This window comes from Ruegeria sp. G5 (assembly GCF_056533365.1).
The window spans coordinates 222,868-429,919 of sequence record NZ_JBQFOK010000004.1; the positions used below are offsets into that span (position 1 = coordinate 222,868).

Genomic DNA, 207,052 nt, shown 5'->3' on the forward strand with positions numbered 1-207,052 from the left:
ATATCACGTAACCGTGAAGTCTCCAAATTGACCGGGTCATCGTGAAAGCCGGTGTCGTGGATTTGTGTGTGATATACGCCGATTCCGGTTGACTCGGCTGCGCGACCGGGTAAAAGCGCACGCTCATAGGAATTCAACCGAAAGGCCCCTGCCTTTCCGGACGCAGGAGATAACCATGGCGAAGCCGACGACAATCAAGATCCGTCTGAACTCGACCGCGGGCACGGGCCACTTCTACGTGACCAAGAAAAACGCGCGGACCATGACCGAGAAAATGACCGTTCGTAAATACGACCCGGTCGCTCGGAAGCATGTCGAGTACAAGGAAGGCAAGATTAAGTAATCTGCCATCCGACTGGAAATTTGGAAAGGGTCTCGTGTTTTCGGGGCCCTTTTTGCATGGAATTTTAGTACCTTTGGCGATGATTTCGGTCAGCAAAACGGCCCGTCTGCAAATCGGGCCGTTGCAACGACGCATCAGCCTTCAGCCTATTCGTTTCGGCAGCGGGTTGCTTTTTAAACCACCTTGCATCTACGCTTCAGCTAACCGTTCCAAAATGTTGGCCGTCATGAAAAAAATCTTGTTATCCACAGCTACCGTTCTGGCCCTTGCGGCTTGTGAAGATCCACTGAATCGCCAAGGTGTCGGGTTTACAGGCATCGATGGTGAGCCTCGGACTATTTCAGATGTTCCGGGTGCCGTCGCCTTCCTTCCGGACGCGACAAATGTACCGGCTGAGCTGGCCGTACTACCAGCCATCCCAGTGACAAGCGCCGAGACTGATCCCGAGAAGCTTGCGCGGGCTGCAATAGACAATGGCGGGCGCAACGATTTGAACTCGGTGGTTCTGACCGGGTCGGATATGAACATGTACCTGAGCACTGTCAGTGTGAATGGCACGCTGTACGGCGTTCTGCGCACCGAAAACAACAGCACGAAGGTAGACAACAGCATCGGTTCCGCCTTTGGAGCCAATACTGAGCAGTTCACAGGATGCCTGCCTGCAGGGGATGTGTTCCGCAAGGGATCATCCCAGCGTAGCTCGGGTTTTGCGGTTCCACTGAACTGTAGCTAAGCGCAGCTTTACTGAAGTTAGAAAAATCCCCGCCGGAAAGGCGGGGATTTTTTTGTGCCCAGTTCTTGTTGGCCACGCTGAGTGCCCAAAAAGAAAAGGCGGGTCACAGGGACCCGCCTTTCCAGCTGTATGAAGCTTGTCTTATTCCCGGTTGCCGAACAGTTGCAGCAGGAACATGAACATGTTGATAAAGTCCAGATACAGGCTCAGAGCACCCATGATCGCCGCTTTACCCAGCCATTCCTGATCGCCCGAGTGAGCCATCTGCAGGTAAGTGGTTTTGATGTTCTGCGTGTCATACGCGGTCAGACCAGCAAAGATCAGTACGCCGATCACGGAGATTGCAAATGCCACGGCCGAAGACGCAATGAAGATGTTGACGATCGAAGCCACGATCAGGCCAATAACACCCATGATAAGGAAAGTGCCCATCGCGGACAGGTCCTTTTTGGTGGTGTAGCCGTAAAGCGACAGACCGGCGAATGCGATGGCTGTGATCAGGAACACCTGGATGATCGATTGGCCAGTGAAGACCAGGAAAATCCAGCTAATCGACACGCCCATAACTGCAGCAAACAGGTAGAAGACCGTTTGTGCGCCGGCGGCGGACAGACGGTTGATCGCAGCGCCAAAGCCAAAAACAAAGGCGAGGGGTGCGAACATGATGACCCATTTCAGGGGAGACGCAAACAACGTGTACCCAAAGGACGTCAGATATTTATCCGCGCTCAGCTGTGCGGCTGCGGCGGATGGGTCCGTCGTTGTCGCAAGGCCCGAGATCGCCCAGGCCGCTGCAAATGTAATCAGCATGCCGACGGACATCGTGCCGTAAACTTTGTTCATGTGGGCGCGCAGGCCCTCGTCAATCTGGGCAGCGCGCGCGCCGGCCGCCGTCCGGATCGTGTCAAATTGTGCCATTAAAGGGTCTCCCTTCGCATGTTTTTCTCGCGCCCTGAAATCAGTGCACGTTCCCCGCAAATATCGGCAAGTGCGGGCTGCGTTTCAAGGGTTTAACGTCGGAAACTGGCTAAAACACGCAACAAAAATGGCGACCTTGGGGTATGGGCCGCCATTCATTGAAAAAAGATGCAGATTAGATTCATTTTTGCCAGAATTCCGGCGCATCCCAGGCGGATCGTGCGGCTTCAGCCTCGGCCTCAGCGCGCGTTACACCGATATCCTGCAAAGCGCGATCATCCAAGCGGACCAAACTGCGGCGTTGACGCCGCAACGACAACACCTGCCAGACGGTGCTTATTGAAAATCTGCGGCGCAGCTTGCGGGAAGATGTTATTGCTATTTGGGTCATAATTTATGTCCTTTCGTGAAAAAGAGATGATTTAGCTCCATCTCATCAACTTCCTTGATTTATATGGACTGCTGTGACACATTTTGAAAATGAATGTTTTTGAAGTGATGCATAAGGAATCGTGAAGATGCGAAATCTCGACATTACGACTTTGCGCTCTTTCGTGGCGGTGGCAGATCATGGCGGCGTGACACGCGCAGCCGGGTTTTTGCATCTAACGCAATCGGCCGTTTCAATGCAGTTGAAGCGATTGGAGGAGCTGCTGGGGCTGGAACTGCTAGATCGTAGCGGCAGGACAATTGCCTTGACCGCCTCGGGCGAGCAGCTTTTGGCATATGCCCGGCGCATGATTGCGTTGAACGACGAGATTATCTCAAAACTCACGGATCAAGCCTTTGAAGGCGAGGTTGTTCTGGGTGTCCCTCATGACATCGTCTACCCGGCCATTCCACGTGTATTGCAGCGTTTCAATGTCGAATTCCCGCGGGTGCGTGTGCAACTTGTGTCTTCTTACTCGTTGCAATTGAAGGAAATGTTCAAGCGTGGCGAATGCGATCTGATACTCACGACCGAAGCGACCGTCGGCGAAGGGGCCGAAACGATTGCTGAATTGCCGCTGCGCTGGATCGGTGCCCCTGGTGGGACAGCTTGGCGCAAACGTCCGATTCCTTTGGCTTTGGGACGAAGATGTCTATTCCGGCCTCAGGTTATTGCGGCGTTGGACGAAGCTGAAATCCCGTGGGAGTTGTCGGTCGAAACTGAGAATGATCGCACGATCGAGGCGACCGTCAGCGCTGATCTCGCGGTGCACGCGGTGCTGGATGGCACCGAAGCGGCCCATCTGGAGCAGATTGACGATGGGGGTACGCTGCCTGAACTGCCCGCGCATATGATTAATTTGTACGGCGGTGAGTCGGGGCGTGACGATGTTGTCGACGCTCTGGCAGCGCTCGTGCGGCAGAACTTCCGTATGTTGGGTGGCACTCAGTTAAAAGCGGTTGTCGGGTAAATCTGCTCAGATTGAAATGACGACCTTCCCGGTCGCTGTTCGATCTCTGAGCATTTGCAGACCTTTCTCCGCTTCGGCCAATGGCAGCACGTTGCTGATATGAGGTTTGATGCGGCCTTCGCCGTGCCACTTGAACAGGGTTTCAAAGCTCTTTCTTACGATCTGAGGCCGGAAGGTCAGATACCCGCCAATGTACAAACCGATTACGGTCAGGTTTTTGACCAGCAGATGGTTGGCAGGGATTTGTGGGACGTCGCCACCTGCAAACCCAATGGGCAATAGGCGGCCTTCGGGGTTGGTCGCGCGAAAGGCGGCTTTGAAAATATCTCCGCCGATTGCGTCATAGACCACATCTGCGCCGCCGAGTTCCTTAACGCGGCTTCGCAGGTCTTCGCTGGCATCGATCAGGTGATCCGCACCTGCCTGCTGCGCCACTTTCAGTTTTTCCGCCCCGCGCGCCTGCGCGATGACTGTGGCCCCCATCAATTTACCAATTTCGACGGCGGTCAGACCCACGCCACCTGCAGCACCGGTTACCAAGAGGGTTTCACCCGATTGCAGACGCGCGCGGTGATCAAGGGCAATGTGGCTGGTGCCGTATGCGATCTGTATTGCCGCGGCGTCTTCGAAACTCATCGAATCGGGTATGGCGATGGTGCGATCTGCATCAAAGACACCGTACTCGGCCAACCCACCTTGGCCGGAATAAACAGCGACGCGATCACCTGCTTTCAGGTCCGCTACATCGGTGCCGACCTTATCCACGATCCCGGCAATCTCCATGCCCTGCGTGAAGGGTGTCGGGGGGGTATCCTGATAGGTGCCTTTCTGCATAAGCAGGTCGGCAAAATTCAAACCGCAAGCCTTGATCGCGACCCGCACCTGACCGGAACCCGGTTCAGGAACCGCTATCTGGCACAGTCTGGGAGGTGTTCCTGTCGCTTCTAGTCGAAAGGCCTGCATTCTCTTGCTCCTTGGTTGGAAGCATAGGTTCGCGTAGACCGCAGATTGTCAATTGTTTACCCGGCAGCACAAGAAGCAGTGGGCCCGCATGCCTTAAAATATAATAATATGCTTAAGTAGTGTTGTGATCGGAAACACAACTTAAAGCCAATGTTTTGATAGGATGATTCAACCCGCTTGAAAAATTAACAAAAAAGAGCAATATTGCGCTATGGTGCTGATTTGGGGGCATGTTCCGAATTCGGGAGTGTTTAAAGGCTGTTCGCTCGTGATGCGGTCGTGATTCGCGCCGTGCGCCCTTGTCGTTGTGTGTAGTAGAGGAGAATACCGATGACCCATCACGTCGATGTCCACGTGGGCAAACGCGTACGGCATCGCCGCTGGCTGATTGGGATGACCCAGCAGCAGTTGGCGCAGCAGGTTGGTATTAAGTTTCAACAAATCCAAAAATATGAAACCGGTGCCAACCGTATCAGCGCGTCTCGACTGTGGGATATCGCCGAAGCTCTGGATGTACCCGTCAGCTTTTTCTTTGAGGGTCTGGAAGAGGCCGAAAAAGAAAGCGCTGGCAAAAAGTCTGTTCCCGCCGACCTTATGGGGGACAAAGAAGCCTTGGATCTTGTTCGGTCCTACTATGCGATTCCCGAAAACCAACGCCGCCGTCTGTTTGAACTGGCGCGTGTTCTGAGCGACGTTGCCTGATTTAGCGGGTTGACTCTGAAGCCTGCGAACCCCACGGGTAGCGCATGCAAAAGACTACGCTCAGTGACCGGAATGTAGCCGAAGAAATGGCCGACGCGGCGCGTCAGGCCATTTTGCCATTTTTCAGACAATCCAATTTGGAAACGACGAACAAACTGTCAGAGGGGTTTGACCCTGTAACCGTCGCTGATCGCGCGGCCGAAAAGGCAATGCGTGCTGTGTTGGCCGAGCACCGGCCAGACGACGGTATTCTGGGAGAAGAGTTCGGCTCGGTCGAAGGGCGCAGCGGGCGTACCTGGGTTCTTGATCCGATTGACGGCACCCGAGGCTTTATCAGTGGAACGCCCACTTGGGGCGTGTTGATCGCGCTCAGCACATCCGACGGACCGGTGATGGGGGTCATTGACCAGCCTTACATCGGTGAGCGTTTCATAGGCTCCGCCGACATATCTGAGGTTACGGGCCCGACAGGAAAGACGACGCTTAGGACGCGCGCGACCACATCCCTGAGCGAATCGATCCTGTTCACCACTTTCCCCGAAGTCGGAACACCCGACGACCGCGCCGGGTTTGAGGCAGTGTCCCGCCAAACGCGCCTGACGCGATACGGAATGGACTGTTATGCCTATGCATTGTTGGCCGCCGGGCAGGTCGATCTTGTGATCGAATCCGGTTTGAACGCCTACGATATTCAAGCGCCCATTGCGGTGATCGAAGCGGCAGGTGGCGTGGTCACGGATTGGCAAGGCGGGCCTGCACATAATGGTGGGCGCGCACTTGCCGCGGCCAACGCCGACCTGCACGCAGCCGCATTGGATATCCTGCGAAACTACTGAATCCTGTTGTCGGGTGTTTGCCGGTCGGCTAGGTTTACCCCAGCTGGTTCTTGAGCCCGTTTTCCGCCAGCTACCGCGCTCCATGCATGAAACGGGTCTGTGCAAGGAGGGCGAGATGCAAGATATCCTGATAAAAAATGCCGATACTGTCCTGACGATGGACGATGATCGTCGGGAATTGGCGGGTGCTGATATCCTGATTCGAGGGGGCCAGATCAAGCAGATCGGCCATGACCTGTCAGTGGGCGCCGAAATTCACGATGCAGCGGGCTGTGTCGTCACCCCCGGTCTCGTGAACACGCACCACCACTTGTACCAAACTCTGACACGCGCGGTTCCGGGCGGACAGGATGCATTGCTGTTCGGTTGGCTCAAAACGCTTTACCCAATCTGGTCCCGTTTTGGCCCCGAAGAAATGTATGTCTCGGCCCAAATTGGGCTTGCCGAGCTGGCGCTGTCGGGCTGTACGCTGAGTTCAGATCATCTGTACCTGTACCCAAATGGCTCTCGTCTGGACGACACGATTGCCGCTGCGGCTGATATCGGGCTGCGATTTCATCCAACGCGCGGTGCCATGAGCATCGGGGAAAGCGACGGAGGGCTGCCGCCTGACACGCTTGTAGAAGCCGAAGCTGCGATCTTGGAAGATATGATACGCGTTGTTGATGCGTTCCATGATCCGTCTGACGGTGCGATGTGTCGGGTGGGATTGGCACCTTGTTCGCCGTTTTCGGTAAGCCGCGACCTGATGCGGGAAACTGCTGTTCTGGCGCGCGACAAACGGGTAATGCTGCACACCCATCTCGCTGAAAACGAAGAGGATATTGCCTATTCCCAAGCCCAGTTCGGATGTCGCCCAGGCCAATACGCGGAAGAGCTGGGTTGGACCGGCTCAGATGTCTGGCATGCCCATTGTGTTAAGCTGGACAGTTCCGAAATCGACATGTTCGCCCGAACGAAAACCGGGGTGGCGCATTGCCCATGCTCGAATTGTCGTCTGGGGTCGGGAATTGCTCCGGTAAGGGCGATGCGGGATCAGGGTGTGCGGGTTGGGATCGGTGCAGACGGTTCGGCCAGCAACGACAACGGCAGCCTGATCCTCGAGGCGCGTCAGTCCATGTTGTTGCAACGCGTAGCCAACGGAGCGGACGCCATGTCATCGCGTGAAGCGCTTGAGATAGCAACGCGGGGTGGGGCGGACGTACTGAACCGCCCTGATTGTGGCCGTCTGGCACCCGGCAAGCGTGCGGATATCGCGATCTGGGACACGCGCTGCATCGAAAGTGCAGGCAGTTGGGATCCGGCGGCCTTGTTGCTCGCTGGTCCGATGACAGTGAAGCACTTGTTTGTCGAAGGTCGCCAGATCGTGCGGGATGGGCAGATCACAACTCTGGATCTGCCCCGCGTGATCGAACAGCAGAACCGACTGGCGCAAGCCTTGCGGTCTTAGACGTTTGCCCGCTGACCGGCGATCCAAACCTCTGCGACCGCCCGGTCGTCGCCCATCATGATGGTGGGGAAGATGGCTTCCCACAGATCATTTGCACAGGCCTCACGTTGGGCAATGGCGGGGGTCGATGCGAGGTCGAGCACAACAAGATCCGCCTCCATCCCCGGTGCCACATTGCCGATTTGATCATCCAGTCGCAGCGACCGTGCAGAGCCAACCGTTCCGAGCCACAGAAGTTGCGCCGCGTGTAAGGGCGCCCCGCGGAGTTGACCGATCTCATAAGCCGATGCCATCGTGTGCAGCATAGAAAAGCTAGAGCCGCCGCCCGTGTCAGTAGCCAGTCCAACCCGGTGCCCATCGCGCATCAGTCCGGTCATGTCGAACAGGCCTGAACCGATGAACGTATTCGATGTCGGGCAGTGGATCAGCGCAGCATCCATTTCGCGCAAACGGTCACGCTCGCGGGCTTCCAGGTGTATGACGTGACCGTAAACGCCGTGAGACCCCAGCAGGCCGAATTTTTCGTAAGTGTCCAGGTAATCGCGTGCGTCAGGAAATAGCTCGCGGACCCAGGCGATTTCGTCGGTCTGCTCGCTCAGATGCGTTTGCATCAGGCAATGCGGATGCTCTGCCCAAAGCGCGCCCATCGCTTCCAGTTGCGCAGGCGTCGAAGTCGGCGAAAATCGCGGTGTGATGGCGTATGTCAACCGATCCACACCATGCCATTTTTCCAACAAGGCTTCAGACTGGTCATAGGCAGTTTTGGGCGTATCGCGAAGGCCTTCGGGGGCGTTGCGATCCATACAGGTTTTACCCGCGACCACGCGTTGGTTCCGTTTCTGAGCCGCGGTAAAAAACGCGTCTACGCTTTCAGGGTGGATTGTGCAGAAACTGCACATTGTTGTTGTCCCATGCGCAGCAGTCAGATCCAGATAGCGGTTGGCGATCTCAGCCGCATATGCCGGATCGCCAAACTTCATCTCTTCGGGAAAAGTATAGGTGTTCAGCCAGTCAATCAGGCGTTTGCCCCAACTGGCGATCATGGCGGTCTGTGGGTAATGCACATGGGCATCCACGAACCCGGCCATAATAATGTGGTCACGATGGTCGATCACTTGGGCGTCTGGGTTAGCCACCTGCAGAGTGTTCGCATCAGCAACCGCTGAAATGCGCCCGTTTTCTATCAAGACCGCTTCGCTGATTTTGACGGCGTCGGTGGGCTCACCTTCGAATGGTGAGCCGGTAAAACTCAGGACGCGCCCTTTCAGCAGCGTTTTTTGCGCCATTTTCATTCATCTCCGCCTGTATGGGACTGCTAAACAGCATAAGGGTGGGAAAGTTGTCGGTAAATCGGCGCATTGTCATTGTTTTCCTGTAGCTGCTTCTTCTAATTAGGGGTCAATGACCGATACGTACGGGGGCAGAAATGACGACAGGTTTTGATGAACCCGTAAACGAGGCAACCAGCGACGACGACGTTTATGCGTTGGACCGCAAGACCGTAGCGGCCATTCTCTATGCCGTTGATGTAGATGATCGCGAAAAGCTGGTTGAGTTGATGGAGCCGCTTCATGCGGCTGACATCGCGGACCTTCTTGAGCAGATAAACCCTTATGATCGCGCGCGCCTGATCCGGCTGTACGATAAGGAATTTGACGGCGATATCCTGTCCGAACTGGACGAAGCCGTCCGGGAAGAGGTTATCAACGTTCTTCGCCCTGACGTTCTGGCAGAAGCCGTTCGCGACATGGAAAGCGATGACGTCGTCGATCTGCTGGAAGACCTGGAAGAGCCTCAGCAAGAGGCCATTCTGGACGTACTGGAAGACTCTGAGCGGATCGCGGCAGAGCAGGCGCTGTCATACCCCGAAAACTCGGCCGGGCGTCTTATGCAGCGCGAAGTGGTCATGGCTCCGGAACACTGGACGGTGGGGCAGGCCATCGACTTTATGCGGGCCAATGACGACCTGCCAGAGCAGTTTTATCATGTCGTGCTGGTGGACCCGCGTCTGAAACCAAGGGCGCAGGTCACTTTGGGCAAGCTTATGGCGACGCGGCGTGAAATCGCCCTGCATGACATTGCCGAGGATGAATTTCACACCATCCCGGTTGATCAGGATGAAGAGGACGTGGCTTACGCCTTTAACCAATACCACCTGATCTCGGCCCCGGTTGTTGACGAAGATGGGCGTTTGGTCGGCGTCATTACGATCGACGATGCGATGGTGGTTCTGGATGAAGAGCATGAGGAAGATATCCTGCGTCTTGCCGGTGTTAGCGACGAAAGCTCAATCTCAGACTCGGTGGCTGCAACCAGCAGACGGCGATTGCCTTGGCTTGCAGTCAACTTGTGCACGGCGATTTGTGCGTCACTGGTGATTTCCCAGTTCGAAGCGGCGATTGATCAACTGGTAGCGCTGGCCATTCTGATGCCAATCGTGGCCTCGATGGGCGGGAATGCAGGCACGCAGTCGCTGACGGTGGCGGTGCGTGCCCTGGCGACGCGCGACCTGACCGGGTCGAACGTGATGCGTGTTATCAGGCGAGAGCTGCTGGTCGGGGTATTGAATGGCCTGTGTTTTGCCATCGTGCTGGGAACGGTGGGGATGATGTGGTTCGACTCGCCCCTATTGGGTGTCGTGATCGGCTCGGCCTTGGTCGTGAATATGGTGATCGCCGGCTTTGCAGGTACGGTAGTACCGGTCGTACTGGACCGCTTGGGGGTAGACCCTGCGCTGGCTTCGGGGACTTTCGTGACGACAACAACGGATGTCATGGGGTTCTTCATCTTTCTTGGGCTCGCCAGCGTGGTGTTACTGTGATCGACCTGACCGAAATCAAAGCCGCCGCCCGAAAAGAGGCGTTTGCGCGACGCAAGGATGCGTTCAACGCGCGTCCGCCGGGGGCTGCAGGGCGTCTGTCCGAAGTGCTTGCCGGTCATCGCGGGGTGCCGTTGTCGGGCTATATGCCCATCCGCACAGAAATTGACCCGCTACCGGCCATGGCCGAGGCTTCGGCTTATGGCGCGGTGGGCGTGCCGGTCATACAAGCCGCCGGGCAACCGTTGAGATTTTCGCGCTGGACGCCCGAAGGGGCGCTGAAAGACGGGCCATTCGGGGCAAAAGTGCCCGAGGTCGACGACTATTTTGACCCCGAAATCTTGATTGTACCGCTGGTTGCGTTTGATGCGCATGGGGGGCGGTTGGGCTATGGTGGCGGCTTTTATGACCGTACGCTTGAGGGCTTGCGCGCAAAACGCCCGACCTTGGCAATCGGGTTCGCGTTTAACGCGCAAGAGGCAGAAGAACTGCCGCTTGAGCCAACCGATCAACCATTGGACATTGTCATCACGGAAAGTCGGGTGCTGACCTTCTGAACCTGCTTAGCCGGTGTGATTTTCCCGGAAGTACTCCCACGCATCCACTTCGCGCCCATCGGGCAGGGTGCATGCGCCTGTTTGTCCGTCAGCCCCATCCTTTATTTCGTATGTACCCCCGCTTTCGATGCAGAACGTAGCGGCAGGGTTAGCCAGTTCGGCGGATTGATCCGGGGCTGGATCGCAGGCCGCCAGAGGGGTCAAAAGAAGGGCGGGAATAAAGAAACGGGTCATAAACTTCTCCTGTCCAATGCGGTTTTGCACTTTATGGTGTCAGTTTAACCACTTGTGCTTGTCTATTGCCACACTTAGGACGGTTTGTATGAGGATACTGTTTCTGGGTGACGTCATGGGCCGCAGCGGACGCGCGGCCGTTCAACAGCATCTGCCGCGCCTTCGGGATGAGTGGCGGTTGGATTTCGTCGTGATCAATGGTGAGAACGCCTCGAACGGGATGGGCCTGTCGGGAGATCATGCAAAGCTGTTGCTGGATGCAGGGGCGGATTGTTTGACCCTTGGCGATCATGCGTTTGATCAGAAGGATATGCTGCAATTCATCGAAACTGAGCCGCGCATCGTGCGGCCCGTGAATTTTGCCAAGGGTGCGCCGGGGCGGGGGCACCGTCTTTATACCGCGCCCGGAGGTCGCAAAGTGCTGGTGGTGCAGGTGTTGGGGCAGGTCTTTATGAAACGACCCTTTGACGACCCGTTCTCTGCTATCGAACCTATTCTGAAATCGCATCCACGTGGTGGTCAGGCACAGGCTATCATCGTCGACATGCATTGCGAGGCGACGTCGGAAAAGATGGCTATGGGCCATTATTGCGACAAACGCGCAAGTCTGGTTGTGGGGACGCATACCCATGTGCCAACGGCTGACGCGCAAATCCTGCCGGGTGGAACGGCTTACCTGACGGACGCCGGAATGTGCGGCGATTATGACTCGGTCATTGGTATGGATAAGGTCGAGCCGATGCGCCGGTTTATCACTGGAATGCCAAAGTCTCGATTCACCCCCGCAAATGGCGAAGCCACGCTAAGTGGGGTATTCGTCGAAACCGACGACCAGAACGGGCAGGCAAAATCTGTGCAAATGGTACGCATTGGTGGGCGTCTGCAGCAGTCAGGACCGCAGTAAGGCTTGCTCTGGCCTGCGCAATGCGTGAAACTGCCTGACGGGCGCGTTTGCCAAGCCAGGGTTCGGACAGAATACCAAGAATGCAATTCCTTCAACTGACAGAAACGGGCAGCGCGATACTGGCGCTGATGGTCGTCGCAGGCATGTTCATCATGTTCCTGCGCGAGGTCTACCCGACCGAGGTTGTCGCCATTGGTGGCGTGGCCGTCATGTTGGTGACCGGCATTTTGCCCTATCAAAGCGCGCTGGCAGTTTTATCAAACCCCGCGCCTTGGACGATCGCGGCAATGTTCATCATTATGGGCGCGCTGGTGCGAACGGGTGCGCTGGACTCGTTTACGGCAACTGCGCAAAAGCAGGCTCAGGTGAACCCACGCGTTGCGATCGGATTGCTGATGGGGTTCGTGTTGTTGGCCTCTGCAGTGGTGTCCAACACCCCTGTGGTAGTGGTTATGATCCCGGTCTTTGTTCAGATTGCCCGTACCCTGAACGTACCAGCCTCAAAACTGCTGATCCCGCTTAGCTATGCGGCTATTCTGGGGGGCACGCTTACGTTGATCGGAACGTCGACGAACCTGCTGGTCGATGGTGTGGCCCGGGCGCAGGGGATGAAACCGTTCACGATTTTCGAAGTGACACCGCTGGGCATCGCACTGGTCATCTACGGGATGTTCTACCTGCGCTTTATCGCGCCGCGCCTTCTGCCCGAGCGTGACAGCATGGCCTCCCTGCTGTCTGATCGATCCAAGATGAAGTTCTTTACCGAGGCCGTTATTCCCCCGGAAAGCAACCTGATAGGGCGTGAGGTCACGGGTGTGCAGTTATTCAAACGCCCAGGCGTGCGGTTGATCGACGTGATCCGGGGCGATGAATCACTGCGGCGCAACCTCAAAGGTGTTGAACTGCGACTGGGGGATCGGGTCGTTTTGCGGACCGAGATGACCGAGTTGCTTAGCTTGCAAAGCAATAAGGAACTGAAACGCGTCGATCAGGTATCAGCCGTCGAAACGAAGACGGTTGAGGTTTTGATTACGCCAGGATGCCGCATGGTTGGCCGAACACTGGGCGCAATGCGCCTGCGCCGCCGGTACGGTGTGTACGTTTTGGCGGTACACCGCAGAAACCAGAATATCGGGCGGCAATTGGATGAACTGGTCGTGCGCGTAGGCGATACGCTGCTGCTAGAGGGCGCGCCGGGGGATATTCAGCGCTTGGCCGCTGATATGGAGATGGTGGATGTCACGCAGCCGTCAGCCCGTGCGTTTCGCCGCAGCCATGCTCCGATCGCCATTGGGTCATTGGTGGGTATCGTCGCTTTGGCCGCGCTGGGCGTCGCACCTATCCTGCTGCTGTCCATCATTGCGGTTGCGGTGGTTCTGATCACCCGATGCATTGACGCTGACGAGGCGTTTTCGTTTGTCGAAGGCCGATTGCTTGCGCTGATCTTCGCGATGCTGGCCATTGGGGCCGCTCTGGATAAGTCCGGTGCCGTTTCATTGATCGTTGAGGCCGTCGCACCGGCGCTTGGAATGCTGCCGCCTTTCCTAATCGTGTGGGCGGTCTATCTGCTGACATCCGTCTTGACTGAGCTGGTTTCCAACAATGCTGTGGCCGTTGTCGTGACACCCATTGCCATCGGTCTTGCGCAAGCGGTGGGTATTGATCCGCGTGCATTGGTCGTGGCGGTGATGGTTGCCGCATCGGCGTCATTCGCAACACCGATCGGGTACCAAACCAACATGATGGTGTATGGTCCGGGCGGGTATCGTTTTACCGATTTTCTCAAGGTCGGGGTGCCGTTAAACCTGACTGTTGGCTTGCTGGCGTCGCTGTTGATCCCGCTGATCTGGCCGCTGTAAGAGCGGCGCGTAATCGCTCATCCCTGACCTGCGGTCTTGTAAACGATGATCCAATAACAATCTTTTGACCAAAGACATATGCGAAAGGACGGGAACATGCCTTTTCCCAAACTTGGACAAGCGATCGTATTGGGTGCCGTTCTGATGGCATTGATTGGCACGGAAAGTCATGCGGGTTCCGTCTCGGGCACGGCTACCTACCGCGAACGCATTGCGGTGCCACCGGATGCAACGCTTTTGGTTGAGCTGCAGGATATTTCCCTGGCAGATGCGCCAGCAATCACATTGTCGGCCAAACGCTACGCGTTGAATAGTGTACCGGCCGAATTTGAGTTGACCTATGATGATGCCCTGATCCGGGACGGGCTGACTTATGCCGTTCGAGGTGCGATCTATCGCGGTAATCAGTTGCTCTTTACCACTGACACCGTCCACCCGGTTCTGACCAACGGGGCTGGCAATTCGACAGACTTGGTTTTGGTACAGGTGGGCGGCAGCCAAGATACCCCGTCGCTGGAAAACACGACATGGACGGCTATCGGTATCAATTCAGAGGTGCTGAACTCGAAACGCCCACCCCAGATATCCTTTGAACAAGGCGGAGCATTCGGTGGGTCCGGCGGTTGCAATCGTTTTTCCGGTCAGGCCAAGGTGGACAATGGAAAACTTGAGTTTCCCGACAACATGGCCGCCACACTCATGGCGTGCCCGCCCGAGCTGGAAGAGGTTGAGGATCAGTTCTTTGCCGCCTTGCAAAAGGTCGCCAGCTATGCGGTTGCCGGCGACAGCCTTGTGATGCTTGATGCCGCAGGCGAGCCGGTTCTAAAGTTTATTCGCGCGCAGTAATCAGGCAACGGCCCGAGATCGACCGGCATTGCGCCCGGAAAAGATGCAGCCGCCTAGAAATGTGCCTTCCAGCGCATTGTATCCATGATATCCACCGCCGCCGAAGCCCGCGACCTCACCGGCGGCGAACAGGCCCGGAACAACTGTGCCCTCGGCTCCAATCATCTGGCTGTCCAGATTGGTTTGCAGACCGCCAAGTGTTTTTCGGGTCAGCACATGCAGCTTGACCGCGATCAGAGGACCATTGGCGCGATCGAGGAACTTGTGCGGCTTTGCCGTACGGATCAGCCTGTCCCCTCGGTAGTTTCGAGCGGCCAGAATGGCAGCCATCTGGGCATCTTTTGTAAAGGGATTGTCGACCTGAGAATCCCGTGCCTCGATCTGGGCGCGCAGATGTGCTTCGTCGATTAGCCCACCGCCAAGCTGGTTCATGCCACTGACCAGCTCGGTTAAGGTATTGGCGACAATGAAATCTTCGCCATGCTCTTTGAAGGCTTCAACCGGTGCTGTGGCCTTAGAGCCGGTCAAAATCCGTTGCAGCAAGACTTCGCGCCAGCCGCCTTCGGTCATGTCGGGATTTTGTTCGGAACCCGACAGAGCGAATTCCTTTTTGATCACCTTTTGGGTCAGCACGAACCAACTGTATTCATGTCCGGTCTTCAGGATTTCCCGCAAGGTTCCCAGTGTATCAAAGCCGGGCAGGCAGGGCGGCTTTAGGCGATTGCCGCGCGCATCAAACCACATCGAGCTTGGCCCGGGTAAAACGCGGATGCCATGCGATGGCCAGATCGGGTTCCAGTTTCTGACACCTTCGGTGTAGTGCCACATCCGGTCGCCGTTGATCACATGCCCGCCCGCCTTTTCGCTGATCGCAATCATGCGGCCATCCACATGAAAGGGTACACCTGCGACCATGTCCTTGGGCGGTTCACCCAGACGATCACGCGGCCAGTTCTTTCGCACCATTTCGAAATTACCGCCAATCCCCCCCGAGGTCACAATGACCGACGGGGCGTAGACTTCAAACTCGCCCACCTCATCGCGGTTGGTCTTGGCACCGTGCGCTGCAGTGTCGTCAGCCAGAACCTCGCCGGAAACACCTTTGGCGCAGCCATTCTGCATGATGATGTGGCTGACCTGATGGCGGAACTTTATCTCAATCAAGCCGGACGATATGTGTTCACGGACGCGGCGAATGAAATGTTCCAGAACACCGGGGCCGGTGCCCCATGTGATATGAAACCGTGGGACTGAGTTGCCGTGGCCATCGGCGTAAGATCCGCCACGCTCGGCCCAACCGACGATTGGGAACCAGCGCAGGCCCATTTCGTGCAGCCACGGGCGCATTTCTCCTGCAGCGAACTCGACATAGGCTTCGGCCCATTTGCGCGGCCATGCGTCCTCGTCCCGGTCAAATTGCGCGCTGCCCATCCAATCACGCAGCGCCAGTTCGTGGCTGTCGCGAATACCCATTCGCCGTTGTTCAGGTGTGTCGACCATGAACAAGCCGCCAAGGCTCCAGAACGCCTGACCACCCAGAAAGTGCGGCGGTTCCTGATCCAGCACGATCACTTTCTTACCGCGATCGCCCAGTTCGGCGGCGGCGGCCAGTCCCGCCAGCCCGGCCCCGACAACGATTGCATCTGCTGTGTTCTTGGTCATCAAGGGTCCTTTCAGCGGCTGCGGAACCAAAGGATAAACGGCGTGGCAACCACATACATCGTGATCCCGTACACCGCTGCGGGCACCGCCAATGGGCTGAACCCGGTGGTCGTGCCCGTAATCAACGCGGCCAGCGTAATACCAAGTGCCGAGTTCTGGATACCTGTTTCAATCGAAACGGTCTTAGCTTCGTTCCATGACAGGTTGGCAAAGCGTGAAAGGACCAGACCTATCAGCAAAAGCGCGATGTTCAGCAGCACCAAGGCCGTGCCGATGGAGCTGAGGTTCTGAATGAAGAACTGCCAGTTTCCAGCCAACGCGGCCAGCACGATAAGCACAAATAGGATCGCCGCCAGTTTGGATAAAGGCGCATCTATCCTAAGGGCAAAGTCACGTGCGAAATGGCGCAGGCTGACCCCTATGGCAACAGGTAGGGTGGTGATGAGAAACAGAGCCGTGGCCAGTGAGCCGATCGACACTTTGGGTGCGGTTTCTCCCATAAAGTGAGCAATGGACCATGCAGCAAGGATGGGCACAGTAACGATAGACAGCAAGCTGATCACGGCGGTCAGGCTGACAGACAGAGCGACGTCGCCCTTAGCGAATTTGGCAAGGATATTGCTTGTGACACCTCCGGGACAAAAGCTCAGCAGCATGACGCCGACGGCGATCTCGGGTGGCAGGCCAAACAGTTTAACCGTCGTGAACGCGGCCAGGGGGATCAGTAAAACCTGACTGATCGCACCAATGGCAAACGGGTACTTGCGGCTGAGGACACGGCGAAAGTCGGCAGCCTCAAGCCCGACACCCAAAGACAGCATGATGATGGCTAGCGACAGTGGCAGGCCGACATTTATGAGAAAATCCAAGAACAACTCCTCCCAAAGTCGTTGAAGCCAACCTAAGCGAGGGGCAGCCGATCAGGCAACAGCGCCGTTGGGTCACGCGTAACGTTCTGCAAATCGGCGAAGGATTATGGCGGGTTGCGTGACATCCGCGGCATGACAGATGTCGATCAGCCTTTGGGCGTCCTCGGGCGGGAAATAGCCGTGGTGTTTATAGATATTGATACGCTCTTCAAAGTCGCGCGCATCGGCTTCGGGATGAAACTGCGTGGCGTAAACATTCTGACCCCACCGGACCATCTGAAACGGGCAGGGGTCTGATGACAACAGGTGGGTACAGCCCTCGGGCAGCGCCTGAACGGCCTCTTTGTGGCCGACCAAGGCGTCGAACGCTGGTTCCAAGCCTGCGGTCAGGGGGTCTTGCCGCCCCGCGTCGGTCAGGTGGCAGGTCGACGGTCCAACTGGTTCACCATACCGTTCCTTGCTGACGTCGCCGCCCAGATGTGCCGCCAGAATACCCAATCCGTAGCAGCAGCCCATGAATGGGTGATCATGGGCTGTGATCTGGGGCATCAGGCCCATGATTGCTGCCTCGACCCGGGTATCTATGGCCGATTTGGTAGCAGGGTCATCGCTGACACAGCCCGGACCGCCACCAACGATCACTCCGGCGTAGTCCCTGACATCCAGGCCATCCGGCAGCTCTTCGCAGTCCAGCCGGATACGGAGCGTTCGGTCGGGTGTCAGGACGGTTTTGTGCAGGATTGATGCGTATTCGGCATCCGAGGCGTCGGTCTCGGGGCGTAGTTGCAAAATCAGAAATCGTTTCATGAGATGGGTTTTCACATCACAGCGGCCAGAACACAAGAATGGCAGGGACCGAGACCGCGACGATCAGGATTTCAAGCGGCAATCCCATGCGCCAGTAATCGCCGAACCGATAGCCGCCGGGTCCAAGAACCAGTGTATTATTCTTGTGCCCTATCGGGGTCAGAAAAGCGGCCGAGGCGGCAACGGCAACGGTCATGAGGAAAGGATCTGGCGAAACGTCCAGACTGCGCGCCATCTGTATCCCAACGGGTGCCGCCACAATCGCGGTCGCCGTGTTGTTCAGCACATCCGACAACGTCATGGTCACCACCATCAAGACCGTGAGAATGGCCCAGGCGGGCATTCCGTTCGTGAGGTGGATCAGGCCGTTCGCAATCAGCTCGGTCCCACCAGAGTTTTCCAGCGCGCTCCCCAATGGGATCATCGATCCGAGCAGAACCACCACAGGCCACTCAATATGGTTGTAGATATCGGTGATCGGCATGATCTTGGTCAGCACATAGGCGACCACGACCAATCCCAGCGCGATGGGCAGGTATATCAGCCCGATACTGGCGGCGAGTACGGCAGCGGCGAACAGACCAATGGCCAATCCGGCCTTGTCATTCGCCGTAACGTTAAGCCCCCGCTGCGCGAGGGGAAGGCATCCCAACCATTCGGTCACATCGACGCTTCGGTCGCGCGGGCACAGCAGTAGAAGAATATCACCGGCTTCAACCTCGGTCTTACGAACCTGCTCGGTGATGCTGCGGCCCTGACGAGAGATGCCCATCAGAACCGTGCTTTGCCGCCACGCAAGGCCCAAACCCTGAGCTGTGCGCCCGGTAATGCGCGCGTTTTCCGTGGCGACCACCTCGATCACTTCAAGCCCGTCGCCCTCGGCAGTCAGCAGTTCCTGACGCCGGGTGTCCGAAAAATCCAGGTTCAGTGCGGCGCGGAATTCATCCAGCGCTTCGGGGCGGGCTTCAAGAACCAGGGCGTCTCCTTGTTTCAGCGTGGCATGGGCAGATCTGCCATAACGCCGCTTCCCGTCCCGGATCAGGCCGATGATGGCGACGTCGGATTTTTCGGCGTCTTCGTACAGCTCGCCCACCCGTTTTCCGATCTGCGCGGATTCGGGTGGTATCGTGAGTTCCGCTATGTATTCCGCCAACGCCTCAGACGTTTCGGTCTGGGGTCCACGGTTGGGTATCAAACGCCACCCGACCAGTGCGACAAAAGCCAGACCGGCAAGCGCGGCAACCCCGCCAACCGGGGCAAAATCGAACATGCGAAACGGTTCACCCAGTGTTTCTGCCCGGATCGAGGCGATGATGATATTGGGCGGCGTCCCGATCAAAGTCACCATCCCACCGAGAATGGTAGCAAAGCTTAGCGGCATCAGGCTCAGCCCCACCGACCGACCCGCTTTGCGCGCGGTCTGTATGTCCACAGGCATGAGCAGAGCCAGAGCTGCAACGTTATTCATGAAAGCAGACAGAACCGCACCGATCCCACCCATCAGCGCGATATGGGCGCCAAGTCCACGGGACGCATCCACAAGCGAGCGCGTGATCAGAAACACCGCGCCTGACCGGACCAGACCTGCGGATACGACAAGTACCAAGGCGACGATGATCGTTGCTGGATGACCGAAACCCGCAAAGGCATCGTCAACTGGCACCACCCCCAGGACGACACCGATCAGCAGGGCGGAAAACGCGACAAGGTCGTACCTGAAACGGCCCCAAAGAAGCATTCCAAAGACTGTAGCGAAAAGGACAAAAAGAATGATTTGATCGGTCGTCATGCCGCCACCATACCTGCGAACGGCTTTCGGGCAAGCGGCTCTCTTGATCATGCCCCCTGCAAACGTCTATATGAGCGCCGAACACGCAATCACGATGACGAGGACGCACCATGGCAGGCCACTCCAAATGGGCCAATATCCAGCACCGCAAGGGACGTCAGGACGCCGCGCGGTCCAAATTGTTTTCCAAACTGTCGAAAGAGATCACAGTTGCCGCCAAGATGGGCGACCCCGATCCCGATAAGAACCCGCGACTGCGTCTGGCCGTAAAAGAAGCCAAATCGAACTCGGTTCCCAAAGATGTGATTGATCGCGCGATTAAGAAGTCGGTTGCAGGCGAAGGCGACGAATACGAAGAAATCCGGTACGAAGGCTACGGCCCCAACGGTGTGGCCGTGATCGTTGAGACGATGACCGACAACCGCAACCGGACGGCCTCCACCGTGCGGTCGACCTTTTCCAAGAATGGCGGCAATTTGGGTGAAACCGGCTCGGTCGGGTTCATGTTCGATCGCAAGGGCGAGGTGGTTTATCCCGCCTCGGCAGGCGATGCTGACACCATCTTTGAAGCGGCTATCGAGGCCGGCGCAGAAGATGTCGAAAGCTCGGAAGATGGCCATATCATCTGGTGTGCGGATACTGACCTGAACGACGTTTCAAACGCACTGGAAGCAGCACTGGGTGAAACTGAGTCGACCAAACTGGTCTGGAAACCCACGACCACGACCGAATTGGGTCTGGAAGACATGCAAAAGCTGATGAAGCTGGTGGACGCACTGGAAGACGATGATGACGTTCAGCGCGTCACAACTAATTTCGAAGCATCCGATGAGGTTATGGCGCAGCTTTAAACTGAGCCAATAGCTCAATAGCAAAACCCGGTCCTTTGGCCGGGTTTTTTTGTTCGCCGTGCAGACAGTCCAGGCCGTGACGGCAACAGGTTCAGAGCGTTCGAGATCACTGACACTTGGCCGCTCAATCCTTACTCGTTAAGGTCTTGGCTATACCCAGATCATTCCGGAGGTTTAACGATCTGTGACGGAACTTGATCAGAAACAGGACTTGAAGAACGCTGCAGAAGCATCTGAAAAACGGAATTTTCCTGTTTTGGCCGGGCAGGGTATCCTGTCTCAGGTTGCGTGGACACTTGGAAGCCCGTCGATCGTTCTGCCATTTCTTGCCGTTTCCCTAGAGTTGCCGATGTTTGTTGCTGGGGCGCTGGTGTCGGTGCGTATGGCCGGCAGTATGATTTCGGATGTTTTCTTGGCGCGCCCGCTTTCAGCGCAAAAACGAAAGAAACGCGGTATTGCACTGACCGAGATTGCCATCGGGATGTGTCTGTTGCTGGCATTGGCCATGGGAACAACAGGTATTGTTCCTTTGATTGCAGTGGCTTTTGTGGCGATGTTCTTTGCGATTGGTTTGATCGAAGAAGTGCAAGAACTGCTTTATACTGACCTCTTGGGGGATCATGTCCAATCCAAGTCACGGATGATCATGCGTTACCTGCAACTGGGTGTCGGTGGATTAGGGGCAATCGGCTTGGCTCTTTTGGTGCATGAGATCACCAAAGAGAACCCACCATTCTCTCGTCATTCGGCGGTGATTGGCGTTTCAGTTACGTTTTTCATTCTGTCTGGCCTGTCAATTCTGGCGATGTCTGAAATTACGCGTGACGAAGCCTCAGATGCGATAGGAACGTCTGCTAAGAAACGAAAGTTCAAGGAAAATTTCACCGACATAACATCCATGTTCAAACAGGCTTGGTTCCGTAACTACATGGTGATGCGGTTTCCTTTGGTTGTCGTGTCGCTGTCGGTTCCGTTCTTTGCCCTGATCGCGGCCGAGGCGCATCATTCTTCCGCCAAGGGTCTGACGGCGATGATCGTGTCCTCTGCGTCGGGGTACCTCGTTTCCGCCCCGTTATGGCAGGTGGTCAACATGAAGTCCCATCGCGCTGTGATGGTGACGGGGACCTTGATGGCCGCAGTGACGGGTACAACGCTTTTGACATTTCATTTTCTGCACTTGGATCATGACGTTCACTTGCACGCTATTGCCCTGTTTGTGGTAACCGTGGCGGTGACCGGCATTAACAGCGCGCGCAGATTGTATTTCCTTGACGTCGCGCCCAAGGATCAGCGCGTAAAGGGTGCAGCGGCAGTCAAAAGTATCTGCCGTGTCACCGGTGTTGTTCTTTCAGTGATGCTTGCCGGTATCGCGCATACGCAAGAGGTCGCCTGGGCGATCGTCTTCATCGTTCTTGTCAGCTTTTACGCCGCGATTACCTGCTATCGCGTTGTCGTGCCCCAATCTGCCAAGACGGTTCAAACCTAACCGTCGCAGGCCCGCAAGGACTGTCTCGCGCTGTCTCTTACAGCTTTTGTCAGTGAACCTAGGGCGGGCGCCAAAATGCGACTGACCTGCCATGTTAACGGCACATCGTATGGGGCATCGGGCAGCAGCACGGACAGCCTTCCTTCGGCCAAGGCCGCAGCCACCAATTGTTCGGGATTCATCCCCCATCCCAAGCCGACCTCTGCAGCATCGACAAAGCCATGTGACGAAGCAAGGAAGTGCGAAGGTGGCGAAAGCTTGCGCCCCGTTTGTTGTGTAATCCAAGCCTTTTGCAGGCCGTCCTTACGGTTGAAGGTTAAGCAAGGGGCATTGCTAAGACTGTTTTCGTTGACGCCGTCCTTGAACCATTTTTGCATGAACCCCGGGCTTGCGGTCGCCAGATACCTGAACGCGCCCAACGCAATCGCGTCACATCCCGAGACTGTTTGGCCCCCCACGGTCACGGCGGCACTTACTTCTCCTCGGCGCAGCCAATCGGCGGAGTAGTCCTGATCGTCGATAACAAGATCAAACAGCATATCATCTACTTGCGCCATGGCATCAATGAACCAAGTCGCGAGGCTGTCCGCAGGAACCGCGATCCGAATGCGCGCTGGGCCAGATTTGCGGTCAAGCGTCAACTCGCGCGCCAGTTTGGCCTCGAGCAGGCCGATATCCTCCGCGTGCTGAGCAATACGAAGGCCCATCGGTGTGGCGGTGCATGGTACGCCGCGATTGATCAAGGTCGCTCCAACACGGTCCTCTAAGGCTTTGATCCGTTGGGAAATTGCAGAAGGCGTCACCGATAGATCAATCGCGGCAGTCTCAAAGCTGCCGTGTCGTAGAATTGCAGTGAGCGCAGATAGATGGTTGGGATCCAGCAGCATTAGAGAAACTAATTCAGAGTGAAGATCTTTAATTTGATAGCGGTGCCCGATGGTCGTAGTCAACGCGTCCAACTGTAGGAGGTTTCATGTCTGCGTCGCTTTTCGCTGGTTTTGCGTTGGGTTTTAGCCTGATCCTTGCGATTGGGGCCCAGAACGCCTTTGTCCTGAGGCAGGGTTTGCGGCGTGAGCACGTATTTCCCCTGTGCCTGACATGTGCGGTATCTGACGCGATCCTGATTGCCGCGGGCGTGGCGGGATTTGGAACTTTGGCGAAAGCTTTGCCTTGGTTCGAAATCGTTATGCGGTATGGCGGGGCTCTTTTCCTGACGTGGTATGGCATCCGAAGCCTTCAATCCGCCTGGCGCGGTGGGTCGGCCTTGGAGGTCGGTGAAAGCAAGGGCGCCAGTCTGAAGTCCGTATTGCTGACCGCGTTGGCTTTTACATGGCTGAACCCGCACGTTTATTTGGACACGGTGGTTCTGATCGGGTCTATATCTGCCCAATACGAAGATCGGTTGTTTTTTGCTTTAGGGGCGATGACGGCCAGCTTTGTTTTCTTTTTTTCGCTGGGATACGGCGCAGGGGTGCTGTCACCGGTATTTGCAAGGCCGCGTGCGTGGCAGGTACTGGATGTACTGATTGGATTTGTGATGCTGGCTATCGCAGCAAAGCTTGTGATGATGTGAGGGGTTGTCCCCGACTGACATTCGGTGTTGAACCGTTAACATGACAAGTTTAGCCGCTTCTTCTCGCCCCATCGCGGGGATGTTTTGGATGTTCTCCGCTGGGATTTCCTTTGTGGTGATGACGGCGCTGGTCAAGTCATTGGGGTCAAGCATGAACCCCATTCAAGCTGCGTTTTTGCGGTTCGTCTTCGGTTTGGTTTTTCTACTGCCCGCATTGAAACTGATCCTTGCAACTCATCTGACCCGTCATCACCTGGCGCTGTTCGGGGTGCGGGGCATTGTTCACGCCGTCGCGGTGATGATGTGGTTTTTCTCGATGACCCAAATCCCGTTGGCCGAGGTGACGGCCATGAACTACATGACCCCCGTGTATGTGACGCTCGGGGCCGCACTGTTTCTGGGTGAAAAGCTGGCGTTCCGGCGTATTGCGGCCATTGGCGTGGCGTTGATCGGAGTCGCGATCATTCTGCGCCCCGGGTTTCGCGAAGTCTCGATGGGTCACCTGAGCATGTTGGTGACATCCCTGATGCTGGGGGCCTCGTATCTGCTGGCCAAGATGCTGGTCCGAGATCTGCCGCCATCAGTTGTGGTGGCGCACATGTCGATTTGGGTAACCATCGCCCTTGTTCCGTTCGCAGTCGCTGTCTGGACAACTCCAAGCTTATATGAACTGGGCGTTTTGTTTCTGGTGGCAAGCTTTGCGACACTGGGCCACTATTTCATGACGCTTGCCCTGCAGGCTGCTCCGGTGGCGGTGACGCAGCCCGTGACCTTCTTGCAGCTAATCTGGGCCACGTTGATGGGTGCCTTGGTCTTTCATGAAAGCGTCGACATCTGGGTTGTCGCAGGCGGTACCCTGATTCTGTCTGCGGTCAGCTTTATCGCCTGGCGCGAGGCTGTACTGAACCGGAGCAGTCTGACCACCCCCAGTATCGCACCCAAACTTTGAACCTTTGTCTGGTGTGAAATTCGTTGTTGATTGACGGATCAATAAAAACCTCCTAGCGTTTTTTCGTAAACCGCGGGTGAGGGTGCAAGAATGCCAAAACTGGGAATGGAGCCGATCCGCCGGGATGCGATCGTCAAGGCGACGATTGCCGAACTCGGGTCGAAAAAATCCTTGGACGTGACTGTAAGTCAGATAGCCAAACGTGCCGGCATGTCCAGCGCGCTGGCGCATCACTACTTTGGCGGTAAGGACCAGATTTTTCTGGCGGCGATGCGACGTATCCTTTCCGATTTCAGCGACGAAGTTCGGCTTGCGCTCCGGTCCGCTGCGCCGGACGAGCGGGCACAGGCCATCATACGGTCCTGTTTTGCGCCGTCCTGTTTTACGCCGGACGTCATTTCCTCGTGGATGACGTTCTACGTATTGGCGCAAACGAATGAAGAGGCGCTGCGTCTGTGGCAGGTCTATCAGGCGCGTATCAGGTCGAACCTCATCCATGCATTGCGCCCGTTGCTGTCGGACCCCGTAGAAGCGGCCGAGGATATGGTCGCCCTGATTGACGGTTTGTATATCCGCGCCGCCCTCGGCGCCCCGGAAGAGCCGCAGCTGGCTGTTAACCACGCGATGCGGGTGCTTGGTACGTTCCTCGAGGCAGAAAAATGACACAACCCAATATTTTGATCCTGATGGTGGATCAACTCAACGGGACCCTCTTTCCGGACGGTCCCGCGGATTGGCTTCATGCGCCGAACCTCAAGAAGTTAGCCGCGCGTTCGACGCGTTTCGCCCATGCCTATACGGCATCACCCCTTTGTGCACCGGGGCGTGCCAGCTTTATGTCTGGTCAACTGCCGTCGCGCACAGGCGTCTACGACAACGCCGCTGAGTTTCGCAGTGATATCCCGACATACGCGCATCATCTGCGGCGCGCGGGCTATTACACATGCCTGTCTGGCAAAATGCACTTTGTGGGCCCGGATCAGTTACATGGGTTCGAGGACCGCCTGACCACCGATATCTATCCAGCCGATTTCGGCTGGACACCGGACTATCGTAAGCCCGGTGAGCGGATTGACTGGTGGTATCACAATATGGGCTCTGTCACAGGTGCGGGGATCGCCGAAATCTCTAACCAGATGGAGTATGACGACGAAGTTGCCTATAACGCCAAAGCCAAACTTTATGATCTGGCCCGCGGCAAGGACGAGCGCCCCTGGTGCGTGACGGTCAGTTTCACCCACCCGCACGACCCATATGTGGCGCGCCGGAAATACTGGGACCTCTACGAAGACTGTGAGCATCTGCTGCCTGCCGTTTCAGACATCGGGTACGACAATCAGGACCCCCACTCACAACGTATTTTCGACGCAAACGACTGGCGTAGCTTTGATATCTCGGAAGATGACATTAGACGGTCGCGCCGCGCCTATTTTGCGAATATCTCGTATCTGGATGACAAGATCGGCGAAATTCTCGAAGTGCTTGAGACAACCCGCCAAGAGGCAACCATTCTGTTCGTCTCAGATCACGGCGACATGCTGGGCGAGCGTGGTCTGTGGTTCAAGATGACCTTTTTCGAAGGCTCGTCGCGGGTGCCGCTGATGATTTCGTCACCTGATCTTCCGGCGGGGCGCATAGATACCCCGGTTTCGACTGTCGATGTGACGCCAACGCTAGGGGCTTTGGCGGGCGTCGACATGGCCGAGATTGCGCCATGGACCGATGGCCAAGACCTTGTGCCTTTGGCAAATGGTACAGAACGGACTGCGCCTGTCGCGATGGAATATGCGGCCGAGGCGTCCTATGCGCCGTTGGTTTCTTTGCGTTATGGCAAGTGGAAATACAACCGCTGTGCGCTGGACCCGGATCAGCTCTTCGATCTGGAGGCCGATCCACATGAATTGACCAATCTCGCCGGGCGGCCGGAACACGCGGGGACCTTGCAAACCCTGCGTGCCAAGTCTGAGGCGCGTTGGGATCTGGATGCCTTCGACGCGGATGTGCGGGCCAGTCAGGCCCGTCGTTGGGTCGTCTACGAAGCTTTGCGGCAGGGCGGGTATTACCCGTGGGATTATCAGCCGCTGCAAAAAGCGTCTGAACGGTACATGCGCAACCACATGGACCTGAACATCGTCGAGGAAAGCCAGCGCTTTCCACGCGGAGAGTAACTCAAGAATTAGCAATACCCCTTCGGTCTCATTTGTGTCTTTCAGCGGAAAGCCGGGGCCATGGGCAATGGAGTGCCTTAAATGGAAGCAGATTTCGTCATCGTCGGCGCAGGTTCCGCAGGCTGCGCGATGGCATACAGACTTAGCGAGGCAGGGGCCTCGGTTCTGGTGATTGAACATGGTGGCACGGATGCTGGCCCCTTTATCCAGATGCCCGCCGCGCTGAGTTATCCGATGAACATGGCGCGATACGACTGGGGTTACCAATCTGAACCCGAGCCGCATATGAACAACCGCCGTCTGGCTTGCCCGCGTGGCAAAGTGATCGGCGGTTCGTCTTCGATCAATGGGATGGTCTATGTGCGGGGTCACGCGCGTGACTTTGACACCTGGGCCGAGATGGGGGCCGACGGTTGGTCGTATGCCGATGTTCTGCCCTACTACAAACGGATGGAGACATGGCACGACGGCGGCCACGGCGGAGATGCCACATGGCGCGGAACAGATGGGCCGCTGCATGTCTCGCGCGGGCCGCGTACGAACCCTCTGTTTCAGGCCTTTGTGGATGCGGGCCGGCAGGCGGGATACGAAGTCACGGGCGACTACAACGGCGAAAAGCAAGAAGGCTTTGGGCCGATGGAGCAGACCGTCTGGCAAGGGCGGCGCTGGTCGGCGGCAAACGCGTATCTGAGGCCCGCGCTCAAGCGTGAAAACTGCGATTTGGTGCGCGGCCTCGCGACACGCGTTGTGATGGAAGACGGTCACGCAAAGGGCGTTGAGCTTATCCGGGGCGGAACCACGGAAATCATCCGTGCCCGCCGCGAGGTTATTCTGGCGGCTTCGTCTATCAACTCTCCCAAGTTGTTGATGCTGTCCGGAATTGGACCCGCCGCTCATCTGGCCGAGCACGGAATAGATGTGGTCGTGGACCGGCCGGGAGTGGGGGCAAACCTGCAGGATCACCTTGAGCTTTACATCCAACAGGCGTCCTTGCAGCCGATCACACTGTACAAACACTGGAACCTGATCAGCAAAGGCTTAATCGGCGCGCAGTGGCTGTTCACCAAGACTGGGCTTGGGACGTCGAACCAGTTCGAAAGCGCGGCTTTCATTCGATCGAAGCCCGGTGTGGAATATCCGGACATTCAGTACCACTTCCTTCCAATCGCGGTGCGCTATGATGGGCAGGTTGCGCCCGAAGGGCACGGGTTTCAGGCGCATGTGGGGCCGATGCGGTCCCCGTCGCGTGGGGCGGTGACCTTGCGGTCGGCCCGACCCGAAGACGCGCCCGTGATCCGGTTCAACTACATGAGTCACGAGGAAGACTGGGAAGACTTCCGCACCTGCATTCGCCTGACGCGTGAAATCTTTGGGCAGGACGCGTTCAAACCCTTTGCAGGGAAAGAAATCCAGCCCGGCGCTGATGTGCAGACAGATGAAGAACTGGATGCCTTTGTCGCCGAACATGCCGAGAGCGCTTATCACCCTTGCGGAACCTGCCGAATGGGCCGGGCGAATGACCAAAATGCTGTGGTTGATCCCGAAGGTCGGGTGATCGGAGTGACAGGCCTGCGCGTTGCAGACAGTTCGGTTTTCCCGCAGATAACCAATGGCAACCTCAACGCGCCGTCGATCATGGTGGGCGAGAAGGTGTCCGATAGCGTGTTGGGCAAAGACCCTTTGCCAAAAGCAAACGATCAGCCCTGGGTGCATCCGCAATGGGCGACGGCACAGCGTTAATTTGATCCGCGTCAAAGCGGGGTGTGCGAAACATCTTTAGACCTGAATCGTAACGACCAATTTAAGGAGCGAACAGGAATGTCCCACACCCCGCATGAACTGGCCGAAGAATTCCCGGACAAGGTTGAACTGATGAGCCAGCTCAAGCAATCGGACGCGCATTTTGCGCGTCTGGCGGATGAGTATCACGAGATCAACCGCGTCGTGCACCGCGCCGAAACCAATGTCGAGCCGATGGAGGAGTTGGCCGAGGTTGATCTGCGTAAGAAGCGTGCGGCGCTCAAGGATCAGATCTGGTCGATTTTGTCCAAAGCGTAAGTTACAGGCGGGGGCTCTGCCCCCGTCGCGGCAAGCCGCGACTCCCCCGGGATATTTTTTAGCCAGGCGAAGATCAGGTCACTTCGTAGGGCAGGGTCCCGCGGATATGGGCGTCGATGGCCAGGCGTCTTTCTAAAGGTGGGACAGAGCGTTGGTGGCAATTTTGCCGTTCGCAAATTCGGCACGAAATTCCGATGGGTTCGTAGGCGCTGGCGTTGTTGATGTCGAGGTTGTCGGCGTAGACAAGCGCCTCGGCGTGGCGGACTTCGCATCCCAAGGCTATCGCATAGCGGCGCACGGGCGCGCCGAAGGACCCGCCTGATTTCGAAACATCCCTTGCAAGAGAGATGTATTGCACTCCGTCAGGCGTTTCTGCCAACTGCCTTAGAAAATGGCCCGGCGTTTCGAAGGCGCGGTGCACGTTCCACAAGGGGCAAGCGCCACCGAAACGGGCAAACTGAAGTCGCGTTGCCGAGTGGCGTTTTGTGATGGTGCCTGCCTGATCCACTCTTACAAAAAAGAACGGGATACCCTTCGCGCCGGGGCGTTGAAGGGTGGATAAGCGGTGCGCGACCTGCTCGATCGAGGCACCGAAACGATTGCTGAGCAGCTCAAGATCATGGCGGCAGTCCTGCGCAGCAGCAAGAAACGCTCCATACGGCATCAGGGATGCGCCGGCGAAGTAATTGGCCAATCCGATCTTGGCGATTGCCCGGGCCTCTTCGGTTTGGAATTTAGCGAAATCCAGTGTGGCCTCAAGCAGCTTGTCCTGATTGAGAAGGGCGACTTGCAGCAGCAGTTGGAACACTTGTGTTGGCGGTGCGCTACGCGAGGATAGCAGCAGCGTTTTGCTTTCATCGTCATACTTCCGGGTTTCGGCAATGTCGGCCAGTTGAACCCGGATGTCCTGTTCTCCCAAGTTGTCGATTGCCGCGGCCCGGATGCCGCCTTTTTCCTGCGCGCGGTTTGCAAAACGTTCTGCGGCGCGATCGACGGCGTCGATGTAGTTGTCGCAGTAGTGGAAGAAATCCCGCACCTCTTCCCATGGGCTGGCTTGTATCTGGGCGTCTTCACGACCCAGCGCTTCGTCCAAGGAGGCAAGCCGTTCGTGAGTTTGGCGATACGTTCTGTGCAAAGCGATGAATGCCCGCGCCAGTGCGGGCGCGTTCGAGGCTGTCAGGCGCAGATCGGCCAGCGGGGGAATTGCGTCGTCGAAAATGGGATCGGCAAATGCTTCGCGCATATCGGACACAAGGCGTTCGCTGTCACCGGTACTAAGCTCGGTCACGTCCATGCCGAATTCTTGCGCCAGGGCCAAGACAACGGTTGTTGAAATCGGACGGTTGTTGTTCTCCATCTGGTTCAGGTAAGGCAGGGAAACCCCCAGCTTTGCAGCGAATTCTTTCTGGGTCAGCGTTAGCCGTGTCCGCATTTCACGCAGTTTCGCGCCAGCATAGAGCTTTTGGGTCGCCATGTCGGACCTTTGCAATTATTCGGGTGGGGTAAGCTAGCTTTGCAAACCGCCTGACGCAAGAGTCTTACAGCCCCAATTGTCTTTCGCGGCGGATCACTGAGGTGATGGCGAGGATCGCAAGCAGGGCGGTCGTCAGCATGAGCCATAATAGCGGCATTGCCCCGGTATCGTGGGTCAGCAGGTTGCCAGCCAACGCGCTGAGGCCCGCGCCGCCGCCCAACATTATCGCTCCGCTCAAACCGGAGGCAGTTGCGGCCAGGTGCGGACGGACAGACAAGGCCCCAGAGGTCGCGTTTGGGATGGTCATGCCGTTGCCAATGCCGACGAAGGTCATGAACCCAAAAAAGCTTAAGGCAGTTCCGAAGCCTGTCAGGAAGAACAGTGAGGACAGCAGGACACCTGTTGCGTTCATAACGCAGCCCCAAAACACCATGCGGTTGACGCCGAAGCGGACGGAATACCGACCACTGATGAAGTTACCAAGGAAATAGCCGACGGCGGGGGCGCCGAAGTAAATTCCAACCTCTGCAGCGCTCAGGCCGAAAAGCTCTGTGCCGATGAAGGGTGCGCCACCCAAATACGCAAAGAAGGCACCAGAGGAAAGCGCCGAAGACAGCGAGTATCCCCAAAAGCGCGGAGAGCTGAGCAGCTCAGGATACTCACGGAACTGTTGAAGCAGAGTCTTGCCGCTTTTGGATGATGTCTCACCAAAGTCCGAATAGGTTAGGGCCAAAGTCAGCACCCCCAATGCAAAGGGCAGCCAGAAATTCGCTTTCCAGCCGAAGCTTTCCTCGAGAATGCCGCCAATGGCAGGGCCGATCATGGGGACGACTGCCATGCCCATCGTGACATAGCCGATCATCGAGGCCGCCTGGTCCTGATCGAACAGGTCGCGCACGGCGGCCCGGCTAAGGACCATCCCTGTCACGACGCAAGCCTGACACATCCTGAAAACAAGAAACGCTTCGGCGTTGGGCGCATAGATGCAGCCGATCGTTGCTATCAGGAACAGCGTAAGCCCCCACAGCAGCACTGGCCTGCGGCCCATGTTGTCGGCGAGTGGTCCGATTAAAATCTGTAGAACGGCGCTAACCAGCAGGTACAAAGCAACAGAAAGCTGCATAACCTTGTATTCGACCTCGAAGTACAAAGTCATGTTGGGCAGGCTGGGTAGGAACAGGTTCAGGCTGAGCGCAGAGAGCCCCGACAGCAAAACAAGGGTGCCAATTTTGGGGGGCGTACGATGCGCCGAAGAGGAACTGAACTGCATGGTTCACATGTATAAGCGTCGTTTCGGCAATTGCCATCCATGTGGATGTCAAAAACCGACACTTAGCAAATTTACAGTTTTCCAAACAAATGTTGCCAAAGATTTGCAAATTTGCCGAAAGTTGCTTTGGCGTTGAGCCATATGCGTATAGGGTCCCGCAAAATTCAATAGGGGATCATCGCCATGAAAGACATCCTGACCGAGCTTGAAGGACGCCGCAATAACGCCCGTTTGGGTGGTGGGCAAAAGCGGATCGACGCACAGCATGGGCGCGGTAAGCTGACAGCCCGCGAGCGGATTGAGCTGTTGTTGGACGAAGACAGCTTTGAAGAGTTCGACATGTTTGTCAGCCATCGCTGCACTGATTTTGGTATGGAAAATCAGAAACCTGCTGGCGACGGTGTTGTCACCGGTTGGGGTACGATCAATGGTCGGATGGTCTATGTGTTCAGTCAGGACTTTACGGTCTTTGGCGGATCGCTGTCCGAAACGCATGCGCAGAAAATCTGTAAGATCATGGATATGGCAATTCAGAACGGCGCGCCTGTGATTGGAATCAACGACTCGGGCGGCGCGCGCATTCAGGAAGGCGTCGCATCTCTGGCCGGGTATGCCGAAGTTTTCCAGCGCAATATCATGGCTTCGGGTGTGGTGCCACAGATCAGTGTGATTATGGGGCCGTGCGCTGGTGGGGCTGTGTATAGCCCGGCAATGACAGACTTTATCTTCATGGTCAAAGACACCTCGTACATGTTCGTAACCGGACCCGACGTGGTGAAGACTGTCACCAACGAGGTTGTAACTGCCGAAGAGCTGGGGGGTGCATCGACCCATACCAGGAAATCGTCGGTTGCAGATGGCGCCTTTGAAAATGACGTTGAGGCGCTGGCCGAGGTCCGCCGCCTCGTCGATTTCCTGCCGCTGAACAACCGTGAAAAGCCGCCCGTGCGTCCGTTCTTTGATGAACCCGACCGTGTCGAAACCTCGCTGGACACGCTGATCCCTGACAATCCCAATACACCCTACGACATGAAAGAGCTGATCACGAAGATCGCGGACGAGGGCGATTTTTACGAGATCCAGGAAGACTACGCCAAAAACATCATCACCGGGTTCGTCCGGCTTGAGGGGCAGACGGTGGGTATCGTCGCCAACCAGCCGATGGTTCTGGCTGGGTGTCTGGACATTGACAGCTCACGCAAAGCTGCGCGGTTCGTGCGCTTTTGCGACTGTTTTGAAATCCCGATCCTGACGCTGGTCGATGTGCCGGGCTTTTTGCCGGGGACGTCGCAAGAATATGGTGGCGTTATCAAACACGGCGCCAAACTGCTGTTTGCCTATGGTGAAGCGACAGTTCCAAAAGTCACCGTTATTACCCGTAAAGCGTATGGTGGTGCCTATGACGTTATGGCGTCAAAGCACTTGCGGGGCGACTTCAACTATGCGTGGCCAACGGCCGAGATCGCCGTGATGGGCGCGAAGGGCGCGACCGAGATTATCCACCGCGCTGACCTTGGTGACGCAGACAAGATCGCCCAGCATGCGCAGGACTACGAAGACCGTTTTGCCAACCCCTTTGTCGCCGCCGAGCGTGGGTTTATCGACGAGGTGATCATGCCGCAGTCGACGCGTCGGCGCGTGTCTCGGGCATTCGCCAGCTTGCGGAACAAGCAGCTGAAGAACCCGTGGAAAAAGCACGACAACATTCCGCTGTAACGCGCGGGCAGGGCTAGGTTTTCAAAGCTCGCCCTGCGACGGCGAATAGGTTGGGTTTTTTCCCAGGGGCAAATTTGACTTTGAGGGTAAAGCTGGTAAATGACTGCTCTTATCAGAGATAGAAAAGCGCGGGCCAAAAGCCAAGCGCGCGCAATCCCGGAGAGAGGAGCTCACCCTAGGTGGGTCCGGGATTGCGCCTTTATTCTGTCGCTGCTTGCGCTGCCCACTGCTGCTTTTCCACAGGCTGAAAACCTATTGCCTGTCCCCTCTGGTCAGCCCGTTCATCTGACGGATGTTTTGCTGGACAATAATCCGGGTGAGCTGTGGGTGCGTTTTCGTTTCATCGCGCCAAAGATCGGATCTGACGTCGGGCGCATCGGATACGATGTCGCCTCGATAGACATGGAGCACCTGTGTCAAACCTTGGCCGTTGCGTATGTCGCGGAATACGAGCTGAACCCTGCCAGGGTTGTCATATCGCTGTCTGATCGTCCGATAGAATTCGGGCGATCCGCACCCGACGCAACACAGTTCTTCGAAGCCTACCGGTTGGAACAATCGCAGTGTATCTGGGAGGGGCTCTGACAATGAAACCCGGTTTTCAGACAGGCAGAGCGTTTCAGTTCAGAAATGCGGCTTTGGAGGTACGCGATATGACCTCATCCTTCATCGGATGTGATTTGTTTTACTCGGGATGCGTCAACGCGGGCGAGGGATTGCCATGTTAAAGCATCGTGGTTTTCCGGGCCGTCTGGCCGGTACAGACTTTCAGTTTACCATCCGCCGGGCAAATCCCAAGGGGGTTACACCGCTCACCACCCGGGAGCGTTTTCGCGATCGCAAGCCTGCCGATCGTCGTGCAGACACCGCCTTTATGGAGGCGCTGTGGAACCATTTTGGGGATCAGCCCTTTGAGCGCGGAAATCTCGACGCGGGTCGTCTGAGCTGGCTGTTCGGACGCGAGGTCGTTGCTGCCGAGGATCCGTTTGATCCGGCAAGTTACGATGCGTTGCTGGTGATTGATTTGGATGTCGCGAAGGCGTCATTCCCTGACATCTTCGATGGTGTACGCTGAACGTGGATAGGGCGATTGCATATCGCAGTTTTGGGTTCAGCCCAAGTAAAGCCCTGCCCCGTGGGGGACAGGGTCGTGATATGCGATCAGAAGTTCAACTGAGCCGCAAGCTGAACACGGCTTGCGTCGAAGTCTTGCCCCGAGATCACGTCGTTCCGCTCGCCGTAGATGTATTCGGCGCTGAGCGTCAGCGTTTCGGTTGCCTGGTAGAACGCGTTGACGTGGATCGTCTCAAGCTCGGTGAAGGCCAGCGTGCCGGTCGAGGTCGGCAGGTCGTAGTCTTCGTAACCGTAGGCGATACCGACGTTCCACTTGGGTCCGATATCCTGACGCAATTCAACGGTGAAACCGTCAACGTCGTTGGCTTCGCCGCCAACAATCGCGTCGCCGACACCAATCAGCCAGGGGCCAAGGGCCTCACCGGTAACGTAGTTAACCTGGAACAGGCCACCTTCCCACAGACGCGCCGAGCCGGACAGGGTCAGACCGGTCTGGTCAACCTCAACACCACCGTCTTCCGCTTTACCGTAGAGAACAGCGCCGCGGGCAACGTACTTGCCGTCGTTGTATTCAGCAGACGCGGTCAGAACCGGATCGTCCGAGTTCGAAGCGCTGACGTTTTGTTCGATCGATACAGCGAATTCAGCATTCGGCGAGAACGCGTTGGTGTAACGGACCTGCGGAACACGGGCGAAGGCGATACCAACCGGACCGTTAAATTCGACCGAGGTCGGGTAAGTGTCCAGCGGCTGGAAGTTCGTCCAGAACTGACCGATCAGCCACTGATCGCCGATCCGGATGTTCGCGTGACGCAGACGCAGTTCGGCAGTGCCGTTGCTGGCGAACAGGTCGACTTCCAATTGAGCGCCAAGATCGCCGATGGCGCTGGGCGTATTGGTCAGCAAGCCGATCCGCGACTGACGAACGGTCGTACCGAAAGTACCGCTGGTGGCATTATCAGGCTCACCAACAACGTTCACGAAGGCGGTGTCGCCTTGCTCGAAGTCAAAGTCATAGAAAAAGTCAGCTTTGATATAGCCGTAGACGTCCAGGGTCGTGTTGCCGATCCTGAACTCGCCGGGGGTGGAACCTGGTCCCTGAGACTCCAGAGCTTCGATCCGGAGACGCAGGTTCTCCAGCTCGGACTGTGTGTCTGCATCCTGGGCATAAGCAAGCGTGCCTGTCACACTAAGCGCAGTGGCAGCGAGCAGAGATGCCGTTTTTCTCATTGTAATCATTTGGATGTTTCCTTGTGTGCGAGTGTGCACGCGCAAACTTCCACGCACGAGGTTTTGTGGGAAATCACGAAATTGGGACTTTGGGGCGTCGATTGCTCAAGAAAAATTGCGAAAAAATCGCCGCGAAATCACATGAAGGTGAACCGATCGGTTAACCTTATGAACTCAGTGTTTTTTCCATTCGATATCGCGTGTGCAAAACGTGATGCCGCACCTGCAACATCCGTGAATGGTCGCGAGGTTTGTAACGACAACGTGACAGATTCTGAGGGGTTGGTACGTGAATATGCACGGATCCGCATCGGCGCATATTTGCGCGACCTTGCGCTGAATGGGCAGAATCCAGCCGGAATAATTCGTAGGCCAGAATCCCGTTTTGAAGTTGCAACCACTCCGTGCATGTTGAATGGGCCGTGCGGCTCTACTTTGCCTGCGTCGCACATGCACCTACTATTCCGTACCCCTTCCTTACGCGGGCAGGTTTGTGTTTCTCACAAAACCCTGCCCGCGCTTTTCTTTGCCCTAAAGGCGGGGGTAAAGCGGCATAAAACTGCGCAAAACAACAATATTAGCCGCTTGTTATTGAATAGCAGCCGCGAAAATCGGCATTTGCCCCCGAATGCATCAAAAAACCTGAAGGGGCAGATAACATGCGATTCTCGAAACTCGTTCTTGCAATGGCGACCTGTGCGGGCCTTGCCGCGTGCGGTGATACGACAGGCGAACAGGCGCTGCTTGGCGGTGGGGCCGGTGCCGTCGGCGCTGCGGTCGTCAGTGCCGACCCGTTGTTTGGCGCCGTCGTCGGTGCAGCGGGCAACGTCCTGTATTGCAAGACGCAGAACAACTGTAGGTAACCAGATACCCGGAGCGTTTGTCGCTCCGACCGTCATCGCGCAAACGCCGTCGTGGGGTCATCGCCCCGCGGCGGCGTTTTGCGTTTCCAGAACACCAAGACAAAGGACGTTCCATGTTTAGCAAGATCCTGATCGCCAACCGGGGTGAGATCGCCTGCCGCGTTATCAAAACGGCCCGTAAAATGGGTATCGGCACTGTTGCCATTTACTCGGACGCCGATAAGAACGCATTGCATGTGTCGATGGCGGATGAAGCGGTGCATATCGGCCCGCCGCCTGCCAACCAATCCTATATCGTGATCGACCAGGTAATGGACGCCATTCGCCAAAGCGGCGCGCAGGCCGTGCACCCTGGCTATGGCTTCCTATCTGAAAACTCGAAATTTGCCGAAGCGCTGGATGCCGAAGGCGTCGCCTTTGTTGGCCCGCCGGTTGGTGCGATTGAAAGCATGGGCGACAAGATCACCTCGAAGAAGATCGCGCAGGATGCAGGGGTTTCGACCGTACCTGGATACATGGGTCTGATCGAGGATGCGGACGAGGCCGTGAAGATCTCGAACGATATCGGGTATCCCGTCATGATCAAAGCCAGCGCCGGTGGCGGCGGCAAGGGTATGCGGATCGCATGGAATGATGACGAAGCGCGCGAAGGCTTTCAGTCTTCCAAGAACGAGGCTGCGAACTCATTCGGGGATGACCGGATCTTCATCGAGAAATTCGTGACCCAACCGCGTCACATCGAAATTCAGGTTCTGTGCGACAGCCACGGGAATGGCATCTATCTGGGCGAGCGTGAATGCTCGATCCAGCGCCGGAACCAGAAGGTCGTGGAAGAAGCTCCGTCGCCTTTCCTTGACCCTGAGACACGCAAAGCAATGGGCGAACAGGCCGTCGCTTTGGCCAAGGCCGTGAACTATGCCAGCGCCGGGACCGTTGAATTCATCGTTGATGGGGAAAAGAACTTTTACTTCCTTGAGATGAATACACGCCTGCAGGTGGAACACCCTGTAACCGAGTTGATCACCGGCGTGGACCTTGTGGAACAGATGATCCGCGTGGCCGCGGGTGAGAAACTGACGATCACGCAGGATGATGTGACACTGACCGGATGGGCGATCGAAAACCGCCTTTATGCCGAAGACCCGTATCGTGGATTTCTGCCGTCGATTGGCCGCTTGACGCGTTACCGCCCTCCGGCGGAAACGGCTGCGGGGCCAATGCTGGTGAACGGCAAATGGCAGGGGGATGCGCCCACAGGCGAGACAGCGGTCCGAAATGATACCGGCGTCTATGAAGGCGGCGAGATCAGCATGTATTACGACCCGATGATCGCCAAGCTGTGTACTTGGGCTCCGACGCGTGATCAGGCGATTGAGGCGATGCGCGTCGCTCTGGACAGCTTTGAGGTTGAGGGCATCGGACACAACCTGCCGTTCCTGTCTGCGGTGATGGATCATCCGAAATTTATCAGCGGCGACATGACCACCGCCTTTATTGCCGAGGAATACCCGGATGGTTTTGAAGGGGTCGAATTGCCTGAGGCGGACCTGCGCCGGATCGCGGCCTCTTGCGCGGCCATGCATCGTGTGGCTGAAATTCGCCGCACGCGCGTGTCTGGCCGGATGGATAATCACGAACGCAAAGTGGGTTCAGACTGGGTTGTGACGCTGCAAGGGCAGGAATTTGCCGTTGCGATTGACGCGGATCGTGATGGGTCAACAGTGACATTCTCGGATGATACCGCAATGCGCGTCACCTCTGAGTGGACGCCTGGTGATCAATTGGCGGTTTTGGATGTCGATGGCAGCCCGCTTGTGCTGAAAGTTGGCAAAGTGTCCGGTGGGTTCCGCATCCGCAATCGGGGGGCGGACCTGAAGGTACATGTGCGCACGCCACGCCAGGCCGAACTGGCCCGGTTGATGCCTGAAAAGCTGCCGCCTGATACGTCCAAGATGCTGCTGTGCCCAATGCCCGGTCTGGTCGTGAAGATCGACGTCGAAGTCGGGCAAGAAGTGCAGGAAGGTCAGGCGCTTTGCACCATCGAGGCGATGAAGATGGAAAACATCCTGCGTGCCGAAAAGAAGGGCAAGGTGTCCAAGATAAATGCCGGCGCTGGCGACAGCCTGGCGGTTGATGACGTGATCATGGAATTTGAATGATCATGACCGCTCGGTGGTCATATCACTTGGCGCTCCCGGCTTCGGTCGGGGGCAGCGGGTATGGCCGGGGCGGTTACCCGCCCTCGCGCCGTTCGCGAATTTCGCGTTCGCGCAGGGGGGTCTTGTCGATCGAGCGTCCAATCTCGCGCACGCTCCAAGGGCTGGGCTTGCGCAATTTCACGACACCATCCTTGTCGACGAAAACCATCTGGAACCCGCGCGGTCGCAACTGCGCCCGGATCGGTGATCGGGCCGATGGATCAGTATCCGTCAGCACAACGACGTCGCGGTCGCGCATGGCGTCTTCGCCTTCCGTCAGCATATCGATCTGCTGCTGGAACCGTGGATCCGCTGGCGTATCTGCAAAGACGATTATGGGCCGGTTGACCCATAGGAATTCGTCCAGCTCGCTGTCGCCAACGGGGCGTACGAATTCATCATCCGCAGGTGCGGACCCGTCAGCAGCCAAAGCGGCCAACGGGAATAGTGCCGAAAAAACAAGGGCAAGCGTGCGTGTCATGGGGCCTCCTGTTCAATCGAATATAGCCCCTGTTCAAACGAATGCGACCGGCGAATTGCCCGCAATGCTCAAAATTTCGCGCTTTGGCCCTGTTGGGTGGGCTCAGCGCATCAACTTAACGCGACGGTCAGCACCGGTCGCGATCCGAATTGACGAGAGGAAATCGAAATGACCAACACGAAGGACTGGCAGGCGCTGGCGGAAAAAGAGCTGCGCGGAAGGCCGTTGGAAGATCTGACCAAAGAGACGCTGGAAGGCATCGACGTCAAACCGCTCTATACAGCAGAGGACACTGCAGACCTGCCGCATATGGGTTCGATGCCCGGTTTCGGACCGTTCACGCGCGGCGTAAAGGCCACTATGTATGCGGGCCGTCCCTGGACGATCCGGCAGTATGCGGGATTTTCGACCGCCGAGGAATCGAACGCCTTTTATCGTCGCAATCTGGCCGCTGGTCAGCAGGGCGTATCCGTAGCCTTCGATCTGGCGACGCACCGGGGCTACGACAGCGACCACCCGCGTGTTGTCGGCGATGTAGGCAAGGCAGGTGTGGCCATCGACAGTGTCGAGGACATGAAAATCCTGTTCGACGGCATCCCGTTGGATAAGGTCTCGGTCTCGATGACGATGAACGGCGCGGTGATCCCGATCCTGGCCAGTTTCATCGTGGCGGGCGAAGAGCAGGGCCATGACAAGTCCGTCCTGTCCGGCACCATTCAGAATGACATTCTGAAAGAGTTCATGGTGCGCAACACCTATATCTACCCGCCTGAACCGTCGATGAAGATCATTGCCGACATCATCGAATACACTTCGAATGAGATGCCCAAGTTCAACTCGATCTCGATCTCGGGCTATCACATGCAAGAGGCCGGGGCGAACCTGGTGCAGGAACTGGCCTATACGCTGGCCGATGGCCGTGAATATGTGCGCGCTGCGACGCAGGCCGGGATGGACGTGGACAAGTTCGCAGGTCGTCTGTCGTTCTTCTTTGCCATCGGTATGAACTTCTTCATGGAAATCGCCAAGCTGCGCGCGGCGCGCACTCTGTGGCACCGCGTGATGACCGATTTTGGCGCTAAATCCGAGCGGTCCAAGATGCTGCGGACGCACTGCCAGACCTCGGGCGTAAGCTTGCAGGAACAAGACCCCTATAACAACGTGATACGCACCGCTTATGAGGCAATGAGCGCGGTTCTGGGCGGCACCCAGTCGCTGCACACCAACGCGCTGGACGAAGCGATTGCCCTGCCCACCGATTTCTCAGCCCGCATCGCGCGGAACACGCAGCTGGTGCTGCAGGAAGAAACCGGCGTGACCGATGTAGTCGATCCGCTGGCAGGCTCTTACTACATCGAAAGCTTGACCAACGAGCTGGTCGAAAAAGCCTGGGCCCTAATGGAAGAGGTCGAGGAGATGGGCGGTATGACCAAGGCAGTGGCCTCGGGCATGCCCAAGCTACGCATCGAAGAAAGCGCTGCGCGCCGTCAGGCCATGATCGACCGGGGCGACGAAGTGATCGTCGGCGTCAACAAGTACCGCAAGGAACAGGAAGACCCGATCGACATTCTGGACGTCGACAACGTCGCGGTGCGCGAAGCACAGGTCGCGCGGTTGGAGCGTATCCGCTCAACCCGTGACGATGCCGCGTGCCAACAGGCGCTGGACGCGCTGACCAAGACCGCCCAAGAGGGCGGAAACCTGCTGGCCGCCGCAGTTGAGGCCGCCCGCGCCCGTGCATCCGTAGGAGAGATCAGCATGGCTATGGAGAAAGAATTCGGCCGTCACCGCGCCGAAGTAAAGACGCTGGCCGGTGTCTATGGCGCGGCCTATGAAGGCGACGAAGGCTTCGCCGCAATCCAGAAATCCATCGAAGACTTCGCCGAAGCCGAGGGCCGCCGCCCGCGTCTGCTGGTAGTCAAGATGGGGCAGGACGGCCACGACCGGGGTGCCAAGGTGATTGCCACGGCCTTTGCCGATATCGGCTTTGACGTGGACGTAGGCCCATTGTTCCAGACCCCTGCTGAGGCTGCGCAGGATGCTGTGGACAATGACGTGCATGTGGTCGGTATCTCTTCCCAGGCGGCTGGTCATAAGACGCTCGCCCCGCAGTTGGTGGAAGAGCTCAAGAAAGCCGGGGCCGAGGATATCATCGTCATCTGCGGCGGTGTGATCCCCCAACAGGACTACCAGTTCCTGTATGACCACGGTGTCAAAGCCATCTTTGGGCCGGGCACAAACATCCCCGAGGCCGCGCAGGATATTCTGAGACTGATTGGCGAAGCAAACGGCTGACCCGGCTTTCTGGCGAAAAGCACTTGTTATCCGGTGCCTTTGGCGAAAACATGCGACCAGACCTGCAAAGGTCTGGTCGCAATTCGTTGGAGAGCGCACATGTTGCTGGATCACTTGGCCGTCGCAGGCGAAACCCTTGAGGACGCGGCAGCTCATATCGAACACGCCTTGGGCGTTCGGTTGCAAGATGGGGGCAAGCACGAAAAGTTCGGCACTTACAATCGCCTGCTGGGATTACGGGATGGCCTGTACCTAGAGGCCATTGCCATTGACCCGCAGGCCCCCAATCCGGAAAAAACCCGATGGTTCGACCTTGATCGGTTCGAGGGGCCACCACGGTTAAGCAACTGGATTTGCAGCGTTCCCGATATCCAGGACTCTCTGTCCGTTTTTCCCGATGGGGTGGGGCAGCCGATAGACCTCGCAAGAGGGGCATTGCGGTGGCAGATGGCGGTTCCCCCGAATGGGCGTTTGCCGTTCGACAACCTGTTTCCCGCTTTGATACAATGGCACGGTGATCTGCACCCGGCAAGGATGCTTCAGGACAGTGGGTGTCGTCTGAACCGTCTGGTCGTTTTCCACCCCGAGGCGTTGCAACTGGCACAGTTGCTGGGTGATCTGAATCTGGTGGTCTTTGATACCGGTCCGGTGGCACTGCGGGCCGAGTTTGAAACGCCACACGGCCCACGCGTGTTGGAATGAACATCCGTCCGGCGCGTGTTGCTGATGCCATCGAAATCGCAGCAATTACAAACGCCTTTATCCGTGACACTCTTGGCACGTTCACGACAATTGAACGGAGCGTTGAAGATATCGCCCATGACATCAAAACACGCGGTCCTGCGTTTATTGTGGCGGAACACGACAATCACGTAGCAGGCTTTGCGACATACGGACCGTTCCGTTCGGGTCCCGGCTACGCGCAATGCCGCGAACATTCGATCCAGTTGTCGTCTGATGCGCATCGCAAAGGAACGGGTCGGGCTTTGATGGCGGCGCTGGAGGGTGTCGCGCGAGCGGAGGGTATTCATGTCTTGGTCGCAGGGATTTCGTCTGCAAACCCTGGCGCTGTCGCTTTTCATCTGGCGCTTGGTTTTGAAAAGGTCGGATGTATGCCCGAAGTGGGTTCCAAGTGGGGTCAAAGGCTGGATCTTGTGCTGATGCAGAAAATTCTACCCGTTGACTGATTGGTTGGACCTGACATGGGCAATATAGGGCGCTAAGGTGCTGATATGTCGATCTGGACCCGAATATCAGACGCGCTGAGTGCGCTGGCCCAAGGCGAAAGCCTGACGGCTGTTTTTGAAAAACTGCGCACACCGCCGGAACGTTCGGTTGCGTTCGCTATTGCCGTTGTTGCGCTGGGCGCAAAGATGGCAAAGGCTGACGGTCAGGTCACGCGGGACGAAGTGACCGCATTTCGGGATGTATTTCAGATCGCGCGTGAAGACGAAGCAGGTGCTGCGCGGGTTTTTGACATGGCTCGTACCGATGTCGCCGGATACCAGGAGTACGCTCGCAAGATTGCGCGCATGTTTGCCGAAGACAGCACAACCCTTTGCGACCTGATGGAGGGTCTGTTTCACATCGCAATGGCCGATGGGTTTTATCACCCCAATGAGAACGAGTTTTTGGAAGAGGTAAGCCGGATTTTCGGCCAAACCGAAGCGCAGTTTCTGGCCTTGCGCGCGCGGTTCGTACCAGATGCCCCAAATGATCCCTATACCGTTTTGGGGGTCCCACGAGACATGCCCTTGCCTGACATCCGCAAGGTATGGCGCCAACTTGTTCGTGAAACCCACCCGGATGCGATGATGGCGCGTGGCGTACCCGAAGAAGCAATCCGATTGGCCGAGAAAAAAATGATCGACATAAATCGCGCGTGGGATGAAATAAACGGCGCACAGGTCTAAGGACGGTGCGGCTGGCGACCTACAATATCGAATGGTTCGCCAATCTTTTCGACCGCAAGGACAATCTGATTTTTGACGATAGCTGGTCCGGACGGCATGACGTAACCAAGGCGCAGCAAGCCGAAGCGATCGCCAAAGTGCTTTCGGTTGTTGACGCAGATGCAATGTTGATCGTCGAGGCCCCAAATACTGGAAAATCCCAGAACACCATCCGTGCGTTGCAACGTTTTGTCGAAACCTTCGATCTGCGCACCAGCCATGCGGTCATGGGTTTTGCAAACGACACGCACCAGGAACTGGCGTTGATTTACGACCCGCAAGTTTTGTCAGTGCGGCATGATCCAAAAGGCCGGGATACCGAAAGCGCCCGAGCACCACGGTTTGATGGTACGTTCCGAATTGATCTGGATATCGATGCGACTGAGGATCGCGTAGTGTTCTCGAAACCCCCGATGGAGTTGGCCGTCAAAACGCGAAACGGGGCCGAGTTTCGTTTGATTGGCGCGCACTTAAAGTCCAAAGCTCCGCATGGTGCGGAAAGCCGGGACGAAGCAATTCGCATCTCAATTACCAACCGCCGCAAGCAGCTTGCGCAAGCGATCTGGCTTGCACGTCGCGTCAAAACACACATTGCAGACGGAGATCAGGTTGTTTTGCTGGGTGACCTGAATGACGGGCCGGGTCTGGATGAGTTTGAAAACCTGTTTGGCCGTTCGTCCGTCGAAATATTACTGCAGGCCGGGTTGTTTGATCCACATGCCGTGACGGCATATGGCGAAAACAGCAGCAAGGCCCCTTCGACGGCCCGATTTGCGCGACCCAAGGAAGGTGGGCATCTCGAAGCATTGCTGGATTACATCATGGTAAGTGCAGATTTGCGCGAAAATCAGCCGCAATGGCGGATTTGGCATCCATTTCACGATCCTGCTTGTTTTCAACAAAAAGAGGTGCATCAGGCCCTTCTGACAGCCTCGGATCATTTCCCGGTTACGTTGGATATCGACCTGTGACCTTTCATCGGAAGGGCGCGCGGCTTATATTCAGTTTTATGAAACAAGTCCTTTTGATCTGTGCTTTCGCAGCGACCGCGGCTCTGCCAGCAAAGGCAGAGGAGGAAACGCCCCCATCTCTGATGGAGCAGGGGTTTGAGCTGTTTTTCGAAGGGCTCCGCCAAGAGATGGAGCCTGCTTTGGGTGATTTGCTTGGGTTGGCGGATGAGTTCGGCCCGGCGATGATGTCGTTTTTCGAAGAAATGGGACCAGCTTTGGCCGAGTTGGTTGAAGAAGTTCAGGATTGGAGCGCCTACGAGGCCCCCGAAATCCTGCCAAATGGCGACATCATCATTCGAAAGAAACCTGAAAACCCGGAACCCCAGCCCAAATTGCCGGAAGAGGTTCCTGAAGGGTTAACCGATATCTGAGTTCATCCTTTCGAGATGACGCGCGTGTCCGATTTCAAAGCGCCTGCCAACGAGTTCAGCCGCGCTTCGGCCACTTCGCTGAACAGAAGGCTCGCTGATTGGGGCAGGATCAGTTCCAACTGATGCTTTTTGGGAAAGTAGCGCAAGCTGCCCATTTTTGCGTCGCGCTGCATCCAAAGCATGGCACCAAACCGCATCGCCTTGCCCAGAATCTCGGCCTGCTTTTGGTCTTTTTCTTCCAGCAGCTCGTATAGCGGAGCAAAGCGATTGTCTTCGCGTTTGTTGCGATAGCGGTGTTGCAAAGCCAGCCCGATAAACACCCGCTCGGAATGTTTTAAACCACCCAGATTGGCGCGGGTGACGTAATCAAAACAAGTCTCGGCTCGGTAATCGGGATGCGCGCGCCAACTGACGTCGTGCAATAAGCAGGCGGCCTTGATCAATCGCACGCGGGCAGGCGGTGCGGATTTAAACAACGGCATCACGAATTCGAACAGATGTTTGCCAAAGCCAGGCAGCCGGGCGTCCTTGGCCTCGGAAAACCGGCTGGCTTCGATCAGTGGATCCCGATCGCGCAAGGCCTGTGGCATTTGCTCGTATAACAGCCCTTCGCGAATACCATAGCTTGAGATCGCGATGTCTTTGGGTTTGAACGTGCGGACCAACCGGGCCAGCACGTCCATGGCATGAGGGATCAGCGCCATACGCGATCCGGAAACACCAGCCTGACTGCGCAGCTTTTCGGGGTCGCCTTTTTCGATGAACTTGATGGTTTGATGCACCTGCTTGGTCGTCATGCGGTATTCATGCAGCACGTTCAGCGGATATCCCCTGCGCAGCATGTCCAGACGCGCAAATGCACGCCAACTGCCTCCGACAAGGAACAAACGATCCCTTTGCGGCCCCAACTGGTTGCGCAGGTCTTCCATTGTGGCCTTTATATGAGCCTTGCGCGCACGGCGACCGCCTTTGATGTCGCGCAGTTTGAGAGGGCCCAAGGCCGAGGTCAGGCGTCGTCCAACCTCGCCCCCGCCGATCTCGGCCAATTCCATCGACGAACCACCAATATCGCAAATCAGACCATAGGCACCGGGCCAGCCCAGCAAGACCCCCTGCGCAGATAGTCGGGCTTCTTCTCCGCCGTCGATGACCGAGACCGTCAAGCCGGTTTCCGCAAGCACCTCGTCGCAGAAATCGGGGCCGTCTTCGGCCTCACGCACCGCGGCTGTTGCCACGACATGCAGGCCGGGCAGCCCAAGATCGTCAGCCAACTGAGCGAAACGGCGCAGTGCCGCCAGCGCGCGCAAGCGACCGCGCGGGTTCAGCCGTCTGGTTTCAGAAAGGCCAGCACCCAACTCGCACATGACCTTTTCGTTGTAGAAATAAGCCGGGGACCGTGCTGCCCCGTCAAAGATCACCATCCGAACCGAGTTTGATCCGACATCAACAACGCCAACGCGCGACAGGGCGCGCACTTCGGGGTTGTCGAACAAGGGCTTTCCGAAGGGTCCCCAATCGGGGATGTCGATGTCGACGGTCTGATCCATGTCTTTTCCAGATATTCCGAGGGCAGAATGCGAAATCGCTGAGGTTGGGTCAATTCCCTGATTGGGTCTCATTCAGTCCCGAGTTCAGGACCCGCACGGCCAGCGCCCGGGTGATGTCACGTTTTTCCGACAGTGCAAGCTGGTCCAGCTGCGCCACAACGGATGCAGCCGTTTCAAAGCGACGGTCCATGTGTTTGACCAGATAGGCGATGACGTCCGGGCCCGGGTTCAGTTGACGATCCACGAAAAGCTTGGCCAAAACAGCGCCCAGCAGCGCGTCGTCTGGCGGGTCCAGCGCTACATGGTGTGCGCCCTCGATCCGGCTCTGAAGGTCGGGCAAGGGCAGGTCCCAAAATTTCGGTGCCAAGCGCCCGGTCATCAACAGGGAATTGCCTTCGGCCAGTACCAGATTGTGCAGGTGGAACAGGGTGGTCTGTTGCTCGATGTCGTTTGCAATCATCGGCACGTCTTCAACCGCGACGGATGACTGGGACAAGGCCGGGACGTCATCGTGATTCAGCTCTGCCGCCCGAATGACGCGCCCGCCTGTTTCTGCCGCCCAAACATGCGCCAGATGCGTCTTACCTGATCCCGCAGGGCCGCTGAGAACCAGTTTGTTCCCCGGCCAAGAGGTGGCCGAAATCATCGCCACGGCCAGAGCGTTCGCGGGAGAGACGAAAAAATCTTCGCGCCCCAGCGCAGTTTTCGCCGGAAGATCAAAGCTGAGCTGAAGTGCCATTTAGTCGTCGTCCTGCTGCGCACCTTCGAGGCCGGTATAAAGCCGACTGTCCAGATAGATGGATGTCGCAAACCGTGCCAGAACGCCCAGTGCAGCAGCAACCGGAACGGCGATGAGCATCCCGACAAAGCCAAACAGCGCTCCGAAAACAGACAGGGCAAGCAGCAGCCAGACCGGATGCAGACCGACCGAGTTGCCAACCAGTTTGGGGGTCAGGAAGTTTCCTTCGGTCACTTGGCCCAGGGCAAAGATACCAGCGACCAGCCCGACATGCGCCCAGTCACCCCAGAACTGAAACAGTGCCAGTCCAATAGCGAGCGTGCCGCCGATCAAAGCACCCAGATAGGGGATGAAGGTCACAAGACCTGCAATGAAGCCAACGATCAGCCCGAACTGCAGGCCAACCACCATCAACGCAACGGCATAGTAGGTTCCAAGGATGAGGCACACAGTCCCCATGCCGCGTACGAACGAGGCCAGAACCGCGTCTATCTCACCGGCCAGACGCTTGATCGTTGGGGCGTGATCCCGTGGCAGCAGCTCACCAATGCGGGCGATCATGCGGTCCCAGTCCAGTAACAGGTAGACGGCGACGACAGGCACGATGACCATCAGGACTACAACATTGATAGCCGATCCCAACGACGCCGCGACGGATTGCAGGACATCCCCTGTTTTGGATTGCAGGGTCTCACCGAGTGACACAAGAAACTGGTGCGAGCTGGATTCGCGATCCAGCAGAGATGGGAATTGCTGTTCGATGAACCCGCGCAGTTGCTTAATAAGGCTAGGCATGAAATCGACCAGATCGACCAACTGTGTGATCAGGGCCGGAACCACCATCAGAATCATCAGGACAAAACCCAGCACGCCGACCACGGTAATTATTCCCGTCGCTGCCATACGTGACAGGCCAAGGTTTTCAAGGCGATCTGCGATTGGATCAAGGAAATAGGCGATTGCGCCACCGATCACAAACGGGAGCAAAACGTCGCCAAGTGCCCATAGCAGCAGCACAAAAATCGCCGCGGCGATGCCCCAGTATCTGAGTTGATCCTTCACCGGCAAAGCCATGCCTGTCCCCATTTGATCGGTACTTGCACATGTTCTTGGCGCATGCAGCCTTATGATGCAAGCGGTTCATGGTCAGGGGAATTGCTGGGTCTTAGTCGCTCAGTGTTCCCAGTTCCGGGGTGGCTGCGTCGGCGTGCTCATCGGGCCAGTTGGTGCGCCAAATCTCGGCGGACCAGTGGCCGCAATGCACAGGCGGGCGGTCAAAACCGGGTAGGGGGTCAACCAGTGGCGCGACCACGACGTCATGGCGCGGAACGGCGAAATAGGGGAACGAGTACCGCTCGCGGCCCGAGCGGTTGACCACCCGGTGCGGCGTGGATTTCAGCCGTCCGCCGGACCACAGCTCTAGCATGTCGCCGATATTGACGACGAAGCCGCCGGGTGGGCAGTCGGGGGTGATCCAGCCTCCATCGCGTGTCTGAACCTCAAGCCCGCCGACGGGATCGGGCGCGATGATGGTCAGCGCATCGGTATCCTTGTGCGGATGGATGCCGTAGCCGCCCTCATCCGGGGCCTGCGGCGGATAATGCAGCAGAGTCATGTTGGTCATCGGATCACGGAAGGCATCGCGCAGCGTATTCGGGGCCAGGTTGAGGCCAACCTCAAGTGCGCCCAGCAGCAGTTCGGCCACGCGATCCAGTTGCGCCCAATAGGCGAGGATCGTTTGTCCCGCCTCGGGCACCTCGCGCGGCCAGATATTCGGCCCGTACAGCGCGCAATCCTTGCGGATGGGGGAGTCGGAAGCGGTTTCGCGATGCAGCTTGTAGCCTTCGTATTTGTCGGCCTTGCCTGAACCGTCATTGGGCGTGAAGAATCCCATTGGGATGTACCCGCGATAGTTCTCGCGGGTGATGGCCTGATCCCATTTGGCACTTTCGTCGATGTCAAAAATCGCCCGCACACAGCTGCGCACCTGATCGACCGTTTCCGGCGGAATGCCCGTTCCTGTGATCGACAGAAACCCGATCCCGGTGCAGGCGTCCATGACGTGCCGGACTGTCAGGTCATAGTCGGGATGATCGCGATCACATAGCGGCGAGACATCTATAGTAGGGATTTTCTGCATCAGTGAATTCTCACACCCTGCCGATCCAATTCCTTGTGAACGGGGGCGAGGTTCAAGTCATGCACCTCTTGGTTGCTTTTCAGCGACAGCGCGGCGGCGATGCCTGCGCCCTGACCCATGACTGCGCAGCAGGCCATGTTGCGCGTTGCCGCATGGGCCACCTTATCCGCCCCGTGCGAGCGGCCAGCGACCAGCAACCCCTTGATCCCTTTGGGCAGCATTGAGCGATAGGGGATCTGCATATACCGCCCGGTCGTGGGCAGGATCAGGATGCCATAGCCATCGATGAATTCGGGGTAGATGCCGATCGTATCCTCGAACCGGCCCTGATGGCGGGCGTCGTCTTCGGTCATGTTGTACACCGCGTCGATCTTGCGGGTGTCGCGGATGCCGATGGTCATGCCGAAATTCCGCAGCCGTGCGTTCTCGCATCCGGGCATGAAACGGCGCAGCGCCTCAATGGCCAGCATCGACTGACGGCGGCCCTCAATCTCACCCTTTGTCAGGCTGTCAGGGTCGGTGCCGTCCACCTCGGCCAGATGGATGAGGTTCATATAGGTCAGCTCACCCGTATCGTGCATCGCGCCCCAAGTGCCCGCGATGGTGTTCAGCTGCGGCGGGATCATCCCTGCATCAATCGCCTGCTGGAAGGGTTTGTGCACAAAGGGTGAGAACATGTCGTCCTCTTTGCCCGAAGTCTCAATGTTCCATTCACCGCCGCCGCCCCAGTCCTTATAGGTCTGCGGGTCGGCCTTGACGCCTTCCATAAAGGCGCGCTTGTTGACACCGGCCAGATGGAACATGACCGAAGCGGCCATCATATCCTCTCGCGCTGTTTTGTGGGTGGGGGCGCCGGCGCGGTGGGCCACGTCCGCGTCGCCGGTGGCGTCGATTACGACACGCGCCAGAATCGCCTCGCGACCCGCCTTGGATTCGGTGATGATGCCGGTGATCCGGTCGCCTTCCATGATCGGGGCCACGAACTGACGGTGCAGCATGGGATGAACGCCCGCCTCTTGCACCAGTTTGTCGGCCACCAGCTTGAAGCCTTCGCTGTCCAGCTCATAACTCAGCGACTGGCTTTCCGGCACGGCTGCGCCCATGTCCTTGGCGCGGGTTTCGAACTCCATGCCGATGCCACCGGCCTCAACCGTTTGTTCGTGGCGATACCACGCGAAGCCTTCAACCCCCACGGCGGTGATGTTGCCGCCCATGCAGCCAAAGCGGTCGACCAGCGACACCTCGGCCCCCGCACGCGCGGCGGCCAGGGCGGCGGCCAACCCTGCGGGGCCGGAGCCGACGACCAGAACGTCTGTCTGATGGATGACGGGAATCTGGCGGGCGGGTTCCTGAATGGTCTGCATCGGTGCCTCGTGGGTTTTACATTTCCGTCACATTTGAAAACCCTGATCGGCGGGTCAATCAAAAATCCGACGGGCCGGAGGTCGCAAAAACGCTATTGCGTGATTGCCCCCGGCGAGGCTTTGGCATAATCACCTTGCAGCGAAATTCTCACCTTTGAAGGTCACCCAATGCGCCTCAGCCGTTACTTTCTGCCCGTTCTCAAGGAAAACCCCTCCGAGGCTCAGATCGTCAGCCACCGGCTGATGCTGCGCGCGGGGATGATCAAGCAGGCCTCGGCCGGGATCTATTCCTGGCTGCCGCTGGGGTTCAAAGTTCTGCGCAAGCTGGAAAACATCGTGCATGAGGAGCAGGCGCGGGCAGGGCACATCGCGATCCAGATGCCGATCCTGCAATCGGCGGACCTGTGGCGCGAATCCGGGCGCTATGATGATTATGGTCAGGAAATGCTGCGGATGCAGGACCGTCACGGGCGGGACATGCTGTATACGCCCACAGCCGAGGAACTGGTGACCGACATCTTCCGCGGCCATGTGAACAGCTACAAAGACCTGCCGCTGACCCTGTATCAAATCCAGTGGAAGTTTCGCGATGAAATCCGCCCGCGTTTCGGCGTGATGCGGGGGCGTGAATTCTACATGAAGGACGGCTACAACTTCGACCTGACTAAGGAAGACGCGCTGCACGCTTATAACCGCCATCTGGTCAGCTACCTGCGCACATACGAACGTATGGGCCTGCAAGCGATCCCGATGCGCGCCGATTCCGGCCCCATCGGCGGTGATGACACCCACGAATTCCTGGTTCTGGCCGAAACTGGCGAATCCGAGGTCTTCTATGACAGCGCCGTCACTGACCTGACCTTCGGCGACCGTCAGATCGACTATGATGACCGCGCGCAATGTCAGGCTATTCTGGAGGAGTTTACCTCGAAATACGCGCGCACGGATGAAACCCATGACGAGGCGCTGTTCAATCAGGTGCCCGAAGACCGCCGCCGCGTAGCGCGCGGGATCGAAGTGGGGCAAATCTTCTATTTCGGCACCAAGTATTCCGAGGCCATGGGCGCAACCGTCCAAGGCCCCGATGGCAAACCGACGCCTGTTCACATGGGCAGCCACGGGATCGGCGTCAGCCGCCTGATCGGCGCGATCATTGAGGCCAGCCATGATGACAAGGGCATCATCTGGCCCGAGGGCGTGACGCCGTTCCACTGCGGGATCGTCAACCTTAAGCAAGGCGATGAAGAGGCGGATGCGGCCTGTGATAAACTCTATGGCGCGCTGACTGCCTTGGGGCTGGAACCGCTCTATGATGACCGCAACGAACGGGCAGGGGGCAAGTTCGCCACCATGGACCTGATCGGCCTGCCGTGGCGCATCACTGTTGGCCCGCGCGGCCTGAAGAACGGTGTGGTCGAATTGACCTGCCGCCGCACCGGCGAAAGCGAAGAGCTGAGCCCCGAGGCCGCCGTGACGAAGATCGCCGAGATCTATGAGCAGATCGGCTGACACTGACGCGCCACTGATCTCGGTTATAACCGCGACACATAACCTGCTGTCCCAAGGACGGCAGGACAGCTTTCGCGAGGTGGTCGCGTGTATGGCGCGGCAAAGCTGTGATCGCGCTGAGCACATTATTCAAGATGGGGCTTCGACGGACGGCACTCTGGACTTTTTGCACGAGGTGACCGCCGACGCCCCGCGAACTCGCGTAATCAGTGAACCCGACACGAACCTCTATGACGCGATGAACAAGGGGGCGGCATCGTCAGGCGGTCAGTATCTGTTGTTTCTGAACTCAGACGATTCACTGGCTTCTGATTATATCCTCAATGGACTGGCAGACAGGCTAACCGCGACACGACCCGATTTCCTTTTTGGGTCGACATTGCGCAGGTTCGAAGACGGTACGGAAAGCCGCGAAAAACGCATGTCGCTGACAGCTATCCTGCAACGCATGCCGTTTTGTCACAATTCGGTATTGCTGCGGCGCGATGTCTTCGATGCGTTAGGGGGACACGACACACAGTTTCGCGTCGCCGCAGACTATGACCTGATGCTTCGGCTCATCACCGAAGGGTATGAGGGTGAGCGTACGGATGACCCGATTTCGATGTTTTGGGGGCGCGGTGCCAGCGATAATGACGACATAACCGCGCAGGATTACGCGCGTGTTTGGTTGAAATACTATGCGGGTTTCAATGCCGCCAGAAATCTTACGCAGGAAGATTTCGTCCGGTTCTACCGCCGCGGGCACATGCCGGCAGCGCTGGTTCTGGAACGCTTGCTGAAAACGGGGTCATGCCCCGGCATAAAAGCAGCGGCGCGCCACAGCCTTTGGAAAACGACGCGACGATCCGTACAGTTCTGGCGTCGTTTCTAAGCGCTGCTAACCGTTGGTCGGGCAGACAGAAGGTCACCTGTCTCGCTGTCTCGGGCGACGACGATCGGACGACCCATGCGCTTTACCAGATCTCTGAACTCAAGCCCCAGAAACCTTAGCCCGCAGATGCGTTCACCGGTCGACATGTCCGTCACGCAAAGCCGCCCTTGTCGGAACGCCAGGTGATAACCTTTGTCTTCCAGGATGGCTGTCAGGTTGTTCCAACTGGCCGCGCTTGCAAATAACGGACGAATTGCCGCCCGCAGCAAAGCTGCTGTTTCACAATCCAGTTCTGTAGAGGCTTGCCGGGTTGAAATTGCACCCGTGTCTTTAGTTTCAATTCGAACACTCATGAGCGACTCCCGCTCTAACCATTTAATCCCCCACAATCAGGGTGACAAAGTTTCCAAAAATAAGCAAAAAGCGAAATAAAGTTGCGTTACATATGTTGCATTTTGAATTCAGTCGGACTCGCCATGCTCACATTGACTACAGTGTTGAAACAGTAGGCGCATGTCTGTGAACGCAATCACAACCCCTGGTATATTATTGAGATTTAAAGTCACTCATAGCCCGAGTGGCCGCTAATTGCTCGTATTGGTGATTCGTTCACCACTGGGAAGCCAGGCCTCGCCGAATTTCAGATCAAAAAGCACGGTTTTGCGGAACGCCATCCTATCAGTTTGACAAGCAGCTTGACCATCCGGCGAAATGTCGTGAGGGTCGCGCCAATAAAAAAACCGGAGCAGGCATGGCCAAGACACCCCCGCCTTTCGCACCCTTTGAATGGAAAATCGCCTGGCGGTATCTGCGCGCCCGTCGCGCCGAAGGCGGTGTCAGTGTGATGACGTGGATTTCCTTGATCGGGATCACGCTTGCCGTTTTTGCCCTGATCGCAACGCTGGCCGTGCGCTCGGGATTTCGGGCCGAGTTTGTCGGGACCATCCTAGGGGCAAACGCGCATGTCACGGTTTATTCGGCGGGTGAGTTTGATGCGCAGGGTCGGGTAGACCGCACCATTGATGACTATGCTGAAATGGCCGAGCGCATTGCGCAGGTTCCCGGTGTGCAACGCGCGGCACCTTTGGTGAAAGGGCAGGTTCTGATCACCAATGGCGATCGCAGCAATGGTGTTGAGGTTTTTGGGATTGAACCCGACGATCTTCTGGATCTACCGGGCATTGCAGGCAGCGAGCAGGCCGTAGGCGATCTGGCCTTTTTCCTGAACGAAGAGGACGCGATCGCCATTGGCTCCGGTGTTGCCCGTAGTATCGGGGCGACGGTTGGGGATACAGTCAAGCTGACTTCGCCCAACGGTGTGAAGACACCGCTTGGGACATCCCCGCGCGTGAACGCCTACCGCGTAGTCTATATCTTTTCCGCAGGGCGGTATGACATCGACCGAACCCGGGTCTACATGCCGTTCGAGCGGGCACAAAGCTTTTTCAACCGCGAAGGCGTTGCGGACGAGATTGAGGTGATGGTCGATCAACCCGAGGATCTGACGCCGATCCTGATCCCCATCCTCGAGGCTGCAGGTGAGCGCAGTCAGATTTGGACGTGGCAGGACGCATCAGGCGGGTTCCTGCGCGCGCTTGAGGTTGAGGACAATGTGATGTTCATCATCCTGTCTATCCTTGTTCTGATTGCTGCGATGAACATCGTGTCTGGCCTGATCATGCTGGTAAAGAACAAGGGGCGCGACATCGGAATTCTGCGAACGATTGGCCTAAGCGAGGGGTCGGTTCTGCGAGTGTTTTTCATATGCGGCGCGTTTACTGGAATCATAGGAACTGTGATGGGCGTCCTGTTGGGCTGTCTTTTCGCGTTGTATATCGACCCGATCTTTTCCTTTGTGAATTTCGTGATGGGCGGAGGTGTTTGGGATCCGTCTATTCGCGGCATCTATGCGTTGCCGGCCGAGCTGCATCTGACGGATGTCCTCAAGGCCGTCGGGCTGTCGTTGGGTTTGTCTTTCTTCGTCACCTATTTTCCGGCCCGTCGCGCGGCGCGGCTGAACCCGGTTGAGGCGCTGCGCTATGAGTGATGTAACCATGCGGCTTGCGGGCCTGACCAAAAGCTATCTCAAAGGCACGCCGGGTGAGGTACAGGTGCTGCGCGGTGTCGATCTTGAACTGCGCTCAGGCGAGGCGGTGGCTCTGGTTGCGCCTTCGGGTGCCGGAAAGTCAACCTTGCTGCATATTGCGGGCCTGTTGGACACCCCGGATGCCGGTGTGGTCGAAATTGCGGGGCAGAACGTATCCGGCAAAGGGGACCGGACGCGAACCACGTTGCGACGGCAGGATGTGGGCTTTGTCTACCAGTTCCATCACTTGCTGCCGGAATTCACCGCGCTGGAAAACATCACTCTGCCGCAACTTGCGAACGGTGTGCCCGAGAACGCAGCGGTTGAGAGGGCAATGACCCTGTTGGGCCGTGTCGGCGTCGCCGAGCGCGCGGCGCACCGCCCGGCAGCGTTGTCCGGTGGTGAACAGCAACGGGTTGCGTTTTGCCGGGCGCTGGCCAATGCGCCGCGCATTCTGTTGGCTGATGAGCCGACGGGCAATCTGGATCCCGAAACATCGGATCAGGTGTTTGACGCCTTGATGGCCTTGGTTCGGGACGAGGGGCTATCAGCGCTTATCGCCACGCATAACATGGATCTAGCGGCACGCATGGACCGAAAGTTGAGACTGGAAGGCGGGATCCTCAGGCCAGTTGCGTAATGGCGACGCCGGCGGCCATCACTGCGATGCCGCTTGCGCGTAACCATGTCAGCGGCGTGACCTGAGCGCCAAACAGGCCGAAATGGTCAATGGCCGCCGCGCTAATTAACTGTCCGATCAGGACAAAGAACACGGCATTCCCGACACCGAAATGCGGGGCAACATGTGTGATCGATAAAACATAGAAAGCGATCAGAACGCCCCCGAGTAAAAGGTGTTTGGGCACCTCGGTCACTTTGGACAAGGCGGTCAGGCCCGGAAAAAGCACCATCACGGCAGCCGAGGACGCGAAAGCGATCGCAAACAAAACCACCGCAGCCGTGGTCGGAGAACCAATGAGCTTACCCAATGCGGCATTCAGAGCAGCAAGTATGGGAACACCGATCCCGGCGGCCAGCATGATGGCTGCATAATGTGTCATTGCCCGTATCCTCCCGCTTCGTTGATCTGGATCATTGCGCCAAGGGCGTCATCGGGCAAGCCTGCAAACGTCAATCTTGACAGGAGGATGCGATGATCAGGCCGATAATTGGCGCAGTTTCGATAGGGATGATGAGCTTGGCTAGCCAGGCTGCCGCGCAGGACGTGCAAATGGGGGCGGAGTTATTTCAGCACTACTGTGCGACATGTCATGGGCTTGATGCAAAGGGTGGCGGACCAATGGCCGGAGTGCTTGTTGTTCAGCCATCGGATCTGACACAGCTTGCAAATGAAGAAGGGGTTTTCCCGACCGCGCGCGTCGTCGCGCGTATAGATGGTCGCGACCCGCTGGTAAGTCATGGCAGCCCGATGCCTGTCTACGGACCTTACTTCGACGGACAGGATACCTCGATGAAAACGCCCGAGGGGCAGCCGATCCTGACCAGCCAGCCTATCGTTGATCTTGTTGCGTATCTTGAAACGCTGCAAAACCGCTGAGGACTAACTGCAAATCCCGTCAATCTCGGCATCAGCCCATGGGATGACCACTGCCCGTTCCCGGCGCTCACCGGGAAGGGGCGAAAGGTCGAAATGCGCGCCCAGCATGTCGTGCAGGCGCTGTGTCCTGGGAGCAGCAGGATCCAGCGCTCGGCAGCACACATATTCTTCGACGATCGCGCCCTGTTGCTCGAACCCGTAAGAGAGAAAGTCCGGCGAAGTGCTTAAATCAAAAAGGTAAGGGTCCTTGCTGCCGCCATGTTCAGCTGCGGCCCGAAGAGGGTGGTATCCCGTTGTCTTGCGGTTTTGCCATTGCCAGACATGCGTTAACTCATGCGCAAGCAGCATAGCGGCAATCAGGTTCATTTCCTCGGGGAAGTCGGACATATAGTCCTCAAGGTACCAGTCCTTTGTGAAGTAGACCTTGTTGAACAATGCAACCGCCGCTGGTTTGGCAGTGACCGGTCCTTCTTTTGGTGGGGGCAGAATACGCTCGCGGCATGCAAGGCGCGGACGGTTCTGGCGATAAAAGGTGATCGGTGCGACAGGCGCGCCTTCGACAAGGCGAACATTGCCGACGTCCAGAGTATCACCTTGAATGGCACTGGCAAACGCAATCTCTTGCTCGGTCAACGGGCGACCGCATGCGAAAAGAAAGACAAGACACGCCATCAAAAACAGTCGCAACATGATCAAAGCCTAATGCGTGTTTCCGCCTCTGCAACCCGTTTTCAGACACTCATTGCCAAAACGCGACTGATTTCAGTCAGAGACCGCCCGGATTGGTCCATCCAGGTGTTAAAAGCGGATTGGACCGCGGTCATCGCTTTCTTGGAGGTTGCCGCTTTGTCGATCACACCTTCAGCGACCAGGCGCGCAGTCACATCCTGCGATAGAATAAAGCTGTCCCGACCTGCAAAACGCATAGCATATTGCGCAGATGCACCGCCCAGACGCGAGCCGCGCTTACCCAACATCGCCAAAAGGCCAATGTAATCGCTGGATGGCCAACCGCCCAGAATTTTTCCCGCCCCACCTTCCTCGCGCAGTTCCAGAAGGAAGGCAGCGTTATCGCGTACAGTCGCGATTTTTGTACCGTTTCGAACGATGCGGGTGTCCTGCAAAAGCGAGTCGAACTTTTCATCGTCCATAAAGGCGCAGCGCCCGACATCAAAGCCGTCAAAGGCGGTCTCGAAGCCATCCCATTTGTTTTCGATGACCCGCCAGTTGAAGCCAGCCTGGAAAATGCACTTTGTCAGCACGGACAGCCAACGGTCTTCGGGCATTTCCTCCAACTCTTTGATGGACTTGGGCTTGCTGAGTTTTTCCTCCAGCGCATCTGGTCCACCGTGACGTTTGGCGGAAATTGCGAAAATCTCGTCAAAATGATGCATGTGCGGGCTCCTTCGCGCCTAACGTTGCTTTTCGGTGTGCTGGTGGCAAGGGCTGTGCATGATGTCCGCGTTTGCGAATTCAAGAAAAAATCTTTGCCACTTCGAAAAAAATACTCGACAAAACAGGTAATTCGGGTTTGTGATTGACTCGTCAATCAATAACCTGACCCAAAACAATGTGAAGACAAGAAAGGTCAAGGGGATCTGCGCATAAAGGCGGATGGGGACAAACGGGGCGTGTGCGGGCGAATTAATCCGCTTTGGATCACACAGATCGCTTTCCTTTTTCAGCCTATTTTGTGCATGTTGCGACATGGTATTGTCGTGAGACAAACGCTTCGCGATGCCGAGGCGCCAATAACAAAGAAGACAGGGAGAATGTTGATGAAAAAACTGAGTGTAAGCCTTTTGGCAATGACAGTTGCTGGTTCCGCCTACGCTGCTGACATGGGTGCGGTGGATGAGCCGATCAAACTGGCCGTCAACGAATGGACCGGTCAGCACGTAACGACGCATGTCGCAGGCGAAATGCTGAAAGCCGCGGGATACAACGTGGAATATGTGACCGCAGGCATGATGAACCAGTTTCAGGCGTTGGCTGATGGTGACATTGATGCGACGTTGGAAATCTGGTCGTCGAACGTGTCAGACGAGTACGCAAAGAAAGTCGAAGAGGGCACGGTCGTTGAGATCGGCGATCTGGGTCTGGACGCCAAAGAAGGCATTGCATACCCGGCCCATGTCGCCGAGCTGTGCCCGGGCCTGCCTGCATGGGAAGCCCTGAAAGAATGCGCGCAGGTCTTTGCCACGGCAGAAACATTGCCGGGTGGACGTCTGGTCGATTATCCCGCCGATTGGGGTACTCCGGGTGCCGATCGTATGACCGGTCTGGAACTTCCGTTCAAAGCGGTTCCTGCAGGGTCTGAGGGCGCATTGATCGCCGAACTCCGCGCGTCGACCGAGCGCAAGTCGCCATTGCTGATCACCTTCTGGCAGCCACATTGGGCCATGTCGGCCTATGACGTGCAGTTCGTCGACCTGCCAGTCGGCGAAGAGGCGTGCTTCAACGATCCGGCATGGGGCCCGAACCCCAACGCGGTGAATGACTGCGATTTCTCACCTTCGCGTATCTTCAAAGCCAGCTGGAGCGGTATGGAAGACAAATGGCCGGCGGCCTTTGAAATCCTCAGCAACTACCAATTGGCGGTCGAGGATCAGCAGCCAATGATGGGGGCCATCGACGTTGACGGTGGTAAAGTCGAAGAGGTCGTCGCGGCATGGATGGCCGAAAACGAAGGCAAGTGGCGCCCGGTTGTTGACGCTGCAACCCAGTGAGCCTGCCTAAGTGACTGACGCTAAAACGCCAGCCATTGCCTGCCAGAACCTCTGGCAGGTCTTTGGCCCCGGTGCTGAAAAGGCCCTGACCGACGCGCTGTCTCGGTCAGGGAATGATGCGGACAAAGCAGCTGCTGATCTGCGGGAAAACGGGTTTATCCCCGCCGTGCAGGATGCCAATTTCGAAGTTAAGGAAGGCGAGCTGTTCGTCATCATGGGGTTGTCCGGTTCGGGCAAGTCCACGTTGATACGATGCATATCGCAGCTTTTGCCCGGGACGGGTGGTGCAATTCGCGTTGACGGTGAAAACGTGATGGGTGCGTCAAAAAAGGTTTTGACGGACCTGCGCCGCAAAAAGCTGGGCATGGTATTCCAGCATTTCGGCCTGTTTCCCCATATGACCGTCGCGGAAAACGTGGCTTATCCGCTGCGCGTGCAAGGTGTCGGCAAAACTGAGCGCTTGGCGCGTGCGCAAGAGGTCATTTCACTGGTGGGCCTGGAAGGCCGCGAGGATAGTTTCCCCCGCCAGTTGTCAGGTGGTCAAAGGCAGCGTGTCGGGATTGCACGGTCCTTGGCTGTTAACCCGGATATCTGGTTTCTGGACGAGCCATTCTCGGCGCTTGATCCACTCATCCGCCGCCAGTTGCAGGATGAATTTCTGCGTATTCAGGCGACGCTGAAGAAATCTATCGTGTTCATAACGCACGACATTCAGGAAGCGTTGAAGCTGGCTGACCGAATCGCGATCATGCGCGATGGCAAGATCGTTCAGATCGGCACGCCCACGGATATCGTGCTGCGCCCCGTGGATGATTACGTGCGAGAGTTTTCGAAAGACGTGGCCAAGGGGCAGCATGCCAAGGTTGCTTCGGTCATGCGCGACGAGGCCGAGCGCGGCCCGGACGATCCGGGTCTGACGACCTCGATGACGCTGGACGCCGCCTTGGCGCATTGCATGGAGCTTTATGAGCCCGTGCCGGTGCGCGATGAGGCGGGCAATATCGTCGGCACCGTTCATCCGTCAGACTTGGCCGCCGCGTTGCAGGTAGACGAGACATGACTGCGCTTACCGATATTCCCGCACAACAGGTGCGTTTAACTGTTGGCGCAAAGGCAGCGTTGATCACGGTTGTTGTCGGTGCAGTTTGTTTGGCACTGGAAGGTGTTGCGCCTTGGTTGGTCAAATGGCCGACTGCATGGGAATTACCAGCAACCCAATGGGTTGGGGTGTTCCTGGATTGGTTTCTGAACGGCATCAAACCGGTCATGCGGCTGTTTTCCGATCTGATGGCCTATCCGATGGACGCAGCCAATTTCGTGTTGGCGAACACACCCTGGCCAATTCTGATTGGATTGGTGACGGCGCTGGGCTGGTACCTTGGTGGTCTGCCGATGGCGGCGTTGGGCTTTTTGGGCCTGAGCTTTGTACTGGCCTCAGGGTATTGGGCCGAAAGCATGAATACGCTGGCGCTGGTGGCCGTTTCGGTCCCCGTAGCGCTGGTGGTCGGCGGGGCGATCGGCATCCTCGCCAATGAAATCCCTCGGGTGAAGTCGTTCGTTCAGGCGGTGTTGGACGTCATGCAGACAGTGCCAACTTTCGCCTATCTGACACCATTGCTGTTGTTGTTTGGCTTTGGTCCGGTGGTAGGTCTGATCGCCTCGGCCATCTATGCTGCCCCGCCAATGGCTCGCAACGTGATGCTCGGGCTCGAGCGGGTAGAGCCCGAGATCAAAGAGGCCGCGATCATGTCCGGCGGCACTCGGTTTCAGCAACTGTTTCAAGTGGAAATCCCCGCGGCCGCGACGCAGATCATGATCGGCGTGAACCAGTGCCTTATGGCTGCTCTTTCGATGGTTATCATCGCCGCTGTCATCGGTGGTTTTAACGATATCGGGTGGGAAGTCCTGCTCACCATGCGCAAGGCGCAGTTCGGCGAATCCCTGATGGCCGGCTTGGTCATCGTTGTGTTTGCAGTCGTCATAGACCGTATGAGCGGAACCCTTGCGACCGAGCGCAAACGCCATGATCGACGCGTTGTCTGGGCCATGCTGGGCTTTGCTGTGTTGTTCACTGTCGCCTTTTGGGCTTGGTTGCCGAACCCCTCGGAACTGACCGTGCTCGACCCGATGGCCGAAGCCATCGACAGTGGCTTGACGGCTTTCACACAAGCTAATGGTCCTTGGTTGGATGCGTTCAAGAACAATGCGCTGTTCTACGTACTTTTGCCGTTGCGTATAGGGCTGGATCAGGCCGTTCTGCCATTCACTTGGGGGTTCCAATGGACAGCAGGAATGAGCTATGGCCTGTTCGCTGTCGGTGCTGTTATTGCCGGTCTGATGGCATGGCGCGGGCACCTGACCGGCGGGTTGGTTGTGCTAATCCTCATCGGCATGTTGGAAACTGGCATTTCCAACCTTCCGTGGCCTTTCGTCCTGACCGCTACCGCTGCCCTCAGCTATGTTGCCGGAGGGTGGCGTCTTGCTGCTTTGTCCGTTGGGCTGCTCTGCACCATTCTTGTTTCGGGCCTGTGGGAGAGGGCGCTGTTGTCGCTCTACCTCAGCGGTGCTGCGGTGTTCGCCTGTGCCATTGTCGGCGGCTTGATCGGTTTGGCCAGTGCAGTCTGGTCGCCAGTGTGGAGTGTCGTTCGACCGATTTGCGATATGCTGCAGACGATACCGCTGTTCGTCTTTCTGATCCCGGTTTTGATGGTGTTTCAGATCGGCGAATTCTCGGCCTTTCTTGCAATCTGTGCCTACGCGGTTGTGCCGATGATCCGGTACACTCGTCACGGGCTGGTAAACACACCAGAAGAAATGATGGAGGCCGCTATTTCCAGTGGCGCGACCGAATGGCAAATCATGCGGGACGTGCGCGCACCCTATGCCGCGCCGACCATCTTGCTGGGATTGAACCAGACCATCCTTTACGCTTTTGCGATGCTTGTGATCGCGGCGCTGATCGGGACCACCGGTCTGGGCCAGTCGATCTATCTCGCGTTAGGGCAGGCGGATGTCGGGCTTGGAATTTCCGCCGGTGCCGCGATGGCGATACTGGCGCTAATCGCAGATCGAATGGTTCAGGGCTTTGCCGAAGAACGCCGCAAAGCTTTGGGGCTATGATCAGGGGTAGGGGCGGTTGTGCCGCCCCGCCTCGTGACATAGCCGAATACGACATCGTCCTTGTGACCTGAGCTGAATGCAACCTAGTCCCTAATGTCTTGGTTGATCCCGCGCAGACGCATTAATTCCGAGGCAATATCGCTTGGCAAAACCTCAGCTCAGGGCTGCAATTCACCGTTTTGTTCCTCTTGCACGCAGCTTTGATTGGTCTGTCGCCCGTGTTGTAGCGTGCAGGAGTGGCCGATTGGGGGCATGCGTGCTATCTGGTTTGTCACACTAACATTACGAGGGTCTCTGAATGCACCTGGCCTATGTCACCACCACCGACCGCGGAGCGACGGATCGTCTACTCAGCGCTGCTGCCGAACATCTTCTGAAATCCGGCGCGCGATTGGCCGGTGTGGTGCAGACGAACACTGAATGCGCTGACAGCAGCAAATGCGACATGGATGTCCGCGTTCTGCCCGAGGGCGATACCATACGTATTTCTCAGTCTCTTGGAACCCAGTCCCGCGGCTGTCGGCTGGACCCGGCCGCTTTGGAACAAGCCGTGGGACATGTGACCGCTTCGCTGGAGGATGCACCGCAGCTTTTGATCGTCAATAAGTTTGGCAAACATGAGGCCGATGGGCGTGGCTTCCGCCCCGTGATCGCCGAGGCGCTGGCGCAGGACATACCGGTTCTGGTCGGAGTAAACGGCTTGAACATAGAGAAGTTCCAAGCCTTCACAGACGGCGCCGCAGAAGAGGTAGTGCCCGAGCTGGATGCCGTAATCGAGTGGTTCGAGCGCGTCACGGCGCAAAGCTCTGCGGCGGCTTGAGTGTCGGCAGATGAGTGGGTGTTCCAGACCTTTGGGTCGGGAACACCTCCTTCGCTTAGTGGCGCTCTGTCTTTCTTTTCGAGTGTCGAGCACGCACGTCAATGAAGGCTTTAGCCAATACGAGTCGACAATTAGCCGCGGTGGTCCAAAGACAAGGTGTTCTCTCTGCAGCTAACCCGAACCCATCCTTAGAACGGTCTGCGGGGACACTCCTTGGCCGCTCCTTAGATTCGGAAAGCTCGTTTCGAAGCTAGTGTTTTGTAAGAGGACAACGCAGATTGACTAAGGGCCCTTGCTGTAGGGAACCACCATAGCATTCAAGGCCCGAGCTTTAGTCCAAATCTCTGGGAAGCTTGTAAAAGTGGTGGGCGACCCTGGAATCGAACCAGGCGTGCGTCTCCGCGAGGGAGTTACAGTCCCCTGCCACACCTTGCGGCCTGTCGCCCACTGTCAGGCGTTGCACCTGACGTGGAGGCGTGATTACTAGCGCCTTAAAGGAGCGTCAACAGGAAAATACCGCTTTGACGCAGGAAACCGAATTCCCGGCCCGGAGGCCCAAGAAATGAAGAAACCCAAGTGGGTCGTTGAAAAGGAACAGGCGCGCAAGGCGGCCTCGGCTGAAACTGTTTGGTTGTTCGGATTGCATGCCGTGCGCGATGCGCTGATGAACCCAAACCGCAAGAAACTGCGCCTTATTGTGACGCGAAACGCGCAAGACAAACTGGCCGAAGCCATTGAATTCGCTGCAATCATCCCCGAGATGGTGGATCCGCGCAAATTCACGGCACCGATTGATCCGGGTTCTGTTCACCAAGGGGCCGCACTGGAAGTCAAACCTTTGGATTGGGGAGGGCTGGCCGAGAACTGTATCGGCCGTGCGCATCCTCGGGTCATTCTACTGGACCGGGTTACCGATCCGCATAACGTGGGTGCGATTCTACGCTCGGCCGAGGTTTTGGGGGCCAGTGCAGTTATTGGAACCCGGCATCATTCGGCACCGGAAACCGGGGCGTTGGCCAAGACGGCCAGTGGCGCACTGGAACGTCAGCCTTACCTGCGCGTCAGAAACTTGGCGGACGCGATTGTCGCGCTGCAGGATATGGGCTTTCTGGTTTTGGGGCTGGATGGCGAAGCTGAGCAGACCATTGAAACAGCTCTGGATGACAAGCTGGATCATCCCGTTGCGTTGGTATTGGGGGCCGAAGGGCCTGGTTTGCGGCAAAAAACCAAAGAGACAGTCGATCAATTGGTGAAAATCGACGCATCGGGCGGATTTGGATCGCTGAACGTCTCAAATGCTGCCGCAATCGCATTATATGCTTCACGACACAGATAAACAGGAGAGCGCCATTTCCACGCCTTCGAAAATCGCCACGTGCTGCTATTGCGGTACCCGAGCTGCGCTGGTTCTGAAAGGAAAACAGCGACATGAACTCAGTTGCTCTAGCTGCGGAGCACCTCTGCATGATCTGAAGATGGTGCCCAAGCGGAAACTGAACGACTCAAAACCCAAGCGTGAATCATTCAAACCCTCGAAAGGGTACAAAAACAAAAAGAAGAAAAAGGGTATGTTCTCGCGTGTCCTGGATGAAGCTTGGGATGCGATCGAAGATATTTTCGACTAACGCTGCTTTATTCACACACGAGCGATCACATCCGCGTTAATGCGAGTTTCAGATGTGTAAATAAATTGCATCTTGTTAGGCTGATTTCTTAAACACGATGCGATGATGATGAACCGACGCTTTCTTCTTGGCGCACTGACCGCCGCTGTACTTGCTCCTGCTGCGTTCGCGCAGGACTTGCCTGTCTTTTACAAGACGGATGGCGCAGCTATGGCAGGTTACGATGCGGTTTCGTATTTCAATAGCGGTACGCCTGTTCGTGGACTTCCAGAGTATTCCGTTGTTTGGAAGGGGGCAGAGTGGCACTTTGCTTCGGCTGAAAACCGGGATGCTTTCGAAATGAACCCCCGTGCATACGCGCCGCAATTCGGTGGGTACTGCGCATTTGCCATGGCGCAAGGCAAGCTGGTCAGTACTGATCCGAATCTGTGGCAGGTCATCGATGGGCGTTTGTACCTGACGCACTCGCCGGAAATCGAAAAAAGGTGGCAACGCGATACGGCCGGATACATCCGCATGGCCGAGGCCAATTGGCCCGTTGTGCTCTACGAAAAATAGGCTGTTTTCCGCTTTTCGTGATCTGTCATCACAAAAACGCGCACCCCCTCTTTTTTTCTCCGATCTCGTGCTTAAATGTCACAGTGACCGCGGAACGGAACTGCCGCGGGTCATTTCACTGTCCCTCGTTCCAACACCTTGCGCCCGGGTCTTTACCTGGGCGCTTTTTTCTTTTGCGTCCTGCGCATAGGGTGGCGACATGGCCGACTACACTGATGCATTTCTAAAAGACATCCTGCGACGCACGAAAACTGTGGCTGTCGTGGGCGTTTCGATGAACCCCGTCCGCCCTAGCTATTACGTGGCGCGCTACCTGTCGTTAAAGGGCTACAAGGTCATTCCGATAAATCCAGGTCACGCGGGCAAAGAGTTATTTGGTGAAAAGGTGCGCGCGTCGCTGTCCGAGATTTCCGAGCCTGTCGACATGGTTGATATCTTCCGCCGCTCTGAGTCGGTACCGCCTATCGTAGACGAGGCCTTGGCCGAGCTGCCCCAGTTGCGCACGATTTGGATGCAGATCGGCGTTGAACATCAAGAGGCTGCAGCCGCTGCCAGCGCACGTGGCGTGGATGTGGTTATGAACCGCTGTCCAAAGATCGAATATCAGCGCCTGTTCGGTGAATTGCGTATGGGTGGTTTTGCGACCGGTGTAATTTCGTCCAAACTGTAGGGTTAGTTTGCGACGTAAGGTTTAAGTTCGCCGTATTGTTCCAGCCGTCGTTTTTCCAAAACGATTTCCCGGGGAACCCATTCGTAACGTGTGTCCTCAGCCAGCGGGGCCCAGTACAGAACCCCACCGTATCGCCAGGGGTCGAGTACAATTCCGTCGTACATTGTATCGCCTTTGCGGCTGATAAGAGCGGTGCTGTGGTCGATGCGAAATGGGTTGTCGGCATTTGCGATTGCGCGGTGCAGGTCCAACGTCTCGAAGTTTTCCTGACCCAAACGCCGCTCAATATCTTCGGCCCAATGCCAACACAGCCCACGCGGGCGCAGGCCCTTGTTGACCTTCGCATTGTGTATCAGTGGAGGATCCGTGATTTCATATTCCTCGACCAACTGCGCAGTGTAGGCGTAGGCGATTTGGGCTGCACGACGGGCCTCAGTAGGATCAACGCCCGGGCCGAGGCTGAGGATCTCGGCCTCTAGTCGCTGAACCTCATCCCCGTTTGACGTCGGCGCGGTGGCGCACGCGCCCAAAGCGGTTAATGCCAGCCCAAGCAGTAATGCTCTGATCATGTCACAGCCTTCGGATCGTCCATCTAACCTGATCAGACTAGGCGAGGATGTGCATGCCGTCACGCCTTTGGACGCGCGGCTTTCTCGTCGATCCCACTGATCCCTTGACGACGGGCCAACTCATCCAGCACTTCGTCCAGCGTAACGTTCCGTGCGGCCAGCATCACAAGCAGATGGTACAGCACGTCGGCCGCCTCGGATGTCAGCTTTGCCTGATCGCCTTTCGCGGCCTCGATGATGGCTTCGATGGCTTCTTCACCGAATTTCTCGGCGCATTTCTCCGGGCCTTTCGCCAGCAGCTTTGCTGTCCAGCTGCTGTCGGGATCGGCCCCTTTGCGCGCTTCGATTGTTGCGGCCAGTTCGTGCAAAATGCTCATGTCAGCCTCATCGGGATGCCCGCGGCAGCCATGTGTTCCTTGGCTTCGCGGATCGTGTACTCACCAAAATGGAAGATCGAAGCCGCAAGCACAGCGCTTGCTCCACCCTCGGTTACCCCTTCTACAAGATGGTCCAGATTGCCGACGCCGCCTGATGCGATGACCGGCACGGCAACCGCGTCCGAAATTGCGCGAGTCAGTGGCAGGTTGAACCCGGCCTTTGTGCCGTCTCGATCCATTGACGTCAGCAGGATTTCACCTGCGCCTTTTGCGACCACGGTCTTCGCAAACTCTACCGCGTCAATTCCGGTTGGTTTGCGCCCTCCGTGGGTAAAGATCTCCCACTTGCCGGGACTGACAGTTTTTGCGTCAATGGCACAGACGATGCATTGACTGCCGAATTGGTCGGCGGCTTCTGCGATGACGTCGGGGTTGGCTACTGCGGCCGAATTGAAACTGACCTTATCCGCCCCCGCCAACAACAGGGCGCGTACGTCGTCTTTGGTGCGCACACCGCCACCGACGGTCAACGGAACAAAGCATTGCTCAGCCGTGCGTTGGACCACGTCAAACATCGTCCCACGGTTTTCATGGGTGGCATGGATGTCCAGAAAACAGATCTCGTCCGCGCCAGCCGCGTCATAGGCCTTGGCTGATTCCACCGGGTCGCCTGCATCGCGCAGGCCAACGAAATTCACACCTTTGACGACGCGGCCATCAGCGACGTCCAGACAGGGGATAATGCGCGTTTTCAGCATAATAAGTCCTTTGTTCAGCGCACCTTTACCGGCAACGCCCCGCCGATGCCAGACTTGTGATTGTGATGTCACGTGAAGCTATGGAAATTAAGGGTGAAATTCATGAAAAGGAATAACGATATGCGACACCTTTTGCTTGCTTCAATCCTAACTCTGGGAGGCACCCTGTCCGCCATGGCCGACGACATCATCAAAGTAAAAACTGAAAAATCAGTGCCTGAGGTGCTGGATGCGCTGGAGGCCGCGGTCGGCAATGCCGGAGCAACCGTCTTTGCACGCATCGATCATGCGGCAGGCGCTGAAAAGGTGGGTACACCGATTCCGCCCAACCAGGTGCTGATCTTTGGCAACCCAAAGCTTGGCACGCCTGCCATGCAGATAGACCCGCGCGCAGGCTTGTTCCTGCCGCTCAAGGTGCAAGCCTATGAGGATGCCGATGGTCAGGTCTGGTTGATCTATGAAGACCCAAAAGAAACCATGGATGACTTTGACGAGGTCGAAAAAGCACCGGTTATCGAAAAGATGCGCGGCGCATTGGCGAAACTGACCGCTGCCGCCGCTCAGTAATCCTTGTGGCGCGCCGGTTCTTCGTTGGGCTGGCGCGCTAAGTCCTCCGCAGGTTTTGGGTAGAAGCCTGCATGTGTTAGACTAACGGCATTTCTAACACCTATTGGGAGGATTTTTTATGACTATACGCCCTAGTTTCCTATCTGTTTCCGCAGCTTTAGCTTTGGTGCTGACATTTAGCTCTGATGCGCAGGCGCAAGATTTCATGACGCAGAAAGAGCTTTTGGCCACGTTCCCGGGATCAACCCTTTCGGGTATCTCGAATACCGATGGTAAAACCCCTTGGGCGCAGGCGTACAGCACCGGACGCAAAAAGGGAAAAATTGCCGGCAACTATGGGGGGTCAAAATATGACGCCAAATGGTATGTCGAAGGCGATCAATGGTGCGAAGACTGGGGTAGTGGGTCAGGCTGCTGGCAAGTTGTACAGACCGGCGAAAAAGAGTTCGAAATGTACAAAGATGGCAAGCCTTTGAAAAATCGCTGGAAGATGAAGTAACCTCCCAGACGAAGCGCCCCGGTATCAGGGGCGCTTGATTGCTTCCAAAGCTTCGGCAAGGTCAATGGCACCATCGTAAAGGGCACGACCCGAGATGGCGCCGTTTAGCTCGACGCCGCAATCGCGCAGCGCGATAAGGTCATCCAGTGAACTGACCCCGCCTGATGCAATGACGGGAATCGACACGGCCTTTGCCAAGGCTGCGGTTGCCTCGACATTGGGGCCTTGCATAGCACCGTCGCGGTTGATGTCCGTATAGATAATCGCGGCAACGCCAGCGTCCTCGAAACTGCGGGCCAAGTCGGTGACTTGGACGTTGGTTTCTTCGGCCCAGCCTTTGGTGGCGACCATACCGTTTCGTGCATCTATTCCGACGGCAACTTTGCCCGGGAAGGCTTTTGCGGCTTGTCGAACCAGATCGGGATTCTCGACAGCAACAGTTCCCAGAATGACGCGGGCCAATCCCTTTTCGATCCACGTCTCGATCGTGGCCATGTCGCGAATTCCGCCGCCCAACTGGGCCGGTACGTTGCACGCAGCCAAAATCGCTTCGACCGGGGCGGCGTTGACGGGCTCGCCCGCAAATGCGCCGTTCAGATCGACAAGGTGCAACCAATCGCACCCTGCATCGACGAAGGCACGCGCCTGTGCTGCTGGGTCTTCGTTGAAAACCGTTGCTTTGTCCATTTCACCGCGCAGCAGGCGTACGGCCTGGCCGTCTTTTAGGTCGATGGCGGGGTAGAGGATCATGTTGGGCGGCCCTATATCACTGTTACATGCGCGGCATATCGCACATGCAGGGCAGGGGATGCAACGCGACGCTGGGTCATTCTTGCCCGATTGCAAGCGACGGGCCAGACTGGGCGCAAATCAGGGAGAACACCATGAAGAAAGTTACACTTGCCGCCACCTTCGCGATGCTGGCAACAGGCGCAATGGCAGCGGATCCGGTTGACGGCCTGTGGAAGACAGAGCCGGGTGATACGGGTGGCTATTTACACGTCACCATCGCGGAATGTGGTAGCGCGATTTGCGGCACTATCGACACCGCTTTCGATGCTGATGGCAACGAGCAGTTGGAATACGAAAACCTGGGTAAGCAGATCATCTGGGACATGATCCCGGAAGGCAGCGGTAGCTATGATGACGGTAAGATCTGGGCACCTGATCGCGGCAAGACCTATAGCTCGAAAATGACGTTGGATAGTCAGAACGAGTTGACCGTCAAAGGCTGCGTCGCTGGGGGTTTGGTCTGCCGTGGGCAGACCTGGACACGCGTTCAATAAACGTTCAGGGCATCCAGGTCAGGAAGTTTCCGATCATGCGCAGTCCCACGTCCTGACTTTTCTCGGGGTGGAACTGCATACCGACCATTGTGTCGCGGCCGACGACGGCCGTGACCTCTTGGCCGTAGTCAACATAAGCCAGACGCTGTGCGGGATCTGTCACGCGGAAATGGTATGAGTGAACGAAATAGGTGTGGTCGCCTGTTTCCACACCAGCAAAGACCGGATGGGCGTTCTCAATAATCAAATTGTTCCAACCCATATGGGGGACCTTCAGCGCGCTGTCCGAGGGTTCGATGCGTACCACGTCGCCCGCAATCCAGCCCAAACCATCGGTTTCGCTGTATTCGTGACCCTTGGAGGCCATCAGTTGCATGCCAACGCAAATTCCCAAAAACGGACGGCCCTTTTGTTCGACCGCCTCGACCATTGCGTCATAAATGCCTTTGTGACCGCGCAACTCGGCAGCACAGGCCGGAAATGCGCCATCACCGGGCAGCACCAGACGGTCCGCACTGGCGACTACATCTGCGTCCGAGGTCACCACAACCTCTCCCGCGTCAACCTCTTGCGCCATACGCTGAAACGCTTTTTCAGCCGAGTGCAGATTACCGCTCTCGTAGTCGATAATTGCCGTTAGCATTTACAATGCGCCTTTGGTGGACGGAATCGCATCGGCTTTGCGTGGATCGGTTTCAACCGCCAACCGCAGGGCGCGCGCGACGGCTTTAAAGGCCGCCTCGGCGATGTGGTGGCTGTTGAAGCCGTGCAATTGATCAATATGCAGCGTGATGCCGCCATGCGTGCTGAGTGCCTGAAAGAACTCGCGCACCAGCTCGGTGTCGAATGTGCCGATCTTGGGAGTTGGCAGGTCCACGTTCCAGATCAGAAACGGACGCCCCGACAGATCAAGGGCGCAGCGCACCTGCGCGTCATCCATAGGCAAGTGGCATTCGCCATAACGACGTATGCCTTTCTTGTCCCCCAGTGCCTGCGTCAGCGCCTGACCCAGAGCAATCCCTGTATCTTCGACAGTGTGGTGGTCGTCGATGTGGTAATCGCCCTTGGCGCGGATCGTCATATCAATCAACGAATGGCGCGCCAGCTGGTCCAGCATGTGGTCAAAGAAGCCAACGCCGGTCTGGTTGTCATACTGGCCTGTTCCATCCAGATTGACCTCGACCGAGATTTCAGTCTCGGCGGTTTGGCGGCTGATCTTTGCGCTGCGCATGGGCGAATTCCTTTTGCTACACGCGCGCTTATAGACGGGGAAGGGTAAGGTTTTCCAGAGCGCTTGGCGCAATCCGTTCAAACTGTTGCAGGGGATTGCGCCTCGGCGCGGGCCGTGCCAGCCTGCGGGCAACACGAACCAACAAGGCCCGGCCCATGTCCACCTGCGTTTTCATCCAAATCCGTTGCAAACCCGGAACCACCTACAAAGTGGCCGAGGAAATCGCCCTGCGCGAAATCCACTCAGAGCTTTATTCTACAAGTGGCGAATATGACCTGCTGTTGAAACTCTATATCCCGCAGAACGAGGATGTAGGGCACTTCATCAACGAAAACCTGCTGGTGATTCCCAATATTGAACGGTCACTAACCACAATGACCTTCAAGGCGTTCTAACCCAATTCAGAGGTTGTGACGCCAAAGACCCGGTTCAGATCGATGTCTGGCTGGTGGTTGGAATACATACGAGCAGTCTCTGATATTTTGTCCAGCCCAAGCTGCCCCGCAAGGGCCAAAGCAGCGTCGTTGGGTTGCGGCATGTCGACGAAAACTTCAAAGTCGCGATGCTCGACCGGCAAGGCGGCAAACAGGCTGGCCAACAGGGCCTGTGCAATGCCGGCATCATCGGCAAACAGCGGGCCAACCTTATAGCCCGATCGGCAGGGGCGTAGCGTGGCGTATCCACGGATCTGCCCGTTTTCAGTATACGCGCGCGAGATATGGTTAGGCGCACCAAGCCAGCTCTGCAAAAACGCATCCCTTGAGGCGGGGAAAAGCTGGCGGTCATATGCCTTAAGGCCATCCGATGCATCGTTCACAGGCGCTATGCCTTTTCCCAAAACCTGGCCGAGCTTTGGCAAAATCTCTCGAATCGTCGCGCCATAGCGGTGATTGTTGTTGGCCAGCGCAAAGCCTGATCTTTCGCAGTAGTCTTGTTGCGCAAGCACGCAGTCCAGCCCCACATTCCGCCCCTCACAATGGGCCAGCGCGTGTTGTGCAATTTGCGATCCATGGCCGTTGTGGCGAAACTCGGGCTTCACGAGGCAAAAACCCAGAAAAGAAAATGCATCATCATAATTCACTGCTGATGCGCAGGCGATCATTTCCCCGTCTAGAAATCCGCCTAGAAATCCTTCGGGGTCTGTAGACCGAAAACACTCGGCATCCTTCGTACCTGGATTCCAACCTTCTTGCCCCGCCCAATCCACAGCCTGTTTCAACTCTCCGGCCGAGAGCGCGCGAACGCTGAAATGCGACATACCAATAATCCTGCAATCGTTAACGCCCTTAGATTGGCGCAACTGCTTGCAATACACCAGTAAAGTTTCAAACCGATTGTTCTTGGAAGGTTTGTATCTGGAGCGGGCGAGGCGATTCGAACGCCCGACCCTAACCTTGGCAAGGTTATGCTCTACCCCTGAGCTACGCCCGCATCAGATACATTTTCTGGTCCGAAGACCTCTCAATGGAGCGGGCGAGGCGATTCGAACGCCCGACCCTAACCTTGGCAAGGTTATGCTCTACCCCTGAGCTACGCCCGCGCCGTTGAGTGAGGAGGGATGTATTAATTCCCAAGCTGGGCTGCAAGCGGAAAAACGCAAAATCGGGGAAAAATCTTTCGACGGAAAACCGCGGGCTGCACGTTTCAATCATAGAGTACTGCAAAAACAATAATGATCGAGGAGAGGACATGACATCTATAGCTGACTTCAAGATGGCGCTCTTGGCGGCATTAATCGTTCTGACTTCTGCGTTTTGTGCACAGGACAAGGACAGGTTGGGCGATGTGCAACCCGTCTCTCCGGACGCGCCTGCAGTTGAAACACGCGTTTTGCTGAGTTGATCCTGTCAGGCTAGGTCAAATCGCCAGAACAAGGTTTGAAACTGCCGCGACCAGAATCGCGGTGAACGTCAGCACCATGCCGATCTGGCGCAGGATCACAATCTGCGGGTTGCGTCCAAATCCATAGGCATGCAGGACACGACCGCCAAGCAATGTCAGCCCAAGCAGGTTCAGAAACAGGTTTCCCGCGCCCTGCAGTTCAACCATCAGGATCAGCAACAGGGCAAAGGGCGTGTATTCCACAAAGTTGGAATGCGTTCGTATCGCCTTGAGCATGGCCGAATTGCCGCCATCCCCATAGGAAATCTTGTCGCTGCGGCGCTGGCTGATCACTTTGAAGCTGAGGGCAATATACAGCAATGCAAGCAGAGCGGCGTAGATTGGCGTGACGGTCAGCATGCGACAATATCCTCCTGTTGCGAAAAAGGGCCGCTCGGTTCCCCGAACGACCCATATGATTTTAGAAGATTGTGCGGCTTATTCCAGTTCGACCAGCAGGTCCTTTGCGTCAATCTGGCCGCCGGGCTGGACATGCACGGATTTGACCACTGCGTCCCGTTCGGCGTGGATACCGGTTTCCATCTTCATGGCTTCGATGGTCAGCAGCATGTCGCCTTCTTTGACCTCTTGACCCGCGGAAACGGCAACAGTGGCGACAACACCCGGCATCGGTGCCCCGATGTGGTTGGTGTTACCTGCTTCGGCCTTTGGGCGGGCCTGAGTGGACGACGTGACCAAACGGTTCGGGACGCGTATAACACGCGGCTGGCCGTTGAGTTCAAAGAACACTTTGACCTCGCCCTTTTCGTCCGTCTCACCAATGGCCTGACAGCGAATTTCTAGTGTCTTGCCCGGGTCAATTTCGGCCGTGATCTCTTCGCCGGGGTCCATTCCGTAAAAGAAAGTACGGGTGGGCAGGGTGCGTACGGGGCCATAGGTCCGGTGGCGGCCCATGTAATCCAGAAAGACCTTGGGATACATCAGGTAGCCGTTCAGGTCTTCATCATCGACCTCTTTGCCCTCCAGCTGCTTGGACAGCTCGGCCCGGGTGGCCTCCAGATCAACCGCAGGCACGTCCTTGCCGGGACGCTGGGTGTTGGGGGCTTCGTCTTTCAGCACTTTCTTGATGATGGTGTCCGGGAACCCGCCCGGAGGCTGACCCAGATTGCCGCGCATCATGTCCACGACCGAGTCGGGGAAAGCCACATCTGTATCCGGGCTTTCCACATCGTCGCGGGTCAGACCCTGGCTGACCATCATTAGCGCCATGTCGCCAACCACTTTGGATGAGGGCGTTACCTTAACAATATCGCCGAACATCTGGTTCACGTCGGCATACATCTGGGCAACCTCGTGCCAGCGTTCCTCCAACCCCAAGCTACGCGCCTGCGCTTTGAGGTTGGTAAACTGGCCGCCGGGCATCTCGTGCAGGTAGACCTCGGAAGCCGGGGCCTGCAGGCTGGATTCAAAGGCGGCGTACTGGCCGCGCACGGCCTCAAAGTAATCGCTGATCTCGCGGATGGCCTTGATGTCCAGCCCGGTGTCACGCTCGGTATGTCGCAGCGCTTCGACCACGGTACCCAGGGTCGCCTGAGACGTGTTGCCCGAGAAGCTGTCCATCGCGCAATCCACCGCGTCGACGCCCGCCTCGGACGCGGCCAGAATGGTGGCGCTGGCGATACCGGCGGTGTCATGGGTGTGGAAGTGGATCGGCAGACCGACTTCTTCCTTCAGCGCACGGATCAGGATTTTGGCCGAGGCCGGCTTCAACAGACCCGCCATGTCTTTCAGGCCTAGTACGTGCGCGCCTGCATCGCGCAGCTCTTTCGCCATGCCGACATAGTATTTCAGATCGTACTTGGCGCGATCCGGGTCCAGAATGTCGCCAGTATAGCACACGGTGCCTTCACAGATTTTGCCATTCTCAACAACGGCATCCATCGCAACACGCATGTTCTCAACCCAGTTCAGCGAATCAAACACGCGGAACACGTCGATATTCTGTGACGCCTGCCGGACGAATTCCTGCACCACATTGTCGGGGTAGTTGGTATAGCCAACACCATTCGCGCCGCGCAGTAGCATCTGGGTCATCAGGTTCGGCATCGCCTCGCGCAGGTCGCGCAGTCGCTGCCACGGGCATTCCTGCAAGAAGCGGTAGGCTACATCAAAGGTCGCACCGCCCCAGCATTCGACCGAGAACAACTGCGGCAGGTTCGCAGCATAAGTCGGTGCCACCTTGATCATATCGATCGAGCGCATCCGCGTCGCCAGCAGCGACTGGTGCCCGTCACGCATGGTGGTGTCGGTGATCAGCAACTGACGCTGCGCCTTCATCCAATCGGCCACCGCTTGCGGGCCTTTTTGCTCCAGCAAGTTACGAGTGCCCATCTGCGGCTCGCCCTTCAACGCCGGCGGCTTGGCCTCTTTCAGGTCGGGACGCGGCATTGGACGATCCTTTGTTTCAGGATGTCCGTTAACAGTGATGTCGGCGATGTAGGTCAGAACCTTGGTGCCCCGGTCCCGGCGCTTTTTAAAGTGGAAAAGGTCCGCGGTCTCGTCGATGAATTTGGTGGTGTATTCATTCGACAGGAATGTCGGATGCTTCAGGAGGTTCTCAACAAAAGCGATATTGGTCGACACGCCCCGCACCCGGAACTCGCGCAACGCGCGATCCATGCGTGCGATCGCCTTCTCGGGCGTCGGAGCCCATGCGGTCACCTTTGTCAGCAGCGAGTCGTAATACCGCGTAATAACCCCGCCTGCGTATGCCGTGCCACCATCCAAACGGATACCCATGCCCGTGGCCGAACGATACGCGGTGATGCGGCCATAGTCGGGGATAAAGTTGTTCAGCGGGTCCTCAGTCGTCACGCGGGTCTGCAGCGCATGACCGTTCAGGCGCACTTCGTCCTGGCTGGCTTTTCCGGTTGCCTCGGCAAGGGTTTTGCCTTCGGCGATCAGGATCTGCGCCTGAACGATGTCGATGCCGGTCACTTCTTCGGTGACGGTGTGTTCTACCTGAACACGCGGGTTAACTTCGATGAAATAGAACTTACCGGTGTTCATATCCATCAGAAACTCAACGGTGCCTGCGCATTCATAATTCACATGAGCGCAGATGCGGCGGCCCAGCTCACAAATCTCGGCGCGTTGCTCTTCGGTCAGATATGGGGCGGGGGCGCGTTCCACGACTTTCTGGTTGCGGCGTTGGACCGAACAGTCACGTTCGTAAAGGTGATAAATCTCACCATGTTTGTCGCCCAGAATCTGCACCTCGACGTGGCGGGCGCGGGTGATCATCTTTTCCAGATAACCCTCGCCATTGCCAAACGCGGCCTCGGCCTCGCGGCGTCCCTCCAGCACTTTTTCTTCCAGCTCATCTTCGGACAGGATCGGGCGCATACCACGCCCGCCGCCACCCCAGCTGGCCTTGAGCATAAGCGGGTACCCAATCTCGGCGGCTTCTGCCTTGATCTCGGCCATGTCGTCGCCCAGCACCTCTGTGGCAGGGATGACTGGCACGTCTGCGGCGATCGCAACCTTTCGCGCGCTGGCCTTGTCACCAAGTGCGCGCATTGTTTCGGCTTTGGGACCGATAAAGGTGATGCCGTTCTGCACACAGGCGTCGACAAAGTCCGGGTTCTCGGACAACAGACCATAGCCCGGGTGGATTGCATCCGCACCACATTCTTTGGCAACGCGAATGATCTCGTCGATGCTCAGATAGGCTGCGACCGGGCCAAGCCCTTCGCCGATACGGTAGGCTTCGTCCGCCTTAAAGCGATGCAGGCCCAGCTTGTCTTCTTCGGCAAAGACAGCGACGGTACGTTTGCCCATCTCATTGGCTGCGCGCATGACGCGAATTGCAATCTCGCCGCGATTGGCGATCAGGATCTTGTTGAAGTCAGTCATTTCAGGTCCCGGTCCTACTTGTTTGGCCGTTTTGATAGGCGGACAATACGCGCACGTATATCCGTCGTTCTGGGTAGAACCGGCATGTTAACGCTCGCAAACGCCCCCTGATGGCGCTGTCTTCTTATACGCGCTGCGCTGCAGCATCAATTAAAGATGTAACTGAGGGTAATTTATTCAGGGATGCAGCGCCCAATTGACCCATATTCGCCGCCAAATCCTGACGAAGGATGTCGATGACATGGTCCGGGCCGTGCGGGCCCAAGGCCGCCAGACCATACATGAAGCCACGCCCCAGCATGACGAAATCTGCGCCCAGTGCTTTCGCCCGCAAAATGTCCAGACCGCTTTCAATGCCACTGTCCAGGATCAATGGAAGATCCGTGGCCGCACGCATGGCTGGCAAAGTGTCTATCGTTGCGGGGGCCGCATCAAATTGGCGGCCCCCATGATTGGAAATCCAGATGGCATCTACACCGGCGTTTTTCAGTGGTTCGGCATCCTCTGGCCGCATGACCCCTTTGACAATCATATGACCATCCCAAGCGTCCCTGAGCCAATGCACGTATTCCATGTCCGGCGACGTCCGGAGCAGGTATCCAACATGCGCAGTAGGGGGCAGGTTGCTTGAATTGTCGGTATATTTGTCCAAGGTGCGCATTCTGGGTGGCCCGCTACGCGCCATGGCCATAGCCCAAGCCGGACGCTGGATGATCTGCGCAAGCAGACGGGGCGTCAGCTTTGGCGGGTTGGTCAATCCCGAACGTGTCTGCCGCTCCCGGCGCGAGGCAACCGGAACATCTACGGTCATCACAAGGGTTGAAAATCCGGCGTGTTTGACGCGGTTCAGCAAATCCAACCGGATGTTTGGGTCCTTTGGAGGATAAAGCTGAAACCAGGCATTCTGCCCCAAGTGCGGCGCAACGTCCTCGGGGCTTTGCGTGGCGACGTTAGAAAGCGTGAACGGCAGGTTTTGCGCGGCTGCGGCCCTGGCCAGCAGACCTTCGGCATCTGGCCAGATCAGTCCCGCCATACCGATTGGCGCTACGCCAAAAGGCAAATCGTAAGTTTGACGAAGAAATTCAGTCTTGGTGTCGGGGGTGATTGTGCCGTGCAGGATTGACGGCAGGAAGCCGATGCGATCCAGAGAAGCTCTGTTGCGTGATAATGTGGCCTCTGTTCCGGTCCCGCTGTCGAGGTATTCCCACACAAAATGGGGAATCCTGCGCTTTGCACGATGTTTCAGGTCTGCGATGCCGGGGTAGCTGCTGTGAAGGTCCATGGGGATTGATCAGACCAAACGGGCGATTCGGCAAGGAAATTAGGTTTTTACCCGAAGTTGAGTCGCGGGGGGCGTTTGTCCTTTCGCCGCATCTGGCCTGCTTGCTGCAGTGCCCGCGATTTGGACCTGATTGCGCCCTTTGTCCTTGGCAACGTACAGGGCGTCATCTGCGGCACGCATCAAGTCCTGGGGCATCGTTCCGTGCGCGGGGTAGTGTGACACACCGATGGATATCGTAATCCGGGGCAATGATTTTTCACCGTACCGAACGGAGACTGCCTCAACCGCTTGGCGCAACTGTTCGGCGCGGGTGATTGCGTCCTCAGGTGTATTGTCGGGTAGGATCAGCATGAATTCTTCCCCGCCAATACGGCAGGCAATTTCGTCACGGTCGCAAGCCTGTTCCAGCGCTGATCCAACGGCGCGCAAAACCATGTCACCTGCGTCATGTCCGTGAGTGTCGTTGAATTTCTTGAAATGATCGACATCGACGGCAACCAAGCTCAATGGCGCACCGGTTTGCTGACTGCGGGTGATGGATTTCCGAAGCGTGTCCGTCATATGGCGGCGATTGAACAACCCGGTCAGAGGGTCGCGGACGGACTGGTCGTGCAACTGGTCCCGCATTCGTACATTCGCGATCGCCATGCTGATCTGTTCCGCACAGAGCTGCGCCAGTTTTTTACTGTCATGAAATACGTCATCGCTGCCTTCATGTGCGCGCAGGTGCAACAGACCTACCGTTTCCCCATGCGCCAAAATCGGAAAGCAGAAATAGGGGCGGCCATCATGCGGCTCTGCGTGTTCGCAGACAAAATCAATCTCGGACGCACCAAACTCATAGGTTCGCCCACGTCGTAGCCCCCAACACCCTTCGGGATGGATATGGGCCTTGTGGGTGCCGTCATTCCAACTGGCGCAGCCGTCCAGAACATCGCGTGAGTTGGAATAGACATATACGCTGCCTTCGGCCTCCGGCAGGATGTGGGTCATAAAGCGCGAGACCATGTCGAACAGCTCTTCCAGCGAGCGGCTGGATTGCAGCCATTCATTTAGCTCACCCAACAGGCGCACTTCTCGCGCAAGGCGTAGCTGATCGTCCATCAGATCACGCTCTTTCGCGGCGCGAATGCGCAGGTCACGCACTTGTTTGCGGTTCGTGCGATAGATCACCAAAATCACGGCCGTCAGCGCCAGAATAGCAACGCTGCACAATACGGCCAGCGACCACCGGACACGAGTGATAAAGAGATCGCGTTGCGGAGTTATGTCGGAATAGAACTCAATCGCGCCCAGAAACTGCCCGTCCTTGATGACAGGCGTATAGATCTCGGCCACGTGGCAGCTTTGTTTGCCAGACTCGACCATGACCTCATGATCCAAAGAGCTGACCTCAGAGATCGGTTTTTCCTCATGCTTGTAGTACATGCCACCGGCCGCCACGATGTCTTGGAAATAGGGCTTGGTATTGGTGGTCCCGACGTCTTCGGGGCGCGTTGACCAAAAGACACGCCCATTGCTGTCGAACAATTTGAAACGGTAGATGTCAGAGGTTTCGGGCAAAAGTTCCAGAAATTCCTGATCGTGTCCGACCATGATGCCGTGTTTGAACGTGGACTCGACATCATGCAGATGAGAGGCGACTTGCTGGTTCAATTGTGCAGCGCGATGGCGTAAGTCCGATTCCAACATCCTGTCAACGACCGGAGCGGGAATCGCGTAGATACCCCAGCCCGCCAGTGCCGTCAGTGCCACAAGCATCAGCGAAATACCCGCAATTTTCAGACTGGATGCCTGACCTGTCTTGTTATTCTGTTCCATTTCCCGCGCTCCCACAGCTATGGGGCAAGCATCTTTGGCAAGGTTTGACAGCGGGTTAACGGCGTTGAGGCGTTTGTTTAGAATTGAGCAGATCGGTTGGCAAATTCCTTGCGAACAAGCCGTGAACAAACCCTTTCCCTTCGCGTCCATCCAGCGTAGTTTGAGCCCATGAGCAGTTTTGACGAAATGGACGCCTTTGAAGGCGCATCGCTGTCGGCGCGGGCTATGGCGGCACGCCCCATGCCTTATCTGGATGAACTTAACCCGGCTCAACGTGAGGCGGTTGAACGTTTGGACGGTCCGGTCCTGATGCTGGCCGGTGCCGGGACTGGGAAAACCAAAGCTTTGACGGCCCGGATCGCGCATCTGTTAAGCACGGGGCGCGCACGTCCAAACGAGATTCTTTCAGTAACGTTCACCAACAAAGCCGCGCGCGAGATGAAAGACCGCGTTGGTCGTTTGCTGGGGCAACCCGCCGAGGGGATGCCTTGGCTAGGCACCTTCCATTCGATCTGCGTCAAACTACTGCGTCGCCACGCCGAACTGGCCGGGCTGAAGTCGAATTTCACGATTCTGGATACGGATGATCAACTGCGTCTGCTCAAACAGTTGGTTCAGGCGGCCAACATAGACGACAAACGCTGGCCTGCCCGGATGTTGGCCGGGATCATCGATGACTGGAAGAACCGTGCCCTCACACCCGATAAGGTTCCCGCTGCGGATGCGGGGGCATATAACCACAAAGGCATTGAGCTTTACGCGCAGTACCAGACCCGCCTAAAAGAACTAAATGCGGTGGATTTCGGTGACCTACTTTTGCATATGGTCACGATTTTCCAAACCCACTCGGACGTGCTGGAGCAATACCAACGCTGGTTCCGCTATATCCTCGTGGACGAGTATCAGGATACCAACGTCGCCCAATATCTGTGGTTGCGTCTGCTGGCCGGTGGGCACAAAAACATCTGCTGTGTCGGCGACGATGATCAGTCAATCTATGGCTGGCGCGGGGCCGAGGTGGGTAACATCCTGCGGTTTGAAAAAGACTTTCCCGGCGCGTTTGTTGTGCGGTTGGAGCAGAACTATCGCTCGACCCCGCATATCCTGGCAGCCGCTTCAAATGTGATCCGGGGCAATGAAAATCGTCTGGGCAAAGAACTTTGGACAGACGCCGAAGAAGGCCACAAGGTCAACCTGATCGGACATTGGGATGGCGAGGAAGAGGCCCGCTGGATCGGTGAGGAAATCGATGCCATGCAGGGCGGCACCCGTGGGTTCCGACCGATGAACCTTGATGAGATTGCCATACTGGTTCGTGCCTCACATCAGATGCGGGCGTTCGAGGATCGGTTTCTGACCATTGGTCTGCCCTACAAGGTGATTGGCGGACCGCGATTCTATGAGCGGATGGAGATTCGCGATGCCATGGCCTATTTCCGGCTGGTGGTCAGCCCCGAGGACGATCTGGCGTTTGAGCGGATCGTGAATACACCCAAACGCGGCCTTGGTGACAAGGCGCAACAGACCATTCAGGTTGTGGCGCGGGAAAACGGTGTGTCGTTGGTCGATGGCGCGCGGATTGCGGTCGAGAATGGCTTGATCAAGGGCAAGGGCGGCAAGGCGCTGCGCGAGTTGATTGACGGGCTAGCGCGGTGGAACGCGATGACACGCGGACCTCGGATCGAGGTGGATGATGACTCGGTGATCGATGATGGCGTCTCGCCGATCCGCTATGGAGAGCCCGAGCACACGCATATTGAGTTGGCGCAGATCATTCTCGACGAATCCGGGTACACGTCCCATTGGCAGAACGAAAAGACGCCTGAGGCACCCGGACGTCTGGAAAACCTGAAAGAGTTGGTCAACCAGCTGGACAATTTCGAAAACCTGCAGGGCTTTTTGGAACATGTCAGTCTGGTGATGGACAATGAGCAGGATAGCGACGGTGCCAAGGTATCGATCATGACCCTGCACGCGGCCAAGGGGTTGGAGTTCCCAGTCGTCTTCCTGCCGGGATGGGAGGACGGGCTGTTCCCGTCGCAGCGGTCCATGGACGAAGCCGGGCTGAAAGGGCTCGAAGAGGAACGACGGCTGGCCTATGTCGGCATTACCCGCGCGGAAGAGGTTTGCACGATTTCATTTGCGGCCAATCGACGGGTTTTCGGGCAATGGCAGAACTCGATGCCGTCGCGGTTTATCGATGAGCTGCCCGAAGAACATGTAGAGGTGCTGACGCCCCCGGGGCTTTATGGTGGTGGTCAGCCCACAGCCAGTATCGAAACGCGCGCGGCCGAGGCGAATGTCTACAACTCACCGGGTTGGAAACGCATGCAAGCGCGGCAGGGGCAATACGGGATGTCTCAACCGCGTGAGAGCCGAAACACGGTCATAGACGCGACGGCTGTGGCAAGCTTCACCATGGGTGAGCGCGTTTTTCATCAGAAATTCGGCTATGGCGCGGTGATCGGGATCGAAGGCGACAAGGTCGAGGTCGATTTTGACAAGGCTGGGATCAAGAAAGTGGTCTCACGTTTCTTGTCTGCCAAAGACGACGTTCCGTTCTAGATCCCTTCGACAAGGACCAGGTTGGCGGTGGCCGTCTGTTGTCGGATCTTCGCCAGTGCAATGTAGTCTGGGTCATCCTTCCAGGCTTTGGCCGCTGCAAGGCTTGGAAATTCCATCAAGACAATGCCGTCTTCGGCCCAAGTCCCTTCGATGAGCTCGATGGGTTTGGATGACACGGTCAATAGGCGGCCCCCATGCCGGTCGAATATCGGCATGAAGCCTTCAAGGTATTTCTGGTACCCATCCGGGTCGTGAATTGAAATCTGCGCAATGAAATAGGCTGCCATTAGAAGCTCCTGACGGTCTGTACAGGGCTTTACTCTACATTGGTTCCCATAAAACGGAAAACGGCGGTTCCCAGGGAGGAGGAGAGGGAACCGCCGTTCTTTTCTACATCAGAGCAGGGAGGAGGAGAGCCCCGATGTATCCGAACCCGGGTTTGATCCCGGTATGAGGACGTCGCGGCGACACCAGGGAGGAGAAGAGGTGTCGCCGCGCGCTTTCAACATCAGGGCAGGGAGGAGGAGAGCCCCGATGTATCTGAACCCGGGTTTGATCCCGGAATTTGCAAGACGCGGCGACGTCAGGGAGGAGGAGAGACGTCGCCGCGCGCTTTCAACATCGGGAAAGGGAGGAGAAGTACCCGATGCGTCAGTTTCCGGCGTTCAGGGCCGGTATTAGGTGCGGCGACATCAGGGAGGAGGAGAGATGTCGCCGCTGGAAAACAGGTCCTAAAGGGAGGAGGAAGGACCTGATCTCGGTGTACTTGATGCGCTTAGCGCGCGAATTGCTCTTCTGCGGCCTGCATCGCAAGCCGACGGATCATTGAACGGTGCAGGCCCAGATCGGCCAGCTCACGGTTCGAGAGGCTTGAAAGTTCGTTCACCGTCTGACGATAGACGCGGTGACGTGCAAATTTGGTTTTCGCGGCTTCAATCAGCGAAGCCAGGGCGAGTACCGGCGCGCTTTTCTGCGCTGTATGATGTGTTACTACTGCCATTTGCCTAACCTGATATCTGTGTATGTGCCGAAGCGTTTCGGCGTTTGCTTGAGATTGAAAATAGGCAAATGCTGCGTTTGCACAATAGCCAACAGCGTCAATGCTGCTATGCAGCAAGCGCATAGATATCAACGCGTTGCATAGATGAGGGTAAAAAGTACCTTAAAAATAAGGGTTTTCTTGCCCCCGGTGAGAGCCCGGCGTAAACGTCTGGAATCCTGCTTGCCGATCTTGTGCCCCATCTTTGTGCGCATTCTTCCGAAATTTGTGCGCTTTAAAATCGAATTTTGAATGTGTTTCAGGTCGCAGGTATGCCAGCGGCCCTCCGTGGGAAATCATGGGCAACTGTTGGGGGCATGTATTGAGAACCCAGAAAAATCTGCGATCCATCCAGACGAATCGAACCGATTTGCCTCAGATTCGCGTGAAATTACTGCCTTGAATGACAGAATCGAAAAAAATTTGGGATTTCATGGGAGGGCTCATTCGAGCGGCTACTTCACTATATATTGACGCTTTCTTTGATGTGCATCCCATATCTGCTGATATTTTGCTATTTTCAATCACGAACAGCCTCGCTAAGCTGTGATGTGGAGGGAGAAGTGGGAAATTTTTCTGTTGATTTCCATGAATTCCCATGCCATCCCTTATTCATCCGATGAGGACGAGGCACATGGGGCACCAAACGACCCCGAACCAATAAAATTCAGGTTTCATACAGGCATCTCGCTTTCATCAATCAAGAGATCCGGCGCGCGGGCGAGCAGACATCCCCCCAGGTGGCGCGCGCAGCTGGACTTCCCGCTCAGCGGGCCAATGCGGCGGGTTGATCAGTGGCAGCAGATCAACCCGCCGTTTTTCATCCGGGGGGAACGTGAATTTCAAGTGGGGCGCAAGCGAAAGGGACAGTCGTCTTGGCGCGCAGGTTTAGAGGTGAAAGCCACCACAAGGTGGATACGAAAGGCAGGGTCTCGATCCCGGCCTCTTTTCGCCGCGTGCTTGAATCATCTGACCCGAACTGGCAGCCCGGTGATAATCCTGAACTTGTGATTGTTTATGGTGATCACCGCCGTAAGTTCCTTGAATGCTATACAATGCAGGCGATTGACGAGGTCGACGCCAAGATTGATGCGCTGCCGCGTGGCTCGATGCAGCGTAAGACGCTACAACGTATGTTCCACGGTCAGTCGTTCCCGACGAACGTGGATGAGACCGGGCGTCTGGTTTTACCCGCAAAGTTGCGTAACAAGATCGGTTTGGAGGGCGAGGCCTTCTTTATCGCGGCAGGCGACACCTTTCAGATATGGAAGCCTGAGACCTACGATACCGAAGAGCTGGCCGCCGCAGAGGAGTGGCTGGATGATCAGCCAGAGGACTTTGATCCGCTGGAATTCCTAGATGGCGTTGGGGACGCGTAACGGCATGGCCGACGCGGAGCTTTCATCTGACAAACCCCACATCCCTGTATTGCTGCGCCCTCTTTTGGCTGCAGTTGCGCCTGTCTCGGGTAAATGGTTGGACGGTACGTTCGGCGCCGGCGGTTATACACGTGGTTTGCTGGAGGCCGGAGCGGAAACGGTTATCGGCGTCGACCGCGATCCGCTGGCATTCGAGATGGCCGCAGATTGGGTCGGTGAATATGGTGACCGGCTGATAATGCAGCCCGGCGTTTTTTCGCGGCTGGATGAATACGCGCAGGATCTCGACGGCATTGTTCTGGACCTGGGTGTCTCGTCTATGCAGCTGGATCATGCCGAACGTGGGTTTTCCTTTATGAAGGATGGGCCGCTGGACATGCGCATGAGCCAAGAGGGCGAAAGCGCGGCCGATTTGGTCAATACAGCGACCGAAGCACAACTGGCTGACATCCTTTTTCATTTCGGCGAAGAGCGTGCGAGCCGACGTATCGCCAAGGCCATCGTCAAGGCACGAGCTGATGAAGCGATCACAACAACGCTGCGTCTGGCCGAGATCATCGAATCCTGCCTGCCGCGCTCGAAACCGGGTCAATCGCACCCGGCAACGCGCAGCTTTCAGGGCCTGCGGATTGCCGTAAATGCAGAATATGAAGAGTTGTTTCAAGGGCTTATGGCGGCTGAGCGGGCCTTGAAGCCCGGCGGGCAACTCGCCGTTGTGACCTTTCACTCCATCGAAGACAGGATGGTTAAGCGGTTTTTCCAGTCCCGTGCGGGAAAGACTGGGCGTTCAAACCGCTATGCGCCTGAAATGGAACAGGAAGCTCCGCAATTCACGCTTAAGACTCGTAAGGCCGTTGGCCCGGACGAGCAGGAGTTACAGGAAAACCCACGCGCACGCTCGGCAAAACTTCGCGTGGCTATTCGAACCGATGCACCGGCGGGCGAAATTGAGGCCCGCGCCATCGGGATGCCGCAACTTGGGGGAAGAGCAAAATGAAGAGTGTTTTGTATGTGTTTACCGCCTTGGCGGTGTTTGGGCTGGCTCTTTGGGCGTATCAGGAAAACTACCGCACTCAGCAGGTGGTAAAGGAAACGCAGAAGCTGCAACGCGAGATCGGCATGGCGCAGGTGCGACTGGCTGTTCTGAATGCGGAATGGGCATATCTGAATCGCCCCGACCGTTTGCGCGAGCTCGCCGATCTGAATTTTGAACGCCTGGGTCTGTTGCCCTTGCGCGCTGAGCAATTCGGGCGCGCGGACCAGATCGCCTATGCCGAAGACCCCGACTTGCCCATCGTCGACCCGATTGAGTTGCAAGCCATTACCAATATCCAAGCCTTGGGCGAGGTGCAGATTCCATGACACGCACACCTCTTCGCCCATTGGCCCGAATCCTCGACGCGCGTGCGCGCGGTGAAAACCCGAAAGCGATTGAGCGAGAAAACATCCTCAAGCGCCACGAAGACATGAAAGACCGCGCCCGGGCCCGTGCCGAGGGCCGTCTTTTGGTGTTGGGACTGTTCTTTTTCTGCGCGTTTGCTGTGGTTGGTGCCCGCATGGGCATGCTTGCCACGTCCGAGGCACAAGAGCCCTTGGCCAGCGCGCCAGGCGCAACAATCGCCATGCAGCGCGCCAATATCGTTGATCGCGAGGGTCGTATCCTGGCGACCAACCTCGATACCTATTCGGTCTACGCGCAACCCCCTCTGATGATCGATCCGGTCGCGGCAGCGGATCAACTGGTCGCCATTTTTCCTGATCTGGAAAAAGATAAGTTGATCAAAGACTTCACGGGTGAACGTAAGTTCCTTTGGATCAAAAAACGCATCTCGCCCGAACAAAAGCAGGCCGTGCATGACATCGGTGATCCCGGGATTTTGTTCGGACCGCGCGAGATGCGCCTTTACCCCAACGGAAAGCTTGCCGCGCATATCCTGGGCGGTTCAGGCTTTGGACGTGAGGGCGTCAGCGCTGCCGAAGTGATCGGTGTCGCCGGCGTTGAAAAACAGTTCGACGACTATCTGCGTGATCCGGCGAATGGGAATAAACCCTTGCAACTGTCGCTGGACCTGACGGTACAGGCGGCGGTCGAACAGGTTCTGTATGGCGGCATGAAGATCATGAACGCCAAGGGCGCGTCCGCCGTTCTGATGAACGCTCATACGGGTGAGGTTGTCTCGGCCGCCTCGCTACCGTCTTTTGATCCCAATGACCGACCGCGCCCGCCGACTTCGGGGTTCGATCCTTCGGACAGTCCGCTGTTCAACCGATATGTGCAGGGCGTGTACGAATTGGGCTCGGTCTTCAAGATTTTCACGGCGGCTCAGGCGGTGCAGCTTGGCCTAGTGAATTCCAACACGATCATCGACACCTCGGGTCCGATGCGGATCGGGCGGTTCCCGATTGGCGAGTTCAACGGCAAGAACTATGGCGAGATCAGCGTGGCGGATGTGATCGTCCACAGCTCGAACCGGGGCACCGGACGACTGGCCTTGCAGATCGGCGCACAACGGCAGCAACAGTTCCTCAAGGCGTTGGGCATGTTCGAACCCACCCCGTTCGAGATTGTCGAGGCCAACGGTGGCGAGCCGCTGAAACCCAAAAAATGGGGCGAACTCAGCACTGTGACCATTTCCTATGGTCATGGTTTGTCGACCAGCCCGATGCATCTGGCGGCGGGCTATGCGGCGATCGCCAATGGTGGGCACTATGTCAGCCCGACAATCCTGCGCAAAAATGGGCCTCAGTACGGGCCGCGCGTTATGTCTGATAGTGCGGCGCGTCAGGCGCAGCAGATGTTGCGCAAGGTGGTCACGGATGGCACCGCCAGCTTTGGCGATGTGGCGGGCTATGACGTGGCGGGCAAGACCGGCACTGCCGATAAGCCGAAACCGCGCGGTGGCTATTACGATGACAAGGTGATCTCGACCTTTGCGACGATCTTTCCGGCGTATGATCCGAAATACGTGCTGATCGTCACGCTGGATGAACCTTCAATCGTGGCTTACGGCGAAAAGCGCCGCACGGCAGGGTGGACAGCCGTTCCGGTTGCTGCGGAACTGATCGGACGTGTTGCCCCCTTGCTGGGCCTGCGTCCACGGCTTGAGCCTGAGGCACGCGCTGCTATAACGCTCACCTCAAATTAGACCGTCCGGCAAAGGGTAGGGCATGGGCACAAGAACAAAAAAACTCAGCCAACTGGCCCTCACCGCGCGCGGAGGGGCAAACCCTGACATAACCGGACTGGCAGTGGATAGCCGCGAGGTGCAGGAGGGGTTCCTGTTTGCCGCTTTGCCTGGCACCCGCGTGCATGGCGGTGAGTTTATCCAATACGCCTTGCGCATGGGCGCGGCTGCCATCCTGACCGATGCCGAAGGGGCGCAGATCGCAGCCGCAGAACTGGCTGCCTCGGACGCTGCTTTGATCTTGGCCGAAGATCCGCGTCAGGCGCTGGCTGGATGCGCCGCACTATGGTTTGGCGCGCAGCCGCAGACCATTGTGGCGGTAACTGGAACCAATGGGAAAACCTCGGTCGCCACATTCGTGCGCCAAATCTGGATGGAGCTGGGCCACGCCGCCGTTAACCTTGGCACCACTGGGGTCGAAGGCGCATGGACTGCCCCGCTGGCCCATACCACGCCCGAGCCGATCACCCTGCATCGCTGTCTGGCTGAGGCGGCGGCAAATGGCGTGACCCATGCCGCGATGGAGGCGTCCTCGCACGGGTTGGAACAGCGTCGTCTGGACGGGGTACATCTGGCCGCTGCGGGGTTCTCGAACTTCACGCAGGACCATCTGGATTACCACGAAACGTTCGAGGCGTATTTCGCCGCCAAGGCTGGTCTCTTCGACCGGGTTCTGCCGCAGGACGGCACCGTCGTGATCAATATGAGTGACCCCAAAGGGGCCGAGGTCCGCAAGATCGCCAAGGCACGCGGACAGGAGGTTCTGACCGTTGGGCTGGGCGATGCAGATCTGTGCCTGATGAACCAGCGTTTTGACGCGACCGGGCAGGATTTGCGGTTCTCGTGGCAAGGCAAAGTGTTCCAAACTCGCTTGAACCTGATCGGCGGGTTCCAGGCTGAAAATATCCTTCTGGCCTGCGGTCTGGTGATCGCGGGCGGGGAAGAGCCTGAGCGCGTGTTTGAAACTCTGCCGCATCTGACAACCGTGCGGGGCCGGATGCAACTTGCGGCGACGCGCCACAATGGAGCGGCGGTGTTCGTCGACTATGCCCATACGCCTGACGCTGTGGCCACTGCGCTCAAGGCGTTGCGCCCGCATGTGATGGGGCGGCTGATTGCCATTGTTGGCGCCGGCGGCGATCGCGATGCGACCAAGCGGCCTTTGATGGGGCAAGCGGCTGCAAACCATGCCGACGTGGTCTTTGTCACCGACGACAACCCCCGCAGCGAGGACCCAGCGACCATCCGCGCCGCCGTTTTGTTGGGCGCGCCTGAGGCGACTGAGGTGGGCGACCGGGCCGAGGCCATTCTGCGTGGCATAGACGCGCTGCAACCGGGGGATGCTTTGTTGATTGCGGGCAAAGGGCATGAAACCGGCCAGATTGTCGGCGATCAGGTTCTGCCCTTTGATGATGTGGAACAGGCCAGCATCAGCGTGGCGGCCTTGGACGGGAGGGTCGCATGACGCTGTGGACTGCGGCTGAGGCCGCCGAGGCGACAGGCGGCCGCGCGACGACTGATTGGTTGGTTGACGGTATCTCGATCGACACCCGAACACTGCAAGCTGGCGATCTGTTTGTTGCACTCAAGGCGGCGCGGGATGGTCATGACTTTGTCGCCCAAGCGCTGGAGAAAGGCGCAGGCGCTGCGCTGGTCTCACATGTTCCGGATGGGGTTGATGAAACGGCTCCTTTGTTGATTGTGGATGATGTCCAGACCGCGCTTGAGGCTTTGGGCCAGGCCGCACGTTCCCGAACGAAGGCCCGCGTGGTCGGAGTGACCGGCAGCGTCGGCAAAACCTCAACCAAAGAAATGCTTGCGACCATTCTGGAGACGCAGGGAAAAACCCACGCAAGCGTTGCAAGCTACAATAATCATTGGGGTGTTCCATTGACGTTGGCGCGCATGCCGAAAGATACGGAATTCGCCGTGATCGAGATTGGGATGAACCATCCCGGCGAGATCGCCCCACTGGCCGTTCAAGCCCACCCACACGTGGCTTTGGTCACGACAGTAGCCGCCGTTCATCTGGAGGCGTTTGAGTCGGTTGAAGGCATTGCCCATGAGAAAGCAGCGATTTTCCAAGGGTTGACGCAAGGCGGTGCGGCCATCGTGAATGCCGATATCGCGCATACAGACATCTTGCGTCGTCATGCGCAGGACGCCGGAGCCGGGATCGTGGATTTCGGCCGCGCGGCAGAGGGCTATGTGCTGACGGATGTCGCGCAGCACCCCCAAACCGTTAACGCCAAGGCTAAGGTTGACGGGGTAGAGTTCTCTTACGAGGTGAACTCGGCAGGTACCCATTTCGCTATGAATGCGTTGGGTGCCTTGGCGGCCTGTGTCGAGATGGGCGTCGATCTGGATGAAGCGGTTCAGGCTTTGCGCCGTTGGTCCCCGGTCAAGGGGCGCGGTGTTCGGGAAAACATAGCACTGGCCGATGGAGGCAATGTCGAGCTGCTGGACGACAGCTATAACGCCAATCCAACCTCAATGGAGGCCGCGTTGGATGTGCTGGCGGCGTCTCAGGGGGCTCGGCGGATCGCATTTCTGGGGGACATGAAAGAACTTGGCGCGCAGGAAATGGCCATGCACGCCGCAATGGCTGATGTGGGCGCGATGGTGCAGGTGGATCAGGTCCATTGCATCGGGCCCTTAATGAAGGCGCTTCATGATGCCTTACCGGCTGAAAAGCGCGGCGTTTGGACCGAAACCAGCGCAGAGATGGCGGGGCATCTGTCGGATCTGATCCGTTCTGGTGACACCGTTCTGGCCAAAGGGTCGCTGAGTATGGCTTTGGCGCGAATTGTTGACGGTCTGAGGGAAATGGGGCAAGGGAGCGCGCTTGAGCCATGATCGCCGCATCAGAAAGGTTTTAGAATGTTATATTGGTTAACCGGCCTGTCGGATGGCGGGGATTTTTTCAACCTCTTTCGCTATATTACCTTCCGCGCTGGTGGCGCCTTCATGACGGCGCTGATCTTCGGGTTCATTTTTGGCAAACCACTGATCAACGTTCTGCGGCGTAAGCAGGGCAAGGGGCAACCGATCCGAGATGACGGGCCAGAGGGGCATTTTTCCAAAGCAGGTACGCCAACGATGGGCGGGTTGCTGATTGTCGGTGCTCTGGTCACGTCGACGCTGGTTTGGGCCAGATGGGACAATCCCTATGTCTGGATGGTGCTGTTCGTAACTCTGGCCTATGCGGCGATTGGGTTCGCAGACGATTACGCTAAGGTTTCAAAGCAGAACACCAAGGGTGTTTCGGGCAAAATGCGGTTGGCTTTGGGTGTGATCATCGCCGTTCTGGCTTCGATCTGGGCCACTTTTCATCACCCTGACGCATTGCAGAACCAATTGGCTGTGCCGGTATTCAAGGACACTCTGGTCAATCTTGGGATATTCTACATCCCATTTTCGATCGTCGTCATCGTTGGGGCCGCGAATGCTGTGAACCTGACGGACGGTTTGGACGGGCTGGCCATCATGCCAGCCATGATCGCGGCCTCGACTTTGGGCGTTATTGCCTATGCGGTTGGCCGGGTCGACTTTACCGAATATTTGGACGTGCATTATGTACCGGGCACGGGTGAGATATTCATCTTTACCTCGGCCCTGTTTGGCGCGGGGCTTGGGTTTCTTTGGTATAATGCCCCGCCTGCTGCAGTTTTCATGGGCGATACCGGATCTCTGGCCTTAGGGGGCGCGCTGGGGGCCATAGCAGTGGCGACGAAACACGAGCTTGTTCTGGCCGTGGTCGGCGGATTGTTCGTTGTCGAAGCGTTGAGTGTGATCATTCAGGTCTTTTACTTCAAACGGACCGGTCGGCGCGTGTTTCTGATGGCTCCGATACATCACCACTATGAGAAAAAGGGTTGGGCGGAACCGACGATCGTCATCCGTTTCTGGATCATTTCCCTGATCCTTGCGATGATTGGTTTGGCGACTTTGAAAGTCCGGTGACGCTCCCGCCAGGTTCGCAGGACCTGCGGTCCAGCTGCCACCTGTTGGGCCAGGCTCGCGCTGTCGCGCGAGCCTTTTGCGACCCTTGCCATCCGTGATGTCTTCTGCGCAGTGTGGCGGCCAATTGAGGGTCAAAAGAAGGTGGGCGACATGATCCCGGTCAAAGGGTTTTCAGGGCAGAAAGTTGCGGTTCTGGGGCTTGGTCGGTCAGGTTTGGCTGCGGCGCGCGCGCTGCGTGCGGGCAAAGCATTGCCGGTGTGCTGGGACGACAATGCAGAGGCGCGAGCATCTGCTGAAACCGAAGGATTTGATTGCGTGGACCTGCGCCGCCAGGGGGCCTTTGATGACATTTCCACGCTGATCGTTTCACCCGGTATCCCGCATCTTTACCCCGCTCCGAACCCGGTTGTGGCTGCCGCGCTGGACGCCGGTGTGCCGGTGGACAACGACATTGGCCTGTTCTTTCGGTCCTTTGCCGGGCCGGAGTGGGACAATTTCGATACGCCGCCGCGGGTTATCGCGGTTACCGGGTCGAACGGTAAATCGACCACGTCGGCCCTGATTCATCACATTCTGACCGCAGCCGGGCGCGACGCGCAGTTGGCGGGCAATATTGGGCGCGGGGTCTTGGATATTGAACCGGGAAGTGATGGTTCAGTCGTCGTGCTTGAGTTGTCTAGTTACCAGACAGAGCTGGCGCGGGCATTGACCCCTGATGTGGCGGTGTTCACAAACCTGTCGCCAGATCACCTTGATCGCCACGGCGGGATGGGGGGGTATTTCGCGGCCAAACGTCGACTGTTCGCCGAAGGAGGACCTGATCGCGCCGTCATCGGAATTGACGAAAAAGAAGGCGCGTTTTTGGCGGGACAACTTTCCGAAGGCCCCGCGGATGATCGCGTGATCCGGGTGTCGGTTGCGCGTAAGCTGAACGGGCCGGGTTGGCAGGTCTTTGCCCGCAAGGGCTTTTTGTCTGAGTACCGCAAGGGCAGGCAAGCGGGGTCGATCGACCTGCGCATGATCAAAGGCTTGCCCGGCGCACATAACCACCAAAACGCCTGCGCAGCGTATGCTGCGTGCAGGGCGTTGGGGTTGGCGCCGCGTATCATAGAGGACGCGCTGCACAGCTACCCGGGCCTTCCACACCGCAGCCAGATCATCGCCGAAGCCGACGGAGTGACCTATGTGAATGACTCCAAGGCGACCAACGTGGATAGTGCGCTCAAGGCCTTAAGCGCCTTCAAGAGCATTCGCTGGATTTGTGGCGGTCTGGAAAAAGAAGGCGGGATCGACGCGTTGAACGCGGCAATAGAGAACGTATCCGGTGCTTATGTCATAGGGCGCGAAGCGGCGGGTTTTGCGATGCAACTCGATATTGATGCGCAGGTCTGCACAACGATGGAGGCGGCCGTTGAACAGGCAATGGCCGATGCACAGCCGGGTGAAACAGTTTTGCTTGCCCCGGCCGCCGCAAGTTTCGATCAGTATGACAATTTCGAACAGAGGGGCGAGGATTTCGCGGCCCAAGTTCGAAAAAGGTTGCCCAGCTAGTCATCTGCAAGAGGTTGCCAATCGCCTGACTTGGATGTGTTATCGGCTTGACACGCCACGGGCGTTGGTTTTGCCTTACATCAATTCAATGTGAGGTTATGACAATGACATACCGTAAATTCAGTTTGATCGTGCCCGCCCTGCTGGTGGTGGGTGCATGCACCAACACAGGGGCAAATTATCAGCCTGTGATCGACGGCCCCGTGGGTCCCAACTACAACCTCGACCTGCAACAATGTCAGCAACTGGCGGCATCGCAGGCCGGTGTTGACGGTTCAACGGCTGGAAATGCAGCCATCGGTGCAGCAGGTGCGGCCGCCGTAACAGGGATCGTACAGGACAGCAGTGACAATCTGGGGCGCGCTGCCGTGGCCGGTGCGTTGGTCGGCGCTGGCGCGGACGTGATCAACAAGAACCAGAACAAGGAAGTGATCGTTCGCAATTGCATGCGTGGACGTGGTTACAACGTCGTAGGTTAACGGCTGGCGATCGCAGTTCCGGCGGCGTGACCCGAGGACCAAGCCCATTGGAAATTGTAGCCACCCAGCCATCCTGTGACATCGACCGCTTCGCCAATCGCGTAGAGGCCGGGGATTTCCCTGGCCTCCATCGTTTTGGATGACAGATCATCGGTGTCGATACCGCCCAGCGTAACTTCTGCAGTGCGGTAACCTTCGGTACCCGATGGCGTGAGAACCCAGTCTGACAGCGCCTCGACCAATTCTCCAAGAACTGCATCCGACTGGTCTGCCAGATTACCCTGCATAGGGATTTGTGGGCTCAGGAACTCCACCAACCGGGCGGGCAGATGACGCGCAAGTTCGGTTGTCAGTGCTTTGCGTCCCGCGGTCTGGCGCTGTTCCCGGAGCGTTTCGAACAAGGGCAGGTCGGGGATCAGATTGACCCGGATGGTTTCACCCTCATGCCAGTACGACGACAATTGCAGCACCGAAGGTCCGCTAAGCCCACGATGCGTGAACAGCAGGGCTTCGTCGAAACTGGTGCGGTCATTTGAAAGGCGGGCGGGCACCGAAACGCCGGAAAGGTCTTTGAATTTACCGTCCGAGAATGTGAAAGGCACAAGTGCTGCGCGCGTCTCTGTTACGCGCAGATTGAATTGGCGGGCGATATCGTAAGCCAGACCCGTTGCGCCCATCTTGGGTATCGATTTGCCGCCTGTTGCCAGCACCAGGTTGGAACAGGAAAGGCTGAGCCGCCGCCCATCGCGATCAACCGCAAGCGCAAACCCGCTTTCGGTCTTGCGAAGGTCTTTTAACTCGGTCTGCAGCCATAATTCTGCACCGTCGCGCGCCAACTCATCACACAGCATTTGTACGATCTGTTTTGAAGAGCCGTCGCAGAACAGTTGCCCCAGCGTTTTTTCATGCCACGCAATTCCGTGGCGGTCGACCAGATCAATGAAATCCCACTGGGTATATCTGGCCAGCGCGGATTTGCAGAAGTGCTGGTTTTGCGACAGGAAGTTCGCTGGCCCTGCAAACATATTGGTAAAGTTGCAGCGTCCACCGCCGGATATGCGGATCTTTTCACCCGGCGCTTTGGCATGGTCGATCACCAGCGTCCGCCCACCACAATGGGCCGCACACATCATGCCGGCTGCACCGGCCCCAAGGATGATCGTATCAAAGGTCATAGGCTGCGCATGGCGCGGATTGGTCGCAAAGGCAAGAGGCGCTATGTTGAGCACAACCCGACCAAAGGCAGGCAGCTGAAAAGAAAAGCCCGTTCGGATGAGAACACTCAACACGGAGATACCGCATGAAGCCCATCAATTTGCAGGAAAAACTCTTGCAGTTTTCGACACATTGGGACCCGCATGTTGTTGCGGATTACAATCAGAACGACGTGATGGTTGTGAAATTCTCGGGCGAGTTTCCGTTCCACAAACACGATATGACAGACGATTTCTTTTTGGTTCTTGAAGGCGAAATGATCATGGACATCGAGGGCGAGCCTTCGAAAACCGTGAAAGCTGGCGAGCTTTTTGTCGTGCCCAAAGGTGTGGTGCATCGTCCCCGCGCGGAAAACGAGGTGAAGGTGCTGCTGATCGAACCCAAAGGTGAGCCGAATTCAGGCGACGCTGATCAAGCGCCGGCACCAAAACCAAGGCTGTGAAAGGCGTTTTGCCTTTGACTAAGCAGTAGCAGCGATAAGGTGTGCAGAATTTCCCGTCTTGGTCTCATTCCCCTAGCCCAAATGAAAATTTACCTGTAGACTCTCAAATAGATCCCGAACAACGGGACGAAACGAGGCAGATAGTGGCGGTATCTCATGACTGAGATGGTGTATGGCGCGGTCCAGGACCAGCGCGGAGAACCGATTCTACCAAAGTGGTGGCGGACGATTGATCGCTGGACCATGTCCTGCGTTCTGATCCTTTTTGTCATTGGGCTTTTGCTGGGTCTGGCATCGTCGCCGCCATTGGCTGGGCGCAATGGGTTCGACCCGTTCCACTATGTCGAACGGCAGGCCATGTTCGGTGGACTGGCTTTGCTGGCGATGCTGTTTACCTCGATGATGTCGCCGACACTTGTGCGGCGGCTGGCTGTGCTGGGTTTTTTAGCGGCGTTCGTCGCTTTGGCCTTTCTGCCTGTTTTTGGCACGGATTTCGGCAAGGGCGCTGTGCGCTGGTATTCGCTGGGGTTTGCGTCTCTTCAACCGTCCGAGTTTTTGAAGCCCGGCTTTATCGTCGTGGCGGCATGGTTGCTAGCCGCGTCGCAAGAGATCAACGGCCCCCCGGGAAGGTTGTGGTCCTTTGCCCTGTGTATGGCCATCGTAGCGATGTTGGTTTTGCAGCCGGATTTCGGCCAAGCCTGCCTGATCCTGTTCGGATGGGGCGTGATGTATTTCGTGGCAGGTGCGCCGATGCTGCTGTTGGTGGGAATGGCTGGTGCAGTCGTTCTGGGCGGCATGTTCGCCTATTCCAATTCCGAGCACTTCGCGCGCCGAATTGACGGGTTCCTGAACCAAGAAGTCGACCCGACCACACAGTTGGGCTATGCAACAAACGCCATTCGCGAAGGTGGCCTGTTCGGTGTTGGCGTTGGAGAGGGGCAGGTTAAGTGGTCTCTGCCTGATGCGCATACAGACTTCATCATCGCTGTAGCAGCCGAAGAATACGGCCTGATCCTGGTGCTGATCATCATTGCGCTGTATTCGCTGATCGTTGTGCGCTCGTTGCTGCGCCTGATGCGCGAGCGGGACATGTTCATCCGTTTGGCAGGTACTGGTCTGGCTTGCATGTTCGGCGTGCAGGCGATGATCAACATGGGTGTCGCTGTACGACTGCTGCCTGCAAAAGGCATGACGCTGCCGTTCGTAAGCTACGGCGGCTCATCGCTGATCGCCGGGGGCATCGCAGTTGGGATGCTGCTGGCTTTTACACGCACACGCCCTCAGGGCGAACTTGGTGATATTCTGCGCGGACGAGGCTGATGGGAACACCCTATCTTCTGATTGCAGCTGGCGGCACCGGGGGCCACATGTTCCCGGCGCAGGCGCTGGCCGAAGCGATGCTGCAAAAAGGTTGGCGTGTGCGCTTGTCGACTGATCCGCGCGGTGCGCGCTACACCGGCGCATTTCCCCAAGAGACCGAGATTGTCGAGGCTTCCTCGGCCACTTTCGCGCGTGGGGGTTTGGCGGCCAAAGTCATGGTGGGGCCAAAGATTGCGGCTGGGGTGGCGGCAATGGCCGGTCAGATGATGAGGGATAAACCCAGCGTGGTTGTGGGTTTCGGCGGCTACCCGTCCATCCCGGCGCTGGGTGCTGCGACTATGCTGAAGTTGCCCCGCATGATTCACGAACAGAACGGTGTTCTGGGACGCGTCAATCAGGTGTTCGCGAAGCGTGTCGCCAAGGTCGCTTGTGGCGTCTGGCAGACGGACTTGCCTGACGGGGCGCAGGGTATCCACACGGGAAACCCGGTTCGTGCCGCCGTGTTAGAGCGCGCGGGCGCCCCCTTTATCCCGCCCGGTGACTATCCAATGTCTGTTCTGGTCATGGGCGGTAGTCAGGGCGCGCGTATCCTCAGCGATGTGGTGCCGGGCGCAATGGCGGCTTTGCCGGAAGGTTTGCGTGACAATATCCGCGTCTCGCATCAGGCTCGAGACGAAGATGGTGAACGGGTCAAGGCGTTTTATTCTGATCATGGAATAGAAGCCGAAGTCCTGCCCTTTTTCGATGACGTCCCGCGCCGCATGTCTGAGGCGCAGCTTGTGATCTCTCGCTCGGGCGCGTCCAGTGTCGCCGATATTTCGGTGATCGGGCGGCCCTCGATCCTGATCCCATTTGCAGCGGCTGCAGGCGATCATCAGACCGCGAATGCGCGCGGATTAGTGCAGGCAGGCGGTGCCATCATGATCCCCGAAAACCTGCTTGACGTTTCTTCGCTCACGCAGCAAATGACCACGGTTTTGACCAACCCCGAAGCCGCCCAGAAAATGGCCCATGCCGCTCTGTCGACCGGCGCTCCTGACGCAACAGAACGTCTGGTGGCGCTTGTTGAAGACCTCGCGCAGAAGGAGGACACATGAACCCAGCAACCAAACTGCCGCAGGACGTTGGGCCGATCCATTTCGTTGGGATCGGTGGGATTGGGATGTCAGGTATTGCCGAGGTACTACTGAACCTTGGATACCGGGTGCAAGGGTCCGACCTGAAAGCATCAAAGATCACGGACCGCCTGGCGTCTCTGGGTGCAGAAATATTCGAAGGCCAGAACGCCAGGAATTTGGAAAACGCCGCTGTGGTCGTTGTCTCAACCGCGATCAAACCGGGCAATCCCGAATTGGACGAAGCGCGCGCGCAGGGCCTGCCTGTTGTCCGCCGCGCTGATATGTTGGCCGAGCTGATGCGCCTGAAATCCAACATCGCGATCGCGGGAACCCACGGTAAGACCACCACCACCACAATGATGGCCGAGCTGATGGTGGCCGGTGATTTTGACCCGACCGTTATCAATGGCGGTATCATCCATGCCTACGGCAGCAACGCACGGATGGGGCAGGGCGAATGGATGGTGGTCGAAGCAGACGAATCCGACGGCTCGTTCAATCGGCTGCCGGCAACCATCGCTATTGTCACCAATATCGACCCCGAGCATATGGAGCACTGGGGCGATTTCGACAAACTGCGTGACGGGTTCCATGAGTTCGTCTCGAACCTGCCGTTCTACGGGTTGGCGGTCTGCTGTACCGATCATGCCGAAGTGCAGTCCCTGGTTGGTCGGATAACCGACCGCCGTGTGCGGACTTATGGTTTCAACGCGCAGGCCGATGTGCGCGCGGAAAACCTTACCTACGCAAACGGCGTCGCGCATTTTGACATTCACCTGCAATACGAAGACAAGGTGATCGAAGGCTGCACCCTGCCGATGCCGGGCGACCACAATGTCTCGAACGCGTTGTCTGCGGTGGCCGTGGCCCGTCATCTGGGCATGAAGACGTCTGAGATCCGAGAGGCTCTGGCCAATTTCGGAGGGGTCAATCGCCGCTTTACCAAGGTTGGAGAGGTCGATGGCGTCACTATCATCGACGATTACGGCCATCACCCCGTCGAAATCTCGGCCGTGCTAAAAGCCGCGCGGCAGGCTTCGGATGGAAGGGTCATCGCCGTGCACCAGCCGCATCGCTATTCACGCCTTTCGAACTTGTTTGATGATTTTTGCACCTGCTTCAATGACGCGGATGTTGTCGCGATCGCTGATATCTTTGCTGCGGGCGAAGACCCGATCGAAGGCGCATCGCGGGATGATCTGGTGCAGGGTTTGATCCGACACGGCCATCGCCATGCCCGGGCGCTGCTGGATGAGAATGATCTCGAACGCCTTGTCCGCGAACAAGCACGCCCCGGGGATATCGTTGTGTGTCTGGGGGCTGGCACCATCAGCGCGTGGGCGAACGGTCTGCCCGAACGGTTGCAGCGGAAGAGGGCGGTGTAGGGTTTTGACCTCTCTTGACGTGAAATCTGCAAGAGAGTTCCTGTTGCTTTGGCATCAATGTCCTTGGAGAGGCGCGTGGTTAATTCGGTAGTGTTTGCAGGCCTGTGGGTCATCGCCTCGACCATCGTGGCGATGCTACCGATGCGTCTGCAGTTCCCGCCCGGAGTTGTATTATTTGTAAGCGCGCCGGCGTTGATCGTTTGGCTGGGGTATGACTTCGGTTGGTTCTTTTCGGTTTTGGCCTTTGCCGCTTTCGCGTCGATGTTCCGCAATCCGATCCGCTATTATTGGCGCCGCTGGTCGGGGCAGGAGGTTGAGGAATGAACTGGTCCATCGCTTTGGCTGCCATCTGGGGGATCGCTGCAAATGTGCTGGCGATGATCCCCAGCAAAGACAATCATTGGAGACGCGCCTATTTTCTGATCGCCGTTGGCATTCCGATCCTTGGGTATGTCACGTTGCAGAACGGCCCGTGGATCGGGTTACTGGTTCTGGCGATGGGAATGTCTGTTCTGCGCTGGCCCGTGATTTACCTTGGCCGTTGGCTGCGCCGTGTTCTGGGGCCTTCGCAATAAAGGATACAGCTTGCGTTGGCAGATTAAATCCGCGATCTAGCGCGCATGACTATTCTTCCTTCTCCGCGCGGCAAGCTTTCGGAAAACCGGCCTTTGAACGATTTGACATGGCTTCGCGTCGGAGGGCCGGCGGACTATCTGTTTCAGCCTGCTGATCTTGAGGACTTGCAGGACTTCCTGCGCGAATTGCCCTCCGACATCGGGGTCTTTCCGATGGGCGTCGGGTCGAACCTGATTGTGCGTGACGGCGGGCTGCGTGCCGTGGTCATCCGGTTGGGGCGCGGTTTCAACGGCATCGAGGTCGACGGTGATACCGTTACGGCAGGCGCGGCTGCTCTGGACGCGCATGTGGCGCGCAAGGCGGCGGATGCGGGTGTTGACCTGACCTTTTTGCGCACCATTCCCGGATCAATCGGTGGGGCAGTAAAGATGAATGCAGGTTGCTATGGCAGCTATACTGCAGACGTGCTTCGTAAAGTGACGATTGTGACGCGGCAGGGCGAACTTGTGGACCTACGTCCTCAGGACCTCAATTTCCGCTACCGCCAATCTGATTTACCAGAAGGTGCTGTGTTGGTTTCTGCCGTTTTCGCAGGCCCTACCGGTGATCCCGATGAACTGCACGCGCGAATGGCGGCGCAATTGCAAAAACGCGATGAAACGCAGCCGACCAAGGACCGCAGCGCGGGGTCAACCTTTCGAAATCCGGCCGGGTTTTCGTCGACCGGCAAGGCCGATGATGTGCACGACCTGAAGGCGTGGAAAGTGATCGACGACGCGGGAATGCGTGGGGCCACCGTCGGCGGCGCACAGATGAGCCCAAAACACTCGAACTTCATGATAAACACGGGTGCCGCAACGGCCGCTGACCTCGAAGGTCTGGGCGAAGAGGTGCGAAAAAAGGTTTACGAAACAAGCGGCATCACGCTAGAGTGGGAAATCATGCGGGTCGGCGATCCGCTGAAAGAATAAAGCCCCGGCCGTCAGACCATAATCAGGCAAATTCAGGCGACGGATCAAAGGCATAACGCAGTACGGACCACCACATAAGGTCCGGGGACATTGAGGCGCACGAAGTGGGAATGTCGAGCAGGACAACCCCGAAAGTGGCGGTATTGATGGGTGGCCCCTCGGCGGAACGCGAGGTGTCTCTCAGCTCTGGGCGCGAATGCGCGGCCGCCCTTGTGGGAGAAGGCTTTGAAGTGGTCGAGCTGGACGCCGGCCCCGACCTTTATGCGCGCCTTTTGGATATCAAACCGGATGTGGTTTTCAACGCTCTGCACGGTCGCTGGGGCGAGGATGGCTGTGTGCAGGGCCTGCTGGAATGGATGCGGATTCCGTACACACATTCCGGGGTCCTGGCCTCGGCGCTGGCGATGGATAAACAGCGCAGCAAAGAGATCTACCAGACAGAGGGCCTGCCCATCGTGCCCAGCGTGATCGTCCCCAAAATCGAGGTGGTCGAGGTTCACGTGATGGAGCCACCCTATGTGGCAAAACCGAATAACGAAGGGTCCAGCGTCGGCATTTACATCGTGCACGAAGGCTCCAACGGGCCGCCCCAACTGTCTGATGACATGCCAGAGCACATCATGGTCGAAAAATACGTGGCCGGGCGCGAGCTGACCGTCACCGTTATGGGTGATCGCGCGCTGACCGTGACCGAAATCATGACCGATGGCGGGTGGTATGATTATGATGCCAAGTACAAGCCCGGTGGGTCGTGGCATGTATTGCCTGCGGATATTCCGCAGGACATCTTCGATCGCTGCATGGATTACGCGGTAAAAGCGCATAACGCTCTGGGCTGTCGCGGCGTGTCCCGCACCGACTATCGCTGGGATGACAGCATGGGCGCGGATGGCCTGTTTTTGCTGGAAACCAACACTCAGCCTGGCATGACGCCAACGTCACTGGTGCCCGAACAGGCCGAACACTGCGGTATGACATTTGGTCAGCTGTGCGCCTGGATGGTGGAGGACGCATCATGCGACCGCTAAGAGCGACCCGAGCCCCTGTCATCCACCGGAGCAAACCTCTGTCCGGTCCGGACGCGGATTTCGCCTCGGGTGATGATCGGAACGTTGAACCCAAATTGCGGTTAAGCGGCGTTAAGCTGTTTGGGCGCAAGTCCCGGCGTTTTGATCCTGCGCCGTCGCGTTTAAGCTATCGCCTGCAGCGATGGATGCTGACACCCGGTGTCCGGCGCGGTTTGAAATACGGGCTGCCTGTATTTGCCGTGTGTCTGGCACTTGGGGGGTATTTCAGCCCTGAAGAACGACGCGAAGCGGTAGTCGCCTATGTGAACGACATTAAGACATCGATCCAACAACGCCCCGAGTTTATGGTCAACCTGATGGCGATTGATGGTGCCAGCGCTAACCTCTCCGAAGACATTCGCGAAGTTGTACCGTTGGATTTCCCGATCAGTTCGTGGGATCTGGATGCGGAACAAATCCGCGATACGATCACGGGGCTTGACCCTGTCAAATCCGCAACCGTGCGGGTTCGGCCCGGCGGCATTCTTCAGGTGGACGTGGTCGAGCGTGAGCCGGTTGTTGTTTGGCGCACCCGAAGCGGCACCGAATTGCTGGACGAAACCGGCGCACATGTCGAGCGCATAGCGTCCCGAAAAGACCACGCCAATCTGCCTTTGATTGCGGGCAGGGGCGCAGACGGTCACGTGGCCGAAGCGCTGGCCTTGTTGAACACCGCGCGCAGTTTGGGCGGGCGCGTTCGGGGATTGGTTCGCATTGGCGAGCGCCGTTGGGATCTGGTTCTGGACCGGGGGCAGCGGATCATGCTGCCGACGGAACGGCCCGTTCGCGCGCTTGAACGCGTGTTGGCGGTGAACGAGGTGCAGGACCTTCTGGAACGCGACGTGGCCGTGGTCGACATGCGCCTTGGGCAGCGACCGACCATTCGAATGACCAAAGCCGCCAGCGAAGACTGGTGGAATACAAAAGTAGATGTGAGTAGCGGGCAGTAACGACCATGATGACCGATCTTTATCAGTCCCAACGGGCCATGCGGCAGATGCGCAGGCAGGCAATGCAACGCGGTGTTGTAGCCATTCTGGACGTCGGCAGTTCCAAGATTGCCTGTCTTGTGCTGCGGTTTGATGGTGCTGGCCGCTTGAGCGACGATAACAGCATCGGGTCCTTGGCGGGACAGACCGGCTTTCGGGTTATCGGCGCGGCCACAACGCGGTCGCGCGGTGTGCAATTTGGCGAAGTTACCGCCATGCAAGAGACTGAGCGCGCGATTCGCACCGCTCTGCAAGCGGCGCAGAAGATGGCGGATATGCGGGTCGACCATGTCATCGCCAGTTTTTCTGGGGCCAATCCTCGGTCCTATGGTCTGGATGCGCAGGTCGATCTGGAAGGGCAGGTGGTAACCGAAGCCGAGGTCGGGCGCGTCCTCAACGCGTGCGATGTGCCGGATTATGGGGCTGGCCGCGAAGTTCTGCATGCCCAGCCCGTGAACTTTGCGTTGGATAACCGTTCAGGGCTGATCGATCCCCGTGGTCAGATGGGGCAGTCGCTGGCCGTTGATATGCATATGCTGACCGTGGATGCGGTCGCGATCCAGAACATCATTCGGTGCATCAAACGGTGTGATCTGGAATTGGCGGGCATTGCGAACTCGGCCTATGTCTCAGGTATTTCCGCGCTTGTCGAAGACGAGCAAGAGCTGGGCGCAGCCTGCATTGACATGGGTGGTGGTACGACCAGCGTGTCTATCTTTATGAAAAAGCACATGATTTACGCCGATTGCGTGCGTATGGGTGGTGATCATGTGACCTCGGACATTTCAATGGGGTTGGGTGTGCCAGCCAACGTGGCCGAGCGGATAAAAACCTTCAATGGTGGGGTTCATGCGACCGGCGCCGATGATCGTGATCTGATTGATATTGGTGGGGATACAGGTGATTGGGAACATGATCGGCGCACAGTCAGCCGGGCCGAATTGATCGGAATCATGCGCCCTCGGGTCGAGGAAATACTGGAAGAAGTCCGCGTTCGTCTGGATGCCGCAGGGTTTGACCATATGCCCAGCCAGCAAATCGTTCTGACGGGTGGTGGTAGCCAGATTATGGGGCTGGACGGTCTGGCGACCCGAATCCTTGGACAGCGTGTCCGACTGGGTCGCCCGTTGCGCGTTCATGGCTTGCCGCAATCGGCAACAGGACCTGGGTTTTCATCTGCGGTTGGTCTCAGCCTGTTTGCCGCGCACCCGCAGGACGAATGGTGGGATTTCGAAATCCCGGTCGATACATACGCGGCACGCCCCTTCAAACGCGCCGTGCGTTGGTTCCGTGACAACTGGTAGGGCGCTGCTTGCGGCCATGGTCGCAGTGATTCCCCTCGCGGCTGGTGCTCAGACGCGGATCACACCCGAAGCGTTCCTTGAGGCCGTGCAGGGCAAGACAGTCAGGTTCCATGACTATCCCAGCGGGTTGCTTGTCGGGACTGAAGAGTTCCTTAGCCCGAGTCTCTCAGTTTGGCGTATGGAGGGCAGGGGTTGTGTCTACGGGCAGATTACAACCCCTGATGGGAAAGTTTGTTTTCTGTACGACGATGATTCTGACGGATTGCCCGTGTGTTGGTGGCCGTTCTTATACGAAGGTCGACTGATGGTTCGGCTGGCGACTTTTAGCAACGCGGAAATACAAGAAGTCAGGGGTGTATCAGATGACGGTCTGAACTGTCCAAGTACCCCTATTGGTTGAAGAAAACCCTTGCGGCTGCAAGCGAAATCCGCCAAGATATCCACAAAGCCCGCCAGAGGCATTGCGTGAGGACCCGAGCAGTTTTCCGCATACCAGAATCGGTGAAATTCAAGCGTGACACGCCCATCAATCGTGCCGGGGTGATCGCACCTTTTGTGGTGGTTTGAGTTCATTCCGCAACATCTGGCAATCAATGCAAAATCCCGCGTTGGGACGCCTTAATTCCTCCATATTTTGTGGAATCCCGCGATTTTTGGCGTGACCTTTGCGGTTTCGGTCGGTATCCTTTGTTAAGGATAGGTAAGAAAAACACCGCTTTGGCGGGTCAATTAAACAGGCGGACAGAAGCATGACATTGAATCTTTCGATGCCCGGGCACGACGAACTGAAGCCTCGGATTACGGTATTTGGCGTAGGCGGCGCGGGCGGCAACGCTGTCAATAACATGATTGAAAAACAGTTGGATGGCGTAGATTTCGTAGTTGCCAACACCGACGCACAAGCCCTGCAGCAAAGCCAGTCTTCGGCTCGAGTGCAGTTGGGCGTCAAAGTGACCGAGGGTTTGGGTGCCGGTGCCCGTCCCACCGTAGGTGCCGCCGCCGCCGAAGAAAGCATCGAACAGATCGTCGATCACCTGGCCGGTGCCCATATGTGCTTCATCACCGCGGGGATGGGCGGGGGCACGGGCACAGGTGCCGCGCCGATCATCGCTCAGGCCGCGCGTGAGCTTGGTGTGCTGACCGTCGGCGTTGTGACCAAGCCTTTCCAGTTCGAGGGCGCCAAACGGATGCGCCAGGCCGAAGACGGCGTCGAGGCGCTGCAAAAGGTCGTCGACACGCTGATCATTATTCCGAACCAAAACCTGTTCCGCCTTGCAAATGAAAAGACCACGTTCACCGAAGCATTCTCGATGGCGGATGACGTTCTGTACCAAGGCGTCAAAGGCGTGACCGATCTGATGGTTCGCCCCGGCCTGATCAACCTCGACTTTGCGGATGTCCGTGCCGTGATGGATGAGATGGGTAAGGCGATGATGGGTACCGGCGAAGCCACCGGCGAGGACCGCGCAGTTCAGGCCGCCGAGAAAGCAATTGCCAACCCGCTGTTGGACGAAATCAGTCTCAAGGGTGCAAAGGGCGTTCTGATCAATATCACCGGTTCGAGCGATTTGACCCTGTTCGAACTGGACGAAGCAGCCAATCGCATTCGCGAAGAAGTGGACCCCGAGGCCAACATCATCGTCGGTTCCACCCTAGACACGGCCATGGAAGGCGGCATGCGCGTTTCTGTTGTCGCCACCGGTATCGACGCCACCGAAAAGACCGAAGATGTTCCGGTTGCGCGCCGCTCCATGTCGGCTCCGTTGACGCGCACTGTTTCGGCGGAAGAGCCCGTGCAGGATGACCTACCCGCTGCTTTTTCTGAGCCAGAAGAGGTACCTCAGGTCGAAGCGACGCGTGAGCCGTCTTTGTTCGAGACCGCTGACGAACCGGTCGAGCCGCAATTCCAGCCGATGGCTGAACAGGATGATGACTTGCCGCCGCCAGCGTACCAGCCGCGTGTAGCTGAGTTTGAACCGACACCGGAACCGATCGAAGCGCCAGCGGAAAGCTATACCGCTCCACAGGCGCAACCTGTTGCGGGGACACCTTCTCCGGAAGCGCTGCAGCGTCTGCAGGCCGCCGTTCAGAATGTTCCGACCTCTGATCGTGGCTACGCCGCACCGCGTCCGCAGCCGACTGCAGCCCCACAAGCTGAGGCAGATCGCCCGCGTTTTGGGTTCAACCGTTTGATTGACCGGATGACGGGGCACGCGGCGGATACACCGACCCAACCGCAGCGCCAGCAACCGGTTATGCGTCAGGCAGACGCGACCGCTCCGGCACATGACGAAACCGATCCAGAGCAGGACCGGATCGAAATTCCTGCCTTTTTGCGCCGTCAGGCCAACTGATTACGGTAACAAAATACTTTGTAAGGGTCGCCACATGGCGGCCCTTTTTAATTTTAAAACAACAATATAGCAGAATGTAAGCAGGGTTTTGCCGATCTGTTACATTCATGTTTCATTCGGTTGCAAAGAGTGAGTTGAGCCTTTGCGCTGGCTTCCTTAACTGAGTGACCAACACGACCAGCAAAGGTCGGACACCACTCACCGAGGCCCAAATTGCAACATACGCTCAAATCTCCGGTTACGTTTACAGGTTACGGGCTGCACAGTGGCAAGCCTGCGACGATGGTTCTGAAACCGGCAGCAGCTGGTCACGGAATCTGGTTTAAACGGACGGATATCGAGCTGGGCAATGCACTGATCCCTGCGATCTACGACGTGGTCGAGCGGACCCCGCTGTGCACACGCCTTGTTAACGACGCCGGAGTGTCTGTATCGACGGTCGAGCATATCATGGCTGCACTGGCGGGCTGTGGTGTGCACAACGCGCTTGTTGAAATCGACGGCCCCGAAGTCCCGATCATGGACGGCTCGTCGATTGAGTTTGTGCGCGGTATCATGACCAAGGGCGTTCGCCGTCAGGCCAGCCCTGTTTTGGCGTATGAGGTCCTCAAGCCTGTCACAGCAACCCGTGAGGGGGCGAGCGCGTCGATCGCTCCGGCTGATGGGCTGATCATAGATTTCCACATCGATTTCGAAGACAGCGCGATTGGTCGTCAGACCAAAACGCTGGATATGCGGAACGGTTCATTTGCACGTGAGTTGAGCGATTGCCGCACGTTCTGCCGTCGCACGGATGTCGAGGCTATGCGTGAAAACGGTCTGGCGCTTGGCGGGACGCTTGAAAATGCTGTTGTCGTTCAAGGTGACGAAGTTTTGACACCGGGTGGTTTCCGCCACGTGGATGAAGCCGTGCGTCACAAAATGCTGGATGCTCTTGGCGACTTGTATCTTGCCGGCGGCCCAATCTTTGGTCACTTCACCGGAGATAAATCCGGTCATGCGATGACAAATACCTTGCTGCGCAAACTTTTTGAAACACCCGGGGCGGTTCGTCCGGTGTTGTGCACGCCCGAACAGGCTGCGCGTTTGCCGGGTCAGGGTTTGGTAATGAACGAAATTCCAGAAGTCGCCTGATTGGTTCAACTCTGTCTACAATTCCGAAACGTGACTTACTAAGGCGTTTTGCCTTTGAATTATATGTGCTAAACCAAAGCCCAATTCGGGGCGTGCCCCGGCAAGCATTACGACAAGGATAGGCGGAATGGGTGGCACCAAGGCGGCAGTCAGAATCGCAGGCGCGTTTCTTCTGGCAGCAGTTTTGTCAGCATGCGGTGGTTCGGGTGCGGACCGCAGCCAAAACCTTGAGGGGTTTACTCCGGAACAGATATTCACGCGTGGTGAGTTCGAGCTGTCGCAGAATCGCTCGGAAGACGCGGCGTGGTATTTCTCGGAAGTCGAACGTTTGTATCCCTATTCTGATTGGGCCAAGCGCGCACTGATAATGCAGGCGTTCTCGTACCATTCGGATAAGAACTACGAAGAAAGCCGGGCGGCGGCGCAGCGGTATATCGATTTCTATCCAACGGACGAAGACGCGGCCTATGCCCAGTATTTGCTGGCGTTGAGTTATTATGACCAGATTGATGAAGTGGGCCGCGATCAAGGGTTGACCTTTCAGGCCCTGCAATCGCTGCGCACGGTGATCGAAGTTTATCCCGATAGCGAGTATGCCACGTCAGCAGTTCTGAAGTTTGATCTGGCCTTTGACCATCTGGCCGGCAAAGAGATGGAGATCGGGCGCTACTACCTGCGTCAGGATCACTATACTGCCGCAATCAATCGCTTTCGCGTCGTGGTCGAGGACTTTCAGACAACATCGCACACGGCCGAAGCGCTTTATCGCCTGATCGAGTCATACCTGTCGCTCGGGTTGGTGGATGAGGCACAATCCGCCGGTGCCATCCTTGGCTTCAACTACCAGTCGTCTGAATGGTACGACGCAGGGTACAAGCTTCTGACGTCTCGTGGTCTGGACCTCAAGAGCCGTGGCAATAACTGGTTGAGCCAGATTTACCGCCAGACGATTAAAGGTGAGTGGTTGTAATCGCCATGACGACAGGCGTGGGACGCTAAGACCCGATGCTGCGCGCCCTTGATATTCGCGACATGCTGATCATCGACCGGTTGGAGTTAACGTTCCAACCGGGTCTGAACGCGTTGACGGGCGAAACCGGTGCGGGCAAGTCGATTCTTCTGGATTCGTTGGGCTTTGTCCTTGGCTGGCGCGGGCGCGCGGAATTGGTGCGTCAAGGCGCGGCACAGGGAGAGGTCGTGGCCGAGTTCGAGCTGCATGACGACCACCCGGCCCGCGAAGTGCTGGCTGAGGCTGGTTTGCCAGCAAGCGACGAGTTGATATTGCGCCGGGTAAATACCGCCGAGGGGCGCAAAACGGCTTGGGTAAATGATCGCCGATGCTCGGGCGAAGTGCTTCGCGCGCTGTCTGAGACATTGGTCGAACTGCATGGGCAGCATGATGATCGGGGTTTGCTGAACCCGCGTGGGCACAAGGCCATGCTGGATCAGTATGCGGGTGTTGAAGAACAGCTTGCTGCGGTCCGCTCAGCTTGGGTTGAGGTATCGAAGTCCCGCAAAGCACTGGCCGAGACGCAAGCTGCGTTGACCGCGATGCGCGCCGAAGAAGACTTTTTGCGTCATGCCGTGGCAGAGCTTGATAAGTTGGACCCCCAACCGGGCGAAGATGCCGAGCTGGATGCGCGCCGCCGTATGATGCAGGGTGCTGAGCGCATCCGGGACGACGTCGCGCGCGCTTTCGCTCTGTTGGGCAATGACGGGGCCGAGGGGGCGATGTCGGACGCTGTGCGTTGGCTGGATGGTGTGACCGATGCCGCCGCGGGTCAGTTGGAAGAGCCGATCGCAGCGTTGGGCCGCGCCATGATCGAACTGGGTGAGGCGCAGGACGGTATTAATGCCTGTCTGCAAGCGCTAGATTTCAACCCGGCAGAGCTTGAAGCCGCCGAAGAACGCTTGTTTGCAATCCGCGCGCAGGCGCGAAAACATGATGTGGCCCCTGATGAATTGGGCAGTTTCGCTGATACCTTGCGGGATCGTCTGAACAGGCTTGATGCCGGAGACGCGAACCTTGCTGATCAAACTGCGGCTGTCGAGGCCGCGCAGGCAGCTTATGATGCCGCCGCGGCAGCACTTGGCGCTGCGCGCCGCAAAGCAGCCGGGCAGTTGGACGCCGCGGTAATGGCTGAGCTTGCACCCCTCAAGATGGAACGCGCCGTGTTCCAGACAGAAATCACCGAGGCTGACCCGGGGCCGGAAGGGGTAGATGCAGTGGCCTTCACGGTTGCGACCAACCCAGGCGCGCCGTCAGGCCCACTGAACAAGATCGCATCGGGTGGTGAGCTTAGCCGCTTTCTGCTGGCCCTGAAGGTCTGCCTGACGGGTGATGACAGCGACCGCACGATGATCTTCGATGAAATCGACCGGGGCGTTGGTGGGGCGACTGCGGATGCTGTCGGGCGCCGATTGGCAGCACTGGCGCAAGGTGGTCAGGTCCTGGTGGTGACACACTCACCGCAAGTCGCGGCACGGGCTTCGCATCACTGGCGGGTGCAAAAACAAGTCATGGCAGGGCAGACACTGTCGACCGTGGTGCCGTTGGCAGACCCGGACCGTGTGGATGAAATCGCGCGCATGGTCTCTGGTGATACCATCACCGACGAGGCGCGTGCCGCTGCCCGTGCTCTGCTGGACGCATAAACCTCACAGACGCGCGATCCATCTTTTATCTGCACTCACCGTGGCTTAGTAAGGGGTATGTATTGATCCCCGAGGGCAAATGACCCAGTCCACCCGCACTGTCCTGCGCAACCAGCTGAATCAGGCTTTGGCCGCGATGAAGGATGCGTGGCGGGTGATGCGGCGGCGCGGGCCCAGCCAGATACAGTTCTGGTTCATTGCGCTTGCCATCGGAATCGCGGCCGGTTTCATGGCGCTGGGGTTTCGCAAGGCCATTCGTGGATTGCAGGCCTATGTCTATGATACCGAAGACATCCTTTTGCTGCACACCCATGTCGAAAAGCTGCCGTGGTTCGTTGTTCTGATCACCCCGATTATCGGCGGTTTGATCGTGGGTCTGATCTTGCACAAATTCACCGATGACGGTCGTGTACGATCAGTTGCCGACGTAATCGAAGGGGCCGCCCTGACCAACGGACGGGTCGAGGTAAAAGCGGGTATCGCATCCCTTTTTGCTTCTTTGGTTACGCTCAGCACAGGCGGTTCGAGCGGGCGAGAGGGGCCAGTGGTGCACATGGCCGGGGTGATTTCGACCTGGGTCAGTAACCGCATTCACGCCGATGGCATAACGGGTCGCGATCTGCTGGGCTGTGCTGTGGCAGCGGCTGTGTCCGCCAGTTTTAACTCGCCGATTGCGGGAGCTTTATTCGCGCTCGAGGTCGTTCTTCGCCATTTTGCCGTGCACGCGTTCGCCCCGATTGTGATCGCGTCTGTCGCGGGGACGGTGATTAACCGCCTCGAATACGGTGACGTTACCGAATTCACGTTGGAAACGCCTGGGTCGCTGCAATTCTACGTGGAGTTGCCAGCCTTCCTGATATTGGGCCTGATCTGTGGTTTGGTGGCGCTGTTACTCATGCGATCCATCTTTTTTGCAGAAGATATTGGCAACCATATTCAAAGCAGCCTGTCTTTGCCGGGATGGCTGCGCCCGGCTGTGGCCGGGGCCATGCTGGGCCTGATCGCGATCTGGTTTCCTCATATTATTGGCGTCGGATATGAAACGACGATACGCGCTCTGACCGGAGATCTGGCGCTAACTGCCGCGATCCTCTTTGCGGTCATCAAAACTGTCGCCTTGGCGATCACGATGGGCGGACGCATGGGCGGAGGGGTGTTTTCCCCGTCTTTGATGGTGGGGGCGCTGACAGGGCTGGCATTCGGCCTGATCGCAACGGGCCTGTTACCAGACGTCTCAGGTACGCACACGCTCTACGCATTTGCAGGGATGGGGGCAGTAGCCGCGGCCGTTCTTGGTGCGCCGATTTCAACCACCATGATCGTGTTTGAACTTACCGGTGACTGGCAGATCGGTCTGGCCGTTATGGTCTCGGTCTCGATGTCGACTGCGTTGGCGTCGCGGCTGGTTGATAGATCGTTCTTTTTGACCCAGTTGGAAAGGCGCGACGTTCATCTGGCGGCTGGCCCGCAAGCGTATCTGTTGGCGATGCTAAGGGCAGGCGCAGTGATGCGCCCCATCGGCGACGCGCGTTCGATCACCCGGGATGAGGCAATGGCTTTGATCGAAAAGGGCCTCTGCGTGAATGCCAGTGCCACGCTAGAGGCTGCGATGCCTTATTTCGACCGGGATGACATTCCTTGCATCCCGGTCGTCGTCATTGACGAAGACGGGTGTGAAAATCCGGTTGGTGCTTTGTTCCATATCGACGCGCTCAAGGCCTATAACCGTGCATTGGCCGCAACGGCGGCTGAAGAGCACTCCTAGCCGTCAAAAACCGTTGCTGCGTCACCCAGGTAGTTATCCCACGCAAACCAGTAAGAAATATGTCCGGCAACGCGTGGCAATTGGGTTCCATCCGGTCCGATCAACGCCTCTTCGGTCATAGTCCATTTCTGGCCAGACTGATCCACCAGCCCGCCGTCAGCGGCCTTGAACCGGTTCGATTTCCGCTCATAAGCACGTACGGCGCGCTTGTTCGGGTTGCCGACCAGAACCAGGGAACGGTTGCTGATCGCGTCATTGATGACACGGGTATTATTGAACGCGTCCAAAGGCCAAGCGCGTGCCGCGCCAAATTGGCGAATGGCAAAAACGTAGTCCTTTTGTCTGTGCTCAGACTGATCAACGAGCGCGGGGAACATCAACTCGGGTGATGAGAAGTACTCGTTATACACCACCCCGGATCCATAGTTCCGCCGGTGGCCCGTGTTCAAAGACAGCACCTTTGTATTCGGGTGCGATGATTTCCAGCTTGCCCATGTGGTGATCACCACGGGACGCTGCTTCAACTCGATCCCGCTGTTTACAAGGGGTCCGACAACCGGTTTGCCCGTGTATTGATTCCAAAGCGAGTGTGTCTCGCGATCAAACATCAACTTGTTCGAGCGGTAGAGAAATCCGGAGGATCCGAAAACCAGCGGCTTACTGCGGCCTGCTACCTGCGTTTCAAACAAAATCCCTGACCCGCAAAGGGTGCAATACGCCAAAGCCACAGGGACGCCGCCGATCACCTCGTTGAACATCTCGTGCCATCCCATGATCCTGAGCGGATATGCACGCACGTCCCCATTGATCGAGACCCCAAAGACCAGATCGTCGTCTTTTAGGTAGTCTGCGCGTGAGGCCTGGATCAGGGTTGGATTATCCAAAGACGGGATGCCGTCTTTGCGCACGCCACCCCAGGTAATCTCCTCTAGGCGGATTTTCATCTTATCCCGCTCAAGGTATTTGGGGCGCAAGAAATCATCGAAGTTCGTGTCAATTCCAAGAAGAACTTCGCGTTTGAACGGGATCAGCGACGGGTGGGGAACAATTTGTGGGTTCCGCTCCTGCCAAAGCATCCAATCAAACCAATCGGTCCCGAGATTGGCCCCAGTCAGAGTGCGCATAACTTCGGCGATTTCATCACTGCGCCTACGACCAAACCGCATCCCGGTCAAAAGAGCAGGGACCACATCCGGGTTTCCACGTTCGACCAGAAAAGCCATGCTGCGTTCGAATTCAGCGTTGCTTGCATAGAGCGTGGATCTGACAGCTTCGAGAACAGGGTCGCTTTGTGCCCAAAGTGGACCGGGCAGGGCAGCGGCAGCCCCCAATAGTCCTGCGAAACTGCGGCGGGTGATCGACATGGCATCCTCCGGTTATGATTGCGCGCATTGTGCATGGGTTCCGCCTCAAATGCATTCAACAGCCCCGTGAAGATCGCGTGAGGAATGACCGAATGGCAACGCATCCAAATTCCTTGACCCCGGTTCCGCGATCTGGGTTGCCCTCGGGTTGATACCGTAAGGGTTTCAGGGTTCTATGTGCCCAAGCAGCGCCCAGAAAACGTGGCGAAGATTAGAATTGAGGTCAGGTATGAATGTGTTCAAGCGGATTCTGACGAGTCCCGTCATCATGGTGACGCTAGCCGCGTCCGTTGTATTGTTGGTACTTGAAGTCGAAGAACTTAGGAGAAGCCATTCAGGCATTACGCATTCTGCGCCTGTTTGGTCGAGCGACAACGTTGCACAGGTCGAAACGATCTTTACCGCGTTGAACATGGAAGAACTTGACGTTCCTGTCGAGCGCGCAGGTAGCGGCGGTTCCTTGGCCAGCCTTGGCAATGACCTTGTCGTAATGACCCATGAAGGGGGGTTCTTCGAGGTCAGCGGTGACGAAGCTGAAAGTCTGGATATTGCTGCCCCGCCCAACGGGTGGGATGCCATGCTGGATTTCGAAAAAGCGAACCCGGATTACAACTTCGCGCATTTCTATTTCAGATATAACGACATGGACATTGTCGACGATGCCCTGATTGTGTCCTTTACCGAATGGGTCGAGGGCGAAAACTGCTATCGAACAACAATCTCCACTGCACCTTTGAACGGTGCTTCGGCAGGCGATGTATCTATCAGCGCAGATGACTGGACCATTTTGTTTGCCACCGATCCATGTCTTGCACCTAACCCGGAGGGGCGGGCGATTCAGGGACATATGGCTGGTGGCCGGTTCCGCGTGGACGGGGACGGAACACTGTATCTTGCAGCTGGTGACTACGCGCAGGACGGGATTTATGCACCGGTTCCGTTGTCTCAGCTGCCCGACAAGATGTACGGCAAAGTTATCGCCGTTGATCTCGCGACCGGCGATCATCGCGTCGTCAGTCAGGGCCACTCAAACATGCAGGGCATTGCCTTGGATGACGAAGGCAACGTGTGGACCGTTGAGCATGGTCGTCGCGGCGGGGATGAGTTGAACCTGATCCGGGACGGAGGGGATTATGGCTGGCCGCAGGTCTCGCTGGGTACGCGTTATAATAAGCTGCCCCTACCGGATACGCTGGACTATGGACGCCACCCCGACTACGAGCTTCCGGCTTATTCCTGGCTGCCGTCAGTGGCGGTAAGTTCGCTTACGCAGATTGAGGATTTTCACCCCGCTTGGGATGGCGATCTGGTTGCGGGCTCATTGTCGGGTAACAGCTTGTTCCGCATCCGAACGAACGGGGACAGCATACTGTTTGCAGAGCGTATCCCGCTAGGCTTCCGGATACGATACGTCCATCAGCACGGTGACACATTGGCTTTGTGGACTGATCAGCGCAAAGTTTTGCGTCTGACAGTTGGCGAGTTTGACCCCAGCTTCCAGTTCGCGCTCGGGAAAATTGGCGCACTTGGTCTATCAGGACGCAAAGCAAGCGCAGTCGAGACCGCGTTGGACGGCTGTGCCGAGTGTCATGGATTTGGCGTCCTGCCAAGTGTAAGCGCCCCCCCACTTGGTGAGGTCTATGGGCGCCAGATCGCGGGTCTTGCCGGGTTCGACTATTCCCCATCTTTGTCGAGTGTTGACGGCGAATGGACGCGCGAACAGCTCGTGGCGTTTCTGGACAACCCACAAGCTGTGGCAGCCGAGACCTCGATGCCAGATCCCGCTCTGGATGATCCCGATGTTATCAACGCTATCGTGGATATTCTGATCTCACTACGTGAACAGGCTGAATAGTCGATCAAGTCGTAGACAACTGCCCAAAGGAACGGCGACAGAGGGGCCAAAGCGCCCCTCTGTTCAATTCTGCAATCGAGTTTTCTTGATCCATCAGTTCATTTTCAATTAACATAAGATTAACGGGCACCTTTTGAATGCGCCGAGTGGGTTGATTTTGACCTGTTCTTCGTTGGGATGTCACACACGTAACATACTAATAATTTTGAATAAATAGACGAATTAAGATCTGAATCTTCTTGAGAGCTCATGTTTATGGGATATGTTTCTTATGGTTTTTTCTTGTGTCAGCCCGAGGTTCTGGGTTCGTATGAGCGGTGTAAAGTCCGTGGATTGGCTTAGTGCTTCCGCCACGAAAGCGGCGACACCCAATACCGAGGTCATGCCGTGAAACTTAATCGTACCAACATTATTATCGGTAATATTTGGCCTGACCCGAACGCGTCTTGTTGTCGAGTTTTGAAATGGATGTGCCGAGATGCAGGTTTTTGACGTCGTTCTTATCGGCGCCGGGCCCAGTGCATACGCTGCGCTTACGGCCATGCGTGGTTTTTCGGGTTCAGTCGCAGTTGTAACGGGAACGACGCCGGTTCCGTTTCAGGATGGTCCTGTCAAAATTGTTTCCGTCGCCTATGAACGCCAACAGCCTGCATGCCTGGCCGATCGAACTGACGTATCCGATGACGCCCCGCCGATGTTTGCAGCGGCGGAAATTGGTGGCTTGGCCAATTATTGGGGCAAGCAATTACAGGTGTACGACAGTGGAGATCCTTGGGGGAAGGGGCGGTTTCTTGAGACATGGAAAGATTACCGAGATGCCTGCAATGCCGTTCAATCTGATCTACAAGTGGTTGGCGGTGCAAACCTCGAAAAACTGGAAGAAGGTTTTGAGAAAAGCGTTCCCCGCCTGCTGGATGGTACAAAAGATCAACCGAATATCGGTCTGCGTGCTATGGCCAAGGCTGTCGACAAGCGCTTAAAGGAAATGGCAAATGTCACGGTCCAAGGGGGTCGCGTTTTGCGCATGGTGTCTGTTCAGGGACTGGTCCGATTGGAATTGGATGATGGTACTCAAGTTCGAGCCCGGCGCGTTTTCTTGGCTGCAGGCGTATTGGGGACAGCTAAGCTCTTGGCTAGAAGCTTGCCGCAGGTTTCCAAAATCGGCTTTCGGGACCATGCGCCATATATAATGAATTGCTTGTGGTTGAGCCGGGCGTTGGGGTCTCCGCGAAAATATGCGGAGCAAGGAAATTTTAATGCGCTGACTTTAAAAAAGAAAATAGGTGAGAAATGTGAGCTGTTTGCGTCGGTTTACGCCGTCTCTCAGGCACCAATCAGTTTGATAACGGCCACATTCGGACTGGGCCCGCACTTACGTGGACGACGCATCGGTCGGTTGGTCGACTTTGTGCAGCCCATGCGAATTTGGACCCCGACAACCGAAGTACAACTTCGCCATTTCCCCCATGAGGACAGGATCGAAGCGATAGGTTTACCAAATCCTGAAAAAGACGCCGGTTTTCAGGACCTTTTGACTTGGCTTGGAGCTCGAGGGGTGCGTTCCACAGTGGGTGTTACGGCACCGGGCCAGGGGTTTCACTACCACCGTTTAACAGTGGGTGATCGGAACACTGCCGCTGACACAGTTGTCGAGGCGGCTTTCGATGGGCGTGTGCGTGTTATTGATGCTTCGTGCCTACAAAACATCGGTTGCCCTCCGCACACTCTTACTTCGATGGCGCAGGCGTTTGGTCGTGTGAAACACGATCTGGCGACTGCTGATCTGGTCAGTGAAGTGATTTAACGGCGCTTAAATCTGTTCAACCTTGACCGAGTCCGCTCGATAGAAGGCCACATGGTCTTTGATATCGGACACGTCGCGGATCGGTGCCTCGTAACTCCAAGCAGCGTTTTCTGTGACGGATGACTTGTTGACGATTGAAAAATGCGTGGCATCGCCTTTGTGAGGGCATTGCGTGACTTTGTCGGTGACGTCCAAAAAAGCCATCGCGATATCGTTGCGTGGGAAGTAGATAACCGGTTCCAGATCGCCTTCAAGCAATTCCAGCGCGTTCGTGCTTTCGCCCAGAATAGCGCCACCAGAGCGAACAACCCATTTGCCCGGTGCTTTGCGAATTGTGATCTCGGTCATCGTTTCTCCTAACCCTTGTCGTAGTTCGGGCCTCTCCTCTGCCCTTGTATTGTAACAGGCCGATGTCAGATCGGCGCTGTTGCGGCATCCAACCACAGTTGGGCCTCTGCGCCCAGTCGGGGGCGAATTTTTTTCGCGACGTCACGATGGTAAGCGTTGAGCCAATCCCGTTCTTCGCGTGTCAACATATCGACCACGATCAGTCGACGGTCTATCGGAACGTAGGTCAATGTGCGCCAGTTCAACATCGCCCGCTCGTCGTCACCGCCCGGTAAAGCGGGGGCTTCCTGCACGACCACAAGGTTTTCAATGCGAATTCCGAACGCATCTTCGCGGTAGTAACCGGGCTCGTTCGACAGGATCATGCCGGGCCAGAGCGGTACGTGACTGGCTTTTGACAGGCGCTGAGGCCCCTCATGTACGCTCAGGTATGCCCCGACACCGTGACCGACACCGTGGTTGAAATCCTGACCTGCTATCCACAGCGGAGCGCGGGCAATACATTCAATATCACGCCCGGCCAAACCTGCGGGCCAGCGCAGCATCGACATGTTGATCATGCCTTTCAACACGCGGGTAAAACAGGTTTTCTCTTCTTGTCCGACGGTGCCGATTGCAATCGTTCGCGTGATGTCGGTCGTGCCGTCCAGGTATTGGCCGCCACTGTCCAGCACCACGATGTGCCCGTCTTCCAGAACGCTGTCGGTCTCTTCGGTCACGCGATAGTGCATTATCGCACCGTTGGGGCCGGTGCCAGCAATCGTATCGAACGAAATATCTTGAAGGGCACTGTCTTTGCGCCGGTTGTTTTCCAACTGCGAGACAACCTGCGTCTCGCGCAGGCTTCCCGCAGGTTGCGCGTCCAGCCAGCATAAGGTTTCAATCACTGCGACGGCGTCGCGCAGATGCGCTTCGGCACTGCCCGCGATTTCTGCGGTGTTCTTACAGGCTTTCGGTAAGGCACAAGGGTCACCACCGTCGACCATTTTGCCCTCGAGTATGTCTGCAATGACTTGCGGTAACGTTCCCAGATCCACCTGCACTTGGCCGTCCAATTCGGCAATACTATTCAAAAAGACATCGGGTTGGTGAACGGAAACCTGATCGCCTAGCGGGACTTTCAGTTTTTCCGGGGCCATAAACAGATCGACCTGACCGTCCGCGTGCAAAATGGCGAAGCCGTGGGCCACCGGGTTGTATCCGATGTCTGAGCCGCGAATGTTCAAAAGCCACATGATGGAGTCTGGCAGCGTTATCACTGCGGCACTACAGCCTGCATCCATCAAGGCCTTGGACAAACGCGCGATCTTGTCGTCGGCGGATTCCCCAGCGAATTCGATCGGATGCGATTTGACGGGGTTCATGGGCGGCGCGGGCTGATCTGCCCATATGCGATCCACAAGATTATCCGAGCGCACAAGTTCGATGCCGCTGTCCTTCAACTCTTTCTGCGCGCTGGCGATCTGACCTGCGGCATGAAGCCAGGGATCAAACCCGATCCTGCCACCCTGCGGCAGTTGTTCCTTCAACCACGCGCTGAGGCTTACTTCGGGCCAAGGAACCGGCGTAAAATCCTCGGCTACCTGTGCTTTGACCTGTGTCCGGTAACGTCCGTCGACGAAAACACCGGCAACGTCCTTCAACGCCGCGCAGAAGCCCGCTGAACCTGTGAAGCCGGTCAACCACGCAAGCCGTTCGTCCCTTGGCGCGACGTACTCCCCCTGATGCGCATCGGCGCGGGGGATCAGAAAGCCGTCTAATTCTTTGGTCGTCAGTTCGGCACGCAGAGCCTTCAGTCGGGGAGGGCCCTGTTCTGGTCGTGCCGTAACAGCAAAGGACTGAAACATATCATACCTCCCTTGGCACAAGGCCAGCCCTGTTTCGTGGTTTCGAGTAAGCGACTTAGCCCGCTTTTCGCATCCCCATGACACGCGCCCGTGCCCGCGGGTCACTGTCAAATAGCGCAGCCAGCTGTTCCGTCATCGCGCCAGCCAGTTGTTCAACATCTGTAATCGTCACCGCACGGTCGTAATAGCGCGTAACGTCGTGGCCAATACCGATGGCAAGCAGTTCAACCATCTTACGACGCTCGACCATGGCGATCACATCGCGCAGGTGTTTTTCCAGGTAATTCGCGGGGTTAACGCTCAGAGTTGAATCGTCAACAGGCGCGCCGTCCGAGATGACCATAAGGATCTTGCGCTGTTCACTGCGCATCATCATCCGGCGATGCGCCCATTCCAACGCCTCACCGTCAATGTTCTCTTTCAGCAGACCTTCTTTCATCATCAGGCCAAGGTTGGCGCGAGCGCGCCGCCACGGTGCGTCAGCGCCTTTATAGACGATGTGGCGCAGATCGTTCAGACGGCCCGGCTGCTGTGGGCGCCCGGCATTCAGCCACTCTTCGCGGGCTTTACCGCCTTTCCACGCGCGCGTGGTAAAGCCCAGAATTTCGACCTTGACGTTGCATCGTTCCAAGGTGCGCGCCAGAACATCTGCACAGATCGCCGCGATTGAAATCGGGCGTCCGCGCATTGAGCCCGAGTTATCCAACAAAAGCGTTACGACGGTGTCGCGGAACTCAGTGTCTTTTTCCATTTTGAAGCTGAGCGGCGTGGTCGGGTTCGCGACCACACGGGCCAGTCGGCCAGCGTCCAGAATGCCTTCTTCAAGGTCAAATTCCCAACTGCGGCTTTGCTGTGCTTGCAGGCGTCGCTGTAGCTTATTGGCCAAGCGGCTGACGGCGCCTTTCAACGGTTCAAGCTGCTGGTCAAGATAGGCGCGCAGCCGTTCCAGCTCGGCCGGTTCAGCAAGATCTTCGGCGGCGATCTCTTCGTCGAAGGTGTTCAGGTAGACTTTATATTCCGGATCAGCCTCCGAGGCAGGCGGTGGGGCAGGTGGTTCAAGCGGAGCTTCGCCCTCGGGCATTTCCGCCTCTTCCCCCATCTCTTCATCGGCCATCTCATCCATTGAGACCTGGGCCTGCGACTGGTCCTGCTGTTCTTCCTGCGACTGTTCCGGCGTGGCGTCCGCGTCCTGATCTTCCTGATCGTCCTGACCGGTGCTGTCGGGATCGGGCTGCTCTTCTGCGTCTTCCTCGGCCTGATCCTCTTGTTCGTCGTCCAGCTCATCCGGGTCGTCGCCCAGCTGGTCGCCATAGCCAAGGTCCTTGATCATCTGTCGGGCGAATTTGGCAAATTCGGCCTGATCGGACAGGACTTCGTCAAGGTTTTCAAGTACCCCGCCAGCCTGTTCTTCGATAAACCCGCGCCAAAGGTTCATGATGTTTTCGGCCGCCGGTGGCAGCTCTCGCCCTGTTGCCAAATGCCGGATCAGATAACCCGCAGCCACCGACAGGGGGGCATCAGCGGGTTGTTTGCACTGATCATAGCCACGTCGGATCGCCTCGTGGCTGATTTTGACGTCTATGTTGGACGCGGTACCGGGCATGTCCCGAGCGCCCATAGCTTCGCAGCGGGCGGTTTCCATCGCTTCGTACAGATCGCGCGCCATGTCCCCCGGAGGTGCATAGCGCGCGTGGGTCGCGTCATCGTGGTATCTGCGTTGCAGGGCCAGCGCATCCGCTGTGCCACGGGCCAGCAGCACCTCTTCCCGCGTCATCCGGCGCGATACCTGTGGCAAACGCATCGACTCTCCCGACAGGCCCGAGGGGTCTACCGTGTATGATACGTTCAGCTCTGCGTCATCAGCCATGACCTTGGTGGCCTCGGCCAAGGCCTTTTTGAACGGATCGGCGGGATTGTCGTTTGGTTTAGACAATGAACGTGCTCCAGATCATTGCTGCCAAAAAGAGTATCAAGCACTCCCAACGCAGCCGTGTCAGGTGGACATATTGCGACGCCGTCATGTCTGAAGGCGCCGTTTTCTTCCATCCAACTTTGTCAAAAAGCCAAGCTGAATCAAGAACAACCCAGCAAGATGCTATGACAAAGAAAAATATCAACCCAAGCTCGCACTCGCGGCGCTTTCCGGCAGTTCTTCGTCAAAGCACCGTTGATAGAATTCGGCCACTGTCTGGCGTTCCAGCTCGTCACACTTGTTCAGGAACGACAGGCGGAAAGCATAGCCCACGTTGCGGAAAATCTCGGCATTCTGGGCCCAATTGATAACGGTACGCGGGCTCATGACAGTCGACAGGTCGCCGTTCATAAACGCGGTCCGGGTCAGATCGGCCACAGTGACCATCTGGCTGACGGTTTTGCGCCCTTCTGCCGTGTTGTAGTGAGGGGCCTTCGACAGCACGATCATGGTTTCAGCATCGTGGCTCAGATAGTTCAGTGTCGCCACCAAAGACCAACGGTCCATCTGAGCTTGGTTGATTTGCTGAGTCCCGTGGTAAAGGCCGGTCGTATCACCCAGACCCACGGTGTTCGCTGTGGCAAACATGCGGAAATACCGGTGCGGTGTCAGGATCTCATTCTGGTCCAGCAGGGTCAGGCTACCGTTGGCTTCCAGAACACGCTGCAGAACAAACATGACGTCCGCGCGGCCCGCATCGTATTCGTCGAACACGATCGCAACAGGGTTCCGCAGAGCCCAGGGCAGAATACCTTCGCTGAACTCTGTGATCTGAACGCCGTCTCTCAGCTTGATCGCATCCTTACCGATCAGGTCAATCCGGCTGATGTGGCTGTCCAGGTTCACACGTACGGCGGGCCAGTTCAGCCGTGCCGCGACTTGTTCGATATGGGTCGACTTACCCGTACCGTGGTAGCCTTGGATCATAACGCGGCGGTTATGGGTAAACCCGGCCAGGATGGCCAAAGTGGTCTCGGGGTCGAACTTGTATGTTGCGTCGATTTCCGGAACCCGCTCGGTCACTTCGTAAAAGCGTTTGACCTGCATGTCAGTATCGATGCCGAAGACTTCGCGGACCGAGATCTCTTCTGAAGGGTGTGCGTTTGCGTCAATCGGCCAATCCATGCCTGTCGTCCTTATTCCTGATACCGCATCTGCGCGCGGGCTTCTGAACCCGTGTGTGGTGCAACATATTCCGGGCAAGGGCAAGGAAAAGCCGCGCGCCGAATGCGCACAGATGATATTTCTTTTGAAACAGTTCGATTGGCGCACAAAGCGAACCAGTTGGGCAAAGCGCACAACCACCATGCTATACTGGCCAAAATGTCGTCTATCGCGAAAGCTTTTGTCTATTTCAACGTAGGAATTCAGCTTTATGAATGGGGTATTTAACTCTACGTAAAGGCGCTCTAAGATCGGTCTAGGGCCATGTGTGTTATGGTCTTTACAAAGTGAGATGGTGAATGGTCTGCAGCCGACCTCGGTCGATACCCACACTGCGTGTCGACGCACGAATTGGACAGCACACCAATGGCGGAGCATGATGAATGTCATTTGATGCGCTCCTTCATTCGGTCAACGAAACCAACGGAGGTGGTAATCTGATTGTTCAGGGGTCTACGACCCCGGTGATCATCTCAGGTTTGACCGTTTCCTTCGACGGTGGCGATACGTTTGTACCCTACACCTACCTTGGGCAGGGGACGTTTCGCGGTACGGACGAAGCGGCTGATTTCATTGAGGTTGATGGCGAAATCTACGCATTCAGCCCAGTCGATCCCACCGGGCCGCTCAGCACCGGCAATTGGCAAATCACTGTCGGGGATTTGGACCCTACCGATCCACCTTGTTTTGTCGCGGGGTCCTGGATCGACACGGTAGAAGGACCGCGGCGGGTCGAAGATCTGTCTGTAGGGGATCATCTGTGCGTCGCGGATGGTCGCGCGTTGCCAATCGTTTGGATCGGAAAGCGGACGCTGAGCGCAGAGAAACTACAGCAACGTCCAGAATTTCGACCGGTTTGCATTAAACGAGATGCGCTTGGTGTCGGAATACCTGATCGGGATCTTTACGTTTCGCCACAACACCGGATCGTGCTGCAAGGTTGGTGGGCCGAACTGTTTTTTGGCGAACCCAAAGTGTTTTGCGCTGCGATACATCTGGTCAATGATCATACGATCCGCCGGGTCGAGGCCGACGCGCCCGTGGTCTATTTCCACATTGCCTGTAGCGAGCATGTCATTCTGAGATCGCAGGGTCTGGACAGCGAAAGTCTCTTTCTTGGGGATCAGGCGTTGAAATCATTTCATCGCGAAGACGTGGAAGAGTTGCGCGCGCTGTTCCCCGAGCTGCGGATGGAAGGCCATATTGAACAAACCCGGCTTCGTTGTCTAAAGCGTCCCGAAGCCGCGCTATTGGCCGATGTTATCTCTCGGCAGTAGAACAGTTCCCGGTTTGATTATCCGCGGATCGGGGACTGCCTTTTCCAAAGATGAAGGACCCTGCGTCAGATAACTGCGTTTTCGATAACTTGCGCCACGGCAATCGCTTTTTCAGCCAACCCTGGTTCGGTGTCATCATCCAAAGCTAGTTTCTCAACTCGTTTGTACAAAGCCGGCGAAGTGTAGAACTCGTAGACACGTGTATTGCCCGGGCTTTCCCAGAATGCCGTAATCCAGATGGATTCCCGCCCGGGGATGCGATGGCGGCACCAGTCATTCCAGAACCGTTGAACCAATACCTCGTCCGGTGAAGCGGCGACCTGATCCAACAGATCGTCCAGCGACCAACCCGCCAGCGTAAACATACAGAGCGTGTCGTCAAGCGGTTCTCGTTCCCGCATGATCTCGCGGTGCAGAAAGGCTTGACGAAACCTGTCCAGAACTTGCCACTCTTCCGTCGACCAATTCTCGGGGTTGCCAGTGTCGAAACGGCTCAAACTGACTTCAAGCCCGACGCTTGCAACCTCGCCATCGACGGCAAGGATTTCAAGAATCCGTGGCAGCAGATACGCCCATGTCGCCTTTGCAATCCCGTTGGGGTCGTATGCTGCAAAAAACCAATCCTGCACATAATGAAGGGGAAGTTGGTCTATGTCCGGTGTGAAAAAATCGGCTTCGATCTCAGCGTCCATGCAACACCCTTCGCAGACCTCGATACTCTGAGGTTTGGGGTAGGCAAAAACGCGATAGGCATCCGCGATAATGTCAAAAAGCGGATGATCCGGCGTTATTTTAGCACGAAGGGGTTTTTGCATTTTGTGCGTCATCTGAACAATGGCTCATTTTGCCAAACAAGTGGCTAGCCCCTGTTTCCAGCTTTACGCTAACGACAGCAAAGTCAACGTCAGGACGCCGTATTTACTTGAAGTTGCGGCTATCCTTGATCTGATCCCAGGCCCAAACCACCTCTTGCAGCTGTTCTTCCTGAGACCTGTCGCCACCGTTCATGTCCGGGTGCAATACTTTGATCAACTTTTTGTAGGCTTTACGCACTTCGGCCTTTGTCCAGCTGTCGTTGGCTTCGAGAATCTCGATAGCGCGGCGCTCGGTCGGGGGTAGGCGGCGACCGCCCCCGCCGCTCGTGCGGCCCTTGTTCTGCGTTCCGTTCGCACCAAGCACCTGATGCGGATCCTCAATCCCCAGCCGGGCCCAGGCGCGGGCCTCGGGGTCGCCCATGGGCTTGGTCTCACGCTCCCAGACCTTGTCTTTCGATCGTTGCGCGTTCATCTCGGCTTCGGTCGTGCCGTCGAAGAAATTCCACTTTTGGTTATATTCGCGCACATGTTGCTGGCAAAACCAGAAGAAATCATCCAGCACGTCCGGCGCCTTGGGGGCGCGGAATTTCCCGGCCTCTTCGCAGCCCTCGTGGTCACAAATTCGGACCGAGGTCTCGGACGCACCCGACATACCCCGACGTCCGCGCGGGTTCTTTTTCTTGGCGCTGGAGACGGACATATCGAATCCGAAAGGGTCTGATTTCGTCATGCTGTGATCCTTAAGAACGCATCTTCTCGACTCGGAGGCAGCAGTTTAGTCTAAGCAGCCAAAAGTAGAAGAGGGGAGCGGTAAAATTTTTGCCGCTAAGCGTAAAAATGACCGTTACCGAAGAAATCAGAACTTGCCTGCAAGCCGCCTTTGACCCCACAGAGCTGGACGTCGTTGACGACAGCGAAAGCCACCGGGGCCATGCGGGCTTTCAGGAGGGCGGCGAGAGCCATTTTGACGTGCGGATTCGTTCTGCAGCCTTCGAAGGCCAATCACGTGTAGCTCGTCACCGGGCCGTGCACAAAGCGCTGGGGGACATCGTCCCGCGTATCCATGCGCTGGCGTTAGACATCGGGGTATAATGAATGCTTGGGAATTTCCGAAACAGGGGGGCGGTAAATGGCTGAGACAATACTGGACTCAACTCTGACCTGTCCTTTGTGTCGTCACGTGGAAACCGAAGTCATGCCCACGGATGCCTGCCAGTGGTTCTACGAATGCAAATCATGTGGCGCGGTTCTTAAGCCGCGACAGGGCGACTGTTGCGTCTTTTGTTCTTACGCAACCGTTCCGTGCCCACCTATCCAAGAAGGCAAGGCGTGCTGCGGTTAAAAAGGTTGGCTTAAGGTCATGATTTGTCCTGCGGCTCTGGCATCGCCTCAGCCCCTTTTAGTGACAATGGGGGTTCTTTGACCTGCTCGGCGATTGGTGCTGGCGCGATAACAGCCTCGGGGCCCGGAACCGGCTGGGCCAGCGCCACGCCGTCCGGCGTTTCGGTGGGGCCGCGGGTCGTTGCAAAGGCCACTTCTATCTCACGTCGGAAAACCAGAATGTTTCGCCAGTTGACGGTCGAACTTGTCAGGCCCGCGCGTTCTTCGCTGGGCAGTAGTTCGGCGCGTTGGTATTCCCACCCTTCCTGGCCCATTTTATTCAGAACTTGTTCGATGGATGCCGCAAACCTGTCCTCGGCAGCTTTGCTGCCCTTCGCCTTGGCGCCTTTTTGCGGAGCGGGAACAACTTTGTATTCGTAACGCGGCATCGGATCTTCCTACTTATCTGTTCCCGGCAATCTAGCATGTTGGCGCTATTGGGAAAGTCATCAAAGCGAGCTGAGCGATTTCAGTGTGAGGTGTTGCGCGAACCCTGCGACATCTTTTCAAAGAAAAGGCGGCAGAGAGGTATGAAACCCGCTGCCGCCAAATCCGATTAAAGCGTAGAAATCAGTCGCCCAGTTTTTTGGCAACCAGTTCGTTCACGGCCTTGGGGTTGGCCTTGCCGCCGGTGGCTTTCATAACCTGGCCAACGAACCAGCCCGCTAGTTTCGGGTTCACCTTGGCCTTTTCGACCTGCGCCGGATTGGCGGTTATGATCTCGTCCAAGGCAGCCTCGATCGCGCCAGTGTCGGTCACCTGTTTCATGCCGCGTTCTTCGACGATCTGAGCCGGGTCGCCACCTTCGGTGTAAACGATCTCGAACAGGTCTTTGGCGATTTTGCCCGAGATCGCGTCCGATGAAATCAGATCGATGATCCCACCCAACTGCGCCGGAGACACGGGCGAGTCGGTGATGTCGTGGTCTTCTTTCTTCAACCGGCCGAACAGCTCGTTGATGACCCAGTTCGCGGCCAGTTTGCCGTTGCGGCCTTTGGCGACGTCCTCGAAATAGGCGGCGCTTTCGACCTCGGCAGTCAGAACCGATGCGTCATAGTCGGTCAGGCCGAACGCTTCGATGAACCGTGCCTTTTTGGCGTCGGGCAGTTCCGGCAGTTTGGCGGCGATGTCGTCTACCCATGCCTGTTCGATCTCCAACGGCAGCAGGTCTGGGTCGGGGAAGTAGCGGTAGTCATGCGCTTCTTCCTTGGACCGCATGGACCGCGTCTCACCCTTGTCCGGGTCGTACAGACGCGTTTCCTGCTCAACCTCACCACCGGCCTCGACGATTGCGATCTGGCGACGAGCCTCGACCTCAATCGCTTGCTGGATGAACCGCATCGAGTTCATGTTCTTTATCTCACACCGCGTGCCCAGATGCGAGAAATCCTGTGTTTCCTGATACTTTTCATAAGCCCCTGGCAAACAGATCGAGACGTTCACGTCCGCCCGCAGGTTACCGTTCTGCATGTTGCCGTCGCAGGTACCCAGATAGCGCATGATCTGGCGCAGCTTGGCGATATAGGCGGCGGCCTCTTCGGGGCCACGGATGTCAGGGCGGGACACGATTTCCATCAGACAGACGCCGGTCCGGTTCAGGTCGACGAAGGACATATGCGGGTCCATGTCGTGGATCGATTTGCCCGCGTCCTGCTCCATGTGGATGCGTTCGATGCGAACCATGCGTGCGGTGCCGTCACCCATCTCGACCAGCACTTCGCCTTCGCCGACAATGGGATGGTAGAGCTGGGAAATCTGATAGCCCTGCGGCAGGTCAGGATAGAAATAGTTCTTGCGGTCAAAGGCCGATTTCAGGTTGATGTCGGCTTTCAGGCCCAGCCCGGTGCGCACCGCCTGTTCCACGCAGTATTCGTTGATCACCGGCAGCATGCCGGGCATCGCCGCGTCCACAAAGGCCACGTTCGAGTTCGGCTCGGCCCCGAATTGGGTCGACGCGCCCGAGAACAGTTTGGCATTGGATGAGACCTGAGCGTGCACCTCCATCCCGATTACCAGTTCCCAATCGTGCTTGGCCCCGGCAATGGTTTTAACTTTGGGCATTTCGTATGTCAGGTCGAGCATGGCGCGCCTCATATCCGCAGAAGTCTAAGCCTGCGTATTAGGCCCGGCGCGCCAAAGGGGCAAGGGGGAATTCAGTGCTGAGACAGGCGTAGACCCGCCGGAGTAAATGTCACGTCCTTGCCATCGCGCAATTCGTCGCGGAACAGATTGCCGATCGCGCGCAGGGCATCGCGGTGACCCCGTGCCGCAAAACGTTCAGGCGAGTTGATACGGACCGAGTTGTTGAACCCGTCAGCCGCATGCGCCCAGATCAGCGGGTGCAGTTCAGTCATGTAATCGCGAATAAGCCAATTGGCGGCCTCGTGGATCTGCGCGCGCACTTCGTCCGCTTGCTCGTTGCGGCCAGCACCGGACTGGATGGTAATGGCGCAATAGGCGGCCAGCATGTTGACAGTCTGCTGGTCGGGGCGGTGGCGGAGGATGTCCCGCAGGCCCTGAAGGAAATACTCAACGTCCAAACGCGCGCAGGCTTCGTCATCCAGTACAATTGCGTCGAACTGTGCCCAGGTGTATCCACCGGCGCCCCAGATATCATGGGTCCGCGCCGCGTTGCGCAGGGCCTGAACCTCAAGCTCTTCGTAGCTTCCGAACCAACGGGGCAGCAGATGGGTTCCCATAGCGCGCATATGGCGTTGGTTATGGGGATCCAGTTCAATCAGCCGTTCGTATTTGTCTGAAACACGCGCCGTCAGCTTGCGTTGACCGGCCAGCAATGCGCAGTCAGCGGCCGCCACAATCGGGCTATCCGGCGCGGCCTCGCGGCATTTCGGCAGGATAGCAGCGGCCCGATCGAAATGGGCGGCGCAGCGCGATTGATGCAGCGGTGGCAGCTTGGCATCCGTAGAGGTGCCGCGCCACGCCCAAGCCAGATCAATATGGGCCAAAGCAACAACCAGGGCGATCATCGGATCGTCCGGATTTTCCCGCATTTCGTCTTCGAGTTCCGAGATCCCGCACAGCAGGTCGTATTCGGAAAGGGCTTTACCATCGGACAAAGCATGTTCTACGGCCAGCACCACATCCGAACGCGCCCCGAAGGCCAGCAATTCTGCAATTGGCATTCCGTCAGGTGCTGACGCCCGGGCGTCGTCTGCCTTGGCCATTTCACGGGAAAGTTCTTCCCAGCGGTCCTGACGTGCCAGATAGCGACCCTTTTCGATAGCATCGTGTCCCACCAGATCACCTGCCTGCAGGTCAGCTACTGGAATGTTGACCTGGCCGCGATCCGGAAGCGCTGCGCTTACGTCAGATGCGATATCCAAGTTGGCAGACATCGCGATGGACGGGCAGGGGGTCTTGGGCTCTTGGCTTTGAAAAAACCGAAACATGGCAACACTCGATAACTAAACTTCACTGGCAACTTACCTCTGAACCCTCACTTGGATTTAGCTAAAATTCAAGATTCAGGGGGGTTATTGTCCACGAAATGCGTATAGTGTGGCCTGACCGCTTTAATTTGGTTCAGAAAGCGGTGAAATGGTGGCGATCTACGCGGAACCCGGCCTGCTCAAAAATAGGTTCCAGAACTTTGTGTGGCGGGGTCGACTCGTCCGGCAAACGAATCCTTTTGCCGGAGTTTAGAACTACAGAAACGCGCACCGAAAAATCCCATCGGGTATCAAAACGGACGTAGTCGATATCTTTCAAGCTGACTTCCGCCGTTCGGTTTCCGGTGAACCAATGCAGCGATTTCTCATCCAGGGTCATACCGGCACGTGTGTTCTGCAGAATATCCCAAAGCGCCGGCAGCGTCGGCAACGCCAAAAGCCCGACAAGCCACCAGACGGCATCAAACAACACCACCAGCGCAAGCAGCGCGCCGTAGACGCAAATAAGTATCGCAAAGGCACGCGGTGATCTGTTGTGGCGGGTAAAACTGTACGGTGTCATGCTGCCAGAATGCGCGAGACCATCTCGGTCGTGTCCCGCGACAGGTCCGGCGTTTTCGCAATGCGTTCAAGCTGTTCCCGGATAAGGCCTTGCCGCCCCTCATCATAGCGTTTCCAGGTCTGGAAGGCCGAACACATCCGGGCCGTTGTCTGCGGGTTCAATGGATCCAGTTTGATCAGCCAATCCGCCAAAAGCGCGTAGCCTGCACCGTCTTCGCGATGGAACCCTGCGTGGTTCATCGCCAGCGCTCCCATGACTGCGCGAAAACGGTTTGGATTCTTCCAGTTGAAATCTGGATGCTCTGTCAGCGATCGCGCGATTTCAGCCGCATCTGCGGGTGCCGCCATCGAGACTTGCAGGCCAAACCACTTATCCATAACCAGCCGATCATGTTGCCATTGATCGTAGAAAGCAGCCAATTCGGTCTCGCCTTTTCCCGCCCTAAGCAGGCAAGACAGCGCAGTTAATTGCAGCGTCATGTTATCGGCGGCTTGATACGCTTCGGCTGCTTTTACGCCGCCATCAAGGCGCGAGGTCAGTGACAGGGCCGCTCCACCCAAGGCGCGCTTGCCAGATTGAACCGCGTCAGGACTGTAGGGTTCGTCGATCACTGTCTCGCTGTGCAACCGTGGCAGCAGGTCCTGTACGTGTTGCGCGGTCACCTGCCGTAAGGTCTCAACCGCGGTCCAGATCGCCATCGGATCGGGCGTGTGGCTGCGTTCGTACAGGGCGGCGGCCAGTTCGGATTGCGTTGGCAATCCCAGCATCAATCCACGGTAGGCAGGATCCAGATTGCCGTCTCGTAGTACAGCAAGAATACCGTCCAGGTAATCCGCGTCAGGTGCGGTGTCGTTTTGGATCATACCCAGCAATGTGTCCTCGGCCAGCGATCGACCGGCCTGCCAGCGATTGAACGGGTCGGTGTCATGGGCCAGAAGGAACGCTTGTTCTACCGAGCTTTGGTCCCGTTCAAGAATGACCGGAGCCGAGAAATCCCGCAGGATCGAGGCCGTCGGTTTCGCGGCCAGTCCCGGAAAAGCAAAGCTCTGGGTGGCTTCGGTCAGTTCCAACACTTCGGTCGCGCGAACTTCATCACCATTTGGGCCAAGCAGGCCAACGGCAACAGGAATAACCTGCGGCAGCTTCTCGTCCTGACCGGGTGTGGGGGCGGTATGTTGTGACAGGGTCAGTGTGTAGGTTCCATCCTCCCAACTGTCTTTGACGGACACACGAGGCGTGCCGGATTGACTGTACCAGCGTTTGAACTGGCCGAGATCGCGACCTGTGGTGTCTTCGAAGACCTTGATCCAATCCTCGATGGTACAGGCTTGCCCGTCATGGCGATCAAAGTAGAGATCCAGCGCCTTGGTGTAGGCCTCATCCCCGACGAGGCGTTTCAGCATTCCAATAACCTCGGAGCCTTTTTCATAGACGGTGGCCGTGTAAAAATTATTGATTTCCTGAAAGCTTTCGGGCCGTACCGGATGGGACAGCGGGCCGTTATCTTCGGGGAATTGCCGCGCGCGCAGGTCGATTGCGTCGTGGATGCGCTTGACCGGCGCAGAGCGCATATCGGATGTGAACTGCGCATCGCGGAACACGGTCAGACCCTCTTTCAGGCACAATTGGAACCAGTCACGGCACGTGATCCGGTTTCCGGTCCAGTTGTGGAAGTACTCATGCGCAATGATCGCCTCGATCCGTTCGAAATTCGTGTCGGTCGAGGTTTCAGGGCTGGCCAGAACCGCAGAAGAGTTAAAGATGTTCAGGCCCTTATTCTCCATCGCGCCCATGTTGAAATCATCGACGGCGACGATGTTGAAGACGTCCAGATCGTATTCGCGGCCATAGACGTCCTCGTCCCATGTCATGGATTTCTTCAAGGCTTCCATACCGAAAGCGCATTTACCTTCGTCGCCGGGGCGAACCCACAGGTTCAACTCGACATCACGCCCGGACTTGGTTGTGAAACGGTCCGGGTGTGCAACAAGGTCACCGGCGACCAACGCAAACAGATAGGCTGGTTTCGGCCATGGATCGGTCCACTCGGCCCATCCATCTCCTTTGCCTGACGGGTTGCCGTTGGACAGCAATACCGGCAGGTCACCGTTGATGCGAACCGTAAAAGTCGACATCACGTCAGGACGGTCCGGGTAGAATGTGATCTTTCGAAAACCTTCGGCCTCGCACTGCGTGCAGTACATGCCGTTTGACATATAAAGCCCCTCGAGCGCGGTGTTGTTGCCCGGGTCGATCTCGACCTCGGCTTCCCAAACGAACTCAGTGTCGGGAACGGTCGCGGTCAGGCCTTCGGGGGTGACCTCGGGCTTGATCTCGTCACCGTCAATTCTCGCGCTGATCAGTTTCAGGTTTTCACCATGCAGAAAGAAGGTGCGGTCCGTGGTCTCTGGGTTGGGGCGGAATGCAATCCGAGACGTCACGCGTGTCGCATGCGCGGCAAGATCAAAGGTCAAATGCACACTGTCCACAAGAAAACCAAAGGGCGTATAGTCTTTCAGGTAGATTGTCGTTGGGGCAGCGTCGCGCATTTGGGGGCCTCGCATCGGTTTGGGTCTGGCGCGACGTTATGAGGTGTCGTTGCGGGCTGCAAGCAGAGCATTGAGGCTCGTTCGGCCGTCGTTTGAAGATTTTGGTAAGATTTTTTTACCGAAATTTGGCCTCGCACGTTGCCTATCGGAAACTTTCACTCTAAATGCTGGCTGCATACAGTGGCGTACATTCGTGGGAGAGAGCGATCATGACCAGCAGACAGACACGCAGCGGGCTTCAGGTTGATCCGGTACTGGCCGAGTTCATCGAGGCAAAAGCCCTGCCGGGAACCGGAGTGACCGCGGATGCGTTCTGGGATGGCATGGCGCGCATGGTGGCTGTGCTTGGGCCAAAGAACCGCGATTTTTTGAGCGCGCGGGAAACAATCCAGGGGCAACTGGACGCCTGGCATATCGAACGTAAAGGCCAGGTTCACGACGCCGATGCGTATCAGGCCTTTCTGCGCGAGATCGGGTACCTTGTCCAAGAGGGCGATGATTTCGAAATCGAAACCACCAATGTCGATCCTGAAATTGCAGCTATCCCCGGGCCCCAACTGGTCGTGCCGATCACGAATGCCCGGTTTGCACTGAACGCCGCGAATGCACGCTGGGGCAGCCTTTATGACGCGCTGTACGGGACTGATGCAATGGGTGATTTACCATCCGGCGGCGGGTATGACGCAGCACGCGGCGCGCGCGTGATCGCGTGGGCGAAAGGCTTTCTCGACGACGCGGCCCCACTGGCCAGCGGGTCGTGGGCGGACGTGACCGAATTGCGTGTCGAAGATGGCGCACTACAACCTGCGTTGGCTGATCCGTCGCGTTTTGCGGGCTTAGGTGGTTCGGCAGACAGCCCAGAGTTCATTCTGCTGAAAAACAATGGTTTGCACATTAAGGTCGTCATCGACGCGTCCAGCAATATCGGGGCGTCCGATCCGGCAGGTATTGCAGATGTGCATTTGGAATCTGCCCTGTCCACGATCATGGATTGCGAGGATTCGGTGGCCTGTGTCGATGCAGAAGACAAGGTTGTGGCCTATGGCAACTGGTTGGGCCTCATGAAAGGGGATCTGACCGAAGACGTGACCAAAGGTGGCAAAACCTTTACGCGTAAGCTAGCCGATGACCTGAACTACACCACTTCTGGCGGAGCGGAGGCGACGCTGAAGGGACGATCCCTTATGCTGGTGCGTAACGTTGGCCACCTGATGACCAACCCGGCGGTTCTGGATGGCGAAGGAAACGAGATCGGCGAAGGTCTGATGGACGCGCTGTGCACTACCTTGATCGCCATGCACGATCTGCAGCGCACTGGCGGGAATTCGGTCACAGGTTCGGTTTACGTGGTCAAACCGAAAATGCACGGACCCGCCGAAGTTGCCTTTGCGGTCGAGATTTTCGACATGGTCGAAGACATCCTCGGCCTGCCGCGCAATACCGTCAAACTTGGCATCATGGACGAAGAGCGCCGCACCTCTGCCAACCTCAAGGAATGCATCCGGGCTGCGAAATACCGTGTTGCCTTCATCAACACCGGCTTCCTTGATCGCACAGGGGATGAGATCCACACCTCAATCGAGGCTGGTCCGATGCTGCCCAAGGGCGACATGAAGGCAACGCCGTGGATTGCGTCTTACGAAGATCGCAACGTCGACATCGGTTTGGCCTGCGGACTGAAAGGCAAAGCGCAGATCGGTAAAGGCATGTGGGCCATGCCGGATCGGATGGGGGAAATGCTGGAGGCCAAGGTCGGGCACCCGCAATCAGGTGCCACCTGTGCCTGGGTTCCATCGCCGACCGCCGCAACGCTGCACGCCACGCATTATCACAAGGTTGACGTGCTGGCCCGTCAGGACGCGCTTGCTGAAGGCGGTGCGCGGGGAACGTTGGATGACCTGCTGACGGTTCCGCTGCTCGCGGGCCGTAATCTGGGCGATGAAGAGATCACGACCGAAATCGAAAACAACGCGCAAGGCATCCTTGGTTATGTGGTGCGCTGGGTCGATCAGGGGGTCGGGTGTTCCAAAGTACCTGACATTCACGATGTCGGCCTGATGGAAGACCGCGCAACTTGTCGGATTTCGTCTCAGGCGTTGGCCAACTGGTTGCACCACGATGTGGTCTCGGAAGAACAAGTCATGGCGGCGATGAAAAAGATGGCGGCTGTCGTGGATCGACAGAATGCGGATGATGCAGCCTATCGCCCGATGGCGCCGGGATTTGACGGCATTGCATTCCAGGCGGCTTGTGATCTGGTCTTCAAGGGACGCGTGCAGCCCTCTGGTTACACCGAACCAGTGCTGCATGCCCGCCGTCTGGAACTGAAAGCCAGCCTTTAACCACATTCGAAAAACAGGACACGACATGGCAGTTTCCTTGCGCAAAGCCCGTACAATCATTCGCAAGACCCTTGAAAAAGGGCGCGAGATGGAACTGAAGCCCCTTTCTGTGGTGGTGTTGGACGCAGGCGGGCACGTCATCGCGTTCGAGCGCGAAGACAGCGCCGCGCCGGGACGTTTTGCGATTGCGCAGGGAAAAGCCTATGGTGCGGTCATGCTGGGCATGGCCGGTACCGCTCAGATGCAGCGGGCTGAAGCGCAGGCGTATTTTATGGCCGCTGTGAACGGTGTTTATGGCGGCCAAGTCGTTCCCGTACCCGGCGGCATTTTGCTGCGCGACCGGAAAGGCGCTGTGATCGGAGCGGTTGGTGTGACGGGCGATACGTCCGACAATGACGCCGTTGCAGGCATGGCCGGCATCGACGCTGCAGGCCTCACTGGCGAGATCTAATCCGCTTGGTTGACGGCGCTGATTGAAGCGTCGGTTTCCTATCGGACAGCAGGGCAGCAAAGCTGCTGCTTTTTTGCCCTGTGTGCAGCGTTGAACATGTACCTGCGCTAACATTCAGGGCGTGTGCTATTGCGCGCTGGTGACCCGGTCGGTAGTTTTTTGTGAAAAGGTCACGAAAAAATTGGGAAAGCGGAATGGCTCGACCCGTCGTCGGTATTATCGGCAACTCGCATCTGATTAATGATGAATACCCGACCCACGCGGGTGGGACGATGAATTCTGAGGCGGTTGCGAACGTATCGGGGTGCCTGCCCATGCTGATCCCGGCGGACCCCCGATATGTCTCGGTCGAGGAACTGCTTGAGGTCTGCGATGGCTTTCTTTTGACCGGCGGACGCCCGAACGTGCATCCAGAAGAATACGGCGAGTCCGCAACCGATGCGCATGGTGAATTCGACCGTGCGCGGGATGCTATTACCCTGCCGCTGGTTCGGGCCTGCGTCGAACGCGGCCAGCCGTTCTTCGGCATTTGCCGGGGCTTTCAAGAAGTGAACGTCGCGATGGGCGGAACGCTTTACCCCGAAATCCGCGACCTGCCGGGCCGGATGAACCATCGCATGCCTCCAGACGGGACGTTGGAGGAGAAATTTGCCCTTCGCCATATCGTGACACTGTCCGAAGGCGGTATTTTTCACCGTCTACTGGGGGCGCGCGAGGTGATGACAAACACTTTGCACGGGCAGGGGATCAAAACCGTGGGGCACCGCATCGTCATTGATGGCCACGCACCAGACGGCACCCCCGAGGCGACATATATCAAAGATGCGCCGGGATTCACGCTGTCCGTACAGTGGCATCCTGAGTGGGACGCCGAAAACGATCCCGTCTCACGTCCGCTTTTCACGGAGTTTGGCAAGGCCGTCCACGCATGGTCGGCCAAGTCGGGCGCTGGTCTGGTTCAGCGATCCGCATAAGAATTGCACCGTCCCAGCTGAAGAACGCCGGATCGGTGCAACGCGATTAAATCAGCAGATCAAATTGATTGATCAAAGGCAGAGAGCGCGCGCGCTGACCGGTCAGATCAAACAGCGCATTGCCCAGTGCGGGCATTGCCGGTGGAGTTCCGGGTTCACCCACACCACCGAGGCGAGGGTTGGTTTCCAGAACACGAACCTCGGTCACCGGTGCGTTATGCATGCGCAGGGCGTCGTAATCGGGGAAGTTGAATTGCTCAACCTCGCCATCCGCAAAGGTGATCTCACCCATTACAGCGGCGGAAAGCCCGTAAATCATGCCGCCAAACATCTGCGCCTCGACCGTACCTGGGTCCAACGCGATGCCAACGTCACAAGCGATCCAAGCTTTGGAAATGCGAATGGTGCCATCTTCGTCGACGACCTCAATGACCTGCGCAACCGGTGTGCCAAAGCTGTAGGTCATCGCAACTCCGCGACCGACTCCGTCTGGCGTTTCGCCCGTCCAGCCTGACATCTCTTTGACGGCCTGCAAAACGCCCGCCGCTGGCGCGAACTCGGCCTTGGCAAGCTCAAGGCGGAATTCCAGCGGGTCGCGACCGGCTGCGTGGGCCATCTCGTCCATGAATGTCTCATGGAAAAAACCGTTGTGACTGTTACCGACCGAGCGCCAGAACCCAACGGGGACGTCCAAGTCGGCTATGTGTCCACTGATGCGGTAATTCGGTACGGCATAGGGCTGGTTGAACAGCCCCTCGACCAAGACCTTGTCGGGTCCGCCGCCCGGCAGGCCCGTGTAGCGCTCCATGGCTTGCTGCGTGCAGGACTGTGAAGCAACCTTGCCGTCGATCAGAACAGCCTTTCCATCTTTGACCGCGCCGCGCATCCGACCGATCGCTGCGGGGCGATAATAGTCATGGCGCATATCTTCTTCGCGGCTCCACGTCGTTTGAACGGGAACGCCGGGCATTGCCATCGCAACTTTTGTGGCAATTTCGGCAAAGTCCAGCTCGCCACGCCGACCAAACCCGCCGCCCAGGTAGGTTGTATGCAGTTCGACCGCCTCTTTATCCAGATTGGCGGTGTTTGCCGCGCGGATCTGAAGCAAAGTCGGCGCTTGGTTGCCACACCACAGGTCCAGCTTGGTTCCGGTAAACAGCGCGGTTGCGTTCATCGGTTCCATCGTGGAATGGGCAAGATACGGTACGCGGTATTCGGCGGAAATTTCAGTGGCACCTTCGGGCAGTGTTTCCACATCGCCGTCATCACGCATGGTCGTGTTCGGCGCATCGTCAAAGGCTTCGGCGATCTTGGCGAACAGCCCGTCGGTTTCCGGCGGGTAGGGTGCGTCGCCCCAGTCGATATCAATCGCCTCGACCGCCTGAATGGCCAGCCAGGTATTGTTGGCGATCACGGCGACGCCGTTATCCAGATCAACGACCTTTTCAACACCGGGCATTGATGTTGCGGCGCTGGCGTCGAACCCGTTCATGGCGCCCCCCAGTTTGGGGTTCATACGAACCGACGCGAACTTAAGTCCTTCGGGGCGTACATCGATGCCAAATTCGGCCGTGCCGGTGGATTTTCCAACAACATCCACACGCGGCAGGTTTTTGCCCAGCAGACGCCAGTCGGCGGGGTCCCTAAGTTCGATATGCGGAGTTTCGATCTGCCCCGCAGCCTCGGCCAGCTCGGTGTAGGGAATGCGTGTGCCGTCCGGGGCCACCACTGCGCCGGTTTCCGTCTTTAACTGGGCACGGTCCACGCCTAAACGATCGGCTGCTGCCTGTTTCAGCGTCTCACGCGCGGTGGCGCCGGCCTCGCGCATCCTTTCGAAGCCGTCCTTCATCGAAGTCGACCCGCCGGTTACCTGCAGGTTCAGGGTTTTACCCAAAACGCCCAAGGCCTCAGCCAGGTTGTGTTGGAAATCTGAGATATCGTAGCCCTTGTTGGGTAGGCCTTCACCGACGAGCGCGGCGTTGTAGTAAGCAGCCGCAGCAGGTCCGTGGAGAACACGGATGTCTTCCAGCTCGACGTCCAGCTCTTCGGCGATTAGCGCGGCCCAGGTCGTCATTACACCCTGTCCCATCTCGGCGCGCGGGGCAAAGAGGGTGACGCCTTGTTGGTCGACCAGAATAAAGGGATTTAGTGCTGTTTCGCCCTGACCCGGTTTCAATGGGTTCGCGGCCGGGCGGCTGACGTGATATGCGCCAAAAGCCACGCCGCCGACTATTGCGGCGGAACCGATCAGGAATGTGCGGCGGAGGATTCTTCCTACAGATGCCATCTCTTAGGCCTCCTTCAACTTGGCGGCGGCGTCATGGATTGCAGCCCGAATGCGCGGATAGGTTCCACAGCGGCACAGGTTGCCCTGCATCGCATCGTCTATGTCCTGATCTGTGGGCGAGGGGTTTTCCGCCAGCAATGCTGCGGCCTGCATGATCTGGCCAGACTGACAATACCCGCATTGCGCGACCTGATGATCGACCCAGCTTTGCTGGATCGTGGCCATTGCCTCTGGGGTGCCGAGACCTTCGATCGTGGTCACATCACCCCATACATCGGAAAGGGCGACCTGACAGGATCGCACGGCCTCACCATCAATGTGGACTGTGCAGGATCCGCAGGCTGCAACCCCGCAGCCGAACTTGGTGCCTGTCAAACCGATTTCGTCCCGCAGGACCCACAAAAGCGGTACATCGTCAGGCAGATCAACCTGATGGGTCTTTCCGTTGATTTTAAGGGCGGTCGCCATGGCGCACCTCTCTTGGCTGTGGCTGGTTTCTGACATAATTGTCGTAAAGTGTCAGGGTGTCAATTGACAAAATATGCAAAAAATGTCAGAGCGGATTCATGAAAGACAAATTGGACGATCCGAAACAAAGCGCGATCCTTGCTTCGGCGCTTGAGGCGTTTGCGATTTACGGGTTTCGCAAAACCTCGATGGATGACATCGCGAAGGGCGCCGGGATGTCGCGCCCTGCTGTCTATCTGCATTACAAGAACAAAGAAGCTATCGTGCGTAGCCTGACCCAGGCACACTATGCTGAAAAGATTGAAAACGTGGCACTGGCCCTGTCGGGTGAGGGCAGCGTTTCGACCCGTCTGATGCAAGCAATTGCGGCACAGATTGAGGGGATGGCAGCCATCCTAGCTTCGCCCCACGGGATGGAGATGCTGGATACCAGTAAATCCATGGCTGCCGATATTCTGGCAGAGGGCGAGGGAACATTGACGTCCCTTTATGCCGACTGGTTAAGGCGCGAGGACGAAGGCGGGCGGGTGCATCTGCCGAACGGACCAGACGAAACGGCCAAAACCATTACGGCAACCCTGATGGGCGTCAAACTGACAGCAGCCAGCGCTGATGAGTTCGAGCAACGGATTTCCCAGTTGGGGCAACTACTGGGCGCCGGGTTAGAGGTCAGGTAACGCGCTGCCGCACTTTGAATTCGGGCTTGTCCCAGAGCTTGTTTGCGATGATATCGGCAAGAATGTCGACAGCCTGCTCGACATCGTTTTCATCAATGTACAACGGTGTGAATCCAAACCGCATGACATCAGGCGCACGGAAATCTCCGATGACCCCCCGCGCGATCAGCGCCTGCATGGCCGCGTAGCCTTCGGCGAAACGGAATGAGACCTGACTACCGCGCTGTTCTGGGTCACGGGGGCTGGCAAGATGCAGGTCGGGGCAGGTGGCCTCGACCCGCGTTATGAACAACTCGGTCAGTTCTGTGGACTTGGCGCGCACATCGTCCATTTCTGCCATGTCCCAGATGTCCATTGCGGCGGACAATGCGGTCATCTGCAGGATCGGCGGCGTGCCGACGCGCATCCGTTCGATCCCGTTTCCGGGGCGGTAGTCCAGATCAAAGGCAAAGGGGGCTTCGTGTCCCAGCCATCCGGACAGGGCAGGGCGCACGCGATCCGATAAACGTGGCGCGACGTAGATAAACGCAGGCGCGCCGGGCCCGCCGTTGAGGTATTTGTAGGTACACCCCACCGCGAAATCCGCGTTGCAGCCGGAAAGATCGACCGGGATCGCTCCGGCGGAATGGGCAAGATCCCAGACCGTAACAGTGCCGTTTGCGTGGGCCTTGTCCGTCAACGTTTTCATGTCATGCATCCGGCCTGTGCGATAGTCGACCTCGGTCAACATCAATACGGCGATGTCTTCGGTGATGTTTGCTGCGACATCTTCTGGTTCAACAACGCGCAGCTCATAGTCAGGACCAAGCGATCGCAGCAACCCGTCAACCATATACAGGTCCGACGGGAAATTGCCGCTGTCTGACAGCACCACCTTGCGGTCAGGGCACAGTTCCAACGCTGACGCGACCGCCTGATAGACCTTGATTGACAATGTATCGCCGGTCACGACGCTTCCCGGTTCTGCGCCGATCAAACGCCCAATCCGATCCCCAAGCCCGGTCGGCAAGGCCATCCAACCGGCTTTGTTCCAACCGGTGATCAACATCTGCCCCCATTCATCGGTCATCATTTGACCCACACGGTCAGACGCGGCCTTGGGCAATGGTCCAAGCGAATTACCGTCCAGATAGATGGTGCCTTCTGGCAGGTGGAACATGGCTTTGGTCGCTGAAAAATCGGTCATGCAGGGTCCGCCGTCGTGATGAAATGATGGTTTGGAACTGGCTACCCGAAGCGGATCGTGCTGTCCATCTGTGCAAAACCAACGGCAAGAACTGCAATAAATTGCTGCGACTATCTGGAGTTTTGATCTTCCTGTCGGAAAGCGGTAGACCATCTGTCGAAAACGACACTTTTTTTGAAAGTGACAGACAGGTAACACGCAAGAATGCAAAAAATCGACATCCCTCCGATCTGGCTGTTGGGTGCTGCGTGTCTTGCGTGGCTACAATCGCGTTACTTCTCGCTGGGCCTTTCACTGGATGGGTGGCTTACGGATCTACTCAGCGGGATCCTGATTGGCGGGGGTGTCATTCTTGCGATTTTGGCGGTCATGGAATTTAGCAAGTTCAAGACGACGGTTTTTCCGCATCAGGTTCCATCGTCCATGGTGCAGACCGGAATATTCAAGCGTAGCCGGAACCCGATTTACCTTGGCGATGTGCTGATATTGACCGGATTGATCCTGCGTTTTGATGCGGTTCTGTCTTTGGTTCTGGTGCCGGTTTTTGTCTGGCTGCTGGAACGCAGATTCATCCTGCCTGAAGAAGACCGCCTGCGTCGAAAGTTTCGAGCGGACTTTGCCCGCTATGAAAAGCAAACCCGGCGTTGGATCTGAGGATGAACAACGAATGACGTAAAGTGACAGATGCTGCGGTTGCGAAACAATCTTTCGCAATGTAGATGAGGGCTTGATGAAAAATGCAAGATACATGCGCGAACATATCGAAAATTAGGGGGACCCACCGTTGAAGATAGGAACGCCAAAAGAAACTTTTGACGGTGAGAACCGGGTGGCGATGACGCCGGACTCGGCACGTCAACTGCAGAAGCTGGGGTATGACTGCCTGATCGAAAAGGGTGCAGGTGCTGCCGCAGGCTTTTCAGATGCAGCCTACGAAGCGGCCGGCGTCGAGGTGATCAAAACCGCCGCTTCGCTTTGGAAAACGGCGGATATCGTCGCCAAAGTGCGGCAGCCCAATGAGACGGAGCTGAAGCGCCTGACCAAGGGCAAGACTCTGATTTCATTCTTTAATCCGGCTGGGAATGAAGAGGGGATGGAAGTCGCCAAGTCCAAGGGCGCGAACGTGATTGCCATGGAAATGGTGCCGCGTATCTCGCGCGCACAAAAGATGGACGCGCTGTCCTCGATGGCCAATATCGCGGGCTATCGGGCCGTTATCGAAGCGGGTAATAACTTTGGCCGGTTCTTCACCGGTCAGGTGACCGCTGCCGGTAAAGTGCCGCCTGCCAAGGTTTTGATCGTTGGTGCCGGTGTCGCAGGTTTGGCGGCTATTGGCACGTCCACTTCGCTGGGCGCGATCACCTATGCGTTCGATGTGCGCCCCGAGGTGGCCGAACAGGTTGAGTCCATGGGGGCTGAGTTCGTCTATCTGGACTTCGAAGAAGAACAGCAGGATGGCGCGGCAACAGGCGGCTATGCCTCGGTCCAGTCGGAGGAATTCCGCAACGCTCAGCTGGCCAAGTTCCGTGAGCTGGCACCGGAAATGGACATCGTCATCACGACGGCGCTTATTCCCAATCGCGAAGCGCCTGAGCTTTGGACCAAGGACATGGTCGAAAGCATGAAGCCGGGTTCGGTTATCGTGGACCTCGCGGCTGAAAAGGGCGGCAACTGTAAGCTGACCGTCGCGGACGAGAAAATCGTGACCGACAATGGCGTGACCATCATCGGCTACACTGATTTCCCAAGCCGGATGGCGTCGCAGGCATCGTCGCTTTATGCAACGAACATCCGCCATATGATGACCGACCTGACCCCTGAAAAGGATGGTCAGATCAATCACGACATGGAAGATGACGTGATCCGGGGCGCAACTGTGACCCATGAGGGTGAGATCACCTTCCCGCCGCCGCCACCCAAAGTTCAGGCGATCGCGGCGCAGAAAAAACCCGAAGTCAAAGAACTGACGCCGGAAGAGAAGAAGGCGCAAGAGATTGCCGCATTCAAGGCGCAAACCAAGCAGCAGTTCACCTTGCTGGGTGTCGGTGGCGCGCTGATGTTGCTGGTGGGTCTGGTTGCCCCGGCCAGCTTCATGCAGCACTTCATCGTGTTTGTGCTGGCAGTATTCGTGGGCTTTCAGGTGATCTGGAATGTCTCGCACAGCCTGCACACTCCGTTGATGGCGATTACCAACGCGATTTCGTCGATCATCATCGTCGGGGCGCTCATGCAGATTGGGTCGGGTTCCTTCCTGGTCATTCTGCTGGCGGCGTTGTCTGTCTTCATGGCCGGGATCAATATCTTCGGCGGCTTCCTCGTCACACGGCGCATGCTCGCCATGTTCCAGAAATCCTAAGGAGGTCGGGCATATGATTGGCTTTACTTCTGCCGCCTACGTTGTCGCGGCTGTCCTTTTCATCCTGTCCCTTGGTGGCTTGTCGAACCAGGAAAGCGCAAAGCGCGCCGTCTGGTACGGCATCGTCGGTATGGCGCTGGCGGTTTTCGCCACTCTGGTTGGTCCCGGTTCTGGCCTGTGGTTGCTGTCGATCCTGTTGATCATCGGCGGGGGCCTGATCGGTCAGTATGTTGCGAAACGGGTCCAGATGACCGAGATGCCGCAGCTGGTGGCTGCGATGCACTCGCTGGTCGGTCTGGCAGCTGTTTTCGTGGGTTTCAACGCGCATTTCGAGATCGGGAACGTCGCGCAGGTCATGGCCATTGTGGACTCGGCTTCGCAGGCTGACTTGTCCGATCTGGGCGCATTTGCCAAACTCATCGCCAAGAAAACACCGGCCGAGCTGGCCATCCTGCATGTTGAATTGTTCCTCGGCATCTTCATCGGTGCGATTACCTTTACCGGTTCTGTCGTCGCCTATGGAAAGCTTGCGGGTAAGGTGACCTCGGCGGCGACCAAGTTGCCGGGTGGCCATGCGCTGAACGCGGCTGCTGCGGGCCTCTCGTTCATCTGTCTGATCTGGTACACCAGCTCGGGAGGGTTCTTCCCACTGTTCCTGATGACGCTGGCGGCGCTGTTTATCGGCTATCATCTGATCATGGGCATCGGTGGGGCGGACATGCCGGTGGTTGTTTCGATGCTCAACAGCTATTCCGGCTGGGCCGCGGCAGCGATTGGTTTCAGCCTTGGCAATGACCTGTTGATCGTCGTCGGTGCGCTGGTTGGATCGAGCGGTGCGATCTTATCGTATATCATGTGTAAGGCGATGAACCGTCACTTTGTCAGTGTGATCCTGGGTGGCTTTGGTGGCCCGCAGGGCGAGCAGATGGCGGTTGAGGGCGAGCAGATTGCAATCGAAGCGGATGGCGTTGCTGCCGCTCTGAATGATGCCGACAGCATCGTCATCATCCCTGGCTACGGTATGGCAGTTGCGCAGGCACAGCAGTCGGTGTCCGAACTGGTCCGCAAGCTGCGCGCCAAGGGCAAGAACGTGCGTTTCGCAATCCACCCCGTTGCCGGTCGTTTGCCGGGTCACATGAACGTGCTGCTGGCCGAGGCCAAGGTGCCTTACGATATCGTGCTGGAAATGGACGAGATCAACGACGACTTCCCTGAAACGGATGTGGCAATTGTCATCGGGTCCAATGACATCGTGAACCCGGCGGCTCAGGAAGATCCCAACAGCCCGATCGCTGGTATGCCGGTTCTGGAATGCTGGAAGGCCAAGCAGGTGTTCGTGTCCAAGCGCGGTCAGGGTACAGGTTACTCGGGCATCGAAAACCCGCTCTTCTTCAAAGAGAACACGCGCATGTTCTATGGCGACGCGAAAGCCAGCCTGGACAAGTTGCTGCCGATGATCGAGTGATCGGGTGGTATAGTTAAACTGCAAAGGGCGCCTTCGGGCGCCCTTTTCTTTTTGGTTCGGATGGGGGCTTTGCCCCCAAACCCCCAGGATATTTTTAGCCAGATGAAGCATGCGTGATGTGCTAAGATCAGTGACGAAAGCGAGGTTGGTGATGGAGACAGTGAACGGCATCGGCGGTGTGTTCTTTCGGGCGCGTGACCCGCAAGCTTTGACGGAGTGGTATGAAAAGCATCTGGGCGTGCATCATTTCGATCCGGTTCCTTGGAAGCAGAGAGAGGGGTACACGGTTTTTGCACCCTTCGCGCAGGACACTGAGTATTTTGGGCGGGCCGAGCAGCAATGGATGATCAACTTCCGTGTTGATGATCTGGCCGCGTTGACGAGGCAATTGGAAGCGTCGGGAATCTCGGTTGAAACGCAAGACGAATGGAATAGCGAGGTAGGACAATTTGCCCGCATTCACGACCCGGAGGGTAATCCGATCGAGCTGTGGCAGCCTAATCAATGACATAGCCGCTTTGCATACCGTTGTATCCATGTAAGCGTATGAAATAAAACAGAATTGATGTCTGGACTGCGTGTCGTATAGTGCGTCTGACCATACGGAGCCACGAATGACGCCCATTGAAGACCACCCCCTGCGCTACGCCCTTGCAAACGAACTGCACGCGCGCCCTTTTCCCGTGGCGTCGTCCCCGTGCACCGTGGTTTTCTTGGCGATCAAGAAGCCGGCGGCTGCTGTGGCGCGCGATCGGGGCGAAGATATGGCCCATCTGATCGAGTTGCTGGATCGCCATGGGGCACAGCACCCTCAACCTGAGGCGACGCATTATGCAGGTCAGATTGGGCGCCATTGGCTTAAATGGGAACAGCATACCGAATTCGTCACATATACTGCGATCACGCAGAACGTTAGCGAACGTGCATTTAACCCGGCTGATTTCGAGGTGTTTCCGATGGATTGGCTGCAGGAAAGCCCTGGGCAACGGGTGACTTCGGCCATGATCCGCGTGGTGGAGAGGGGACCGGATCAAGCGGTCAAATCCGCCTTGGCGGATTGGTTCGAGCCGGAAAGCCTTGCGGTGGCGCGTGTTCTGGATGACGCTGCGGTCTGTGCCAGTGACTTCCGTATTGATACCGCTGGGCACATGAGGTTTGCCCTGTTCGTTAGCGAAGGAACGAAACAGCGCAGAACCGGGCGGATTATCCAGCGGCTTTGCGAGATTGAGACCTACAAGGCAATGTCCATGCTGGGGTTCGCCCGCGTCAAAGAACTGATGCCGCGCATTGGCGAACTGGACGGAAAGCTGACCGAATTGATGGGGCAGATGACTGATAACTCAGCCCATCCAGACAAGTTGTTGCCGGATTTATTATCCACGTCGACAGAGTTGGAGACGATATCCGCGCAGTGTTCCTTTCGGTTTGGGGCCACCGGGGCCTATGAGGCGATCGTTAACCAGAGGATCGAAGTCCTGCGAGAACAAAGGTTCGAAGGACGGCAGTCTTTCGCGGACTTTATGATGCGCAGGTATGATCCCGCCATTCGCACCGTGAAGTCTACAGAACGACGTCTGCAAGCGCTGTCAGATCGGGCAATCAGGGCAGGTGAGTTGCTGCGAACCCGGGTGGACGTAGAGCGGAGTGCGCAGAACCAGGCTTTGCTGGAAAGCATGGATCGCCGCGCCGACCTTGCTTTGCGCCTTCAACACACTGTCGAAGGTTTGTCGGTTGTCGCGATCAGTTACTATGCAGTCTCATTGGCGAGCTATCTGCTGTATCCTCTGACCAAGGCGGGGATCAGCAAGGGTATGTTGACAGCCATTGTAACCGTACCTGTCGTTTTGGGTGTTTGGTTCGCGATCAGAAGGATACGAAAGCGGCTTGAATAATCTTCGTTTGCCAATCGGGACGCCAGCTGTAGTAGTGGCGTGATCTTGTGCAAAGCAAAGGAAGACGGGTGATTGGTATCGTAGCTGCTTGGCGGGCCGTGGCCGCGATGTTCATTCTGAACGGCGCATTGTTCGGTATATGGGCCTCACGCATTCCCGCCGTTCGGGATCACCTTGGCCTGACGCACGAGGCACTTGGGCTGGGTTTGCTGTTCATGGCCGCGGGGGCCGTGTGTTCTTTCCCAATCACCGGGCGTTTGACGGATCAGTTCGGAGCGGTCGCCATCACGCGTGTGATTGCCGTTTTGTACACGTTTTCCCTGATCCTTTTGGCTTTGGCGGGCGGATTTTGGTCGTTGGCCGCTTTTTTGTTTGTGTTCGGGGCTTTTCATGGGTCGATGGATGTCGCCATGAATGCGTGGGCTGCCGAGGTTGAGCAGGCATACGACAAGCCGGTTATGTCGTCGTTTCACGCGATGTGGAGCTTGGGGGCAGGGCTGGGTGCCCTCAGCGGCTATGGCGCGGTGCAACTTGGCTTGACTGTCCTTGAACACTTTCTGCTGGCCGGGGGTGTTGTAGTGGCGTTCGCGTTGGTGTCTTCGTGGGTCAGGTGGACGTCACGCCGGACGACCTCAAGCGGAGGGGTGGTGTTTGCGATGCCCTCAGGGGTGCTTGTACTGGTCGGTTTGACTGCGATGTGCAGTGCGCTGAGCGAGGGCGCAGTTGCAGATTGGAGCGCGATTTTCTTGCGGGATGTCACCGGAGCGTCGGAGAGTGTCGCCGCCCTTGGCTACGCTGTTTTCTCGGTAACAATGGTGGCAGTCCGTCTGGCTGGTGGCGTCGCTATCGCGCGGTTTGGTCCGACCATAACGGCACGTTTCGGCGGTCTTTGTGCTGCATTGGGCGTTTTCGCGGTTGTCGCGACCGGAGAGGCATCCGTGGCTTTGGCGGGCTTTGCATTGATGGGGGTGGGCTTAGCCGTCATGATGCCGCTTGCGTTCAGCCGGGCAGCAAACGACCCTAATATTCCTCCGGGGCAGGCCATCGCCAGTGTGGCGACGTTGGGGTATGGCGGTCTGCTCATCGGGCCGCCGCTTATTGGGTTTTTGGCAGAGATGCTTACATTGCGTCTGGCGTTTACCGCATTACTGCCGCTTGCGCTGCTGATTGTTGTGCTGGCAGGCGCACTGAGGCCGGCCATCGACGACTGACTTTGAGGGGAGAACCACATGCCGATCAAAAACCGCTTTGCGGAATTGCAGGGTGAAATCACCGAGTGGCGGCGCGACATTCACGAAAACCCTGAAATCCTGTTCGAGACACATCGGACGAGCGCTCTGGTTGCGGAAAAGCTGAAGTCGTTCGGATGTGACGAAGTCGTCACCGGAATCGGCCGAACTGGTGTCGTTGGCGTCATCAAGGGTAAGGCCAACACGAGCGGCAAGGTCATTGGGTTGCGGGCTGACATGGATGCCTTGCCGATCCAAGAGGCCACCGGACTTGACTATGCCTCTAAGACGGACGGTGCCATGCATGCGTGCGGGCATGACGGGCACACCGCGATGCTGTTGGGTGCGGCCAAGTATTTGTCAGAGACACGAAACTTTGACGGGACCGTTGTCGTAATTTTTCAGCCTGCCGAAGAAGGTGGCGGAGGTGGGCGCGAGATGTGCGAAGACGGTATGATGGACCGCTGGAACATTCAGGAGGTCTACGGGATGCACAACTGGCCCGGGCGTCCCGTCGGCAGTTTTGCAATTCGTCCCGGTGCGTTTTTTGCTGCCACCGACCAGTTTGACATTACGTTTGAAGGCAAGGGTGGACACGCCGCTAAACCACATGAGACTGTGGATACGACAGTGATGACGGCTCAGGCTGTTCTGGCCTTGCAGACAATCGCATCGCGCAATGCTGATCCAGTTGATCAAATCGTCGTTTCGGTCACCGCATTCGAAACGTCCTCGATGGCGTTCAATGTCATACCACAATCCGTCAAGCTAAAGGGCACCGTACGGACCATGAGCGAAGGGATGCGCGATCTGGCCGAGAAACGCATCAATGAGATCTGTAGCGGAGTGGCTGCAACCTTTGGCGGCGTTGCAGATGTGACCTATTACCGTGGGTACCCGGTCATGGTGAACAGTGACGTGCAAACCGACTTTGCGGCAGAGGTCGCGCGCTCGGTCGCGGGGGCTTGCGATGACGCGCCGCTGATCATGGGGGGCGAGGATTTCGCCTTTATGCTCGAGGAACGACCGGGTGCTTATATCCTGGTCGGCAATGGGGATACGGCTGCCGTACACCATCCTGAATACAACTTTAATGACGAGGCTATTCCGGCAGGCTGCAGTTGGTGGGCCGAGATCGTCGAGCAGCGGATGCCTGCCCTTTGAATGGCCGGTCAACGTGGGGGCTCTGCCCCCACACCCCCGGGATATTTTCAGCCAGATGAAGAAGGATCCCCTGCATCCAGTTCGAGCTGGGTGCTCAGGGTGTCTACGATGTCGTCCAATGCCGTGTTTTGCGTATTCACGCAGGACTGCGCGGCTTGACGCGCTGCGTTCAATGCAGATGGATCAGATAGCCACTTTGCCACAGCATTTGTCAATTCTGAGGCCGTTTTGACCTCGAGCGCGCCGCCTGTTTCGACAAGTGGGGCAAATGTTTCGGCAAAGTTGAAATACCCGGGACCTGTAAGAACTGCCGCGTTCGCCTGCGCAGGCTCAAATGGGTTGTGGCCGCCGATTTCTTTTAGCGAGCCGCCTAGAAACACGATCGGGCAGAGCGCATACCATGTGCCCGTTTCACCCAGGGTGTCTGCGACATAGACCTGAGTATTATCGTTGATGGCTTCGTTTTTGGATCGCAGGGCCGAACTGAGCTGCGCTTGAGTTACGAGCGTTTTTACGTCTTCGCGACGTTCGGGGTGGCGCGGGATAAGCAGGAGCAGAAGGTCAGGCCACTGTTTCAGCAATTCACTATGCGCTTCCAGCACGGTTTCTTCTTCGCCCGCGTGGGTCGAACTGGCGATCCAGACCGGTCGGTCACCGATCTGCTGCTGCACGGCTGTCAGAGTTTGTGCGTCCACGGGCAATGGGTCGGACATCGCTTTCAGATTTGTGCCGGGTTTAACGCGATCCCGGGTGGCGCCCATATCAATCAGATTGGCTGCCGTCCGGTCGTTCTGCGTTAGAAACAGTACAAACTGGTCCAATATGAACCGTGCCGTTTGAGGTCGTTTTTTCCAGCCCGCGACTGATTTTTCCGACAGACGTGCGTTCAAAAGGGCAAGCGGCGCGCCGCGAGAGGCAGTTTCCACGATGAGCCGCGGCCAGATTTCGCTTTCAACGAAAATACCCGCATCGGGCCGCCAATGGCTGAGGAACCGAGTCACAGGACCACCGGCATCCAGCGGTGGGTACTGATGCCTTGTCCGCGGGGGCATGCGCTTTTCTATCAACGCGGCAGATGTTGGGGTGCCGGAGGTGATCAAAAACTCGGCAGTTGGCAGGCGTTCACCCAAACGTTTGATCAGGCTGATGACGGAGAGTGTTTCTCCAACGCTTGCAGCGTGAAACCAGATCAATTGACCATCAGGTCGCGGCTGGCTGGCGTGGCCTAGACGCTCATGTTGGCGGGCCGTCGGCACATCGGCAGCCAACATCTTTTTCCGAACGGTGTGCCATATGACAGGAGCAGCGACAGCAGTGGCGCCGCAATACAATTGGTAAAGCAGCGTCGGTCGGCCAGATATGTCTGGCATGTCAGCCGCCTGTATGGCTCATGTGGCGGCTCATCTTGCCATCCACCGCCTGACGGGAATAGTCGAAATCATGACCTTTTGGTTTAAGGTTGATCGCGGCGCGAATTGCGTCTTCCAGGGGTTCTTCGGTATCGGGGTGATCGCGCAATGGCGCACGTAGATCGGCCATATCTTCTTGACCCAGGCACATATACAACTCACCCGTGCAGGTCAGGCGAACGCGATTGCAGCTTTCGCAGAAATTATGAGACAGGGGCGTGATAAAGCCGATTTTCTGGCCAGTTTCCTCGAGCCGCACATAACGGGCGGGGCCGCCTGTGCGTTCGGCCAGATCGGTCACCGCGTAGTGGTTTTCGTATTCCTTGCGAACGTCCTTGAGGGACCAGTATTGATCCAGACGGTCTTCGTTGCCGATGTCGCCCATTGGCATGACCTCAATCCAGGTCAGGTCCATGTCGCGCTCGGCACACCAATTTGTGATGGTGGGAAGCTCTTGCTCGTTAAACCCTTTCAAGGCTACGGCGTTGATCTTGACACGTAACCCCGCCTTCTGGGCCGCATCAATGCCGTTCAGCACCTGTTTCAGTCGACCCCAGCGAGTGATAGCGGCAAACTTGTCATCGTCCAAAGTGTCAAGCGACACGTTCACGCGGCGCACACCGGCTGCATACAAGTCATCAGCAAAGCGATGAAGCTGCGATCCATTTGTGGTCAGCGTCAGTTCCTTTAGGGCGCCGCTGTCCAAATGCCGGGTCATCGCATTGAAAAAAGACATGATATTTCGGCGCACAAGGGGCTCACCGCCCGTGATGCGCAGTTTCTCGACACCCATGCGCACGAAGGCCGAGCACATCCTGTCCAGCTCTTCCAGCGTCAGCAGGTCCTTTTTGGGTAGGAACTTCATGTCCTCGGACATGCAATAGACACAACGGAAATCGCAGCGGTCCGTGACGGAGACGCGGAGATAGGTGATGGCACGAGCGAACGGGTCGATAAGCGGAGCTGTCATGCGACATAGGTAAAGCGGCGACTGCCCTGCGACAAGGGGTATAGTGCTTTGGTCTGGTACAGGTCCGCGCAGAAGGGTAGGATTCCTATATGAGATACGTTCTGATTACTTTGTGTTTTCTAATAGCGGGTTGCGATGCTGTTCGATCCACAACAGATCGCGTATTCAAACGCGAAGCACCCGCAGGCGAACCCGAGGTTGCCGCCGAAGAGGAAGTGGCAGAGCCTGAACCGCTGCCAGCGACTGCTGCTGGCTGGATCGGTGCCAAGACGACGGTCGCCAGTCTTGGGGACCCAACGACACCGGGTCGGTGGCTTCAGACGCCTCTGGTCGATACCGAATTCACGGGCCGGGTGCTTGTCCCGAGGACCGGCGCGCAGGCCTATATCACTTTGGTTCCTGCGCCGGGGCCCGAAAGCGGCGGCAGCAGACTTTCTTTGGATGCGATGCGGGCGCTGTTGCTACCATTGGATGAATTGGTTGAACTGGAGGTCTATGCCAATTGATCCTTGAGGTATTTGCCGGCTTCGCGGCGCGCGAAGGGTTTCATCGCGTCACCGTGGAGTTTTAGAAAGTCTATGACTCTGTCTTGGTCGTGTTTCGACAATTCGCGCAACCACCAGGCGATGGCCTTTTGAATAAACCAATCACGGTCTGATACATAGTTTGCCGCCCAGTCCAAAATCCGATCCCGGCGTTCTAAATTCGCAGGTTTTGGGTGGTTCTGCTTCGTCCATGGCAGTGTTGCGACAAGCGCGGCGCGCCGGGTCCACATATGATCCGAGGCTGTCCAAACCTCGATCTGGTCCAGCCGGGCGGGATCCGCAGACACGCGTTTCTGCATCGCTATGCAAGCGTGATCAGCAACCGCCCATGCGTCAAAGTCCGGCAGCCAGCTTTGCAGCAGTTCCCAAACGGCGTCGTCTGGTCGAATTCGGGCCTGCGTCAGCAACTTGGCAGCGGCAAGGCGGGTTTCATGGATGTCCATTTGCCAAAGCGCGTCCGCCAGATCAACGCGCGCGGCCAGGTCCAACTCTTGCCGCCATGCCTTGGTCAGATCGTTCAGGACCGGATTGGCAACACCCAGATAATCACGATCAACCTTGTGATACGCGGCCATCTGTTCTGCCCGTTCGGGATCCGCATATGCTTTGATTTGGTCCAGATAAGGGCCTGCCGACATCAGCTTGGCACTCGGGTCGGTTTACCGTCGATGGTCTGCTGGTTTTTCTCAACCCAATAGGCGCGGATATCGTCATCAGACTTACCGTCTACCCATTTCTGCATCGTGTCGCGCTCTGAATTGTAGTCCATGAAAGGAACTGCATATCCGCAAGAGGTCTGAACAAGATCAACGTCCAGAACATAGATCTGGCGGGCGCTGCGATGCTCGGGGAACAACGCGGCCAAATCGTCCCAGCCTTCATCGCCCACGTGCAAGGTGCGCGCCGTGCCATATGTACGCAGGATCAGGGGGCGGGTCGTGAAAGAGCACCACATCAGCGTCATTCTGTTGATGTCCAACAGATGTCCTGCTGTTTCATTACCGCTGCCCGTAAGATTCATCCAAACGATCCGGTTCGGGCCCAGGATGCGCAGAGAATCCATTCCCTTGGGTGAGATGTTGACACGCCCCTCTGTTGCGGCGGTGCCGACAAAGAACATGTGCTGGTCATTGATGAATTTCTGCTGAGCTTCATCGAGCGAGGGGAAGTGCTTGGCCATGGATCACTCCACCGTGACTGATTTCGCGAGATTGCGTGGTTGGTCGACATCCGTTCCCTTGGCCACCGCTGTATGATAGGCCAGCAATTGCGCCGGAACCGAGTACAGGATCGGCGCGAGGCTGGGATGAACATGCGGCATACGGATGGTGCTCCACACCCCGTCTTCCGCCTCGGCTATACCATTGTCGTCCGAGACCAGAATGACCTTGCCTTTGCGCGCCATGACCTCTTGCATATTGGAAACGGTTTTATCGAATACCGCATCGCGCGGGGCCATCACGACCACTGGCATATGTTTGTCGATCAAGGCAATGGGGCCGTGCTTTAGCTCACCTGACGCGTAACCTTCGGCGTGTATATAGCTGATTTCTTTAAGTTTCAGCGCACCTTCCATTGCCAGTGGGTACATCAATCCACGCCCCAAAAACAGTACGTCGCGCGCCTCTGAGAGGCGCTGGGCCGATTTGCGGATGGCAGCGTTCTGTTCCAAAGCTGTGTTCAGTACTGACGGCAATCCCCGCAACGCCGCCGCGTGATCGGCGAGCTCCTCGTTCGTCAAGGTGCCGCGGTCAGTCGCGGCCTTGAGCGCCAGCATCAACAGGACACTCAACTGACAGGTAAACGCCTTCGTCGAGGCCACACCGATTTCGACCCCTGCATGGATAGGCAGCGCAATATCGCTTTCACGCGCGATCGAGCTTTCGGGCACGTTGACCACCGAGACAACTTTGTCTGCTCTGCCCTCGCAATACCGCAACGCGGCCAGAGTGTCGGCAGTCTCGCCGGATTGGCTGACAAACAACGCGGCAGTTCGTTCTGCAATTGGGGGTTCGCGGTAGCGAAATTCGCTGGCAATGTCGACTTCAACCGGCATTTTGGCAAGTTGCTCGAACCAGTACTTCGCGGTCAGACAGGCGTAGAACGCAGTACCGCAGGCCACCATGGTCAAGCGATCCAGCTTGGTGAAATCAAGTTCACCGGGCAGGACGACCTGATCCCCACCTGTGCGCAAGTATGATCGAATGGCTTCGGCTACGACCACGGGCTGTTCCGCGATCTCTTTTGCCATGAAATGCTTGTGGCCGGCTTTGTCTGCCCGAGACTGGTCAAGTTTGATCTGCCGAACCTCGCGATTGACCAATTCGCCGGCCTCGCTGCGGATCTCTAGCGAGGTGCGGGTCAGAACGGCGCGATCCCCTTCTTCAAGATAGGTGATCCGATCCGTCAGCGGCGCAAGCGCGATGGCGTCCGAGCCGACAAACATTTCACCGTCACCGTGACCGATCGCCAGCGGAGAGCCTTTGCGTGCGGCGACAATCAGGTCATCCTGCCCGTCGAACAAAAAAGCCAAAGCAAATGCACCCTCCAACCGGTCGATGGTACTGTTTGCAGCCTCGACAGGTGAAAGGCCGGTTTTCAGAAAGTGCTCGGCCATAAGCGCAACGGTTTCAGTGTCGGTTTCGGTTACGAAATTCACACCGTGCTCAGCCAACTCGGCCCGCAACTCACGATAGTTTTCGACGATGCCGTTGTGAACCACAGCGACGGGTCCAGCTTGGTGGGGGTGCGCGTTTGTGACCGACGGCGCCCCATGCGTAGCCCACCGCGTATGACCGATGCCTGACTTGCCCGGCAGGGGGTCATGCACCAGCAGATCGCTCAGGTTGACAAGCTTTCCGACAGCCCGACGACGACCAAGTGTACCGCCGTTGACCGTTGCGATCCCTGCGCTGTCATAGCCGCGATACTCAAGACGTTTCAGCGCTTCGACCAGAATGGGGGCGACTTCATGCTCGCCCAGAACACCTACGATCCCGCACATGGGTCAAGCTCCTTTGTCGCGGCGAGCCTTTTTCGCCTTCAACATGTCAAACAACTTGCGCGCATATCCGGATTTGTTCTCTTGTTTGGCGCGCGCTACGGCCAAGGCGTCGGGTTCGACATCGCGGGTCACGACAGTTCCGGTTGCAGTCATCGCCCCATCGCCCACTTGTACCGGAGCGACCAGCATCGTGTTGGATCCGATGAACACGTTTTCACCAATCGTGGTCTTGTGTTTCATCACGCCATCATAGTTGCAGGTGATTGTGCCCGCCCCGATATTCGTCGCAGCACCTACTGCAGCATCCCCGATATAGCTGAGGTGATTTACCTTGGCACCTTCGGCGATCTCGGCATTTTTGATTTCAACGAAATTTCCAATGCGCGTGTCCTCGGCCAGTTCTGTGCCGGGGCGTAGGCGCGCATATGGTCCCACGACTGCGCCACGGCTGACATGACAGCCCTCAAGGTGCGAGAACGCACGGATCGTCGCGCCGCTCTCAACAGTGACGCCGGGCCCAAAGACCACATTCGGTTCAATGACCGTGTCCCGCCCAATGACAGTATCCGCAGACAGATAAACGCTTTCAGGTGCCATCATGGTGACGCCCAAATCCAGCAGTGCGCGGCGGGCGCGGATTTGGAATTCAGCATCTGCCGCAGCAAGGTCGGCGCGGGAATCCACGCCCAGCGTTTCGGCCTCGTCGCATTTGATGGCGGTTGCGCTCAGCCCGCGCGCATTTGTCAAAGCGGCAAGTTCGGTCAGGTAGTACTCGCCAGATGCGTTGTCGTTTCCGACTTGATCTATCAGGTCGAACAGCAAGGTCGCATCGCAGGCCAGTAGGCCGCTGTTGGTGAAGCGGATCGCTCGTTGTTCTTCAGTGGCGTCCTTGTATTCCACGATTTCGACCAGCCGGTCGCCCTCCATGATCAGGCGACCGTACCGGGGTTGAACTTCGGCGATGTCAAAACCGAGCATGACAAGATCATGCGCGGCGCGGGCATCAATCATGCGCTTTAAAGTGTCTGGTTCGATAAACGGTGTGTCGCCGTAAAGGACGATCACATTTCCCTGGAACCCGGCCAAAGCGTCACGGGCCTGTGCCACCGCGTGCGCCGTGCCCAGTTGTTCTTCTTGCCGGACGACGACGGCTGTTTCATCTTCGGTTTTGGCGGCCTTTTCGACGGCTTCGGCGCCATGCCCCGTAACGATCACTGTGCGCTCGGGCTCAAGATGTGCGGCGGCGCGCATAGCGTGGACCAGCATCGGTGTTTGTGCGATCGGATGCAGAACTTTTGGGATGTCCGAATTCATCCTGGTGCCTTTTCCCGCGGCAAGGATGACAAGGGCGGTGCTCATGAAATCGTTTTCTCTTTGTGTTTTGTTGCCGTCCGTTTTATCCGCTGAGGGCAAAGGCGCAAGCGGTTCAACCATCAAACAAGATTGCCGTTTGCAACAAGACGTGGCGAAAATCCGCCGAGGCAGGAGGCAAAATGCGCACAGTTATTTTTGATCTGGATGGCACTTTGGCCGACACCTCTGGTGATCTGCTTGAGGCCGCAAACCATTGTTTCCGCCACATGGGTCACGGAGATGTCCTTGTTCATGGGCAGGATGCGGCGGTTGCGTTACGTGGCGGTCGGATGATGTTGACCCACGGATTGAAACGGGTCGATGCGTTTCATGAGCAGACGATTCTGGATTACTATCCGATGTTGCTGGACGCCTATGCGCAAGCCATCGACACTCATACAAAGTTTTACCCGGGCGCTCTGGACGCGGTCGAAGCGCTGAAGAAGGCGGGGTACGGTGTAGGGATATGCACAAACAAACCCGAAAGTTTGGCGCATCAACTGTTGTCGCAGATGGGGGTTCGGGATCAATTTGCCTCGTTGATCGGTGCAGACACACTAGCGGTCCGCAAGCCGGACCCTGAACCTTTGCGCGAAGCTGCACGCAGGGCAGGGGGCCACCCGGATATGTGTGTACTGATCGGGGATTCGGATACAGACCGGAACACGGCCCGCGCCGCCGGAGTGCCGTCGGTTCTGGTAACCTTCGGTCCTTCGGGGGATGATATGGCTGCATTGGAACCCGAAGCTCTGCTGCATCGCTTTGATGATCTGCCCGACGTTGTTGAAGCATTGATCGGTGCGGCGGCTTAATCACTTGACCGGAACTGCACTCGGCCTCAGAACAGGCATATGACGGAAAGCTTTACTGGCAGTTTTACCCAACAGGAACCCATCCCCGAAGAGGCGGTCGAGGCGGCGATGGCCGTTCTGCGACACGGACGATTGCACCGTTATAATGTTGTGCCGGGTGAATTGGGCGAGACCGCGCTTTTGGAACAGGAATTCGCCAGCCAGATGGGGGCGAAATACTGTCTGGCAGTTTCCTCCGGGGGATACGCGCTGGCAACGGCTTTGCGGGCCGTTGGCGTGCAGCCCGGCGATCCGGTTTTAACCAACGCCTTTACGCTGGCACCAGTCCCGGGATCTATCGCCTCGGTCAGTGCAAAACCGGTTTTCGTGGGCGTGACCGAAAGTTTGACGATTGATCTGGACGATCTCGAAGCCAAGCTGGATCAGGCGCGGGTTTTGATGCTGAGTCATATGCGCGGTCATCTGTGTGATATGGATCGTCTGATGCAGATGTGCGACGCAGCCGGGGTAACGGTCATTGAAGATTGCGCGCATACAATGGGGGCTGCTTGGCGGGGGAAACTGTCAGGACGGCAAGGTGCAATTGGATGCTATTCCTGCCAGACATATAAACACGTCAATTCCGGTGAAGGCGGTTTGCTGATCACCGATGACGAGGAACTGGCGGCAAAGGCCACGATGCTATCGGGGTCCTACATGCTGTATGAGCGCCATCTTGCGGCGCCGGGACCTGAGGTATTTGAACGGATCAAATACACGACGCCCAACGTGTCAGGCCGTATGGACAATCTGCGGGCTGCTATTCTGCGCCCTCAATTGCGCGATCTGGATCGGCAGGTGCGGCGCTGGAACGAGCGTTATTCTGAACTTGAAGCCGGCTTACGCGGCACGCCGGGTTTAACCATCGTTGAGCGGCCAGAGGCGGAAACGTTTGTTGGATCCTCCATCCAGTTTTTGTTGTTGGATTGGTCCTCCGACCGGATTGCCGATGTGATCCGACGTTGCGCTGGACGTGGAGTGGAGTTGAAGTGGTTCGGGGGGGCGGAACCCACGGGTTTCACGTCGCGCTATGACAGTTGGCGTTACGCGGATAGCGATCCTTTACCTGCAAGCGACCGGATATTGGCAGGCGTTATGGATATGCGCGTGCCGCTGACTTTTTCCCTTGAGGATTGCCGCCTGATTGCGCGGATCATTCGCGCCGAGGTTGGGGCGGTTTTTCAATCGTAACGAAGCGGAGTGCGCTTTCCGCGCACGCTCGATAGCTGGCGCCGCTGCCCCTGACGGGACAGCGGTGTGTTTCTGTGCGGCGGTCGTTGACCGCGATTGGAAACGCTGATATTTATTGAACAACCGTTCATTAAAGCGAAAGAGGAGATCGCAAATGTTCACGGCGACCATGCAATTTGATCTGGGTGAAGATGTGAACGCCCTTCGTGAAATGGTGCACCGTTGGGCGCAGGAGCGGGTCAAGCCAATAGCGGCAGAGGTCGACGCGTCGAACGCATTTCCGAACGAACTTTGGCGTGAGATGGGGGATCTGGGGTTACTGGGCATCACCGTTTCAGAAGAATATGGCGGTGCGGGGATGTCCTATCTGGCCCATACGGTCGCGATCGAGGAAATCGCGCGGGCGTCGGCGTCAGTGTCGTTGTCGTACGGGGCACATTCGAATCTCTGTGTGAACCAGATCAAGCTGAATGGGACGGATGAGCAGAAAGCCAATTATCTGCCGCGTCTGATATCGGGCGAGCATATTGGGGCTTTGGCAATGTCCGAAGCCTCGGCTGGATCAGATGTCGTGTCGATGAAGTTGCGGGCGGAAAAGCGCAATGATCATTACCGTTTGAATGGCAGCAAGTATTGGATCACCAACGGGCCGGACGCGGATACTTTGGTCGTTTATGCCAAGACAGATCCGGAAGCTGGTTCAAAGGGTATTACGGCGTTTCTGATCGAAAAAGAGATGACGGGATTCTCGACCTCCCCCCATTTCGACAAGCTGGGAATGCGCGGGTCAAACACGGCGGAACTGATCTTCGAGGATGTTGAGGTTCCGTTTGAAAATGTTCTGGGCGAAGAGGGCAAGGGTGTGGCCGTTCTGATGTCCGGTCTGGACTACGAGCGCGTCGTGCTTGCCGGGATCGGGACTGGCATCATGGCGGCCTGTTTGGATGAGGTCATGCCTTATCTGTCCGAGCGCAAGCAATTTGGGAAACCCATTGGCAGCTTCCAACTTATGCAGGGAAAGATAGCCGATATGTACACGGCGATGAATTCGGCGCGCGCCTATGTGTACGAAGTTGCCAAGGCCTGCGACCGGGGCGACGTCACCCGTCAGGACGCTGCGGCATGCTGCCTATACGCGTCCGAGGCCGCGATGACGCAGGCGCATCAGGCTGTGCAGGCGATGGGTGGCGCGGGTTTCCTGTCCGACTCGGCGGTCAGTCGTATTTTCCGGGATGCCAAACTGATGGAAATCGGTGCAGGCACCAGTGAAATTCGCCGGATGTTGATCGGGCGCGAATTGATGAATGAAATGCTCTGACAAAAAGCCCCGCAACTTTGTCAGCTGCGGGGCGTTGTCTGAAAAGGATCAGAAGCGATGGACGTAAGTTACGCCGATCAGCCACGGATCAATCTCGGCCTCACCGATATCTACGCCGTTAAGCGAAACGTCCGAGTCAATGTCGAACCAGCGAACGTTCAGACGAACTGCGCCTTGCTCGGTGATCGCGTAGTCAAGACCAGCTTGCAGCGCGATGCCGACCGAATTGTCAAGCTCGAGGTCGCCGAGCGGAGAGTTTTCATCGAAGAAGATGGTGTAGTTGACGCCCGCGCCGACATACGGCGTCCACGCGCTGCCGGTGTCGAAGTGGTAGTTCAGCGACAGGGTGGGGGGCAGGTGCTTGAGGCTTCCTGCGTCAACGCTGCCGCCCAGAGTAACCTCATGGCTGAACGGGGTCGCGGCCAGCAATTCGATGCCCAGGTTGTCGCGAACAAAGTATTCGACGGTGAAGATCGCGCTGACACCGGAATCGACCTCGGCGTCGAACCCGGCCAGGGTGCCATTGTCAGATTTGGGGTCCAGATAACCGGCACCGATACCGACGGTCCAGTCGCCTTGGGACTGAGCGAAAGCAGGAGCGGCAAGCGCCATCAGCGCGGTGGAAAGGGTCAATGCGACGAGTTTTTTGGTCATTTTGCAACCTTTGAATATGTTGATGAAGGCGTTTTGCATGAGGACGGGGCGAAAAACTCTGATCTGCATCAAGTTTTTGTGACATGGCAAAACCTCGCCTCTGGGCAAAATGCCCGGGAATCCAAGGATTTTTCGAATGCGTCCCGCTGATTGCATACCTGGTTTGCTTGAAAGTGGATGCTGGGACATCCCTGAACGGCTGAATATGGCGCAGCAATGCCTGTCTGGCCCGCGTGACCGGATAGCTGTCATCGACCTTACAGGCGCAGAGCCTGAGACCGTCACAATCGCGCAGTTAGAGCGTATGACGGATGGGATTGCCCGTTACTTGCAGGCCAAGGTGCAGCGCGGGGATCGGGTCGGCGTTCTTCTTAGCCAATCGCCGTGGTGCGCGGCGGCTCATCTGGCGATCTGGAAGATCGGGGCAATCTCAGTTCCGTTGTTCAAACTGTTCAAACGGGATGCGCTGGCGTCCCGGGTTGGTGATGCTGGTGCGAAACTTGTACTGACGGACCGCGAAGGCGCCACGTTATTAGGCGACCTCGCCGAAGCGGCACTGGTTGAGAGCATTACGCCTACTGACCAGACGGTTCCCTACACAGATACGGGCCCTGAAGACCCTGCTGTGTTGATCTATACGTCCGGAACCACTGGCACGCCTAAGGGTGCGTTGCATGGGCACAGGGTACTGACCGGGCACTTGCCGGGCGTGTCCATTAGCCACAACCACTTGCAGGACGGAGACTGCTTGTGGACGCCAGCGGATTGGGCCTGGATCGGCGGTTTGTTCGACGTTCTGATGCCCGGTTTGGCGCTGGGCATACCCGTGGTCGCGGCACGGCTTGAGAAATTCACCCCAGGCGCCTGCGCCGATGTGGTCGCACGGGGTGGGGTGCGCAACGCGTTTTTTCCGCCCACCGCGCTTCGGATGTTGAAGGCCGCGGATCAGAGCATCCCCGGCCTGCGCTCGGTCGCGTCGGGCGGCGAGCCGCTTGGGGCCGAGATGTTGGCATGGGGTCAGCAGGCATTCGGCCTGACGATCAACGAATTCTACGGGCAGACCGAATGCAATATGGTCGTGTCCTCTTGTGCCGAAGACTTTCCGGTGCGGCCCGGGTGCATTGGCCAGCCTGTTCCCGGCCATGAGGTCGCGGTGATTGACGAAGACGGTAAGCCCACGCGCGAAGAGGGCGATGTAGCCATCCGGCGCGGCTCGGCCTCGATGCTTCTGGAATATTGGAATCGCCCCGAGGCGACGGCTGAGAAATTCCGAGGAGACTGGCTGATCACCGGGGACCGTGGTGTGTGGGAGGGCGAGTACCTGCGCTTCGTTGGCCGAGATGATGACGTGATTACCTCGGCCGGATACCGCATCGGCCCCGCCGAGATCGAGGATTGCTTGCTGACTCACCCGGCCGTGGCGACCGTGGGTGTGGTCGGAAAGCCCGACCCGCTGCGGACCGAGATCGTGAAGGCCTACGTCGTGTTGAAACAGGGAGCCGAAGCGACGGGTGCTGAGTTGCAAGAGTGGGTCAAAGACCGTCTGGCGCAGTATTCCTACCCGCGCGAGGTGGAGTTTCTGGAGGAACTACCGATGACGGTGACGGGGAAGGTGATCCGGAAAGAGTTGAAGGCGCTGGCGGCGCAAGAGGCCGGGCTATGATGCGGGCTATGATTAAGAACCTAAATTTCGCGGCTTTGGTTGCCTTTGCCTGCACCGCAGTGCCTGCCACGAGCTTAGCCGACGAAAGTAGCCCCTATGCATGGACCAAACGATGCCTTGCGAGCGCAGAAGGTAAACTAGACGAGGCCGGGAAAACGCAAGAGTGCATAGCGGTGATTACCACCTATTGCCGGTTCTCCACGGATGTCCATTCTTGCTACAAAGACTTGTCGACAAGTTTCACTCAGCAGTCCAGCGATATCATGGATGCGCTTCCGGAAGGCATAGGTGCTTTGCCTCCTCAGGAACATTTTTATGAAAAGCGATTGGAACTTGTGAGAGAAACAAGTGTTGCCAGTCGTTGTGGCAAGCCAGATCTTGATACGGAATGCGCTGCATTGGTGTCCTTCGGGCGTTACCTCGGCGCGTTGTCTTTAGCCTCTTGGGTGGAAAAGAAGGAGGAGAGCCAGTGAAGCTCGCTAGTAATGCAATAACAACCTCCGACAGCTTCAAAGCAAACCGCACCGCCCATCTCGACGCTCTGGCGCAAATCTCTGCCGCTGCCGAAGCGGCTCGGATGGGGGGCGGCGAGAAATCTCGTGCGCGGCACGTCTCTCGGGGCAAGATGCTCCCACGCCGTAGGGTGGCGAACCTGCTGGACCCGGGGTCTCCGTTTCTGGAAATTGGCGCGACGGCTGCGCATGGGATGTATGGCGACGCTGCGCCTTGTGCCGGGGTGATCGCGGGGATTGGCCGGGTGCAGGGGCGTGAGGTCATGGTGGTGTGCAACGACGCCACCGTGAAGGGCGGCACCTACTATCCGATGACCGTCAAGAAACACCTCCGCGCGCAGGAGATTGCCGAGGAAAACCATCTGCCCTGTATCTATCTGGTTGATAGCGGCGGTGCGAATCTGCCCAATCAGGATGAAGTGTTCCCCGACCGCGATCACTTTGGCCGCATCTTCTACAATCAGGCGCGGATGAGCGCGAAGGGCATCCCCCAGATTGCCGTGGTGATGGGGTCATGTACGGCAGGCGGGGCCTATGTGCCCGCAATGTCGGACGTGACGATCATCGTCAAAGAGCAGGGGACAATCTTTCTGGCCGGGCCGCCTCTGGTCAAGGCCGCGACCGGAGAGGTGGTCAGCGCCGAGGATTTGGGTGGTGGCGATGTACATACCCGTCTGTCTGGCGTGGCGGATTACCTGGCCGAGGATGACGCCCACGCGCTGGCTTTGGCGCGGCGGGCGGTGGGGTCACTCAACCTGCGCAAACCGCAGACGGTGGATTGGGCCAGCCCCGAGGACCCGGCCTATGACCCTGAAGAAATCCTTGGCGTTGTCCCCGCCGATCTTCGCACACCTTATGACATTCGTGAGGTGATCGCGCGTGTGGTCGATGGCTCTCGGTTCGATGAGTTCAAGCCGCGCTTTGGGGAAACGCTGGTGACTGGTTTTGCCCATGTTAAAGGCTGCCCGGTCGGGATCATCGCTAATAACGGGGTGCTGTTTTCCGAGGCCGCGCAAAAGGGCGCGCATTTCGTGGAATTGTGTTCGCAACGTCGTATCCCGTTGGTGTTCCTGCAAAACATCACTGGTTTCATGGTGGGCCGCAAATACGAAAACGAAGGCATCGCCCGGCATGGGGCCAAGATGGTGACCGCCGTGGCAACGACGAGCGTGCCCAAGGTCACGATGCTGGTCGGTGGCTCGTTTGGTGCGGGGAATTACGGCATGGCCGGTCGTGCCTATCAGCCGCGGTTCCTGTGGACCTGGCCGAACTCACGGATATCGGTCATGGGGGGCGAGCAAGCGGCGGGCGTTCTGGCTACCGTGAAACGTGACGGAATCGAGCGGCAAGGCGGCACCTGGTCGGCGGAAGAAGAGGCCGAGTTTAAACGCCCGACGCTTGATATGTTCGAAGAGCAATCGCACCCGCTTTATGCCTCGGCCCGCCTGTGGGACGACGGCGTCATCGACCCGCGTAAATCAAGAGATGTGCTGGGCCTTTCACTGAGCGCCGCACTGAATGCCCCGATCGAGGAGACACGTTTCGGCGTGTTCAGGATGTGATTATGGATATTAAGAAAAAAATTTGGGAAACGATCCCTGAATTTAAAATACCAGATTTTACCAGTCGAGCTGAAATATCAGTCTATTTGGTCCATAACTCTAGGGATCCTGAAGATTACTTTTTCCTATTCGACTTTGAAGAATTCGTAGATCGATCGAATGGTGGTTATTTCGTACGCCCCGTAATTCGGATTTTCGCAGGGCGGGACGATTTTAGCCGTACACGGTTTGCACGTGAGTTTCGCGAGGTTTTCGCGCGCGAATTCGACCGGATGCGTGCTGAGCTTGCGGCAAAGAAAGGGAAACGTGGCTGGCTGAGTTGGAGTTTTGGTCTGAACTCGGCAGTTGATGTTGTTGGTGGGCTGGTTGGTAACCTCGTTCTAGCTGCTGCGATGTCGGTGGGTAAAAGAGTGCTGGGGGATATCTCGTTGCCACGTGTCTTAGCGGGGAAAAGCGATGAGGCGAAGCTGGCGGACGAAATCGACCGCACCAAGAGCAAAGTAGAAAGGGCTTTGGCCGAAATCGAAATCACAATTCACCCTGAGCTTTACTATCATGCCTATCGCGATGGGCATCTTGGCAAAATCAGCAGAATGGACCGGGATGCATGGCCACTTCCTGAATATGTAAGGTCGCATCTGCAGGACGAAAAAAGCGGCTCTTGGTGGTAGGAGGATTCGGGTGTTCAACAAAATCCTAATAGCCAACCGGGGTGAGATCGCCTGCCGGGTTATTGAAACCGCTCAGAAGATGGGCGTTTCCTGTGTGGCCGTTTTTTCTGATGCTGATGCGTCAGCCAAACATGTGCAGATGGCGGATGAGGCTGTTCATATCGGTGGTGCTGCTCCGGCCGAGAGTTACCTTAGGGGCGACGTGATCATTCAGGCTGCGCTGACCAAAGGCGCGCAAGCCATTCACCCGGGTTATGGCTTTCTGTCGGAAAACCCCGAATTTGTTGATGCCGTCGAAGCAGCAGGTCTGACTTTCATCGGACCTTCTGCAGATGCCATCCGAAAGATGGGCCTTAAAGACGCGGCCAAAGCACTGATGGAGCAGGCGGGTGTTCCGGTTGTGCCCGGTTATCACGGAGACAATCAGGACCCCGAGCATCTGTCCGGCGCTGCCGATGCGATAGGGTACCCGGTCCTGATCAAAGCTGTTGCAGGTGGTGGTGGCAAAGGAATGCGTTTGGTCGAAAGGTCCGAGGACTTTGCGACCGCGCTGGACAGTGCCCGTGGTGAGGCGAAAACAGCCTTTGGCAACGATGCTGTGCTGGTCGAGAAATTTGTTGCCAAACCGCGCCATATCGAGGTGCAGGTTTTTGGCGACGGCACCCATGCGGTGCATTTGTTCGAGCGGGACTGCTCTTTGCAGCGGCGACATCAGAAGGTGATCGAAGAAGCTCCGGCCCCTGGAATGACAGCCGAAATGCGTCAGGCGATGGGACAGGCCGGTGTGCGTGCCGCCGAGGTGATTGGTTACAAAGGTGCCGGGACGGTTGAGTTTATCGTTGACGCATCGGACGGGCTTCGCCCAGATCGGTTCTGGTTCATGGAGATGAATACCCGATTGCAGGTCGAACATCCTGTGACCGAAGCAATCACCGGCGTGGACTTGGTCGAATGGCAATTGCGGGTTGCGGCAGGCGAAAGTCTGCCTCGGCAACAACAGGAACTCTCGATCAACGGTCATGCCTTTGAAGCACGTCTTTATGCCGAAGACGTGCCCAAAGGCTTCTTGCCTGCTACGGGAACGCTGACGCATCTTTGGTTCCCTGATGAATGCCGGGCCGATAGCGGTGTGCGCGCTGGTGATACGATCAGCCCTTGGTATGACCCCATGATTGCCAAGGTCGTGGTGCATGGCCCGACGCGTTCGGTTGCCTTGGAAAGCCTGCACCGCGCCTTGCGTCGGACCGAAGTGGCTGGGACTGTCACCAACCTTGCGTTTTTGGGTGCCTTGACCCGCCATAATGGCTTCGCTTCGGGTGACGTTGATACCGGTCTGATAGGGCGCGAACTGGCCGATCTAGTGCCCGAAACGCGTGCGAACAACGCCCTGGCTGTGGCTGCAGCAATGACCGCGTTGTATTTGGTGGAGACCGCTCCAGAGGCCGGGTTCACTTTGTGGGGCGCATTGCATCGCGAGGTGAAACTGGCTCGGAACGGAGAGGAACTTCTACTGGACGTGCAGGTCCAAGGCCCGGATCGGCAAGTTTGGGAGGTCGGTGGCCAGCAGATCATCGCACGGCGGCGCGGTCAGGAGTGGGATATCGACGGTAGCCCCATGCCAAAGGTCGCAATCTCGGGGGCTGTGATTACAGTTTTCGACGACTATGGGCAGGAATTCGAGTTTATTGACCCTCTGGACCGAGACACCAGCGCAGCGGGGGACACCAATGTGATCGAAGCGCCCATGCCGGGGCTGGTCAAGGCCGTGTTCGCATCGGCGGGTCAGGCGGTGAAAGAGGGGGATCGCCTCGCCATCCTCGAAGCCATGAAGATGGAGCATTCGCTGCTGGCTGCGCGGGATGGGGTTGTGGCTGAGGTTTTAGCTGAAGCCGGTGCTCAGGTCGAAGCGGGCGCGGCGTTGGTTCGGCTGGCCGAGGATTAACCTGTCCCGGCGGTGCTTTGCGTGGCACAGTCAATCTGTCTGCATTTGAAATGGGAAGAAATCGGGGAGGGATGCGCTGATGAAAGAACGGGTCGAGATATTTGAGGTCGGGCCGCGGGACGGGTTGCAAAACGAACAGCGCGAAATCCCGGTGGCAGAAAAGGTGGCGTTGGTCGATTGCCTTAGCCGAGCGGGTTTCAACCGAATTGAGGTTGCCAGTTTTGTGTCGCCCAAATGGGTTCCACAAATGGCTGGCAGTGCCGAAGTCTTGGCGGGTATCAATCGTGCTGATCAGGTTCGATATGCTGCACTGACGCCCAATATGCGCGGATATGAGGATGCGCTGTCGGCCAAGGCCGACGAGATTGCGGTATTTGCCTCGGCGTCCGAAGGGTTTTCCAAAGCAAACATCAACGCAACGATTGCGGAATCCATCGAGCGTTTTACACCGATCCTTGAGGCCGCGCGCCACATTGACCTACCGGTCCGTGGGTATGTCTCTTGTGTGACGGACTGCCCTTATGATGGTCCGACGCCACCCGAAAAAGTGGCCGAGGTGGCAGACAAGCTTTTCGCGTTGGGATGCTACGAAGTCTCGCTGGGCGATACGATCGGGCAGGGGACGCCAGATAAAATTGCGCACATGCTGTTGGCTGTGCGTGATCGCGTCCCGGTCACGCGGTTGGCGGGACATTTCCACGACACCAACGGACGGGCGATCGACAACATTGATGCTGCTTTGGCGTTGGGTGTCCGCACATTCGACACTGCGGTGGGCGGATTGGGCGGATGCCCCTACGCGCCCGGTGGCGCAGGAAATGTCGCAACCGAAGCGGTGGTCGCACATCTTGAGCGGCTTGGTTACGAGACCGGAATTGATCAATCGGTGATAGAAGAAGCTGCGCAGATGGCGCGCGCTATGCGAGCGGGTTAGACGACAACATGTTTGAAACGATTTCCATTGCCACAGATACGCGCGGCGTTGCCAACCTGACGCTGAACCGCCCCGAAAAGCACAACGCCATGTCGGCGCAAATGATCGCCGAGCTGACGCAGGCCGCTGCTCAACTCGGGGAGGACGCCGAGGTGCGCGTTGTCACCCTGTCCGGGGCAGGCAAAAGCTTTTGCGCAGGTGGCGATCTTGGTTGGATGCAAGAGCAGATGGCTGCAGATCCCGAAACGCGCTTTGTCGAAGCGCGGAAACTTGCGGAAATGCTGCAGGCGCTGAACACGATGCCCAAACCCCTGATCGGAGCGGTGCAAGGCAATGCCTTCGGTGGCGGTGTAGGGCTCGCGGCCGTATGCGACGTGGCCATCGGCGTCGACACGCTTAAGATGGGGTTAACAGAAACCAAGCTTGGCCTGATCCCGGCCACGATCGGTCCATATGTGATCGCTCGGATGGGTGAGGCGCGCGCCCGGCGCGTTTTCATGTCCGCGCGGCTGTTCAACGCGGCCGAGGCGGTGGATCTGGGACTGCTTGCCAAAACGGTTTCTCAGGACGACCTTGCCGGGGCAGTAGAAGCCGAAGTTTTACCCTATTTGTCCTGTGCGCCGGGGGCCGTCGCGTCTGCCAAGGCACTTGCGCAAGCATTGGGTCCTGTCATTGACGATACCGTGATCGATCAGACGATACGGGCGCTTGTCTCCCGTTGGGAGACGGCAGAGGCGCAAGAGGGAATCAGTGCCTTCTTTGAAAAACGAAAACCTGTATGGAATCGTAAGGTTTAGCTTCAAAAGATCGCGAATTAACCGCGGCACAAATAAGCGTGTAAGGAAACGGAATATTAGGCTCCTGCGCGTTTGTGTTCGGTTGACCCTCTGACCCCGCGCGGATAGAGAATGTCCAGTCAACACGCCAATTGACGGCGCGCGGATTAAATACGTGCGCAGGAAAGGAGCTATTCGTGGAAGACCTGCTGCGGGAGTACCTCCCGATCCTGGTGTTTCTGGCCGTCGCTGTGGGCCTTGGAATCGTGCTGATTCTGGCCGCTGTCGTACTGGCTGTCCGCAATCCCGACCCCGAAAAGGTCAGCGCGTATGAATGTGGCTTCAATGCCTTTGATGATGCGCGGATGAAGTTTGACGTCCGATTCTATCTGGTGTCGATTCTCTTCATCATCTTCGATCTTGAGATTGCTTTCCTGTTCCCATGGGCCGTTGGCTTTAAGGACATTAGCGATGTCGGTTTCTGGTCCATGATGGTGTTCCTGGGCGTTCTGACTATCGGCTTCGCCTATGAGTGGAAGAAAGGGGCCTTGGAATGGGAGTGATGACGGGTGCAAACACCGCCGGCGTCGACAAAGAGGTCGCCACCCAGGCCCTGAACGCCGAGCTTCAGGACAAAGGCTTCCTGCTGACTTCGACCGAGGACATTATCAACTGGGCCCGCACCGGTTCGCTGCACTGGATGACCTTTGGTCTGGCCTGCTGCGCGGTCGAGATGATGCACACCTCGATGCCGCGCTATGACGCTGAACGGTTTGGAATCGCACCGCGCGCGTCCCCGCGCCAATCAGATGTGATGATCGTAGCTGGTACATTGACCAACAAGATGGCCCCGGCGCTGCGCAAGGTCTACGACCAAATGCCCGAGCCGCGCTATGTGATCTCGATGGGATCCTGCGCGAATGGGGGCGGGTATTACCACTATTCCTATTCGGTCGTTCGTGGTTGTGACCGGATTGTGCCGGTGGACATTTACGTGCCTGGCTGCCCTCCGACCGCCGAAGCTTTGCTGTACGGGCTCATGCAGCTTCAACGTAAAATCCGCCGTACCGGCACCATCGTGCGCTGAGGGAGAGGGCGAATGAATGAAGCACTCAAAGAACTCGGCGCGCAGCTGGAACTCAAACGGACTGACAGCGTTCTTTCGTGGGATGTGACCCATGACGAATTGAATGTGGATGTTGCGCCTTCTCATCTGGTGGAATTTGTTGAGTTCCTGAAGTCGGACCAGAACTGCAGGTTTTCGACCCTGGTGGATATCACAGGTGTTGATTACCCCGAGCGGGCAAAACGGTTCGACGTGGTTTATCACTTCCTGTCGATGTACCAGAACCAGCGTATTCGTCTGAGGGTTTCGATCCGCGAAGAGGATATGGTGCCTTCGATCGTGGATGTTCACCCCTCGGCCAACTGGTTTGAGCGCGAGGTGTTCGATATGTTCGGCATCCTGTTTTCAGGGCACCCGGACTTGCGCCGTATCCTGACGGACTATGGCTTTCGAGGGCATCCGCTGCGTAAAGATTTCCCAACGACCGGGTATACCGAAGTTCGCTATGACGAGGCCGAAAAGCGCGTTGTGTATGAACCGGTCAGCTTGGTTCAGGAATACCGTCAGTTTGACTTCATGTCCCCTTGGGAGGGCGCGAATTACATACTGCCGGGGGATGAAAAGCAGGAGACCTGACAATGGGCGGTATCTGGTGGTTGATCCTTTCTGCGCTGACCATCATCCCGATGGTAAAGATACTGCCGTTTTTCGGGATCAACAAATACTGGTGCCTCTTATGTCTGGTTCCATTCGGCACGATCGCCTTGTTGTGGTGGGTCGGGTTGAAACTGCAAGAATTGGAGCGCCGCTGAGATGCTGATGTTGCTGGGGGAACTGATTGCATTGGGTGCACTTGGGGTCCTGCTGGCCGGGGCTGCGGCCAAGGCGCTTGAGGCGGAAAAGGTCCGGGTTCGGGCCGAAGCGAAAAAGAAACGAGGGCGTTGATGGACGGCTCAAGATATGAAGACGGCAGCACGGACGCGCTGAGCGGAGAACAAAAGATCCGCAACTTCAACATCAACTTCGGCCCGCAACACCCTGCGGCGCATGGAGTTTTGCGTCTGGTGCTTGAGCTGGACGGTGAGATTGTCGAGCGCTGCGACCCGCATATCGGCCTGCTGCACCGTGGCACCGAAAAGCTGATGGAAAGCCGGACGTATCTGCAGAACCTGCCTTACTTCGACCGTCTGGACTACGTGGCGCCGATGAATCAGGAACACGCCTGGTGTTTGGCCATCGAAAAGCTGACCGGCGTCGAAGTTCCACGCCGTGGCTCGCTGATCCGGGTTCTGTACTCCGAGATCGGGCGCATCCTGAACCATCTGCTGAACGTGACCACGCAGGCGATGGACGTTGGTGCTTTGACCCCGCCGCTGTGGGGCTTTGAAGAACGTGAAAAGCTGATGGTGTTCTATGAGCGCGCCTGCGGTGCCCGCTTGCACGCCGCTTATTTTCGCCCAGGTGGTGTCCATCAGGACCTGCCGCCCGAACTGTTGGATGACATCGAGGCGTGGAGTCACGAATTCCCCGCTGTTCTGGACGACATCGACGGTCTGCTGACCGAAAACCGCATCTTCAAACAGCGTAATGCTGATATTGGCATCGTGACCGAAGATGACATCCAGAAATACGGCTTCTCGGGCGTGATGGTGCGCGGATCGGGTCTGGCTTGGGACCTGCGCCGCGCGCAGCCCTATGAATGCTATGACGAGTTCGAATTCCAGATCCCCGTCGGCAAAAACGGCGACTGCTACGACCGCTATCTGGTCCGCATGGAAGAAATGCGCCAGTCGCTGCACATCATCCGTCAGGCCATTGCCAAAATCCGCGAATGCCCGGGTGACGTTCTGGCACGCGGCAAGATCACCCCGCCGAAACGCTCGGACATGAAGACCTCGATGGAAAGCCTGATCCATCACTTCAAGCTGTATACTGAAGGCTTCCACGTCCCCGCGGGTGAAGTTTACGCCGCTGTCGAAGCCCCCAAGGGTGAGTTCGGCGTCTATCTGGTCGCCGACGGCACCAACAAGCCCTACCGCGCCAAACTGCGCGCGCCCGGGTTCCTGCACCTGCAAGCCATGGACCACGTCGCCGGAGGGCACCAACTGGCCGACGTCGCCGCCATCATCGGCACCATGGATGTCGTATTTGGAGAGATTGACCGCTAATGCTCCGCCGTCTGCATTCTGAACAACCCGAGAGCTTTGCCTTTACTGCTGCCAACCAGCAATGGGCCGAAGCACAGATTACTAAGTACCCTGAGGGTCGTCAGGCCAGCGCGGTGATCCCTCTGCTATGGCGCGCGCAAGAGCAGGAGGGCTGGTTGTCCCGTCCGGCGATTGAATCTATCGCTGACATGCTCGGCATGGCCTATATCCGCGTGCTTGAGGTTGCCTCGTTCTATTTCATGTTTCAGCTGCAACCGGTTGGTTCTGTTGCGCATATTCAGGTTTGCGGGACGACGTCCTGCATGATCTGCGGGGCGGAAGATCTGATCGCGGTCTGTAAGGACAAGATCGCCGCTAAGCCACATGCATTGTCGGCAGATGGTAAGCTGAGCTGGGAAGAGGTCGAGTGCCTAGGCTCCTGCACCAACGCGCCGATGGCGCAGATTGGTAAGGACTATTATGAGGATTTGACCGCCGAAAGTTTTGGCAAAATCATCGACGATCTGGCCGCTGGCAAGGTACCTGCACCGGGCCCACAGAATGGACGCTATGCGGCTGAACCGCTAAGCGGTCTAAGCAGCCTGACCGAGTATGAGGCGGGCAAACCGCAGTACAATGCCAGTGTCGAGTTGGCTACTGATCTGGGCGACACGGTCAAGCGGATCGACGGAACAGAAGTGCCGATCCTAACCCCATGGCTGGGTAAGGACGGTAAGGCAGAGGCGACCAAGACTGCCCCGAAACCTCCGAAAGAACCTGAAACGCCAAAACCCGCTGTAAAGCAGGCCGAGGATGCAAAGGCGAAGGCGGAAGCGGCAGACGAGGACCAGCCAGAGACACTGACCGCGGCGCGAGGCGGCAAGGCCGACGACCTCAAGATGCTCAAGGGTGTTGGGCCAAAACTGGAAGAAAAGCTGAACGATCTGGGCATCTATCACTACGACCAGATCGCGAAATGGACTGCCGGGAATATCGCTTGGGTGGATGCGCGGCTGAAGTTCAAAGGCCGGATTGAGCGCGACGATTGGATCGAACAGGCGACCAGCCTGGCTGCGGGGGAAGAGACCGATTTCGCAAAACGTGCCAAGGAAGACGGCACTTACGAAGACTAAAACAGGTGCCCGTACAGGGCATCAGGATGAGATGGATAAGGACAAGGAACAGGCCATAGCCCGAAAGGGCCGTCACATAGGCATCGTCATCGCCGCGACGATGGTGCTTTGGCTTGTTATGTCTTTTGTCGGTCCGCAGTTGGGACTGCCGGGCCGCTATGCGCTGCTTTTTGATTTTGCCGCTCTGGCAGGGTTCATCTATGCGGGCGTCAACATTTTTCAACTCTGGCGCATGCGTCAGGACAGCTGAAGGTAACACGCGATGCTGAAGGATCAGGACCGGATCTTTACCAACATCTACGGGATGCATGAGCGCACATTGCGTGGCGCGCAGGCGCGCGGGCATTGGGACGGCACTGCCGGCCTGATCGAAAAGGGCCGCGACTGGATCATTCAGACGATGAAAGACTCAGGCCTGCGGGGTCGAGGCGGTGCGGGTTTCCCGACCGGGCTGAAATGGTCTTTCATGCCCAAGGAAAGCGATGGTCGTCCGGCCTATCTGGTGGTGAACGCGGACGAATCCGAGCCCGGAACCTGCAAAGACCGCGAGATCATGCGCCACGATCCGCATACCCTGATCGAGGGTTGCCTGATCGCATCTTTCGCGATGAATGCACATACCTGCTACATCTACCTGCGCGGCGAATACATCCGCGAGCGTGAGGCGCTGCAGGCCGCGATTGATGAAGCGTATGACGCAGGCCTGCTGGGCAAGAACGCCGCTGGCTCGGGCTGGGATTTCGACCTGTTCCTGCATCACGGGGCTGGGGCCTATATCTGCGGTGAAGAAACCGCCTTGATCGAAAGCCTTGAGGGCAAGAAGGGCATGCCGCGGATGAAACCTCCGTTCCCGGCGGGGGCGGGGCTGTATGGCTGTCCGACCACGGTGAACAATGTTGAATCCATCGCCGTTGTACCGACGATCCTGCGTCGCGGTGCCGACTGGTTCGCGGGTTTTGGCCGTCAGAACAACGCAGGGACCAAGCTGTTTGCGATCTCGGGCCATGTTAACAACCCTTGTGTTGTCGAAGAGGCGATGTCGATCTCGTTCGAAGAGCTGATCGAGACCCATTGCGGCGGTATTCGCGGCGGCTGGGACAATTTGCTGGCAGTGATTCCGGGTGGTTCGTCTGTTCCTTGCGTGCGCGGTGAGAACATGCGCGACGCGATCATGGATTTTGACTACCTGCGCAACGATCTGGGCTCGGGCCTGGGAACGGCGGCGGTGATCGTGATGGACAAGTCCACTGATATCATCAAGGCAATCTGGCGGCTGTCGAAGTTCTACAAACACGAAAGCTGCGGCCAGTGCACGCCGTGCCGCGAAGGCACCGGCTGGATGATGCGCGTTATGGATCGTTTGGTTCGTGGCGAGGCCGAACTGGAAGAGATCGACATGCTGTTCGACGTCACCAAACAGGTCGAGGGTCACACGATCTGTGCCTTGGGTGATGCTGCAGCTTGGCCGATACAGGGCTTGATCCGCAACTTCCGCGAAGAGATCGAAGACCGCATCAAGGCGCAGAAATCCGGTCGCACCGGCGCGATGGCGGCGGAGTAACGCGGATGCATCTGCTCGCAGAATATGGCCACTCGGTTGCGGCGTTCGTCATATTCACGCTTGTTGCGTGGTTCACGGCGTCGCTCTCGACGTGCGCCGGATCCGGAATGCGGACATTGTGCCAGCTATCGCTCGCACCCCGTCGCAGAGGTAAATCTCTTTGCCCGAGCCATGCCCGTATGATCGGCTCCATTTCGATGAAAGTGGCGGCGTTCTGATGGTTCTGCGTACCGGGGATAAATCAACTGCGCACAGCCGCGTCAGAACCCGAGTGTCGATGTGTGGTTTGATGGCCGGCGTGATGCTGCTCTCAGCCTGTGGCGGTATCGTTTCGTCATCCGACCGGGTCAATTTTGACGGTCATTTCTTCCGTGCCAAGGCAAAACAAGTCGACAAAAAGAAATCTCCGACCGAGTTTACGGTTGTCGTCAATGGCGTTTCCGCCTCACTAGACGGCGCACGCGAGGCCGGGCGGTACGAAGGCATCAAGTTTTGCATTTCCAACTTTGGATCATCCCGGATTGACTGGAACGTCGGACCAGACACCGAGCCGCAGAACTTACGCATATCGGATGACAAACTTACTTTTGCTGGACGTTGCAGACGACCATGACGTCGCGGTCCGCATATCACGCTGACATGGGTGCGGTGTTATTGCATAACCCTGCCTGCTCCGGTCGTCTTGGACGTTCCAAGACGAAAGGACGTGTCATGTTTGGTATGAAAGTGCTTGCTGCGCTCACTGCTATGGCCTTGCCGGTTGCGGCCGACGAAAAACCGCCTTTGCGCGACGTTAAAGAGATCGACAACGAGCTCTACTACATCGCGATCGCAAATGAGATTTCGGAATACTGTCCTTCGATCAACGGACGCCGCGTAAAAGCGATCGGCGTGATGTGGGGGCTGCGTTCCAAAGCGAACAAATTGGGCTACTCGGATACAGAGATTCGGGCCTATGTGGAATCGGATGCCGAAAAAGACCGGATGCGCGCCAAGGGCGAGGCGTATCTGGCCCAACACGGCGTTTCTTATGACAATCCGAATTCTTTTTGCACTTTGGGGCAGAAGGAAATCGAAAGAAACAGCGCCATTGGCGTGTATTTGAGGGCGAACTAGACCATGTCTGACCTCCGCAAGATCAATATCGATGGACAGGAAATCGAAGTCGATGGTGCGATGACTCTGATCCAGGCCTGTGAAGAGGCCGGGGTCGAAGTGCCGCGTTTCTGCTATCACGAACGTCTGTCGATTGCTGGCAACTGCCGGATGTGTCTGGTTGAGGTTGTCGGCGGACCGCCAAAACCTGCGGCTTCCTGCGCGATGCAGGTGCGGGATTTGCGCCCGGGACCGGAAGGCCAGCCGCCGGTGGTCAAGACGAACTCGCCAATGGTCAAGAAGGCCCGCGAAGGCGTGATGGAGTTTCTTCTGATCAACCACCCACTGGATTGCCCGATCTGCGATCAGGGCGGTGAGTGCGATCTGCAGGATCAGGCGATGGCCTATGGGTTGTCGGGCACGCGCTTCAAGGAAGCCAAGCGCGCGGTTGATGATCTGGACCTTGGGCCTTTGGTCGGGACTGCGATGACCCGCTGCATCAGCTGCACCCGTTGTGTGCGTTTCACGACCGAGGTCGCGGGGATCACCCAAATGGGCCAGACCGGGCGCGGCGAGGATGCCGAGATTACCTCGTACTTGAACCAAACGCTGGATTCGAACCTGCAGGGTAACATCATCGACCTGTGTCCGGTTGGGGCGTTGACCTCGAAGCCTTATGCCTTCACGGCTCGTCCTTGGGAACTGACTAAGACCGAGAGCATCGATGTAATGGATGCTTTGGGTTCGAACATTCGTGTGGATACCAAGGGGCGTGAAGTTATGCGCTTTTTGCCACGCAACCATGATGGCGTGAACGAAGAGTGGATCAGCGACAAGACCCGTTTCGTATGGGATGGTCTGCGCCGTCAGCGTCTGGACAAACCCTACGTACGCGAAAACGGCAAGCTGCGCCCGGCCTCGTGGCCCGAGGCGCTGACCAAAGCCGCTGAAGCGTTGAAAGGGGCCGAGAAACCGGCGGGTATCGTGGGCGATCTGGCCCCGGTTGAGGCGGCTTTTGCGCTGAAGCAGATGGTCGAAGGGCAGGGCGGTGTTGTCGAATGCCGCACCGATGGGGCTAAGCTGCCTTCTGGAAATCGCGGTGCTTATGCCGGAACCGCTACAATCGAAGATATCGACACAGCCGAACGCATTCTGCTGATTGGTACAAACCCGCGCGATGAAGCTCCGGTTCTGAATGCGCGGATTCGTAAGGCCTGGGCTCATGGGGCCGAGGTTGCCGTCGTCGGACCCGCAGTCGATCTGACCTATGAATACCATCACATCGGTGATGATCGCGCGGCTTTGCAGCAGGCGGTCGATATGGGCGGCGATGATGAGATCAAGGGCAAGCCCTCTCTGGTCATTGTTGGTCAAGGTGCGCTGCAAGAGGCTGATGGAGCTGCCGTTCTGGCGGCTGCGCAGGCGATTGCCGCGAATACAGAAAGCGGTTTGATCGTTTTGCATACTGCTGCGTCGCGCGTCGGTGCAATGGATGTCGATGCCACTAACGAAAGCGGCATGGACGCGGTCAGCGCAGCGGACGTGATCTATAACCTCGGTGCGGATGAGGTCGAGATCGGCGAAGGTGCCTTTGTGATCTATCAGGGCAGCCATGGCGACCGTGGCGCCCACCGCGCAGACGTTATTCTGCCAGGTGCTGCATATACCGAAGAAAACGGCCTGTTCGTGAATACCGAGGGTCGCCCACAGCTGGCTATGCGTGCCGGATTCGCACCGGGTGAAGCCAAGGAGAATTGGGCCATCCTTCGCGCGCTGTCGGCTGAGCTGGATGCTACATTGCCATTTGACTCGTTGGCGCAACTGCGCACTGCCTTGATTGAAGCCGTGCCGCACCTGGCGCAGATCGACCAAGTGATCGAAAATGACGCGGTTGCGTTGGATGCAGGAAAGCTCGGGGATGCCAGCTTCCGTTATGCGATCAAAGATTTCTATCTGACCAATCCGATTGCGCGCGCCTCGCAACTGATGGCCGAGCTATCGGCTCAGGCGCAGGCTCGTAAATCGGAAAAGATCGCGGCTGAATGAAACTGACACATTTCATATCGCAGACGTGCGCGGCGGCCGGGTGGCAGTTAGCCGCGCCTGAATTGCGTGTGAAATTCAATAATAAGGGTGGCGCAATGGCGGTAGATGCTGTTTACACCAACGCGCCGACCCAGCCGCACCATGCGCAGGCAACTGGCCTATGCATCGCACGCGGAAAACGGAATACCCACGGTGTGAGGACCAATGGCTGAATTCTTTAACACCCCAGGCGGAATAGCCGTCATCATTCTGGCGCAAGTGCTTGCAGTTGTGGCCTTTGTGATGATCTCGCTGTTGTTCCTCGTGTATGGCGACCGCAAGATCTGGGCGGCCGTTCAGATGCGCCGCGGCCCCAACGTGGTGGGCGTCTATGGCCTGCTGCAATCAGTGGCCGACGCGCTAAAATATGTGGTCAAAGAGGTGGTGATCCCGGCAGGTGCGGACCGCACGGTCTTTATGTTGGCACCGCTGACCTCATTCGTTCTGGCGATGATCGCTTGGGCCGTGATCCCGTTCAATGACGGCTGGGTTTTGTCCGATATCAACGTCGCGATCCTGTATGTTTTTGCTGTATCCTCGCTTGAGGTTTATGGCGTGATTATGGGCGGTTGGGCGTCGAACTCAAAGTATCCGTTCCTTGGGTCGTTGCGCTCGGCGGCGCAGATGATCTCGTATGAGGTGTCCATTGGCCTGATCATCATCGGCGTCATTATCTCGACCGGCTCGATGAACTTCGGCAATATTGTCGAGGCGCAGGACGGACGGTTTGGCTTCTTCAGCTGGTACTGGCTGCCGCATTTTCCGATGGTCTTCCTGTTCTTCATTTCGGCACTGGCTGAAACGAACCGACCACCCTTTGACCTGCCCGAGGCGGAATCAGAGCTGGTCGCGGGGTATCAGGTCGAATACTCGGCGACACCTTTCCTGCTGTTCATGGCCGGGGAATACATCGCTATCTTCCTGATGTGTGCGCTGACCACTCTGCTATTCTTCGGTGGCTGGCTGTCGCCGATCCCCGGCCTGCCGGATGGCGTGCTGTGGATGGTCGCCAAGATGGCGTTCTTCTTCTTCCTCTTCGCGATGGTCAAGGCCATCACGCCCCGCTACCGCTATGACCAACTGATGCGGTTGGGCTGGAAAGTATTCCTGCCGTTCTCGCTGGCTTGGGTGGTTTTCGTGGCCTTTGCGGCGAAATTCGACTGGTTCTGGGGCGCGTTCGCCCGTTGGAGTGTAGGAGGCTGATATGACACAAATCGACTATACCCGCGCTGCCAAATATTTTCTGCTGCAGGACTTCTGGGTCGGCATGAAGCTGGGGTTGAAGTATTTCTTCGCCCCCAAGGCCACCGTGAACTATCCGCACGAAAAGGGGCCCCTTTCTCCGCGCTTTCGCGGCGAACATGCCCTGCGCCGCTATCCGAATGGTGAAGAACGCTGCATCGCCTGCAAACTATGCGAAGCCATCTGCCCGGCGCAAGCGATCACCATCGACGCCGAGCCGCGCGAAGACGGCTCCCGCCGCACCACGCGCTACGACATCGACATGACCAAGTGTATCTATTGCGGCTTCTGTCAGGAAGCCTGCCCGGTCGATGCCATCGTCGAAGGTCCAAACTTCGAATTCGCCACCGAAACCCGCGAAGAGCTGTTTTACGACAAGCAAAAACTGCTGGATAACGGCGAACGTTGGGAAGCCGAGATCGCCCGCAATCTGGAAATGGACGCGCCGTACAGATGAATGACACGCCGACAAATCCGTTTGAGCTGATGATGAAGCAGGCGCAGGACATGGCCAAGGCGATGAATCCGGCGATGGAGAATTTCTCGCCCAAAGGGTTCGAGAACCTGTGGCCGACCATGCCTAAAGAGGTCATGGAGATGATGTTCGGAAACACCGTCAATAAAGACGGGCTGGACGCCAAGACCCGCCTTTTGCTGACACTGGCCGGACTGACCATGCAGGGCGCACAGGCAGATACGGCTGTACGCCAGACTGTCCGCCACGCGCTGGAAGCTGGGGCCAGGAAACAAGAGATCGTGGAAACGATCGGTCAGATGTCGGTCTTTGCCGGCATCCCGGCCATGACCCGCGCGCTGGATCTGGCGCAGGAGGTTCTGGGCGATAACGAGGATGAGGATCAATGACCGTCTTTGCCTTCTATCTGTTTGCCATCAGCGCCATCACTGGCGGGCTGTTCACGGTGATCAGCCGCCAGCCGGTGCACTCGGTGCTGTGGCTGATCCTCGCATTTTTGTCCTCGGCAGGGCTGTTCGTTCTGCTGGGGGCTGAGTTCGTGGCGATGCTCTTGATCATCGTCTATGTGGGCGCGGTCGCGGTTCTGTTCCTGTTTGTGGTGATGATGCTGGACGTGGACTTTGCCGAGCTCAAGGCCGAGATGGCGCGTTATATGCCGCTGGCCCTGCTGATCGGTTTGGTCATCCTGATGCAGTTCGTCATGGCCTTTGGCGCATGGGACAGCGCGCAAGGTGTCGAAGCCAATCTGGCCCAACCGGTTCCGGCTGATCGCCATAATACCGAGGCGCTGGGTGTCATTCTTTATGATCAATACTTCCTTCTGTTCCAGCTTGCGGGGCTGATCCTGCTGGTAGCGATGATCGGTGCCATCGTGCTGACCCTGCGCCACCGTCAGGACATCAAGCGTCAGGACATCGTCGGCCAGATGATGCGCGACCCGGCCAAGGCGATGGAGCTGAAGGACGTGAATCCGGGGCAGGGGCTGTGAGGGTTAGAATTCTTCATATCGTTCTGCTTGCGCTCCTGCCGCAGCAGAGTGTTGCTGTTCAGTTGACGAATTGTGCTCGTTCAATTGACGGCTATCACTTTGGAGAAAGTGAGCATTTCGATGCTGGCGATGGTATAGTGGTTTTTACCGCTTGGGCTTCGACCCATATTGGCTCTTTTGTAGAATACGTTGTTTCTGATTGCCACACTGGTCAGCGCTTCACGGTTACTGCCTATCGCACGGAAGTCACCGACGATGGGCGCGAAATCGTTAATTTCGATGACCGTAGGTTATTCGCTGCAAGAATTGACGACATGCTCGGTTCGGAAAACTCTTTCAAATTTGCGGAGCTTGAGAACGAGTTTCAAGTCGCCGACAAACGGGTCTCTCTTGGTGTGTCGATGGAAGAAAACTGCGCCTGCCGCTCGCTATATCCTGACCTGTTGAACAAGAAGCAACGCTTCAAAATGGAGCCTTGGAACGAATGATCGGACTTGAACACTATCTTACGGTCGCGGCGACGCTGTTCGTCATCGGCATCTTCGGCCTCTTCCTGAACCGCAAGAACGTCATCATCCTGCTGATGAGCATCGAGTTGATGCTGCTGGCGGTGAATATCAACCTCGTGGCGTTTTCCAGCTTCCTGGGCGATCTGGTCGGGCAGGTGTTTACGCTGTTCGTCCTGACCGTTGCGGCGGCCGAGGCGGCGATTGGTCTGGCCATTCTGGTCTGCTTCTTCCGCAACCGTGGCACCATCGCGGTTGAAGACGTCAATATGATGAAGGGCTAAGAGAACTATGGAAACCACCATCCTCTTTGCCCCGCTGGTGGGCGCGTTGATCTGCGGTTTCGGCTGGCGGTTCATTGGTGAGAAAGCGGCCATGTGGACCGCAACGGGTCTGCTGTTTCTGGCCTGTCTGCTGTCTTGGATCGTGTTCTTTACTTTTGACGGTGTGACCCAACAGATCGAGATCATGCGCTGGATCGAGAGTGGCTCGCTGTCGACAAGCTGGGCCGTTCGTCTGGACCGCTTGACCGCGATCATGCTGATCGTGGTGACAACCGTCTCGGCGCTCGTGCACCTCTATTCCTTTGGCTACATGGATCACGACCCGCAATGGCGAGAGGGCGAGAGCTATAAGCCGCGTTTCTTCGCCTATCTGTCCTTCTTTACCTTCGCGATGCTCATGCTGGTGACGGCGGATAATCTGGTGCAGATGTTCTTTGGTTGGGAGGGCGTGGGTGTCGCCTCGTACCTGCTGATCGGGTTCTACTACCGCAAGCCGAGCGCCAATGCGGCGGCGATGAAAGCGTTCATCGTCAACCGTGTTGGCGACTTTGGCTTTGCGCTGGGTATTTTCGCACTGTTCTTCCTGACGGACAGCATCAACTTCTCGGACATTTTCGCTTCGGCCCCTGCTTTGGCCGAGGAAAAGCTGCACTTCTTGTGGGGTGAGTGGACCGCGATTGAGGTGATCTGCGTGCTGCTCTTCATCGGTGCGATGGGTAAATCGGCGCAGTTGATCCTGCACACCTGGTTGCCCGATGCGATGGAAGGCCCGACGCCCGTTTCGGCCCTGATCCACGCCGCGACCATGGTGACAGCGGGTGTGTTCCTAGTCTGCCGCATGTCGCCGCTGATGGAGTTCGCGCCGGGTGCGACCGGTTTCATCACCGTGCTGGGTGCCTCGACCGCTTTCTTTGCCGCTACCGTGGGTCTGGTTCAGACCGACATCAAGCGCGTCATCGCTTATTCGACCTGTTCGCAGTTGGGTTACATGTTCGTGGCTGCAGGTGTCGGCATGTATTCGGCGGCTATGTTCCATCTGTTCACGCACGCATTCTTCAAGGCGCTGTTGTTCCTTGGCGCGGGCTCGGTGATCCACGCCATGCATCACGAACAAGAGATGACCGAGTATGGCGGGCTGCGCAAAAAGATCCCCTATACGTTCTGGGCAATGATGATCGGGACGCTGGCGATTACCGGTGTGGGTATTCCGCTGACTCACTTCGGTTTTGCGGGCTTCCTGTCGAAAGACGCCATCATCGAGAGCGCCTATGCCGGAGGGTCATCCTATGGCTTCTGGTTGCTGGTTGTGGCGGCGGCGTTCACGTCCTTCTACAGCTGGCGTCTGATTTTCCTGACCTTCTATGGTGAGCCGCGCGGGGACAAGCATACGCATGACCACGCGCATGAAAGCCCGATGGTCATGCTGGTGCCGCTTGGCGTGCTGTCGCTGGGTGCGGTCTTTGCGGGCATGATCTGGTACGGCAATTTCTTCGGCCACGCGGATAAGGTCGGTAAGTTCTACGGCATTCCGGTGGCTGAGGCGTCGGAACATGCCGATCATGGTGCAGCCGACACGCATGGCGATGAAAACCACGCCGATGAAGGTCATGGCGACGACCACGCGGATGACGCCCATGGTGAGAAAGACGCCCACGGCGATCATCATTACGTTTTCGCGGGTGAGCCCGGCGAAGGTGCGTTGTACATGGCACCTGACAATCATGTTCTGGACGATGCGCATGCGGCCCCGAAATGGGTCAAGGTTTCGCCATTCATTGCAATGCTTTTGGGTTTTGCAGTGGCCTATTGGTTCTACATCGTGAACACGTCTCTGCCCGCGCGTCTGGCCGAGAACCAACGCCCGCTGTACTTGTTCCTCAAGAATAAGTGGTACTTTGATGAGATCTACAACGTGATCTTCGTTAAGCCCACAGTGGCGCTTGGCCGGTTCCTGTGGAAGCGCGGCGATGGAAACACCATCGACGGCTTCCTGAATGGTGTGGCTATGGGCGTTGTTCCCTTCTTCACCCGCCTCGCAGGCAAGGCGCAGACGGGCTATATCTTTACTTATGCCTTCTGGATGGTCTTGGGGATTGCAGCCCTTGTCACCTGGATGTCGATCGGCGGAGGCACGCACTAATGGATAATATCCTCTCGATCGTTACCTTCATCCCCGCTGTGGCGGCAGGCATTCTGGCTCTGTTCCTGCACGGCGATGACGACGCCGCGCAGCGCAACGCGAAATGGGTCGCGCTCGTTGCGACCTCGGTGACGTTCCTTGTCTCGATTGGCATCTACACGGGCTTCGATCCCTCGAACACCGGCTTCCAGATGGTGGAAGAGGGTGAGTGGCTGCTGGGCCTGAAATACAAGATGGGCGTGGATGGGATCAGCGTTCTGTTCGTGCTGCTGACCACTTTCATCATGCCGCTGACCATTCTTGCCAGCTGGAACGTGACGGACCGGGTCAAGGAATACATGATCGCCTTCCTGTTGCTGGAAACGCTGATGCTGGGCGTGTTCATGGCGCTGGATCTGGTGCTGTTCTACCTGTTCTTTGAGGCAGGTCTGATCCCGATGTTCCTGATCATCGGCATTTGGGGCGGCGCGAACCGGATTTACGCGAGCTTCAAGTTCTTCCTCTATACCTTCCTCGGTTCGGTGCTGATGCTAGTTGCGATGGTTGCCATGTACGCGGATGCGGGCACTACCGACATTGAGGCGCTGATGAGCCATCAGTTCTCGTCTGAGAGCTTTAGCGTGCTGGGCGTGTACGTTGTAGGCGGGATGCAGACGCTGATGTTCCTTGCGTTCTTCGCGTCCTTTGCGGTGAAGATGCCGATGTGGCCGGTCCATACTTGGTTGCCTGATGCACACGTTCAGGCCCCGACGGCGGGCTCAGTCGTGCTGGCGGCGATCCTGCTGAAAATGGGCGGCTATGGTTTCCTGCGGTTCAGCCTGCCGATGTTCCCTGTGGGTTCGGCTGTGATGACTGATCTGGTGTTGTGGATGTCAGCGATTGCGGTTGTCTACACCTCGCTTGTGGCGCTGGTGCAGGAGGATATGAAAAAGCTAATCGCTTATTCCTCGGTCGCGCATATGGGCTTTGTGACCATGGGCATTTTTGCTGCGAACCAGCAAGGGATCGATGGCGCGATCTTCCAAATGATCAGCCACGGCTTTATCTCTGCTGCGCTGTTCCTGTGTGTCGGTGTGATCTACGACCGCATGCATACGCGTGATATCGACGCTTATGGCGGTCTGGTCATTCGGATGCCGGCCTATGCATTGGTCTTCATGCTGTTTACCATGGCGAACGTGGGCCTGCCGGGCACGTCCGGGTTTATTGGCGAATTCCTGACACTGATGGGTGCCTTCCAGGTCAACACATGGGTAACGGCGGTGGCTGCAACCGGTGTGATCTTCTCTGCCGGGTATGCGCTGTGGCTGTACCGCCGGATCGTATTTGGCGACCTGATCAAGGAAAGCCTGAAGGCGATGACCGATATGAGCTCGCGCGAGCGGCTGGTGTTCGCGCCGTTGATCATCATGACGATCCTGTTGGGCGTATACCCGTCGCTGGTGACTGACGTCATCGGGGACTCGACCGCGGCACTGATTTCGAACTACGACACGGCTCTGGCCGCGGCTGAGGCCGTGACACAGACAGCCGCTTCGCATTAAGGGGGCTTTGGAGACATGATCCAAGCTGATCTGACAATCATCCTGCCAGAGATCGTTCTGGCCGTATATGCGATGGCGGCGCTGATCGGGGCTGTCTACACCTCGAAAGACGGGCTGGCCCCCGCGCTGGTTTGGGCGACCTCGGGCCTGATGGCGCTGTTGGCGATCTGGATTGCCACCAATGGCGATGGCGTAAACGTGGCCTTTAACGGCATGTTCGTGGATGACGGATTCTCGCGCTTTGCCAAGGTCGCTATTCTGCTATCTGCTGCGGCTGTTCTGCTGATGAGTCAGGATTACATGGCGCGTCGTGGGTTGTTGCGGTTTGAATACCCTTTGCTGGTGGCTCTGGCCGCCGTGGGTATGATGATGATGGTCAGCGCAGGCGATCTGATGTCCCTTTATATGGGGCTGGAGCTGCAATCGCTGGCGCTCTATGTCGTGGCGGCGCTGCGCCGTGACAGCGCGAAATCCACCGAGGCCGGTCTGAAATACTTCGTTCTGGGCGCGCTCAGCTCGGGTCTGCTGCTCTACGGTGCGTCGCTGGTGTACGGCTTTACCGGCACCACGCTGTTCTCGGGCATCATCCAGACTGTCCATCACGGAGACGTCTCGATTGGCCTGCTCTTCGGTCTGGTGTTCCTGATCTCTGGTCTGGCGTTCAAAGTCTCCGCCGTGCCATTCCACATGTGGACACCCGACGTTTACGAGGGTTCACCCACACCGATCACTGCGTTCTTTGCCACCGCGCCGAAGGTGGCTGCAATGGCCCTTTTCGCACGTCTGTTGCATGACGCATTTGGGGGTGTCGTGAAGGATTGGCAGCAGGTGATCGTTCTGCTCTCGGTTCTGTCGATGCTGTTGGGGGCCGTTGCCGCGATTGGCCAGCGCGATATCAAGCGACTGATGGCGTTTTCTTCGATTGCACATATGGGCTATGCTTTGATTGGTCTGGCAGCCGGTACGGAAATGGGCATCAAAGCGATGCTGATGTATCTTGCGATCTATGTGACCATGAATATCGGCACCTTTGCCTTCATCCTGATGATGGAGCGGGACGGCAAACCCGTCACCGATATCGACGCGCTGCGTCAGTATTCCAAACGTGACCCGGGTAAGGCTCTGGCCGTTCTGATCTTGATGTTCAGCCTTGCCGGCGTGCCGCCGATGCTGGGCTTTTTCGCCAAGTTCGGCGTCTGGCAGGCCGGTGTAAGCGCAGGTCTGACCGGATTAGTTATCGTTTCGGCAATCGCGTCCGTCATCGGTGCGTTCTATTACCTGCGGATCGTGTTCTACATGTATTTCGGAGCCGAGAACGAAGACCCGATCGAAACGCGTTCTACTCCGGTTCTCTGGGTGGCGTTGATGGGATCAGCGGCTTTGATGCTGATTGGCGTGTTCTACCAGTTTGGCGTGGAAGGTGCTGCGGCCGCAGCTGCGGCAACACTTGTCAACTGATACTGATGGAAACCAAGAATGGGGGCTCGGTCATTCGACCGGGCCTTTTTATCATGACTGAGTGGCCCGCCGGATATGGGTTGCACATCTTGCAGCAAGTCGACAGCACCCTGAACGAAGCTGCGCGGATCGCCCCAGCAGCACAGGGCCCGACCTGGATTATGGCGCATCATCAAACTGCCGCGCGTGGGCGTCGGGGCAGGGCTTGGGCCAACCCAAAAGGCAATCTGGCGGCTACATTGCTGATGCGACCAGACGGAGCACCCGAAGATGCCGCCCTGCGGAGTTTTGTTGCGGCTTTGGCTTTGTTTGACGCCTGTGTCTCCGTCACAGGTCGTGCGACTGGTCTGTCTCTTAAGTGGCCGAATGACGTTTTGCTGAACGGGGGGAAACTGGCCGGAATCCTCTTGGAAAGCACCGGGCAGGGCCGGGGCGTCACCCATCTTGCGATCGGGATAGGCGTGAACCTATCAGAAGCACCGCCCGCCCATGCCGTCGAAAAGGGCGCGGTTCGCCCGGTCTCACTGCTGTCCGAGACGGGTGCTCATGTAACGCCCGAGGATTTTCTGACTGAACTGGCTGCAGCCTACGTGAAGTATGAAACTCAGTTCTCGACCTACGGGTTCGAGCCTATCCGCGCGGCCTGGCTGGCGCGCGCCGCTCGGTTGGGTGAGGTTATTACCGCACGAACGGCATCCTCTGAAACTGTCGGAACCTTTGAAACGGTAGACGTATCTGGCAACCTTGTCTTAAACACCGCCAAAGGTCGCGTGAGCATACCAGCGGCGGAAGTGTATTTCTAAAGGGGGCGCAGATGCTTCTGGCGATAGATTGCGGTAACACGAACACTGTCTTTTCGATCTGGGACGGAGAGAACTTTCTGTGCACGTTGCGCACGTCGACACACCATTCCCGGACAGCAGATGCCTATTTTACCTGGTACTCGACGCTGGTGAAGCATTACGGGATCGAGGCTGATATTTCCGATGTCATCATAGCCTCGACCGTACCGCGTGTGGTGTTCAACCTGCGCATTTTCGCCGACCGTTTCTTTGGGTGTCGCCCGCTGGTGGTTGGCAAACCGGAATGTCTGCTGCCTGTCGCCCCTCGGGTGGATCAGGGCACCGTGCCCGGGCCGGACAGACTTGCCAATGCAGTTGGCGCATATGATCGGCACGGCGGAGATGTGGTTGTGGTCGATTTCGGAACGGCAACCAATTTTGATGTCGTGGCATCGGATGGGGCCTATGTCGGCGGCATCATCGCACCCGGCGTCAACCTGAGCCTTGAAGCCCTGCACCAAGGCGCGGCCGCGTTGCCGCATATCGACATCACGCGACCGGATAAAGTCATCGGCACGAATACGGTTGGCTGCATCCAATCAGGCGTGTATTGGGGGTATTCCGGTCTGATCGAGGGGCTGATCGCTCGGATCAGGGCGGAATATGGAATGCCGATGAAAGTCGTTGGAACCGGTGGGCTGGCCCCGCTGTTTGATCAGGCGGACGTTGGTTTTGACGTGATCGAAGATGATCTGACGATGCACGGTCTGACCGTGATAAATCAATACAATAAGGAAAATGGCTCCGCATGAGCAATGAACGACTAATTTATATGCCGCTGGGTGGAGCCGGCGAAATCGGAATGAATGCCTATGTCTACGGCTATGGAACGCCGGGCAAGGAACGGCTGATTCTGGTCGATCTGGGCGTGACATTTCCTGACATGGATACGACACCCGGCGTCGACTTGATCCACGCGGATATTTCATGGTTGCGCGAACGATCCGACCAGCTTGAGGCCGTGTTCATCACGCACGCGCATGAAGATCATGTCGGTGCCGTCGCCCATTGTTATGAAGCCTTGGGCGCCCCTGTCTACGCGCGCGCATTCACTGCCAATATCGCGCGCCGCAAGATGGAAGAGTATGGCCACCCCGAAGATGCTGTTCGCACCGCATCGGCGTGGCCCGAGCAAGTGTCGGCCGGGCCGTTCACGGTGGGCTTCCTGCCAGTTTCGCATTCGATTCCCGAAAGCGCTGCTTTGGTGATCGATACGCCCGAGGGGCGGATCGTACATTCCGGTGATTTCAAGTTGGATACCGATCCCGTTGTGGGTGAACCTTTCGACCCCGATTTGTGGTCGGAAGTCGCGAAACCGGGGGTCAAGGCGCTTGTGTGTGACAGTACAAACGTGTTCTCGCAACATGCCGGGCGTTCGGAATCCGAGGTCGGGCCAGAGATCACCAAGCTGGTCGCCGAAGCAGCCGGCATGGTTGTTGCCACGACCTTTGCGTCGAACGTTGCGCGAGTAAAGACATTGGCCGAGGCAGGTCAAAGGGCAGGGCGATCCGTTGTGTTGCTCGGGCGCGCCATGCGCCGAATGATCGAAGCGGCGACTGAAACCGGCATTCTGTCGGATTTCCCCAAGGTGATCAGCGCGGAAGAAGCATTGGACGTTCCGCGACAAAACCTGATGCTGATTGTGACCGGCAGTCAGGGCGAGCGTCGTGCGGCCAGCGCGCAGCTTGCACGCGGCAAGTATCGCGGTCTGGAGCTGAAAGAGGGCGACTTGTTCCTGTTCTCGTCAAAAACCATTCCGGGCAATGAGCGGGGCGTGATCTTCATCATGAACCAGCTGAGTGAAAAGGGCGTGGACGTGGTGGATGACAGCTCTGGTCTCTACCATGTATCGGGGCACGCGAACCGACCTGACCTTGAAAAAGTACATGCGCTGATTGACCCGCAGATGGTTATCCCAATGCACGGGGAACACAGGCATCTGCGCGAACATGCCAAATTGGCCGAAGCTGGCGGGCGGACGGGTATACTCGCCGTGAACGGCACGATGCTCGATCTCACCGGAAATGCACCGAGTGTTGTCGATTATGTCGAGACTGGGCGAACTTATCTGGATGGCACAGTCAAAGTCGGTGCCCTTGATGGTGTGGTGCGCGATCGTATCAGGATGGCGTTGAATGGCCATGTAACTGTCACCGTCATTCTGGACGAAGAAGATGAGCCCTTGGGTGAGCCCTGGTGCGATACGATGGGACTGCCTGAACTTGGATCATCCCGGGCGGCGCTGGTCGAGATTCTTGAAGAAGACCTCAATCAGTTTCTGATGCGGGCAGACGCGAAAACCCTTCGGGATGACGATAAGTTGGAAGAAGCACTGCGCCGTATCGTGCGCCAGACCGCAAAATCCGAGATCGGCAAAAAGCCCGAGGTCACGACGGTTATCAGTCGGATGAAGTAGCCGGACCGATCAGTCTGTCAGCGGCATCTGGTAGCCTTTGAGTTTGAAAAAAAGGCTTTCCTCATCCTTGTTCAAAAGGAAGGGGACAGATTTGGGTGGGGTAGGGTCGTCGACACGGGCGGCCACCTCGGCCAAGACGACTTCGGTGATAAAAGGCAAATCGAATTCGCGCGCGCGGTCGAGCGGGACCCATTGCAAATGCGACAACTCATCAGAGGCGCGCGAGAAATCATCCAGATCCATCTGTATCGCGGACGCATCCACCAGAAAGAATCGCGCATCGAAACGCCTCGGTCGGCCCGGAGGCGTCACGGCGCGAAACACGAACTGCAATTCCTCGGCCGAAGGACAAAAACCCAATTGTTCGAAGGCTTGCCAGTCTTCTGGGGCCTCGGTTGGCCACTTGCCGGGCTGACCCAGAATTAACCCCGTCTCTTCCCACAACTCTCGGATTGCGGCAGCGGCCAGCGCGTGTTGCAAACCCGGATCGGAACGCTCGGCCAAGCGGTCATGGCACAGTGATGACAGGCCGCTGGCCAAAGGTACCTGAGCGTCCGCTGGATCGACAGCGCCACCGGGAAAAACAAACTTATTGGGCATAAAGGCTGCTTTGGCGCCCCGTTGACCCATCAGAATGGAAGGTGATGTCATACGATCACGCAGGACGATAACGGTCGATGCGTTTCGAATTGCAGATTTATCTATCGTCATGAGCGCCCCCGCGTGATCTGCCGGGTTACTCGGATTTTTCGAAACCGTGCATACGCCGCGCCCACTGATACGCGACGACAGCTCCCTTGAGGCGTGGCAGCAGAAACAGCGACAGCGCAGTACAGCCAATCGCGAAAATCAGGAACATGGTCAGGGGCTCGGGCCGCCAATGAACATAGGACACATGCAGCGCAGGCGCGAGCAAGTGACCCACCAGAAGGATCGTCAGATAGGCCGGGCCGTCATCTGCACGGTGATGAAACAGCTCCTGACCGCAATTCGAACACGCGTCATTCACCTTCAGGTAGCTGTGCAGCAGCTTCCCTTCACCACACTTAGGACAGCGGCAGCGAAATCCTTTCACCAATGCGGGCCAGGTCTGGCGTTCGGTGTCCGCGTGCGTGTCAATTGTCTGATCTGTCATTGTGATACTCATGGGTTCTGGTCGGCGGATATTGCGCATGTTTTGTGCAACTTTAAAGGGGGGTGCGTCGCTTTGCACCGGCAAAGTTCGTGCAAAACTTTTTTGATTTCTCGCGACGGAAATCCGAAATAGCGCCGTTTGAACCTATGTGAGCAGCGGCGAATGAGCCGCAAAACAAAGGAAAACGATATGAAAAGCGCCAAATTCATCCCGGCCATCGTAATTGCGGCTGTGGCCGTTACGGGAACTTCTGTGTTGGCTGCAGGGCCACGCGATCGCGAACCTGTGACTTTCCAGGAACTGGACGCCAATAGTGATGGTCAGGTGACCAAAGAAGAAATGCAGGCCCATCGCAGCAAGCGCTTCACCGAGGCTGATGCTGATGGAGACGGGCAATTGACCGTCGAAGAAATGCAGGCGGCAGGCCAGAAAAAGGTAAATGACCGCGTGGCCAAGATGTTTGAAAAGCACGATGCCAACGCAGATGGCTTTCTAAGCCAGGATGAGTTGCCCAAACCGCGCCGTGCTGACAAGATGTTTGACCGTATCGACGCCGACAATGACGGGTCGATCTCGGAACAGGAGTTTGCCGATGCCAAGGCGAAAAGAGACCGCCACCACAAGAAACGGCCAGGTGCGGACTCTGACGATAGCTGACGCAGGATGGAGGATCTGACCTCCTCAACTGAGGATGCTCGCGGCGTATCCTGCGCCGCGAGCACGTCCAGCGATGATGCATTGCTGGGCCTGTTCGCGCGCGGGGATGCGACGGCGGCGCGTGTGCTGACGGATCGGCTGGGGCCACGGGCTTTTTCGGTTGCGATGCGAATGCTCGGCAACCGGGCAGAGGCCGAGGATATCACACAGGATGCGATGATGCGCCTGTGGAAAGCAGCACCGGATTGGGTCTCGGGGCAGGCGAAGGTGTCCACGTGGCTGTACCGTGTCACGATGAACCTTTGCGTTGATCATCTGAGGCGTCAAAAACCGGACCGGTTGGCTGATGTGCCAGAGCCCGAAGACGGGAAACGCACCGTAGCCGAACAAATGCAGGATGAGGCCCGTAGGGATGCTTTGCAGTCGGCCCTGGACCAATTGCCTGAACGTCAGCGGCAAGCCGTAATCTTGCGGCATATAGAAGAATTACCCAACCCCGAGATTGCCGGGGTTATGGGTGTTTCCGTAGAAGCGGTTGAAAGTTTGACCGCAAGAGGGAAGAGGACACTGGCCGCCTTGCTGGCCGGACGTCGGGAAGAACTGGGGTACGAAAATGACGGAAGATGAAAAGCATCTGGATGAACTTTTCGCGGCGGCGCGCCAACAGCGCCCTGATCTGTCGGACGATCTGGTCGTGCGTATTCAGACGGATGCCGAAACGATGCGTCTGGCGACTCTTGCATGCAAACCGCAGCCAAACCCGTCAGTTTGGACCCGTTTGGTGCGGGGTTTAGGGGGCTGGCAGGGTTTGGGCGGTCTGGTCACTGCCAGCGTTGTTGGCGTTTGGATTGGGTTTGCTGCGCCGGGCTTTCTACCGGACCCGGCGAACTACTTTTTTGATCCCGTCACAAGCATTGCCCTGGCAGATCTTGATGCATCTTATCTGGAGGACGCGGAATGAGCGACGCCCCCAAACCAAAACGTAGGTGGTTGCCGATCCTGCTGGCGATTTCGCTAGGTTTGAACCTTTTGATTGTCGGGGTCGCCGTGGGAACGGTTCTTCGCGTCAAGGGGGGCGATCATGCCAAAGCGCCCCCGGGATTTGGACTGGCCCTGTTCCGCGCCTTGCCAAAAGAGGATCGCAAAGCTTTCCGCAAAGAGCTGCCGGATCGGCATCGCTCCGGGTCAAAGCAGCGGGCGGAGGATTTCGCCGAACTTGACGCAGCCTTGCGCGCAGTTCCATTCGACCCAGAAGACGTTGCAGTGCTGCTGGCGCAGCAGGCTCAGCACCTGGCGGATCTGCAGTTGAATTTGCAAGAGAAATGGCTGGCTCGGGTTATCGCCATGAGCGACGCAGAACGCCAAACCTATGCGGACCGTTTGCAAGAAGTGGTGCGACGTGGTCCGCATGGTCGCAAAAAGAAGGACTGATGTGCTCAGGCCGCGTTCTGCCTGCATCTGACTTGGTTTCGCCCGGCCTTCTTTGCCGCGTACAGTGCTGTATCAGCTGACTTGATAAGATGATCCAATGGTGCGAGGCCAGACTGCGACGGCTCGGCCGCGATAAGTCCAACGCTGATTGTAACCGGAACAAATCCTGCGTTGTTGGGCAGCGCAAACGGTTTTTGCCGGATGCAATTACAAAGGGCCCGGGCAACAGTCAGCGCTTTTGCCTGTGTGGTCTCGGGCAGGCCGATCATGAATTCTTCTCCTCCGATCCGGGCTACGAATCCGTCTTCACCTATGGCGCGTTCCATTCTGGTGCCAACTTCGGTGAGTACGAGGTCACCCCCCGCGTGTCCGTATCGGTCGTTGATGGATTTGAAGTGGTCCAGATCAGCCAGCATGACAGCAAAGCCTTGCCCACATCGCGATGATTTTCGCGCTATCTGGTCCATCGCGCGCATGGCGTAACGGCGGTTGTGCAGGCCGGTCAGCGGATCAATCCACGACTCGGTAATCCTGCGTTGTAACGAATCCCGCATCCGATCCAGCTGGGTTTTTCGTTCGATCTGGGATTTGAGGCGCAGAGCAACCTCTTGTGCACAAAACCCCCCCATGCACACGGCATCCGCCCCACGGTCCAATGCCTCTGACGCGCGGTTCGCGTCGTGATCTTTCAACACAGCCAGCAGCACGGTGCGGCGTGTGGCACCGCGTGATTTCAGATCGGCGAGTATGCTCAGACTGGAAGGTTTTGATCCTACCTCAATCACGATGGCATCCGGGGCGGGGTCGGATAGCACCCCATGCAGGTTGGACATGCTATGCACTGCCATCTTGTGCCGTATTCTCGATTCCAGTGCGTTTTGCCACAGGCACCCTGTACGCGGCGATTGGGTCAGCAGAGCAACGCGCGCAGCTTTAGGCGGTGTTATCAGCCCCAATGCGGGTTCCGCGAAACCCAAAGGCTGAGAGGCTGTATCCAGTTTGAGGTCCTGTGCTTCGGCGCGCGCGCGTAGCAAGCTTCGAACCTGGGCCAATAGCAGCGTATCTTTGAACGGATGGACAAGCACGTCATCCAACCCTTCGGATAGTGCTTTCAGTCGCGCGCCTTTGTCGTTCTGAGCGGCGATGGCAACCACTGGTACATCCACCATATCCGGATCAGCGGCAACCAACCGTTTAACATCTAGCGCGGTTCCATCCGGCAGGTTTTGAGCGGTTAGGATCAGATCAGGTCGTGTGCGCCTGAGCAATCCGGCAAGCCCTTGCAATTTTTCACCTTGCACGACGTGATACCACGCTGCGGTCAGTTGAACCTTCAGCATGATGCGATTGGTCGAGGTCCCGTCTAGGACAAGGATGGTTCCCTGCACGGACATATCTGTCACCGTTGATTGCATGCGTTGCTAAAGTGTTTATGAGTCTGGTTAACAAACCCTTTCCAAGATCGAATCCGAGACCTCTTTATGCCGATCTCAGCCCAATCCGCCGAAACGCTTGCTTTGAATGTCTTGGGCTGGCTGGTCAGCAACGAGGAACTTTTACCCGTTTTCCTGGGGTCTACCGGTGCTTCGGCTCAGGACCTGAGGGACAGAGCGTCCGAGCCGGAATTTCTAACTTCGGTTCTTGAGTTTCTGCTGATGGACGATTCTTGGGTTGTCGAATTCTGTGATGCCAATTCCGTGCCTTATGACATGCCCAACCAGGCCCGAGCGATGTTGACGGGTGGCGCAGACGTCCACTGGACCTGAACTTTTACCCCGCAGGAGCTTGCAATGCCCATCAAAGCGATCCTTTTCGACAAGGACGGTACCTTGTTTGATTTTGCCGACACATGGGGCGCATTTGGGCGCAACACGCTGCTGCGACTGACGGATGGGGACGCGAACAAGGCGGCAAAGCTAGGTCGCGAGATTGGCTTCGACCTTGAGCAGTTGACCTATGCTGAGGATAGCATCGTCATTGCCGGAACTGTTGAGGAGGTGGCCGAAGTCTTAGCTCCGCATTTGCCGGACGTTCAGCTTGGTGATCTGATTGACCTGCTGAACGAAGAATCCGCTGTTGCACCGCAGGCACCTGCTGTGCCTTTGACCCCATTACTCACTGGTTTGAGGAAAATCGGGCTTAAGCTGGGGGTCGCCACGAATGACGGTGAAAAACCGGCGCTCGAGCATCTCGCGTCCGCAGGTATTCGTGACCATTTTGATTTTGTTGCCGGGTATGACAGTGGCCATGGCTTCAAACCGGGTCCGGGGCAGTTGCTGGCTTTTGCTGCGCATGTGGATTTAGCCCCCGAGCAGGTAGCGATGGTCGGTGACAGCCTCCACGACCTGCAAGCCGGACGCGCGGCCGGGATGAAAACGGTTGGTGTGCTGACAGGCCTGGCGCAGGCCGAGGATTTGGCCCCAATGGCTGATGTTGTCTTGCCCAACATAGGGCACATCCCCGACTGGCTTCGTGAAAACCGGTAGAGTTTGACCGGGATTCGACTGTTCGGAATAAAAAACCGACATAATGTGTCGCAGACAGAGCGGCCAGTTGCCCATGTTCGGGGCTTGCTCAGGTTTAAGCAAGCTCCAGGAGGGTCCCATGGCAGATACAAAATCGCGCAGACGTCGCAGCGGAGGGCGTGCCGGTGCCGCCGAACGTCGGGGCAGCGCCGTTATTGATCAGATGCCCTGGAACCCACCAATCAACATAGACAAACCCACCGAGCCGCTGGGCGCAGATGGGATTGAGGCAATTCACGAAGGGGCGATGCGTATCCTCGAAGAGATCGGGGTCGAGTTCTACAACGAAGAAGCTATCGGTATTCTTCGAGAGGCGGGTTGCACGATTGACGGCGACAATGTGCGGATGGGCCGCGATTTTGTTATGGAGATGGTTGCAAAGGCACCGTCCAGTTTCACGATCACGCCGCGCAATGAGAACCGCAAGATTGAGATTGGCGGTAAAAACCTGCTGTTCGGGAATGTCTCATCCCCGCCGAATTATTGGGATATGGAAATCGGCACCAAGGTGCCGGGCAACCGCGAAATGTGCCGGAATCTGCTTAAGTTGACTCAATATTTCAACTGTATCCACTTTGCTGGCGGATACCCGGTTGAGCCCGTCGATATCCATGCCAGCGTTCGACACCTGGACGTTCTGTATGACAAGCTGACCCTCACCGATAAGGCAATGCACGCTTATTCTTTGGGGAAAGAACGCGTCGAAGACGTGATGGAGATGGTGCGCATTGCAGGCGGGCTTAGTCATGAGGAATTTGAGTCCACGCCACGCATGTACACCAACATCAATTCGACATCGCCACTGAAACACGATCATCCGATGATTGACGGATGTCTGCGTTTGGCCCGTCGCGGACAGGCGATTGTGGTGACACCCTTTACCTTGGCAGGTGCGATGGCCCCCGTGACGATGGCGGGCGCCGTAGCGCAGTCCTTGGCCGAGGCATTATGCGCGATCGCCTTGTTTCAATATGTTCGACCGGGCATTCCCTGTGTAATCGGCACCTTTACGTCGAACGTGGATATGAAATCCGGAGCGCCAGCTTTTGGGACACCAGAGTATATGCGCTCGACCCAGATGACAGGCCAAATGGCGCGGTTTTACGGGTTGCCCATGCGATCCTCGGGCGTGTGCGCAGCCAATGTGCCGGACGGCCAGTCTGTTTGGGAAACGTCAAACTCGCTTTGGGCGGCGGTTCAATCGGGGACGAACATGGTGTACCACGCAGCCGGATGGCTGGAAGGGGGGCTTATCGCGAGCCCTGAGAAATTCATTATGGATTGTGAAGTTCTCCAGCAAATCCAGCGGTATATGCAGCCGGAAATCACAAACACGGGTCCTGATGAAATTGCACTGGATGCGATACGTGCTGTTGGAAACGACGGACACTTCTTTGGTATTCAGCACACGCAAGACCGGTACACTACGGCGTTCTATCAACCCTTTCTAAGTGATTGGAAAAACTTCGAGGGGTGGAACGTCGCAGGTGGGACTTGGACAGCAGAACGAGCGCATCACATGTTCAAGGAAATCATCACCAGTTTTGACCCTCCGGCAATTGATGACGGGATCCGCGACGAATTGGCCGACTTTGTCGCGCGCCGTAAAGCAGAAGGCGGGGCTCCGACGGATTTCTGACTTAAATTCAAAGTCTTCCGATAGGGTATTCGGTGCCTTTCAAGGCACTGGACTGGTCGTTTTGGTAATTTGTTAAGGTTTTTCGAGTCAGACTGCGCAGGAACGCTAGTCGAGGCACCTCATGCATGGTCTGATAAATCGAGCGGTACAGTCTTTTGTGTGCGCGACTTACGGGCAATCGTGCTGGCTTAGGGTGACAGAGACTGTGGGGCTTGGTTTTACCGAGTTCGAAGCCATGCTGATTTACGACCAGGATGTGACAACGCGTGTTCTGGACGGATTATGTTCTGAGTTGAAGCGACCACGGTCAGAAGTTCTTGAGGATCTCGGAACGTACCTGGTTTCACATCCTAACATGGAGGACCTGCGCCGCTTATTGCGCTTTGGAGGCGGAAGCTATGTGGAGTTTCTGCATTCTCTGGATGATCTGTCGGATCGGGTCAGGTTGGCGGTCTCGGACCTGCGCCTGCCGGTTCTGGAACTTCGGGAAGTGACGGCTTCGGAATACCAGCTGCATTGCTACCCTGGTTTACCGGGCTATGCGAGCGTTATGGTTGGCGTATTGCGGGCGCTGGCAGATGACTATGGCGCTTTGGCAATTCTGACCCATGAAGGCCGGCAAGGCACAGTCGAGGTGATTACCATCTTGTTGGTCGAAAGTGCCTTTGCCGAAGGCAGGCATTTCGAGCTGGGGGTCCGAAAGCCATGAAGGATTCGGTTGAGTTAGCGTGTCTGCTCAAGACGCTTTGCCCTATGTTCGTGCTGGTGGATCACACCGGGCGGATCACGGAAGTTGGGCCGACACTGCAAAAGCTTCGCCCCGATAGTCCGATGCAAGGGCAGAGTTTTCTGGACGTGTTCGAGCTGCTTCGCCCACGCAAGTTCACGACGGTATCCGCGTTGATGTCTGTGGCGGGCGCAAAGCTGCATCTGTCCCTGAGGGGAGAGCCGAGGACGGCGCTTAAAGGATTGGTCGCCCCTTTACCCGAGAGACAAGGGGCGGTGGTAAATCTGTCCTTTGGGATTTCGATCCTGGATGCCGTTCGCGACTATTCCCTGACCAGTGCCGATTTTTCGGGAACTGATTTGGCGATCGAGTTGCTGTATTTGGTTGAGGCCAAGTCTGCGGCGATGGAAGCATCCCGCTCGCTGAACTTGCGGCTACAAGGGGCAATGCTGGCGGCAGAAGAGCAAGCGCTAACCGACATGTTGACCGGGCTCAAGAACAGAAGAGCTATGGACACGCTGCTTGGGCATCTGATTTCGGGAGGCACCCCATTTGCCCTGATGCACCTGGATTTAGATTTCTTCAAGTCTGTCAACGACTTACACGGCCACGCTGCGGGCGATTTTGTCTTGCAGCAAGCGGCCCGCATCATGGTGGAAGAAACTCGCAACGATGACACTGTTGCCCGCATAGGCGGAGACGAATTCGTCATTATTTTTAGGGCGTTGGTGGATGAAGCTGTATTGTCGAACATCGCGTCACGTCTGATTGAAAGGCTGAAAACACCCATGGCCTTCGAAAACAAATCTTGCCAGATATCTGCCAGTGTCGGTACGGCCTTGTCCACGCAGTTTAAACCGCCCAAGGCCGCAGAACTTTTAAGCGCCGCAGATCAGGCCTTGTACGAGGCGAAAAGGATGGGCCGTTCCCGTCACTGCCTGTATTCAAGTTTAATCAAGCAAGGTGGGCTTCAAACGCCGCGGCAACTGTCGTCACAGTAACCTATCTGAAATGGAGCGCACCCCCTTAGCCAACTGTGTCAAACGCTTGCTGAAGCACTTTCGCGATATGGCGCTTTATGCCGGGCAGCTCACCAACAACTGGAAGAACGCGTCCTTCGAAATTGGCCTCTGCCAACTCGCTGGGGACGTCATCCAAAACATGTCCACCGGTACAGGCAAAGAACGGCAGGCAGAGGGCCTTTTTGCCCACGCCGTTCGCAGCTTCGGCTATCGATGGAGGTTCCTCTACAAAGCCCACGCGAATTGAATTGAATGCAATCTGTTTCCGCAGGTTGTCTGCAAATTCCGTTGCTACAGCCGAAGGATTGCGGCTACGGCCCGAGCCATGCGCCGCCAGAACCAGGGTTGTTTCATCAGGGTGCCATTTGCTTTCAGACAGCTCTGCCTCTAGTGCCCCACTCACCAAACTGGGCAGGTTTTCTTCCACGCCCAATGGGTCGAGGATCCGCAAAGCGGCACCGCCCAGACGCTTGGGCAGGGCGCTGGTAACAAACCAGCCCTTGGCCATAAACAAAGGATAGATCAAGGAACCGTCAGGCATATCTTTCAAGCAGGTCTCAAGCCTGCCCGGCGCGGCCAGCGTGGCGGAACCGACTGAAACACCTTCGCAAAGATCGTTAACCTCAGCCGCGTAGGCCGCCAGCGCGGCCTCGGCAGGTTCCGGGTCAGAAGGTTGACCATGGGCAACAATAAGAGCGTTAGGCATCTGTGGTTCCTGTGTGGTTTCCCGATAGGTGTGTTTAGAACCCGCGAAGTCAATCCGGTTGTCGAAAGATCAACCCAAAAGAGCCAGCCAGAGCCAGACTGTAAGGATCGACGTCGCGGTGCCAACCAGAACCGACGACGCGGCAACTCGTTTGGCCCGCCCGTACATGTTCGCGAATATATAGGCATTGAAACCGGGTGCCATGGCGGCGTTCAACACTCCGGATCGGAATAGATCCTGCGGTAGTCCCACTGTTGAGCCGAAAAGCCAGACCAGGCTGGGATGCAGCATCAGAGATACGGCACACACATAAGCAATCGTGCGCAAATCTCCTTCGGGTTTGTATTTGACCAACACACCACCCAGCGCAAACAACGCCCCGGGAAGCGCGGCGCGTGTAATAAGCCCCAGCGCTTCGTCCACGACTTCGGGTAATCCGAAGCCGGACAGGTTTACCAAAAAGCCCAACGCGATCCCCAGGATCAGGGCGTTGCGGAACATGGCGGACAGAACAGACCGAACCATGCGTGTGCCGCCATGGCCACGGTTGCGGATCACTTCCATAACGGTGATGCCGATACCGTAACAAAACGGAGAGTGGAAGGCGATGATCGCGTAGTTCCCCGTCAGACTTTCCGGGCCGTAAGCACGCTCGGTGATTGGCAGCCCTAGAAGAACTGAATTTGAGAACAGGCAGCAAAAGCCGATGGCGACGCAATCTTCCCATTCACGCTGAAAGATCAGGCGTGCGCCAAACAAACCCGCGCAAAAGCAAAGCCCGGCTGCTGTGTAAAAGCTGACCAAAAGCCGGGGATCAAAGCTTGCGCTGAGGTCCAGATTCGAGATCGCCAGAAATAGCAGACAGGGGATGGCGAAGCCCTGCGTGAATTTCATCAAGCCGTCGATATGGATTTCTTTGAAATACCCAAACCGGGTCGAGGCATAGCCAGCTCCGATCACAAGGAAGACGGGCAGGATGACGTCTATAAGACTTTGCAGCATATCAGCGCCTCACCGGTTCGTTCCGGGCGGAACGTGGTATGCTGGTGCAAAAACGCAGGGCCTTACAGAACCTGATGAATCACCATGCCGTCATAGGCAGGGGTGATGTAATCTGCAGTTTCGCTGTCGACCGTCGCATAATCGAGGTCGATATGCATATTCGTCAGGACAGCGTTTTTGGGTTGCAGCTTTTCGATCCATCCCAAGGTCTTTTCAAGATGCGCGTGGGTTGGATGTGGGGTCCGGCGCAGGGCGTCTATGACAAGACAATCCAGTCCTTCTAGCGCAGCCCATGCCTCATCATAAATTTCTGCCACATCTGGCAGGTAGGCGAGGCCACCCATGCGAAACCCAAGGGCGTCTATAGCGCCATGATTCACCTTGAATGGTTCAAAGGGAATTGGTCCGCCCGGGCCGGTGACTTCGAACGGGCCGCTGATGCTTTTGAGATCCAGGATCGGAGGGTATGGCGAGGTTTCCGGTTGGATAAACGCGTAACCAAAGCGACCCAGAAGATCGTTTTGCGTATCGCCGTCCGCCCAAACAGGAACCCGTTCGCGCATGTTGAACACGATCATGCGCAGGTCGTCGATGCCATGGACATGGTCTGCGTGCGAATGTGTGTAGACCACACCATCCAGTCGACCGGTGCCCGAATCCAACAGTTGGCTGCGCATATCCGGGGTGGTGTCGATCAAGACCGAAGTTGTGCCTTCTGGCCCATCCCGTTCGACCAGCATTGAACAACGCCTGCGAACGTTCTTTGGGTTTGTTGGATCGCACTCTCCCCAGTGTCCGCCCAGCCTTGGAACACCGCCGGAAGACCCGCAGCCCAAAATGGTGCAGCGCAGCGTGTTCATGCAGCGGCCTTATGAGCAGCGACTTTGGTGAACAACTGGTCAAAGTTCAGTTGAGTTTGGGCAGCGAAATCGGCGTATTCCATCCCGAACACCTCGGCACCTTTGCGTGCCGTGTGGGCCGTATACGCGGGTTCGTTGCGCTTTCCACGGTAGGGCGGAGGGGCCAGATAAGGCGCATCAGTTTCCACCAGAATACGATCAACCGGGGCAGCCGCAAATATATCGCGCAGTTCCTGACTTTTGGGGAAGGCCGCGATACCCGACATGGACAAGTAGAAACCTAAATCCAGCGCAGCCTTGGCCAGTTCTGCCGAAGAAGAAAAGCAATGCATCACGCAGGAGTAGGGCGCGTTGCGGTGCTCTGCGGTCAGTATGCGTGCCATGTCATCGTCTGCCGCGCGGGCATGGATGATCAGGGGCAAGCCGGTGCGCTGGGCGGCCTCGATATGGATACACAAGGACTGCTTTTGAACTTCGGCGCTGTCCGCTGTGTAGTGGTAATCCAGCCCGGTTTCGCCAATGCCCACGAACTTAGGGTGGCGGGACAAAGTCATCAACTCGTCGACCGTGGCCATGGGTTCATCTGCGGCGCTCATGGGGTGGGTGCCTGCGGCGTAAAACACAGGCGCGTGGGCTTCGGCGATGGCGCGCACCGTGGGTTCATTGCGCAAACGCGTGCAGATCGTGACCATTCGGGTCACACCAGCTTGGGTTGCGTTGGCAACGATCTGGTCCAGTTGGCCCTCGAAATCCGGAAAGTCCAGATGGCAATGGCTATCGGTAATCTGGGGCGTATCGCTCATCTGGTTTGACCGGCGGTTTCCTGTATCTTGAACACCGTATCTAGGACCAGAGCGGTAGGGTCAAGGTTCACTGCCTGACCATGTCGCGCGCGCGCTGTGATCAAGCTGGCGACTTCGGCCCATTTTCGCGCTTGTTGCGGCGATTGGGACAGGCGTGACAAGATTTCCGCTTCGTTGGGCGCTGCCTCGGGCAGCACAGGCGCACCCGTCGCACCTGTCAAAGCAAGGCGTGAAAGGGCCACGTCAATCAATGTCAGCAAAAGCTCGAAACGGTCCGCGGCACCGCGCTGGGCTGCCGCTTCGGCAAGAGCCAAAGCACGCTGCCGGTCCATGCGCGGCAGCGTGCCAAGGATGGCGATAAGCTCAGCATAAATCTCAAGCCCGCCCAAATTGATCAGGCGCACAGCATCGCCAACGGATCCGGCGGCAAGGGCTGCAAGATGGTCTGAGTCTCCGGACAGTTCGGCACCCGTCTGTGACAGGGCCTTTTGCATATCGTCGGGACCAAGAGGAGCCAACCGCAACGTGCGGCAACGCGATCGAATTGTCGGCAATAGGCGCGAAGGCTGGTGTGATACCAACAGCAGGGTGGTGCGGGCAGGGGGTTCTTCTAACATCTTCAGCAGGGCATTCGCCGCGCTGACATTCATCTCATCTGCGGAGTCTACGATAACGACACGTCGTCCACCGTCGGCCGAAGATAATCCAAAGAATTTGCCGAGTTTTCGAATGTCGTCCACCACGATTTCATTTCTCAACCGACCCTGATCATTCAAAGAGCGTGTGATCGCGGCCAGGCCGGGTTCAGCTCCGGCCTGAATGCGATGCGAAACCGGGTGCGCGGGATCGATCTCGAGTGTTTCTAATGGTGGAGGTGCGCCAAACAGTCCGGCATCGTCAGCAGGAGGCGTCGCCAGTAAAAAACGCGCAATCCGCCATGCCAATGTCGCCTTGCCGACACCCTTCGGGCCGCTTATCAACCAACCATGATGCAGCCGATCAGAGTTATACGCGTCCAGAAACGCAGATTCCGCAGCGGATTGTCCATACAGATGCCGCGTTTCGCGCGGATGGGGGGCGCCTGGCGCCTGATCCGGGGTTGGAGTGTCGTCGTTCATAAATCGTCAATCACAAGGCTTGCACGACGATATCTGTCACATCACGGGCCACGCTGTCCATGTCGCGGTTGCCGTCTATAACCCGAAACCTGTCCGAAAACTCATCTGCCAAAGCCAGAAAACCGGCCCGCATTTTCTGTTGCAGGTCCAGACCAAAATCCTCGAACCGTTCTTCGGTCCCCTGACGCCCTTTGGCACGGGACAGACCGATTTCAGGGTCCATGTCGATCAGTATCGTCAAATCCGGTTCGCGACCGATCATCAAAGACTGCAACTGGTCGACTAAGCCGCGTAAGTCACCCCGCGAAAGTCCCTGATACATCCGGGTGCTATCGGCGAACCTGTCACAAATCACGACTTTCCCTGCTTTCAGCGCGGGTTCAATCGTTCGTTCCAGATGATCGCGGCGCGCGGCAGTGAACAGCAAAATCTCGGTCTCGGCTGACCAGCGATCCGGGTCACCTTCCAAAACCAGCCTGCGAATTTCTTCGGCCCCGGGGGACCCGCCCGGTTCACGTGTCAGGACAACATCGCGCCCCGAGCTTTTCAGGTGATCGGCAAGAAGACGGGCTTGGGAGGATTTTCCTGAACCGTCAATGCCTTCAAAAGTCAGAAACACTCCGGGTCTCGTCACAATGCGTCCAGAGGATTGCCGATCACATCGGTCAGAACGATGCCGCCCACGGTCATCATCCGTACGACAAAACCGCCGGTCTCAACACTCTCAGCGGCCACCAAGGGGCGGCGGATTTCGGGCAAACCTTCTGGCCTGATCACCAGTTCAGCCAGTTGCTGACCTTTGGCGATCGGTGCGTTGACTGGTCCGTCATAGACCACTTCGGCCTCGACATTCTGATCACCCAGAACAGGCAACAGGATGTTCAGATCACCCTCGGGCACCAGCCCGACGGTTTTCTGGGCACCCATCCAGACTTTGGCTTGGGCTATTGGCGCGTCCGCGTTGGCAATTGTCCTCTCGACAAAATTTCGAAACGACCAGTTAACGACGGACTCAGCCTCCTCTGCTCGGGTGCCAGTGCTGTCCAGACCTGTGAGAACAAAGATCACACGCCGATCACCCTGCTTTGCAGAGCCTACAAGGCCATAGCCCGCCTCTTGAGTATGGCCGGTCTTCAGGCCGTCTGCACCAATCCCAAGCTTTAGCAGCGGGTTTCGGTTACGTTTGTTTGCTGGCGCGCGACCGTCGAATTCAAATTCCTCTTCTGCGAACAGAGGGTAATATTCGGGAAAATCCGTAATCAGGCGGTCCGCAAGAACGGCCAGATCATGTACGGACATCATATGTCCGGCAGCTGGCCAGCCGTTCGAGTTTGCAAAGTTGGACTGGTTCATACCCAACTGCTTTGCGCGCTGGGTCATGAAGCGTGCAAAACCGGCCTCGGTTCCGTCCGGGCTGAGTGCCTCGGCAATCACGACACAGGCATCATTGCCCGACAGCACGATAATTCCGCGCAACAAATCTTCGACCCGAACGCGGTCTTGCGTGTTCAGGAACATCGTCGAGCCACCATAGCTCATGGCGTGTTCCGACACCGGAAGGGTTTCATCCAGCGTCAAACGGCCATCGCGCAGCGCCTCGAAAGCAACGTAAAGCGTCATGAGCTTGGACATCGAGGCCGGGGGCAGGGGTTGATCGGCTTCTTTTGACAGCAACACTGTGCCCGTCGTCTGGTCCATCACATATGCCGCACGAGCTGTCGTATCGAACGCATAGGCTGGCAAAGTCGTCAGAGCAAAAGCCAGAGTTAGAGCGGATGATCGCAAAGTGGATAGCACTTAGACCTCCTGTTTTATCAGTTTTTTACGACAAAGGCGTCAGAAAAGCCCAGGTCTTTGACATCACGTTGCAGTGCGCTTCGTTCACCTCGGGTGTCGGCGGGGCCGACAAGGACCCTCCAGACCGACTTGTCATCTGTTTTCAACTCACGCACTTCGGCAGACATTCCATTCCGGCGGATTTTGTCAGCAGCGCTGTTTGCGTTTGCTTCGACGCTAAACGTCCCCACCTGCACGTAGGGTTTGGAGATCGATGCTGATGCAGGTTCGGCCGAGGCTGGGGTGCTGGCCGGAGTAGGCTCAGCGGCGTCTATCGCAGCTGCAGCACCTGCAATCGGGTCAAGCTGTGTGGCCGTGATTTCATCGCTCGATTTTTTCTGCCACCACTTCCGTTTTGACGTGTTCTCGGCAGGTGGAGTCACTTCTGGGTCTGTCAGAGCCGCCGTAGTGGCAACTTCGGCGGTGGTTTCCACCACTTCCTCGGCGGCGTCCGTTGTCGCTTCGGCTGCAGCACCGGCAGCAACCGCAGCAGCGCCAGCCGCTGCTACCGCAGGTTCTTTCTTTTGCCACCATTTGCGTTTTGGTGTTTCCTCTGCCTCCGCCTCGGCCGCTTCTGTTTCGGGCTGATCGCTGGCTTCGGCAGTCTGGCTCGGCTCGGGCTCAGGCTCGGGGGTTGCTTCAGGTGCGGCTGGTTCCGGTTCAGGCTCTACCGGTTTGCGGCGCAATGCGACCACTTCCACCTTTGTTGGGGATCCGGCCAGTATACCCAGGCGCGCCGCTGCTTCGGACGACAACTGCAATGCGGGTCCGGGCAAGTTTCTCTCACGCCGGAACAAGGCTCCGGTAACCGTTTTATTGTTCGCCGCATTCTTGATACGGACGCGTTCGGGTTGTGTCACGTCAGGATGTGCCACCCAAATACCGCCCAGAGAAGGACGACCATCCCATAGCCCGGCTTCGTCCAGTGCAAAAACCTCAGGGGCCTCGACGTCGTCGCGTGGATTGCCGGTTGCCTCGGGGAAGATTTCGACTTTGCCGTCGTCCACGGTGCCTTCGGTTGCAGCTTCTGCAGAAGTATTTTCCGGCGAGAGCGTTTCGTCGCAGCCCACCAATACCGCCGAAACCACAGCCATAACCACCAAAGCTCGCGGTTTTGCGCCTGTCTCAGTCGCTCGCTTCATTTTCTCATCCCTTGCCTGTAAGGGGCTTCGTTCTCCGAACCCCACCGCCGAATGCCAGTTCTGAATTGCCAGCCTGATACGGTTTTCAACGCAATCATAGCCTGAGCGATGTGTCATGGAAAGACTACAGCGCGGTGTTCGGCAAGATTTCCCTATTTGGACTTGCCACCGGTTTCGGTTGGCCTTAGACCCGGCATCAACGGGGAGGTGGCAGAGTGGTCGAATGCGGCGGTCTTGAAAACCGTTGAACGTGAGAGCGTTCCCAGGGTTCGAATCCCTGTCTCCCCGCCACTCATACCCGTCTCAATCCAGTTGTATTTTCTGACCCGGAATTGTTCCGCAATTCCCGTGCGTTGGCGCGTGCACTTTCAATCAGAGACGGAGCAGATCGTACACTCAGAGCGCGGTCTTGTCAGAAGAACTTGGGTTGAGCGGTGCAGGGGTGTTGCGTAGCTTTATGTCCATGACTAAACCTGCCTCCTTCAAGTACTTCAAAACCAGCCCCGAGATCATCCGCCTTGCGGTGATGTTATACATCCGTTTCCCGCTCTCGCTCCGGAATGTCGAAGATCTGTTGCACGAGCGAGGCATCGATGTGAGCCACGAAACTGTCCGATATTGGT

203 protein-coding genes, 4 tRNA genes and 1 pseudogene are annotated in these 207,052 nt (G+C 57.2%); 135 read left to right on the forward strand and 73 right to left on the reverse strand.

The genetic code is table 11. The features are described 5' to 3' along the window. The first annotated feature begins 175 nt into the window (after positions 1-175). Positions 176-343, forward strand: a complete 168-nt coding sequence (gene rpmG / locus ACR0BD_RS09180) for a 50S ribosomal protein L33 (protein WP_005630270.1) — start codon at positions 176-178, stop codon at positions 341-343. Between the two features lie 226 nt (positions 344-569). Further along, entirely contained in the window at positions 570-1,076 is a 507-nt protein-coding gene (locus tag ACR0BD_RS09185) for a hypothetical protein (RefSeq protein ID WP_480696280.1), read from the forward strand. Positions 1,077-1,217: 141 nt separating this feature from the next. On the opposite strand, the gene ACR0BD_RS09190 is transcribed toward ACR0BD_RS09185, so the two are convergent. Both ACR0BD_RS09190 and ACR0BD_RS09195 read right to left on the reverse strand, forming a co-directional pair. After that, positions 1,218-1,994, reverse strand: coding sequence for a Bax inhibitor-1/YccA family protein (locus ACR0BD_RS09190; RefSeq protein ID WP_480696278.1), 777 nt, complete (start codon positions 1,992-1,994; stop codon positions 1,218-1,220). A gap of 181 nt (positions 1,995-2,175) precedes the next feature. After that, entirely contained in the window at positions 2,176-2,385 is a 210-nt protein-coding gene (locus ACR0BD_RS09195; RefSeq protein WP_480830084.1) for a DUF1127 domain-containing protein, read from the reverse strand. Positions 2,386-2,512: 127 nt separating this feature from the next. Between ACR0BD_RS09195 and ACR0BD_RS09200 the strand changes: the two genes are divergently transcribed. Beyond that, positions 2,513-3,394, forward strand: a complete 882-nt coding sequence (locus ACR0BD_RS09200) for a LysR family transcriptional regulator (RefSeq protein ID WP_480696274.1) — start codon at positions 2,513-2,515, stop codon at positions 3,392-3,394. Positions 3,395-3,400: 6 nt separating this feature from the next. Here ACR0BD_RS09200 and ACR0BD_RS09205 read toward each other — a convergent pair whose 3' ends face one another. Beyond that, positions 3,401-4,357, reverse strand: coding sequence for an NADPH:quinone oxidoreductase family protein (locus ACR0BD_RS09205; protein ID WP_480830085.1), 957 nt, complete (start codon positions 4,355-4,357; stop codon positions 3,401-3,403). Positions 4,358-4,687: 330 nt separating this feature from the next. On the opposite strand from ACR0BD_RS09205, the gene ACR0BD_RS09210 reads away from it, so the two are divergent. The 3 genes from ACR0BD_RS09210 to ACR0BD_RS09220 all read left to right on the forward strand — a co-directional run bounded on the left by ACR0BD_RS09210 (position 4,688) and on the right by ACR0BD_RS09220 (position 7,345). Further along, positions 4,688-5,059: a helix-turn-helix domain-containing protein gene (locus tag ACR0BD_RS09210; RefSeq protein ID WP_170384559.1), complete on the forward strand. Its 372-nt coding sequence runs from the start codon at positions 4,688-4,690 to the stop codon at positions 5,057-5,059. 44 nt (positions 5,060-5,103) lie between these two features. Beyond that, the gene (gene hisN, locus ACR0BD_RS09215) at positions 5,104-5,895 is read left to right on the forward strand and encodes a histidinol-phosphatase (RefSeq protein ID WP_480696270.1); all 792 of its coding nucleotides are present in this window, start codon (positions 5,104-5,106) and stop codon (positions 5,893-5,895) included. A 115-nt stretch (positions 5,896-6,010) separates the two neighbouring features. Next, positions 6,011-7,345: an 8-oxoguanine deaminase gene (locus ACR0BD_RS09220; protein ID WP_480830086.1), complete on the forward strand. Its 1,335-nt coding sequence runs from the start codon at positions 6,011-6,013 to the stop codon at positions 7,343-7,345. Here the strand turns inward: ACR0BD_RS09220 and guaD are convergent. After that, on the reverse strand, positions 7,342-8,631 hold the full coding sequence (gene guaD, locus ACR0BD_RS09225; RefSeq protein ID WP_480830225.1) for a guanine deaminase: 1,290 nt from the start codon (positions 8,629-8,631) through the stop codon (positions 7,342-7,344). The genes ACR0BD_RS09220 and guaD overlap by 4 nt on opposite strands. Positions 8,632-8,771: 140 nt before the next feature. On the opposite strand from guaD, the gene mgtE reads away from it, so the two are divergent. Then, positions 8,772-10,166 (forward strand): magnesium transporter, encoded by a 1,395-nt coding sequence (mgtE, locus tag ACR0BD_RS09230; RefSeq protein ID WP_480830087.1) that lies wholly within the window; start codon positions 8,772-8,774, stop codon positions 10,164-10,166. Beyond that, on the forward strand, positions 10,163-10,720 hold the full coding sequence (locus ACR0BD_RS09235; protein ID WP_480830088.1) for a 5-formyltetrahydrofolate cyclo-ligase: 558 nt from the start codon (positions 10,163-10,165) through the stop codon (positions 10,718-10,720). Before mgtE ends, ACR0BD_RS09235 begins: the two co-directional genes overlap by 4 nt. Positions 10,721-10,726: 6 nt before the next feature. On the opposite strand, the gene ACR0BD_RS09240 is transcribed toward ACR0BD_RS09235, so the two are convergent. After that, entirely contained in the window at positions 10,727-10,954 is a 228-nt protein-coding gene (locus tag ACR0BD_RS09240; RefSeq protein WP_480830089.1) for a putative hemolysin, read from the reverse strand. Between the two features lie 88 nt (positions 10,955-11,042). On the opposite strand from ACR0BD_RS09240, the gene ACR0BD_RS09245 reads away from it, so the two are divergent. The 3 genes from ACR0BD_RS09245 (at position 11,043) to ACR0BD_RS09255 (ending at position 14,563) form a co-directional block, all read left to right on the forward strand. After that, entirely contained in the window at positions 11,043-11,858 is an 816-nt protein-coding gene (locus tag ACR0BD_RS09245) for a TIGR00282 family metallophosphoesterase (RefSeq protein WP_480830090.1), read from the forward strand. 80 nt (positions 11,859-11,938) lie between these two features. Further along, a complete protein-coding gene (locus ACR0BD_RS09250) occupies positions 11,939-13,717 on the forward strand; it encodes an SLC13 family permease (protein WP_480696258.1) in 1,779 nt (592 codons plus the stop codon). Positions 13,718-13,813: 96 nt separating this feature from the next. Continuing rightward, complete coding sequence (locus tag ACR0BD_RS09255) at positions 13,814-14,563, forward strand: YbaY family lipoprotein (RefSeq protein ID WP_480696256.1); 750 nt, start codon at positions 13,814-13,816, stop codon at positions 14,561-14,563. On the opposite strand, the gene ACR0BD_RS09260 is transcribed toward ACR0BD_RS09255, so the two are convergent. The 4 genes from ACR0BD_RS09260 to ACR0BD_RS09275 all read right to left on the reverse strand — a co-directional run bounded on the left by ACR0BD_RS09260 (position 14,564) and on the right by ACR0BD_RS09275 (position 19,690). Then, the gene (locus ACR0BD_RS09260) at positions 14,564-16,225 is read right to left on the reverse strand and encodes an FAD-binding dehydrogenase (protein WP_480830091.1); all 1,662 of its coding nucleotides are present in this window, start codon (positions 16,223-16,225) and stop codon (positions 14,564-14,566) included. A gap of 11 nt (positions 16,226-16,236) precedes the next feature. Further along, positions 16,237-17,094: a bile acid:sodium symporter family protein gene (locus tag ACR0BD_RS09265; RefSeq protein WP_480830092.1), complete on the reverse strand. Its 858-nt coding sequence runs from the start codon at positions 17,092-17,094 to the stop codon at positions 16,237-16,239. A gap of 72 nt (positions 17,095-17,166) precedes the next feature. Continuing rightward, a complete protein-coding gene (locus tag ACR0BD_RS09270) occupies positions 17,167-17,901 on the reverse strand; it encodes a glutamine amidotransferase (RefSeq protein ID WP_480830093.1) in 735 nt (244 codons plus the stop codon). A 16-nt stretch (positions 17,902-17,917) separates the two neighbouring features. Continuing rightward, on the reverse strand, positions 17,918-19,690 hold the full coding sequence (locus ACR0BD_RS09275) for an SLC13 family permease (RefSeq protein ID WP_480830226.1): 1,773 nt from the start codon (positions 19,688-19,690) through the stop codon (positions 17,918-17,920). Positions 19,691-19,800: 110 nt separating this feature from the next. Here ACR0BD_RS09275 and ACR0BD_RS09280 point away from each other — a divergent pair, with 110 nt between their 5' ends. Together ACR0BD_RS09280 and ACR0BD_RS09285 are read left to right on the forward strand one after the other, a co-directional pair. Beyond that, on the forward strand, positions 19,801-20,541 hold the full coding sequence (locus ACR0BD_RS09280; protein ID WP_480696246.1) for a YebC/PmpR family DNA-binding transcriptional regulator: 741 nt from the start codon (positions 19,801-19,803) through the stop codon (positions 20,539-20,541). A gap of 184 nt (positions 20,542-20,725) precedes the next feature. Beyond that, positions 20,726-22,027 (forward strand): MFS transporter, encoded by a 1,302-nt coding sequence (locus tag ACR0BD_RS09285; protein WP_480830094.1) that lies wholly within the window; start codon positions 20,726-20,728, stop codon positions 22,025-22,027. On the opposite strand, the gene ACR0BD_RS09290 is transcribed toward ACR0BD_RS09285, so the two are convergent. Beyond that, positions 22,024-22,914 carry a LysR family transcriptional regulator ArgP gene (locus ACR0BD_RS09290; RefSeq protein ID WP_480830095.1) on the reverse strand — a complete coding sequence of 297 codons (891 nt, stop codon included), beginning with the start codon at positions 22,912-22,914 and terminating at the stop codon, positions 22,024-22,026. The genes ACR0BD_RS09285 and ACR0BD_RS09290 overlap by 4 nt on opposite strands. 86 nt (positions 22,915-23,000) lie before the next feature. Here ACR0BD_RS09290 and lysE point away from each other — a divergent pair, with 86 nt between their 5' ends. The 6 genes from lysE to ACR0BD_RS09320 all read left to right on the forward strand — a co-directional run bounded on the left by lysE (position 23,001) and on the right by ACR0BD_RS09320 (position 28,775). Then, on the forward strand, positions 23,001-23,600 hold the full coding sequence (gene lysE, locus ACR0BD_RS09295; RefSeq protein WP_480696240.1) for an L-lysine exporter: 600 nt from the start codon (positions 23,001-23,003) through the stop codon (positions 23,598-23,600). 40 nt (positions 23,601-23,640) lie between these two features. Beyond that, positions 23,641-24,549: a DMT family transporter gene (locus ACR0BD_RS09300; RefSeq protein ID WP_480830096.1), complete on the forward strand. Its 909-nt coding sequence runs from the start codon at positions 23,641-23,643 to the stop codon at positions 24,547-24,549. A gap of 90 nt (positions 24,550-24,639) precedes the next feature. After that, positions 24,640-25,212, forward strand: coding sequence for a choline-binding transcriptional repressor BetI (betI, locus tag ACR0BD_RS09305; RefSeq protein ID WP_480830097.1), 573 nt, complete (start codon positions 24,640-24,642; stop codon positions 25,210-25,212). Continuing rightward, positions 25,209-26,717, forward strand: coding sequence for a choline-sulfatase (gene betC / locus ACR0BD_RS09310; protein WP_480696235.1), 1,509 nt, complete (start codon positions 25,209-25,211; stop codon positions 26,715-26,717). The genes betI and betC overlap by 4 nt, the downstream gene beginning before the upstream one ends. 81 nt (positions 26,718-26,798) lie before the next feature. Continuing rightward, on the forward strand, positions 26,799-28,457 hold the full coding sequence (gene betA, locus ACR0BD_RS09315; RefSeq protein ID WP_480830098.1) for a choline dehydrogenase: 1,659 nt from the start codon (positions 26,799-26,801) through the stop codon (positions 28,455-28,457). Between the two features lie 78 nt (positions 28,458-28,535). Beyond that, the gene (locus ACR0BD_RS09320; protein WP_480696231.1) at positions 28,536-28,775 is read left to right on the forward strand and encodes an HP1242/YdcH family protein; all 240 of its coding nucleotides are present in this window, start codon (positions 28,536-28,538) and stop codon (positions 28,773-28,775) included. A 73-nt stretch (positions 28,776-28,848) separates the two neighbouring features. Here the strand turns inward: ACR0BD_RS09320 and ACR0BD_RS09325 are convergent, their stop codons facing one another. Then, positions 28,849-30,249, reverse strand: a complete 1,401-nt coding sequence (locus tag ACR0BD_RS09325) for a helix-turn-helix domain-containing protein (RefSeq protein WP_480696229.1) — start codon at positions 30,247-30,249, stop codon at positions 28,849-28,851. Positions 30,250-30,313: 64 nt separating this feature from the next. Continuing rightward, positions 30,314-31,519: a multidrug effflux MFS transporter gene (locus ACR0BD_RS09330; RefSeq protein ID WP_480830099.1), complete on the reverse strand. Its 1,206-nt coding sequence runs from the start codon at positions 31,517-31,519 to the stop codon at positions 30,314-30,316. Between the two features lie 183 nt (positions 31,520-31,702). Here ACR0BD_RS09330 and ACR0BD_RS09335 point away from each other — a divergent pair, with 183 nt between their 5' ends. The 3 genes from ACR0BD_RS09335 to ACR0BD_RS09345 all read left to right on the forward strand — a co-directional run bounded on the left by ACR0BD_RS09335 (position 31,703) and on the right by ACR0BD_RS09345 (position 34,310). Beyond that, a complete protein-coding gene (locus ACR0BD_RS09335; RefSeq protein ID WP_480830100.1) occupies positions 31,703-33,235 on the forward strand; it encodes an acyl-CoA carboxylase subunit beta in 1,533 nt (510 codons plus the stop codon). A 99-nt stretch (positions 33,236-33,334) separates the two neighbouring features. Continuing rightward, entirely contained in the window at positions 33,335-33,820 is a 486-nt protein-coding gene (locus ACR0BD_RS09340) for a DUF6497 family protein (RefSeq protein WP_480830101.1), read from the forward strand. Between the two features lie 136 nt (positions 33,821-33,956). Further along, the gene (locus ACR0BD_RS09345) at positions 33,957-34,310 is read left to right on the forward strand and encodes a hypothetical protein (RefSeq protein WP_480696221.1); all 354 of its coding nucleotides are present in this window, start codon (positions 33,957-33,959) and stop codon (positions 34,308-34,310) included. 86 nt (positions 34,311-34,396) lie between these two features. Here ACR0BD_RS09345 and ACR0BD_RS09350 read toward each other — a convergent pair whose 3' ends face one another. Next, the gene (locus ACR0BD_RS09350; protein ID WP_480696219.1) at positions 34,397-35,548 is read right to left on the reverse strand and encodes a DcaP family trimeric outer membrane transporter; all 1,152 of its coding nucleotides are present in this window, start codon (positions 35,546-35,548) and stop codon (positions 34,397-34,399) included. A 650-nt stretch (positions 35,549-36,198) separates the two neighbouring features. On the opposite strand from ACR0BD_RS09350, the gene ACR0BD_RS09355 reads away from it, so the two are divergent. Both ACR0BD_RS09355 and ACR0BD_RS09360 read left to right on the forward strand, forming a co-directional pair. Continuing rightward, on the forward strand, positions 36,199-36,402 hold the full coding sequence (locus ACR0BD_RS09355; RefSeq protein WP_480696217.1) for a hypothetical protein: 204 nt from the start codon (positions 36,199-36,201) through the stop codon (positions 36,400-36,402). A 113-nt stretch (positions 36,403-36,515) separates the two neighbouring features. After that, positions 36,516-38,561, forward strand: coding sequence for an acetyl-CoA carboxylase biotin carboxylase subunit (locus ACR0BD_RS09360; protein ID WP_480830102.1), 2,046 nt, complete (start codon positions 36,516-36,518; stop codon positions 38,559-38,561). Between the two features lie 73 nt (positions 38,562-38,634). On the opposite strand, the gene ACR0BD_RS09365 is transcribed toward ACR0BD_RS09360, so the two are convergent. Continuing rightward, on the reverse strand, positions 38,635-39,081 hold the full coding sequence (locus ACR0BD_RS09365) for a DUF4174 domain-containing protein (protein WP_480830103.1): 447 nt from the start codon (positions 39,079-39,081) through the stop codon (positions 38,635-38,637). A gap of 168 nt (positions 39,082-39,249) precedes the next feature. Here ACR0BD_RS09365 and scpA point away from each other — a divergent pair, with 168 nt between their 5' ends. The 6 genes from scpA (at position 39,250) to ACR0BD_RS09395 (ending at position 44,709) form a co-directional block, all read left to right on the forward strand. Further along, positions 39,250-41,376 (forward strand): methylmalonyl-CoA mutase, encoded by a 2,127-nt coding sequence (scpA, locus tag ACR0BD_RS09370; RefSeq protein ID WP_480830104.1) that lies wholly within the window; start codon positions 39,250-39,252, stop codon positions 41,374-41,376. 99 nt (positions 41,377-41,475) lie between these two features. Continuing rightward, complete coding sequence (locus ACR0BD_RS09375) at positions 41,476-42,078, forward strand: VOC family protein (RefSeq protein WP_480830105.1); 603 nt, start codon at positions 41,476-41,478, stop codon at positions 42,076-42,078. Further along, a complete protein-coding gene (locus tag ACR0BD_RS09380) occupies positions 42,075-42,563 on the forward strand; it encodes an N-acetyltransferase family protein (protein WP_480830106.1) in 489 nt (162 codons plus the stop codon). The genes ACR0BD_RS09375 and ACR0BD_RS09380 overlap by 4 nt, the downstream gene beginning before the upstream one ends. 45 nt (positions 42,564-42,608) lie before the next feature. Further along, on the forward strand, positions 42,609-43,289 hold the full coding sequence (locus ACR0BD_RS09385; RefSeq protein WP_480696205.1) for a TerB family tellurite resistance protein: 681 nt from the start codon (positions 42,609-42,611) through the stop codon (positions 43,287-43,289). A 5-nt stretch (positions 43,290-43,294) separates the two neighbouring features. Then, a complete protein-coding gene (locus ACR0BD_RS09390; RefSeq protein ID WP_480830107.1) occupies positions 43,295-44,299 on the forward strand; it encodes an endonuclease/exonuclease/phosphatase family protein in 1,005 nt (334 codons plus the stop codon). A 38-nt stretch (positions 44,300-44,337) separates the two neighbouring features. Beyond that, entirely contained in the window at positions 44,338-44,709 is a 372-nt protein-coding gene (locus ACR0BD_RS09395) for a hypothetical protein (RefSeq protein WP_480830108.1), read from the forward strand. A gap of 2 nt (positions 44,710-44,711) precedes the next feature. Here ACR0BD_RS09395 and ACR0BD_RS09400 read toward each other — a convergent pair whose 3' ends face one another. The 5 genes from ACR0BD_RS09400 to ACR0BD_RS09420 form a co-directional block, all read right to left on the reverse strand. Continuing rightward, complete coding sequence (locus ACR0BD_RS09400) at positions 44,712-46,256, reverse strand: Ppx/GppA family phosphatase (protein ID WP_480830109.1); 1,545 nt, start codon at positions 46,254-46,256, stop codon at positions 44,712-44,714. Between the two features lie 49 nt (positions 46,257-46,305). Continuing rightward, a complete protein-coding gene (locus ACR0BD_RS09405; protein WP_480830110.1) occupies positions 46,306-46,995 on the reverse strand; it encodes a P-loop NTPase family protein in 690 nt (229 codons plus the stop codon). Further along, positions 46,996-48,069, reverse strand: a complete 1,074-nt coding sequence (locus ACR0BD_RS09410) for an AI-2E family transporter (RefSeq protein ID WP_480830111.1) — start codon at positions 48,067-48,069, stop codon at positions 46,996-46,998. It abuts the gene before it with no gap. Between the two features lie 91 nt (positions 48,070-48,160). After that, positions 48,161-49,135, reverse strand: coding sequence for an isopenicillin N synthase family dioxygenase (locus ACR0BD_RS09415; protein ID WP_480830112.1), 975 nt, complete (start codon positions 49,133-49,135; stop codon positions 48,161-48,163). Beyond that, positions 49,135-50,499, reverse strand: coding sequence for an FAD-dependent oxidoreductase (locus ACR0BD_RS09420; RefSeq protein WP_480830113.1), 1,365 nt, complete (start codon positions 50,497-50,499; stop codon positions 49,135-49,137). The genes ACR0BD_RS09415 and ACR0BD_RS09420 overlap by 1 nt, the downstream gene beginning before the upstream one ends. A 168-nt stretch (positions 50,500-50,667) precedes the next feature. Here ACR0BD_RS09420 and proS point away from each other — a divergent pair, with 168 nt between their 5' ends. Together proS and ACR0BD_RS09430 are read left to right on the forward strand one after the other, a co-directional pair. Further along, entirely contained in the window at positions 50,668-52,008 is a 1,341-nt protein-coding gene (gene proS, locus ACR0BD_RS09425; RefSeq protein WP_480696191.1) for a proline--tRNA ligase, read from the forward strand. Further along, entirely contained in the window at positions 51,992-52,882 is an 891-nt protein-coding gene (locus tag ACR0BD_RS09430; protein WP_480830114.1) for a glycosyltransferase, read from the forward strand. The genes proS and ACR0BD_RS09430 overlap by 17 nt, the downstream gene beginning before the upstream one ends. Here ACR0BD_RS09430 and ACR0BD_RS09435 read toward each other — a convergent pair. Next, positions 52,879-53,235 (reverse strand): hypothetical protein, encoded by a 357-nt coding sequence (locus tag ACR0BD_RS09435; RefSeq protein WP_480830115.1) that lies wholly within the window; start codon positions 53,233-53,235, stop codon positions 52,879-52,881. The genes ACR0BD_RS09430 and ACR0BD_RS09435 overlap by 4 nt on opposite strands. A 398-nt stretch (positions 53,236-53,633) precedes the next feature. Here ACR0BD_RS09435 and ACR0BD_RS09440 point away from each other — a divergent pair, with 398 nt between their 5' ends. Continuing rightward, entirely contained in the window at positions 53,634-54,929 is a 1,296-nt protein-coding gene (locus ACR0BD_RS09440) for a lipoprotein-releasing ABC transporter permease subunit (RefSeq protein WP_480830116.1), read from the forward strand. After that, a complete protein-coding gene (locus ACR0BD_RS09445) occupies positions 54,922-55,608 on the forward strand; it encodes an ABC transporter ATP-binding protein (RefSeq protein WP_480830117.1) in 687 nt (228 codons plus the stop codon). The genes ACR0BD_RS09440 and ACR0BD_RS09445 overlap by 8 nt, the downstream gene beginning before the upstream one ends. Here ACR0BD_RS09445 and ACR0BD_RS09450 read toward each other — a convergent pair. Beyond that, positions 55,592-56,029 (reverse strand): DMT family transporter, encoded by a 438-nt coding sequence (locus tag ACR0BD_RS09450; RefSeq protein ID WP_480696181.1) that lies wholly within the window; start codon positions 56,027-56,029, stop codon positions 55,592-55,594. The two genes, ACR0BD_RS09445 and ACR0BD_RS09450, sit on opposite strands and share 17 nt — an antisense overlap. A 92-nt stretch (positions 56,030-56,121) precedes the next feature. Here ACR0BD_RS09450 and ACR0BD_RS09455 point away from each other — a divergent pair, with 92 nt between their 5' ends. Then, positions 56,122-56,526: a c-type cytochrome gene (locus tag ACR0BD_RS09455; protein WP_480696179.1), complete on the forward strand. Its 405-nt coding sequence runs from the start codon at positions 56,122-56,124 to the stop codon at positions 56,524-56,526. Positions 56,527-56,529: 3 nt separating this feature from the next. Here the strand turns inward: ACR0BD_RS09455 and ACR0BD_RS09460 are convergent, their stop codons facing one another. Next, positions 56,530-57,216, reverse strand: a complete 687-nt coding sequence (locus ACR0BD_RS09460; RefSeq protein ID WP_480830118.1) for a hypothetical protein — start codon at positions 57,214-57,216, stop codon at positions 56,530-56,532. A 41-nt stretch (positions 57,217-57,257) separates the two neighbouring features. Continuing rightward, entirely contained in the window at positions 57,258-57,920 is a 663-nt protein-coding gene (locus ACR0BD_RS09465) for a DNA-3-methyladenine glycosylase I (protein ID WP_480830119.1), read from the reverse strand. Between the two features lie 384 nt (positions 57,921-58,304). On the opposite strand from ACR0BD_RS09465, the gene ACR0BD_RS09470 reads away from it, so the two are divergent. From ACR0BD_RS09470 to ACR0BD_RS09485, 4 genes are all read left to right on the forward strand, one after another. Continuing rightward, positions 58,305-59,255 carry an ABC transporter substrate-binding protein gene (locus ACR0BD_RS09470; protein ID WP_480696173.1) on the forward strand — a complete coding sequence of 317 codons (951 nt, stop codon included), beginning with the start codon at positions 58,305-58,307 and terminating at the stop codon, positions 59,253-59,255. A 10-nt stretch (positions 59,256-59,265) separates the two neighbouring features. Next, positions 59,266-60,315, forward strand: a complete 1,050-nt coding sequence (locus ACR0BD_RS09475) for a quaternary amine ABC transporter ATP-binding protein (protein WP_480830120.1) — start codon at positions 59,266-59,268, stop codon at positions 60,313-60,315. Beyond that, positions 60,312-62,375, forward strand: a complete 2,064-nt coding sequence (locus ACR0BD_RS09480) for an ABC transporter permease (protein ID WP_480830121.1) — start codon at positions 60,312-60,314, stop codon at positions 62,373-62,375. The genes ACR0BD_RS09475 and ACR0BD_RS09480 overlap by 4 nt, the downstream gene beginning before the upstream one ends. Before the next feature lie 298 nt (positions 62,376-62,673). Continuing rightward, on the forward strand, positions 62,674-63,195 hold the full coding sequence (locus ACR0BD_RS09485; RefSeq protein ID WP_480696167.1) for a DUF2478 domain-containing protein: 522 nt from the start codon (positions 62,674-62,676) through the stop codon (positions 63,193-63,195). 362 nt (positions 63,196-63,557) lie between these two features. Here the strand turns inward: ACR0BD_RS09485 and ACR0BD_RS09490 are convergent. Further along, positions 63,558-63,641: transfer RNA gene (locus ACR0BD_RS09490), tRNA-Tyr, on the reverse strand. 116 nt (positions 63,642-63,757) lie between these two features. Between ACR0BD_RS09490 and rlmB the strand changes: the two genes are divergently transcribed. The 4 genes from rlmB (at position 63,758) to ACR0BD_RS09510 (ending at position 66,048) form a co-directional block, all read left to right on the forward strand. Next, positions 63,758-64,531 (forward strand): 23S rRNA (guanosine(2251)-2'-O)-methyltransferase RlmB, encoded by a 774-nt coding sequence (gene rlmB, locus ACR0BD_RS09495; RefSeq protein WP_480830122.1) that lies wholly within the window; start codon positions 63,758-63,760, stop codon positions 64,529-64,531. Continuing rightward, the gene (locus ACR0BD_RS09500; protein WP_480696163.1) at positions 64,512-64,820 is read left to right on the forward strand and encodes a hypothetical protein; all 309 of its coding nucleotides are present in this window, start codon (positions 64,512-64,514) and stop codon (positions 64,818-64,820) included. Before rlmB ends, ACR0BD_RS09500 begins: the two co-directional genes overlap by 20 nt. Before the next feature lie 108 nt (positions 64,821-64,928). Then, complete coding sequence (locus ACR0BD_RS09505; RefSeq protein ID WP_480696161.1) at positions 64,929-65,378, forward strand: YHS domain-containing (seleno)protein; 450 nt, start codon at positions 64,929-64,931, stop codon at positions 65,376-65,378. A 199-nt stretch (positions 65,379-65,577) separates the two neighbouring features. Then, on the forward strand, positions 65,578-66,048 hold the full coding sequence (locus ACR0BD_RS09510) for a CoA-binding protein (protein WP_480830123.1): 471 nt from the start codon (positions 65,578-65,580) through the stop codon (positions 66,046-66,048). Between the two features lie 2 nt (positions 66,049-66,050). On the opposite strand, the gene ACR0BD_RS09515 is transcribed toward ACR0BD_RS09510, so the two are convergent. Genes ACR0BD_RS09515 through hisF form a run of 3 tightly spaced genes read right to left on the reverse strand, consistent with a single transcriptional unit; the run spans position 66,051 to position 67,752 of the window. Further along, positions 66,051-66,617 (reverse strand): hypothetical protein, encoded by a 567-nt coding sequence (locus ACR0BD_RS09515; RefSeq protein WP_480830124.1) that lies wholly within the window; start codon positions 66,615-66,617, stop codon positions 66,051-66,053. 59 nt (positions 66,618-66,676) lie between these two features. Beyond that, positions 66,677-66,994, reverse strand: a complete 318-nt coding sequence (locus ACR0BD_RS09520) for a phosphoribosyl-ATP diphosphatase (RefSeq protein ID WP_480830125.1) — start codon at positions 66,992-66,994, stop codon at positions 66,677-66,679. Then, positions 66,991-67,752: an imidazole glycerol phosphate synthase subunit HisF gene (hisF, locus tag ACR0BD_RS09525; RefSeq protein ID WP_480696153.1), complete on the reverse strand. Its 762-nt coding sequence runs from the start codon at positions 67,750-67,752 to the stop codon at positions 66,991-66,993. Before hisF ends, ACR0BD_RS09520 begins: the two co-directional genes overlap by 4 nt. A gap of 120 nt (positions 67,753-67,872) precedes the next feature. Between hisF and ACR0BD_RS09530 the strand changes: the two genes are divergently transcribed. Together ACR0BD_RS09530 and ACR0BD_RS09535 are read left to right on the forward strand one after the other, a co-directional pair. Next, the gene (locus tag ACR0BD_RS09530) at positions 67,873-68,319 is read left to right on the forward strand and encodes a DUF302 domain-containing protein (RefSeq protein ID WP_480696151.1); all 447 of its coding nucleotides are present in this window, start codon (positions 67,873-67,875) and stop codon (positions 68,317-68,319) included. A gap of 118 nt (positions 68,320-68,437) precedes the next feature. Continuing rightward, positions 68,438-68,818: a hypothetical protein gene (locus tag ACR0BD_RS09535; protein ID WP_480830126.1), complete on the forward strand. Its 381-nt coding sequence runs from the start codon at positions 68,438-68,440 to the stop codon at positions 68,816-68,818. A 24-nt stretch (positions 68,819-68,842) separates the two neighbouring features. On the opposite strand, the gene hisA is transcribed toward ACR0BD_RS09535, so the two are convergent. Continuing rightward, positions 68,843-69,568, reverse strand: a complete 726-nt coding sequence (gene hisA / locus ACR0BD_RS09540; protein ID WP_480830127.1) for a 1-(5-phosphoribosyl)-5-[(5-phosphoribosylamino)methylideneamino]imidazole-4-carboxamide isomerase — start codon at positions 69,566-69,568, stop codon at positions 68,843-68,845. 134 nt (positions 69,569-69,702) lie between these two features. Between hisA and ACR0BD_RS09545 the strand changes: the two genes are divergently transcribed. Continuing rightward, positions 69,703-70,104 (forward strand): DUF2147 domain-containing protein, encoded by a 402-nt coding sequence (locus ACR0BD_RS09545; protein ID WP_480830128.1) that lies wholly within the window; start codon positions 69,703-69,705, stop codon positions 70,102-70,104. Between the two features lie 4 nt (positions 70,105-70,108). Here the strand turns inward: ACR0BD_RS09545 and hisH are convergent, their stop codons facing one another. Both hisH and hisB read right to left on the reverse strand, forming a co-directional pair. Next, entirely contained in the window at positions 70,109-70,747 is a 639-nt protein-coding gene (hisH, locus tag ACR0BD_RS09550; RefSeq protein WP_480830129.1) for an imidazole glycerol phosphate synthase subunit HisH, read from the reverse strand. Next, complete coding sequence (gene hisB, locus ACR0BD_RS09555; protein WP_480589924.1) at positions 70,748-71,335, reverse strand: imidazoleglycerol-phosphate dehydratase HisB; 588 nt, start codon at positions 71,333-71,335, stop codon at positions 70,748-70,750. It abuts the gene before it with no gap. 155 nt (positions 71,336-71,490) lie between these two features. On the opposite strand from hisB, the gene ACR0BD_RS09560 reads away from it, so the two are divergent. Next, positions 71,491-71,730 carry an Lrp/AsnC ligand binding domain-containing protein gene (locus ACR0BD_RS09560; protein ID WP_480696142.1) on the forward strand — a complete coding sequence of 80 codons (240 nt, stop codon included), beginning with the start codon at positions 71,491-71,493 and terminating at the stop codon, positions 71,728-71,730. Here the strand turns inward: ACR0BD_RS09560 and ACR0BD_RS09565 are convergent. From ACR0BD_RS09565 to ACR0BD_RS09575, 3 genes are all read right to left on the reverse strand, one after another. Further along, positions 71,727-72,593 carry a GNAT family N-acetyltransferase gene (locus ACR0BD_RS09565; protein ID WP_480830130.1) on the reverse strand — a complete coding sequence of 289 codons (867 nt, stop codon included), beginning with the start codon at positions 72,591-72,593 and terminating at the stop codon, positions 71,727-71,729. The genes ACR0BD_RS09560 and ACR0BD_RS09565 overlap by 4 nt on opposite strands. A 98-nt stretch (positions 72,594-72,691) precedes the next feature. Continuing rightward, positions 72,692-72,766, reverse strand: a tRNA-Gly gene (locus ACR0BD_RS09570). 34 nt (positions 72,767-72,800) lie between these two features. Beyond that, positions 72,801-72,875: transfer RNA gene (locus ACR0BD_RS09575), tRNA-Gly, on the reverse strand. A 149-nt stretch (positions 72,876-73,024) separates the two neighbouring features. Here ACR0BD_RS09575 and ACR0BD_RS09580 point away from each other — a divergent pair. Then, complete coding sequence (locus ACR0BD_RS09580; protein ID WP_480830131.1) at positions 73,025-73,177, forward strand: hypothetical protein; 153 nt, start codon at positions 73,025-73,027, stop codon at positions 73,175-73,177. A gap of 15 nt (positions 73,178-73,192) precedes the next feature. Here the strand turns inward: ACR0BD_RS09580 and ACR0BD_RS09585 are convergent, their stop codons facing one another. The 4 genes from ACR0BD_RS09585 to ACR0BD_RS09600 form a co-directional block, all read right to left on the reverse strand. Further along, the gene (locus ACR0BD_RS09585) at positions 73,193-73,576 is read right to left on the reverse strand and encodes an MAPEG family protein (RefSeq protein WP_480696136.1); all 384 of its coding nucleotides are present in this window, start codon (positions 73,574-73,576) and stop codon (positions 73,193-73,195) included. 78 nt (positions 73,577-73,654) lie between these two features. Further along, positions 73,655-77,092 (reverse strand): pyruvate carboxylase, encoded by a 3,438-nt coding sequence (locus ACR0BD_RS09590; protein WP_480830132.1) that lies wholly within the window; start codon positions 77,090-77,092, stop codon positions 73,655-73,657. 124 nt (positions 77,093-77,216) lie between these two features. Further along, entirely contained in the window at positions 77,217-78,374 is a 1,158-nt protein-coding gene (locus ACR0BD_RS09595) for an alpha-hydroxy acid oxidase (RefSeq protein WP_480830133.1), read from the reverse strand. Positions 78,375-78,413: 39 nt separating this feature from the next. Next, complete coding sequence (locus tag ACR0BD_RS09600) at positions 78,414-80,195, reverse strand: sensor domain-containing diguanylate cyclase (RefSeq protein ID WP_480830134.1); 1,782 nt, start codon at positions 80,193-80,195, stop codon at positions 78,414-78,416. A gap of 168 nt (positions 80,196-80,363) precedes the next feature. On the opposite strand from ACR0BD_RS09600, the gene ACR0BD_RS09605 reads away from it, so the two are divergent. Next, positions 80,364-82,760: an ATP-dependent helicase gene (locus ACR0BD_RS09605; RefSeq protein WP_480830135.1), complete on the forward strand. Its 2,397-nt coding sequence runs from the start codon at positions 80,364-80,366 to the stop codon at positions 82,758-82,760. Here the strand turns inward: ACR0BD_RS09605 and ACR0BD_RS09610 are convergent. Together ACR0BD_RS09610 and ACR0BD_RS09615 are read right to left on the reverse strand one after the other, a co-directional pair. Continuing rightward, positions 82,757-83,047: a DUF1330 domain-containing protein gene (locus tag ACR0BD_RS09610; protein WP_480696128.1), complete on the reverse strand. Its 291-nt coding sequence runs from the start codon at positions 83,045-83,047 to the stop codon at positions 82,757-82,759. The genes ACR0BD_RS09605 and ACR0BD_RS09610 overlap by 4 nt on opposite strands. 488 nt (positions 83,048-83,535) lie before the next feature. Then, the gene (locus ACR0BD_RS09615) at positions 83,536-83,760 is read right to left on the reverse strand and encodes a DUF1127 domain-containing protein (RefSeq protein ID WP_480696126.1); all 225 of its coding nucleotides are present in this window, start codon (positions 83,758-83,760) and stop codon (positions 83,536-83,538) included. 950 nt (positions 83,761-84,710) lie between these two features. Between ACR0BD_RS09615 and mraZ the strand changes: the two genes are divergently transcribed. The 9 genes from mraZ to ACR0BD_RS09660 all read left to right on the forward strand — a co-directional run bounded on the left by mraZ (position 84,711) and on the right by ACR0BD_RS09660 (position 94,356). Further along, on the forward strand, positions 84,711-85,178 hold the full coding sequence (gene mraZ, locus ACR0BD_RS09620) for a division/cell wall cluster transcriptional repressor MraZ (RefSeq protein WP_480830136.1): 468 nt from the start codon (positions 84,711-84,713) through the stop codon (positions 85,176-85,178). A 4-nt stretch (positions 85,179-85,182) separates the two neighbouring features. After that, positions 85,183-86,175 carry a 16S rRNA (cytosine(1402)-N(4))-methyltransferase RsmH gene (gene rsmH, locus ACR0BD_RS09625; RefSeq protein WP_480830227.1) on the forward strand — a complete coding sequence of 331 codons (993 nt, stop codon included), beginning with the start codon at positions 85,183-85,185 and terminating at the stop codon, positions 86,173-86,175. Beyond that, complete coding sequence (gene ftsL, locus ACR0BD_RS09630; protein ID WP_480696123.1) at positions 86,172-86,540, forward strand: cell division protein FtsL; 369 nt, start codon at positions 86,172-86,174, stop codon at positions 86,538-86,540. Before rsmH ends, ftsL begins: the two co-directional genes overlap by 4 nt. After that, positions 86,537-88,324, forward strand: coding sequence for a peptidoglycan D,D-transpeptidase FtsI family protein (locus ACR0BD_RS09635; RefSeq protein ID WP_480830137.1), 1,788 nt, complete (start codon positions 86,537-86,539; stop codon positions 88,322-88,324). The genes ftsL and ACR0BD_RS09635 overlap by 4 nt, the downstream gene beginning before the upstream one ends. A gap of 22 nt (positions 88,325-88,346) precedes the next feature. Next, positions 88,347-89,828 carry a UDP-N-acetylmuramoyl-L-alanyl-D-glutamate--2,6-diaminopimelate ligase gene (locus ACR0BD_RS09640; protein WP_480830138.1) on the forward strand — a complete coding sequence of 494 codons (1,482 nt, stop codon included), beginning with the start codon at positions 88,347-88,349 and terminating at the stop codon, positions 89,826-89,828. After that, positions 89,825-91,219: a UDP-N-acetylmuramoyl-tripeptide--D-alanyl-D-alanine ligase gene (locus ACR0BD_RS09645; protein WP_480830139.1), complete on the forward strand. Its 1,395-nt coding sequence runs from the start codon at positions 89,825-89,827 to the stop codon at positions 91,217-91,219. Before ACR0BD_RS09640 ends, ACR0BD_RS09645 begins: the two co-directional genes overlap by 4 nt. Before the next feature lie 24 nt (positions 91,220-91,243). Beyond that, positions 91,244-92,326 (forward strand): phospho-N-acetylmuramoyl-pentapeptide-transferase, encoded by a 1,083-nt coding sequence (gene mraY / locus ACR0BD_RS09650; RefSeq protein ID WP_480696115.1) that lies wholly within the window; start codon positions 91,244-91,246, stop codon positions 92,324-92,326. Between the two features lie 150 nt (positions 92,327-92,476). Continuing rightward, on the forward strand, positions 92,477-93,877 hold the full coding sequence (gene murD / locus ACR0BD_RS09655; RefSeq protein ID WP_480830140.1) for a UDP-N-acetylmuramoyl-L-alanine--D-glutamate ligase: 1,401 nt from the start codon (positions 92,477-92,479) through the stop codon (positions 93,875-93,877). 104 nt (positions 93,878-93,981) lie between these two features. Continuing rightward, on the forward strand, positions 93,982-94,356 hold the full coding sequence (locus ACR0BD_RS09660; RefSeq protein WP_480696111.1) for a glycine zipper family protein: 375 nt from the start codon (positions 93,982-93,984) through the stop codon (positions 94,354-94,356). On the opposite strand, the gene ACR0BD_RS09665 is transcribed toward ACR0BD_RS09660, so the two are convergent. Beyond that, a complete protein-coding gene (locus tag ACR0BD_RS09665) occupies positions 94,353-95,531 on the reverse strand; it encodes a BaiN/RdsA family NAD(P)/FAD-dependent oxidoreductase (protein ID WP_480830228.1) in 1,179 nt (392 codons plus the stop codon). The genes ACR0BD_RS09660 and ACR0BD_RS09665 overlap by 4 nt on opposite strands. Positions 95,532-95,656: 125 nt before the next feature. Between ACR0BD_RS09665 and ACR0BD_RS09670 the strand changes: the two genes are divergently transcribed. From ACR0BD_RS09670 to ACR0BD_RS09740, 15 genes are all read left to right on the forward strand, one after another. Next, entirely contained in the window at positions 95,657-96,013 is a 357-nt protein-coding gene (locus ACR0BD_RS09670; RefSeq protein WP_480696107.1) for a cupin domain-containing protein, read from the forward strand. A gap of 156 nt (positions 96,014-96,169) precedes the next feature. Further along, a complete protein-coding gene (gene ftsW / locus ACR0BD_RS09675; RefSeq protein WP_480696105.1) occupies positions 96,170-97,333 on the forward strand; it encodes a putative lipid II flippase FtsW in 1,164 nt (387 codons plus the stop codon). Continuing rightward, positions 97,333-98,430 (forward strand): UDP-N-acetylglucosamine--N-acetylmuramyl-(pentapeptide) pyrophosphoryl-undecaprenol N-acetylglucosamine transferase, encoded by a 1,098-nt coding sequence (locus ACR0BD_RS09680; protein ID WP_480830141.1) that lies wholly within the window; start codon positions 97,333-97,335, stop codon positions 98,428-98,430. The genes ftsW and ACR0BD_RS09680 overlap by 1 nt, the downstream gene beginning before the upstream one ends. Further along, entirely contained in the window at positions 98,427-99,836 is a 1,410-nt protein-coding gene (gene murC, locus ACR0BD_RS09685; RefSeq protein ID WP_480830142.1) for a UDP-N-acetylmuramate--L-alanine ligase, read from the forward strand. The genes ACR0BD_RS09680 and murC overlap by 4 nt, the downstream gene beginning before the upstream one ends. A 75-nt stretch (positions 99,837-99,911) precedes the next feature. Then, entirely contained in the window at positions 99,912-100,160 is a 249-nt protein-coding gene (locus ACR0BD_RS09690) for a DUF2484 family protein (protein ID WP_480696099.1), read from the forward strand. Further along, positions 100,157-100,411, forward strand: coding sequence for a DUF2484 family protein (locus ACR0BD_RS09695; protein ID WP_480830143.1), 255 nt, complete (start codon positions 100,157-100,159; stop codon positions 100,409-100,411). The genes ACR0BD_RS09690 and ACR0BD_RS09695 overlap by 4 nt, the downstream gene beginning before the upstream one ends. Positions 100,412-100,456: 45 nt before the next feature. Continuing rightward, the gene (gene murB, locus ACR0BD_RS09700; protein ID WP_480830144.1) at positions 100,457-101,383 is read left to right on the forward strand and encodes a UDP-N-acetylmuramate dehydrogenase; all 927 of its coding nucleotides are present in this window, start codon (positions 100,457-100,459) and stop codon (positions 101,381-101,383) included. A 110-nt stretch (positions 101,384-101,493) separates the two neighbouring features. Further along, entirely contained in the window at positions 101,494-102,411 is a 918-nt protein-coding gene (locus tag ACR0BD_RS09705) for a D-alanine--D-alanine ligase (RefSeq protein ID WP_480696093.1), read from the forward strand. Further along, positions 102,399-103,400, forward strand: a complete 1,002-nt coding sequence (locus ACR0BD_RS09710) for a cell division protein FtsQ/DivIB (RefSeq protein WP_480830145.1) — start codon at positions 102,399-102,401, stop codon at positions 103,398-103,400. Before ACR0BD_RS09705 ends, ACR0BD_RS09710 begins: the two co-directional genes overlap by 13 nt. Before the next feature lie 8 nt (positions 103,401-103,408). Beyond that, on the forward strand, positions 103,409-104,743 hold the full coding sequence (ftsA, locus tag ACR0BD_RS09715) for a cell division protein FtsA (RefSeq protein WP_480830229.1): 1,335 nt from the start codon (positions 103,409-103,411) through the stop codon (positions 104,741-104,743). Between the two features lie 749 nt (positions 104,744-105,492). Further along, positions 105,493-107,097: a cell division protein FtsZ gene (gene ftsZ, locus ACR0BD_RS09720; RefSeq protein WP_480830146.1), complete on the forward strand. Its 1,605-nt coding sequence runs from the start codon at positions 105,493-105,495 to the stop codon at positions 107,095-107,097. A gap of 213 nt (positions 107,098-107,310) precedes the next feature. After that, positions 107,311-108,231 (forward strand): UDP-3-O-acyl-N-acetylglucosamine deacetylase, encoded by a 921-nt coding sequence (gene lpxC / locus ACR0BD_RS09725; protein WP_480696087.1) that lies wholly within the window; start codon positions 107,311-107,313, stop codon positions 108,229-108,231. A gap of 127 nt (positions 108,232-108,358) precedes the next feature. Beyond that, positions 108,359-109,201, forward strand: coding sequence for an outer membrane protein assembly factor BamD (locus ACR0BD_RS09730; RefSeq protein WP_480696085.1), 843 nt, complete (start codon positions 108,359-108,361; stop codon positions 109,199-109,201). A 35-nt stretch (positions 109,202-109,236) separates the two neighbouring features. Next, positions 109,237-110,886, forward strand: a complete 1,650-nt coding sequence (recN, locus tag ACR0BD_RS09735; RefSeq protein WP_480830147.1) for a DNA repair protein RecN — start codon at positions 109,237-109,239, stop codon at positions 110,884-110,886. A gap of 79 nt (positions 110,887-110,965) precedes the next feature. Further along, complete coding sequence (locus tag ACR0BD_RS09740) at positions 110,966-112,651, forward strand: chloride channel protein (protein WP_480696081.1); 1,686 nt, start codon at positions 110,966-110,968, stop codon at positions 112,649-112,651. On the opposite strand, the gene ACR0BD_RS09745 is transcribed toward ACR0BD_RS09740, so the two are convergent. After that, a complete protein-coding gene (locus tag ACR0BD_RS09745; RefSeq protein WP_480696079.1) occupies positions 112,648-114,015 on the reverse strand; it encodes a DUF3179 domain-containing protein in 1,368 nt (455 codons plus the stop codon). The genes ACR0BD_RS09740 and ACR0BD_RS09745 overlap by 4 nt on opposite strands. A gap of 229 nt (positions 114,016-114,244) precedes the next feature. Between ACR0BD_RS09745 and ACR0BD_RS09750 the strand changes: the two genes are divergently transcribed. Together ACR0BD_RS09750 and ACR0BD_RS09755 are read left to right on the forward strand one after the other, a co-directional pair. After that, on the forward strand, positions 114,245-115,870 hold the full coding sequence (locus ACR0BD_RS09750) for a PQQ-dependent sugar dehydrogenase (protein WP_480830148.1): 1,626 nt from the start codon (positions 114,245-114,247) through the stop codon (positions 115,868-115,870). Between the two features lie 478 nt (positions 115,871-116,348). Then, entirely contained in the window at positions 116,349-117,674 is a 1,326-nt protein-coding gene (locus ACR0BD_RS09755; RefSeq protein ID WP_480830149.1) for a hypothetical protein, read from the forward strand. A 6-nt stretch (positions 117,675-117,680) separates the two neighbouring features. Here the strand turns inward: ACR0BD_RS09755 and ACR0BD_RS09760 are convergent, their stop codons facing one another. From ACR0BD_RS09760 to cobS, 4 genes are all read right to left on the reverse strand, one after another. Next, positions 117,681-118,022, reverse strand: a complete 342-nt coding sequence (locus tag ACR0BD_RS09760; protein ID WP_480696077.1) for a DUF427 domain-containing protein — start codon at positions 118,020-118,022, stop codon at positions 117,681-117,683. A gap of 65 nt (positions 118,023-118,087) precedes the next feature. After that, positions 118,088-119,869, reverse strand: coding sequence for an aminopeptidase P family protein (locus ACR0BD_RS09765; protein WP_480830150.1), 1,782 nt, complete (start codon positions 119,867-119,869; stop codon positions 118,088-118,090). A gap of 55 nt (positions 119,870-119,924) precedes the next feature. Continuing rightward, positions 119,925-121,802 (reverse strand): cobaltochelatase subunit CobT, encoded by a 1,878-nt coding sequence (cobT, locus tag ACR0BD_RS09770; protein ID WP_480696073.1) that lies wholly within the window; start codon positions 121,800-121,802, stop codon positions 119,925-119,927. 180 nt (positions 121,803-121,982) lie between these two features. Continuing rightward, the gene (gene cobS / locus ACR0BD_RS09775) at positions 121,983-122,966 is read right to left on the reverse strand and encodes a cobaltochelatase subunit CobS (RefSeq protein WP_480696071.1); all 984 of its coding nucleotides are present in this window, start codon (positions 122,964-122,966) and stop codon (positions 121,983-121,985) included. A 422-nt stretch (positions 122,967-123,388) separates the two neighbouring features. Between cobS and ACR0BD_RS09780 the strand changes: the two genes are divergently transcribed. Continuing rightward, positions 123,389-124,282 (forward strand): Hint domain-containing protein, encoded by an 894-nt coding sequence (locus ACR0BD_RS09780; protein WP_480830151.1) that lies wholly within the window; start codon positions 123,389-123,391, stop codon positions 124,280-124,282. A gap of 65 nt (positions 124,283-124,347) precedes the next feature. Here ACR0BD_RS09780 and ACR0BD_RS09785 read toward each other — a convergent pair whose 3' ends face one another. Together ACR0BD_RS09785 and ACR0BD_RS09790 are read right to left on the reverse strand one after the other, a co-directional pair. After that, entirely contained in the window at positions 124,348-125,097 is a 750-nt protein-coding gene (locus ACR0BD_RS09785; protein ID WP_480830152.1) for a hypothetical protein, read from the reverse strand. Between the two features lie 103 nt (positions 125,098-125,200). Beyond that, on the reverse strand, positions 125,201-125,827 hold the full coding sequence (locus ACR0BD_RS09790) for a J domain-containing protein (RefSeq protein WP_480830153.1): 627 nt from the start codon (positions 125,825-125,827) through the stop codon (positions 125,201-125,203). Between the two features lie 107 nt (positions 125,828-125,934). Between ACR0BD_RS09790 and ACR0BD_RS09795 the strand changes: the two genes are divergently transcribed. Next, a complete protein-coding gene (locus ACR0BD_RS09795; RefSeq protein WP_480830154.1) occupies positions 125,935-126,189 on the forward strand; it encodes a BolA family protein in 255 nt (84 codons plus the stop codon). Between the two features lie 37 nt (positions 126,190-126,226). Continuing rightward, positions 126,227-126,439 carry a GDCCVxC domain-containing (seleno)protein gene (locus ACR0BD_RS09800; protein WP_480830155.1) on the forward strand — a complete coding sequence of 71 codons (213 nt, stop codon included), beginning with the start codon at positions 126,227-126,229 and terminating at the stop codon, positions 126,437-126,439. Positions 126,440-126,455: 16 nt separating this feature from the next. Here ACR0BD_RS09800 and ACR0BD_RS09805 read toward each other — a convergent pair whose 3' ends face one another. The 5 genes from ACR0BD_RS09805 to pepN all read right to left on the reverse strand — a co-directional run bounded on the left by ACR0BD_RS09805 (position 126,456) and on the right by pepN (position 132,998). Further along, positions 126,456-126,866, reverse strand: coding sequence for a DUF4177 domain-containing protein (locus ACR0BD_RS09805; RefSeq protein WP_480830156.1), 411 nt, complete (start codon positions 126,864-126,866; stop codon positions 126,456-126,458). A 181-nt stretch (positions 126,867-127,047) separates the two neighbouring features. Further along, positions 127,048-128,559 carry an Asp-tRNA(Asn)/Glu-tRNA(Gln) amidotransferase subunit GatB gene (gatB, locus tag ACR0BD_RS09810; RefSeq protein WP_480830157.1) on the reverse strand — a complete coding sequence of 504 codons (1,512 nt, stop codon included), beginning with the start codon at positions 128,557-128,559 and terminating at the stop codon, positions 127,048-127,050. Positions 128,560-128,630: 71 nt separating this feature from the next. Further along, on the reverse strand, positions 128,631-129,887 hold the full coding sequence (locus ACR0BD_RS09815) for a hypothetical protein (RefSeq protein WP_480830158.1): 1,257 nt from the start codon (positions 129,885-129,887) through the stop codon (positions 128,631-128,633). Between the two features lie 133 nt (positions 129,888-130,020). Continuing rightward, a complete protein-coding gene (locus ACR0BD_RS09820; protein WP_480830159.1) occupies positions 130,021-130,449 on the reverse strand; it encodes a hypothetical protein in 429 nt (142 codons plus the stop codon). Continuing rightward, a complete protein-coding gene (gene pepN, locus ACR0BD_RS09825) occupies positions 130,446-132,998 on the reverse strand; it encodes an aminopeptidase N (protein ID WP_480830160.1) in 2,553 nt (850 codons plus the stop codon). Before pepN ends, ACR0BD_RS09820 begins: the two co-directional genes overlap by 4 nt. 209 nt (positions 132,999-133,207) lie before the next feature. Here pepN and ACR0BD_RS09830 point away from each other — a divergent pair, with 209 nt between their 5' ends. The 3 genes from ACR0BD_RS09830 to ACR0BD_RS09840 all read left to right on the forward strand — a co-directional run bounded on the left by ACR0BD_RS09830 (position 133,208) and on the right by ACR0BD_RS09840 (position 136,765). Beyond that, positions 133,208-135,340, forward strand: coding sequence for a malate synthase G (locus tag ACR0BD_RS09830; RefSeq protein ID WP_480830161.1), 2,133 nt, complete (start codon positions 133,208-133,210; stop codon positions 135,338-135,340). 25 nt (positions 135,341-135,365) lie between these two features. Further along, positions 135,366-135,791 (forward strand): GlcG/HbpS family heme-binding protein, encoded by a 426-nt coding sequence (locus ACR0BD_RS09835; RefSeq protein ID WP_480696047.1) that lies wholly within the window; start codon positions 135,366-135,368, stop codon positions 135,789-135,791. Between the two features lie 194 nt (positions 135,792-135,985). Continuing rightward, a complete protein-coding gene (locus tag ACR0BD_RS09840; protein ID WP_480830162.1) occupies positions 135,986-136,765 on the forward strand; it encodes a gamma-glutamyl-gamma-aminobutyrate hydrolase family protein in 780 nt (259 codons plus the stop codon). Between the two features lie 46 nt (positions 136,766-136,811). Here the strand turns inward: ACR0BD_RS09840 and ACR0BD_RS09845 are convergent, their stop codons facing one another. Together ACR0BD_RS09845 and ACR0BD_RS09850 are read right to left on the reverse strand one after the other, a co-directional pair. Next, positions 136,812-139,052: a xanthine dehydrogenase family protein molybdopterin-binding subunit gene (locus ACR0BD_RS09845; protein WP_480830163.1), complete on the reverse strand. Its 2,241-nt coding sequence runs from the start codon at positions 139,050-139,052 to the stop codon at positions 136,812-136,814. A 3-nt stretch (positions 139,053-139,055) separates the two neighbouring features. Then, positions 139,056-139,520, reverse strand: a complete 465-nt coding sequence (locus ACR0BD_RS09850; RefSeq protein WP_480830164.1) for a (2Fe-2S)-binding protein — start codon at positions 139,518-139,520, stop codon at positions 139,056-139,058. A 98-nt stretch (positions 139,521-139,618) separates the two neighbouring features. Between ACR0BD_RS09850 and ACR0BD_RS09855 the strand changes: the two genes are divergently transcribed. Continuing rightward, the gene (locus ACR0BD_RS09855) at positions 139,619-140,197 is read left to right on the forward strand and encodes a TetR/AcrR family transcriptional regulator (RefSeq protein ID WP_480830165.1); all 579 of its coding nucleotides are present in this window, start codon (positions 139,619-139,621) and stop codon (positions 140,195-140,197) included. Here the strand turns inward: ACR0BD_RS09855 and kynU are convergent. Next, entirely contained in the window at positions 140,190-141,383 is a 1,194-nt protein-coding gene (gene kynU, locus ACR0BD_RS09860; protein ID WP_480830166.1) for a kynureninase, read from the reverse strand. The two genes, ACR0BD_RS09855 and kynU, sit on opposite strands and share 8 nt — an antisense overlap. Before the next feature lie 204 nt (positions 141,384-141,587). On the opposite strand from kynU, the gene ACR0BD_RS09865 reads away from it, so the two are divergent. The 7 genes from ACR0BD_RS09865 (at position 141,588) to ACR0BD_RS09895 (ending at position 149,489) form a co-directional block, all read left to right on the forward strand. Beyond that, positions 141,588-142,037 (forward strand): methyltransferase family protein, encoded by a 450-nt coding sequence (locus ACR0BD_RS09865; protein ID WP_480830167.1) that lies wholly within the window; start codon positions 141,588-141,590, stop codon positions 142,035-142,037. Between the two features lie 130 nt (positions 142,038-142,167). Then, entirely contained in the window at positions 142,168-143,739 is a 1,572-nt protein-coding gene (locus tag ACR0BD_RS09870) for a Re/Si-specific NAD(P)(+) transhydrogenase subunit alpha (RefSeq protein ID WP_480830168.1), read from the forward strand. A gap of 13 nt (positions 143,740-143,752) precedes the next feature. Next, positions 143,753-145,204, forward strand: a complete 1,452-nt coding sequence (locus ACR0BD_RS09875) for an NAD(P)(+) transhydrogenase (Re/Si-specific) subunit beta (protein ID WP_480830169.1) — start codon at positions 143,753-143,755, stop codon at positions 145,202-145,204. A gap of 151 nt (positions 145,205-145,355) precedes the next feature. Further along, positions 145,356-145,712: a VOC family protein gene (locus tag ACR0BD_RS09880; RefSeq protein WP_480830230.1), complete on the forward strand. Its 357-nt coding sequence runs from the start codon at positions 145,356-145,358 to the stop codon at positions 145,710-145,712. Between the two features lie 106 nt (positions 145,713-145,818). After that, complete coding sequence (locus tag ACR0BD_RS09885) at positions 145,819-147,096, forward strand: DUF3422 family protein (protein ID WP_480830170.1); 1,278 nt, start codon at positions 145,819-145,821, stop codon at positions 147,094-147,096. Positions 147,097-147,164: 68 nt separating this feature from the next. After that, the gene (locus ACR0BD_RS09890; protein ID WP_480830171.1) at positions 147,165-148,307 is read left to right on the forward strand and encodes an MFS transporter; all 1,143 of its coding nucleotides are present in this window, start codon (positions 147,165-147,167) and stop codon (positions 148,305-148,307) included. Between the two features lie 18 nt (positions 148,308-148,325). Next, positions 148,326-149,489 (forward strand): M20 aminoacylase family protein, encoded by a 1,164-nt coding sequence (locus ACR0BD_RS09895; RefSeq protein WP_480830172.1) that lies wholly within the window; start codon positions 148,326-148,328, stop codon positions 149,487-149,489. 47 nt (positions 149,490-149,536) lie between these two features. Here ACR0BD_RS09895 and ACR0BD_RS09900 read toward each other — a convergent pair whose 3' ends face one another. Further along, on the reverse strand, positions 149,537-150,859 hold the full coding sequence (locus tag ACR0BD_RS09900; protein ID WP_480830173.1) for a 3-deoxy-D-manno-octulosonic acid transferase: 1,323 nt from the start codon (positions 150,857-150,859) through the stop codon (positions 149,537-149,539). Position 150,860: 1 nt separating this feature from the next. Beyond that, positions 150,861-151,868, reverse strand: a complete 1,008-nt coding sequence (moaA, locus tag ACR0BD_RS09905; RefSeq protein ID WP_480830174.1) for a GTP 3',8-cyclase MoaA — start codon at positions 151,866-151,868, stop codon at positions 150,861-150,863. 89 nt (positions 151,869-151,957) lie between these two features. Here moaA and ACR0BD_RS09910 point away from each other — a divergent pair, with 89 nt between their 5' ends. Beyond that, positions 151,958-152,374 (forward strand): hypothetical protein, encoded by a 417-nt coding sequence (locus tag ACR0BD_RS09910; RefSeq protein ID WP_480830175.1) that lies wholly within the window; start codon positions 151,958-151,960, stop codon positions 152,372-152,374. Here the strand turns inward: ACR0BD_RS09910 and ACR0BD_RS09915 are convergent. From ACR0BD_RS09915 to glmU, 4 genes are read right to left on the reverse strand one after another with little or no spacing between them, the layout of a single operon-like run. Further along, a complete protein-coding gene (locus tag ACR0BD_RS09915) occupies positions 152,362-153,051 on the reverse strand; it encodes a DNA alkylation repair protein (protein ID WP_480830176.1) in 690 nt (229 codons plus the stop codon). The two genes, ACR0BD_RS09910 and ACR0BD_RS09915, sit on opposite strands and share 13 nt — an antisense overlap. After that, a complete protein-coding gene (locus ACR0BD_RS09920; protein WP_480830177.1) occupies positions 153,051-153,593 on the reverse strand; it encodes a pyridoxamine 5'-phosphate oxidase family protein in 543 nt (180 codons plus the stop codon). Before ACR0BD_RS09920 ends, ACR0BD_RS09915 begins: the two co-directional genes overlap by 1 nt. Positions 153,594-153,596: 3 nt before the next feature. After that, the gene (gene glmS, locus ACR0BD_RS09925; protein ID WP_480830178.1) at positions 153,597-155,417 is read right to left on the reverse strand and encodes a glutamine--fructose-6-phosphate transaminase (isomerizing); all 1,821 of its coding nucleotides are present in this window, start codon (positions 155,415-155,417) and stop codon (positions 153,597-153,599) included. Between the two features lie 3 nt (positions 155,418-155,420). Beyond that, complete coding sequence (gene glmU / locus ACR0BD_RS09930; RefSeq protein ID WP_480830179.1) at positions 155,421-156,776, reverse strand: bifunctional UDP-N-acetylglucosamine diphosphorylase/glucosamine-1-phosphate N-acetyltransferase GlmU; 1,356 nt, start codon at positions 156,774-156,776, stop codon at positions 155,421-155,423. Between the two features lie 134 nt (positions 156,777-156,910). On the opposite strand from glmU, the gene ACR0BD_RS09935 reads away from it, so the two are divergent. The 3 genes from ACR0BD_RS09935 to ACR0BD_RS09945 all read left to right on the forward strand — a co-directional run bounded on the left by ACR0BD_RS09935 (position 156,911) and on the right by ACR0BD_RS09945 (position 160,130). After that, positions 156,911-157,582 (forward strand): HAD-IA family hydrolase, encoded by a 672-nt coding sequence (locus ACR0BD_RS09935; RefSeq protein ID WP_480830180.1) that lies wholly within the window; start codon positions 156,911-156,913, stop codon positions 157,580-157,582. 39 nt (positions 157,583-157,621) lie between these two features. After that, positions 157,622-158,812: a DegT/DnrJ/EryC1/StrS family aminotransferase gene (locus tag ACR0BD_RS09940; protein ID WP_480830181.1), complete on the forward strand. Its 1,191-nt coding sequence runs from the start codon at positions 157,622-157,624 to the stop codon at positions 158,810-158,812. 154 nt (positions 158,813-158,966) lie between these two features. Next, the gene (locus ACR0BD_RS09945) at positions 158,967-160,130 is read left to right on the forward strand and encodes an isovaleryl-CoA dehydrogenase (RefSeq protein WP_480830182.1); all 1,164 of its coding nucleotides are present in this window, start codon (positions 158,967-158,969) and stop codon (positions 160,128-160,130) included. Positions 160,131-160,178: 48 nt separating this feature from the next. Here the strand turns inward: ACR0BD_RS09945 and ACR0BD_RS09950 are convergent, their stop codons facing one another. Then, on the reverse strand, positions 160,179-160,784 hold the full coding sequence (locus tag ACR0BD_RS09950; RefSeq protein ID WP_480830183.1) for an OmpW/AlkL family protein: 606 nt from the start codon (positions 160,782-160,784) through the stop codon (positions 160,179-160,181). 136 nt (positions 160,785-160,920) lie between these two features. Here ACR0BD_RS09950 and ACR0BD_RS09955 point away from each other — a divergent pair, with 136 nt between their 5' ends. The 31 genes from ACR0BD_RS09955 (at position 160,921) to ACR0BD_RS10105 (ending at position 189,826) form a co-directional block, all read left to right on the forward strand. Further along, the gene (locus ACR0BD_RS09955) at positions 160,921-162,447 is read left to right on the forward strand and encodes an AMP-binding protein (RefSeq protein ID WP_480830184.1); all 1,527 of its coding nucleotides are present in this window, start codon (positions 160,921-160,923) and stop codon (positions 162,445-162,447) included. A gap of 8 nt (positions 162,448-162,455) precedes the next feature. Next, positions 162,456-162,920 carry a hypothetical protein gene (locus ACR0BD_RS09960; protein ID WP_480830185.1) on the forward strand — a complete coding sequence of 155 codons (465 nt, stop codon included), beginning with the start codon at positions 162,456-162,458 and terminating at the stop codon, positions 162,918-162,920. Then, a complete protein-coding gene (locus tag ACR0BD_RS09965; protein WP_480830186.1) occupies positions 162,917-164,521 on the forward strand; it encodes a carboxyl transferase domain-containing protein in 1,605 nt (534 codons plus the stop codon). Before ACR0BD_RS09960 ends, ACR0BD_RS09965 begins: the two co-directional genes overlap by 4 nt. A gap of 2 nt (positions 164,522-164,523) precedes the next feature. After that, on the forward strand, positions 164,524-165,192 hold the full coding sequence (locus ACR0BD_RS09970) for a hypothetical protein (protein ID WP_480830187.1): 669 nt from the start codon (positions 164,524-164,526) through the stop codon (positions 165,190-165,192). A 10-nt stretch (positions 165,193-165,202) separates the two neighbouring features. Continuing rightward, positions 165,203-167,134, forward strand: coding sequence for an acetyl/propionyl/methylcrotonyl-CoA carboxylase subunit alpha (locus ACR0BD_RS09975; RefSeq protein ID WP_480830188.1), 1,932 nt, complete (start codon positions 165,203-165,205; stop codon positions 167,132-167,134). A 79-nt stretch (positions 167,135-167,213) separates the two neighbouring features. After that, positions 167,214-168,068, forward strand: a complete 855-nt coding sequence (locus ACR0BD_RS09980) for a hydroxymethylglutaryl-CoA lyase (RefSeq protein ID WP_480830189.1) — start codon at positions 167,214-167,216, stop codon at positions 168,066-168,068. 8 nt (positions 168,069-168,076) lie between these two features. Further along, positions 168,077-168,865, forward strand: a complete 789-nt coding sequence (locus ACR0BD_RS09985) for a crotonase/enoyl-CoA hydratase family protein (RefSeq protein ID WP_480830190.1) — start codon at positions 168,077-168,079, stop codon at positions 168,863-168,865. Positions 168,866-169,041: 176 nt separating this feature from the next. After that, positions 169,042-169,407 carry an NADH-quinone oxidoreductase subunit A gene (locus tag ACR0BD_RS09990; RefSeq protein WP_050602775.1) on the forward strand — a complete coding sequence of 122 codons (366 nt, stop codon included), beginning with the start codon at positions 169,042-169,044 and terminating at the stop codon, positions 169,405-169,407. Then, entirely contained in the window at positions 169,398-169,931 is a 534-nt protein-coding gene (locus ACR0BD_RS09995) for a NuoB/complex I 20 kDa subunit family protein (RefSeq protein ID WP_037307875.1), read from the forward strand. The genes ACR0BD_RS09990 and ACR0BD_RS09995 overlap by 10 nt, the downstream gene beginning before the upstream one ends. Before the next feature lie 12 nt (positions 169,932-169,943). Further along, the gene (locus ACR0BD_RS10000; protein WP_480695992.1) at positions 169,944-170,546 is read left to right on the forward strand and encodes an NADH-quinone oxidoreductase subunit C; all 603 of its coding nucleotides are present in this window, start codon (positions 169,944-169,946) and stop codon (positions 170,544-170,546) included. 2 nt (positions 170,547-170,548) lie between these two features. Beyond that, positions 170,549-170,722 carry a hypothetical protein gene (locus ACR0BD_RS10005; protein WP_010442775.1) on the forward strand — a complete coding sequence of 58 codons (174 nt, stop codon included), beginning with the start codon at positions 170,549-170,551 and terminating at the stop codon, positions 170,720-170,722. A 1-nt stretch (position 170,723) separates the two neighbouring features. Then, positions 170,724-170,855: a hypothetical protein gene (locus ACR0BD_RS10010; RefSeq protein WP_475222835.1), complete on the forward strand. Its 132-nt coding sequence runs from the start codon at positions 170,724-170,726 to the stop codon at positions 170,853-170,855. Continuing rightward, positions 170,855-172,078 carry an NADH-quinone oxidoreductase subunit D gene (locus ACR0BD_RS10015; RefSeq protein ID WP_480830191.1) on the forward strand — a complete coding sequence of 408 codons (1,224 nt, stop codon included), beginning with the start codon at positions 170,855-170,857 and terminating at the stop codon, positions 172,076-172,078. Before ACR0BD_RS10010 ends, ACR0BD_RS10015 begins: the two co-directional genes overlap by 1 nt. Continuing rightward, the gene (gene nuoE, locus ACR0BD_RS10020; RefSeq protein WP_480830192.1) at positions 172,078-173,190 is read left to right on the forward strand and encodes an NADH-quinone oxidoreductase subunit NuoE; all 1,113 of its coding nucleotides are present in this window, start codon (positions 172,078-172,080) and stop codon (positions 173,188-173,190) included. The genes ACR0BD_RS10015 and nuoE overlap by 1 nt, the downstream gene beginning before the upstream one ends. A 31-nt stretch (positions 173,191-173,221) precedes the next feature. Then, positions 173,222-173,440: a DUF5337 domain-containing protein gene (locus ACR0BD_RS10025; protein ID WP_170784212.1), complete on the forward strand. Its 219-nt coding sequence runs from the start codon at positions 173,222-173,224 to the stop codon at positions 173,438-173,440. A gap of 12 nt (positions 173,441-173,452) precedes the next feature. Continuing rightward, complete coding sequence (gene nuoF / locus ACR0BD_RS10030) at positions 173,453-174,751, forward strand: NADH-quinone oxidoreductase subunit NuoF (protein ID WP_170352617.1); 1,299 nt, start codon at positions 173,453-173,455, stop codon at positions 174,749-174,751. Between the two features lie 217 nt (positions 174,752-174,968). Next, on the forward strand, positions 174,969-175,364 hold the full coding sequence (locus ACR0BD_RS10035; protein ID WP_480830193.1) for a hypothetical protein: 396 nt from the start codon (positions 174,969-174,971) through the stop codon (positions 175,362-175,364). Positions 175,365-175,471: 107 nt separating this feature from the next. Beyond that, entirely contained in the window at positions 175,472-175,867 is a 396-nt protein-coding gene (locus ACR0BD_RS10040; protein WP_480830231.1) for a DUF5333 domain-containing protein, read from the forward strand. 3 nt (positions 175,868-175,870) lie between these two features. Further along, positions 175,871-177,892, forward strand: a complete 2,022-nt coding sequence (gene nuoG, locus ACR0BD_RS10045) for an NADH-quinone oxidoreductase subunit NuoG (RefSeq protein WP_480830194.1) — start codon at positions 175,871-175,873, stop codon at positions 177,890-177,892. A gap of 204 nt (positions 177,893-178,096) precedes the next feature. Beyond that, positions 178,097-179,134 (forward strand): NADH-quinone oxidoreductase subunit NuoH, encoded by a 1,038-nt coding sequence (nuoH, locus tag ACR0BD_RS10050; RefSeq protein ID WP_480695978.1) that lies wholly within the window; start codon positions 178,097-178,099, stop codon positions 179,132-179,134. Position 179,135: 1 nt separating this feature from the next. Next, a complete protein-coding gene (gene nuoI / locus ACR0BD_RS10055) occupies positions 179,136-179,630 on the forward strand; it encodes an NADH-quinone oxidoreductase subunit NuoI (RefSeq protein ID WP_170397042.1) in 495 nt (164 codons plus the stop codon). Beyond that, positions 179,627-180,037, forward strand: coding sequence for a carboxymuconolactone decarboxylase family protein (locus ACR0BD_RS10060; RefSeq protein WP_480830195.1), 411 nt, complete (start codon positions 179,627-179,629; stop codon positions 180,035-180,037). Before nuoI ends, ACR0BD_RS10060 begins: the two co-directional genes overlap by 4 nt. After that, a complete protein-coding gene (locus tag ACR0BD_RS10065) occupies positions 180,034-180,636 on the forward strand; it encodes an NADH-quinone oxidoreductase subunit J (RefSeq protein ID WP_480830196.1) in 603 nt (200 codons plus the stop codon). The genes ACR0BD_RS10060 and ACR0BD_RS10065 overlap by 4 nt, the downstream gene beginning before the upstream one ends. Further along, on the forward strand, positions 180,633-181,124 hold the full coding sequence (locus tag ACR0BD_RS10070) for a hypothetical protein (RefSeq protein ID WP_480830197.1): 492 nt from the start codon (positions 180,633-180,635) through the stop codon (positions 181,122-181,124). The genes ACR0BD_RS10065 and ACR0BD_RS10070 overlap by 4 nt, the downstream gene beginning before the upstream one ends. Continuing rightward, positions 181,121-181,426 (forward strand): NADH-quinone oxidoreductase subunit NuoK, encoded by a 306-nt coding sequence (gene nuoK / locus ACR0BD_RS10075; protein WP_005984024.1) that lies wholly within the window; start codon positions 181,121-181,123, stop codon positions 181,424-181,426. Before ACR0BD_RS10070 ends, nuoK begins: the two co-directional genes overlap by 4 nt. Before the next feature lie 7 nt (positions 181,427-181,433). Beyond that, positions 181,434-183,566: an NADH-quinone oxidoreductase subunit L gene (gene nuoL / locus ACR0BD_RS10080; RefSeq protein WP_480830198.1), complete on the forward strand. Its 2,133-nt coding sequence runs from the start codon at positions 181,434-181,436 to the stop codon at positions 183,564-183,566. Beyond that, positions 183,566-185,110, forward strand: a complete 1,545-nt coding sequence (locus ACR0BD_RS10085; protein ID WP_480830199.1) for an NADH-quinone oxidoreductase subunit M — start codon at positions 183,566-183,568, stop codon at positions 185,108-185,110. Before nuoL ends, ACR0BD_RS10085 begins: the two co-directional genes overlap by 1 nt. Positions 185,111-185,125: 15 nt before the next feature. After that, entirely contained in the window at positions 185,126-186,568 is a 1,443-nt protein-coding gene (nuoN, locus tag ACR0BD_RS10090) for an NADH-quinone oxidoreductase subunit NuoN (protein ID WP_480830200.1), read from the forward strand. A gap of 53 nt (positions 186,569-186,621) precedes the next feature. Beyond that, positions 186,622-187,371 (forward strand): biotin--[acetyl-CoA-carboxylase] ligase, encoded by a 750-nt coding sequence (locus ACR0BD_RS10095; RefSeq protein WP_480830232.1) that lies wholly within the window; start codon positions 186,622-186,624, stop codon positions 187,369-187,371. A gap of 11 nt (positions 187,372-187,382) precedes the next feature. Beyond that, a complete protein-coding gene (locus tag ACR0BD_RS10100) occupies positions 187,383-188,162 on the forward strand; it encodes a type III pantothenate kinase (RefSeq protein ID WP_480695967.1) in 780 nt (259 codons plus the stop codon). Then, positions 188,159-189,826, forward strand: a complete 1,668-nt coding sequence (locus tag ACR0BD_RS10105; protein WP_480830201.1) for a ribonuclease J — start codon at positions 188,159-188,161, stop codon at positions 189,824-189,826. Before ACR0BD_RS10100 ends, ACR0BD_RS10105 begins: the two co-directional genes overlap by 4 nt. Before the next feature lie 9 nt (positions 189,827-189,835). On the opposite strand, the gene ACR0BD_RS10110 is transcribed toward ACR0BD_RS10105, so the two are convergent. Together ACR0BD_RS10110 and ACR0BD_RS10115 are read right to left on the reverse strand one after the other, a co-directional pair. Next, complete coding sequence (locus tag ACR0BD_RS10110; protein ID WP_480830202.1) at positions 189,836-190,537, reverse strand: NUDIX hydrolase; 702 nt, start codon at positions 190,535-190,537, stop codon at positions 189,836-189,838. 25 nt (positions 190,538-190,562) lie between these two features. Beyond that, positions 190,563-190,961: a DUF983 domain-containing protein gene (locus ACR0BD_RS10115; protein ID WP_480830203.1), complete on the reverse strand. Its 399-nt coding sequence runs from the start codon at positions 190,959-190,961 to the stop codon at positions 190,563-190,565. Between the two features lie 162 nt (positions 190,962-191,123). Here ACR0BD_RS10115 and ACR0BD_RS10120 point away from each other — a divergent pair, with 162 nt between their 5' ends. From ACR0BD_RS10120 to ACR0BD_RS10135, 4 genes are read left to right on the forward strand one after another with little or no spacing between them, the layout of a single operon-like run. Beyond that, positions 191,124-191,618, forward strand: a complete 495-nt coding sequence (locus tag ACR0BD_RS10120; RefSeq protein ID WP_480830204.1) for an EF-hand domain-containing protein — start codon at positions 191,124-191,126, stop codon at positions 191,616-191,618. 6 nt (positions 191,619-191,624) lie between these two features. Continuing rightward, the gene (locus ACR0BD_RS10125; RefSeq protein WP_480830205.1) at positions 191,625-192,245 is read left to right on the forward strand and encodes an RNA polymerase sigma factor; all 621 of its coding nucleotides are present in this window, start codon (positions 191,625-191,627) and stop codon (positions 192,243-192,245) included. Beyond that, positions 192,232-192,579: a hypothetical protein gene (locus tag ACR0BD_RS10130; RefSeq protein ID WP_480830206.1), complete on the forward strand. Its 348-nt coding sequence runs from the start codon at positions 192,232-192,234 to the stop codon at positions 192,577-192,579. The genes ACR0BD_RS10125 and ACR0BD_RS10130 overlap by 14 nt, the downstream gene beginning before the upstream one ends. Beyond that, positions 192,576-193,049, forward strand: coding sequence for a periplasmic heavy metal sensor (locus ACR0BD_RS10135; RefSeq protein WP_480830207.1), 474 nt, complete (start codon positions 192,576-192,578; stop codon positions 193,047-193,049). The genes ACR0BD_RS10130 and ACR0BD_RS10135 overlap by 4 nt, the downstream gene beginning before the upstream one ends. 5 nt (positions 193,050-193,054) lie before the next feature. Here the strand turns inward: ACR0BD_RS10135 and ACR0BD_RS10140 are convergent, their stop codons facing one another. Continuing rightward, positions 193,055-194,464 (reverse strand): diguanylate cyclase, encoded by a 1,410-nt coding sequence (locus ACR0BD_RS10140; protein ID WP_480830208.1) that lies wholly within the window; start codon positions 194,462-194,464, stop codon positions 193,055-193,057. 66 nt (positions 194,465-194,530) lie between these two features. On the opposite strand from ACR0BD_RS10140, the gene ACR0BD_RS10145 reads away from it, so the two are divergent. From ACR0BD_RS10145 to ACR0BD_RS10165, 5 genes are all read left to right on the forward strand, one after another. Continuing rightward, entirely contained in the window at positions 194,531-194,815 is a 285-nt protein-coding gene (locus tag ACR0BD_RS10145; RefSeq protein WP_480695951.1) for a DUF3572 domain-containing protein, read from the forward strand. 24 nt (positions 194,816-194,839) lie between these two features. Further along, positions 194,840-195,535 (forward strand): HAD family hydrolase, encoded by a 696-nt coding sequence (locus ACR0BD_RS10150; RefSeq protein WP_480830209.1) that lies wholly within the window; start codon positions 194,840-194,842, stop codon positions 195,533-195,535. 118 nt (positions 195,536-195,653) lie between these two features. After that, positions 195,654-197,213 carry a trimethylamine methyltransferase family protein gene (locus tag ACR0BD_RS10155; protein WP_480830210.1) on the forward strand — a complete coding sequence of 520 codons (1,560 nt, stop codon included), beginning with the start codon at positions 195,654-195,656 and terminating at the stop codon, positions 197,211-197,213. A 121-nt stretch (positions 197,214-197,334) separates the two neighbouring features. Beyond that, positions 197,335-197,922: a heme NO-binding domain-containing protein gene (locus ACR0BD_RS10160; RefSeq protein WP_480830211.1), complete on the forward strand. Its 588-nt coding sequence runs from the start codon at positions 197,335-197,337 to the stop codon at positions 197,920-197,922. Continuing rightward, positions 197,919-198,941 carry a GGDEF domain-containing protein gene (locus tag ACR0BD_RS10165; protein ID WP_480830212.1) on the forward strand — a complete coding sequence of 341 codons (1,023 nt, stop codon included), beginning with the start codon at positions 197,919-197,921 and terminating at the stop codon, positions 198,939-198,941. The genes ACR0BD_RS10160 and ACR0BD_RS10165 overlap by 4 nt, the downstream gene beginning before the upstream one ends. Positions 198,942-198,966: 25 nt before the next feature. Here ACR0BD_RS10165 and ACR0BD_RS10170 read toward each other — a convergent pair whose 3' ends face one another. The 8 genes from ACR0BD_RS10170 to ACR0BD_RS10205 all read right to left on the reverse strand — a co-directional run bounded on the left by ACR0BD_RS10170 (position 198,967) and on the right by ACR0BD_RS10205 (position 206,546). Continuing rightward, a complete protein-coding gene (locus ACR0BD_RS10170; RefSeq protein ID WP_480830213.1) occupies positions 198,967-199,668 on the reverse strand; it encodes a sirohydrochlorin chelatase in 702 nt (233 codons plus the stop codon). 69 nt (positions 199,669-199,737) lie between these two features. Continuing rightward, entirely contained in the window at positions 199,738-200,670 is a 933-nt protein-coding gene (locus tag ACR0BD_RS10175) for an AEC family transporter (RefSeq protein ID WP_480830214.1), read from the reverse strand. 62 nt (positions 200,671-200,732) lie between these two features. Next, positions 200,733-201,530, reverse strand: coding sequence for an MBL fold metallo-hydrolase (locus tag ACR0BD_RS10180; protein ID WP_480695937.1), 798 nt, complete (start codon positions 201,528-201,530; stop codon positions 200,733-200,735). Next, a complete protein-coding gene (locus ACR0BD_RS10185; RefSeq protein WP_480830215.1) occupies positions 201,527-202,333 on the reverse strand; it encodes a TatD family hydrolase in 807 nt (268 codons plus the stop codon). Before ACR0BD_RS10185 ends, ACR0BD_RS10180 begins: the two co-directional genes overlap by 4 nt. Further along, positions 202,330-203,451, reverse strand: a complete 1,122-nt coding sequence (locus ACR0BD_RS10190) for a DNA polymerase III subunit delta' (RefSeq protein WP_480830216.1) — start codon at positions 203,449-203,451, stop codon at positions 202,330-202,332. The genes ACR0BD_RS10185 and ACR0BD_RS10190 overlap by 4 nt, the downstream gene beginning before the upstream one ends. A 10-nt stretch (positions 203,452-203,461) precedes the next feature. Beyond that, the gene (gene tmk, locus ACR0BD_RS10195) at positions 203,462-204,085 is read right to left on the reverse strand and encodes a dTMP kinase (protein WP_480830217.1); all 624 of its coding nucleotides are present in this window, start codon (positions 204,083-204,085) and stop codon (positions 203,462-203,464) included. Then, positions 204,082-205,248, reverse strand: coding sequence for a D-alanyl-D-alanine carboxypeptidase family protein (locus tag ACR0BD_RS10200; RefSeq protein ID WP_480830218.1), 1,167 nt, complete (start codon positions 205,246-205,248; stop codon positions 204,082-204,084). The genes tmk and ACR0BD_RS10200 overlap by 4 nt, the downstream gene beginning before the upstream one ends. A 17-nt stretch (positions 205,249-205,265) precedes the next feature. After that, entirely contained in the window at positions 205,266-206,546 is a 1,281-nt protein-coding gene (locus tag ACR0BD_RS10205; protein ID WP_480830219.1) for an SPOR domain-containing protein, read from the reverse strand. 84 nt (positions 206,547-206,630) lie between these two features. Here ACR0BD_RS10205 and ACR0BD_RS10210 point away from each other — a divergent pair. Together ACR0BD_RS10210 and ACR0BD_RS10215 are read left to right on the forward strand one after the other, a co-directional pair. Further along, positions 206,631-206,720, forward strand: a tRNA-Ser gene (locus ACR0BD_RS10210). Positions 206,721-206,892: 172 nt separating this feature from the next. Then, positions 206,893-207,052, forward strand: a pseudogene (locus tag ACR0BD_RS10215) (IS6 family transposase); the annotation flags it as partial.

What these genes read in the sequence shown, in the direction of transcription:
- ACR0BD_RS09835 (WP_480696047.1), top strand. Translation starts at nt 135,366, where the DNA reads ATGGCAGTTTCCTTGCGCAAAGCCCGTACAATCATTCGCAAGACCCTT.
- ACR0BD_RS09935 (WP_480830180.1), top strand. Translation starts at nt 156,911, where the DNA reads ATGCGCACAGTTATTTTTGATCTGGATGGCACTTTGGCCGACACCTCT.
- mraY (WP_480696115.1), top strand. Translation starts at nt 91,244, where the DNA reads ATGTTATATTGGTTAACCGGCCTGTCGGATGGCGGGGATTTTTTCAAC.
- ftsL (WP_480696123.1), top strand. Translation starts at nt 86,172, where the DNA reads ATGAAGAGTGTTTTGTATGTGTTTACCGCCTTGGCGGTGTTTGGGCTG.
- nuoF (WP_170352617.1), top strand. Translation starts at nt 173,453, where the DNA reads ATGCTGAAGGATCAGGACCGGATCTTTACCAACATCTACGGGATGCAT.
- ACR0BD_RS09415 (WP_480830112.1), bottom strand. Translation starts at nt 49,135, where the DNA reads ATGCAGAAAATCCCTACTATAGATGTCTCGCCGCTATGTGATCGCGAT.
- ACR0BD_RS09510 (WP_480830123.1), top strand. Translation starts at nt 65,578, where the DNA reads ATGGCCGACTACACTGATGCATTTCTAAAAGACATCCTGCGACGCACG.
- ACR0BD_RS10085 (WP_480830199.1), top strand. Translation starts at nt 183,566, where the DNA reads ATGGATAATATCCTCTCGATCGTTACCTTCATCCCCGCTGTGGCGGCA.
- rsmH (WP_480830227.1), top strand. Translation starts at nt 85,183, where the DNA reads ATGGCCGACGCGGAGCTTTCATCTGACAAACCCCACATCCCTGTATTG.
- ACR0BD_RS09290 (WP_480830095.1), bottom strand. Translation starts at nt 22,914, where the DNA reads ATGCTGCTGGATCCCAACCATCTATCTGCGCTCACTGCAATTCTACGA.
- ACR0BD_RS09790 (WP_480830153.1), bottom strand. Translation starts at nt 125,827, where the DNA reads ATGACGAAATCAGACCCTTTCGGATTCGATATGTCCGTCTCCAGCGCC.
- ACR0BD_RS09385 (WP_480696205.1), top strand. Translation starts at nt 42,609, where the DNA reads ATGTCGATCTGGACCCGAATATCAGACGCGCTGAGTGCGCTGGCCCAA.
- ACR0BD_RS10135 (WP_480830207.1), top strand. Translation starts at nt 192,576, where the DNA reads ATGAGCGACGCCCCCAAACCAAAACGTAGGTGGTTGCCGATCCTGCTG.
- ACR0BD_RS09885 (WP_480830170.1), top strand. Translation starts at nt 145,819, where the DNA reads ATGACGCCCATTGAAGACCACCCCCTGCGCTACGCCCTTGCAAACGAA.
- guaD (WP_480830225.1), bottom strand. Translation starts at nt 8,631, where the DNA reads ATGGCGCAAAAAACGCTGCTGAAAGGGCGCGTCCTGAGTTTTACCGGC.
- ACR0BD_RS09300 (WP_480830096.1), top strand. Translation starts at nt 23,641, where the DNA reads ATGACAAGTTTAGCCGCTTCTTCTCGCCCCATCGCGGGGATGTTTTGG.
- ACR0BD_RS09260 (WP_480830091.1), bottom strand. Translation starts at nt 16,225, where the DNA reads ATGACCAAGAACACAGCAGATGCAATCGTTGTCGGGGCCGGGCTGGCG.
- ACR0BD_RS09815 (WP_480830158.1), bottom strand. Translation starts at nt 129,887, where the DNA reads ATGTTTCGGTTTTTTCAAAGCCAAGAGCCCAAGACCCCCTGCCCGTCC.
- ACR0BD_RS09900 (WP_480830173.1), bottom strand. Translation starts at nt 150,859, where the DNA reads ATGCCAGACATATCTGGCCGACCGACGCTGCTTTACCAATTGTATTGC.
- rlmB (WP_480830122.1), top strand. Translation starts at nt 63,758, where the DNA reads ATGAAGAAACCCAAGTGGGTCGTTGAAAAGGAACAGGCGCGCAAGGCG.
- ACR0BD_RS09220 (WP_480830086.1), top strand. Translation starts at nt 6,011, where the DNA reads ATGCAAGATATCCTGATAAAAAATGCCGATACTGTCCTGACGATGGAC.
- ACR0BD_RS09335 (WP_480830100.1), top strand. Translation starts at nt 31,703, where the DNA reads ATGAAAGACATCCTGACCGAGCTTGAAGGACGCCGCAATAACGCCCGT.
- ACR0BD_RS10185 (WP_480830215.1), bottom strand. Translation starts at nt 202,333, where the DNA reads ATGAGCGATACGCCCCAGATTACCGATAGCCATTGCCATCTGGACTTT.
- ACR0BD_RS09780 (WP_480830151.1), top strand. Translation starts at nt 123,389, where the DNA reads ATGTCATTTGATGCGCTCCTTCATTCGGTCAACGAAACCAACGGAGGT.
- ACR0BD_RS10100 (WP_480695967.1), top strand. Translation starts at nt 187,383, where the DNA reads ATGCTTCTGGCGATAGATTGCGGTAACACGAACACTGTCTTTTCGATC.
- ACR0BD_RS10035 (WP_480830193.1), top strand. Translation starts at nt 174,969, where the DNA reads ATGGTTCTGCGTACCGGGGATAAATCAACTGCGCACAGCCGCGTCAGA.
- ACR0BD_RS09465 (WP_480830119.1), bottom strand. Translation starts at nt 57,920, where the DNA reads ATGCATCATTTTGACGAGATTTTCGCAATTTCCGCCAAACGTCACGGT.
- ACR0BD_RS10190 (WP_480830216.1), bottom strand. Translation starts at nt 203,451, where the DNA reads ATGAACGACGACACTCCAACCCCGGATCAGGCGCCAGGCGCCCCCCAT.
- ACR0BD_RS09600 (WP_480830134.1), bottom strand. Translation starts at nt 80,195, where the DNA reads ATGGAACAGAATAACAAGACAGGTCAGGCATCCAGTCTGAAAATTGCG.
- ACR0BD_RS09745 (WP_480696079.1), bottom strand. Translation starts at nt 114,015, where the DNA reads ATGTCGATCACCCGCCGCAGTTTCGCAGGACTATTGGGGGCTGCCGCT.
- nuoK (WP_005984024.1), top strand. Translation starts at nt 181,121, where the DNA reads ATGATCGGACTTGAACACTATCTTACGGTCGCGGCGACGCTGTTCGTC.
- hisN (WP_480696270.1), top strand. Translation starts at nt 5,104, where the DNA reads ATGCAAAAGACTACGCTCAGTGACCGGAATGTAGCCGAAGAAATGGCC.
- hisB (WP_480589924.1), bottom strand. Translation starts at nt 71,335, where the DNA reads ATGCGCAGCGCAAAGATCAGCCGCCAAACCGCCGAGACTGAAATCTCG.
- ACR0BD_RS09210 (WP_170384559.1), top strand. Translation starts at nt 4,688, where the DNA reads ATGACCCATCACGTCGATGTCCACGTGGGCAAACGCGTACGGCATCGC.
- ACR0BD_RS09875 (WP_480830169.1), top strand. Translation starts at nt 143,753, where the DNA reads ATGATTGGCTTTACTTCTGCCGCCTACGTTGTCGCGGCTGTCCTTTTC.
- ACR0BD_RS09320 (WP_480696231.1), top strand. Translation starts at nt 28,536, where the DNA reads ATGTCCCACACCCCGCATGAACTGGCCGAAGAATTCCCGGACAAGGTT.
- betI (WP_480830097.1), top strand. Translation starts at nt 24,640, where the DNA reads ATGCCAAAACTGGGAATGGAGCCGATCCGCCGGGATGCGATCGTCAAG.
- nuoE (WP_480830192.1), top strand. Translation starts at nt 172,078, where the DNA reads ATGCTCCGCCGTCTGCATTCTGAACAACCCGAGAGCTTTGCCTTTACT.
- ACR0BD_RS10130 (WP_480830206.1), top strand. Translation starts at nt 192,232, where the DNA reads ATGACGGAAGATGAAAAGCATCTGGATGAACTTTTCGCGGCGGCGCGC.
- ACR0BD_RS09580 (WP_480830131.1), top strand. Translation starts at nt 73,025, where the DNA reads ATGACATCTATAGCTGACTTCAAGATGGCGCTCTTGGCGGCATTAATC.
- ACR0BD_RS09565 (WP_480830130.1), bottom strand. Translation starts at nt 72,593, where the DNA reads ATGTCGCATTTCAGCGTTCGCGCGCTCTCGGCCGGAGAGTTGAAACAG.
- ACR0BD_RS09915 (WP_480830176.1), bottom strand. Translation starts at nt 153,051, where the DNA reads ATGTCGGCAGGCCCTTATCTGGACCAAATCAAAGCATATGCGGATCCC.
- scpA (WP_480830104.1), top strand. Translation starts at nt 39,250, where the DNA reads ATGACCAACACGAAGGACTGGCAGGCGCTGGCGGAAAAAGAGCTGCGC.
- ACR0BD_RS09750 (WP_480830148.1), top strand. Translation starts at nt 114,245, where the DNA reads ATGAATGTGTTCAAGCGGATTCTGACGAGTCCCGTCATCATGGTGACG.
- ACR0BD_RS09190 (WP_480696278.1), bottom strand. Translation starts at nt 1,994, where the DNA reads ATGGCACAATTTGACACGATCCGGACGGCGGCCGGCGCGCGCGCTGCC.
- ACR0BD_RS10025 (WP_170784212.1), top strand. Translation starts at nt 173,222, where the DNA reads ATGGATAAGGACAAGGAACAGGCCATAGCCCGAAAGGGCCGTCACATA.
- nuoL (WP_480830198.1), top strand. Translation starts at nt 181,434, where the DNA reads ATGGAAACCACCATCCTCTTTGCCCCGCTGGTGGGCGCGTTGATCTGC.
- ACR0BD_RS09985 (WP_480830190.1), top strand. Translation starts at nt 168,077, where the DNA reads ATGTTTGAAACGATTTCCATTGCCACAGATACGCGCGGCGTTGCCAAC.
- glmU (WP_480830179.1), bottom strand. Translation starts at nt 156,776, where the DNA reads ATGAGCACCGCCCTTGTCATCCTTGCCGCGGGAAAAGGCACCAGGATG.
- ACR0BD_RS09845 (WP_480830163.1), bottom strand. Translation starts at nt 139,052, where the DNA reads ATGGCATCTGTAGGAAGAATCCTCCGCCGCACATTCCTGATCGGTTCC.
- ACR0BD_RS10000 (WP_480695992.1), top strand. Translation starts at nt 169,944, where the DNA reads ATGAATGAAGCACTCAAAGAACTCGGCGCGCAGCTGGAACTCAAACGG.
- ACR0BD_RS09365 (WP_480830103.1), bottom strand. Translation starts at nt 39,081, where the DNA reads ATGACACGCACGCTTGCCCTTGTTTTTTCGGCACTATTCCCGTTGGCC.
- ACR0BD_RS09515 (WP_480830124.1), bottom strand. Translation starts at nt 66,617, where the DNA reads ATGATCAGAGCATTACTGCTTGGGCTGGCATTAACCGCTTTGGGCGCG.
- ACR0BD_RS09395 (WP_480830108.1), top strand. Translation starts at nt 44,338, where the DNA reads ATGAAACAAGTCCTTTTGATCTGTGCTTTCGCAGCGACCGCGGCTCTG.
- ACR0BD_RS09380 (WP_480830106.1), top strand. Translation starts at nt 42,075, where the DNA reads ATGAACATCCGTCCGGCGCGTGTTGCTGATGCCATCGAAATCGCAGCA.
- ACR0BD_RS09240 (WP_480830089.1), bottom strand. Translation starts at nt 10,954, where the DNA reads ATGACCCGTTTCTTTATTCCCGCCCTTCTTTTGACCCCTCTGGCGGCC.
- nuoG (WP_480830194.1), top strand. Translation starts at nt 175,871, where the DNA reads ATGTCTGACCTCCGCAAGATCAATATCGATGGACAGGAAATCGAAGTC.
- ACR0BD_RS09505 (WP_480696161.1), top strand. Translation starts at nt 64,929, where the DNA reads ATGAACCGACGCTTTCTTCTTGGCGCACTGACCGCCGCTGTACTTGCT.
- ACR0BD_RS09270 (WP_480830093.1), bottom strand. Translation starts at nt 17,901, where the DNA reads ATGAAACGATTTCTGATTTTGCAACTACGCCCCGAGACCGACGCCTCG.
- ACR0BD_RS09595 (WP_480830133.1), bottom strand. Translation starts at nt 78,374, where the DNA reads ATGGACCTTCACAGCAGCTACCCCGGCATCGCAGACCTGAAACATCGT.
- ACR0BD_RS09185 (WP_480696280.1), top strand. Translation starts at nt 570, where the DNA reads ATGAAAAAAATCTTGTTATCCACAGCTACCGTTCTGGCCCTTGCGGCT.
- murB (WP_480830144.1), top strand. Translation starts at nt 100,457, where the DNA reads ATGACTATTCTTCCTTCTCCGCGCGGCAAGCTTTCGGAAAACCGGCCT.
- ACR0BD_RS10155 (WP_480830210.1), top strand. Translation starts at nt 195,654, where the DNA reads ATGGCAGATACAAAATCGCGCAGACGTCGCAGCGGAGGGCGTGCCGGT.
- ACR0BD_RS09400 (WP_480830109.1), bottom strand. Translation starts at nt 46,256, where the DNA reads ATGGATCAGACCGTCGACATCGACATCCCCGATTGGGGACCCTTCGGA.
- moaA (WP_480830174.1), bottom strand. Translation starts at nt 151,868, where the DNA reads ATGACAGCTCCGCTTATCGACCCGTTCGCTCGTGCCATCACCTATCTC.
- ACR0BD_RS09960 (WP_480830185.1), top strand. Translation starts at nt 162,456, where the DNA reads ATGATTAAGAACCTAAATTTCGCGGCTTTGGTTGCCTTTGCCTGCACC.
- ACR0BD_RS09865 (WP_480830167.1), top strand. Translation starts at nt 141,588, where the DNA reads ATGCAAAAAATCGACATCCCTCCGATCTGGCTGTTGGGTGCTGCGTGT.
- ACR0BD_RS09695 (WP_480830143.1), top strand. Translation starts at nt 100,157, where the DNA reads ATGAACTGGTCCATCGCTTTGGCTGCCATCTGGGGGATCGCTGCAAAT.
- ACR0BD_RS09760 (WP_480696077.1), bottom strand. Translation starts at nt 118,022, where the DNA reads ATGACCGAGATCACAATTCGCAAAGCACCGGGCAAATGGGTTGTTCGC.
- ACR0BD_RS09460 (WP_480830118.1), bottom strand. Translation starts at nt 57,216, where the DNA reads ATGTTGCGACTGTTTTTGATGGCGTGTCTTGTCTTTCTTTTCGCATGC.
- ACR0BD_RS09645 (WP_480830139.1), top strand. Translation starts at nt 89,825, where the DNA reads ATGACGCTGTGGACTGCGGCTGAGGCCGCCGAGGCGACAGGCGGCCGC.
- ACR0BD_RS09470 (WP_480696173.1), top strand. Translation starts at nt 58,305, where the DNA reads ATGAAAAAACTGAGTGTAAGCCTTTTGGCAATGACAGTTGCTGGTTCC.
- ACR0BD_RS09350 (WP_480696219.1), bottom strand. Translation starts at nt 35,548, where the DNA reads ATGATTACAATGAGAAAAACGGCATCTCTGCTCGCTGCCACTGCGCTT.
- ACR0BD_RS09500 (WP_480696163.1), top strand. Translation starts at nt 64,512, where the DNA reads ATGCTTCACGACACAGATAAACAGGAGAGCGCCATTTCCACGCCTTCG.
- ACR0BD_RS09995 (WP_037307875.1), top strand. Translation starts at nt 169,398, where the DNA reads ATGGGAGTGATGACGGGTGCAAACACCGCCGGCGTCGACAAAGAGGTC.
- ACR0BD_RS10205 (WP_480830219.1), bottom strand. Translation starts at nt 206,546, where the DNA reads ATGACACATCGCTCAGGCTATGATTGCGTTGAAAACCGTATCAGGCTG.
- ACR0BD_RS09195 (WP_480830084.1), bottom strand. Translation starts at nt 2,385, where the DNA reads ATGACCCAAATAGCAATAACATCTTCCCGCAAGCTGCGCCGCAGATTT.
- ACR0BD_RS09880 (WP_480830230.1), top strand. Translation starts at nt 145,356, where the DNA reads ATGGAGACAGTGAACGGCATCGGCGGTGTGTTCTTTCGGGCGCGTGAC.
- ACR0BD_RS09615 (WP_480696126.1), bottom strand. Translation starts at nt 83,760, where the DNA reads ATGGCAGTAGTAACACATCATACAGCGCAGAAAAGCGCGCCGGTACTC.
- ACR0BD_RS10120 (WP_480830204.1), top strand. Translation starts at nt 191,124, where the DNA reads ATGAGCCGCAAAACAAAGGAAAACGATATGAAAAGCGCCAAATTCATC.
- ACR0BD_RS10150 (WP_480830209.1), top strand. Translation starts at nt 194,840, where the DNA reads ATGCCCATCAAAGCGATCCTTTTCGACAAGGACGGTACCTTGTTTGAT.
- ftsA (WP_480830229.1), top strand. Translation starts at nt 103,409, where the DNA reads ATGACCGATCTTTATCAGTCCCAACGGGCCATGCGGCAGATGCGCAGG.
- ACR0BD_RS10010 (WP_475222835.1), top strand. Translation starts at nt 170,724, where the DNA reads ATGCTGATGTTGCTGGGGGAACTGATTGCATTGGGTGCACTTGGGGTC.
- ACR0BD_RS10165 (WP_480830212.1), top strand. Translation starts at nt 197,919, where the DNA reads ATGAAGGATTCGGTTGAGTTAGCGTGTCTGCTCAAGACGCTTTGCCCT.
- ACR0BD_RS09545 (WP_480830128.1), top strand. Translation starts at nt 69,703, where the DNA reads ATGAAGAAAGTTACACTTGCCGCCACCTTCGCGATGCTGGCAACAGGC.
- ACR0BD_RS09420 (WP_480830113.1), bottom strand. Translation starts at nt 50,499, where the DNA reads ATGCAGACCATTCAGGAACCCGCCCGCCAGATTCCCGTCATCCATCAG.
- ACR0BD_RS09485 (WP_480696167.1), top strand. Translation starts at nt 62,674, where the DNA reads ATGCACCTGGCCTATGTCACCACCACCGACCGCGGAGCGACGGATCGT.
- ACR0BD_RS10170 (WP_480830213.1), bottom strand. Translation starts at nt 199,668, where the DNA reads ATGCCTAACGCTCTTATTGTTGCCCATGGTCAACCTTCTGACCCGGAA.
- ACR0BD_RS09455 (WP_480696179.1), top strand. Translation starts at nt 56,122, where the DNA reads ATGATCAGGCCGATAATTGGCGCAGTTTCGATAGGGATGATGAGCTTG.
- ACR0BD_RS09245 (WP_480830090.1), top strand. Translation starts at nt 11,043, where the DNA reads ATGAGGATACTGTTTCTGGGTGACGTCATGGGCCGCAGCGGACGCGCG.
- ACR0BD_RS09635 (WP_480830137.1), top strand. Translation starts at nt 86,537, where the DNA reads ATGACACGCACACCTCTTCGCCCATTGGCCCGAATCCTCGACGCGCGT.
- ACR0BD_RS10115 (WP_480830203.1), bottom strand. Translation starts at nt 190,961, where the DNA reads ATGACAGATCAGACAATTGACACGCACGCGGACACCGAACGCCAGACC.
- ACR0BD_RS09850 (WP_480830164.1), bottom strand. Translation starts at nt 139,520, where the DNA reads ATGGCGACCGCCCTTAAAATCAACGGAAAGACCCATCAGGTTGATCTG.
- ACR0BD_RS09610 (WP_480696128.1), bottom strand. Translation starts at nt 83,047, where the DNA reads ATGGCAGCCTATTTCATTGCGCAGATTTCAATTCACGACCCGGATGGG.
- ACR0BD_RS10005 (WP_010442775.1), top strand. Translation starts at nt 170,549, where the DNA reads ATGGGCGGTATCTGGTGGTTGATCCTTTCTGCGCTGACCATCATCCCG.
- hisH (WP_480830129.1), bottom strand. Translation starts at nt 70,747, where the DNA reads ATGCTAACGGCAATTATCGACTACGAGAGCGGTAATCTGCACTCGGCT.
- ACR0BD_RS09665 (WP_480830228.1), bottom strand. Translation starts at nt 95,531, where the DNA reads ATGACCTTTGATACGATCATCCTTGGGGCCGGTGCAGCCGGCATGATG.
- betA (WP_480830098.1), top strand. Translation starts at nt 26,799, where the DNA reads ATGGAAGCAGATTTCGTCATCGTCGGCGCAGGTTCCGCAGGCTGCGCG.
- ACR0BD_RS10180 (WP_480695937.1), bottom strand. Translation starts at nt 201,530, where the DNA reads ATGAACACGCTGCGCTGCACCATTTTGGGCTGCGGGTCTTCCGGCGGT.
- ACR0BD_RS09530 (WP_480696151.1), top strand. Translation starts at nt 67,873, where the DNA reads ATGCGACACCTTTTGCTTGCTTCAATCCTAACTCTGGGAGGCACCCTG.
- ACR0BD_RS09660 (WP_480696111.1), top strand. Translation starts at nt 93,982, where the DNA reads ATGACATACCGTAAATTCAGTTTGATCGTGCCCGCCCTGCTGGTGGTG.
- ACR0BD_RS10105 (WP_480830201.1), top strand. Translation starts at nt 188,159, where the DNA reads ATGAGCAATGAACGACTAATTTATATGCCGCTGGGTGGAGCCGGCGAA.
- ACR0BD_RS09910 (WP_480830175.1), top strand. Translation starts at nt 151,958, where the DNA reads ATGAGATACGTTCTGATTACTTTGTGTTTTCTAATAGCGGGTTGCGAT.
- ACR0BD_RS09640 (WP_480830138.1), top strand. Translation starts at nt 88,347, where the DNA reads ATGGGCACAAGAACAAAAAAACTCAGCCAACTGGCCCTCACCGCGCGC.
- ACR0BD_RS09430 (WP_480830114.1), top strand. Translation starts at nt 51,992, where the DNA reads ATGAGCAGATCGGCTGACACTGACGCGCCACTGATCTCGGTTATAACC.
- ACR0BD_RS09435 (WP_480830115.1), bottom strand. Translation starts at nt 53,235, where the DNA reads ATGAGTGTTCGAATTGAAACTAAAGACACGGGTGCAATTTCAACCCGG.
- ACR0BD_RS09840 (WP_480830162.1), top strand. Translation starts at nt 135,986, where the DNA reads ATGGCTCGACCCGTCGTCGGTATTATCGGCAACTCGCATCTGATTAAT.
- ACR0BD_RS09705 (WP_480696093.1), top strand. Translation starts at nt 101,494, where the DNA reads ATGTCGAGCAGGACAACCCCGAAAGTGGCGGTATTGATGGGTGGCCCC.
- ACR0BD_RS09345 (WP_480696221.1), top strand. Translation starts at nt 33,957, where the DNA reads ATGTTAAAGCATCGTGGTTTTCCGGGCCGTCTGGCCGGTACAGACTTT.
- ACR0BD_RS09945 (WP_480830182.1), top strand. Translation starts at nt 158,967, where the DNA reads ATGTTCACGGCGACCATGCAATTTGATCTGGGTGAAGATGTGAACGCC.
- ACR0BD_RS09830 (WP_480830161.1), top strand. Translation starts at nt 133,208, where the DNA reads ATGACCAGCAGACAGACACGCAGCGGGCTTCAGGTTGATCCGGTACTG.
- murD (WP_480830140.1), top strand. Translation starts at nt 92,477, where the DNA reads ATGATCCCGGTCAAAGGGTTTTCAGGGCAGAAAGTTGCGGTTCTGGGG.
- nuoI (WP_170397042.1), top strand. Translation starts at nt 179,136, where the DNA reads ATGACACAAATCGACTATACCCGCGCTGCCAAATATTTTCTGCTGCAG.
- ftsZ (WP_480830146.1), top strand. Translation starts at nt 105,493, where the DNA reads ATGACATTGAATCTTTCGATGCCCGGGCACGACGAACTGAAGCCTCGG.
- ACR0BD_RS09275 (WP_480830226.1), bottom strand. Translation starts at nt 19,690, where the DNA reads ATGACGACCGATCAAATCATTCTTTTTGTCCTTTTCGCTACAGTCTTT.
- ACR0BD_RS10125 (WP_480830205.1), top strand. Translation starts at nt 191,625, where the DNA reads ATGGAGGATCTGACCTCCTCAACTGAGGATGCTCGCGGCGTATCCTGC.
- nuoN (WP_480830200.1), top strand. Translation starts at nt 185,126, where the DNA reads ATGATCCAAGCTGATCTGACAATCATCCTGCCAGAGATCGTTCTGGCC.
- pepN (WP_480830160.1), bottom strand. Translation starts at nt 132,998, where the DNA reads ATGCGCGACGCTGCCCCAACGACAATCTACCTGAAAGACTATACGCCC.
- ACR0BD_RS09680 (WP_480830141.1), top strand. Translation starts at nt 97,333, where the DNA reads ATGGGAACACCCTATCTTCTGATTGCAGCTGGCGGCACCGGGGGCCAC.
- rpmG (WP_005630270.1), top strand. Translation starts at nt 176, where the DNA reads ATGGCGAAGCCGACGACAATCAAGATCCGTCTGAACTCGACCGCGGGC.
- ACR0BD_RS09520 (WP_480830125.1), bottom strand. Translation starts at nt 66,994, where the DNA reads ATGAGCATTTTGCACGAACTGGCCGCAACAATCGAAGCGCGCAAAGGG.
- ACR0BD_RS09740 (WP_480696081.1), top strand. Translation starts at nt 110,966, where the DNA reads ATGACCCAGTCCACCCGCACTGTCCTGCGCAACCAGCTGAATCAGGCT.
- ACR0BD_RS09970 (WP_480830187.1), top strand. Translation starts at nt 164,524, where the DNA reads ATGGATATTAAGAAAAAAATTTGGGAAACGATCCCTGAATTTAAAATA.
- ftsW (WP_480696105.1), top strand. Translation starts at nt 96,170, where the DNA reads ATGACTGAGATGGTGTATGGCGCGGTCCAGGACCAGCGCGGAGAACCG.
- ACR0BD_RS09755 (WP_480830149.1), top strand. Translation starts at nt 116,349, where the DNA reads ATGCAGGTTTTTGACGTCGTTCTTATCGGCGCCGGGCCCAGTGCATAC.
- ACR0BD_RS09585 (WP_480696136.1), bottom strand. Translation starts at nt 73,576, where the DNA reads ATGCTGACCGTCACGCCAATCTACGCCGCTCTGCTTGCATTGCTGTAT.
- ACR0BD_RS09480 (WP_480830121.1), top strand. Translation starts at nt 60,312, where the DNA reads ATGACTGCGCTTACCGATATTCCCGCACAACAGGTGCGTTTAACTGTT.
- ACR0BD_RS09670 (WP_480696107.1), top strand. Translation starts at nt 95,657, where the DNA reads ATGAAGCCCATCAATTTGCAGGAAAAACTCTTGCAGTTTTCGACACAT.
- mgtE (WP_480830087.1), top strand. Translation starts at nt 8,772, where the DNA reads ATGACGACAGGTTTTGATGAACCCGTAAACGAGGCAACCAGCGACGAC.
- ACR0BD_RS09805 (WP_480830156.1), bottom strand. Translation starts at nt 126,866, where the DNA reads ATGCCGCGTTACGAATACAAAGTTGTTCCCGCTCCGCAAAAAGGCGCC.
- ACR0BD_RS09800 (WP_480830155.1), top strand. Translation starts at nt 126,227, where the DNA reads ATGGCTGAGACAATACTGGACTCAACTCTGACCTGTCCTTTGTGTCGT.
- ACR0BD_RS09855 (WP_480830165.1), top strand. Translation starts at nt 139,619, where the DNA reads ATGAAAGACAAATTGGACGATCCGAAACAAAGCGCGATCCTTGCTTCG.
- murC (WP_480830142.1), top strand. Translation starts at nt 98,427, where the DNA reads ATGAACCCAGCAACCAAACTGCCGCAGGACGTTGGGCCGATCCATTTC.
- ACR0BD_RS09895 (WP_480830172.1), top strand. Translation starts at nt 148,326, where the DNA reads ATGCCGATCAAAAACCGCTTTGCGGAATTGCAGGGTGAAATCACCGAG.
- ACR0BD_RS09250 (WP_480696258.1), top strand. Translation starts at nt 11,939, where the DNA reads ATGCAATTCCTTCAACTGACAGAAACGGGCAGCGCGATACTGGCGCTG.
- ACR0BD_RS09205 (WP_480830085.1), bottom strand. Translation starts at nt 4,357, where the DNA reads ATGCAGGCCTTTCGACTAGAAGCGACAGGAACACCTCCCAGACTGTGC.
- kynU (WP_480830166.1), bottom strand. Translation starts at nt 141,383, where the DNA reads ATGACCGATTTTTCAGCGACCAAAGCCATGTTCCACCTGCCAGAAGGC.
- ACR0BD_RS10095 (WP_480830232.1), top strand. Translation starts at nt 186,622, where the DNA reads ATGACTGAGTGGCCCGCCGGATATGGGTTGCACATCTTGCAGCAAGTC.
- ACR0BD_RS09405 (WP_480830110.1), bottom strand. Translation starts at nt 46,995, where the DNA reads ATGGCACTTCAGCTCAGCTTTGATCTTCCGGCGAAAACTGCGCTGGGG.
- glmS (WP_480830178.1), bottom strand. Translation starts at nt 155,417, where the DNA reads ATGTGCGGGATCGTAGGTGTTCTGGGCGAGCATGAAGTCGCCCCCATT.
- ACR0BD_RS10140 (WP_480830208.1), bottom strand. Translation starts at nt 194,464, where the DNA reads ATGCAATCAACGGTGACAGATATGTCCGTGCAGGGAACCATCCTTGTC.
- ACR0BD_RS10065 (WP_480830196.1), top strand. Translation starts at nt 180,034, where the DNA reads ATGACCGTCTTTGCCTTCTATCTGTTTGCCATCAGCGCCATCACTGGC.
- ACR0BD_RS09360 (WP_480830102.1), top strand. Translation starts at nt 36,516, where the DNA reads ATGTTTAGCAAGATCCTGATCGCCAACCGGGGTGAGATCGCCTGCCGC.
- hisA (WP_480830127.1), bottom strand. Translation starts at nt 69,568, where the DNA reads ATGATCCTCTACCCCGCCATCGACCTAAAAGACGGCCAGGCCGTACGC.
- recN (WP_480830147.1), top strand. Translation starts at nt 109,237, where the DNA reads ATGCTGCGCGCCCTTGATATTCGCGACATGCTGATCATCGACCGGTTG.
- ACR0BD_RS09730 (WP_480696085.1), top strand. Translation starts at nt 108,359, where the DNA reads ATGGGTGGCACCAAGGCGGCAGTCAGAATCGCAGGCGCGTTTCTTCTG.
- ACR0BD_RS09325 (WP_480696229.1), bottom strand. Translation starts at nt 30,249, where the DNA reads ATGGCGACCCAAAAGCTCTATGCTGGCGCGAAACTGCGTGAAATGCGG.
- ACR0BD_RS09450 (WP_480696181.1), bottom strand. Translation starts at nt 56,029, where the DNA reads ATGACACATTATGCAGCCATCATGCTGGCCGCCGGGATCGGTGTTCCC.
- ACR0BD_RS09605 (WP_480830135.1), top strand. Translation starts at nt 80,364, where the DNA reads ATGAGCAGTTTTGACGAAATGGACGCCTTTGAAGGCGCATCGCTGTCG.
- nuoH (WP_480695978.1), top strand. Translation starts at nt 178,097, where the DNA reads ATGGCTGAATTCTTTAACACCCCAGGCGGAATAGCCGTCATCATTCTG.
- ACR0BD_RS10060 (WP_480830195.1), top strand. Translation starts at nt 179,627, where the DNA reads ATGAATGACACGCCGACAAATCCGTTTGAGCTGATGATGAAGCAGGCG.
- ACR0BD_RS09795 (WP_480830154.1), top strand. Translation starts at nt 125,935, where the DNA reads ATGACCGTTACCGAAGAAATCAGAACTTGCCTGCAAGCCGCCTTTGAC.
- ACR0BD_RS09340 (WP_480830101.1), top strand. Translation starts at nt 33,335, where the DNA reads ATGACTGCTCTTATCAGAGATAGAAAAGCGCGGGCCAAAAGCCAAGCG.
- ACR0BD_RS09255 (WP_480696256.1), top strand. Translation starts at nt 13,814, where the DNA reads ATGCCTTTTCCCAAACTTGGACAAGCGATCGTATTGGGTGCCGTTCTG.
- ACR0BD_RS09980 (WP_480830189.1), top strand. Translation starts at nt 167,214, where the DNA reads ATGAAAGAACGGGTCGAGATATTTGAGGTCGGGCCGCGGGACGGGTTG.
- ACR0BD_RS09410 (WP_480830111.1), bottom strand. Translation starts at nt 48,069, where the DNA reads ATGGCTTTGCCGGTGAAGGATCAACTCAGATACTGGGGCATCGCCGCG.
- ACR0BD_RS09445 (WP_480830117.1), top strand. Translation starts at nt 54,922, where the DNA reads ATGAGTGATGTAACCATGCGGCTTGCGGGCCTGACCAAAAGCTATCTC.
- ACR0BD_RS09950 (WP_480830183.1), bottom strand. Translation starts at nt 160,784, where the DNA reads ATGACCAAAAAACTCGTCGCATTGACCCTTTCCACCGCGCTGATGGCG.
- ACR0BD_RS09280 (WP_480696246.1), top strand. Translation starts at nt 19,801, where the DNA reads ATGGCAGGCCACTCCAAATGGGCCAATATCCAGCACCGCAAGGGACGT.
- ACR0BD_RS10160 (WP_480830211.1), top strand. Translation starts at nt 197,335, where the DNA reads ATGCATGGTCTGATAAATCGAGCGGTACAGTCTTTTGTGTGCGCGACT.
- ACR0BD_RS09590 (WP_480830132.1), bottom strand. Translation starts at nt 77,092, where the DNA reads ATGACTGACTTCAACAAGATCCTGATCGCCAATCGCGGCGAGATTGCA.
- betC (WP_480696235.1), top strand. Translation starts at nt 25,209, where the DNA reads ATGACACAACCCAATATTTTGATCCTGATGGTGGATCAACTCAACGGG.
- ACR0BD_RS09785 (WP_480830152.1), bottom strand. Translation starts at nt 125,097, where the DNA reads ATGCAAAAACCCCTTCGTGCTAAAATAACGCCGGATCATCCGCTTTTT.
- ACR0BD_RS10110 (WP_480830202.1), bottom strand. Translation starts at nt 190,537, where the DNA reads ATGACGATAGATAAATCTGCAATTCGAAACGCATCGACCGTTATCGTC.
- ACR0BD_RS10175 (WP_480830214.1), bottom strand. Translation starts at nt 200,670, where the DNA reads ATGCTGCAAAGTCTTATAGACGTCATCCTGCCCGTCTTCCTTGTGATC.
- ACR0BD_RS09765 (WP_480830150.1), bottom strand. Translation starts at nt 119,869, where the DNA reads ATGTTTCAGTCCTTTGCTGTTACGGCACGACCAGAACAGGGCCCTCCC.
- ACR0BD_RS09955 (WP_480830184.1), top strand. Translation starts at nt 160,921, where the DNA reads ATGCGTCCCGCTGATTGCATACCTGGTTTGCTTGAAAGTGGATGCTGG.
- ACR0BD_RS09820 (WP_480830159.1), bottom strand. Translation starts at nt 130,449, where the DNA reads ATGACACCGTACAGTTTTACCCGCCACAACAGATCACCGCGTGCCTTT.
- ACR0BD_RS09330 (WP_480830099.1), bottom strand. Translation starts at nt 31,519, where the DNA reads ATGCAGTTCAGTTCCTCTTCGGCGCATCGTACGCCCCCCAAAATTGGC.
- ACR0BD_RS09440 (WP_480830116.1), top strand. Translation starts at nt 53,634, where the DNA reads ATGGCCAAGACACCCCCGCCTTTCGCACCCTTTGAATGGAAAATCGCC.
- ACR0BD_RS09710 (WP_480830145.1), top strand. Translation starts at nt 102,399, where the DNA reads ATGCGACCGCTAAGAGCGACCCGAGCCCCTGTCATCCACCGGAGCAAA.
- lysE (WP_480696240.1), top strand. Translation starts at nt 23,001, where the DNA reads ATGTCTGCGTCGCTTTTCGCTGGTTTTGCGTTGGGTTTTAGCCTGATC.
- gatB (WP_480830157.1), bottom strand. Translation starts at nt 128,559, where the DNA reads ATGCTCGACCTGACATACGAAATGCCCAAAGTTAAAACCATTGCCGGG.
- ACR0BD_RS10040 (WP_480830231.1), top strand. Translation starts at nt 175,472, where the DNA reads ATGAAAGTGCTTGCTGCGCTCACTGCTATGGCCTTGCCGGTTGCGGCC.
- proS (WP_480696191.1), top strand. Translation starts at nt 50,668, where the DNA reads ATGCGCCTCAGCCGTTACTTTCTGCCCGTTCTCAAGGAAAACCCCTCC.
- ACR0BD_RS10145 (WP_480695951.1), top strand. Translation starts at nt 194,531, where the DNA reads ATGCCGATCTCAGCCCAATCCGCCGAAACGCTTGCTTTGAATGTCTTG.
- ACR0BD_RS09560 (WP_480696142.1), top strand. Translation starts at nt 71,491, where the DNA reads ATGTCCACCTGCGTTTTCATCCAAATCCGTTGCAAACCCGGAACCACC.
- ACR0BD_RS10015 (WP_480830191.1), top strand. Translation starts at nt 170,855, where the DNA reads ATGGACGGCTCAAGATATGAAGACGGCAGCACGGACGCGCTGAGCGGA.
- ACR0BD_RS09375 (WP_480830105.1), top strand. Translation starts at nt 41,476, where the DNA reads ATGTTGCTGGATCACTTGGCCGTCGCAGGCGAAACCCTTGAGGACGCG.
- ACR0BD_RS09920 (WP_480830177.1), bottom strand. Translation starts at nt 153,593, where the DNA reads ATGGCCAAGCACTTCCCCTCGCTCGATGAAGCTCAGCAGAAATTCATC.
- ACR0BD_RS09200 (WP_480696274.1), top strand. Translation starts at nt 2,513, where the DNA reads ATGCGAAATCTCGACATTACGACTTTGCGCTCTTTCGTGGCGGTGGCA.
- cobS (WP_480696071.1), bottom strand. Translation starts at nt 122,966, where the DNA reads ATGGATTGGCCGATTGACGCAAACGCACACCCTTCAGAAGAGATCTCG.
- ACR0BD_RS09940 (WP_480830181.1), top strand. Translation starts at nt 157,622, where the DNA reads ATGACGGAAAGCTTTACTGGCAGTTTTACCCAACAGGAACCCATCCCC.
- ACR0BD_RS09535 (WP_480830126.1), top strand. Translation starts at nt 68,438, where the DNA reads ATGACTATACGCCCTAGTTTCCTATCTGTTTCCGCAGCTTTAGCTTTG.
- hisF (WP_480696153.1), bottom strand. Translation starts at nt 67,752, where the DNA reads ATGCTGAAAACGCGCATTATCCCCTGTCTGGACGTCGCTGATGGCCGC.
- ACR0BD_RS09355 (WP_480696217.1), top strand. Translation starts at nt 36,199, where the DNA reads ATGCGATTCTCGAAACTCGTTCTTGCAATGGCGACCTGTGCGGGCCTT.